Annotated in this window: 151 protein-coding genes, 2 tRNA genes, 3 rRNA genes, 1 other RNA gene, 4 pseudogenes and 1 riboswitch (2 of these 162 only partly in view); of the genes and pseudogenes, 86 read left to right on the forward strand and 75 right to left on the reverse strand. The window is 64.7% G+C overall.

Annotation, left to right across the window (positions count from 1 at the left end; all coding sequences use genetic code 11):
* The 5 genes from KVG96_RS01680 to KVG96_RS01700 all read left to right on the forward strand — a co-directional run.
* Positions 1-2,592, forward strand: a 23S ribosomal RNA gene (locus KVG96_RS01680) (it extends 299 nt beyond the left edge of the window).
* Positions 2,593-2,739: 147 nt separating this feature from the next.
* Positions 2,740-2,855, forward strand: a 5S ribosomal RNA gene (gene rrf, locus KVG96_RS01685).
* 148 nt (positions 2,856-3,003) lie between these two features.
* Positions 3,004-3,663 carry a paraquat-inducible protein A gene (locus KVG96_RS01690; RefSeq protein ID WP_085584651.1) on the forward strand — a complete coding sequence of 220 codons (660 nt, stop codon included), beginning with the start codon at positions 3,004-3,006 and terminating at the stop codon, positions 3,661-3,663.
* Positions 3,650-4,273 (forward strand): paraquat-inducible protein A, encoded by a 624-nt coding sequence (locus KVG96_RS01695; protein ID WP_217890581.1) that lies wholly within the window; start codon positions 3,650-3,652, stop codon positions 4,271-4,273. The genes KVG96_RS01690 and KVG96_RS01695 overlap by 14 nt, the downstream gene beginning before the upstream one ends.
* The gene (locus KVG96_RS01700) at positions 4,266-6,569 is read left to right on the forward strand and encodes a PqiB family protein (RefSeq protein WP_217890582.1); all 2,304 of its coding nucleotides are present in this window, start codon (positions 4,266-4,268) and stop codon (positions 6,567-6,569) included. Before KVG96_RS01695 ends, KVG96_RS01700 begins: the two co-directional genes overlap by 8 nt.
* Before the next feature lie 180 nt (positions 6,570-6,749).
* Here KVG96_RS01700 and mksF read toward each other — a convergent pair whose 3' ends face one another.
* From mksF to mksB, 3 genes are read right to left on the reverse strand one after another with little or no spacing between them, the layout of a single operon-like run.
* The gene (gene mksF, locus KVG96_RS01705; RefSeq protein ID WP_217890583.1) at positions 6,750-9,590 is read right to left on the reverse strand and encodes an Mks condensin complex protein MksF; all 2,841 of its coding nucleotides are present in this window, start codon (positions 9,588-9,590) and stop codon (positions 6,750-6,752) included.
* Entirely contained in the window at positions 9,587-10,288 is a 702-nt protein-coding gene (mksE, locus tag KVG96_RS01710; RefSeq protein ID WP_085584659.1) for an Mks condensin complex protein MksE, read from the reverse strand. The genes mksF and mksE overlap by 4 nt, the downstream gene beginning before the upstream one ends.
* Positions 10,278-11,573, reverse strand: coding sequence for an Mks condensin complex protein MksB (gene mksB / locus KVG96_RS01715; protein WP_176244842.1), 1,296 nt, complete (start codon positions 11,571-11,573; stop codon positions 10,278-10,280). Before mksB ends, mksE begins: the two co-directional genes overlap by 11 nt.
* Positions 11,574-11,805: 232 nt before the next feature.
* Between mksB and KVG96_RS01720 the strand changes: the two genes are divergently transcribed.
* Both KVG96_RS01720 and rimI read left to right on the forward strand, forming a co-directional pair.
* On the forward strand, positions 11,806-12,558 hold the full coding sequence (locus KVG96_RS01720; RefSeq protein ID WP_217892420.1) for an energy transducer TonB: 753 nt from the start codon (positions 11,806-11,808) through the stop codon (positions 12,556-12,558).
* Entirely contained in the window at positions 12,551-13,003 is a 453-nt protein-coding gene (rimI, locus tag KVG96_RS01725; protein ID WP_085584665.1) for a ribosomal protein S18-alanine N-acetyltransferase, read from the forward strand. The genes KVG96_RS01720 and rimI overlap by 8 nt, the downstream gene beginning before the upstream one ends.
* Before the next feature lie 30 nt (positions 13,004-13,033).
* On the opposite strand, the gene KVG96_RS01730 is transcribed toward rimI, so the two are convergent.
* A complete protein-coding gene (locus KVG96_RS01730) occupies positions 13,034-13,438 on the reverse strand; it encodes a serine kinase/phosphatase (protein WP_217890584.1) in 405 nt (134 codons plus the stop codon).
* A 147-nt stretch (positions 13,439-13,585) separates the two neighbouring features.
* On the opposite strand from KVG96_RS01730, the gene can reads away from it, so the two are divergent.
* Positions 13,586-14,230, forward strand: coding sequence for a carbonate dehydratase (gene can / locus KVG96_RS01735; RefSeq protein WP_085584669.1), 645 nt, complete (start codon positions 13,586-13,588; stop codon positions 14,228-14,230).
* An 8-nt stretch (positions 14,231-14,238) separates the two neighbouring features.
* On the opposite strand, the gene KVG96_RS01740 is transcribed toward can, so the two are convergent.
* From KVG96_RS01740 to KVG96_RS01755, 4 genes are all read right to left on the reverse strand, one after another.
* Complete coding sequence (locus tag KVG96_RS01740; protein ID WP_217890585.1) at positions 14,239-14,757, reverse strand: SET domain-containing protein; 519 nt, start codon at positions 14,755-14,757, stop codon at positions 14,239-14,241.
* A 178-nt stretch (positions 14,758-14,935) separates the two neighbouring features.
* A complete protein-coding gene (locus tag KVG96_RS01745) occupies positions 14,936-16,108 on the reverse strand; it encodes a hypothetical protein (protein ID WP_217890586.1) in 1,173 nt (390 codons plus the stop codon).
* Positions 16,109-16,224: 116 nt separating this feature from the next.
* The gene (locus KVG96_RS01750; protein WP_217890587.1) at positions 16,225-17,925 is read right to left on the reverse strand and encodes an acid phosphatase; all 1,701 of its coding nucleotides are present in this window, start codon (positions 17,923-17,925) and stop codon (positions 16,225-16,227) included.
* Between the two features lie 158 nt (positions 17,926-18,083).
* Positions 18,084-19,502, reverse strand: a complete 1,419-nt coding sequence (locus KVG96_RS01755; RefSeq protein ID WP_217890588.1) for a short-chain fatty acid transporter — start codon at positions 19,500-19,502, stop codon at positions 18,084-18,086.
* 301 nt (positions 19,503-19,803) lie between these two features.
* Between KVG96_RS01755 and KVG96_RS01760 the strand changes: the two genes are divergently transcribed.
* The 4 genes and pseudogenes from KVG96_RS01760 (at position 19,804) to KVG96_RS01770 (ending at position 23,235) form a co-directional block, all read left to right on the forward strand.
* Positions 19,804-21,117: an MFS transporter gene (locus KVG96_RS01760; RefSeq protein WP_217890589.1), complete on the forward strand. Its 1,314-nt coding sequence runs from the start codon at positions 19,804-19,806 to the stop codon at positions 21,115-21,117.
* 202 nt (positions 21,118-21,319) lie between these two features.
* Positions 21,320-21,958, forward strand: a pseudogene (locus KVG96_RS27720) (PAS domain-containing protein); the annotation flags it as partial.
* A 156-nt stretch (positions 21,959-22,114) separates the two neighbouring features.
* A pseudogene (locus tag KVG96_RS27725) lies at positions 22,115-22,546 on the forward strand (methyl-accepting chemotaxis protein); the annotation flags it as partial.
* Between the two features lie 89 nt (positions 22,547-22,635).
* Positions 22,636-23,235 carry a flavin reductase family protein gene (locus tag KVG96_RS01770; RefSeq protein WP_217890591.1) on the forward strand — a complete coding sequence of 200 codons (600 nt, stop codon included), beginning with the start codon at positions 22,636-22,638 and terminating at the stop codon, positions 23,233-23,235.
* On the opposite strand, the gene KVG96_RS01775 is transcribed toward KVG96_RS01770, so the two are convergent.
* The 3 genes from KVG96_RS01775 to ggt form a co-directional block, all read right to left on the reverse strand.
* Positions 23,232-23,708 carry a hypothetical protein gene (locus tag KVG96_RS01775; RefSeq protein ID WP_217890592.1) on the reverse strand — a complete coding sequence of 159 codons (477 nt, stop codon included), beginning with the start codon at positions 23,706-23,708 and terminating at the stop codon, positions 23,232-23,234. The two genes, KVG96_RS01770 and KVG96_RS01775, sit on opposite strands and share 4 nt — an antisense overlap.
* 295 nt (positions 23,709-24,003) lie before the next feature.
* Positions 24,004-24,816 carry a MerR family transcriptional regulator gene (locus KVG96_RS01780; RefSeq protein ID WP_217890593.1) on the reverse strand — a complete coding sequence of 271 codons (813 nt, stop codon included), beginning with the start codon at positions 24,814-24,816 and terminating at the stop codon, positions 24,004-24,006.
* A gap of 57 nt (positions 24,817-24,873) precedes the next feature.
* Positions 24,874-26,706: a gamma-glutamyltransferase gene (gene ggt / locus KVG96_RS01785; RefSeq protein WP_217890594.1), complete on the reverse strand. Its 1,833-nt coding sequence runs from the start codon at positions 26,704-26,706 to the stop codon at positions 24,874-24,876.
* A 154-nt stretch (positions 26,707-26,860) separates the two neighbouring features.
* Between ggt and KVG96_RS01790 the strand changes: the two genes are divergently transcribed.
* Complete coding sequence (locus KVG96_RS01790) at positions 26,861-27,961, forward strand: DUF2817 domain-containing protein (RefSeq protein WP_217890595.1); 1,101 nt, start codon at positions 26,861-26,863, stop codon at positions 27,959-27,961.
* Between the two features lie 104 nt (positions 27,962-28,065).
* On the opposite strand, the gene KVG96_RS01795 is transcribed toward KVG96_RS01790, so the two are convergent.
* The 6 genes from KVG96_RS01795 to KVG96_RS01820 all read right to left on the reverse strand — a co-directional run bounded on the left by KVG96_RS01795 (position 28,066) and on the right by KVG96_RS01820 (position 32,448).
* The gene (locus tag KVG96_RS01795) at positions 28,066-28,389 is read right to left on the reverse strand and encodes a bacteriocin immunity protein (RefSeq protein WP_367617468.1); all 324 of its coding nucleotides are present in this window, start codon (positions 28,387-28,389) and stop codon (positions 28,066-28,068) included.
* Positions 28,314-28,472, reverse strand: a complete 159-nt coding sequence (locus KVG96_RS01800) for a bacteriocin immunity protein (protein ID WP_217892422.1) — start codon at positions 28,470-28,472, stop codon at positions 28,314-28,316. The genes KVG96_RS01795 and KVG96_RS01800 overlap by 76 nt, the downstream gene beginning before the upstream one ends.
* A complete protein-coding gene (locus KVG96_RS01805; protein WP_217890596.1) occupies positions 28,456-28,728 on the reverse strand; it encodes a bacteriocin immunity protein in 273 nt (90 codons plus the stop codon). The genes KVG96_RS01800 and KVG96_RS01805 overlap by 17 nt, the downstream gene beginning before the upstream one ends.
* Positions 28,729-28,735: 7 nt before the next feature.
* Complete coding sequence (locus KVG96_RS01810; protein ID WP_217890597.1) at positions 28,736-29,983, reverse strand: S-type pyocin domain-containing protein; 1,248 nt, start codon at positions 29,981-29,983, stop codon at positions 28,736-28,738.
* A gap of 215 nt (positions 29,984-30,198) precedes the next feature.
* Positions 30,199-30,275, reverse strand: a tRNA-Met gene (locus KVG96_RS01815).
* A gap of 115 nt (positions 30,276-30,390) precedes the next feature.
* On the reverse strand, positions 30,391-32,448 hold the full coding sequence (locus KVG96_RS01820) for a methyl-accepting chemotaxis protein (protein ID WP_217890598.1): 2,058 nt from the start codon (positions 32,446-32,448) through the stop codon (positions 30,391-30,393).
* A gap of 332 nt (positions 32,449-32,780) precedes the next feature.
* Between KVG96_RS01820 and KVG96_RS01825 the strand changes: the two genes are divergently transcribed.
* Positions 32,781-33,995: an MFS transporter gene (locus tag KVG96_RS01825; RefSeq protein ID WP_217890599.1), complete on the forward strand. Its 1,215-nt coding sequence runs from the start codon at positions 32,781-32,783 to the stop codon at positions 33,993-33,995.
* Positions 33,996-34,158: 163 nt separating this feature from the next.
* Here the strand turns inward: KVG96_RS01825 and ychF are convergent, their stop codons facing one another.
* The 8 genes from ychF to KVG96_RS01865 all read right to left on the reverse strand — a co-directional run bounded on the left by ychF (position 34,159) and on the right by KVG96_RS01865 (position 41,074).
* Positions 34,159-35,259, reverse strand: a complete 1,101-nt coding sequence (gene ychF / locus KVG96_RS01830; protein WP_217890600.1) for a redox-regulated ATPase YchF — start codon at positions 35,257-35,259, stop codon at positions 34,159-34,161.
* A 22-nt stretch (positions 35,260-35,281) separates the two neighbouring features.
* Complete coding sequence (pth, locus tag KVG96_RS01835) at positions 35,282-35,866, reverse strand: aminoacyl-tRNA hydrolase (RefSeq protein ID WP_217890601.1); 585 nt, start codon at positions 35,864-35,866, stop codon at positions 35,282-35,284.
* Between the two features lie 169 nt (positions 35,867-36,035).
* A complete protein-coding gene (locus KVG96_RS01840) occupies positions 36,036-36,632 on the reverse strand; it encodes a 50S ribosomal protein L25/general stress protein Ctc (protein ID WP_085584705.1) in 597 nt (198 codons plus the stop codon).
* 142 nt (positions 36,633-36,774) lie between these two features.
* Positions 36,775-37,716, reverse strand: coding sequence for a ribose-phosphate pyrophosphokinase (locus tag KVG96_RS01845; RefSeq protein WP_003171603.1), 942 nt, complete (start codon positions 37,714-37,716; stop codon positions 36,775-36,777).
* A 47-nt stretch (positions 37,717-37,763) separates the two neighbouring features.
* Positions 37,764-37,838: transfer RNA gene (locus KVG96_RS01850), tRNA-Gln, on the reverse strand.
* Between the two features lie 36 nt (positions 37,839-37,874).
* Positions 37,875-38,726 (reverse strand): 4-(cytidine 5'-diphospho)-2-C-methyl-D-erythritol kinase, encoded by an 852-nt coding sequence (ispE, locus tag KVG96_RS01855; protein WP_217890602.1) that lies wholly within the window; start codon positions 38,724-38,726, stop codon positions 37,875-37,877.
* A gap of 2 nt (positions 38,727-38,728) precedes the next feature.
* Complete coding sequence (lolB, locus tag KVG96_RS01860) at positions 38,729-39,346, reverse strand: lipoprotein insertase outer membrane protein LolB (RefSeq protein ID WP_217890603.1); 618 nt, start codon at positions 39,344-39,346, stop codon at positions 38,729-38,731.
* A gap of 3 nt (positions 39,347-39,349) precedes the next feature.
* Positions 39,350-41,074, reverse strand: coding sequence for a tetratricopeptide repeat protein (locus KVG96_RS01865; RefSeq protein ID WP_217890604.1), 1,725 nt, complete (start codon positions 41,072-41,074; stop codon positions 39,350-39,352).
* Between the two features lie 183 nt (positions 41,075-41,257).
* Between KVG96_RS01865 and hemA the strand changes: the two genes are divergently transcribed.
* The 6 genes from hemA (at position 41,258) to KVG96_RS01895 (ending at position 46,614) form a co-directional block, all read left to right on the forward strand.
* Positions 41,258-42,544 carry a glutamyl-tRNA reductase gene (gene hemA / locus KVG96_RS01870; RefSeq protein WP_217890605.1) on the forward strand — a complete coding sequence of 429 codons (1,287 nt, stop codon included), beginning with the start codon at positions 41,258-41,260 and terminating at the stop codon, positions 42,542-42,544.
* The gene (prfA, locus tag KVG96_RS01875) at positions 42,541-43,623 is read left to right on the forward strand and encodes a peptide chain release factor 1 (protein ID WP_217890606.1); all 1,083 of its coding nucleotides are present in this window, start codon (positions 42,541-42,543) and stop codon (positions 43,621-43,623) included. The genes hemA and prfA overlap by 4 nt, the downstream gene beginning before the upstream one ends.
* Positions 43,624-44,454, forward strand: a complete 831-nt coding sequence (gene prmC, locus KVG96_RS01880; protein ID WP_217890607.1) for a peptide chain release factor N(5)-glutamine methyltransferase — start codon at positions 43,624-43,626, stop codon at positions 44,452-44,454. It begins immediately after the preceding gene.
* A complete protein-coding gene (locus tag KVG96_RS01885; RefSeq protein WP_217890608.1) occupies positions 44,448-45,203 on the forward strand; it encodes a molybdopterin-synthase adenylyltransferase MoeB in 756 nt (251 codons plus the stop codon). The genes prmC and KVG96_RS01885 overlap by 7 nt, the downstream gene beginning before the upstream one ends.
* Entirely contained in the window at positions 45,196-45,987 is a 792-nt protein-coding gene (gene murI, locus KVG96_RS01890) for a glutamate racemase (protein ID WP_217890609.1), read from the forward strand. The genes KVG96_RS01885 and murI overlap by 8 nt, the downstream gene beginning before the upstream one ends.
* Positions 45,988-46,095: 108 nt before the next feature.
* The gene (locus KVG96_RS01895) at positions 46,096-46,614 is read left to right on the forward strand and encodes an acyloxyacyl hydrolase (RefSeq protein WP_085584723.1); all 519 of its coding nucleotides are present in this window, start codon (positions 46,096-46,098) and stop codon (positions 46,612-46,614) included.
* Positions 46,615-46,622: 8 nt separating this feature from the next.
* On the opposite strand, the gene KVG96_RS01900 is transcribed toward KVG96_RS01895, so the two are convergent.
* From KVG96_RS01900 to KVG96_RS01945, 10 genes are all read right to left on the reverse strand, one after another.
* A complete protein-coding gene (locus tag KVG96_RS01900) occupies positions 46,623-47,126 on the reverse strand; it encodes a DUF2878 domain-containing protein (RefSeq protein WP_217890610.1) in 504 nt (167 codons plus the stop codon).
* A complete protein-coding gene (locus KVG96_RS01905) occupies positions 47,119-48,390 on the reverse strand; it encodes an SAM-dependent methyltransferase (protein WP_217890611.1) in 1,272 nt (423 codons plus the stop codon). The genes KVG96_RS01900 and KVG96_RS01905 overlap by 8 nt, the downstream gene beginning before the upstream one ends.
* Positions 48,377-49,189 (reverse strand): DUF1365 domain-containing protein, encoded by an 813-nt coding sequence (locus KVG96_RS01910; protein ID WP_217890612.1) that lies wholly within the window; start codon positions 49,187-49,189, stop codon positions 48,377-48,379. The genes KVG96_RS01905 and KVG96_RS01910 overlap by 14 nt, the downstream gene beginning before the upstream one ends.
* Complete coding sequence (locus KVG96_RS01915; protein ID WP_217890613.1) at positions 49,186-50,433, reverse strand: NAD(P)/FAD-dependent oxidoreductase; 1,248 nt, start codon at positions 50,431-50,433, stop codon at positions 49,186-49,188. Before KVG96_RS01915 ends, KVG96_RS01910 begins: the two co-directional genes overlap by 4 nt.
* Positions 50,430-51,215: an SDR family NAD(P)-dependent oxidoreductase gene (locus KVG96_RS01920; protein ID WP_217890614.1), complete on the reverse strand. Its 786-nt coding sequence runs from the start codon at positions 51,213-51,215 to the stop codon at positions 50,430-50,432. The genes KVG96_RS01915 and KVG96_RS01920 overlap by 4 nt, the downstream gene beginning before the upstream one ends.
* On the reverse strand, positions 51,212-51,634 hold the full coding sequence (locus KVG96_RS01925) for a nuclear transport factor 2 family protein (protein WP_217890615.1): 423 nt from the start codon (positions 51,632-51,634) through the stop codon (positions 51,212-51,214). The genes KVG96_RS01920 and KVG96_RS01925 overlap by 4 nt, the downstream gene beginning before the upstream one ends.
* On the reverse strand, positions 51,627-53,072 hold the full coding sequence (gene phrB, locus KVG96_RS01930) for a deoxyribodipyrimidine photo-lyase (protein WP_217890616.1): 1,446 nt from the start codon (positions 53,070-53,072) through the stop codon (positions 51,627-51,629). Before phrB ends, KVG96_RS01925 begins: the two co-directional genes overlap by 8 nt.
* 21 nt (positions 53,073-53,093) lie before the next feature.
* Entirely contained in the window at positions 53,094-54,035 is a 942-nt protein-coding gene (locus KVG96_RS01935; RefSeq protein WP_217890617.1) for a MerR family transcriptional regulator, read from the reverse strand.
* A complete protein-coding gene (locus KVG96_RS01940; protein ID WP_217890618.1) occupies positions 54,035-54,994 on the reverse strand; it encodes a YbgA family protein in 960 nt (319 codons plus the stop codon). Before KVG96_RS01940 ends, KVG96_RS01935 begins: the two co-directional genes overlap by 1 nt.
* Before the next feature lie 161 nt (positions 54,995-55,155).
* Positions 55,156-56,142 carry an NAD(P)/FAD-dependent oxidoreductase gene (locus KVG96_RS01945; RefSeq protein WP_217890619.1) on the reverse strand — a complete coding sequence of 329 codons (987 nt, stop codon included), beginning with the start codon at positions 56,140-56,142 and terminating at the stop codon, positions 55,156-55,158.
* A 197-nt stretch (positions 56,143-56,339) separates the two neighbouring features.
* On the opposite strand from KVG96_RS01945, the gene KVG96_RS01950 reads away from it, so the two are divergent.
* The gene (locus KVG96_RS01950) at positions 56,340-57,242 is read left to right on the forward strand and encodes a TIGR01777 family oxidoreductase (protein WP_217890620.1); all 903 of its coding nucleotides are present in this window, start codon (positions 56,340-56,342) and stop codon (positions 57,240-57,242) included.
* Positions 57,243-57,255: 13 nt separating this feature from the next.
* Positions 57,256-58,278, forward strand: a complete 1,023-nt coding sequence (gene hemH, locus KVG96_RS01955; RefSeq protein WP_217890621.1) for a ferrochelatase — start codon at positions 57,256-57,258, stop codon at positions 58,276-58,278.
* A 46-nt stretch (positions 58,279-58,324) separates the two neighbouring features.
* On the opposite strand, the gene KVG96_RS01960 is transcribed toward hemH, so the two are convergent.
* Both KVG96_RS01960 and upp read right to left on the reverse strand, forming a co-directional pair.
* A complete protein-coding gene (locus KVG96_RS01960) occupies positions 58,325-59,599 on the reverse strand; it encodes a uracil-xanthine permease family protein (RefSeq protein ID WP_217890622.1) in 1,275 nt (424 codons plus the stop codon).
* 2 nt (positions 59,600-59,601) lie between these two features.
* Positions 59,602-60,240 carry a uracil phosphoribosyltransferase gene (gene upp, locus KVG96_RS01965; RefSeq protein WP_085584749.1) on the reverse strand — a complete coding sequence of 213 codons (639 nt, stop codon included), beginning with the start codon at positions 60,238-60,240 and terminating at the stop codon, positions 59,602-59,604.
* 175 nt (positions 60,241-60,415) lie between these two features.
* Here upp and KVG96_RS01970 point away from each other — a divergent pair, with 175 nt between their 5' ends.
* From KVG96_RS01970 to KVG96_RS01980, 3 genes are all read left to right on the forward strand, one after another.
* Complete coding sequence (locus tag KVG96_RS01970; RefSeq protein ID WP_085629378.1) at positions 60,416-60,973, forward strand: hypoxanthine-guanine phosphoribosyltransferase; 558 nt, start codon at positions 60,416-60,418, stop codon at positions 60,971-60,973.
* A gap of 114 nt (positions 60,974-61,087) precedes the next feature.
* Positions 61,088-61,567: a hypothetical protein gene (locus KVG96_RS01975; protein ID WP_217890623.1), complete on the forward strand. Its 480-nt coding sequence runs from the start codon at positions 61,088-61,090 to the stop codon at positions 61,565-61,567.
* Between the two features lie 63 nt (positions 61,568-61,630).
* Positions 61,631-61,918 (forward strand): PA4642 family protein, encoded by a 288-nt coding sequence (locus KVG96_RS01980; RefSeq protein ID WP_217890624.1) that lies wholly within the window; start codon positions 61,631-61,633, stop codon positions 61,916-61,918.
* 116 nt (positions 61,919-62,034) lie between these two features.
* Here KVG96_RS01980 and mqo read toward each other — a convergent pair whose 3' ends face one another.
* On the reverse strand, positions 62,035-63,543 hold the full coding sequence (gene mqo / locus KVG96_RS01985) for a malate dehydrogenase (quinone) (protein WP_217890625.1): 1,509 nt from the start codon (positions 63,541-63,543) through the stop codon (positions 62,035-62,037).
* A gap of 738 nt (positions 63,544-64,281) precedes the next feature.
* Entirely contained in the window at positions 64,282-64,515 is a 234-nt protein-coding gene (locus tag KVG96_RS01990; protein ID WP_085584759.1) for a hypothetical protein, read from the reverse strand.
* Between the two features lie 190 nt (positions 64,516-64,705).
* Between KVG96_RS01990 and KVG96_RS01995 the strand changes: the two genes are divergently transcribed.
* Positions 64,706-65,290 (forward strand): YajG family lipoprotein, encoded by a 585-nt coding sequence (locus KVG96_RS01995; protein ID WP_217890626.1) that lies wholly within the window; start codon positions 64,706-64,708, stop codon positions 65,288-65,290.
* Between the two features lie 135 nt (positions 65,291-65,425).
* On the opposite strand, the gene KVG96_RS02000 is transcribed toward KVG96_RS01995, so the two are convergent.
* The gene (locus KVG96_RS02000) at positions 65,426-65,632 is read right to left on the reverse strand and encodes a hypothetical protein (RefSeq protein ID WP_095168985.1); all 207 of its coding nucleotides are present in this window, start codon (positions 65,630-65,632) and stop codon (positions 65,426-65,428) included.
* Between the two features lie 194 nt (positions 65,633-65,826).
* Between KVG96_RS02000 and KVG96_RS02005 the strand changes: the two genes are divergently transcribed.
* Positions 65,827-66,105, forward strand: coding sequence for a hypothetical protein (locus tag KVG96_RS02005; protein ID WP_217890627.1), 279 nt, complete (start codon positions 65,827-65,829; stop codon positions 66,103-66,105).
* Between the two features lie 90 nt (positions 66,106-66,195).
* On the opposite strand, the gene KVG96_RS02010 is transcribed toward KVG96_RS02005, so the two are convergent.
* Positions 66,196-67,362 carry a 1-acyl-sn-glycerol-3-phosphate acyltransferase gene (locus KVG96_RS02010; RefSeq protein WP_085584765.1) on the reverse strand — a complete coding sequence of 389 codons (1,167 nt, stop codon included), beginning with the start codon at positions 67,360-67,362 and terminating at the stop codon, positions 66,196-66,198.
* Positions 67,363-67,501: 139 nt separating this feature from the next.
* Between KVG96_RS02010 and KVG96_RS02015 the strand changes: the two genes are divergently transcribed.
* The 3 genes from KVG96_RS02015 to KVG96_RS02025 are packed head-to-tail and all read left to right on the forward strand — an operon-like array spanning position 67,502 to position 68,614.
* A complete protein-coding gene (locus KVG96_RS02015; RefSeq protein ID WP_217890628.1) occupies positions 67,502-67,684 on the forward strand; it encodes a CPXCG motif-containing cysteine-rich protein in 183 nt (60 codons plus the stop codon).
* A gap of 9 nt (positions 67,685-67,693) precedes the next feature.
* Positions 67,694-67,954, forward strand: a complete 261-nt coding sequence (locus KVG96_RS02020) for a putative signal transducing protein (protein ID WP_085584769.1) — start codon at positions 67,694-67,696, stop codon at positions 67,952-67,954.
* Between the two features lie 36 nt (positions 67,955-67,990).
* Positions 67,991-68,614, forward strand: a complete 624-nt coding sequence (locus KVG96_RS02025; RefSeq protein WP_217890629.1) for an SOS response-associated peptidase — start codon at positions 67,991-67,993, stop codon at positions 68,612-68,614.
* A gap of 179 nt (positions 68,615-68,793) precedes the next feature.
* Here the strand turns inward: KVG96_RS02025 and KVG96_RS27730 are convergent, their stop codons facing one another.
* Together KVG96_RS27730 and KVG96_RS27735 are read right to left on the reverse strand one after the other, a co-directional pair.
* On the reverse strand, positions 68,794-69,636 hold the full coding sequence (locus KVG96_RS27730; protein ID WP_437180496.1) for a methyl-accepting chemotaxis protein: 843 nt from the start codon (positions 69,634-69,636) through the stop codon (positions 68,794-68,796).
* 12 nt (positions 69,637-69,648) lie between these two features.
* Positions 69,649-71,043 (reverse strand): annotated as a pseudogene (locus KVG96_RS27735) (HAMP domain-containing protein); the annotation flags it as partial.
* A 103-nt stretch (positions 71,044-71,146) separates the two neighbouring features.
* On the opposite strand from KVG96_RS27735, the gene KVG96_RS02035 reads away from it, so the two are divergent.
* Positions 71,147-71,965: a M48 family metallopeptidase gene (locus KVG96_RS02035; protein ID WP_217890631.1), complete on the forward strand. Its 819-nt coding sequence runs from the start codon at positions 71,147-71,149 to the stop codon at positions 71,963-71,965.
* A gap of 136 nt (positions 71,966-72,101) precedes the next feature.
* Here the strand turns inward: KVG96_RS02035 and KVG96_RS02040 are convergent, their stop codons facing one another.
* From KVG96_RS02040 to KVG96_RS02050, 3 genes are all read right to left on the reverse strand, one after another.
* Positions 72,102-72,686: a TMEM165/GDT1 family protein gene (locus KVG96_RS02040; RefSeq protein ID WP_085584777.1), complete on the reverse strand. Its 585-nt coding sequence runs from the start codon at positions 72,684-72,686 to the stop codon at positions 72,102-72,104.
* An 87-nt stretch (positions 72,687-72,773) separates the two neighbouring features.
* A riboswitch (yybP-ykoY riboswitch) is annotated at positions 72,774-72,898 on the reverse strand.
* Positions 72,899-72,937: 39 nt separating this feature from the next.
* Complete coding sequence (locus KVG96_RS02045; RefSeq protein ID WP_217890632.1) at positions 72,938-73,936, reverse strand: methyltransferase; 999 nt, start codon at positions 73,934-73,936, stop codon at positions 72,938-72,940.
* A gap of 33 nt (positions 73,937-73,969) precedes the next feature.
* Complete coding sequence (locus tag KVG96_RS02050) at positions 73,970-74,935, reverse strand: 2-hydroxyacid dehydrogenase (protein WP_217890633.1); 966 nt, start codon at positions 74,933-74,935, stop codon at positions 73,970-73,972.
* Positions 74,936-75,077: 142 nt separating this feature from the next.
* On the opposite strand from KVG96_RS02050, the gene KVG96_RS02055 reads away from it, so the two are divergent.
* Complete coding sequence (locus KVG96_RS02055) at positions 75,078-75,707, forward strand: LysE family translocator (protein WP_217890634.1); 630 nt, start codon at positions 75,078-75,080, stop codon at positions 75,705-75,707.
* Here KVG96_RS02055 and KVG96_RS02060 read toward each other — a convergent pair.
* Positions 75,691-76,464 (reverse strand): AraC family transcriptional regulator, encoded by a 774-nt coding sequence (locus KVG96_RS02060; protein WP_217890635.1) that lies wholly within the window; start codon positions 76,462-76,464, stop codon positions 75,691-75,693. The genes KVG96_RS02055 and KVG96_RS02060 overlap by 17 nt on opposite strands.
* An 84-nt stretch (positions 76,465-76,548) precedes the next feature.
* Between KVG96_RS02060 and KVG96_RS02065 the strand changes: the two genes are divergently transcribed.
* From KVG96_RS02065 to KVG96_RS02085, 5 genes are all read left to right on the forward strand, one after another.
* Positions 76,549-77,733 carry an MFS transporter gene (locus KVG96_RS02065; RefSeq protein WP_217890636.1) on the forward strand — a complete coding sequence of 395 codons (1,185 nt, stop codon included), beginning with the start codon at positions 76,549-76,551 and terminating at the stop codon, positions 77,731-77,733.
* A gap of 145 nt (positions 77,734-77,878) precedes the next feature.
* Entirely contained in the window at positions 77,879-79,561 is a 1,683-nt protein-coding gene (locus KVG96_RS02070; RefSeq protein WP_217890637.1) for a fatty acid--CoA ligase, read from the forward strand.
* 339 nt (positions 79,562-79,900) lie between these two features.
* On the forward strand, positions 79,901-81,787 hold the full coding sequence (locus KVG96_RS02075) for a DUF1302 domain-containing protein (protein WP_217890638.1): 1,887 nt from the start codon (positions 79,901-79,903) through the stop codon (positions 81,785-81,787).
* Between the two features lie 28 nt (positions 81,788-81,815).
* Positions 81,816-83,180 carry a DUF1329 domain-containing protein gene (locus tag KVG96_RS02080; protein ID WP_217890639.1) on the forward strand — a complete coding sequence of 455 codons (1,365 nt, stop codon included), beginning with the start codon at positions 81,816-81,818 and terminating at the stop codon, positions 83,178-83,180.
* Between the two features lie 186 nt (positions 83,181-83,366).
* A complete protein-coding gene (locus KVG96_RS02085; RefSeq protein ID WP_217890640.1) occupies positions 83,367-86,093 on the forward strand; it encodes a winged helix-turn-helix domain-containing protein in 2,727 nt (908 codons plus the stop codon).
* Positions 86,094-86,172: 79 nt separating this feature from the next.
* Here KVG96_RS02085 and KVG96_RS02090 read toward each other — a convergent pair whose 3' ends face one another.
* The gene (locus KVG96_RS02090) at positions 86,173-91,872 is read right to left on the reverse strand and encodes a M10 family metallopeptidase C-terminal domain-containing protein (RefSeq protein ID WP_217890641.1); all 5,700 of its coding nucleotides are present in this window, start codon (positions 91,870-91,872) and stop codon (positions 86,173-86,175) included.
* 224 nt (positions 91,873-92,096) lie between these two features.
* Here KVG96_RS02090 and KVG96_RS02095 point away from each other — a divergent pair, with 224 nt between their 5' ends.
* Both KVG96_RS02095 and KVG96_RS02100 read left to right on the forward strand, forming a co-directional pair.
* Positions 92,097-92,741, forward strand: a complete 645-nt coding sequence (locus KVG96_RS02095; protein ID WP_217890642.1) for an MBL fold metallo-hydrolase — start codon at positions 92,097-92,099, stop codon at positions 92,739-92,741.
* A 113-nt stretch (positions 92,742-92,854) separates the two neighbouring features.
* Positions 92,855-93,586, forward strand: coding sequence for a YiaD family glycine zipper/OmpA-like lipoprotein (locus KVG96_RS02100; protein WP_217890643.1), 732 nt, complete (start codon positions 92,855-92,857; stop codon positions 93,584-93,586).
* Between the two features lie 145 nt (positions 93,587-93,731).
* Here the strand turns inward: KVG96_RS02100 and KVG96_RS02105 are convergent, their stop codons facing one another.
* On the reverse strand, positions 93,732-94,166 hold the full coding sequence (locus tag KVG96_RS02105; protein WP_085584803.1) for a Z-ring associated ZapG family protein: 435 nt from the start codon (positions 94,164-94,166) through the stop codon (positions 93,732-93,734).
* A 144-nt stretch (positions 94,167-94,310) separates the two neighbouring features.
* Between KVG96_RS02105 and KVG96_RS02110 the strand changes: the two genes are divergently transcribed.
* The 3 genes from KVG96_RS02110 to zapE all read left to right on the forward strand — a co-directional run bounded on the left by KVG96_RS02110 (position 94,311) and on the right by zapE (position 97,505).
* The gene (locus KVG96_RS02110; protein WP_217892423.1) at positions 94,311-94,940 is read left to right on the forward strand and encodes an alpha/beta hydrolase; all 630 of its coding nucleotides are present in this window, start codon (positions 94,311-94,313) and stop codon (positions 94,938-94,940) included.
* Between the two features lie 24 nt (positions 94,941-94,964).
* Positions 94,965-96,320, forward strand: a complete 1,356-nt coding sequence (locus KVG96_RS02115; RefSeq protein ID WP_217890644.1) for a tryptophan--tRNA ligase — start codon at positions 94,965-94,967, stop codon at positions 96,318-96,320.
* Positions 96,321-96,410: 90 nt separating this feature from the next.
* Positions 96,411-97,505 carry a cell division protein ZapE gene (zapE, locus tag KVG96_RS02120; protein ID WP_085584808.1) on the forward strand — a complete coding sequence of 365 codons (1,095 nt, stop codon included), beginning with the start codon at positions 96,411-96,413 and terminating at the stop codon, positions 97,503-97,505.
* Between the two features lie 179 nt (positions 97,506-97,684).
* On the opposite strand, the gene KVG96_RS02125 is transcribed toward zapE, so the two are convergent.
* The gene (locus KVG96_RS02125) at positions 97,685-98,581 is read right to left on the reverse strand and encodes a GlxA family transcriptional regulator (RefSeq protein WP_217892424.1); all 897 of its coding nucleotides are present in this window, start codon (positions 98,579-98,581) and stop codon (positions 97,685-97,687) included.
* A gap of 247 nt (positions 98,582-98,828) precedes the next feature.
* Here KVG96_RS02125 and KVG96_RS02130 point away from each other — a divergent pair, with 247 nt between their 5' ends.
* The gene (locus KVG96_RS02130) at positions 98,829-99,965 is read left to right on the forward strand and encodes an acyl-CoA dehydrogenase family protein (protein ID WP_217890645.1); all 1,137 of its coding nucleotides are present in this window, start codon (positions 98,829-98,831) and stop codon (positions 99,963-99,965) included.
* Between the two features lie 62 nt (positions 99,966-100,027).
* On the opposite strand, the gene KVG96_RS02135 is transcribed toward KVG96_RS02130, so the two are convergent.
* Positions 100,028-101,068 carry an NADP(H)-dependent aldo-keto reductase gene (locus tag KVG96_RS02135; protein WP_217890646.1) on the reverse strand — a complete coding sequence of 347 codons (1,041 nt, stop codon included), beginning with the start codon at positions 101,066-101,068 and terminating at the stop codon, positions 100,028-100,030.
* 244 nt (positions 101,069-101,312) lie between these two features.
* On the opposite strand from KVG96_RS02135, the gene rplM reads away from it, so the two are divergent.
* From rplM to KVG96_RS02170, 7 genes are all read left to right on the forward strand, one after another.
* A complete protein-coding gene (gene rplM / locus KVG96_RS02140) occupies positions 101,313-101,741 on the forward strand; it encodes a 50S ribosomal protein L13 (RefSeq protein WP_013789889.1) in 429 nt (142 codons plus the stop codon).
* 14 nt (positions 101,742-101,755) lie between these two features.
* A complete protein-coding gene (gene rpsI, locus KVG96_RS02145; RefSeq protein WP_085584816.1) occupies positions 101,756-102,148 on the forward strand; it encodes a 30S ribosomal protein S9 in 393 nt (130 codons plus the stop codon).
* Positions 102,149-102,415: 267 nt separating this feature from the next.
* Positions 102,416-103,009 (forward strand): ubiquinol-cytochrome c reductase iron-sulfur subunit, encoded by a 594-nt coding sequence (gene petA, locus KVG96_RS02150; RefSeq protein ID WP_085584818.1) that lies wholly within the window; start codon positions 102,416-102,418, stop codon positions 103,007-103,009.
* Positions 103,009-104,220, forward strand: coding sequence for a cytochrome b (locus tag KVG96_RS02155; RefSeq protein ID WP_085584820.1), 1,212 nt, complete (start codon positions 103,009-103,011; stop codon positions 104,218-104,220). Before petA ends, KVG96_RS02155 begins: the two co-directional genes overlap by 1 nt.
* Complete coding sequence (locus KVG96_RS02160) at positions 104,220-105,002, forward strand: cytochrome c1 (RefSeq protein ID WP_085584822.1); 783 nt, start codon at positions 104,220-104,222, stop codon at positions 105,000-105,002. The genes KVG96_RS02155 and KVG96_RS02160 overlap by 1 nt, the downstream gene beginning before the upstream one ends.
* A gap of 148 nt (positions 105,003-105,150) precedes the next feature.
* On the forward strand, positions 105,151-105,768 hold the full coding sequence (locus tag KVG96_RS02165; RefSeq protein WP_085584824.1) for a glutathione S-transferase N-terminal domain-containing protein: 618 nt from the start codon (positions 105,151-105,153) through the stop codon (positions 105,766-105,768).
* A 16-nt stretch (positions 105,769-105,784) separates the two neighbouring features.
* Positions 105,785-106,198 (forward strand): ClpXP protease specificity-enhancing factor, encoded by a 414-nt coding sequence (locus KVG96_RS02170; protein WP_085584826.1) that lies wholly within the window; start codon positions 105,785-105,787, stop codon positions 106,196-106,198.
* Positions 106,199-106,277: 79 nt separating this feature from the next.
* On the opposite strand, the gene KVG96_RS02175 is transcribed toward KVG96_RS02170, so the two are convergent.
* The 4 genes from KVG96_RS02175 to KVG96_RS02190 all read right to left on the reverse strand — a co-directional run bounded on the left by KVG96_RS02175 (position 106,278) and on the right by KVG96_RS02190 (position 109,724).
* Positions 106,278-106,856 (reverse strand): BON domain-containing protein, encoded by a 579-nt coding sequence (locus KVG96_RS02175; RefSeq protein ID WP_217890647.1) that lies wholly within the window; start codon positions 106,854-106,856, stop codon positions 106,278-106,280.
* A complete protein-coding gene (locus tag KVG96_RS02180; protein ID WP_007928463.1) occupies positions 106,853-107,446 on the reverse strand; it encodes a phosphoheptose isomerase in 594 nt (197 codons plus the stop codon). Before KVG96_RS02180 ends, KVG96_RS02175 begins: the two co-directional genes overlap by 4 nt.
* A gap of 104 nt (positions 107,447-107,550) precedes the next feature.
* On the reverse strand, positions 107,551-107,913 hold the full coding sequence (locus KVG96_RS02185; protein WP_217890648.1) for a YraN family protein: 363 nt from the start codon (positions 107,911-107,913) through the stop codon (positions 107,551-107,553).
* Positions 107,913-109,724 carry a penicillin-binding protein activator gene (locus tag KVG96_RS02190; RefSeq protein ID WP_217890649.1) on the reverse strand — a complete coding sequence of 604 codons (1,812 nt, stop codon included), beginning with the start codon at positions 109,722-109,724 and terminating at the stop codon, positions 107,913-107,915. Before KVG96_RS02190 ends, KVG96_RS02185 begins: the two co-directional genes overlap by 1 nt.
* Before the next feature lie 178 nt (positions 109,725-109,902).
* Between KVG96_RS02190 and rsmI the strand changes: the two genes are divergently transcribed.
* The 18 genes from rsmI to lpxC all read left to right on the forward strand — a co-directional run bounded on the left by rsmI (position 109,903) and on the right by lpxC (position 129,484).
* Positions 109,903-110,808 (forward strand): 16S rRNA (cytidine(1402)-2'-O)-methyltransferase, encoded by a 906-nt coding sequence (gene rsmI / locus KVG96_RS02195; RefSeq protein WP_217890650.1) that lies wholly within the window; start codon positions 109,903-109,905, stop codon positions 110,806-110,808.
* 73 nt (positions 110,809-110,881) lie between these two features.
* Positions 110,882-111,235, forward strand: an RNA gene (gene rnpB / locus KVG96_RS02200) — RNase P RNA component class A.
* 403 nt (positions 111,236-111,638) lie between these two features.
* Complete coding sequence (gene mraZ, locus KVG96_RS02205; protein WP_003205355.1) at positions 111,639-112,094, forward strand: division/cell wall cluster transcriptional repressor MraZ; 456 nt, start codon at positions 111,639-111,641, stop codon at positions 112,092-112,094.
* Positions 112,091-113,038, forward strand: coding sequence for a 16S rRNA (cytosine(1402)-N(4))-methyltransferase RsmH (gene rsmH / locus KVG96_RS02210; RefSeq protein WP_437180478.1), 948 nt, complete (start codon positions 112,091-112,093; stop codon positions 113,036-113,038). The genes mraZ and rsmH overlap by 4 nt, the downstream gene beginning before the upstream one ends.
* Complete coding sequence (gene ftsL / locus KVG96_RS02215) at positions 113,035-113,328, forward strand: cell division protein FtsL (protein ID WP_007956777.1); 294 nt, start codon at positions 113,035-113,037, stop codon at positions 113,326-113,328. Before rsmH ends, ftsL begins: the two co-directional genes overlap by 4 nt.
* Positions 113,328-115,067, forward strand: a complete 1,740-nt coding sequence (locus tag KVG96_RS02220) for a peptidoglycan D,D-transpeptidase FtsI family protein (RefSeq protein ID WP_217892426.1) — start codon at positions 113,328-113,330, stop codon at positions 115,065-115,067. Before ftsL ends, KVG96_RS02220 begins: the two co-directional genes overlap by 1 nt.
* Positions 115,067-116,530, forward strand: coding sequence for a UDP-N-acetylmuramoyl-L-alanyl-D-glutamate--2,6-diaminopimelate ligase (locus KVG96_RS02225; protein ID WP_217890651.1), 1,464 nt, complete (start codon positions 115,067-115,069; stop codon positions 116,528-116,530). Before KVG96_RS02220 ends, KVG96_RS02225 begins: the two co-directional genes overlap by 1 nt.
* Positions 116,523-117,890 carry a UDP-N-acetylmuramoyl-tripeptide--D-alanyl-D-alanine ligase gene (locus tag KVG96_RS02230; RefSeq protein ID WP_217890652.1) on the forward strand — a complete coding sequence of 456 codons (1,368 nt, stop codon included), beginning with the start codon at positions 116,523-116,525 and terminating at the stop codon, positions 117,888-117,890. The genes KVG96_RS02225 and KVG96_RS02230 overlap by 8 nt, the downstream gene beginning before the upstream one ends.
* Positions 117,890-118,972 (forward strand): phospho-N-acetylmuramoyl-pentapeptide-transferase, encoded by a 1,083-nt coding sequence (gene mraY, locus KVG96_RS02235; protein ID WP_085584845.1) that lies wholly within the window; start codon positions 117,890-117,892, stop codon positions 118,970-118,972. The genes KVG96_RS02230 and mraY overlap by 1 nt, the downstream gene beginning before the upstream one ends.
* A gap of 5 nt (positions 118,973-118,977) precedes the next feature.
* On the forward strand, positions 118,978-120,324 hold the full coding sequence (murD, locus tag KVG96_RS02240; protein ID WP_217890653.1) for a UDP-N-acetylmuramoyl-L-alanine--D-glutamate ligase: 1,347 nt from the start codon (positions 118,978-118,980) through the stop codon (positions 120,322-120,324).
* The gene (gene ftsW / locus KVG96_RS02245) at positions 120,321-121,538 is read left to right on the forward strand and encodes a putative lipid II flippase FtsW (protein ID WP_085584849.1); all 1,218 of its coding nucleotides are present in this window, start codon (positions 120,321-120,323) and stop codon (positions 121,536-121,538) included. The genes murD and ftsW overlap by 4 nt, the downstream gene beginning before the upstream one ends.
* Positions 121,528-122,598, forward strand: a complete 1,071-nt coding sequence (gene murG / locus KVG96_RS02250; protein ID WP_217890654.1) for an undecaprenyldiphospho-muramoylpentapeptide beta-N-acetylglucosaminyltransferase — start codon at positions 121,528-121,530, stop codon at positions 122,596-122,598. The genes ftsW and murG overlap by 11 nt, the downstream gene beginning before the upstream one ends.
* Positions 122,591-124,051, forward strand: a complete 1,461-nt coding sequence (gene murC / locus KVG96_RS02255) for a UDP-N-acetylmuramate--L-alanine ligase (RefSeq protein ID WP_217890655.1) — start codon at positions 122,591-122,593, stop codon at positions 124,049-124,051. Before murG ends, murC begins: the two co-directional genes overlap by 8 nt.
* Positions 124,048-125,010, forward strand: coding sequence for a D-alanine--D-alanine ligase (locus KVG96_RS02260; protein WP_217890656.1), 963 nt, complete (start codon positions 124,048-124,050; stop codon positions 125,008-125,010). Before murC ends, KVG96_RS02260 begins: the two co-directional genes overlap by 4 nt.
* 4 nt (positions 125,011-125,014) lie before the next feature.
* Positions 125,015-125,881, forward strand: a complete 867-nt coding sequence (locus KVG96_RS02265) for a cell division protein FtsQ/DivIB (RefSeq protein WP_085584856.1) — start codon at positions 125,015-125,017, stop codon at positions 125,879-125,881.
* A gap of 15 nt (positions 125,882-125,896) precedes the next feature.
* On the forward strand, positions 125,897-127,156 hold the full coding sequence (ftsA, locus tag KVG96_RS02270; protein WP_065261511.1) for a cell division protein FtsA: 1,260 nt from the start codon (positions 125,897-125,899) through the stop codon (positions 127,154-127,156).
* Positions 127,157-127,260: 104 nt separating this feature from the next.
* Positions 127,261-128,460, forward strand: a complete 1,200-nt coding sequence (gene ftsZ / locus KVG96_RS02275) for a cell division protein FtsZ (RefSeq protein ID WP_085584858.1) — start codon at positions 127,261-127,263, stop codon at positions 128,458-128,460.
* A gap of 112 nt (positions 128,461-128,572) precedes the next feature.
* Positions 128,573-129,484, forward strand: a complete 912-nt coding sequence (gene lpxC, locus KVG96_RS02280) for a UDP-3-O-acyl-N-acetylglucosamine deacetylase (protein ID WP_085584860.1) — start codon at positions 128,573-128,575, stop codon at positions 129,482-129,484.
* Between the two features lie 130 nt (positions 129,485-129,614).
* On the opposite strand, the gene KVG96_RS02285 is transcribed toward lpxC, so the two are convergent.
* The 7 genes from KVG96_RS02285 to KVG96_RS02315 form a co-directional block, all read right to left on the reverse strand.
* Positions 129,615-131,120, reverse strand: coding sequence for a sensor domain-containing diguanylate cyclase (locus KVG96_RS02285; RefSeq protein ID WP_217890657.1), 1,506 nt, complete (start codon positions 131,118-131,120; stop codon positions 129,615-129,617).
* A gap of 215 nt (positions 131,121-131,335) precedes the next feature.
* Positions 131,336-132,652 (reverse strand): OprD family porin, encoded by a 1,317-nt coding sequence (locus tag KVG96_RS02290; RefSeq protein WP_217890658.1) that lies wholly within the window; start codon positions 132,650-132,652, stop codon positions 131,336-131,338.
* 194 nt (positions 132,653-132,846) lie between these two features.
* Entirely contained in the window at positions 132,847-133,071 is a 225-nt protein-coding gene (locus KVG96_RS02295; protein WP_217890659.1) for a hypothetical protein, read from the reverse strand.
* Between the two features lie 122 nt (positions 133,072-133,193).
* The gene (locus tag KVG96_RS02300) at positions 133,194-134,558 is read right to left on the reverse strand and encodes a heavy metal sensor histidine kinase (RefSeq protein WP_217890660.1); all 1,365 of its coding nucleotides are present in this window, start codon (positions 134,556-134,558) and stop codon (positions 133,194-133,196) included.
* Positions 134,548-135,225: a heavy metal response regulator transcription factor gene (locus KVG96_RS02305; RefSeq protein ID WP_085584871.1), complete on the reverse strand. Its 678-nt coding sequence runs from the start codon at positions 135,223-135,225 to the stop codon at positions 134,548-134,550. The genes KVG96_RS02300 and KVG96_RS02305 overlap by 11 nt, the downstream gene beginning before the upstream one ends.
* 9 nt (positions 135,226-135,234) lie before the next feature.
* Complete coding sequence (locus tag KVG96_RS02310) at positions 135,235-138,336, reverse strand: multidrug efflux RND transporter permease subunit (protein ID WP_217890661.1); 3,102 nt, start codon at positions 138,334-138,336, stop codon at positions 135,235-135,237.
* Entirely contained in the window at positions 138,333-139,493 is a 1,161-nt protein-coding gene (locus tag KVG96_RS02315; protein WP_217890662.1) for an efflux RND transporter periplasmic adaptor subunit, read from the reverse strand. Before KVG96_RS02315 ends, KVG96_RS02310 begins: the two co-directional genes overlap by 4 nt.
* A gap of 1,260 nt (positions 139,494-140,753) precedes the next feature.
* On the opposite strand from KVG96_RS02315, the gene KVG96_RS02320 reads away from it, so the two are divergent.
* The 4 genes and pseudogenes from KVG96_RS02320 (at position 140,754) to KVG96_RS02330 (ending at position 143,224) form a co-directional block, all read left to right on the forward strand.
* On the forward strand, positions 140,754-141,110 hold the full coding sequence (locus KVG96_RS02320) for a DUF6124 family protein (RefSeq protein ID WP_217890663.1): 357 nt from the start codon (positions 140,754-140,756) through the stop codon (positions 141,108-141,110).
* Positions 141,111-141,253: 143 nt separating this feature from the next.
* Positions 141,254-141,481, forward strand: a complete 228-nt coding sequence (locus KVG96_RS02325) for a hypothetical protein (RefSeq protein WP_217890664.1) — start codon at positions 141,254-141,256, stop codon at positions 141,479-141,481.
* Between the two features lie 150 nt (positions 141,482-141,631).
* A pseudogene (locus KVG96_RS27740) lies at positions 141,632-141,913 on the forward strand (PAS domain-containing protein); the annotation flags it as partial.
* A gap of 207 nt (positions 141,914-142,120) precedes the next feature.
* Positions 142,121-143,224, forward strand: coding sequence for a methyl-accepting chemotaxis protein (locus tag KVG96_RS02330; RefSeq protein ID WP_437180497.1), 1,104 nt, complete (start codon positions 142,121-142,123; stop codon positions 143,222-143,224).
* 137 nt (positions 143,225-143,361) lie between these two features.
* Here KVG96_RS02330 and KVG96_RS02335 read toward each other — a convergent pair whose 3' ends face one another.
* From KVG96_RS02335 to norR, 5 genes are all read right to left on the reverse strand, one after another.
* Positions 143,362-144,111 carry a YkgJ family cysteine cluster protein gene (locus KVG96_RS02335; RefSeq protein ID WP_217890666.1) on the reverse strand — a complete coding sequence of 250 codons (750 nt, stop codon included), beginning with the start codon at positions 144,109-144,111 and terminating at the stop codon, positions 143,362-143,364.
* A gap of 83 nt (positions 144,112-144,194) precedes the next feature.
* On the reverse strand, positions 144,195-144,515 hold the full coding sequence (locus tag KVG96_RS02340) for a hypothetical protein (protein WP_217890667.1): 321 nt from the start codon (positions 144,513-144,515) through the stop codon (positions 144,195-144,197).
* Between the two features lie 124 nt (positions 144,516-144,639).
* A complete protein-coding gene (locus tag KVG96_RS02345; RefSeq protein WP_225927201.1) occupies positions 144,640-145,122 on the reverse strand; it encodes a GNAT family N-acetyltransferase in 483 nt (160 codons plus the stop codon).
* Positions 145,123-145,125: 3 nt separating this feature from the next.
* Positions 145,126-146,028 carry a chemotaxis protein CheV gene (locus tag KVG96_RS02350; RefSeq protein WP_085584887.1) on the reverse strand — a complete coding sequence of 301 codons (903 nt, stop codon included), beginning with the start codon at positions 146,026-146,028 and terminating at the stop codon, positions 145,126-145,128.
* A gap of 123 nt (positions 146,029-146,151) precedes the next feature.
* Complete coding sequence (norR, locus tag KVG96_RS02355; RefSeq protein ID WP_217890668.1) at positions 146,152-147,702, reverse strand: nitric oxide reductase transcriptional regulator NorR; 1,551 nt, start codon at positions 147,700-147,702, stop codon at positions 146,152-146,154.
* A gap of 161 nt (positions 147,703-147,863) precedes the next feature.
* On the opposite strand from norR, the gene hmpA reads away from it, so the two are divergent.
* The 9 genes from hmpA (at position 147,864) to KVG96_RS02400 (ending at position 156,676) form a co-directional block, all read left to right on the forward strand.
* Positions 147,864-149,045 carry an NO-inducible flavohemoprotein gene (gene hmpA, locus KVG96_RS02360; protein WP_217890669.1) on the forward strand — a complete coding sequence of 394 codons (1,182 nt, stop codon included), beginning with the start codon at positions 147,864-147,866 and terminating at the stop codon, positions 149,043-149,045.
* A 216-nt stretch (positions 149,046-149,261) separates the two neighbouring features.
* Entirely contained in the window at positions 149,262-149,816 is a 555-nt protein-coding gene (locus KVG96_RS02365) for an ester cyclase (RefSeq protein ID WP_217890670.1), read from the forward strand.
* A 25-nt stretch (positions 149,817-149,841) separates the two neighbouring features.
* Positions 149,842-150,351 (forward strand): disulfide bond formation protein B, encoded by a 510-nt coding sequence (locus tag KVG96_RS02370; protein ID WP_217890671.1) that lies wholly within the window; start codon positions 149,842-149,844, stop codon positions 150,349-150,351.
* A gap of 825 nt (positions 150,352-151,176) precedes the next feature.
* The gene (gene cyoA, locus KVG96_RS02375; RefSeq protein ID WP_085584898.1) at positions 151,177-152,118 is read left to right on the forward strand and encodes a ubiquinol oxidase subunit II; all 942 of its coding nucleotides are present in this window, start codon (positions 151,177-151,179) and stop codon (positions 152,116-152,118) included.
* 3 nt (positions 152,119-152,121) lie between these two features.
* A complete protein-coding gene (cyoB, locus tag KVG96_RS02380) occupies positions 152,122-154,152 on the forward strand; it encodes a cytochrome o ubiquinol oxidase subunit I (RefSeq protein WP_217890672.1) in 2,031 nt (676 codons plus the stop codon).
* A 3-nt stretch (positions 154,153-154,155) separates the two neighbouring features.
* Positions 154,156-154,782 (forward strand): cytochrome o ubiquinol oxidase subunit III, encoded by a 627-nt coding sequence (locus tag KVG96_RS02385; RefSeq protein ID WP_085584902.1) that lies wholly within the window; start codon positions 154,156-154,158, stop codon positions 154,780-154,782.
* Positions 154,782-155,117 (forward strand): cytochrome o ubiquinol oxidase subunit IV, encoded by a 336-nt coding sequence (gene cyoD / locus KVG96_RS02390; protein ID WP_103304512.1) that lies wholly within the window; start codon positions 154,782-154,784, stop codon positions 155,115-155,117. The genes KVG96_RS02385 and cyoD overlap by 1 nt, the downstream gene beginning before the upstream one ends.
* Positions 155,118-155,127: 10 nt before the next feature.
* The gene (cyoE, locus tag KVG96_RS02395; RefSeq protein WP_085584906.1) at positions 155,128-156,015 is read left to right on the forward strand and encodes a heme o synthase; all 888 of its coding nucleotides are present in this window, start codon (positions 155,128-155,130) and stop codon (positions 156,013-156,015) included.
* Positions 156,016-156,184: 169 nt separating this feature from the next.
* The gene (locus tag KVG96_RS02400; RefSeq protein ID WP_085584908.1) at positions 156,185-156,676 is read left to right on the forward strand and encodes a RidA family protein; all 492 of its coding nucleotides are present in this window, start codon (positions 156,185-156,187) and stop codon (positions 156,674-156,676) included.
* A 67-nt stretch (positions 156,677-156,743) separates the two neighbouring features.
* Here KVG96_RS02400 and KVG96_RS02405 read toward each other — a convergent pair whose 3' ends face one another.
* From KVG96_RS02405 to KVG96_RS02415, 3 genes are all read right to left on the reverse strand, one after another.
* Positions 156,744-157,448 (reverse strand): hypothetical protein, encoded by a 705-nt coding sequence (locus KVG96_RS02405; protein WP_217890673.1) that lies wholly within the window; start codon positions 157,446-157,448, stop codon positions 156,744-156,746.
* A gap of 117 nt (positions 157,449-157,565) precedes the next feature.
* Positions 157,566-159,092, reverse strand: a complete 1,527-nt coding sequence (locus KVG96_RS02410; protein ID WP_217890674.1) for a sensor histidine kinase — start codon at positions 159,090-159,092, stop codon at positions 157,566-157,568.
* Positions 159,089-159,805 carry a response regulator transcription factor gene (locus KVG96_RS02415; RefSeq protein WP_217890675.1) on the reverse strand — a complete coding sequence of 239 codons (717 nt, stop codon included), beginning with the start codon at positions 159,803-159,805 and terminating at the stop codon, positions 159,089-159,091. The genes KVG96_RS02410 and KVG96_RS02415 overlap by 4 nt, the downstream gene beginning before the upstream one ends.
* Positions 159,806-159,956: 151 nt before the next feature.
* Between KVG96_RS02415 and msrB the strand changes: the two genes are divergently transcribed.
* The 3 genes from msrB to msrA are packed head-to-tail and all read left to right on the forward strand — an operon-like array spanning position 159,957 to position 163,047.
* On the forward strand, positions 159,957-160,475 hold the full coding sequence (gene msrB / locus KVG96_RS02420; protein WP_217890676.1) for a peptide-methionine (R)-S-oxide reductase MsrB: 519 nt from the start codon (positions 159,957-159,959) through the stop codon (positions 160,473-160,475).
* Positions 160,476-160,518: 43 nt separating this feature from the next.
* Positions 160,519-162,327 carry a cytochrome c biogenesis protein DipZ gene (locus KVG96_RS02425; protein WP_217890677.1) on the forward strand — a complete coding sequence of 603 codons (1,809 nt, stop codon included), beginning with the start codon at positions 160,519-160,521 and terminating at the stop codon, positions 162,325-162,327.
* Between the two features lie 15 nt (positions 162,328-162,342).
* Complete coding sequence (gene msrA / locus KVG96_RS02430; RefSeq protein WP_217890678.1) at positions 162,343-163,047, forward strand: peptide-methionine (S)-S-oxide reductase MsrA; 705 nt, start codon at positions 162,343-162,345, stop codon at positions 163,045-163,047.
* Positions 163,048-163,072: 25 nt separating this feature from the next.
* On the opposite strand, the gene KVG96_RS02435 is transcribed toward msrA, so the two are convergent.
* Positions 163,073-163,978: a LysR family transcriptional regulator gene (locus tag KVG96_RS02435; protein WP_217890679.1), complete on the reverse strand. Its 906-nt coding sequence runs from the start codon at positions 163,976-163,978 to the stop codon at positions 163,073-163,075.
* A gap of 102 nt (positions 163,979-164,080) precedes the next feature.
* Between KVG96_RS02435 and KVG96_RS02440 the strand changes: the two genes are divergently transcribed.
* Positions 164,081-165,253: an aspartate aminotransferase family protein gene (locus KVG96_RS02440; RefSeq protein WP_217890680.1), complete on the forward strand. Its 1,173-nt coding sequence runs from the start codon at positions 164,081-164,083 to the stop codon at positions 165,251-165,253.
* A gap of 19 nt (positions 165,254-165,272) precedes the next feature.
* Here the strand turns inward: KVG96_RS02440 and KVG96_RS02445 are convergent, their stop codons facing one another.
* From KVG96_RS02445 to KVG96_RS02460, 4 genes are all read right to left on the reverse strand, one after another.
* Positions 165,273-165,764: a P-loop NTPase family protein gene (locus KVG96_RS02445; RefSeq protein ID WP_217890681.1), complete on the reverse strand. Its 492-nt coding sequence runs from the start codon at positions 165,762-165,764 to the stop codon at positions 165,273-165,275.
* Between the two features lie 31 nt (positions 165,765-165,795).
* The gene (locus KVG96_RS02450) at positions 165,796-167,706 is read right to left on the reverse strand and encodes an alkaline phosphatase D family protein (RefSeq protein ID WP_217890682.1); all 1,911 of its coding nucleotides are present in this window, start codon (positions 167,704-167,706) and stop codon (positions 165,796-165,798) included.
* 72 nt (positions 167,707-167,778) lie between these two features.
* Entirely contained in the window at positions 167,779-168,492 is a 714-nt protein-coding gene (locus KVG96_RS02455; RefSeq protein WP_217890683.1) for a hypothetical protein, read from the reverse strand.
* A gap of 126 nt (positions 168,493-168,618) precedes the next feature.
* Positions 168,619-168,948, reverse strand: coding sequence for a hypothetical protein (locus KVG96_RS02460; RefSeq protein WP_217890684.1), 330 nt, complete (start codon positions 168,946-168,948; stop codon positions 168,619-168,621).
* Between the two features lie 512 nt (positions 168,949-169,460).
* Between KVG96_RS02460 and KVG96_RS02465 the strand changes: the two genes are divergently transcribed.
* Positions 169,461-170,000: ribosomal RNA gene (locus tag KVG96_RS02465) — 16S ribosomal RNA — on the forward strand (it continues 997 nt past the right edge of the window).

The following is a 170,000-nucleotide window of genomic DNA, read 5'->3' on the forward strand; positions in this document are numbered from 1 at the left end:
TGGAAAGTGCGGCCATAGTGGGTGATAGCCCTGTACGCGAAAATCTCTTGGCCATGAAATCGAGTAGGACGGAGCACGAGAAACTTTGTCTGAACATGGGGGGACCATCCTCCAAGGCTAAATACTACTGACTGACCGATAGTGAACCAGTACCGTGAGGGAAAGGCGAAAAGAACCCCGGAGAGGGGAGTGAAATAGATCCTGAAACCGTATGCGTACAAGCAGTGGGAGCAGACTTCGTTCTGTGACTGCGTACCTTTTGTATAATGGGTCAGCGACTTATATTCAGTGGCGAGCTTAACCGAATAGGGGAGGCGTAGCGAAAGCGAGTCTTAATAGGGCGTTTAGTCGCTGGGTATAGACCCGAAACCGGGCGATCTATCCATGGGCAGGTTGAAGGTTAGGTAACACTGACTGGAGGACCGAACCGACTACCGTTGAAAAGTTAGCGGATGACCTGTGGATCGGAGTGAAAGGCTAATCAAGCTCGGAGATAGCTGGTTCTCCTCGAAAGCTATTTAGGTAGCGCCTCATGTATCACTCCAGGGGGTAGAGCACTGTTTCGGCTAGGGGGTCATCCCGACTTACCAAACCGATGCAAACTCCGAATACCTGGAAGTGCCGAGCATGGGAGACACACGGCGGGTGCTAACGTCCGTCGTGAAAAGGGAAACAACCCAGACCGTCAGCTAAGGTCCCAAAGTTATGGTTAAGTGGGAAACGATGTGGGAAGGCTTAGACAGCTAGGAGGTTGGCTTAGAAGCAGCCACCCTTTAAAGAAAGCGTAATAGCTCACTAGTCGAGTCGGCCTGCGCGGAAGATGTAACGGGGCTCAAACCATACACCGAAGCTACGGGTATCACGCAAGTGATGCGGTAGAGGAGCGTTCTGTAAGCCTGTGAAGGTGAGTTGAGAAGCTTGCTGGAGGTATCAGAAGTGCGAATGCTGACATGAGTAACGACAATGCGAGTGAAAAACTCGCACGCCGAAAGACCAAGGTTTCCTGCGCAACGTTAATCGACGCAGGGTTAGTCGGTCCCTAAGGCGAGGCTGAAAAGCGTAGTCGATGGAAAACAGGTTAATATTCCTGTACTTCCGGTTATTGCGATGGAGGGACGGAGAAGGCTAGGCCAGCTTGGCGTTGGTTGTCCAAGTTTAAGGTGGTAGGCTGGAATCTTAGGTAAATCCGGGGTTCCAAGGCCGAGAGCTGATGACGAGTTGCCGTTAGGCGACGAAGTGGTTGATGCCATGCTTCCAAGAAAAGCTTCTAAGCTTCAGATAACCGGGAACCGTACCCCAAACCGACACAGGTGGTTGGGTAGAGAATACCAAGGCGCTTGAGAGAACTCGGGTGAAGGAACTAGGCAAAATGGCACCGTAACTTCGGGAGAAGGTGCGCCGGTGAGGGTGAAGCACTTGCTGCGTAAGCCCACGCCGGTCGAAGATACCAGGCCGCTGCGACTGTTTATTAAAAACACAGCACTCTGCAAACACGAAAGTGGACGTATAGGGTGTGACGCCTGCCCGGTGCCGGAAGGTTAATTGATGGGGTTAGCTAACGCGAAGCTCTTGATCGAAGCCCCGGTAAACGGCGGCCGTAACTATAACGGTCCTAAGGTAGCGAAATTCCTTGTCGGGTAAGTTCCGACCTGCACGAATGGCGTAACGATGGCGGCGCTGTCTCCACCCGAGACTCAGTGAAATTGAAATCGCTGTGAAGATGCAGTGTATCCGCGGCTAGACGGAAAGACCCCGTGAACCTTTACTATAGCTTTGCACTGGACTTTGAATTTGCTTGTGTAGGATAGGTGGGAGGCTTTGAAGCGTGGACGCCAGTCTGCGTGGAGCCATCCTTGAAATACCACCCTGGCAACTTTGAGGTTCTAACTCAGGTCCGTCATCCGGATCGAGGACAGTGTATGGTGGGTAGTTTGACTGGGGCGGTCTCCTCCTAAAGAGTAACGGAGGAGTACGAAGGTGCGCTCAGACCGGTCGGAAATCGGTCGCAGAGTATAAAGGCAAAAGCGCGCTTGACTGCGAGACAGACACGTCGAGCAGGTACGAAAGTAGGTCTTAGTGATCCGGTGGTTCTGTATGGAAGGGCCATCGCTCAACGGATAAAAGGTACTCCGGGGATAACAGGCTGATACCGCCCAAGAGTTCATATCGACGGCGGTGTTTGGCACCTCGATGTCGGCTCATCACATCCTGGGGCTGAAGCCGGTCCCAAGGGTATGGCTGTTCGCCATTTAAAGTGGTACGCGAGCTGGGTTTAGAACGTCGTGAGACAGTTCGGTCCCTATCTGCCGTGGACGTTTGAGATTTGAGAGGGGCTGCTCCTAGTACGAGAGGACCGGAGTGGACGAACCTCTGGTGTTCCGGTTGTCACGCCAGTGGCATTGCCGGGTAGCTATGTTCGGAAAAGATAACCGCTGAAAGCATCTAAGCGGGAAACTTGCCTCAAGATGAGATCTCACTGGAACCTTGAGTTCCCTGAAGGGCCGTCGAAGACTACGACGTTGATAGGTCGGGTGTGTAAGCGCTGTGAGGCGTTGAGCTAACCGATACTAATTGCCCGTGAGGCTTGACCATATAACACCCAAGCAATTTGCGAACCCGGAAGGGGCCAGATTGCGGTGTGTGGAGACGAAAGAACCGAAAGTTCGCCAAACCCACAAAGCTGTCACATACCCATTCGTCGGCACGGGCTCTCAGGGCGCGGACCGGCACACAGAATTTCTTGACGACCATAGAGCGTTGGAACCACCTGATCCCATCCCGAACTCAGAAGTGAAACGATGCATCGCCGATGGTAGTGTGGGGTTTCCCCATGTGAGAGTAGGTCATCGTCAAGATTAAATTCCGGAACCCCAACTGCGAAAGCGGTTGGGGTTTTGTTTTGCCCGCAGGAAAGTTTTGTTAGCGTACGCAGAACAAATTTGCACAGTTATTTTCGAATAAGAACACTAAAATAGACCCCTCTTTTTCGGAGCCAGTGCCCTTATGTCTGATTCGGTTGACGCCCCCGGGCTGTCAGATTTACCGCTGGATGACTTGGTGGCCTGCCATGAGTGCGACTTGCTGATGCGCAAGCCGAAGCTTGCCCATGGCGAGAAAGCCCTTTGCCCCCGCTGCGGCTACGAGCTGTACGCCCATCGCCACAACGTGGTGCAGCGCAGCCTTGCTCTGGTCGTGGCGGCCTTGCTGCTTTATGTGCCGGCGAACTTTCTGCCCATCATGCAGCTCAATGTACTCGGGCAATCGTCGCAGGACACGGTCTGGAGCGGCGTCGTCGGTCTTTTCGACACCGACATGCGCGGTGTCTCGATTGTCGTGTTCCTGTGCAGCATGGCGATTCCGCTGCTCAAGCTGCTGTGCCAATTGATGGTGTTGCTGACGATCCGCTTCAATGTCGGACGCAGCTACGGCCTGCTGCTCTATCGGATCTACCACCACATGCGGGACTGGGGAATGCTTGAGGTTTACCTCATGGGCGTGCTGGTGGCGATCGTCAAGCTGGCGGACATGGCGGCGATCACCGTCGGCCTCGGCCTGATGTGCTTCATCGGTTTGCTGTTGGTTCAGGTCTGGCTGGAGGTGGTGATGTCACCGCATCAAATCTGGCAGGCGTTATCAGGAGAGGATGCCCATGCGGGCGATTGATGCAGGCATTCTGATCTGTGCCGAATGCCACGAACTGAACAGGCAGGAGGCCGGCACCGATGAGCAGACGTGCACGCGTTGCGGAGCGCTGGTTCACGCCCGGCGTCCGAACAGCCTGGCGCGCACCTGGGCGCTGCTGATCACGGCCGCGATCATCTACATTCCGGCCAACGTGCTGCCGATCATGACCGTCAGCGCGTTGGGCCAGGGCGAGCCCGCCACGATCATGTCCGGCGTGATCCAACTGGTGCAGCACGGGATGATCCCGATCGCGGCGGTGGTGTTCATCGCCAGCATCCTGGTGCCGACGTTCAAGCTGGTGGGCATCGCCCTGCTGCTGTTTTCCGTACAGCGGCACCAGCCGTTGTCCGCACGTCAGCGAATCTGGATGTACCGCTTCATCGAGTTCATCGGCCGCTGGTCGATGCTCGACATTTTTGTGATCGCCATTCTGGTGGCGGTCGTCAACTTCGGCCGGCTCGCCAGCGTCGAAGCCAATCTCGGCGCCGTCGCCTTCGCCAGTGTGGTGATCCTGACGATGCTCGCCGCTGTCACTTTCGATCCCCGACTGATTTGGGACAACACGGAGTCGGATGCCGACCATGACTGATTTGCCTGTAGCGAAAACCCGACCGGCCTCGAACTGGTCCGCCATTTGGGTGCTGCCCCTGATCGCCCTGATCATCGGCGGCTGGCTCGGCTGGCGTGCCTACAATGAGACCGGCATCGAGATCCAGGTGCGCTTCGAAAGCGGCGAGGGCATTCAGGCCAACAAGACCGAAGTGTTTTACAAAGGCATGACGGTCGGCAAGGTGAAGGCCCTCAAGCTCGACGACGAAGGCAACTCCAAAGGCGTGATCGCCACGATCGAGATGAACAAGGATGTCGGGCAGTACCTCAAGACCAGCACCCGTTTCTGGCTGGTCAAGCCGAGCGTGAGCCTGGCCGGTATCACCGGCCTGGAAACCCTGGTCTCCGGCAACTACGTGGCCATCAGCCCGGGCGAAGGGGAGCCGACCCGCAAGTTCACGGCCCTGGCCGAAGAGCCGCCGCTGTCCGATTCGCAACCGGGGCTGCACCTGACCATCAAGGCGGATCGCCTCGGCTCGCTGGACCGCGGCAGCCCGGTGTTCTACAAGCAGATCAAGGTCGGCCAGATCAAAAGCTACCTGCTGTCCGAAGACCAGAACACCGTCGAGCTCAAAGTGTTCATCGAACCGGCCTACGCTAAACTGGTGCGCAAGCACACGCGGTTCTGGAACGCCAGCGGCATCAGCATCGACGCCAACCTGTCCGGCGTGAAGGTGCGCAGCGAATCCCTGGCCAGCATCGTCGCCGGCGGCATCGCGTTCGCCACCCCGGAGAACCGCAAGGACAGCCCGCCCACCGACCCGAGCCTGCCGTTCCGCCTCTACGAGGATTTCGACGCCGCAGCCGCCGGGATCCGGGTGAAGGTCAAGCTCAGCGACTACGAAGGTTTGCAGGCCGGCCGCACGCCGGTGATGTACAAGGGCATCCAGGTCGGCAACCTCAAGGCGCTGAAGATCGATCCGGATCTGTCCACCGCCACCGCCGAACTGACCCTCGACCCGTTGGCCGAAGACTATCTGGTGGCCGGTACGCAGTTCTGGGTGGTCAAGCCGTCGATTTCCCTGGCCGGCATCACCGGCCTGGAAGCCTTGGTGAAAGGCAACTACATCGCAGTGCGTCCGGGCGAGAAGGGCGCGGCGCCGCAGCGCGAGTTCGAGGCCCGGCCGAAAGCGCCGCCGCTCGACCTGCGGGCTCCGGGTTTGCACTTGGTGCTGTTCACCGACAACCTGGGTTCGCTGGAGGTCGGCAGTCCGGTGCTCTACAAGCAGGTCAAGGTCGGTTCGGTGCAGAGCTATCAGTTCTCCAAGACCAAGAAGCAGTTGGTCATCGGCGTGCACATCGAGAAGGAATACGAAAACCTGGTCAATGCCTCCACCCGTTTCTGGAACGCCAGCGGCGTCACGCTGACGGGCGGGCTGACCAGCGGCATCCAGGTCAAGAGCGAATCCCTGCAGAGCCTCATGGCCGGCGGCATCGCGTTCGAGACGCCCCAGGCCAAGGCGCCGTTGCAGAAGCGCATTCCGCGTTTCCGCCTGTTCGCCAACCATGACGAGGCGAACCAGAAAGGCGAGGTGGTGACGATCAAGGTAGACCGCGCCGACGGGCTGCGCAGCGGCACGCCGATCCGCTTCAAGGGGCTGGATGTCGGCAAGGTCGAAAGCGTCGACCTGACGGACGACCTGCAGTCGGTGATCCTGACCGCCCGCATCACCGAAGTGCCGGAGCGCATCGCCCGGGTCGGCAGTCAGTTCTGGGTGGTCAAGCCGGAGCTGGGGCTGATCAAGACCTCCAACCTGGAGACCCTGGTCACCGGCCAATACCTGGAAGTGCAGCCGGCGGCGAAGAGCCTCGGGCCGCAGAAGAACTTCGTGGCGCTGGCCAGCCCGCCGGAAGCGGCAAAACAGGAGCCGGGGCTGAGCCTGGTGCTGAGCGCCGCCCGCCGTGGCTCGCTCAAGCCTGGCGTGCCGGTGACCTACCGAGAAATCACCGTGGGCAAAGTCACCGGCTATGAACTGGGGCAGACCGCAGACCGGGTTCTGGTGCACATCCTGATCGAGCCGAAGTACGTGCCGTTGGTGCGCAGCGGCACGCGGTTCTGGAACACCAGCGGCCTGGGCTTCGATTACGGTCTGTTCAAGGGCGTGACGGTGCGCACCGAGTCGCTGGAAACCCTGATCCAGGGCGGTATCGCCTTCGCCACGCCGGACGGCGAGCGGATGGGCAGCCCGGCCCGTGCGGAACAGACGTTCCCGCTGTTCGACAAGTTCGAGGACGAGTGGCTGACCTGGGCGCCGAAGATTCCGCTCGGCAAGTAACCTTTGCAGGGGGCGACTGCGAGGACGCCATCGTCGGATCGCCGCCCGGAGCAAGCCCGCTCCCACGGGATCTGTGTTGCGCACGCGTCCCTGCGGGAGCCAGAGCGAAATCCCCAGTCAAGAAAAAGGGCCGCGATCCATTGGATCGCGGCCCTTTGTTTTGCCTTCAGCCCACGCGGATCAGACCGCGTCCAGCTCCGGCTCGTCGGCTTGCGCGTTGACGGTGGCCTTCACCACGTCATGGCGGCGGATGTACTTCCAGTCCGCCTCGTCGATGTAGATGCCCGCCGGGCCGCTGCCGCCTTCCAGGTCGATGGCGACACTGGCGCAGACCTGCGGCTTCACGCTCGCCAGGATCGGTACGAAGCCCAGCTGCAGGCTGGTCTCCAGCAGCGCGGCCTGGTTCTTTTCGTCGATGTCCGCCGCCTCGTCGAGGTAGTAAGGCAGACGCACGCGGCCGGCCAGGTCGCGGTCCATCAAGTGCAGCAACAGGTACATGTTGGTCAGCGCCTTGATGGTCATGGTGGTGCCGTTGGACGCCGCGCCGTCGATGTCGGTGTGGATCACCGGCTGGCCGTTGACCTTGGTGATCTCGAACGCCAGTTCGAACAAGTCCTTGAGGCCGAGCTGGTTGTGGTTGGCCGCCACCAGCCGCGCCAGGTATTCCTTGGCCTCTTCGTTCTTGTTGTCCTGCTCGGCGCTCTGGCTCAGGTCGAACACCGACAGGGTCTCGCCTTCCTCGTACTGGCCGGCGCTGTGGATGATCTGGTCGATGTGCTTGAGCGCTTCCTTGTTCGGCGCCAGCACGATGCGAAAGCTTTGCAGGTTGGACACCTGACGCTTGTTGATCTCGCGGTTGAACAGCGCCAGCTGGTGTTCGAGGCTGTCGTAGTCGCTGCGGATGTTGCGCAGGGTACGGGCGATGTCGGTGACCGCTGCGCGCCGCGCCTTGCCCAGGGTGAGGGCTTCGTCGGTGCGGTGCGCGTAGGCGTTGATCAGCAGCTGCAGGCGGCGCTCCATGTCGTCTTCGCTGTCGAACTTGGCCACGCCCTTGAGGCGCACCTGGGCGTACAGCGCTTCGATCTGGCCGTCGCAGCGCAGCAGGCCCTGCCAGCTGTCCTGGTAGTCGTTGAGCAGCGGCAGCAGGTTGTCCATCGAATCGTCGACCGGATCCATGAACGGCGTGCCGAACGGCAGGTCCGCCGGCAGCAGTTGACGGCGGCGCAGGGCGTCGTCGAGGGTGCGCTGCTTGGCTTCCATGTCGGCGATCTGCCGGCCGACCAGCTGCAGCTTGGCCGACAGCTGCTGGACGCGTTCGGTGAACGCGTCGCTGGAACGCTTGAGTTCGTCCTGGGCGGCTTCCATCTGCGCCAGTTGCTCGAGCTTGTCGCCTTCCTCGGCGCTCAGGGTCTGGGTGCGGCGGAAGTCTTCCAGGGCCTTCTGCGCGTCGAGTACCTGCTGGTACAGCGCTTCGGTCTGGGTCTTGCTCGCGGCGCGGTCGGCGGCCACGGCCTGTTGGGTCTTGAGTTGCTTGAGCTCTTTTTCCAGACGCTCCTTCTGGTCGCGCAGCGCGGCGCGGTCGGCCAGGGCCTGGAGGGCCGGCGGCTCGATGTGCGAGAGGTCGATGGACAGGCCCGGCACTTCGAAGCGCTCGCCCTTGAAGCCGTCGAGGATCAGTTCCACGGACTTGACCCACTCGCCGTCATCGTCCAGCGCGATGCCGTGTTCGCCCAGCGGCAGGCTGAACAGCGCGCTGTTGAACAGGCGCATCAGGCGTTCGACGTCCTGCTGGGAGAACTCTTCGCGCAGACGGGCGTAGCTGTTGTTGTCGGCGTGGTCGAGCTGCTGCTTCACCGACTTCAGGCGTTTTTCCAGATCGCGCAGGCGCTCTTCCAGGTCCTCGGCGCTGAACTGACGGGACTGCGCCAGGGCGCCGGCCAGTTCGTCGTGGGCGTCCTTGGCGGCCAGCAGTTGTTGTTCCAGCACCTTGACGTCGTCGACCAGGGCAAAGCGGTGCTTGAGCACCGACAGCTCACCGAGCCAGCGCTGGATGCCGGTGATTTCCCGCTCCAGGCGCATCAGTTCCTGGGTGCCGCCGCGCTGGTCGTTCTGCAGGTCGTCCTGCTCGCGGCGATAGTGTTCGGCCTGGATCGTCAGCTCTTCCTTGCGCGCGTTGGCGTAGTCCGACCAGGTGCCGAGCAGCGAGTCGAGCAGCGGCGAGAGGCGATGCAGCTTGCCGCGCAGCACGTCGCGCTGCTTGACGCCGTTGGCCAGGGCCTCGACCAGCGGGCCGGCGGCCACCAGGGAGTTGTAGTCCTGTTCCATGCGGCGCACGTCGCGGAAGGCTTCTTCGCAGGCGGCGATGTAGTCGACGCTGCCGGAGCGCAGGCTGTGCTCGAACGCGTCGAGGAACAGTTGCTTGAGCTTGGCCGCGGTGATTTCGCGCATGTGCAGCAGGTTGATGAACAGGGCGCGGAAGGTCTTCAGGCTTTGCTCGTTGGTGGAGCGCAGCGGGATTAGGGTCAGGTCGAGCGGGATCGACGTGTGGCCGCCGACCAGCAGGCGACGCAGTTCGTCGGGCTTGAGCTCGTAGGCTTTCAGGCCTTCGCGCTCAAGGTTGCTGAACAGCTCCTTCTGGCGCAGGCAGGTGTCGTCCTTCTGGTAGTGGGCCAGGTCGAGCTTGCCGGCGTAGGCGAAGAACTGGTGGCCGAAGCCGCCGCCCGGGCCGCGGCCGGCGACGCCGATCACGTGGGGGCCGTGGGGCAGGTTGACTTCGACGAGGATGTAGCTGGTGTCCGAGGCGAAGTAGAAGCGCCGCGACTGCTCCAGGCTGTACTTGCCGAAGCTCATGTCCGACATGCGCGCCAGGATCGGGAACTGCAAGGCGTTGATCGAGGCGGACTTGCCGAGGTTGTTCGCGCCGTAGACCGACAGCGGCTCTTCCAGCGGGAACAGGCCCAGGCTGTAGCCGGCGGTGTTCAAAAGGGCAAAGCGGCGGATGCCGTAGCGTTCCTGGCTCATTCGCCATACTCCTGTTCTTCGGCAATGGCCCGGGCCAGTGCGTCTTCTTCGCTTTCGTCCTCGAATTCGGACAGGTCAAGCGGGTCGTCGGTGGCCAGAAACTTCGCTTCGGCCGCAGCGTCGATCAGCACCGGCGCCGGCAGCGGCAGGACGCTGTGGACGCTGGCCGCCAGGTCACGGTCCTGCTGCACCGACAGGCACACGTCGAGAAACCGGTGCATCGGCGGCAGGAAGCGGTACACGCCGTTCTCTTCGCTGGCGAAGCCGAGCTGGGTCATGCGGCGCATGATCTTCTCTTCGAGTTCGTCCTGGGTCTGCACTTCGGCCTGGATGAACAGGTCACGGTACTTTTCCAGCAGCGACGGCAGTTCCTCGCGGCCGAGGCTGCCGCCGTCGAGCACGGCGATCGGGTCGCGGCCCTGGTCGGCCAGGTGCTCGACGAGGATGAAGGTGAACAGCGCCAGGCGCTGGGCGGTCTTGTTCACCGCGGCGGCGGCCATGTCCGGCACGAAGTAGTAGAAGCCGCGGGTGTCGCAGACCAGCTCGAAGCCCAGGGCCTTGAACAGCGTGCGGTACTGGTCCTGGAAGTTCGACAGTTGCGCGTACAGCTCCGGATCGCGGCGGCTGACGTGGTAGCCCTTGAACAGTTCGCGGAAGATCGGCGCGAGTTGGGACAGTTCGGATAGATCAAGATGCATGAGAAGTACCTGCAGAGAGGGGGCTCGCAGCATCCTCGGCGGCTGGGTCGCGGGCCGAGAGCAGGGCGAAGGAGCGCAGGCTGACCCGGTGCTCGTGAGTGTGGTATTCGCGGCGTTCCAGACGCTCGCGCTTGAAGCGTTTCTCCCGCGACAGGCGCGAGAACCAGTAGAGCAGTTCGTCGGTGGCGCCGTCCGGCTCCTGCTCCAGCAGCCAGTTCATCAGGTCCGGCATCGGCAGGGCTTCTTCGCAGCGGTCGACCATTTCGCGCACGGTGCGCGGCGCCCGCGGGGCGTCGCCGCCCTTGGCGGTCTTGTGGGCCTTGGGGAAGCGCGCCGGTTTCGGCTCGAAGCGGGCGAGGGCGTACACGTAGGCCTCGACCTGGCTGGCGCTGCCCAGGAACGTGCTCTGCGGACGGGTGAACAGCGGCATCGCCGCCTGCGGCACGGCGTCGAGGCCCTTGCGCCGGATCGCCGCCAGGGCGAGGGCGGCGCCGCGGGTCACGGCGTTGTGCCGGCGGGCCTCTTCGCGCAGCGGCAGCAGCAGTTCGCGGGCGTGGCGCAGGGTGAGCTGGGCGCTGGTCTGCATCTCGAGGATGCGCGCGTGGGTGCGCAGCAGCATGTCGTCATCGACCAGATGGCCCAGGCGCTGCTGTTCGCTGAGCATCTTGAGCAGCACGGTCTCGACTTTGCGCACGCCCTGTTCGAAGGCGCCGTCGGCGTTGACCAGGTCGATCATCGGCTCGACGTACTCGTCCCAGGTCGCCAGCACTTCGGCGTAGCGCTGGCGCAGCGGGATCTGCCGGTCGCTGGTCTTGGCCCGTTCGGCCACGGCCACCAGGGCCTGCTCGTCGTTGTCGAGCTTCTTCAGGACGTCGCGCACGCGCATGTCGAGCAGACGCAGCTGGCGGGCGAGGTCATTGCCGTCGCGGATCTCGAAGGCGTCCTGGATGTAGCCGGCCAGGCGTTCGAGGTGGCGCAGGTAGGCTTCGATCTCCAGGCACAGGCCCAGGCGGTGTTCGCGGCGCAGGTAGGCGAGGAAGTCGTGGATCTGCGCGTTGAGCTCGAATCGGTTCGGGCTTTTGGCCACGGGCACCAGAATGTCGAGGCGGATCCACACGTCGAGCAGGTGGGTGATGTCCTGCGGCGTGCTTTCCAGTTGCTGGGCGGCCAGTTGCGTGCGCAGTTCGTTGAGGCTCAGGGTGCCTTGGTCGAAGTGCTCGCACAGTGGCTCCAGAAGTGCCCAGTGTTCAGCGAGGGCGCGCAAGACGCGCTTGGGTTCGATCATCGGAATGGCCGGCTGGTTGGCGGATAAAAGCCGCGATTGTACTGCATCGCGCGCGGTGCGATTCATTCTCGGGACGGGCTGTCGCATTCTTTGGTGAACGGACACCGGTCAAGGCTATCGATCAACAGCAAGCGATCTTGAGCGAACGGCGGTAGAATCAGCGCACTTTAAGTTATCCACAAGTGGCCGACCCTTGCTTATCGAGTCCCGCCGCCGCGCCTATCTGAACGCCATGCAGGTGGTCAACTGGCTGCCGCGCACCGAATTGCCCTTTGCCGCGCCGTCGCGGCCCGAGTTGCTGGAGACGCCAGAGCCCGAGGTCGAGGCCGTGGCGCCGGTGCTGCCGGCCGCTGCGGCACACGCTCCGGCGCAACCGGCCGCGCGCCCGGCCGAGCGGATGAAGATCGAAGTGCCGCGCCCGACGCCGGCCACCGGCCGGCCCGCCGCCAAACCGGCGGAGGACGCCGAGGAGGCGCCACCGGTCGTGCGCCCCGCACCGGTGCCGCCGCCGCGTTTCGCCCTGCAGCTGCTGCGGGCCGGGCGATGCTTGCTGCTGGTCGAGCTGCCCACCGGCGAGCCGTTCCAGTCCCGGGATCCGGCCTACCTGCTGCTCAAGGACATGCTGCGCGCCGCCGGCCTGCCGGACGCCCCGCAGATCGTCGGCGAGCCGGTGCGCTGGCCGCTGCTGGTGCGCAGTTCGATGGATCAGGGGCCGGAGGCGGCCCGGGATTTCGTCCAGGGGTTCCTGTCGGTGCGCATGGAGGAAGCGCCGTGTGCGTTTGTGTGGCTGATCGGTCTGCCGGCGGTGCGGTTTGCCGGCGAGGCGGACGCCGAGGCGTTCAACCGCGAACTGCAGATCGAAGGGCTCGGCCCGGCCTGGGCGTTGCCGGGCCTGGAACTGTTGATGGAAGAGCCGCAGCGCAAGGGCGCCGTGTGGCAAGCCATGCGCCGGCTGATGGCGCGCTGGAAAGAATCGAATGAGTGACGCTGTATCGTTCCGCCCGATGACCGAGGCGGACCTGGACGCTGTGCTGAAGATCGAATACGCGGCGTACAGCCACCCGTGGACCCGCGGGATCTTTCTCGACGGGCTGGGCAAGTACCAGATCTGGCTGATGTTCGAAGGCCAGCAGCAGGTCGGTCACGGGGTTGTCCAGATCATCCTGGACGAGGCGCACCTGCTGAACATCACGGTCAAGCCCGAAAACCAGGGCCGCGGCCTGGGGCTCAAACTGCTGGAGCACCTGATGTCCCGCGCCTACGCAGCCGAGGCGCGGGAATGTTTCCTGGAGGTGCGCGACAGCAACACCGCGGCGTTCCGCCTGTACGAGCGCTACGGCTTCAACGAGGTCGGCCGGCGCCGGGACTACTACCCGGCGGTGGGCGGACGCGAGGACGCCGTGGTGATGGTCTGCACGCTGGTTGACTGACCTCTGGGGCCACAGGTGGCCTGCATGGTCTCAGCGTTTGCGGTCCAGCGGGTCGCGCCTGGCCAGCTCCGCCTCGTCCGGCCCTTCGCCGGCGCCGATGTCCCGGCTGTCGACGATGCTCAAGTCCCAGTCCGCCGGATCGTCCCGGCCGGCCTCATGGGCATCCCTGGCGCCGTCTTCGCGGATCAGGGTCTGCGGGCTCAGGTCATCGTCGGTGGGCTGATGGTCGTCGACAGACGCGCCGGTCAGGCCCGCTTCACGGACCCGGCGGCGGGGCATCAGTTGTTCGCGCTCCCGGGCCGGCAGTTCGTCGCCGATCTTCGCGTCCGGCAGTTCGTCGTCGAAATCCAGCTCATGCACCGAGCCCATGCGGTCTTGGGTATCATCGATCGGCGCCGGCTGCGCCGCGTCGAAGGGGCGTCGTGAGTCGTTCATGGCAATTCCTCGTACTATGCTGTGGGCCTTATCTGGGTGGACTCACCGGGCACCCGAGAAATTCCGATGAAAACACTTGCCGCGCATCCGTGACCCCGACCGGCGGTCGTCTGTCACACCCACGCATCTTTCTTGAGGCCTTACAGCATGCATGACTTACAAGACCTGATTGATAACAACGAGCGTTGGGCTGACGCGATCACCAAGGAAGACCCGGATTTCTTCGCCAAGCTGGCCCGCCAGCAGACGCCGGAATATCTGTGGATCGGCTGCTCCGACGCACGGGTGCCGGCCAACGAGATCGTCGGCATGCTGCCGGGCGATCTGTTCGTGCACCGCAACGTCGCCAACGTGGTGCTGCACACCGACCTCAACTGCCTGTCGGTGATCCAGTACGCGGTGGACGTGCTCAAGGTCAAGCACATCCTGGTGACCGGCCACTACGGCTGCGGCGGTGTGCGGGCCTCGATGCAGGACCGCCAGTTCGGCCTGATCGACGGCTGGCTGCGTTCGATCCGCGACCTGTACTACGAGAAGCGCGAAGAGATCGCCAAGCTGGCGACCGAGGAAGAGCAGGTCGACCGCCTGTGCGAACTCAACGTGATCCAGCAGGTGGCCAACGTCGCCCACACCAGCATCGTGCAGAACGCCTGGCACCGCGGCCAGAGCCTGTCGGTGCACGGCTGCATCTACGGCATCAAGGACGGTCGCTGGAAGAGCCTGAACACCACCATCAGCGGTTTCGAGCAACTGCCGCCGCAGTACCGCCTGCGTCCGGTCGGGGCGCCGTGACCGCGTGATCAGCGCCGGCGCCTCCAGTCCTGCAGGAAGCGCTGGCCTTGCGGGTTCGGCGGTTCGTCGAACCCGGTGATCCAGCCGCGGCAGCGCGGGGCGCCGCAGGTGCAGGCGAACTGGTGCAGCACCTTGCTTTCGGTGACGGCCAGATCGACCGTCAACCGCTCGCCCGGCGCGATGTCCCTGAGCGCCCACAGCCACAGTTCGCTCATGTCCAGGAACACGTTCGGGTCGCAGGCGTGTCCGATCAGCCCGCAGAATCTGGGGTCATACAGGTGCACGCCCGGCAGCAACTGCCGGGTCTGCCGGCAGCGGTAGGGCAGCAGTTGCCCCGAGACCCGGCATATACGGCTGATGCGCAGGAATTCCCTGCGCGCCACGACGGCCGAAGGCAGGCCTTGGGGATCGTGGACGATCTCGAAGTCGTTCCGGGAGGGGAAACCCAGGCGGACCGGCAGCCCCGCGAACGGATAGATGCCTTCCGTGTTGCGCGGAGAGGGTCGTTTGACGACGCAACTGTTCATAACCGTCCCTGTCGATGGTCGTGGTGATTCCTCAAAACCGACGTCCTGTCGGTACTGTTCCGTTGATTGGATCCAATGTTCTCGCGGGCGGCCCGACAGGTCTACTGTCAGATCTGACAGGCGAAATGGACGCATCCTTGCGTCAGCCTTGGCTGACACAAGGGGCGTCGAGCGTGCCTTACAGGTGCGGGGCGGGTTGGGCGGTGGCCGGCAGCGGTTCCTTCAGGGCCTTGAGCTGCGTCTTGATCGGCGCGGTGGCGCACTTGGCCGCCGCCTGTTCCGGGGTGAGGTTGCGGATCGAGGTGTAGAACAGCTCGCAAGTCTTGACCTTCTGCGTGACTTGCCAGGTCTGGGTGCAGCTGTTGAGCAGGGTCTTCGGATCGCTGCCCGGCTTGCTGCCCATGCCCGCCTGCCAGCAGGCGGCGCTCAGGTCCTGGCCCATCACCTTGAGGCCGGCCGCGTCGGCCTTGGCCTGGGCGTCGTCGCCGGTGTAGGTTTGCGGATCCGCTGCGTACCAGATGTAGCTCGGGTGGTTGGAGCCCAGCACCGGCACTTTCACGCCGTCGCTCGGGCTGATGGTCGCCAGGCCCAGCACGCTCACGGTCTGGCCGTACTGCTGCTTGATCCAGTTACGCACCGGCGCGCCGAAGGCCACCATCGGCAACGCGGCACCGTTGGCGCTCACGCTGACCTGCTTGACCATGGTGGTCTGGTAGTCCTTGAAGTAGTCGTAGACGCCTTCCAGGTCCTTGCCGGCGCTGGCGGGCGCGGCGATCGGGGCGATGTCGACGATGGTCTGGTAGGCCGGGGTCTGGTCGGCGGGGATGCCGTTGTCGGTCAGCAGCGCCGCCCAGCGGTCGGTGGTGTTGGAGCGCAGGTAGTCCTGGGCCTGGGTCAGCGAATAGTCCGGCGGGAAGTGCAGCAGCTCGACGCTCTTGCGGTTCTCCAGGGCCATGCCCAGCGGCAGGAACAGGTACCAGCTGTAGGCCCACTTGCCGTCGGCGTTGAGCTTGCTGGCGCCGGTGTAGGCCAGGTCGCCGGCGTCCAGCAGGGCGGACAGCGGCTTGTCGTAGCCCTGCGGCACGCCGCTGATCTCGGCGTAGAGCTGATCGTTGTCGGTCTTCACCAGCACCTTGGCGTCGGCGTACCCGTCGCGCTGCACGCTTTGGGTCAGGTAGTGCGACACGGTCTGTTCCAGCGTCCAGTTGCGGAAACAGATCACGCTGCAGTTGTTGGGGTAGGCGAAGAGGCGGGTGACGCGTTCGGTGCTGCCCAGCTTCAGGTCGACATCGGCGTGGGCCGCCGCGCTGAGGGTCAGCGCGGCGAGAGTGAGTCCTGCGAGTTTGAACATGCTCAGATCCTTTTCAGCGTGGATCCCGGAGATGGGATGCGTGCCATATTGGATCAGCCGTACGGCGCAGAGAAGCGCCCGCACGGAGTTTTTTTGCAGGCCCCCAGGCGCTGTCCTCAGGCCGGAAAACGCAGGGCGGCGGTCAGGTCGCCCAACGGTTTCTGGCCCCGGGCGGCCATGGCTTCGTCGCGTTGCCTGAGCCCGTCGAGCTTCTCCAGCCGGAACACCCGGGTGATCAGGCGCAGGATCGAGGCGGTGTCGTACACCGTATGATCCACCGTGCCCTTGCGGGCGAACGGCGACACCACCAGCGCCGGCACCCGGGAACCGGGGCCCCAGCGGTCGCCCTTGGGCGGCGCGACGTGGTCCCACCAGCCGCCGTTCTCGTCGACCGTGACGATCACCACCATGTTTTTCCATTGCGGACTTTCCTGCAGCACCTTCAGGGCCCTGGCGATGTGGCGGTCGCCGGAGGCCACGTCGGCGTAGCCGGCATGCATGTTCAGGTTGCCCTGGGGCTTGTAGAAACTCACGGCCGGCAGCTTGCCGGCCTCGGCGTCGGCGAAGAATCGGTTGCTGCCCGACTCGTCGCCCAGGCCTGCGTCACGCAGGCGCCGGGCGCGCTCTTCGGGGTTCTCCGGGCCCTGCTGGCGGAAGTAGTTGAACGGCTGGTGGTGGTACTGGAAGTTCGGGATCTTGGGGATGCCGCCCGAGTCCTTGTACTGATCCAGCGTCGCTTGCCAGGCGCCGGCGTACCAGGCCCAGTCGATGTTGCGCTTGGAGAGCTTGTCGCCGATGTGTTCGTGGGTCTGGGGCACCAGGACGTTCGGCAGGTCCGGCCTGGAGTAGGCCGGCCGCTCCGGGTCGCGGATCCAGGTGGGCCAGTACGGCGGCGCCAGGGTGTTCACGGCATAGCCGTCCGGCGTCAGCGCGCTCGGGCCGAACTGCGGCGGGCCGGTCATGGCGCTGGCCGGGGACTGCTCCAGCGGCTTGAGGCGCGGGTCGGCGGGGTCCTCGCTCTGCAGGGACGCGATCTGACCTTTGGCCACCGATTCGGCGGCATGCGGGTAGAACGGCGCGGTGGCGCTGATCAGGTACTGGTGGTTGAGGAACGAGCCGCCGAAAGCGCCCTGGAAGAAGTTGTCGCACAGCACGAATTCCCGGGCGACGTCCCACAGGCGCAGGGAATAGCGGCTCTGTGCGTAGTGGCCCATGGTCAGGCCGCCCGAGTCGGCCCAGGCCACGAAGCCGTCGTTCTTGCCGCCGTTGATCTGCATCTGGTTCTGGTAGAACACGTGCCACAGGTCACGGGTCACCAGGCCCAGCGGCAAGTCTTCGGCGTTCGGCCCTTTGAGGGCGAACGGTGCGTTGGGCAGGTTTTCCTGGAACTGCACGGCGGTGGGGTACGTCACGCCGTCCAGGGTCTGCGGGCCGGTCTGCAGGACGCCGCCCCAGGCGGGCGGCAGGGCCGGCAGCAGGCTGCCGTCACGGTCGCGCTGCTGGTAGTCGGCGGGCTTGAGGGCCGACAGCGGTCGCTCGACGCCCGGGAAGTCGCCGAACAGGTTGTTGAAGCTGCGGTTCTCGGCGTAGATCACCACCACGGTCTTCACGTGCGCTTGCAGGGCCTTGTCCAGTTCGGCCGCCGACAGCGGACGTTCGTCCGGCTTGCCCGGTTCATCGCCGCGGTTGCCGCAGGCCGCCAGCGTCGCGCCGGCGCCGAGCACCGCCACACCGCCGAGGAAGCGGCGTCGGCTGGTGTCGGCAGGAAGGTCGTTGTCGGGGGAGGGCGGGACGCTGTCGTTTGTGTCGTCGTTCATCTAAAAGCCTGTGCCTGCTTAATTGTTTCAGTATGTTTCTAGCGGACGCTAGCAAGGGAATGTGACGGTTGGGTGACCGTCCGCGACGCCAGACCCATCGCTGCGGGAGCGCGGCGTGTCCGCGCGCCCGTCAGGTCCGTGCCCGCCGGTCGAACCGGTTACGGCATCACCGGCGGCAGGTAGGCCAGCGTCGTCCCCAGCGCCCACAGCAACACCAGCACCAGCGGCGTGTGCACCAGCAACTGCACGAACGAGAAGCCGATCAGATCCCGCGCCTTCAGCCCCAGCACGCCCAGCAGCGGCAGCATGTAGAACGGGTTGATCAGGTTCGGCAGGGCCTCGGCGGCGTTGTAGATCTGCACCGCCCAGCCCAGGTGGTACTTGAGGTCGTTGGCCACCTGCATCACGTACGGCGCCTCGATGATCCACTTGCCGCCGCCGGACGGGATGAAGAAGCCGAGGATCGCCGAATACACGCCCATCAGCAGCGCATAGGTGTCGTGGGAGGCGATGCTGACGAAGAACGTCGAGATGTGATGGGCCAGGGTTTGGGCGTCGGTGCCTTTGACCGTGGTCATCAGTGCGGCGATGGAGCCGTACAGCGGGAACTGGATCAGCACCCCGGTGGTGGTCGGCACGGCGCGGGCGACCGCGTCGAGGAAGCTGCGCGGACGCCAGTGCAGCAGCGCGCCGAGCATGATGAACAGGAAGTTGTAGGTGTTCAGCCCGGAGATCGCGGTGATCGCCGGCTTGGTCGAGAACTCGTGGAACAGCCAGCCGGCCGCCAGCAGCACCAGCACGATGATCAGCAGCGGGCTGTGCTCCAGCCACTCGCCGGGGCGGGTGCGCGGTTGCAGCGGCGGCAGGTTGAAGCTCGGGTCGATGCCGCAGGCCTGGGCGTCGCGGGCGGAGTTCGGGCCGGGGGCGGTGGCGTAGGCGATGATGATCGACACCACGATCAGCGCCAGCAGCATCACCCCGGACTGCCAGAGGAAAATGGTCTGGGTGAACGGGATCACCCCGGTGATCGACAGGATCGACGGCGGCAGGCTGCCGGGGTTGGCCTGCAATTGCGCGGCCGACGACGACAGGCCCAGCGCCCACACCGCGCCGAGGCCCAGGTAGGCCGCGGCGCCGGCGGCGCGGTAATCCATCTTCAGGTCGCTGCGCCGGGCCAGGGCGCGCACCAGCAAACCGCCGAACACCAGCGACAGGCCCCAGTTGAGCAACGAGGCGACCATCGAGATCAGCGCGACCCAGGCCACGGCCGAGCGGCCGTTCCTGGGCAGTCGCGCCAGGCGGTCGATCAGTTTCACGGCGGGCGGCGAGCTGGCGACCACATAACCGCCGATCACCACGAAAGCCATCTGCATGGTGAACGGGATCAGGCTCCAGAACCCGTCGCCGAACGCCATGGCGGCGTCGGTGGGCTTGGCGCCCATGGCCAGGGTGGCCAGGGTCACGATGATCACGGCGAGCGCGGCGAACACCCAGGAGTCGGGAAACCAGCGTTCGGCAAAGCTTGCGCAGCGCAGGGCAAAGCGGGCGGAGCGGCTATCTTCGATGTCAACGGCCACGGGAATACCTCGGATTCTTATGTTTATTGTGATCCGTCAGAAGCGCCGCGCCCCCGGTAGGAGCGGGCTTGCCCGAGAAGGCGTGGCATCGATGCCGGATGCCACGGCCTCTTCGCGGGCAAGCCCGCTGCCACGGCGTGTCTGGCGTGGTGTCTGCGGACAGGCCCCAACAGTAAATCAGGCGCCGGCCTTTCCGTGAGCAGGTTTTGCAAAACCGGGACTATGGTCTAACGGGTTGTCCCCCGGCCCGTTTGCGTAGACCATGGGCGCCCCGGTTTTTGCCGCTGCCCGAGCCCCTGTCATGACTGCCGACCCGCTTGCCCGACCGGCCCCTTTCAGCCGTTCCGACTACAAGACCCTCGGTCTTGCGGCGCTGGGCGGGGCGCTGGAGATCTACGACTTCATCATTTTCGTGTTCTTCGCCCTGACCCTCAGCCAGCTGTTCTTCCCGCCGGAAATGCCCGAATGGCTGCGCCTGCTGCAAAGCTTCGGGATCTTCGTCACCGGGTATCTGGCGCGGCCGCTGGGCGGGATCCTGATGGCGCATTTCGCCGACCGCCTGGGGCGCAAGAAGGTCTTCAGCCTGAGCATCCTGATGATGGCGCTGCCGTGCCTGCTGATCGGGCTGATGCCGACGTACGCGCAGATCGGCTACTTCGCGCCGCTGCTCCTGCTGGCGCTGCGCATCCTGCAAGGGGCGGCGGTGGGCGGTGAAGTGCCGAGCGCCTGGGTGTTCGTCGCCGAGCACGCGCCGCCGGGCCACCGTGGCTATGCCTTGGGCTTCCTGCAGGCCGGCCTGACCTTCGGTTACCTGATCGGCGCGCTGACCGCCACCTTCCTGGCGCAGGCGTTCACCCCGGCGGAGGTGCTCGACTTCGCCTGGCGCTATCCCTTCCTGCTCGGCGGCGTGTTCGGCGTGATCGGTGTCTGGCTGCGCCGCTGGCTCAGCGAGACGCCGGTGTTCATGGCGATGGAAGCGCAGCGCCAGAAGCGGGTCGAACTGCCGCTGCGCACGGTGCTGCGCGAGCACCGTCTGGCCATGCTGCCGGCCATGCTGCTGACCTGCGTGCTGACGTCGGCGGTGGTGGTGTTCGTGGTCATCACCCCGACCATGATGCAAAAGACCTTCGGCATGACCGCCAGCCGCACCTTCGCCTTGAGCGCGCTGGGCATCGTGTTCCTGAACATCGGCTGCGTGATCGCCGGCAAGCTGGTGGACCGCATCGGCGCCTGGCGCACGGTCATGCTCTACAGCCTGCTGCTGCCGCTGGGCATCGGCGTGCTGTACGCCTGCCTGATCGGCGGGGGCGGCTGGGTCGGCCTCGCCTACGCGGTGGCCGGGCTGGCCTGCGGCGTGGTGGGGGCGGTGCCGTCGGTGATGGTCGGTCTGTTTCCGGCGCGGATCCGGGTGTCGGGGATCTCCTTCACCTACAACATCGCCTACGCGGCTTGGGCCAGCGTCACGCCGCTGTTGCTGGTCGGGTTGATGCCGTGGAGTCCGTGGGTCTGTGTGATCTTCTGCGCCGTGATGGGCCTGGCGGGCCTCGCCGGCGCGGCGTATTTCGGCTCGCGGATGCCGCATCCGGGACAGTGCCGGGTGGCGGGAACCGCCTGAGTGGCGGGGGCCGAACTATTTTTGTAGGACAGCCCTCAAGCGCTCTTCAGAAAAGATTCCCGAGGCCGATGGTTAGGTGGCATACCCGCTTTCTACCCATCGGTGCTTTCCCATGTTCAATACACGCCTGAAGCAAGAGCTCGCGGCTCTTCGCGAAGAACTCTCCAGCCTTCTGCAAGTGAAGGAGAGTCTGGAAAGCGAGATGCTGGTGCTGACCCTTGAGCCCGACGGACGCATCCAGTCCGCCAACCAGAATTTCCTCAACGAGATGGGCTACAGGAGCCACGACCTGATCGGTCGTCCCCTGGAAGACATCGTGCCGGCCCATGTGAAGTCCGATGAGTTCCACCACCGCTTCCGCACCGCGCTGACCCGTGGCGAACACTTCGCCGGGGCCGTGCGCCTGCTGCGCGGCAACGGCGAGGAGGCCTGGCTGCGCTCCATTTCGCAGCCGATCCGTTCCTCGGACGGGCGGATCAAGTATTTCGCGATCTACTCCAGCGACCTGACCCGCACCATCGAGGCCTCGCGCGAGCACGAGAACCTGATCGGGGCGCTGGTGCGCTCGACCGCCGTGATCGAGTTCGACCTCAACGGCAACGTGCTGAACGCCAACGACCGCTTCCTCAACGGCATGGGCTACAGCCTGGCGCAGATCCAGGGCAAGCATCACCGCATGTTCTGCGACCCGGTGGAAGCCGGCAGCGCCGACTACCAGAACTTCTGGCGTCGCCTGAACAACGGCGAGTTCGTGGCCGGCCGTTTCAAGCGTGTGGACAGCCATGGCCGCACCGTGTGGCTGGAGGCCTCCTACAACCCGGTGGTCGACGCCAACGACAAACTCTACAAAGTGGTGAAGTTCGCCACGGTGATCACCGAACAGGTCAACCAGGAACAGGCGGTCGCCGAAGCCGCCAACATCGCTTACAGCACCTCGCTGCAGACCGACAGCACCGCCCAGCGCGGCACCGCGGTGGTGACCGAGGCGGTCAACGTGATGCGCGACCTGTCGCGGCACATGCAGACCGCCGGCGAAGGCATCGAGGCGCTGAACGAGCAGTCGCTGGTGATCGGCACCATCGTCAAGACCATCAGCGGCATCGCCGAACAGACCAACCTGCTGGCGCTCAACGCCGCCATCGAAGCGGCCCGCGCCGGCGAGCAGGGCCGGGGCTTCGCGGTGGTGGCCGACGAAGTGCGGCAACTGGCCTCGCGCACCAGCCAGGCCACCGAAGAGATCGTCGGCGTAGTGCGGCAGAACCAGGACATGGCGCGCAACGCCGTGGCCCTAATGACCGACGGCAAGCTCCAGGCCGAACAGGGGCTGGCGCTGGCGGCAGAGGCGGGCACCGTGATCGTCGAGATCCAGGACGGCGCGCAAAAGGTGGTGAACGCGGTCGGCCAGTTCGCCAACCAGCTGTCCAACTGATCCAGGGCTTCACCCTGTGGGAGCGAGCCTGCTCCCACAGCCTTTTGGGCTGCGGCTACAATCGGTTCCTTTTCCCGGAGCAGATGCCCATGAGCGTTTCCCACCGCCGCCCGGTTCCCCTGAACAAAGCCTACCGCCTGCTCAACCACGGCCCGACCGTGCTGGTCAGCGCCGCCCACGACGGCCAGCGCAACATCATGGCCGCCGCCTGGGCGATGCCGCTGGACTTCGAACCGCCGAAGGTGGCGGTGGTGCTCGACAAGTCCACCTGGACGCGGCAACTGCTGGAAGCCAGCGGCACCTTCGTGCTCAACGTCCCTTGTGCGCTTCAGGCCGACATCGTGCAGACCGTCGGTTCGACGTCCGGGCTCCAGATCAGCCAGGCCCAAGGCCGGGACAAGTTCCAGGCCTATGGCCTGCAGACGTTCGAAGGCGAACAGGTGCAGGCGCCGATGCTCGAAGGCTGCGTGGCCTGGCTGGAATGCCGGCTGCTGCCGGAGCCGCACAACCACGACCGGTACGACCTGTTTCTCGCCGAGGTGATTGCCGCCCAGGCGGACGAGCGCGTGTTCAGCGACGGCCGTTGGCACTTCGACGGACAGGACGGTTTGCGCACGTTGCACCATGTGGCCGGCGGGCACTTCCTGAAGATCGGCGACCCGGTGGACGGCAAAGCGCTCAAGGCCTAAAGGCGGATATGGTTCTTCACGTGGGCGCGGCTCGGCTGCGGCAGCAGAAAGTCGTGCAGCAATGACACCCAGGCCGACAGCACCAGGGTCATGATGCCCAGCACGGCATTGGCCAGCCATTGCTTGAGGGCGACGGGCTCCACCTCGATGAACGGCGCGATGATCAGGAAGCCGACGATGGCCCCCAGCCCGGTGCGCAGCAGCGTGAGGAAACTGGTGCCGACCTCGGCGGTCACCTGGTAGACCGACTCGAAGCGCTCCCGCATGCGGTCGGTCTTGAGCCGGTACAGTTTCTTGTGCAGGCACACCAGGCTGTAGATCAGCAGCAGGCACACGGCATGGTCGATCACCGGCGTGCTGGTCAGCAGGGCCCGGAGCATGGCATGCAGCTCCGAGGGACGGGTCGAGTGCATCAGCAGCGGCACCGTCCCCAACAGGAAACCGACGATCAGCTCGGTTCTGAAACGCCGCAAAAACCTTCCGAAATCCGCGTATGAATTGCTCTGCCAGCGGTTGCTCATGGAATGCCGTGCCTTGTGCAGTTGAAGATGTAACACCTTAAATCAACGGCTTCAGGGCGGATGTCTGACGCTTCTTCGGATGTTGCAGGGCATTTCTCCACGTGGTGTGAGCAGGCCACCGGAAACGGCCCTTGCCCGGTTCTTTTCCCGGGAGCGTTGCCGTCAAGTCCGGGGCCATGTTGCGCTTGAAGGCGGTGGGGCCGCTTCGCGACCCGGCGGGAGCAAGCTCCCTCGCCACAGGGGAACGTCAGTCCTTCAGCGGAATGTACAGCTCGACCACGCTGCGCGGATCCATCGGGCCGAAGAAGCGCTCACCGCAGTATTCGAACTCGATGCCTTCGGCCGGGGCCATGCCGGCGGCGGGCAGCCATTCGCTGTAGGCCGCGCGGAAGGTCTCCGGCAGCGTGGTCACCGGACCGTGGTGCTCGACGCGGGCATACGGGCGGGCGGGAATGTGCAGCTCCACCATCCCCTCGGGCAGGCGGGCCTCGCTGCCCACCGGCAGCCCGGCGACGTAACGCCACAGACCGTCCGCCAACGGCTCGCACACGCCGAAGGTGCCGACCGGTTCGTGCAGGCGGTCGATCTCGGGCTCCCTCGGTTCAAAGCGGTCCCACATTTGCGCGATCGAACCGTCCTCTCCCTGCTGCCAGCTCATGCCCATGATCCGCAGGGCCGGGTAGGCGACCCGTTCGGGCGTCTGCAGGGCCGGCAGTCCGCGATCCGGCTGTGCGAGGTAGCGGGTCAGTTGGCCCAGCACGTTTTCGCTGCGCTGCAGTTCCGTCCGCAATTGCCGGGCGTGGGTTTGGAGGGTGTCGCGCAGGGCGGCGACGTTGTCGAGCCCGCCGTCTGCGGCCAGCGCGCGGATGTCCTCCAGCGCCAGGCCCAGCCCCTTGAGCCAGAGGATCCGGCCGAGGATGACGATCTGCTCCGGGCGGTAGTAGCGGTAGCCGTTGTCGCGCCCGGTGAGCGCCGGGCTGAACAGCCCGATGCTGTCGTAGTGGCGCAAGGTCTTGGTGGTGAGCCCGTGGCAGCGGGCCATTTGTCCGATGGTCAGCATGAATCTCTCCTGTTTGGCTGCTCGGGACTCAGGCTAAAGCCTGCCCCAAGGGCAAGCTCAATCCCCCAGCGCTTCGCCCTCGCGGCGCGGATCCGCCCCGCCCTCCAAAGAGACCTTTCCTTGCCCATCCTTGACCCGCACGATGGCCTGGGTGCCGCTGGTCATGTCGATCTCGTTCACCGCATGCCCCCGGGCCTTGAGCGCCTGGATCAGGGCCGGGCCGAACTGGCCTTGCTCCAGTTCGGTGGGGCCGTTGCGGCTGCCGAAGTTGGGCAGGCTGATGGCGTCTTGCGCGTCGAGGTTCCAGTCGAGCAGGCCGACGGTGGTCTTGGCCACGTACTCGATGATCTGCGAGCCGCCCGGGGAGCCGACCGCGGCGACGAACCCGCCGCTGGCGCGGTCGAAGATCAGGGTCGGCGCCATCGACGAGCGCGGGCGCTTGCCGGGCTCGACGCGGTTGGCGACCTTCTGCCCGTTCTCCTCGGGGATGAACGAGAAGTCGGTCATCTGGTTGTTCAGCAAGAAGCCCTGGACCATCAGGTGCGAGCCGAAGGCGGCTTCGATGGTGGTGGTCATGGAGATCGCACCGCCGAAGTCATCCACCGCCACCACTTGCGAGGTGGAGATGCGCAGCGGCGAACGGTCCGGCGCATAGGCCACCTGCACCCCCGGCGGCGTGCCCGGCCGGGCGCTGCCCATGCTGCGTTCGCCGATCAGGCCGGCACGTGTGGCCAGGTAGCCCGGATCCACCAGGCCCTTGACCGGCACCGGCACAAAGTCAGTGTCGGCCACGTACTGCGCACGGTCGGCGTAGGCCAGGCGTTCGGCCTCGGCGATCAGGTGCACGGCTTCGGGGGCGGGCTCCATGCCGGCGGGCAGGTCGGTTTTGCGGGGCTTGAGCGGCGTCAGCGCCAGGCGCGGGTCGCGGCTCTCGAGGGCTTGCAAGGTGCCGAGGATCTGCGCCACGGCAATCCCGCCCGAGGACGGCGGCGGCATGCCGCAGACCTGCCAGCGCTTGTAGTCGGTGCACAGCGGCGCGCGCTCCTTGGCCTGATAGCGGGCGAGGTCGTTCAACGACAGACTGCCGGGGTTGGCATGGCCCTGCACCTTGGCGACGATTTCTTCGGCGATCGGTCCTTTGTACAGTGCGTCGGCGCCTTCGCGGGCGATGCGTTTGAGCACGGCGGCCAGTTCGGGATTGCGCAGGCGCGTGCCGACGGCCTTGACGCTGCCGTCGGCGTCGAGGAAGTACTGGGCCATGTCCGGCGACTGACCGATCACAGGGTCCGACGCCAGCAGCGAATGCAGGCGGGGGGACAGGGTGAAGCCATCCTCGGCCAGCTTGATCGCCGGCTCGAACAGCGTCGCCCAGGGCAGGCGACCGTGCTGCCGGTGCGCCAGCTCCAGCGCCCGCATCACCCCGGGCGTGCCGACCGAGCGCCCGCCGATCTGCGCCTGGGGGAACGGCATCGGTTTGCCGTCCGCTTGCAGGAACAGCTTCTCGGTGGCCCCGGCCGGCGCGGTTTCGCGCCCGTCGTAGGTGCGCACCTGCTTGCCGTCCCACAGCACGATCATCGCACCGCCGCCGATCCCGGAGGATTGCGGCTCAACCAGCGTCAGCACGGCCTGCATCGCAATCGCCGCGTCAATCGCCGAACCGCCCTGACGCAGCATCTCCCGACCGGCCTCGGCGGCCAGCGGGTTGGCGGCGGCCGCCATGTGCCGGCTGGCGTGGCTGGCCTGCAGGCCGGTGCGGTAGCCGGAGGCGGCTTCCGGTGCCTGGGGCAAGGTCGAGGCGGGCGGGGCGTTGCAGGCGGCGAGGGTGAGGGCGCTGACGATCAGGCTCAGGGCAGGCAGGCGAAAACGGCTCAGGGGCAGGGCTGGAAACACGCGGGCTTCTCCGTCCGTGGGGTGAAAAGACTGACGGACTGTATCGGCCGACCGTGCGGGACGCAAACCGCCGGGTACTTTCTCCTTCAAGCCCCGGCGGATTTTCTGTAGGGTCGAAGCACACGTGACGCCAGAAAACCTACAAGAGGCCACCATGGGCAATGCATTTCCTGCACACCTCGGCTATCGCCTTCAGCGCGAACGCTTTCTCGCCGCCGCGAACATCGCCGGCGCGACCCTCTTCTCTTACGCGCATCCGCTCAACGGGCCGTTCGGCGAGCCGTTGAGCACCGATGTCGCGGTGCTCGGCGATCCCCAGTCCAAGCGGCGTCTGGTGGCCATCAGCGGCACGCACGGGGTGGAGGGCTACTACGGCTCCGACTGCCAGATCGACTGGCTGAAGCAGTTCACGCCTGACCAGTTGCCCAGGGATGTTGCGGTGGTGATGGTGCACCTGATCAACCCGTGGGGCACGGCGTGGCTACGCAGGGTCAACGAGGACAACATCGACCTCAACCGCAACCACCTGGACTTTTCCCGGCTGTTGCCGGACAACCGGGCCTATGCCGCGCTGCACGGGATCTATGCCTGCACGCAGCTCGACGGCCCTGAGCGGCAGCGGGCCGATGCCCTGCTTGACGCGCAGATCGCCGAACACGGCTGGCCGGCGGTGATGTCGATCGTCGAGGGCGGCCAGCACAGCCATCCCGATGGATTGTTCTATGGCGGGCGGGAACCGGCCTGGTCGAACCGCACGTTGCACCGCATCGTCCAGCAGCACCTGGCGGGTGCCGAAACGGTGATGTGTTTCGACCTGCACACCGGCGCAGGCGAGTACGGCCACCCGATGCTGCTGACCATCACCCAAGGCCCTTACCCTGCACTGGCCCAGGCTCAATCGGTTTACGGCCCGTGGCTGTACACCCTGCACACCGGCGCCGATACCCTGAGCGAAACCGGCGTCGCGGCGACGGCCACCGGCTACACCTCCCAGGCGCTGCTCGATGCGCTGCCGGGCGTGCGGATGATGCCGTTCGTGATCGAGTGCGGTACCTATCCGGGGGCGCAGGTGCACCGGCATCTGCGTGATGACCACTGGCTGCATCTGCACGGCGATCCGCTCAGTGCGCAAGGGCGGGAGATCAAGCTCAATCTGCTGGAGCAGTTCTACCCGGCGAATCCGGACTGGCGGGCGATGGTGGGGCTGCGCACCCGGCAGATCTGGGCGAAGGGGTTGGCGGCGCTGGGCGAGTGAGGCCCGGCACTTTTCTCGGGGCATGAAAAACGGCCTGCCTTTCGGTAAGCCGTTCGGAAAGGGAGAACGGTGCATGATGTAGGTGAGTCGGGTCGGCCAGGTGTTTATTGCTTGAAGCCCGGCAAACTATTCGCCTGACGCCAGTGCTTTACTGTCTGCGCAATACCCTCGGCAGAACTGTCCTCTCCAGGTTCCGGGTAAAAAATGAGGTCGGTGCCTTCCGGGTGTTCGGTAAGCGTTCTGAATTGCGCCAGCAACTCGCCCAGTTGCGCATCTGAGCCGCGCTTGTTTGTGGCTTGTATCCGTTCGATGAAACCAATGAATTCAGCTTCGGTGTAGTCAGATATGTTTTTCATTGCTTGAAACCCGGTAGCCCGTTGGCGATGCGCCAAGCCTTTACCGTCGCGGTGATGCTTTGCGGGGTGCATTGCGCCTCATCGACCGGCCAATAGATCAGATCAGTGCCGGCAGGGTGTTCGACTCGTTCACAGAAGTTAACTTCTAAATCCAGACAATCCTCGCGCTGCTCGCCAGTCCTTTACGATTTTGGTTACGCCCTCCGGGGAGTTATCGGCCCCGGCCTCTGGGTAATAGATCAAGTCCGACCCGGCTGGGTGTTCGCTGATTTTCTCGAAGTGCAACAGCAGCAAATCGGCGCGATCATCGTTTTCGGCTTCTGCATCTTCTTTGGCGAGTTCTCTCAGCAGCGCGACGAACTCGGCCTCGGTGTATTCTGAAAAGCTTTTTTTCAGTAATGTGTCTGTCATGGCTGACCTACTGGTTCCGGTGAATATCGATGTGGTTTCGTGGTGTATTGACTCGTAGATTATCTACGTCGTAAACGTCGCCACCCTCGGATATTTTTTCGAGATGATGAAGTTCGTAAGATCTTCTGCCACCTACACTTTCGGCGTTGCGTACACGTGGTGCTTTACCTTTACGCATACGGCCAACGCTTTGTTCGATGAACTGACCCGCTGCGGCTGACTCCGAGACAGCTTTCCAAAAGGCTGTTCTGAACGAGTCGAAACTTTGGAATTCTCGCCCTCTAAGCGCGTCAGCCACCTCCGTTGGAATTGGAACTCCCACTCCAGAGCCCGCTCCGATGAGCCAGGTTCCAAATACATCTTCACCCAGCCCCGTCACCGTCCCCGGCGTCAGTCGCGCCGGCTTGGAAAACACCACATACAGCGATTTCAGCCCGGTCTCTGCCGGGAACACCAGAATGCAGTCCTCGGCAGTCACATCTTCGCCGGGCAGGCCTTCTATCTGGCTGTCGGTGTTCTCGGGAATCGGGTGAACGAGGATTGTGCCCAGTTGCTCGGCGTGTTCCGGATAGATCAGCGGTGGCAATGACCCCAGAGGCCCGCGCTGCGGCGTCCACAATATCGTGATGCCGTTGAGGCTGGCCTCCATCGCTGTCTTGTCGCTGTTCCACTCGACCTTGACGGTGGGCACCGAGTCATCGCCCGAGGCGCCGGTATGGATGCCGTAGACCTGCATGACGCCTTCGGCATCGCGCCGGAACTGGAAACGCACGCGGGTAGTGGCGCGGGTCATGCGGCGCAACTGTTCATCGGTATGAAGAGTGCCGTCGCCCATCCTGGCCGGGAGCATTCCGAGGATAAACACACTCGCCGGGCCGCCTGCGCCGCGTACCGCCCAGTTGAGGCGCTGCTGCAGAATGCCGCCGCCTGCCATGCGCCCCAATGCCAGATCAGCGCCGAGTGCCGTTGCTACCGCGCTGCTGGCGGAAGGAAAGAGCATGGCGCCCGCCACCATGACCTTGCCGAAGTTGGAGGAGGGTTCCGCTGCCGTGCCGACATCCGTACGACACCAGTTGTCCGCCGTGCAGGATTTGGCGAACACCTGATCTTCAGGGGACTTAGGCGTCGGCCATTCATCCTTTTCGATGTACACCGGCTCAGGCGGCGGTGGCGGGTTCCATGTGGCCCATGAGTAAACATCGTTGCGGCGTTTGCGAAGCCATTCATCATCGAAGAGAGGTTTGAATCGAGCCACGGCAACTCCCTGTATGGCTTGAATCGAGCCAAGGGAGCTTGTCGGTCAATGGGGGAGGCGGGCAAACCGACGGGGAGTGTTTCAGGCGCCTGATTTCACGAAAAATCCAATTCCTACCAGGAGGGTACTGGTTTCCCTACAGCGCTTTCCTGGACTGCGACTTTTCTCGGGGCATAAAAAAACGGCCTACCTTTCGGTAAGCCGTTTTTAGTACTTGGTGGCTACACAGGGACTTGAACCCCGGACCCCAGCATTATGAATGCTATGCTCTAACCAACTGAGCTATGTAGCCAAGTGGCGCGCATTATTCACCCGTAATGCAGATGCGTCAAGCGCGAATTCAAAATATTTCTTCTTATTTTCAACCGCTTATCCCGCCGCCCCCGAAAAACGGGGGCAGGAGGGTGTCAGCGCAGCTGGAATCTCGCGGTGTTGGCGCTCAGCGCACGGCTGCCTTCGCTCAGGGTGTCGGCCGCCAGGTTCACCGCCCGCGCGCCTTCGAGCAGGCGCAGCGCCGCTTGATCGACCTGCTGGATGTTGCCGCTGACCTCATCGGCGGTGCTCGCCTGTTCATCGACCGCCGTGGCGATCTGCGCCAGGGTGTCGGTGACGCTCTGCACGGCGCTGGCGATCTCGCCCAGGCGTTCGCCCAGGCCGGTGACCGCCTGGGCGTCCGATTGCGCCTGGCCGCAGGCGGCTTCCATCAGGCTCACCGCTTCGTCGACGGTGGTGCGCAGGCTGTCGACCGTCCCGGCGATCTGCGCCGTGGACGACTGCGTGCGCTGCGACAGGCTGCGCACCTCGTCGGCCACCACGGCGAAGCCGCGGCCCTGCTCGCCGGCGCGGGCCGCCTCGATGGCGGCGTTGAGCGCCAGCAGGTTGGTCTGTTCGGCCACGCCGCGGATGGTGTCGACCACCAACTGAATCTGCTGCCCCTGTTCGCTGACCCGGCCCAGCGCCGCCGCCGTTTCGTTCAGCCGCTGGTTGAGCTGCTGGATGCTGGCGGTGGTGCGCTGGCTGTCGCGGCTGCTGTCGGCGGCGATGCGCCGGGTGTGCTGGGCGCTGCCGGACGCCTGCTCGCAGCTCTGCGCCACGCCCTGGGAGGTCGCGGCCAGTTGGGTGGCCGCCGCGGCGATCTGGCTGATCTGCGACTGCTGCGCCTCGACTTCGCTCAAGGCACCGCTGGAGTGGTCGTTGAGGCTGCGCACGGCCTGGCTCAACTGCGCGGTCTCGTGATCGACCCCCAGCAGGCTGCCGCGCAACTGCACCACGGCGACGTTGAGCGCGGTGCTGATCGACGCCAACTCGTCGCGGCCCTGCACCGCCACCTGCAGGCTCAGGTTGCCGTCGCGCAGGGCTTCGGCGAGCAGGGTGATGCCGCTGGCGCTGCGGCGGATCGAGGCTTGCAGGCAGAGGAACAGGTACAGCGCCAGCAGCAACAGGCAGCCGAACACCGCCGCCACGACGATGAACTGGCGGATGGCCGAGCCGTGGTAGTCGTCCAGCCGCCCGTCCAGCGAGACCAGCGATTGCTGGCGCAGCGCGGCCAGGTTGCCGAGCAGGGCGTCGAGGCTGCGTTCGAAGTCGTCCGGCTTGAGGTTGATGCTGCCGCCGAACACGCCGTCGTCCAGCACCTTGAGGCCGGCGTCGAGCTGCTTGAGGCTGTCGTGGTACTGCGCGGCCCATCCTTGCAGGTCGCTCGGCAGGCGCGCTTCCAGCAGGCTGGCGGTCTTCACCAGTTGCTCGCGGGCGTCGCCGATGCGGCTGCGCAGGTCACGCAACTGCAAGCGGCTTTGCAGGGTGAACTGGCCGGACACGACCGAGGCCTGCCCGACCGCCGCCAGGCGCCCGACCCGTTCGATCAGATCCGGCGCATGCTGGGTGGAAATCTGCGTCAGCAGGTAGGTCTCCAGCCATGGCGCCAGGGTCAGGCGGTTGTCCATGGCGATCTGTTCCCGCAACGCCTGGAGGGCGCTGAGGGCGTTGGTGAAGCGGTCGTAACCGTCCGGCCACCAGCCGACGCTGCCCAGGCTTTTCGAGTCCAGGCCGCCCAACGCGGTTTGCAGGGCCTGGTAGCGGGCCAGGGTTTCACCGCCGGCGCCTTCCGCCTGCAAGGCATTGCCCAGCTCGGTGGTGGCCTGTGCGACGGCAGGCTGCACGCCATCGAACGCGGCCATCGCGGCGAGGGTGGCGGGCGTCGGCTGACGGTTGGTTTCCGTGGCGCGCCAGCGGGCGGCACGGTCACGCTGGGCGGTGAGCAGGTTGTCCAGCGCGTCGAGGGCCAGCAACTGGCGGACGCCGGCCCGTTCGCCGGCGATGAGGTTGAGCCTGTCGCGGTAGTCCTGGCCGATCATCAGCAGGCTGCCGGCCAGCGGCAGGATGAACAGCAGAAACAACAGCTGGAATTTGCGTGCGAAACCAAAGCGCCCCAGCAAACCGATCCCCGGCGATAAAAAAGCCTGCATGCCCCATGACTCCTCTGGACACCGCGCACCATCGGCGTGCGTCGCGGTCGTCGCGACCTCGACCGGTGCCCTGCTAAAAGGCCTCGAAAGTTCACTCTCGCCCGCTCTGTGGGCCGGCTCTGTAGCGAAACTTCCCATTCTCGGTCCCCTTTGTAAGGGGCCGCGTTCAAGGGGACAGACAAGGCAAGATTCAGACCATGGCGTTGCGCTATCACCGTTTCGGCGATGAACGATTAGTTCGTTAGCTGGCTAAGAGGATGGCGCTTGCGCACCGAAAAATGGCACATTGACGCACCTGCCTGCGTGCACCCATCCGCTGTCCGGAAATTCCCATGGCCATCAGCAACGTCCAGTCCGCCGCTTCGGCGTCGGCACCTCCCCAAAGCAGCCCACTGGTGATGCGCATCATCGGCGCCGTGGCGCTGGCGCATTTGATCAATGACCTGATCCAGTCGGTGCTGCCGTCGATCTATCCGATGCTCAAGGCCAACTACGGCTTGAGCTTCACCCAGGTCGGCCTGATCACCCTGACCTTCCAGCTGACCGCTTCACTGTTGCAGCCGTGGGTCGGCTATCACACCGACCGCCATCCGAAACCGTGGCTGCTGCCGGCCGGTTCCGTGTGCACGCTGGTCGGCATCGTGATGATGTCGATGGTCGGCAGTTTCCCGTTGATCCTGCTGGCGGCGGCGTTGATCGGCATCGGCTCTTCGACCTTTCACCCTGAGGCTTCCCGTATCGCGCGGCTGGCCTCGGGCGGGCGTTTCGGCCTGGCGCAATCGACGTTCCAGGTCGGCGGCAACGCAGGTTCGGCATTCGGTCCGTTGCTGGCGGCGGCGATCATCATTCCCTTTGGTCAAGGCAACGTGGCGTGGTTCGGGCTGTTCGCGGTGTTTGCGCTGTTCGTGCTGTACCGCATCAGCCGCTGGTACGCCGATCACCTGAACCTGTTCAAGCTCAAGGCCGGTCAGGCGGCGACGCACGGATTGTCGAAGGGCAGGGTGACCGGTGCGCTGGTGGTGCTGGGGCTGCTGGTGTTCTCCAAGTACTTCTACATGGCCAGCCTGACCAGTTACTTCACCTTCTACCTGATCGAGAAGTTCGACCTGTCGGTGGCCAGTTCCCAGTTGCACCTGTTCCTCTTCCTCGGCGCGGTGGCGGCGGGGACGTTCTTCGGCGGGCCGATCGGCGACAAGATCGGGCGCAAGGCGGTGATCTGGTTCTCGATCCTCGGCGTGGCGCCGTTCACCTTGCTGATGCCCCATGTCGACCTGTTCTGGACCAGCGTACTGAGCGTGGTGATCGGCTTCATCCTCGCCTCGGCGTTCTCGGCGATCGTGGTGTACGCCCAGGAACTGGTGCCGGGCAACGTCGGGATGATCGCCGGGGTGTTCTTCGGGCTGATGTTCGGCTTCGGCGGGATCGGCGCGGCGCTGTTGGGGCACCTGGCGGATCTCTACGGCATCGAGCAGGTGTACCTGCTGTGCTCGTTCCTGCCGCTGCTCGGGGTGCTGGCGATCTTCCTGCCGCGCACGAAGAAGGCCTGAGCCCACACCCCCCTGTAGGAGCGAGCCTGCTCGCGATAGCGGTGTGTCAGCTGCATTTGCGGTGACTGACCTTCCGCAATCGCGAGCAGGCTCGCTCCTACAGTGAATCTTCGGGCACAAAAAAGCCGCGTATCGAACGCGGCTTTTTCATGGGCGCTGTGTGTTACACGTTGAAGCGGAAGTGCATCACGTCGCCGTCTTTCACGATGTAGTCCTTGCCTTCCAGGCGCCATTTGCCGGCTTCCTTGGTGCCGGCTTCGCCCTTGTACTGGATGAAGTCGTTGTAGGCGATGACTTCGGCGCGGATGAAGCCTTTCTCGAAGTCGGTGTGGATCACGCCGGCGGCCTGCGGCGCGGTGGCGCCCACGCGTACGGTCCAGGCGCGGACTTCTTCGACACCGGCGGTGAAGTAGGTCTGCAGGTGCAGCATTTCGTAGCCGGCGCGGATCACACGGTTCAGGCCAGGCTCTTCCAGGCCCAGGGCCTCGAGGAACATGTCCTTCTCTTCGCCGTCGTCCAGCTCGGCGATTTCGGCCTCGATCTTGTTGCACACCGGAACCACCACGGCGCCTTCCTCTTCGGCGATGGCCTTGACCACGTCCAGGTGCGGGTTGTTCTCGAAGCCGTCTTCAGCGACGTTGGCGATGTACATGACCGGTTTGGTGGTCAGCAGGTGGAAGCCCTTGATGATCGCCTTTTCCTCGGCGCTCATGTTCTTCATCAGGCTGCGCGCAGGCTTGCCTTCGGTGAAGTGCGGGATCAGCTGTTCCAGCAGGGCTTTCTGTGCCACAGCGTCCTTGTCGCCGCCCTTGGCGTTGCGGGCGACCTTCTGCAGTTGCTTCTCGCAGCTGTCGAGGTCGGCGAAGATCAGTTCCAGGTCGATGATCTCGATGTCGCGTTTCGGATCGACGCTGTTGGAGACGTGGATCACGTTCTCGTCTTCGAAGCAGCGCACCACGTGGGCGATGGCGTCGGTCTCGCGGATGTTGGCCAGGAACTTGTTGCCCAGGCCTTCACCTTTCGACGCGCCGGCCACCAGGCCTGCGATGTCGACGAATTCCATGGTGGTCGGCAGGATGCGCTTCGGATTGACGATTTGCGCCAGAGCGTTCAGGCGCGGATCCGGCATCGGCACGATGCCGCTGTTCGGCTCGATGGTGCAGAAGGGGAAGTTCTCGGCCGCGATCCCGGACTTGGTCAGGGCGTTGAACAGGGTGGACTTGCCGACGTTAGGCAGGCCGACGATGCCGCAATTGAATCCCATGGTGTTTCCCCTCGGATAAGAGTCAGGCCTTCTGGCTGTGCAGGTTTTTCATCGCGCGGTTCCATTCTCCGGCGAGGATATCCGGCAGCACGCCGAGGGCGAAGTCGATGCTGGCGTCGAGTTTTTCCTGTTCGGCGCGCGGCGCACGACCCAGGACGAAATTCGACACCATGCTGGCTACGCCCGGGTGGCCGATGCCGAGCCGCAGGCGATGGAACGTGTTCTGATTGCCCAGTTGCGCAATGATGTCGCGCAACCCGTTGTGACCGCCATGGCCGCCGCCCTGCTTGAGCTTGGCGACGCCCGGAGGCAGGTCGAGTTCGTCGTGCGCCACCAGGATCTCTTCGGGCTTGATGCGGAAGAAACCGGCGAGTGCCGCCACGGACTGGCCGCTGCGGTTCATGTAGGTGGTGGGAATCAGCAGACGAACGTCCTGACCTTGATGCGAATAGCGTGCGGTCAGGCCGAAATACTTGCGGTCGGCCACGAGGCTGACGCCTTGTGCGTGGGCGATGCGCTCAACAAAAAGGGCCCCTGCGTTATGCCGGGTCTGTTCGTATTCGGCGCCTGGATTACCCAGGCCGACGATCAGTTTGATGGCAGTCACGATAGGGGCCCTTCTATGGAGTGGTGGATGTCATCGCCGCAGCTCGTGCATGCGGCGAAAACGGACGGAAGATGCGCATTTACCTTGGATGTAAACTCCGCGTTCTCGCCCGCTTTCTCGCTACGCTTAAGTCCGCGATGTTCCGCCCGCTCCGGCAAGCAGAGTGAAATTACTCTGCTGCGCCTTCTGCAGCTTCTGGAGCAACACGTGGAGCGTGAACGTTGGCGACAGCCAGGTCGTTGCCATGAGCCAGTGCCACGAACTCAACGCCTTTGATGGCCTTGATGTCGGACAGGTGGATGATGGTGCCGACTTCGGCCTTGGCCAGGTCAACTTCGATGAACTCAGGCAGGTCTTTGGCTTCGCACGAAACTTCGATTTCAGCCACGACGTGGGAGATCTCGCCGCCTTTCTTGACTGCGGCTTCTTCGTTGATGAAGTGAACCGGTACTTTGGCGGTCAGTTTCTGGCCGGCGACAACGCGCACGAAGTCAGCGTGCATGATGAACTGCTTGGCCGGGTGACGTTGCAGGGCCTTGACGATGACGTTCTGCTTGGTGCCGTCGACGTTCAGCTCGATCACGTGGCTGAAGGCAGCTTCGTTTTCGAACAGCTTGGTGATTTCCTTGGCCAGGATGGTCAGGGACTGGGCGTCCTTGTTGCCACCGTAGACAACGGCCGGGATGTTGGCGGCGTGACGCAGGCGGCGGCTCGCACCTTTCCCCAGGTCAGTACGCGCTTGTGCGTTCAGGGTGAAATCAGTCATTTCATATCTCCAAAATAGCCATCACCGAGTGGCGTTTGCGACCAGCGCCAAACACGGTATGGGCAAAAAAGCCCCGCCCCGGACAGGAATGCCGGGGCGGGGCGCTTTACGTCAACAGGACATTTCGAGAAGGGCAGGGCCCTTAACGGAACATCGCGCTGATCGATTCTTCATTGCTGATGCGGCGAACCGCTTCGGCAACCACCGGTGCGATATCCAGTTGACGGATACGCGCACAGGCTTGTGCTGCAGCGGACAGCGGGATGGTGTTGGTCACCACCAGCTCGTCCAGCACGGAATTTTCGATGTTCTCGATGGCCCGGCCCGACAGCACAGGGTGTGTGCAGTAGGCGAAGACCTTGGCTGCGCCATGCTCTTTCAGGGCCTTGGCCGCGTGGCACAGGGTGCCGGCGGTGTCGACCATGTCATCGACCAGGATGCAGGTGCGCCCTTCGACGTCGCCGATGATGTGCATCACTTCGGAGTGATTGGCTTTCTCACGGCGTTTGTCGATGATCCCGAGATCCACGCCCAGGGATTTGGCAACGGCCCGTGCACGCACGACGCCGCCAATGTCCGGGGACACGATCATCAGGTTCTCGAAGCGCTGGTCTTCGATGTCATCCACCAGAACCGGGGAGCCGTAGATGTTATCTACCGGAATATCGAAGAAACCCTGAATCTGGTCTGCGTGCAGGTCAACCGTGAGCACACGGTCGATGCCGACGACGGTGAGCATGTCAGCGACGACTTTCGCGCTGATGGCCACACGTGCGGAACGCGGACGGCGATCCTGACGGGCATAACCAAAATAAGGAATAACAGCAGTGATACGAGTAGCCGAGGAGCGGCGGAAGGCATCGGCCATCACCACCAGTTCCATCAGGTTATCGTTGGTCGGAGCGCAAGTCGGCTGAATAATGAAGACGTCTTTACCGCGAACGTTTTCATTGATCTCGGCAGTGATTTCGCCGTCGGAGAACTTACCGACAGAAATGTCACCGAGAGGGATATGCAGCTGACGTACGACACGCCGAGCCAGATCGGGGTTGGCGTTCCCCGTAAAGACCATCATCTTGGACACGCGCAGTACCTGAAGGCTGAGGGTATACCTGGATGAGTATAGGAAAATGGCAGGGGCGGCTGGATTCGAACCAACGCATGGCAGGATCAAAACCTGCTGCCTTACCGCTTGGCGACGCCCCTGTATCTGTTGCTGCAAGTGCCGTGCACTTGGTTCCGTTAGAGCAGGCTCTGTAGCTTGCGATGCAACATCGAAACGTTGCTGCCTTTGGCTACAAACCCTGTAAGGGTCTCTGTCAGAAGGGCCGAGACTTTATCAGCTTCAGCTTTGCTTGGGAAGCCCCCAAACACACAACTTCCAGTTCCGGTGAGTTTTGCTTCGGTGAAATTACCTAACAAATTCAGAGCGTTACGTACTGCTGGATAACGCCTTGCAACCACCGGCAAGCAGTCATTTCGACTGTTTCCCTCGGGAACGGGGCGCACTTTAATGGGCGGTGTGTTACGTGTCAACAACGGATCGGAAAAAATTTCTGCCGTACTTACAGAGACTTGCGGAACCAGCACGACGTACCACGGTTCTGCGGGCTCGACCGGTGTGAGTTTTTCGCCCACGCCTTCGGCGAACGCCGCGCGGCCGCGCACGAACACCGGGACGTCGGCGCCCAGCGACAGGCCGAGGCCGGCCAGGCGGTCTTCGTCCCAGCCCAACTGCCAGAGGTGGTTGAGGCCCAGCAGGGTGGTGGCCGCGTTCGAGCTGCCGCCGCCGATGCCGCCGCCCATCGGCAGGATCTTGTCGATCCAGATGTCGATGCCCAGCGCGCAGCCGGACTGCTCCTGAAGCTTTTTCGCCGCGCGCACGATCAGGTTGCTGTCGTGGGGCACGCCGTCGAATTCGGTGTGCAGGCGGATCACGCCGTCGTCGCGCACGGCGAAGGTGATCTCGTCGCCGTAGTCGAGGAACTGAAAGATCGTCTGCAGTTCGTGGTAGCCGTCGTCGCGGCGGCCGAGAATGTGCAGCATCAGGTTGAGCTTGGCCGGAGACGGCAGGGTCAGGCGAGGGGCCGTCATGTTCACAGCCCCAGCTTGCGCGGTTGCCAGGTCTTGATGACCAGGGTCACGTCCAGGTCGGTGCCGTGCAGCTTGATCCGCTCGGGCAGCCAGAAACCGTTCTGCTCGGCATAGCTGAGGTACTCGACCTGCCAGCCGTCCTGGTCCAGGTTGGCCAGGCGGCTGTCGGCGTCGAGGGTCAGGCGGCTCTTGCTGTCCGGCGCCGGCAGGCCGCGCACCCACCAGGCCAGGTTGGACACCGGCAGTTTCCAGCCCAGTTGCTCCTCGAGCAGGGCTTCCGGCGACTGCGCGTCGTAGCGGCCCTGGTTGGCGACCTCCAGCGAAACCTTGCCCGGCCGCCCGGTCAGGCGTGCCGCGCCGCGGCCCAGCGGGCCGGACAGGCGGATGTCGTAGTAGTCCTGGCGCTGCAGCCAGAACAGGGTGCCGCTGCCGGAGTCCTTCGGTGCGCGGATGCCGATCTTGCCGTCGATCTGCCAGCCGTCGAGCCCGGTCAGTTGCTGCTTGTGCTCGCGCCACTGGGCCGGGTTGCCGTGGCCTTCGACCGATTCACGGGCGCCGAAGCCTGCGCAACCGGCGAGCAGGGCGATGAAGCTGAAAACGATGAGGTGGCGCAAAAACATGGGTTATAGGGTCTCGGATCCGGTCAGGCGCTTGATGGTGCTGCGCAGGATGGTGCTGTCGGGCTGATCCTTGAGGAACTTGCCCCAGATCTGCTTGGCTTCGCGCTGGTTGCCCTTGGTCCACAGCACTTCGCCCAGGTGCGCGGCGACTTCGTGGTCGGGGAAGCGCTCCAGGGCCTGGCGCAGGTAGCGTTCGGCTTCGTCGAGGTTGCCCAGGCGGAAGTTGACCCAGCCGAGGCTGTCGAGCACCGCCGGGTCTTCCGGATTGAGCTGGTGCGCCTGTTCGATCAGGGCCTTGGCTTCGGCGTAGCGGGTGGTGCGGTCGGACAGGGTGTAGCCCAGGGCGTTGAGCGCCATGGCGTTGTCCGGGTCGCGCTTGATGATCAGGCGCAGGTCCTTTTCCATCTGCGCCAGGTCGTTGCGCTTTTCTGCCTGCATGGCACGGGTATAGAGCAGATTGAGGTCGTCCGGGTACTGCTGCAAGGCTTGCTGCAGGGTTTTCCAGGCCTTGTCGCCCTGGTTGTTGGCGGACAGGGTCTCGGCCTCGATCAGGTACAGCTGGATCGCGTAGTCCGGCTGTTCGTCGCGCTGGACGGCCAGTTTGCTCAGGGCCTCGGCGGTCTTGCCGTTGTTCATCAGGATGTCGGCCTGGCGCAGCTGCGCCGGCAGGTAGTCGTTGCCCGGGCCGACCTGGGCGTACTCGATCAGGGCGCCTTGCGGGTCGTTGCGCTCCTCGGCGATGCGGCCCAGGTTCAGGTGCGCCGAATCGACATGGCTTTCCCGGGCGATCAGGTCTTCCAGGTAACCCTTGGCCTCTTCCCAGGCCTTGGCCTCCAGGCACACCAACGCCAGGGAGTAGCGCAGTTCGTCGTCTTCAGGGTATTGCTGCACCAGGGAGGAGAACTCGGCCTTGGCGTCGTCCATCCGGTCCTGCTCGACCAGCATGCGCGCATAGGTCAGGCGCAGGCGCTTGTCGTCGGGGTATTTGCGGATGCTCTTCTGCAGCAGCGGCAGGGCTTCGTCACCGCGGTTCATGCCTTGCAGCAGGCGGGCGCGCAGCAGGATCGGGGCGATCTCGCCGTCCTCCGGCGGATTGTCCTCCAGCAGGGTCAGCGCGCCTTTGTTGTCGCCGTCCTGCTGTAGCAGCAAGGCCTTGCCGAAGATCAGCTGGTTGTTGTGCGGGTGACGCTGCAGCAGCCGGTCGAAGCTTTTCATCAGGCCGTTGCGGGTTTCCTGGTCGGTGTCGGCGGCCGACAGGGCCAGGAAGTCGAAATGGGTGTCGCCCTTGCCCTGCAGGACTTTCTCCATGTAGACCATCGAGTCGTCATAGCGCCCGGCCCGCGCCAACTGCACGGCGGCGGCGCGTTGCGCCTCGAGGTCGTCCGGGGCGTTCTTCGCCCAGATCAGGGCGGTGTCGAGGGCCGGCTGGTCCGCGCCCAGGTACTCGGCGATGCGGAACGCCCGCTCGGAGACGCCCGGGTCTTGGGTGTTGATGGCCTGGGTCACGTAGTTGTCCAGGGCGATGTCGAACCGGTTGCGCTGGCCGGCGAGTTCGGCGCTCAACAGGCTGAAGACGGTTTCCTCGCTGAACGAGCTGTAGACCTTGGCCTTTTCGGGCGCCGGGGCCGTGTCTTCGACCGGCGGGGTGCCGTCCGTCGAAACGGGGGCCAGGGACTGGCAGCCGCTGAGGAAGGCAATAGCGAGGAACAACGCGGAAGATCTATTCATATGGGGGAAGTGGCGACTAACCTGCGGTCGGATCATCATGACACAAGCCTTCGGCCAAACATAACCGAGTCTCGATTGTGGCCATTATAGGGGCCGGCAATGGAGACAATAGTCGGCGGTAGTTGTTCTGGATCTTTCGAAGTAGGACAATTGCCGGCTTCACGTCACCATCAGCGACCTTGAATGGCCTTCCTCGCACTCGGTATCAACCACAAGACTGCTTCAGTAGACGTCCGCGAGCGCGTGGCCTTTACCCCTGAGCAGCTGGTCGAGGCCCTGCAGCAGCTCTGCCGGCTCACCGACAGCCGCGAAGCGGCGATCCTCTCCACCTGCAACCGCAGCGAACTCTATATAGAACAGGATCACCTGTCGGCGGAGATCGTGCTGCGCTGGTTGGCCGAATACCACCAATTGAGCTTCGACGAGCTGCGCGCCAGCGCCTATGTGCACGAAGACGATGCGGCCGTTCGTCACATGATGCGCGTCGCCTCCGGGCTCGACTCGCTGGTGCTCGGCGAGCCGCAGATTCTGGGCCAGATGAAGTCGGCCTACGCCGTGGCCCGCGAGGCCGGCACCATCGGCCCGCTGCTGGGGCGCCTGTTCCAGGCGACGTTCAACGCCGCCAAGCAGGTGCGCACCGACACCGCCATCGGCGAGAACCCGGTGTCCGTGGCCTTTGCCGCCGTCAGTCTGGCCAAGCAGATCTTCAGCGACCTGCAGCGCAGCCAGGCTTTGCTGATCGGCGCCGGCGAGACCATCACCCTGGTCGCCCGCCACCTGCACGAACTGGGGGTCAAGCGCATCGTCGTGGCCAACCGCACCCTGGAGCGCGCCAGCCTTTTGGCCGAGCAGTTCGGCGCCCACGCGGTGCTGCTGTCGGACATCCCGGCGGAGCTGGTGCGCAGCGACATCGTCATCAGTTCCACCGCCAGCCAGTTGCCGATCCTGGGCAAGGGCGCGGTGGAAAGCGCGCTGAAGCAGCGCAAGCACAAGCCGATCTTCATGGTCGACATCGCCGTGCCCCGGGACATCGAACCGGAAGTGGGCGAGCTGGACGACGTCTATCTGTACAGCGTCGACGACCTGCACGAAGTGGTCGCCGAGAACCTCAAGAGCCGTCAGGGCGCCGCCCAGGCCGCCGAGGAGATGGTCTCGGTCGGCGCCGACGATTTCATGGCGCGCCTGCGCGAACTGGCGGCGGTCGACGTGCTCAAGGCCTATCGTCAACAGAGCGAGCGCCTGCGCGACGAAGAGCTGCAGAAGGCCTTGCGCTCGCTGGCCAACGGCGGCAACGCCGAAGACGTGCTGGGCCAGCTGGCCCGGGGCCTGACCAACAAACTCCTGCACGCGCCGAGCGTGCAGTTGAAAAAGCTTTCTGCCGAAGGCCGCCTCGATGCGCTGGCCATGGCCCAGGAACTCTTTGCCCTTGAGGGCTCACCGGATAGCTTTTCGGATAAAAAACCGCAATGAAAGCGTCACTGCTCAATAAGCTGGAGACTCTCCAGGAACGTTTCGAGGAACTGACGGCGCTGCTGGGCGACGCCGAAGTCATTTCCGATCAGGCCAAGTTCCGCACCTATTCGAAGGAATACGCGGAAGTCGAGCCGGTCGTCGAGGCCTACAAGAAGCTGCTCAGCGTGCAAGGCGACCTCGAAGGCGCCCAGGCGCTGCTCAAGGACAGCGACCCGGACCTGCGCGAAATGGCCGTGGAAGAAGTCCGCGAAGCCAAGGAGCGACTGGTGGTCCTTGAGGCCGATCTGCAGCGCATGCTGCTGCCCAAGGACCCGAACGACGGGCGCAACGTGTTCCTCGAGATCCGTGCCGGCACCGGCGGCGACGAAGCGGCGATCTTCTCCGGCGACCTGTTCCGCATGTATTCGCGCTATGCCGAAAAGCGCGGCTGGCGCGTGGAGATCCTCTCGGAGAACGAGGGCGAGCACGGCGGCTACAAGGAAGTCATCGCCCGGGTCGAAGGCGACAACGTCTACGGCAAGCTGAAGTTCGAGTCCGGCGCCCACCGCGTGCAGCGCGTGCCGGCCACCGAATCCCAGGGCCGCATCCACACCTCGGCCTGCACCGTGGCGGTGCTGCCGGAGCCGGACGAGCAGGAAGCGATCGAGATCAACCCGGCGGACCTGCGCGTGGACACCTACCGTTCCTCCGGGGCCGGCGGTCAGCACGTGAACAAGACCGACTCGGCGATCCGCATCACCCACTTGCCCACCGGCATCGTCGTCGAATGCCAGGAAGAGCGCTCCCAGCACAAGAACCGGGCGCGGGCGATGGCCTGGCTGTCGGCCAAGCTCAACGACCAGCAGACCGCTGCGGCCGCCAATGCCATCGCCAGCGAGCGCAAGCTGCTGGTGGGCTCCGGCGACCGCTCCGAGCGCATCCGTACCTACAACTTCGCCCAGGGCCGGGTCACCGACCACCGCGTCAACCTGACCCTGTATTCCCTCGACGAAATCCTCGCCGGTGGCGTCGAGGCGGTGATCGAACCGCTGCTGGCCGAATACCAGGCCGACCAGCTCGCAGCGATAGGTGAATAAATGACCATCATCGCCAGCCTGTTGCGCGCCGCCGAACTGCCCGATTCGCCCACCGCGCGCCTGGACGCCGAGCTGCTGCTGGCCGCCGCCCTGGGCAAGCCGCGCAGTTTCCTGCACACCTGGCCCGAGCGCATCGTGCCGAGCGAGGCGGTGCTGGTGTTCACCGAATACCTGCAGCGCCGCCGCAGCGGCGAGCCGGTGGCCTACATCCTCGGTCAGCAAGGGTTCTGGAAACTCGACCTGGAAGTGGCGCCGCACACCCTGATCCCGCGTCCGGACACCGAACTGCTGGTGGAGGCCGCCCTCGAGCTGCTGCCGGCGACCCCGGCCAGCGTCCTCGACCTCGGCACCGGCACCGGCGCCATCGCCCTGGCCCTGGCCAGCGAGCGCCCGGCCTGGCAGGTCACCGCCGTGGACCGCGTGCTGGAGGCCGTGGCCCTGGCCGAGCGCAACCGTCAGCGCCTGAACCTTTGCAACGCCAAGGTGCTGAGCAGCCATTGGTTCAGTTCTCTGGAAGGCCAGCGCTTCGGGCTGATCATCAGCAACCCGCCGTACATCCGCGCCGCCGATCCGCACCTGGCCGAAGGCGACGTGCGCTTCGAGCCGGCCAGCGCGCTGGTGGCCGGCGCCGACGGGCTCGACGACCTGCGCCTGATCGTCGCCCAGGCGCCGCAGCATCTGGAGGCCGGTGGCTGGCTGATGCTCGAACACGGCTATGATCAGGCCGAAGCCGTGCGCGACCTGCTGCTGACCCGCGGTTTCGAAGAGGTTCACAGCCGCACCGACCTGGGCGGCCATCAACGGATCAGCCTGGGGCGCCTGCCGTGCTGAATGATCAGGAATTGTTGCGCTACAGCCGGCAGATCCTGCTGCAGCACGTCGACATCGACGGCCAGCTGCGGCTCAAGGACAGTCGGGCACTGATCATCGGCCTCGGCGGGCTCGGCGCACCGGTCGCCCTGTACCTGGCGGCGGCGGGGGTCGGCGAGCTGCACCTGGCGGATTTCGACACGGTCGACCTGACCAACCTGCAACGCCAGATCATCCACGACACCGACAGCGTCGGCATGACCAAGGTCGACTCGGCGCTCAAGCGGCTGGGGGCGATCAACCCCCAGATCCGCCTCGTGCCGCACCGTCAGGCCCTGGACGAAGATTCCCTCGCCGCAGCGGTGGCGGCGGTGGATCTGGTGCTCGACTGCTCCGACAACTTTTCCACCCGCGAAGCGGTCAACGCCGCTTGCGTCGCAGCCAAAAAGCCGTTGGTCAGCGGCGCGGCGATCCGCCTCGAAGGGCAGTTGTCGGTGTTCGACCCGCGCCGGGCCGAGAGCCCGTGCTACCACTGCCTCTACGGGCACGGCAGCGAAGCCGAACTGACCTGCAGCGAGGCCGGTGTGGTCGGGCCGCTGGTGGGCCTGGTCGGCAGTCTTCAGGCGCTGGAGGCGATGAAGCTGCTGGCGGGGTTCGGCGAACCGCTGGTGGGGCGCCTGCTGCTGATCGATGCGCTGGGTTCGCGTTTCCGTGAGCTGCGGGTCAAGCGCGATCCGGGGTGCAGCGTGTGCGGTTCGCGCGATGCGTGAGGCGCCTGTCGCGGTGTTCGACTCCGGCGTCGGCGGTCTGTCGGTGCTGGCCGAGATCCAGCGTCTGCTGCCCGGCGAATCGATCCTGTACTTCGCCGATTGCGGCCACATTCCCTACGGCGAGAAGACCCCGGAGTTCATCCGCCGGCGTTGCGCCCTGATGGCCGCCTTCTTCCGCGAGCAGGGCGCCAAGGCGCTGGTGCTCGCCTGCAACACCGCCACCGTGGCCGCCGTGGCCGACCTGCGCCGGGACTTCCCCGACTGGCCGATCGTCGGCATGGAACCCGCCGTCAAGCCCGCCGCCGCCGCCACCCGCAGCGGCGTGGTCGGTGTGCTGGCCACCACCGGCACCCTGGCCAGCGCCAAGTTCGCCGCACTGCTCGACCGCTTCGCCACGGACGTGAAGGTCATCACCCAACCGTGCCCGGGCCTGGTGGAGCTGATCGAAGGCGGCGACCTGCACAGCGATGCGCTGCGCCGGATGCTGTACGGTTACGTCGAGCCGCTGCTGGCCGCCGGCTGCGACACGATCATCCTCGGCTGCACCCACTATCCGTTCCTCAAGCCGATGCTCGCGACCTTGCTCCCTGCGGACATCAGCCTCATCGACACCGGCGCTGCCGTGGCCCGGCAGCTTCAGCGGCTGTTGGCCGAACGCGGCGCGCTCGCCGAAGGGCCGAGCCGCCCGGCGCGGTTCTGGACCAGCGGCGATCCGCAGGCTTTCAGAAACGTCCTGCCATTGCTGGGGCAAACGTCTGACGATGTGCAAAGCTTGGGTTTGTAAGAAAACTGTGTGATAACCGAAAAATAAGCTGAACTTCAGTTTAAGCGCGGACTTCTATAGCGTTGAGTCACATAACAACCATACGACCGTTCGGAAAGGATGTTTCAAGTGAAGCGACTATTCTGCTTGGCCGCGATTGCGGCCGCACTGATGGGGCACAGTTTTACCGCACAAGCCGCCGGGGTGGAGTTCGGGGTCGGGGCGACCAGCGATTCGACCATGACCTACCGCCTGGGCATGAACTTCGACTGGGACAAGAGCTGGCTGCAGAGCGATGTCGGTCGCCTGACCGGCTACTGGAGCGGCGCCTACACCTATTGGGAAGGCGACAAGACCTCCAGCAACAACAGCCTGTCGTTCTCGCCGGTGTTCGTCTATGAGTTTGCCGGCCAGTCGGTCAAGCCGTATGTCGAGGCGGGGATCGGCGTTGCGGTGTTCTCCAACACCAAGTACGAAGACAACAACATCGGCGGCGCCTTCCAGTTCGAGGACCGCTTCGGTTTCGGCCTGCGCTTCAATGGCGGGCATGAGGTCGGGATCCGCGCGACGCACTACTCCAACGCCGGCCTCGCCAGCAGCAACGACGGGGTAGAGAGCTACTCGCTGCATTACACGATGCCGCTGTAACCGGCCGGTCAGGGGGTGGCGTCGCCGTCAAGGCGCCGGGCCATCCCGTGCAGCAGCGGGAACAGCAGCGCCCACAGCAGGCCGATGCCGATCAGGGTCGGCCATTGCCCGTAAGCGAACCCCACGCCGGACAGCTGCCCGCCGGCGCCGTACGACAGCGCACCGCCCGCCGCGCCGAGCAGGCTCGCCCGCCACCACGGCCTTGCGCTCCATTGCAGGCAATGGCGCAGCGTGGTGCCCAGCAGCGCCCACAGCAGCATCAGCCACAGCGGGATCAGCGGCGACGGATCCCGGAACTCGAACACGCCCAATCCCCGCAGCACACTGTCTACGCCGGTGCCGACGATCACCACGCAGAGGATCAGCCGGCCTTCCGCCGCCCAACTGCTGACCCAGCGCAGGTGGATCACCAGCACCGCCAGCGCCACGAGCAGCCACAGGCTGTTGCCGCCGAGCACGCAGGCCAGCCAGCCGATCTGGAACAGGACGGCGTTGGCCAGGCGTTCAGGCATCGAAGCGTCCCAGCAGCGGCGCCGGCATGGCGGCCGGCTTGGCCAGCAGCAACTGGGCGGTGCCGATGGTGCGCTCCAGGAAGCCGCCCTCGCAGTAGCACAGGTAGAACTCCCACATCCGCAGAAAACCGTCGTCGTAGCCCAGGTCGGTCAGCGGCCCCCGGGCGCGGCGAAAGTTCTCGTGCCACAGGCGCAGCGTGCGGGCGTAGTGCAGGCCGAAGTCTTCCATGTGCAACAGGTTCATGTCGGTGTCGCGGCTGACGATTTCGAGCATCTTCTGCACGCAGGGCAGGGCGCCGCCGGGAAAGATGTAGCGCTGGATGAAGTCCACCCCGCGCCTGGCCTGTTCGTAGCGCTGCTCGCGGATGGTGATCGCCTGCAGCAGCATCAGGCCGTTGCTTTTGAGCAGGTGCGCGCATTGCTTGAAGTAGGTCGGCAGGAACTGGTGGCCGACCGCCTCGATCATCTCGATCGACACCAGTTTGTCGTATTGCCCCGTGAGGTCGCGGTAGTCCTTGAGCAACAAGGTCACCCGGTCCTGCAGGCCGAGGCGTTCGATGCGCGCGGCGGTGAACGCGTACTGCGCCTTGGACAGCGTCGTGGTGGTCACCCGGCAGCCGTACCGTTGCGCGGCGTACAGCGCCATGCTGCCCCAGCCGGTGCCGATCTCCAGCAGGTGGTCGCCGGGCGTGAGCGCGAGCTTCTGGCAGATCCGCTCCAGCTTGTTCAGTTGCGCCTGTTCCAGGCTGTCGTCGGGGTGCAGGAACTGCGCCGCCGAGTACATCATGGTCGGGTCGAGGAACTGCTCGAACAGGTCGTTGCCCAGGTCGTAGTGGGCGGCGATGTTCCGCTGCGAGCCTTTGTGCGTGTTGCGGTTGAGCCAGTGCAGGGTGCGGACGAGCGGGCGCCCGAGCAGCGCCATTCCGCGTTCCATGCCGTCGAGCACGTCGAGGTTGCTGACGAACACCCTCACCACGGCCGTCAGGTCGGGCGAGCTCCAGTGACCCTGGATGTAGGCCTCGCCGGAACCGATCGAGCCATTGGCCGCGACCATGCCCCAGACCGCCGCATCGTGCACGTGGATCTCGCCGGTCGGCCCGCTGCCGGCGGTGCCGAAGGTCTGGTGAAGACCGTCCTCGACCAGCACCAGTTGCCCGTGCCGGATCCGCCCCAACTGGCGCAGCACGCCTCGGCGCAGCAGGGAACCGCTCAGTCCGTGGACGGAGAGCAGGCCGGTCCTGGCCGAAACGCTAGGGGATTTCATGGCGGTGTTCCTCGGCAGGGAGGGTGGCCGTGCGCCAATGGCCGTCGGCGGCCCGATGGGCGAACAGCGGCGCACGCTTGAGCAGCAGGCACAGGGCCTGCCAGTAGATCGTCACGGCGGTCTTGCCGGTCATCCACGGGAACCGCCGCAGGTAGCGGTGCAGGCCGCGGCGGTCGAGCGTCTCGCGGTGCAGGTCGAGGGTGGCGTCGAACAGCTTGCGGCCGCCCTGCCAGTCGGCCATGTGCACGCCGAGGCACTGGCCGACGGGGCTGAAGCTCATGCGGTACTCAAGATCCGGCGGCAGGAACGGCGACACATGGAATGCCTTGGCCACCGTGAAATGCCGGTGACTGTCCGGCCGGTCCGCAGGCCGGGCCGGCAGCACGTAGTGGTAGCGCTCGCGCCACGGCGTGTTGCTGACCTCGCAGAGAATCGCCGCCAACCGGCCGCAGGCTTCGTGGCAATAGAAGAAACTCACCGGATTGAACGCCAGGCCGAAGCTTCGGGGCTGGGTCAGCAGGTGGATCGTGCCTTGCGGCTCATGGCCGATGGCGAGGGCGACCTGGCGGCGCACGGCGTCGCTCAGGCGTTCGCCGGGTTCGGTGAACGCCTTGAGGTAATCGCGCTCGCGGAACGAGAACGGGGCGAACCGGCTGCGCCCCGCCAGCGGCGAGAGCCCGAGCACGGTCTCTTGCTCGGTCAGGTCCAGGTACAGCAGGCCGATCCGGTAACGGAACGTGTGGCGGCAAGGGGTGAACCGCCGGTGGGTGATCCAGCCGCTGTAGAGGGCGCTGTTCACAGCCGTTCCCCGAATGCGGCCGCCACCCGCAAGGCGCTGGCCACGCCGTCTTCGTGGAAGCCGTTGGCCCAGTAGGCGCCGCAGTAGTGGGTGTGGCGCTGGCCATCGAGTTCGGCCCAGCGTGCCTGGGCGGCCACCGCCGCCAGGCTGAACTGCGGATGCGCATAGAGGTAGCGGGCGAGTACCTTGGCCGGGGAAATCGCGGCACTCTGGTTGAGGCTGACGCAAAACGTGGTGTCGCTCTGTATGCCCTGCAGGATGTTCATGTCGTAGGTGACCGCCGGCAGGGCATCGCCGGCACCGCCCAGGCGCACGTTCCAGCTGGCCCGGGCCCGCTTGCGTCTGGGCAGCAGGCGGGTGTCGGTGTGCAGCACCACTTCGTTGTCGGCGTAGGGCAGGGCGCCGAGCACCGACTGCTCGGCGGCGCTGGGCTGTTCGAGCAGGCGCAGGGCCTGGTCGCTGTGGCAGGCCAGCACCACTTTGTCGAAACGTTCGCGGCCGGCGGGGCTGTGGAGATCGACGCCGTGCCCGTCGCGGCTCACTCGCTCGACCGGGCAGCCCAGGCGGATCCTGTCCCGGAACGAAGCGCTCAGCGGCGCAAGGTAGGCGTTTGAGCCGCCTTCGATCACCTGCCATTGCGGGCGGTCGCCGACGGACAGCAACCCGTGGTTCTCGAAGAAGCGCACGAAGAACCGCAACGGAAACCTGAGCATCCCGGCCATGGGCATCGACCAGATCGCCGCGCCCATCGGCACGATGTAATGCAGGATGAAACGCTCGCCGTAGCCGCCGGCCTTCAGGTAGTCGTCCAGGGTGGTGTCGGCGGCGATGCGCCGTTCGGCCAGATCCCTGCGCGCGGATCTGTTGAAGCGCAGGATGTCGCGCAGCATGCCCCAGAAGCCCGGCGAGAGCAGGTTTCGGCGCTGGGCGAACAGGCTGTCGAGGTTGTTGCCGTTGTATTCGAGGCCGGTGTCCGGGTCGGTCACCGAAAAGCTCATTTCGGTGGGCCGCAAGCGCACGCCCAGTTGCCCGAGGATGCGCATGAAGTTCGGGTACGTCCTGTCGTTGAACACGATGAAGCCGGTGTCCACCGCGTACTCGCGCCCCTCGACCGTCACCTGCGCCGTGTGCGTGTGGCCGCCGATGCGGTCGGCGGCCTCGAACAGGGTGACGTCGTGCCGTCGGGCAAGCAGGTACGCGCAGGTCAGGCCCGCGATGCCGCTGCCGACGACGGCGATGTTCACGTGGCGTCCTTGAGCGGCGGCGTGCTGCGCACCATGCGCTTGACGATCGCCAGCTGCGCCCGCGCCGGCAGCTTCGACAGCGGCCACAGCGCCGCCATGAACAGCGCGGGGAAGGCGATCTCCAGCGGACGTTCCCGCAGGCTGGCGAAGATGTGCCGGGCGGCCTTGTCCGCCGGCCAGCGCAACGGCATCGGAAAGTCGTTTTGCGCGGTCAGGGGCGTATCGACGAACCCCGGGCTGACCACGGTGATTTCGATGCCTTCGTCCGCCAGGTCGATACGCAGCGATTCGAACAGGTAACGCAGGCCGGCCTTCGAGGCGCCATAGGCCTCCGCCCTGGGCAGCGGCAAGTAGGTGACCGAACTGGCCATGCCCACCAGGTGCGGTGCGGTGCCCTTGCGCAGCAGGGGCAGGGCGGCTTCGATGCAGTAACTGGTGGCGAGCAGGTTGGTGCGCACCACGTGTTCGACGATCGAGGCGTCGAACTGATGGGCATCGACGTATTCGCAGGTGCCGGCGTTGAGGATCACCGTGTCCAGCGAACCCCAGTCTTCGGCGATCCGTTCGCCGATTTCCCGCACGGTCTGGCTGTTCGTCAGGTCGCCCGGCACCACCAGCACCTGGCCCGGATAGCGTTGCGCCAACACCTTGAGCGGCGCGGTCTGGCGGGCGCTGACCGCCACATGCGCCCCGGTTTTCAGAATTTCCTCGGCCAATGCCGCACCGATGCCGCTGCTGGCACCGGTCAGCCAGTACCGTCGCGCAAGCGTACGACGATTCATCCCATTCTCCTTTTCAGCCAAGCGATCGCCCGGCCCAATACGGGCAGATGTTCATAAAGCAGCGCCCCGGCATCGAAATAGTCCCGGTGGCGGTAAACCTTGTCGCGCCAGAGCAGGTGCGAGCAGCCGCCGACCCGGATCGGCCGCCCGCCCGCCAGGCGCGGATGGCGGTAGGTCATGACCCAGCGCAGATAGCCCTCGCAGTCGCCGATCTGGTCGAAACCGTGAAAGTCGAAGCGCAGTTCGCTGACATTGGCATACAGTTCGCCGAACAATTCACGCAATTGCGTCAGTCCCTGCACTTCGTGCAGCGGATCGGTGAAATGGATGTCGTCACTGTACAGGTCGCCGAGGCGGTGCAGGTTGTCTTTGTCCAGTTCGGCGAACCCGCGGGCGAAGCGGCGCAGGAATTCACTCATGGCCCTCTCCTGTAGACGAGCGGGACGGCAGGTTCTTGAAGGCCGCCAGCGCCCGCTCCCGCGAGGTGCCCAGGTTGACGATCGGCGCCGGGTAGTCCGCCACGCCGAACAGGCCGCCGAGGGCGGCGGGGTTGTGCACGTCCTTTTTGTTCAGCCCGGCCAGTTGCGGCAGCCAGTGCTTGATGAACACGCCTTCGCCGTCGAATTTCTCCGACTGGCTCAGCGGATTGAAAATGCGGAAGTAGGGCGCCGCATCGGTGCCGGTCGAGGCACTCCACTGCCAGCCGCCGTTGTTCGCCGCCAGGTCGCCGTCGATCAAGTGGCGCATGAAGAAACGCTCGCCCTCGCGCCAGTCGATCAGCAGGTTCTTGGTCAGGAACATCGCCACCACCATGCGCAGGCGGTTGTGCATCCAGCCGGTCTCCAGCAATTGGCGCATGGCCGCGTCGATGATCGGCAGGCCCGTGCGCGCCTCTTGCCAGGCCGCCAGGTCATCCGGCGCGTCGCGCCACGGCAGGGCTTCGGTTTCCGGGCGGAAGGCGCGATGGCGGCAAACCCGTGGGTAGCCCACCAGGATGTGCTTGTAGAACTCGCGCCACAGCAGCTCGTTGATCCAGGTGACGGCGCCGGCCTTGCCGCTTTCGAACTCGCCCTGGTTGCTTTGCAGCGCGGCGTGCAGGCATTGGCGCGGCGAGAGGACGCCGGCGGCGAGGTAGGCGGACAGCTGGCTGGTGCCGGGCTTGGCGGGGTAGTCGCGCTCGCTCTGGTAATAGTCGATCTGCGCGTCGGCAAAGGTGTCGAGGCGTCTGTGGGCTTCGGCCTCGCCGGCGGGCCAGAGGGCGCGCAGGGATGGGCCGGGAGGCGCAAACCCTGCGACGGCGTCGGGCACCGGATCGCTGGCGATCGCAAGCGGCGCCTGCTTGCCCGGCGCTTTCACCAACGACGGCATCGAACGGTGCAGGCGTTCGTGGCAAACCTTGCGGAACTGGCTGAACACCTGAAAGTAGCCGCCGGTTTTGGTCAGCACGCTGCCGGGCTTGAACAGCAACTGGTCGAGATGGCTGGTGAACGCGATGCCTTCGGCGTGCAGGGCCAGGGCGACGGCGGCGTCCCGGCGGCTTTCGTGGAGGCCGTATTCCTCGTTCACGTGCACGGCCTCGATCCGCAACTGCCGGCACAGCTTGAGCAGCACCTCGGGCGCCCGGTCCCAGCGCGTGGCGGTGCGGATCAGCAACGGAATGTTCAGCTCGCCCAGGGCCGCGCTCAATGCGCGCAGGTTGCGCAGCCAGAAATCGACCTTGCAGGCGGCATCGTCATGGGTCAGCCATTGTTCGGGGCTCAACAGGTACACGGCCACGGTAGGGCCCCGGCCGGCGGCAGCGGCGAGGGCGGTGTTGTCATGTCGGCGCAGGTCGCTGCGCAGCCAGATCAATTGCATGGTGCCTTGTTCCAACCTCATTCAGATCAACCCGCACTGAAGGAGTCCCTGGTGGGCCGACAAGGGATCCTCGGCCAGGGACAGATCAGTGTGATCGCAAGCTTTGCCGGACAGCTCGGCGTGGTGGATGCGCACCGTCGCTCCGGCGATCATTGTCGGGCAGCCGACGCCGCCCAACAGTTTCGGCAACTGCGCCAGGTTCAGGGCCTTGCTGGAGTACAGCAGGACGCCCCGCGCGCGCATGTGTTCGGCCGCCATCGCCAGCTCTGCGGGCGGTACCGGCCAGTCGAACACCTGAACCGGACAGTCGCTGCCGCTGATCAGCCAGGCGCAGAGCCACAGGCGCGGCTCCAGCGCCAGGTCCGACTGGTTCACCAACAGCAGCGGCGCCGTGCGCAACTGGCGATTGTTATGGTAGATGCGTGCGCCGAATTTGCTGCGCAGCCAGGAATAAAAGAACACCCGCTCCATCTCGCTGCCGAACTGGCCCTGCCAGCGCTGTTCGAGCGCCGCCAGCAGCGGCATCAGCAACTGTTCGCACAGGGTGCGCGGCGGGTACAGGGCCATGGCCTGGTTGAAGCCGTCGTCGAGGCTGCGTTCGTTCAATTGCGTGATGGCCGTCAGCAGGTTCTGCAGCTGTGGCTGCCAATCGCTGGTCGCCGTTTCGTTGAACGCTTGAGGGGTGTCGAGCAGCGGCTTGACCTGGCTCACCGCGACGCCGCGGTCGAGCCAGGTGAGGATTGCCCGGATGCGCTGCACGTGTTCGGCCGAGTACAGACGGTGCCCTTTGGGGGTGCGCTGCGGCACCACCAGGCCGTAGCGGCGCTCCCAGGCGCGCAGGGTGACGGCGTTGACCCCGGTCTGGCGCGCCACCTCGCGGATCGGCAACCAGCCGTCGTCCAGGGCTTTCTTGAAATCCGCGCCCAGGTCTTCCCGGGCGCTGGTGTCGGGTGTGGCGTTCATCAAATGGCGTTTCGCAAGCTCAGGTTTTCGGGGTGCGGCTGCAGGTACACCTGCTGCGCGATGTAAGGATCGGGATGCCGGCGCAAGTGGTGCTTGAGCAGCGTCAGGGGCACCACCAGCGGCACGATGCCGTGGCGGTATTGGCCGATGACCTGCTGCATTTCCTGTTTGTCCGCCGCGCTGATCGCCTGCTTCAGGTAGCCGCTGATGTGCTGCAGCACATTGCTGTGGGTGCCGCGCGTGGCGCATTTTTTCAGGGCGGCCATCAATTCGCTGAAGTAGCGCGGGGCGACCGTCGCCGGATCGGTGTGGCCCATGCTGCCCAGCAGATGGCCGAGCGCCTTGTAGTGGACGGGGCTGTGGGCCATCAGCAGGTATTTGTAGCGCGAGTGGAATTCGGTGAGCGCCCGGCGGCTCAGGCCCTCTGCGGCCACGGTCTGCCAATCGCGGTAGGCGAACACCCGGGTGATGAAGTTTTCCCGCAGCACCGGATCGTTCAAGCGTCCGGCTTCCTCCACCGGCAAGTCCGGGCGCCCGGCGCAGAAGGCCTGTGCGTAGATCCCGCGTCCGCCGCCGACCGGCGCGCCGTTGGCGTGGTAGACCTTGACCCGCTCCAGCCCGCAGGACGGCGACTGCTGCATGAAGATGTAGCCGCAGATGTCCTCCAGCCCGGCGGCCATGGCCTGTCCGTAATCGGCCAGGTCCTGGGTGACGTCGAGCCGGCGGTCGACGGTGCCGAGGGCTTGCGGATGGTCCGGATCGCCCACCAGCCGGATAGGCTGCCGGGGCGTGCCCAGGCCGATCGCCACTTCAGGGCACAGCGGCACGAACTCAAAGTAATCGCTGAGGGTGTCGGTGCACAGCCGGGAAGCCTTGTGCCCGCCGTTGTAGCGCACTTCGGCGCCCATCAGGCAGGCGCTGACGGCGATCTTGGGGGCTGAGGGGCAGTGGTCGGGCATGGCGACACCTTGAATCGAAGACCTATACAGAATCTAAATTCTGTACAACATTGTCTTCAGCATAGATTCAAAGGTGTACAAGTCAAACGGTTTGTATAGATTTTTGCGCGAGCAGCGCATCCCGGCGGAGCGCGCCTGCCCGCGATGGCGAGCCGTCCGGGCTACTGCAAGTGCGCGTGCAGCCTGCGCGCCGCTTCCTGGCCGCTGAGCCAGGCGCCTTCGACGCGTCCGGACAGGCACCAGTCGCCGCAGGCGTACAGGCCCAGGTCAGCATCGGCCAGGGTGCCCCATTCGTGGCTGCTCGCCGGGCGGGCGTAGAGCCAGCGGTGGGCGAGGCTGAAGACCGGTGCGGGCATGGCGCTGTGCAGCAGTTCGGCGAACGCGCCGTGCAGGTGTTCGATCACCGCTTCCTTCGGCAGGTCGATGTGCTGGCGGCTCCAGGCGCTGCTGGCGTGCAGCACCCAGGTGTCGAGGGTGGTGTCGCGTCCCGGCTTGCTGCGGTTGCGCGCCAGCCAGTCGAGGGCGCTGTCCTGGACGAAGCAGCCTTCGATGGGGGTGTCCAGCGGTGTCTCGAAGGCCAGGGCGACGGCCCAGGTCGGCTCCATCTTCACCCCGGCGGCGGCCCCGGCGAGTTTAGGTGCGGCGGCCAGCAGCGCCGTGGCCTGCGGGGCCGGCGTGGCGATCACCACATGGCTGAACGGTCCGTGGGTGAAGCCTTCGGCGTCCTGCAGGTGCCAGTGTTCTTCGCCGCGGTAGACCTCGGTGATGCGGCAGGCGAAATGCACCTCCAGGCCTTCGAGCAGGCCGCGGGTGATGGCGCTCATGCGCGGCGTGCCGACCCAGCGGGTCTGTTCGTCCGGCGACAGGTTCAGTTGCCCGCCGTGGAAGGTGTAGAGCTGCGGCGCCCATTCGGCGACCCAGCCGTTGCTCTGCCAGCGCTGCACTTCGGTGACGAAGCGCCGGTCGCGGGCGGTGAAGTATTGGGCTCCCATGTCCAGCGCGCCGGCATCGCTGCGCTTGCTCGACATGCGTCCGCCGCTGCCGCGGCTCTTGTCGAACAGCTGGACGCTGTGCCCGGCGTCCGTCAGGGCCTGGGCGGCGGAGAGTCCGGCGATGCCGGTGCCGATGATTGCGATAGGTACAGTCATAGGGGCCTCGTTTACCTTTCTGTACAGACTACGCCGTGGTTGAAAGCTGTACAATTTTGTTTTCTGGTATAACTTCCAGCGATTTCGTTCTGACAGCTTGGCCTATTGTTAAACAATAGAGCCCGCCCGATAGAAAAGATCCCTGCCTATAAAAATAGACTAGTGATCCGGGATAAACGCCACGCGAGGAAGATGTCATGCACATATTGCTGACCGGCGGTACTGGTTTGATCGGGCGGCAGCTCTGTCGGCACTGGCTGCAGCAGGGTCATCGGTTGACCGTGTGGAGCCGCCGCCCGGAAAAGGTCGCCGCCCTCTGCGGTGCACAGGTGCGTGGCATTGCGCGGTTGCAGGACCTGGACGACGGGCCGCTGGACGCCATCGTCAACCTCGCCGGCGCCCCCATCGCCGACCGGCCCTGGACGCACCGGCGCAAGGCCTTGCTGTGGAGCAGCCGCATCACCCTGACCGAAACCTTGCTGGCCTGGCTTGAGACCCGTGCGCAGAAGCCGTCGCTGCTGATTTCGGGCTCGGCGGTGGGCTGGTACGGCGACGGCGGCGAACGGGAGCTGAACGAAACGGCTTCGCCGGTGATCGACGACTTCGCCAGTCAGTTGTGCATCGCCTGGGAAGAGACCGCGCAACGGGCCGAGGGCCTGGGCATCCGCGTGGTGCTGGTGCGCACCGGGCTGGTGCTGTCGGCCGAGGGCGGCTTTTTGTCGCGCCTGCTGTTGCCGTTCAGGCTCGGGCTGGGCGGGCCGCTGGGCAACGGCCGGCAGTGGATGCCGTGGATTCATGTCGACGATCAAATCGCCCTGATTGATTTTCTTCTGCACCTCAACGGGGCCAACGGTCCTTATAATGCCTGCGCGCCGAAACCGGTGCGCAACCGCGAGTTCGCCAAGACCCTGGGCCGCGTGCTGCACCGCCCGGCGTTCATGCCGATGCCGGCCCTGGCGCTGAAGGTCGGGCTCGGCGAGCTGTCGCAACTGCTGCTCGGCGGCCAGAAGGCCATGCCGGCACGCTTGCTGGAAGCAGGATTCACTTTCCGGTTCACGGATTTACGCGCGGCCCTGGACGATATCGCCCGCCGCCTCTGAAATAGGATGTTGCATGACCGATCACGCCTTGCTTCTGGTCAACCTGGGTTCGCCGGCCTCCACCTCGGTGGCCGACGTGCGCCGCTACCTCAATCAGTTTCTGATGGATCCCTACGTGATCGACCTGCCTTGGCCGGTGCGGCGTCTGCTGGTGTCGCTGATCCTGGTCAAGCGCCCCGAGCAGTCGGCCCACGCCTATGCCTCGATCTGGTGGGACGAAGGCTCGCCGCTGGTGGTGCTCAGCCGCCGCCTGCAGCAGCAGATGACGAAGCAGTGGGCCCATGGCCCGGTGGAGTTGGCGATGCGTTACGGCGAGCCGTCCATCGAGTCGGCGCTGGTCAGGCTGGTGGCCGCGGGGCACAAGCGCATCACGCTGGCGCCGCTGTATCCGCAGTTCGCCGACAGCACCACCACCACCGTGGTCGAAGAGGCCCGCCGCGTGCTGCGCGACAAGCGCCTCGACGTGCAGCTGTCGGTGCTGCAGCCGTTCTACGATCAGCCGGAGTACCTCGATGCGCTGGTGGCCAGCGCCAGGCCGCACCTGCAGCAGGATTACGACCACTTGCTGCTGAGTTTCCACGGCTTGCCGGAGCGGCACCTGAAGAAACTCAACCCGGGCCACAGTTTCGAAGGCGGCGGCGACTGCTGCGCGGGTGCGCCGCCGGAGGTGGTCGCCACCTGTTACCGCGGCCAGTGCCTGCGCACCGCCGCCGAGTTCGCCAGGCGCATGGGCATTGCGGACGGCAAGTGGTCGGTGTCGTTCCAGTCGCGCCTGGGGCGCGCGAAGTGGATCGAGCCCTACACCGAAGCGCGGCTGGACGAGCTGGCCAAGAGCGGCGTGAAGAAGGTGCTGGTGATGTGCCCGGCGTTCGTGGCCGATTGCATCGAAACGCTGGAGGAGATCGGCGACCGCGGCAAGGAGCAGTTCCTTGAGGCGGGCGGGGAGGAATTGGTGCTGGTGCCGTGCCTCAATGACGAGGCGCAGTGGGCGAAGGCGCTGGCGACCCTCTGCGAACGGGCGCCGTTGGCGTTGTGACTGTGGCGAGGGAGCAAGCGCCCTCGCCACAGAGATGAAGCCGCTGTCAGATCAGCGGCTCATCCGCTTTCTTGTGCTTCCAGCTGTCGTTGCCCGGCAGGATCAGGTTCAGCGCAATCGCCACCACCGCGCACAGCGCGATGCCTTTGAGGCCGAAGTCGTCCGGGCCGTTGCCGGTGCCGATCAGCACGCCGCCGATGCCGAACACCAGGGTCACGGACACGATCACCAGGTTGCGCGCCTCGCCCAGGTCGATCTTGTGGCGGATCAGGGTGTTCATCCCCACCGCCGCGATCGAGCCGAACAGCAGGCACAGGATCCCGCCCATCACCGGCACCGGAATGCTCTGCAGCAGCGCGCCGAACTTGCCGATGAACGCCAGGCTGATGGCGAAGATCGCCGCCCAGGTCATGATCTTCGGGTTGTAGTTCTTGGTCAGCATCACCGCGCCGGTGACTTCGGCGTAGGTGGTGTTGGGCGGGCCGCCGAACAGGCCGGCCGCCGTGGTGGCGATGCCGTCACCGAACAGGGTGCGGTGCAGGCCCGGCTTCTTCAGGTAGTCGCGGCCGGTCACGCTGCCCACCGCGATCACGCCGCCGATGTGCTCGATGGCCGGCGCCAGGGCCACCGGGACGATGAACAGGATCGCCTGCCAGTTGAACTCCGGTGCGGTGAAGTTCGGCAGGGCGAACCACGGCGCCGCGGCGATCTTGGCGGTGTCGACCACGCCGAACCAGAACGACAGCGCAAAGCCCACCAGCACGCCGGAGATGATCGGCACCAGGCGGAAAATGCCTTTGCCGAACACCGCCACGATCAGCGTGGTCAGCAGCGCCGGCATCGAGATCATCATCGCGGTCTGGTAGTGGATCAGCTCGGAACCGTCGCCGGCCTTGCCCATCGCCATGTTCGCGGCGATCGGCGCCATGGCCAGGCCGATGGAGATGATCACAGGGCCGATCACCACCGGCGGCAGCAGGCGGTCGATGAACCCGGTGCCCTTGATCTTCACGGCCAGGCCCAGGAAGGTGTAGACGAAACCGGCCGCCATCACGCCGCCCATGGTCGCGGCCAGGCCGAACTGGCCCTTGGCGAGAATGATCGGGGTGATGAAGGCGAAGCTCGAGGCCAGGAATACCGGCACCTGACGCCCGGTGACGATCTGGAACAGGAGGGTGCCGAGGCCTGCGGTGAACAGCGCCACGTTCGGGTCAAGCCCGGTGATCAGCGGCATCAGCACCAGGGCGCCGAAGGCCACGAACAGCATCTGTGCGCCGGACAGCACCTGGCGCCAGAGCGGATCGTTGAACTCGTCCTGCATGGTCACGCGTCCTTCTGCTTGGTGCCGAAGATCTTGTCACCGGCATCGCCAAGCCCCGGGATGATGTAACCGTGCTCGTTCAGTTTCTGGTCGATGGAAGCGGTATAGATGGTCACGTCCGGGTGAGCCTGCTCGACCGCGGCGATGCCTTCGGGCGCGGCGACCAGCACCATGGCGCGGATGTCCTTGCAGCCGGCCTTCTTCAACAGGTCGATGGTGGCGACCATGGAACTGCCGGTGGCGAGCATCGGGTCGATGATCATCGCCAGGCGCTCGTCGATCTCCGGGACGAGTTTCTCCAGGTAGGTGTGGGCCTGCAGCGTCTCTTCGTTGCGGGCCACGCCCACGGCGCTGACCTTGGCGCCCGGGATCAGGCTCAGCACGCCTTCGAGCATGCCGATGCCGGCGCGCAGGATCGGCACGACGGTGATCTTCTTGCCGGCGATCTTCTCGACCGACACGGTGCCGCACCAGCCTGGGATGTCATAGGTCTCCAGGGGCAGGTCTTTGGTGGCTTCATAGGTCAACAGGGCGCCGACTTCCTGAGCGAGCTCGCGGAAATTCTTGGTGCTGATGTCGGCGCGGCGCATGAGGCCGAGCTTGTGGCGGATCAGCGGATGGCGGATCTCGAGGATGGGCATGGGAAAGGCTCCGGCGGCGGGCAAAAAAACCGGCCTAGATTAATCTATCCGAGAGTGATGTCCTATAGGACATACAGTACGTTAGTCCACAAAAGCTTGATTCGGCCGTTCGGGATGCGTACCTTTGCCCGCTTTTCCAAACTAGCCCCCCCATATAGTCCCCCTGGAGAGCGCCATGTCCGCTGATCTCGAGCATATCCGTCAAATCATGCGAGAGGCTGACTGCCTGTACACCGAAGCTGAAGTCGAGGCGGCCATCGCCCGCGTCGGTGCGCAAATCAACGAGCAACTGGCAGACCGCAATCCGGTGGTGTTCTGTGTGATGAACGGCGGCCTGATCTTCTCCGGCAAACTGCTGACCCACCTGCAGTTCCCGCTGGAGTCCTCCTACCTTCACGCGACCCGCTACCGCAACGAAACCACCGGCGGCGACCTGTTCTGGAAGGCCAAGCCGGAAGTCTCGTTCATCGACCGCGACGTGCTGATCATTGACGACATCCTCGACGAGGGCCACACCCTGGGCGCGATCATCGACTTCTGCAAGCACGCCGGCGCCCGTCAGGTGCACACCGCCGTGCTGATCGACAAGGACCACGACCGCAAGGCGCGTCCTGACCTGAAGGCCGACTTCGTGGGCCTGCCGTGCGTCGACCGCTACATCTTCGGCTACGGCATGGACTACAAGGGCTACTGGCGCAACGCCAACGGGATCTTCGCCGTCAAAGGCATGTAACCCCGCATCGATCTCCCTGCGGGAGCCGGCAGGCTGGCTCCCGCAGGGCCTCATGCCTGCTGATCCCCCCGCAAGCCCATGCTAGAGTGCTCGGCCCCGCCCCCGGAGCCTGTCATGAGCCTCTTGATCCGCAGCTGCGCCGCCCTGTTCCTGACCCTCAGCCTGCCCCTGGCCGCCGCGCCCCTGCACAGCCAGTTCCTGCCGCCGGACGACCTGACCCTGCGCGACGCCGAACCCGAACAGCAGCAACTGCTGCAGGTCACCGACTATTCGGTGGTGGTGGGGGCCCAGCGTCAGTCCAGTCAGCAGCCGATCCCGGTCACCTCGCCGCTGATGATCCGCCTCAAGGGCAAGTCCCTGAACAAGGGCGCGACGGTCACGCAGGTGCTGGTCAATTTCGACGGCGAAAGCAAAAGCCTGAAGAAGCCGGTGTATGACGACAAGGCCAAGACCCTCACGTTGTTCTACCCGCTGGCCCAGTACCGGGTGGTGATCGACCTGCTGCGCAACGACACGGTGTATGTCCAGTTCCTCAGCTACGCCAACGGCCACATCTGGGCCGATTTGCACACCGGGGCCGTGCGCTCGCGTTGAGCGCCGTGCCTGCGCGGGGGTAAACTGCCCGCCCCGTGAAATGTCCGCGAGCTGGAGTCGGCAATGCGTAAAGATAAGAAGCAAGTGATTGGTGACGAGATCGGCGATGAGCAGATCAAGCTGTTCCTGGACTTCGAGCCGGCCGATGCCACCTCGCCGTCGCTGCACAAGCTGATCAAGGCCTATCGCGGTCTGCGCATCGACGATTTCGAGCGTTTCCTGACGTTTTTCCTGGCCGCCGGCCTGGATCTGGACGGCAAGGACGAGCAGGGCAAGACCTTCGTCGAGCTGATCCGCGACCAGCGCAACGCGCCGGAGTACATCGAGCTGATCGAAAAGGCCCGCGTTTAAGATCACCGCCAATCCTGTGGCGAGGGAGCCAGCTCCCGCGCCACAAAAGCTGATTTTTCAGGCATGAAAAAACGCCCCGCACTCACTGAGAACGGGGCGTTTTTCATGGGGCGCGATCAAGCGAAGCTTGGGGTCTCGCTGCTTTCCTCGACCAGCTCCAGGGCGATGTTGTTCTGCGTGTTGATCTTGCGGTACAGCGCAGCATCGGTTTCCAGCGCCTTTTCACGGGCCGGGAAGATTTCCGCCAGTTTGGCGGCCCATTCGCCCTTGGCCTGGGCCGGGAAGCATTTCTCGATCAGCTCGAGCATGATCGACACGGTCACCGAGGCGCCTGGCGAAGCGCCGAGCAGGGCGGCCAGGGAGCCGTCCTTCGCCGCCACCAGTTCGGTGCCGAACTGCAGGATGCCGCCCTTCTTCGGGTCCTTCTTGATGATCTGCACCCGCTGGCCGGCCACTTCCAGGCGCCAGTCCTCGGCTTTCGCCTGCGGGTAGAAGCGGCGCAGGGATTCCAGGCGCTGCTCCATCGACTGCATCACTTCGCTGACCAGGTACTTGGTCAGGTCCATGTTGTTCTTCGCCACGGCCAGCATCGGGCCGATGTTGCCGGCGCGCACCGACATCGGCAGGTCCATGAACGAACCGTGCTTGAGGAACTTGGTGGTGAAACCGGCGTACGGCCCGAACAGCAGGGACTTCTTGCCGTCGACCACGCGGGTGTCCAGGTGCGGCACGGACATCGGCGGCGAGCCCACGGCGGCCTGGCTGTAGACCTTGGCCTGGTGGTGCTTGACCACTTCCGGGTTGTCGCAGCGCAGCCACTGGCCGCTGATCGGGAAGCCGCCGAAGCCTTTGCTTTCCTCGATGCCCGAAGCCTGCAGCAGCGGCAGGGCCGCGCCGCCGGCACCGAGGAACACGAACCTGGCGTCGACCTCGCGGCTGTTGCCGCTGTTGACGTCCTTGATGCTGACGGTCCAGCCGTTGCCGTTGCGCTTGAGGCCGGTCACGCGCTTGCAGTACTTGACCTGGGCATCGGGCGCGCTGGTCAGGTGCTTGAGCAGCTGGTTGGTGAGGGCGCCGAAGTTGACGTCGGTGCCGTTGAGCACGCGGGTGGCGGCCAGCACCTGATCGGCCGGGCGGCCCGGCATCATCAGCGGCATCCACTCGGCCATCTTGGCCTTGTCTTCGGTGTATTCCATGTCGGCGAACGCGTGGTGCTTGCTCAGCACCTTGAAGCGTTCCTTGAGGAACGACACGCCTTTGTCGCCTTCGACATAGCTCAGGTGCGGCACCGGGCTGATGAACGATTTGCTCGAGCCGAACGTGCCCTTGCGGGTCAGGTAGGACCAGAACTGCTTCGACACCTCGAACTGGGTGTTGATGTGCACGGCCTTCTTGATGTCGACGGTGCCGTCGGCAGCCTGCGGCGTGTAGTTCAGCTCGCACAGGCCGGCGTGGCCGGTGCCCGCGTTGTTCCACGGGTTGGAACTCTCCGCGGCTCCGGAATCCATCAGCTCGACGACTTCCAGCTTGATCGCCGGGTCGAGCTCCTTGAGCAGCACCGCAAGGGTGGCGCTCATGATGCCGGCCCCTACCAGAACTACGTCGACTGCTTCGTTATGCGCCATTTAACGCGTCTCCAAAATCTGCAGCACCAAATTGTCGGCATGGCTGCCAGGTGTTCCGGGGCAGGTCAGTGGCGCCCCAGGTAACCCATGGCCAGGATCGCCATGTCCGAATCTTCGCAATTTTTCGCAACTTCGACGGATGCAGACGGCCCGGCCTCATGAGCTCCATGAACTCATTTCGGCGCGCGGCTGGCAATTCGACTTATGGTCGAGTCATCCGTTCGTGCAACCAAATCCGTAGCGGACAGGCATCAGGCTCCGGTGTTCGAGGCGTACGCGGTCCTGTGTCGTTGGGCTGTTGTAGACGCTAATGGTGCATGTTCAGACGCAAAACTATTCATTTGCTCGCCACACTCTTGTGAAGTTGTGAAAACCCGTTTTTTTCACGCTCTTTTGAAGACGTGAACCTCAAAAAGGGCTGCCCCGGCCGGGCACCGTGCCCGGATGGATGGCCGCCGGTGAACACGGGGCGGGCAACACGGGCAAACAACTCAGTGACCGAGCGTCATGACAGCTCTGCAGATTCGCGAAAAGCGGGTTTTTGCCTGGGAAACAGCAAGCGCGCCGGCTTCACTCGATCTGTGTGGGCGGCTCTCTGTGGGCGGTTTTGGATGTCGATGCAAGCGCATTGACGCTGTTGCGGGGCCCGATCAGGAGACGACCTTATAATCGGGGGGAGATTGTATCGAAGAAATGCGGGGATTTGCTCGTGTTTGATGACTTTTATTAGGCATCCGGTCAGATGCCGAAAACCGCCTGCGCCCGTGCGCGCGGCCGTGACGCTTCGACGCGGGCGCTGGCCGGCAACGGCTTGTGCAGCCAGTTGAGGCGAATTTCCTCGATTTCCACCCAGCCTTCGCCCATCGGTTGCAGGCTGCATTGCTTGAATGCCTGGCAATGGCCGTTGCGGTCGAGCAGGGCGAAGCTGCGGTGCAGGGGGCGCGGCGCGAAGAGCGAGATCAGATGGCGCATGGCGAAATACCTTTTGGAGTGCGTGCTGCGAAGGTTGCCGCCAGGCCATGACGTCATCGTGTAGGGCCGGTGAACAATGTGTGACAGGAACCGCCCAGGGCCGGGCCTGTCTGAGATTCCGTGCTGGTGGGCCGCAGTGGCCCGCCGCTATACTGCCGGCCTGTCTGTGCCTGATTCTGGAGAGAAGAGCATGTTGCAACGCCTGTTGTTCGGTTTGATCACAGTGACCGGTTTGACCCTGGCCGGCTGCGCCCACAGCCCGCAACAGCTGAGCCCGGAACCGAAGCTGACCACCCAGCTGGCGCCGGTCGGCCATGGCCAACCGGTGGTGGTGCGCGTGGTGGACGGCCGTCCGTCGCCGACCCTGGGCACCCGTGGCGGCCTCTACCCTGAGACCAGCGCCATCACCGTGCAGCGCGAACAGATCCTGCCCAAGCTGCAGGCTCAGGCCGAGGCGGCCGTGCGTCTGCTGGGCTTCACCCCGTCCAACGGCGCCATGAACGCGCCGCAGTTGACCGTGACCCTGACCGAGCTCAAGTACCAGTCGCCGAAGGAAGGCATGTACGTGACCGAGGCCACCATCGGCGCGACCTTCCGCTCCGACGTGCAGAGCGGCGGCCGCCGCTACAGCGGCCGTTACGGCGCGTCGCTGGATCAGCGCTTCGGCATGGCGCCGAACCAGGAAACCAACACCAAACTGGTCAGCGACGTGCTGAGCGACGCCTTGACCCGTCTGTTCAAGGATCCGAGCATCGGCCAGATCCTCGCCGAGTAAGCGGTTCGCCTGAGGCAGAAAAGCCCGGCGCCAGCGATGGCCCCGGGCTTTTTCATGTCCGCCGCCGGGCGCTGTCCCTTGTAGGAGCGAGCTTGCTCGCGATGAGGGTGTCTCAGGCGGCATCCGTATCGGATGTCAGGCCGCCTGGGAGTAGAAGTCCAGCACGCTGACGCCCGTCAGCAGGTCGGTTTCCGGCAGATCGGCGTGCTGATGGCCGCCGAGGGCGCAATACACCAGCCAGTGACGGTCCTGCACGTTGAACGCCAGGCTGCCGACGAGGGCCTGCTGTTCGTCGGTCGGGGTGATGAGGTAGAGGCGGTCCTGGTTTTCGGCGTGAAGCATGCTGCGTTCCGTGTCGGTTTCGAGGCGCGCATGGTGGCCGATGCAAATGACGAAGCCGTGACACAGGGCAACCATCGGTCGATTGCGCCGTTGTTTGTCGCAAAGGGTGGGGACACAGGGGAGGGTTGCGCTAGAATCCGCGCCGCGGTCGTCGGTCTGGCGTTCGCCATACCGGTTCCGTTCGAGGCTCGAAGATGTCGCTGCATTTGATGACGCTGTTCACCGCCCATCCCGCCAAGTTGATCAACCTGCTGGCCCTGGCGTTCGCCTTTCCGGGCAGTTGGCTGCTGCACGCGACCCGCCGCCGCGAGCAGCGCGCGCTGGCGAACATCGCCGCCCAGCGCCGGATCCAGCCGGACCGGGAGCCGGTGCTCGACTGGGCGACCCTGCGCATGAACCGGTTTTTCTACCGCTTCGGCTTCGCCTGCCTGGGCCTGGCGCTGCTGGTGTCCTGGATCAGCACCCGCGTCTGAAGGCCGTGCAGGCCCCGTGGGGTGAACCCGCCCCATAACGAAGAACGGCGCCCGAGGGCGCCGTTCTTGTCTCTGCCTACTTGTCTCTGCCTACAGCGGCAACCCCGCCTTGACCCGGTACTGGTTGCGCACCGGCGTCGCGTATTGCAGCACCAGGTACGGACGGTGCTCCTCGGGGCAGGCGTCCAGCCGGCGCTGCCATTCTTCCCGCGCCTTGGCCAGCTCATCGACGCCGAACACGTCGGCGGCCTTGGGCACCTGCAGCTGCGGATCGGCGTCCGCCCACTGCGCGTACGCCAGGTAATGCACCGGGAACAGGCGGTAGCCGCCGAGGATCTGCCGGTCCATCTCCACCGCCAGTTGCTTGGTGTCTTCGTAGAACGCCGTGATCGGCGCGGCGAAGTTCACGTGCACCCGGCCCTTGTAGCCGGTGATGCCCTTGGCGATGCTCACGTCGTCCTCGCCCGGCGCCTTGCTGTAGGTGCCGGTGGTGGCGCGGATGTACAGCTCGCGGGCCTTGGCCTGGTCGCACGGGTCGTACTCGTAGCTGATCGACACCGGGGTCAGGTTCAGCGACTGGATGACCTCGCCGAACGGCTCGTCCTTGCGGCTCATGTGGAACATCTTGAGGATCGCCGACTCGGTGCGGTCGTCGCCGTCCTTGGCCCGGCCCTCGGCCTGGGCGATCCAGATCGAGGCGCAATCGTTGCGGATCGAATGGTTGATGTACGCCGACAGCAGCTGGTACGCCGCCATCTTTTCCCGGCGCCCGGTGATCGAGCGGTGCACGATGAAGCTCTTGTTCAGGCGCATCAGGTCGCTGACGAAGGGCTTTTGCAGCAGGTTGTCGCCGATGGCGATGCGCGGGGTCGGCAGGCCGGCGTGGTACACGGCGTAGTTGACGAAGGCCGGATCCATCACGATGTCGCGGTGGTTGGCGATGAACAGGTAGGCGCTGCCTGACTTGAACTGCTCGACGCCGGTGTAGGTCACGCCGTCGGTGGCCCGCTCGATGGTGTGGTCGACATAGAACTCGACCTTGTCCTGCAGGGTGGCCACCGAGGTCACGCCGGCGAACTCACGGCGCAGCCGATGGGCGATGAGGGGCTTGAGCATCCAGCCCAGGGCACCGGCGAAACGCGGGAAGCGGAAGTGGGTGAGGATATCTAGAAACGCCTTGTCGCCGAGCAGCCGCGCCAGTACCGCAGGTACTTCGCTGTCGTCGTAAGGTCGGATGGCATCGAATTCGCCCATCATGCTCTCTTGTTGGAAACGGCTAGGGTAAGTAAAGGTGTTGATCGAAAACCAACGGGGCACGGTCTGAAAAGGTAGCCAGACAAAAAAGGCCCTGCAAACAGACCGGCGATTATACGCACAAGTCACTCGGGAGACCGCGATGCTGGAAGCCGCACATTATGATTGCCCGTACTGCGGGGAAGAGGTCGAGACCACCGTGGACCTGTCCGGCGGCGACCAGGAATACATCGAAGACTGCCAGGTGTGCTGCAAGCCGGTCCGGTTCGTGCTGCAGGTGCACGGCGAGGAGTGGTTGCTCGACGTGTACGGCGAAAACGATTGAGGGGCGCGCATGCAGCGGATCTACGAGCCGGAAAACCTGATGGAAGGCGAGATGCTCAAGGGCATGCTCGAAAGCGAGGGCATCGAGGCGCACCTGGTGGGGCGCGACCTGCTCGGCGGGGCGGGCGAGCTGCCGGTCTTCGGCCTGCTCGGGCTGTCGGTCGACAATGATCAGGCCGAGTACGCCAGCGAACTGATCCGGGCGTACAATGCCGCGCTGCCGCTGCCCGGCGATGAACCGGACAGCTACCCCGGTACGCTGGTCTGTTAGGCTGGCGTTCGATTTATTTGCGAGCCGTGTTGCCCCATGTGTGGACGTTATGCCCTGTTCCGCTGGAACCGTGATTTCGCGGCCCTGCCCGGTTTTCCTGCCGATCAGCAGGCGCAGTGGAACATTTCCCCCAACGACTCGGTGCTGATGCTGCGCGCCGAATCCGACGGTCAGCGCACGCTGGCCCGCGCCCGCTGGGGCCTGACGCCGCCGTGGCTGACCGACCTGTCCCGCACCCCGGCCCATGCCCGGGCCGAGACTGTGGCCGAGCAACCGATGTTCCGCGAAGCCCTGCGCCAGCGCCGTTGCCTGCTGCCGGCCAACGGCTTCTACGAATGGCGCGGCACCGCGCGCAAGCGGCCGTACTGGCTGACGCCGGGGGAGGGCGCTTCGCTGTTTTTCGCGGCGATCTGGGAAGCCTACCCGGTGCAGGAACAGGTGTGGCTGAGTACGGCGGTCATCACCCAGCCGGCCATGAGCCAGCGCCGGCCGCTGATTCTGGACGAGGCGGGGCAGGCGGCGTGGCTGGATCCGCAAACGCCGCTGCACGCCTTGCACGCGCTGCTGGCCGGCGAGCCCGTGGCGCTGCGCGAGCGGGTGCTGGCCAACCTGGTCAACGATCCCAAGCTCAACGGCCCGGAGTGCCTGACCCCGGCCTGACGCTCTGCCATCGCATGCGGAACGGTGTTCACTGCAAAACCCCGTGGGAGCGGGCTTGCCCGCGATGAGGCCGGCGCATCCGGCCCCTATGTGTCAGGCTGCCTCCCACCGTTTTTCACCACCGTCCCCCTGAGGGAGCGAGCCTGCTCGCGATCAGGCCCGCAGGGCCTTCCTGCCGGTCAGACCTTGAACTGATTGATCAACCGGCGCTGCTGCTCCGCCAGCTTGGTCAGGTCGGCGCTGGCCGAACTCGACTCGTCGGCGCCGCCCGCGACTTCGTTGGCCACCTGGCCGATGTTGATCACATTGCGGTTGATGTCGTCGGCCACCGCGCTCTGTTCCTCGGCGGCGCTGGCGATCTGGGTGTTCATGTCGTTGATCACCGACACCGCCTGGGTGATGGTCTCCAGCGCCTCGGCGGCCTTGGCCGCGTGCTGCACGCTTTCGTCGGTGCGGCTCTGGCTGTCTTCCATGACCCGCACCACTTCGCGGGTGCCCTGCTGCAGTTGCTGGATCATGCTCTGGATTTCTTCGGTGGCCTGCTGGGTCTTCTGCGCCAGGTTGCGCACCTCGTCGGCCACCACCGCGAACCCGCGGCCCTGCTCGCCGGCGCGGGCCGCTTCGATGGCCGCGTTGAGGGCCAGCAGGTTGGTCTGTTCGGCGATGGCGCGGATGGCGATGAGGATCGCGTTGATGTTCTCGCTGTCCTTGGCCAGCGCCTGCACCACTTCCACGGCCTTGCCGATCTCCACGGCCAGCACGCCGATCGACTTCGAGGTGTCGCTGACGATCCGCATGCCTTGGCTGGCGGCCTGGTCGGCATGGCTGGCCGCCTGCGCCGCTTGGGTCGCGTTGCGCGCCACGTCCTGGGCGGTGGCGGTCATCTCCTGTACGGCGGTGGCCACCTGGTCGATTTCGGCCATCTGCTTCTGCACGCCGATGTTGGTGCGGATGGCGATGTCGGCGGTGTGCTCGGACGAATCGCTGACGCTCTGCACCGACGTCACCACCTGGGTGATCATCGCCTGCAACTTGGCCAGGAATGTGTTGAAGCCTTTGGCGATCGAACCCAGCTCATCGCTGCGGTCGCTGCTCAGGCGGCGGGTCAGGTCGCCTTCGCCCTGGGCGATGTCGTCGAGCATGGTCACCATCTGCTTGAGCGGACGGGCGATGCCGTGGCCCACCAGCCAGATCACCAGCAGGCCGAGGCCGGCGATGACCAGGCCGACCATGGCCATGCCGAAGGTGTCGGACTTGCGTTGTGCGTCGAGGTCGCCCTGGAGCTTCTGCAGGTCGGCCATCACCGCGTTCAGCGGCAATTGCAGCATCAGGGTCCAGCGCGCATCGGTCTGGCCGATGCCGAACGGCAGGTACAGCTCGATCCGGCCCTGTTCCTTGCTGACGGTGTAGGTGACTTCGCCGCGCTTGAGATTGGCCATGTTGGCGATCTGCTGGCTGTCGAGGATGTCGCTGACCTTCTCGCCGAATTTGCTCGGATCCTTGGTGTAGGCCACGATCCGGCCGTTGCCGCCGATCAGGGCCATCTGCCCGGCGCCGGCGTACAGTTTCTGGTTGGCGGCCAGGAGCATCTCCTGGATGAAGTTCACCGACAGGTCGGCGCCGACGATGCCCTGGAACGCGCCGTTGAGCATGATCGGCTCGATGAACGAGGCGAGCATCACGACCTTGTCGCCGACCTTGTACGGCGCCGGGTCGATCACGCAGGACTTCTTGGTTTCCTTCGAGCACAGGTAGTACTCGCTGGCGCGCACGCCGGTGGACAGGACTTTCTGGTCGTCCACATCCACCAGTTTGTCCAGGCCCAGGGTGCCGTCGTCGTTGCGGAACCACCACGGCAGGAAGCGCCCGTTGGCGGCGTCGATGCCCACCACCTGGGTGCCGACGTAGGCGGCGTCGTTGTGGTCCAGGGCGTTCTTTTCCCAGCCGATGTAGGTGCCGAGGATCTTCGGGTTCTTCTCGACGTTTTCCTTGATCAGGCTGATCAGTTGCTCGCGGCTGACGGTCAGCCGGGGCTGGCCGTCGGCGCCCGGCGTGCCGAGCAGGGCGTTGACCCGCACCAGCCCGCCGGCGATCAGCAGCGGCGCTTCGAGCTCGCGCTGGATCTGGCTGACCTGGGTCTGCGCCAGGGATGTCAGGCGCTGTTCGATGACCTGCTCGAACTGGGCCTGGGTGCGTTCCTGCACCATGTCTTGCGTCCGGGCGCCGGAAAACAGCGCATACAGCACCAGCGCGGCCACCACGCTGAGAACGATGGCGCCGGCCAGGGCCGCCACGGAAAACTGGATCGACTTGAATTTCATGGGAGCTCCGCACGCAGGAAGACGTCTGCGCTGATGTATCGGCAGGAGGTTCGTCGGGCATGAGCGCAAAGTGTCGAGTTGACTGTTTTGGATGTGTCTGTGTCGCATTCAGAACGGTTCAGAACCTTTGTGCGGCAACGCAGTCAGTGCTGTGTGAATTTTTAGCGACTACAGTTTTTCCATCGTGCCGTGCAGTTAACAGGAGTCTTTGATGAACAAATCGCTGATGGCGGTCGTGCTGGGCTCGGTGTTGCTGCTCAACGGCTGTGAGACCGTGAACACGACCAGTGCAGGTGAGGTGGGCGTCAAGCGTCAGCAGCGCATGCTCACGCTGTTGTCCTCGCAAGAGCTGGACCAGATGTACGCCCAGTCCTATCAGAAAACCGTTGGAGAGGCGTCGGGCAAGGGCGCGCTGGACAAGACCAGCGCCGATGCCAGGCGTGTGCAGGCGATAGCCGACCGCTTGATCGCCCAGGCGCCGAACTTCCGTCCGGACGCGGCGCAGTGGCAATGGGAGGTCAATCTGATCAAGAGTGACGAGCTCAATGCCAATTGCGGCCCTGGCGGCAAGATCATTTTCTACACGGGATTGATCGATGGCCTGCAACTGACCGATGACGAAATCGCTGCGGTCATGGGCCATGAAATCGCCCACGCCCTGCGCGAGCACAGTCGTGAAGCGATGTCCAAGGCATACGGCATCGAATTGGCCAAGCAGGGTGCCACTGCGTTGCTGGGTCTGAGTTCGGAAAGCCTGGCCGCAGCCGATGCCGCCGTCAAATATGCCATGACCCTGCCCAACAGCCGCGCCAACGAAAACGAAGCCGACCTGATCGGCCTCGAACTCGCCGCCCGGGCCGGCTACAACCCGAACGCCGCGATCACCCTGTGGAACAAGATGAGCAAGGCCTCGGAAGGCGCGCCGCCGGAGTTCATGAGCACGCACCCGGCCTCGTCCAGCCGGATCGCCTCGTTGCAGGCAGCGATTCCGAAGGTGATGCCGTTGTACGAGAAAGCGCCGAAGTCCTGAAGGCGTTAGCTGCAAGCTTCAAGCTTCAAGCTGCAAGTGGGTGTAATCGCATCATTTGCAGCTCACGGCTTGTAGCTTGTAGCTTGTAGCTTGTAGCTTGAGGCTTGAGGCTTAAGGCTTAAGGCTTGAGCCATTTTCAGACCCAACCGCTGCTCTGCATCGCCTTGTACACCGCGACGATCGCCAGAATCATGAAGGCCGAAGCCGCCAGGCGACGGATCAGCGTCAGCGGCAGTTTCTCCGCCGCGAAATTCCCCGCCAGCACCACCGGCACGTTGGCGATCAGCATGCCGGCCGTGGTGCCGATGATCACCAGCCACAGCTCCGGGTACTGCGCCGCCAGCATCACCGTGGCGATCTGGGTCTTGTCACCGATTTCCGCCAGGAAGAACGCGATCAGCGTGGTCAGGAACGGTCCGAACTTGCGGGCCGTGCTGGCCTCGTCGTCGTCCATCTTGTCCGGCACCAAGGTCCACAAGGCCGTGGCGGCGAAACTGGCGGCGAGGATCCAGTGCAGGACGGAGTCCGAGAAGAAACTGCCGAACCAGGCGCCGACCGCACCGGCAGCGGCGTGGTTGGCCAGGGTCGCGGCGACGATGCCGGCGATGATCGGCCAGGGTTTGCGAAAGCGTGCGGCGAGAATGAGCGCGAGCAGTTGCGTCTTGTCGCCGATTTCGGCGAGGGCAACGATGGCGGTGGGAACGAGCAGCGAGTCCAGCATCAGGATTTCCTAAGGGGCGGGTCGACACGGCTATGACACGTACAGCCTTCCCGCCCCGGGTAAGGTGTGCGTGTCATAGGTCTTGTCAAACCCTGCGGTCCGTCTGGTGCGGACGCTGGGGTCGCATACGCCATGATCTGCGGATCAAGTGTGTTGACGTATGCCGGACGAGCTAGGCGCTCGTGGGAGACTACTCCCCTAGGACGGAGCGGATTCTGCCTAGGCAAATCCGATTGGGCAAGCACAAATTTTCAGGCCCGCTTGGCGCTGTAGATCCGGAACCCCTGGCCTTCGGCCCTCACCGAACAGGCGCCCAGATGCTCCTCGATCAACGGTTGGTACTTGAGGAAGCTGTTGGCCACCAGCCGTAGTTCGCCACCTGTTTTCAGATGTTTGGCTGCTTTTCGCAGCAGGTTTTCCGTCGCCTGGTAATCGGTGTGCACCCCGGTGTGGAACGGCGGATTGGTCAGGATCGCGTTCAGGCCCAGCGGGGCGGCATCGATGCCGTCGCCGGTCAGCACGTCGCCTTCCAGACCGTTGGCCGCCAGGGTCAGGCGGCTGCTGGCGGCGGCGAAGGCGTCGACGTCCAGCAAGGTCACCTGGGTGTCCGGGTAGCGACGCTTGACCGCAGCCCCCAGCACACCGGCGCCGCAGCCGAAGTCCAGCAGATGGCCGCCGGGCAGTTTGTCCAGGTGCTCCAGCAGCAGGGCGCTGCCGCGATCCAGCCGGCCGTGGCTGAACACGCCCGGCAGGCTGATCACCTTGAGCGGCCCTTCGGCCAGCGGCAGCTCATAGGTCTGGGCCAGGCTTTCCAGCGGTTTGGCCGCCGGCGCTTGGGCCACGGTCACTTGCCAGAGCTGGCAATGGCGGGCGCTGTCGAGCTTGCGCGGCTTGCCGAACGGATTGAGCTGCTTGGCCGCGCCTTCGATGCCGCCGCGTTTTTCCCCGACCAGGTACACCTCGCGCCCGGCCAGGCGCGCGGCCACGGCGTTGAGCAGGTAGTCGGTCAGGTCCTTGGCCTTGGGCAGAAACACCACTGCGCTGTCGAACCCGCGTTCCGGGGCGTGCACGCCGAAGTGGCTGCGCCCGGCGAACCGAGCCTCGAGCATGGCCTGATCGCCGGCATGCCAGCACCAGCCGAACGCGTCGGGCAGGCGCCCGAGCAGATCGTCGGCGGGCAGCCCGGCCAGCAACACCGACCCTTGGAATAATTCGGCCTGACGAAGCAGTACTTCACTGCGCGGATCCATAACTGCTCCTTGGAAAAAAAGTGTCGCAGTCTATCAATTGACGACCCGCAGCGCCTCACCGCTGAAGAACGCGTGGGCGTTTTCGGTCAGTTGCCCGACGATGCGCTGCCGCGCCTCGCGGCTGCCCCAGGCGTTGTGCGGGGTGACGATCAGGCGCGGAATGTCGGCGGCCAGCAGCGGGTTGCCGTTGACCGGAGGCTCGGTGCTCAGCACGTCGGTGGCCGCTCCGCCGAGGTGGCCGCTGCGCAGGGCGTCGGCCAGCGCCTGTTCGTCGATCAGGCCGCCGCGGGCGGTGTTGACCACGAATGCGCCGGGTTTCATCGACGCCAGTTCCCGGGCACCGATGAAATGGCGGGTGTGCTCGTTGAGCGGGCAGTGCAGGGTGAGGGCGTCGACCTGGGGCAGCAGCTCGGCCAGCGGCACGCGGTCCGGCCGCGCCGGCCGTCCCGGAATCTGCCCCGACAGCACGCGCATGCCGAACGCTTCGGCCAGGCGGGCCACCGCGCCGCCCAGTTCGCCGTGCCCGAGCAGGCCGAGGGTCTTGCCTTCCAGCTCGACGATCGGGTAGTCCAGCAGGCAGAACTGCTTCGCCTGCTGCCAGCGGCCTTCGCCGACAGCTTTTTGATATTCGCCCAAACGGGTGGCGAGGTTGAGCAGCAGCATGATCGTGTGCTGCGCCACCGACGGCGTGCCGTAGGCCTGGCAGTTGCACACGGTGATGCCGCGGGCCTTTGCGGCGGCCAGGTCGACGTTGTTGGTGCCGGTGGCGGTGATCAGGATCAGCTTCAGGTCCGGGTTGGCCGCCATGGCGGCCGCGTCGATGAGGATCTTGTTGGTGATCGCCACGGTGGCGCCGCTCAGGCGTTGGGCGACCTGTTCCGGCAGGGTCTGGGCGAACAGTTGCAGGTCGCTGAAGCACTCGCGCAAAGGGCTCAGGTCGAGATCGCCCAGATCCAGGGAAGGGTGATCGAGGAATACGGCGCGGCGGGCGTTCGTCATCAACTGTACCTTTTGTGCGGTGAACGGAAGGCGTAATCTGCCGAGCCTACCAGATGAAACAAATTGATACGCAACGGCTGAAGCCCGCCACGCTGGGGGCTCTGCTCTGCGGATCTGCCTGATTCGACCCAAAGGAGTCCCCATGTACTGGACCGAGTTCTTGACCGTTGCACTGATCCACCTGCTGGCCGTGGCCAGTCCCGGCCCGGACTTCGCCGTGGTGGTGCGCGAGAGCGTGACCCACGGCCGGCGTGCCGGCACCTGGACGGCGCTGGGCGTGGGCACGGCGATTTTCCTGCACGTGGGCTATTCGCTGTTGGGCATCGGCCTGATCGTGTCGCAGTCGATCGTGCTGTTCAACGCCCTGAAATGGGCCGCCGCCGCTTACCTGCTGTACATCGGCTACAAGGCCTTGCGCGCGCAGCCGGCGCCGGCCGTCACCGACGACCTGCACAAGGAGGCCGGCGAGCGCACCGCCCGCGGCGCGTTCACCTCAGGCTTCGTGACCAACGGGCTGAACCCCAAGGCCACGCTGTTCTTCCTGTCGCTGTTCACCGTGGTGATCAATCCGCACACGCCGCTGGCGGTGCAGGCCGGTTACGGGGTCTACCTGGCGGCGGCCACCGCGACCTGGTTCTGCCTGGTGGCGCTGCTGTTCAGCCAGCAGCGCGTGCGCGCCGGTTTCGCCCGCATGGGCCACTGGTTCGACCGAACCATGGGCGCGGTGCTGATCGCCATCGGCGTGAAGCTGGCGTTCACCGAGATGCACTGATCGACCCGAGCTGGTTGAGGGCGTTGAGGTACTCCCGGGGATTGTCCCCGAGCAAACGGCGGAACATCGCGCTGAACGCCCGCGCGCTGCCGTAACCCAGGTCCTGCGCCACGCGCTGCACGCTGTCCCCGGCGAGCAGGCGGGGCAGGGCTTCCATCAGTCGCAGTTGCTGGCGCCAGGCGTTGAAACTCATCTTCAGTTGCTGCTGGAACAGGCGCGCCAGTGTCCGTGAGCTGGCGCCGGCCTGCTGTGCCCAGTCCTCCAGGGTGTTGGGGTGGTCAGGGGTTTGCAGCAGCGCCAGGCAGATGCCTTGCAGTCGCCGGTCGGCGGGCATCGGAATGTGCAGCGGCAGGTTCTCCAGGCCGGCGAGCTCCTGCAGCATCAGTTGCTGGATCAGCGGATTTTCCGCGTGGGGCGGGCCTTGCACGGCGCGCAGGATCAGTTCGCGCAGCAGCGGCGTGACCGCCAGCACGCAGCACTGCTGGAGGCTGGCCGGCGACAGTTCGGGGGCGATGAACAGCGAACGCATCTGCACGTCGCCGGACATGAAGATCTCATGCGCGACCTCGGGCGGAATCCACACCGCACGGGTCGGCGGCAGCACCCAGGCGCCCTGGGCCGTGACCACCCGCATCACCCCGCGCACCGCATACAGCAGCTGCGCCTCGCGGTGCAGGTGCAAGGGCTGGTGGGCGCCGTCCAGGTAGTCCCGGGGGTAGGCACTCACCGGGCCGTGTTCGAAATGGCTGATCAACATGTCCGGTTCGATGACTTCATTGGCAGGTCTGCGCTTTTTCGCCAACTTAGCATAGCCGCTCACCACAACATCAAGCGTGCCGCCATGAACCGATCCGTCACCGTCATCCGCTACATCAACGCAGCCCATGTGATCGACCACATGTTCATGCTGATCTTCCCCGCCGCCGTGCTCGGCATGACCCAAGCCTTCGGGCTCGACTACGCCGCGCTGATCGGCCTGTCGCTGGGCGGCTTCATCGCCTTCGGCGCCTGCTCGCTGCCGGCCGGGTGGCTGGGCGACCGCTGGAGCCGGCGGCACATGATGCTGGTGTTCTTTTTCGGCATCGGCGCCTCGGCGATGTTCACCGGCCTGAGCGCAAGCCCCGCGATGCTGGTGACGGGCCTGACCCTGACCGGCGTCTTCGCTGCGATCTACCACCCGGTGGGCACCGCGATGCTGGTGGCCTATGCGCAGAACCGCGGGCGCGAGATCGGCATCAACGGCATGTGGGGCAACCTGGGGGTGGCGTTTTCGGCGCTGGTCACCGGATGGCTGGTGGCGCAGTTCGGCTGGCGTGCGGCGTTCCTGGTGCCGGGGGCGGTCGCCATCGCGCTGGGCATCGGGTTTGCCCTGCAGGTGCGCGACGAGCCGGTTCCTGCGCGTGCGCACACGGCGCTCAAGGGCGTCGCCGGCCAGCGCATCTCCATGGCGATGGTGTTCGGCGTGCTGGCGCTGGCCACGGCCACCGGCGGGGTGGTGTTCAATGCCACCACCATGACCTACCCGAAGCTGTTCCAGGAACGCTTGCATGAATGGTCCGCCTCGCCGCAGACCCTCGGGGTGGTGGTCAGCCTGGCCTACGCCTTCGGTGCCGTGGCGCAGCTGAGCATCGGCCGGGTGCTGCACCGGATCAGCCTGAAATGGCCGTTCGTGGTGTTGACCCTGTGCCAGGCGCCGCTGCTGCTGGCGCTGGCCCGGGTCGATGGCTGGGCGGTGATCGCCGTCGGCGCGGCGTTCATGTTCGCGGTGTTCGGCCAGGTCACGGTGAACGATTCGATGGTGGCCAACTTCGTCGCGCCGCACTGGCAGGCCCGAGTGTTCGCCCTGCGCTACTGCTTGTCGTTCGGCGCCAGCGCGACGGCGATCCCGCTGATCGCCTATGTCGAACCGCGCCATGGTTTCGCGGGCCTTTACCTGATCCTGGCCGGTTTTGGCGCCTTGACCTTCCTTGCCGCAGCGGTTTTCCCACGTACGCCTTCGGAAGAGGCTGTCGGACAAATGGCTTGAGCCGCTTCGGATGAACGCAAATGCTGGCGCAAAGCTAGCATTTGCGCCGCTCTGCAAATCATTCCTTTGGCTGATTTGACTGTCACGCAACGGTTCTAGAGTAGAGCTCTAATGCCAACACCGTGCCGTCAGAAAAGGGATTCCTATGTTGCAGACTCGCGTCATCCCGCCCGCCGAAGGGGCGTACCAGTACCCGCTGCTGATCAAACGGCTGCTGATGTCCGGCGCCCGTTACGAGAAGACCCGCGAGATCGTCTACCGCGACCAGCTGCGCTACAGCTACCCGACCCTGATCGAACGGGTCGCGCGGCTGGCCAACGTGCTGACGGCGGCGGGCGTGAAGGCCGGCGACACCGTGGCGGTGATGGACTGGGACAGCCATCGCTACCTGGAATGCATGTTCGCCATCCCGATGATCGGCGCGGTGATCCACACCATCAACGTGCGCCTGTCGCCGGAGCAGATCCTCTACACGATGAACCACGCCGAGGACCGCTTCGTGCTGGTCAACAGCGAGTTCACCGGCCTGTACCGGGCCATCGCGCCGCACCTGACCACGGTGGAGAAGACCCTGCTGCTGACGGACTTGCCGGAAAAGACCGCCGAACTGCCCAACCTCGTCGGCGAGTACGAGCAGCTGCTGGCCGCCGCGAGTCCGCGCTACGACTTCCAGGACTTCGACGAGAACTCGGTGGCCACCACCTTCTACACCACCGGCACCACCGGCAACCCGAAGGGCGTGTACTTCACCCACCGGCAACTGGTGCTGCACACCATGGGCGTGTCGACCATCATGGGCGCCATCGACAGCGTGCGGCTTTTGGGCACCAACGACGTGTACATGCCGATCACGCCGATGTTCCACGTGCATGCCTGGGGCCTGCCGTACGTGGCGACCATGCTCGGGCTCAAGCAGGTCTATCCGGGACGCTACGATCCGGAGTTCCTGGTCGAGCTGTGGCGCAAGGAGAAGGTCACCTTTTCCCACTGCGTGCCGACCATCCTGCAGATGGTGCTCAACGCCAAGGGCGCCCAGGGCACCGATTTCGGCGGCTGGAAAATCGTCATCGGCGGCAGCGCGCTCAACCGTTCCCTGTATGAGACGGCCAAGGCCCGCGGCATTCAGCTCACCGCCGCCTACGGCATGTCGGAGACCGGGCCGCTGGTGTCCTGCGCGCACCTGAACGACGAACTGATGGCCGGCAGCGAAGACGAACGCACCACCTACCGGATCAAGGCCGGGGTGCCGGGGCCCCTGGTGGAGGCGGCCATCGTCGACGCCGAGGGCAACTTCCTCCCGGCGGACGGCGAGACCCAGGGCGAGCTGGTGCTGCGTGCGCCGTGGCTGACCGAGGGCTACTTCAACGAGCCGCAGAAGGGCGCCGAGCTGTGGGCCGGCGGCTGGCTGCACACCGGCGACGTCGCCACGCTGGACGGCATGGGCGTGATCGACATCCGCGACCGCATCAAGGACGTGATCAAGACCGGCGGCGAATGGATCTCCTCGCTGGACCTCGAAGACCTGATCAGCCGTCACGTCGCGGTACGCGAAGTAGCGGTGGTGGGCATTCCCGATCCGCAGTGGGGCGAGCGGCCGTTTGCCCTGCTGGTGGTCCGCGAGGGGCATGAGATCGGGGCGCGGGAGCTCAAGGAACACCTCAAGCCGTTCGTCGAGCTGGGGCACCTGAGCAAATGGGCGATCCCGAGCCAGATCGCCCTTGTTACCGAAATTCCCAAGACCAGCGTCGGCAAGCTCGACAAGAAGCGCATCCGCCTCGACATCACCGAGTGGCAGACCAACAACAGCGCTTTCCTCTCCACGCTCTGAGCGTCCCCTGGCGCGCCGCAAACGGCGCGCCAGACACCCCCAAGCAAGCGCTTGGCTTGTGAAATCCGAATTTTCAGCCATCCTTGCCGTGCCGACATGGGTCGGACTGGCGAAAGGACTGTTCCAGAGTGGCCGGCAGCTGCAAATCACACTTTAGAGGGATCAAGCGATACCCCCTGCTGGCTATAGTCCGCTCAAGGATTTTTAAGAACGGGGCACACGCGCACACACTTGGGGCGATGCAATTTGGAGCGAATTCGGGCAGCCCTGGCGTCCGGTCCTTCAGGCGTTTTTAAAAGTACTCACTGCCATAACAATAATGCACATGGAGTAGCGTCGATGAATTCAGCTAACCAGTTCTGGCGCCGGGCTAAACTGCCTCTGGCCGTCAGTCTCGCCTCCACGCTCGCCGGGCCCGCATTCGGCGTCAGCTTCAACGTCGGTGAAATCGAAGGCCAGTTCGACTCCTCCCTGTCGATCGGGGCCAGCTGGTCGACCCAGCAGCCGAACAAGAACCTCATCGGCGTCAACAACGGCGGCCACGGCCTCTCCCAGACCTCCGACGACGGCCACGCCAACTTCAAGAGCGGCGAGACCTTCTCGAAGATCTTCAAGGGCATCCATGACCTGGAGCTGAAATACGGCGACACCGGCGTGTTCGTCCGGGGCAAGTACTGGTACGACTTCGAGCTCAAGGACGAAAGCCGCGAGTTCAAGGACATCAGCGACAACAACCGCAAGGAAGGCGCCAAGTCCGCCGGCGGCCAGATCCTCGACGCCTTCGTCTACCACAACTACTCGATCGCCGATCAGCCGGGCTCCGTGCGCCTGGGCAAGCAGGTGGTGAGCTGGGGCGAGAGCACCTTCATCGGCGGCGGCATCAACTCGATCAACCCGATCGACGTCTCCGCGTTCCGCCGTCCGGGCGCCGAGATCAAGGAAGGCCTGATCCCGGTCAACATGTTCTACGTGTCCCAGAGCCTGACCGACAACCTGTCGGCCGACGCCTTCTACCAGATCGAATGGGACCAGACCGTCGTCGACAACTGCGGCACCTTCTTCTCCCAGCCGGACATCATCGCCGACGGCTGCGACAACAACCTGCGCGTGCTGAACAAGCGTTCGCAGATCCCGGCCGTGGCCCTGGGGCCATTGGCGGCCAACGGCGTCGACGTCAACGAGGAAGGCGTGCTGGTGCGCCGCGGCGGCGACCGCGACGCCCGTGACGGCGGCCAGTGGGGCGCGTCCCTGAAGTACATGTTCGATCCGCTGGACACCGAATTCGGCGCCTACTTCATGAACTACCACAGCCGCGCGCCGATCTTCAGCGCCACCGGCGCGCCGCAGTCGGTGTACAACACCGCGCGCGGGCTGCCGGGGCCGTTCGCCGCGCTCGGGCCGCTGCTGGTGGCGGGCAACTCGCAGTACTTCGTCGAGTACCCTGAGGACATCCGCCTCTACGGCCTGAGCTTCTCCACCACCCTGCCCACCGGCACGGCGTGGAGCGGCGAGATCAGCTACCGGCCGAACGCGCCGGTGCAGCTGAACTCCACCGACATCCTGTTCGCCGGCGTGCGGCCGCTGGGCGGCGCCCTGACCAACGCTTCGCTGCTCAACGGCGTTCCGGGCCAGGACCTGCACGGCTACCGCCGCAAGGAAATCACCCAGTTCCAGACCACCCTGACGCACTTCTTCGATCAGGTGATGGGCGCCAGCCGCCTGACCCTGGTGGGCGAAGTGGGCGTGACCCACGTCGGCGGCCTGGAAAGCACCTCCGACGTGCGCTACGGCCGCGATCCGGTCTACGGCCCGGGCGAGTTGCCGGCCACCGGCGGCGTCGACACCTGCGTGGCGCTCAACACCAGCACCATCAACGGCGCAGGCCCCGGCACCCCGACCAACAACCGCAGCCGCAACTGCACCGACGAGGGCTTCACCACCGCGACCTCGTGGGGCTACCGCGGCCGGGCGATCTGGGAATACAACGACGTGTTCGCCGGCGTGAACCTCAAGCCGAACGTGGCCTGGTCCCACGACGTGAGCGGCTACTCGCCAGGCCCCGGCGGCAACTTCGAGGAAGGCCGCAAGGCCATCAGCCTGGGCCTCGACGCCGAGTACCAGAACACCTACACCGCGAGCCTGGCCTACACCAACTTCTTCGACGGCAAGTACACCACCGTGGATGACCGCGACTTCGTGGCCCTCAGCTTCGGCGTGAACTTCTAAGCACTGCATCTTCAGGACGAACGAATTTATGAAAATAACAAAGAGTCTGTTCCACGCCGGTGTTCTGGGCCTGTCGCTGCTGGCGACCGGCGTCATGGCGGCGGTGCCCGCCGCCGAAGCGGACAAGCTGGGCAAGAGCCTGACCCCGATGGGCGCCGAAATGGCCGGCAACGCCGACGGTTCGATCCCGGCCTGGAAACCGATGCCGAAGAACGCCGGCACGGTGGACAGCAAAGGGTTCCTGTCCGACCCGTACGCCAGCGAGAAGCCGCTGTTCACCATCACCGCGCAGAACGTCGACCAGTACAAGGACAAGCTCGCGCCGGGCCAGTACGCGATGTTCAAGCGCTACCCGGACACCTTCAAGATGCCGGTCTACCCGTCCCACCGCGGCGCCACCGTGCCGGACGCCGTGTTCGCCGCGATCAAGAAGAACGCCACCAGCACCAACCTGGTGTCCGGCGGCAACGGCCTGGAGAACTTCGACACCGCCGTGCCGTTCCCGATTCCGAAGAGCGGCGTGGAAGTCATCTGGAACCACATCACCCGCTACCGCGGCGGCAGCGTGACCCGTCTGGTGACCCAGGCCACGCCGCAGGCCAACGGCTCGTTCAGCCTGGTGTACTTCCAGGACCAGTTCGTGTTCCGCGACAAGATGAAGGACTACGATCCGGCCAACCCGGGCAACATCCTGTTCTACTTCAAGCAGAAAGTGACCGCGCCGGCGCGTCTGGCCGGTGGCGTGCTGCTGGTGCACGAGACCCTCGACCAGGTGAAGGAGCCACGTTCGGCGTGGGTCTACAACGCCGGCCAGCGCCGCGTGCGCCGGGCGCCGCAGGTGTCCTATGACGGCCCGGGCACCGCGGCGGACGGCCTGCGCACCTCCGACAACCTGGACATGTACAACGGTGCGCCGGACCGCTACGACTGGAAGCTCGAAGGCAAGAAAGAGATGTACATCGCCTCCGACAGCTACAAGCTCGACGATCCGAAGCTCAAGTACGCCGACATCATCAAGGCCGGCCACATCAACCAGGATCTGGCTCGCTACGAGCTGCGCCGCGTCTGGCATGTGGTCGCGACCCTGAAGGAAGGCCAGCGCCACATCTACGCCAAGCGTGACTTCTTCATCGACGAAGACACCTGGCAAGCGGCGGTGATCGACCATTACGACGGCCGCAACCAACTGTGGCGCGTGGCCGAGGCCCACTCGCAGAACTACTACAACGTCCAGGTGCCGTGGTACACCCTGGAAACCCTCTACGACCTGCAGTCCGGCCGCTACCTGGCGCTGGGCATGAAGAACGAAGAGAAGTCGGCGTACGACTTCGGCTTCACCGCCACCACCGCCGACTTCACGCCGAACGCGCTGCGTCAGGACGGCATCCGCTAAACCGCTGCAAACGAGGCCGCATCCTCGTGGAAACGCCCCGACCGGTTCGGGGCGTTTTTTGCCTGTGGCGTTTTTCCGTAGCCTTTTTGTAGCCATTTGTAGCAACCGCCTTCAATCCCTCTTCGTTTACGGCTAGTCTGCGGACATCTGCCACGCCGCCAACAGCCATTCGAACAAGAGCCGGCCATGACTGATCTGTCCCCGCTACCGGGTCCTGCAAGCGTTGCCGTCGCGGCACTGGACGGCCGTTTCTTCCGTCCGCCGCTGCCTGACGGCCATGTGTTGCGCCCGCGCCTGTGCGAGCGCCTGCGCGCCGGCCTCGGCGGACGGCTGTTGCTGGTCAGCGCCCCGGCCGGTTTCGGCAAAAGTTCGCTGGCGGTGGAGTTCTGCCAGAGCCTGCCGGCGCACTGGCAGAGCCTGTGGCTGGGCCTGAGCCCGCGGGACAGCGATCCGGGGCGTTTCCTCGAACGCCTGCTCGAAGGCCTGCAGGACTTCTTTGAGCAGTTGGGCAGCCGGGCGTTGGGGCTGCTGAAAATGCGCCAGCGCCATCAGCCGTTCGCCTTCGAAGAGTGGCTGGACGGCCTGCTCGACGAACTGGCGCTGCAGCTCGATCCTTCGGCGCCGCTGCTGCTGGTGCTCGACGATTACCACCTTGCCCAGGGGCCGGTGCTCGACCGTTGCCTGCAATTTTTCCTCAACCATTTGCCCGACGGCCTGCTGGTCATGGTCACCAGCCGCCAACGGCCGGACTGGCATCTGGCGCGCCTGCGCCTGTCGCGGCAACTGCTGGAACTCAACGAACAGGACCTGCGCCTGACCCGCGACGAGGCGCTGGCCTTGCTCGACCGCCACAGCAGCGCCTTGCGCGGCGAGGCGGTGGAGAACCTGATCCAGCGCAGCGAAGGGTGGGTCGCCGGCTTGCGTTTCTGGCTGCTGGCGGCGGCCGGGGCCGGCACCGAAGCGGCGCTGCCGCAGGCCTTGAACGGCGGGGAAGGGCTGATCCGCGACTACCTGCTGGAGGAGGTGATCGACTGCCTGCCGGCGGACGTGCAGGCCTTCCTCTTCGACACCGCGCCGCAGGAGCGCTTCTGCAGCGAACTGTGCGATGCCGTGCGCGAGGCCCACGACAGCGCCGAGATCCTGCGTTACCTGCTGGCGCATCAGGTGTTCCTGGTGCCGCTGGACGAGCACGGCCACTGGTACCGTTACCACCACCTGTTTTCCGACCTGTTGCGCAGCCGGCCTGCGGCCCATGCCATGGTGCCGCCGGCCACCTTGCACTTGCGCGCCTGCCGCTGGTTCAACGCCCAGGGCCTGCTGGACGAGGCGGTGGAGCAGGCCCTGCGCGCCGGGCACCTGGACGTGGCGGCGAACCTGGTGCAGAACCTGTCCGAGGAGCAACTGCTGGCCGAACAGAACGTCGGCATGCTGCTGCGCTGGAAGATGGACTTGCCCGACAGCCTGCTGATCAGCACGCCGCGGTTGATCGTGCTGTACAGCTGGGCCCTGGGCCTGGCCTGCCAGCTCGATGCCGCCGAGGAGCTGGCCAGCCACCTCAGCCGCTTCCTGCCGGCACCGTCGGCCACCGCCCAGAAATCGATGCTGGCGCAATGGCTGGCGTTGAGCGGGATCATCGCCCGGGGCCGCGGCCGGCGCGAGCTGACCCGGCAATACTGCAGCGAAGCGTTGGAGAGCCTTCCGGAAAAACGCTACGGGCAACGGCTGATGTGCCTCTCGACCCTGTCCAACCTGGCGATCGCCGACGGCGACCTCTGGCATGCCCGGCGCCTGAACCGCGAGTCCCTGGAGCTGGCGCAGCGGGTCGGCAATCCGTTGTTCGAGGCCCTGACCCACTATGACCGGGCGCGGGTGCTGCAGGCCCGGGGGGAAATCCTGCGGGCGCTCGAAGAGGTGCACCAGGGACTTGAGCGCCTGCGCGGGCTGTCGACGCAGCGCCTGTACGCCGTGCGGGCCCGGCTGACGCTGTACGAAGGTTTTCTCTTGGCCATGCGCCTGCAACCCCGGGCTGCGCGGGCACGGCTTCAGGCCGGCCTGAGCGAGGCGCGGGCCTGCCGCGACATCAGCGTGCTGATCGGCCACTGCGTGATCGCCCGGCTGGAGGGCAGCGCCGGCGAATTCGCCAAGGCCTTCGCCGAGCTGGCCGAAGCCGAGCGGCTGATGCACATCTGGGACGTTCCGCCGATCTACTACCTGGCGATGATCACCCTGGTCAAATGCGAACTGTGGCTGGCGCAGGGGCGCACCGACCTGGCCGAGGCCTGGCTGGCGCGGCTGGGGCAGACCTACACGGGCGAACGCGCCGCGGCGCCGCCGGAGTTCCATCCGCAGCTGCCGTTGCATGTCGAATTGCAGCAGGCCTTGCTGGATGTGATTCAAGGGCAGCCGATGCTCGCCGAAGGCCGGCTGAACGTGTTGCTGGAAAACGGTCAGCAAACCGGGCGGCAGTTGCTCAGTGTGATGGCGTTGACGCAGAAGGTCGCCCTGCTGCTGGGCGGCGGGCGGGAGCCCGAAGCGCGCAAGGCTTTGAGCCAGGCCCTGGATGCGGCCGCCGGCGGCGTGCTGCAGCCGTTCGGGCAACTGTTCGACGAGCATCCGGACTGGTTGCGCAGCCAATTGGCCGCAAGCCCGGTGGGCCGGCAATTGCTGGAGCTGTTCCCCCCGGCCCCCGCGCGTGCGGCGTTGGAGGCTCCGGCGGCTGAACTGTTGAGTTCCCGCGAACTGGCGGTGCTGCGGCTGATCGCCCAGGGCTGCTCGAACCAGGAAATCAGCGAACAACTGTTTATTTCGCTGCACACGGTCAAGACTCATGCCAGCCACATAAACAGCAAGCTGGGTGTGGAGCGGCGCACCCAGGCCGTGGCGCGGGCCAAGGCGTTGGGCGTGCTGGCCTGAGCGACCCGTCGCGGGCCCCCAATGAAAAACGCCCCGAACCGGTCGGGGCGTTTTTCGTTCAGTCACAGCTGCCGGGCGATCAGGACACCAGATCGTTGGCACTGAAGCTGTTGACGCCGACCAGCATGATCTCGAAGTCGGCGCCGGCGTTGCCGCTGACGTTGCCTGAGAGCACGTGATCGACGAAGCGCAGCTGGCCGGCGCCGGTGAAGGCGTTGGCGCCGATGAACGTGAAGCCGTTCATGCCGTTCTGCAGCAGGTTGGCATCGAAGTGGGTCAGGTCGATCTTGTCGCCTTGCAGGCTGCTGAAGTCGGTGATCACGTCGCGGTTGGCGCCGATCCCCATTTCATTGACGGCACGGAACACGAACGTGTCCGCCCCGGCATCGCCGAACAGGGTGTCCGCACCTGCACCGCCGTCCAGCACGTTGTTGCCGGCGTTGCCCCGCAGGACGTTGTTCAGCGAGTTGCCGGTGCCGCTGGTGGCGCTGCCGACCAGGTTGAGGTTCTCGAGGTTGGCGCCCAGGGTGTAGTCGATGTAGGAGTACACCGAATCGACGTCGCTGGCCGAAGGGCCCTGCTCGATGATCACGTCGCCGACGTTGTCGATGACGTAGCTGTCGCTGCCGGCGCCGCCGATCAGGGTGTCCGCGCCGGCGCCGCCGTTGAGGGTGTTGTTGCCGGCGTTGCCGATCAGGGTGTTGTTCAGGGCGTTGCCGTAGACGGTGAAGTCGCCGGCTCCGACGAGGGCGACGTCTTCGACGTTCTGCAGGTTGGCCAGTCCCAGGTCGATGGTGCCCTGGGCGGTCGCGTTGAACGAGATCTCCAGGCGGTCGGTGCCTTCGTTGGCCAGTTCCTGGACAAGGGCGAGTTCGCCGGCCTGGTCGATGCCGTAGGCGTCGTTGCCCTTGCCGCCGATCAGGGTGTCCACGCCGGCGCCGCCGACCAGCTGGTTGTCGCCGTCGTTGCCGATGATGACGTTGTTCAGCTCGTTGCCGATGCCGTAGATGTTGCCGGCGCCGGTCAGGGTGAGGTTTTCCACGTTGGCGCTGAGGGCGTAGTTCACGGAGGCGCGGACGGTGTCGATCTCGCTGGCCAGGGTGCTGGTCTCGCTGACCACGTCGCCGACGTTGTCGACGATGTAGGTGTCGTTGCCCAGGCCGCCGATCATCAGGTCGGCGCCGGCGCCGCCGTCCAGCACGTTGTTGCCGTCGGTGCCCCGGAGGGTGTTGTTCAGCGAGTTGCCGGTGGCGTTGAGGGCGCTGCCGACCAGGTTGAGGTTCTCGAGGTTGGCGCCCAGGGTGTAGTCGATGTAGGAGTACACCGAATCGACGTCGCTGGCCGACGGGCCCTGCTCGATGATCACGTCGCCTACGTTGTCGATGACGTAGCTGTCGCTGCCGGCGCCGCCGATCAGGGTGTCCGCGCCGGCGCCGCCGTTGAGGGTGTTGTTGCCGGCGTTGCCGATCAGGGTGTTGCTCAGGGCGTTGCCGTAGACGGTGAAGTCGCCGGCGCCGAGGAGGGTGACGTCCTCGACGTTCTGCAGGTTGGCCAGGCCCAGGTCGACGGTGCTGCTCTGGGCGGTCGCGCTGTACGAGATTTCCAGGCGGTCGGTGCCTTCGTTGGCCAGTTCCTGGACGAGGGCTAGCTCGCCGGCCTGGTCGAGGCCGTAGGTGTCGTTGCCCTTGCCGCCGATCATGGTGTCCAGGCCGGCGCCGCCGATCAGGCGGTTGTCGTTGTCGTTGCCCCGCAGGACGTTGTTCAGGGCGTTGCCGGTGGCGTTGAGGGCGCCGCCGACCAGGTTGAGGTTCTCCAGGTTGGCGCCCAAGGTGTAGTCGATGTAGGAGTACACCGAATCGACGTCGGTGGCCGACGGGCCCTGCTCGATGATCACGTCGCCGACGTTGTCGATGACGTAGCTGTCGCTGCCGGCGCCGCCGATCAAGGTGTCCGCGCCGGCGCCGCCGTTGAGGGTGTTGTTGCCGCTGTTGCCGGTCAGGGTGTTGTTCAGGGCGTTGCCGAAGACGGAGAAGTCGCCGGCGCCGGCGAGGGTGACGCCCTCGACGTTCTGCAGGTTGGCCAGTCCCAGGTCGATGGCGCTCTGGACGGTCGCGTTGAACTCGATGACCAGCAGATCGGTGCCTTCGTTGGCCAGTTCCTGGACGAGGGCGAGCTCTTCGGTCCGGTCGATGCCGTAGGCGTCGTTGCCCTTGCCGCCGATCAGGGTGTCCACACCCGCGCCGCCGACCAGCTGGTTGTCGCCGTCGTTGCCGATGATGACGTTGTTCAGCTCGTTGCCGATGCCGTAGATGTTGCCGGTGCCGGTCAGGGTGAGGTTTTCGACGTTGGCGCTGAGGGTGTAGTTCACGGAGGCGCGGACGGTGTCGATCTCGCTGGACAGGGTGCTGGTCTCGCTGACCACGTCGCCGACGTTGTCGACGATGTAAATGTCGTTGCCCAGGCCGCCGATCATCAGGTCGGCGCCGGCGCCGCCGTCCAGCACGTTGTTGCCGCCGGTGCCCCTGAGGATGTTGTTCAGCGAGTTGCCGGTGGCGTTGAGGGCGCTGCCGACCAGGTTGAGGTTCTCCAGGTTGGCGCCCAGGGTGTAGTCGATGTAGGAGTACACCGAGTCGACGTCGCTGGCCGAAGGGCCCTGCTCGATGACCACGTCGCCGACGTTGTCGACGACATAGCTGTCGTTGCCGGCGCCGCCTTCCATGATGTCCGCGCCGGCGCCGCCGTTGAGGGTGTTGTCGTCGCTGTTGCCGATCAGGGTGTTGTTCAGGGCGTTGCCGTAGACGGTGAAGACACCCGCCCCGGTCAATGCGACATTCTCGATGTTCTGCAGGCTGCTGCGGTTCAGGTCGACGGTGCTGCCGAAGGTGGCGTTTGCGTTGTACTCGATGACCAGCATATCGGTGCCTTCGTTGGCCAGCTCTTGAACCAGGTCCAGCTCGCGTTCGCGGTCGATGCCGTAGGCGTCGTTGCCCTTGCCGCCGATCAGGGTGTCCACGCCGGCGCCGCCGACCAGTTGGTTGTCGCCGTCGTTGCCGATGATGACGTTGTCCTGGTCGTTGCCGATGCCGTAGATGTTGCCGGTGCCGGTCAGGGTGAGGTTCTCGACGTTGGCGCTGAGGGTGTAGTTCACGGAGGCGCGGACGGTGTCGACTTCGCCGTACAGGCGGCTGGTCTCGATGACCACGTCGCCGACGTTGTCGACGATGTAGGTGTCGTCGCCCAGGCCGCCGATCATGACGTCGGCGCCGGCGCCGCCGTCCAGCACGTTGTTGCCGTCGGTGCCCCTGAGGGTGTTGTTCAGCGAGTTGCCGGTGGCGTTGAGGGCGCTGCCGACCAGGTTGAGGTTCTCGAGGTTGGCGCCCAGGGTGTAGTCGATGTAGGAGTACACCGAATCGACGTCGCTGGCCGACGGGCCCTGCTCGATGATCACGTCGCCGACGTTGTCGATGACGTAGCTGTCGCTGCCGGCGCCGCCGATCAGGGTGTCCGCGCCGGCGCCGCCGTTGAGGGTGTTGTTGCCGGCGTTGCCGATCAGGGTGTTGCTCAGGGCGTTGCCGTAGACGGTGAAGTCGCCGGCGCCGAGAAGGGTGACGTCCTCGACGTTCTGCAGGTTGGCCAGGCCCAGGTCGACGGTGCTGCTCTGGGCGGTCGCGCTGTACGAGATCTCCAGGCGGTCGGTGCCTTCGTTGGCCAGTTCCTGGACGAGGGCGAGCTCGCCGGCCTGGTCGAGGCCGTAGGTGTCGTTGCCCTTGCCGCCGATCATGATGTCCAGGCCGGCGCCGCCGATCAGGCGGTTGTCGTTGTCGTTGCCCCGCAGGACGTTGTTCAGGGCGTTGCCGGTGGCGTTGAGGGCGCCGCCGACCAGGTTGAGGTTCTCGAGGTTGGCGCCCAGGGTGTAGTCGATGTAGGAGTACACCGAGTCGACGTCGGTGGCCGACGGGCCCTGCTCGATGATCACGTCGCCGACGTTGTCGATGACGTAGCTGTCGCTGCCGGCGCCGCCGATCAGGGTGTCCGCGCCGGCGCCGCCGTTGAGGGTGTTGTTGCCAGCGTTGCCGATCAGGGTGTTGTTCTGGGCGTTGCCGAAGAGGGAGAAGTCGCCGGCGCCGATGATGGCGACGTCTTCGAAGTTCTGCAGGTTGCTCTGGTTCAGGTCGATGGTGCTCTGGGCGGTCGCGTTGAACGAGATCTCCAGGCGGTCGGTGCCTTCGTTGGCCAGTTCCTGGACAAGGGCGAGCTCGCCGACCTGGTCGATGCCGTAGGCGTCGTTGCCCTTGCCGCCGATCAGGGTGTCCAGGCCCGCGCCGCCGACCAGTTGGTTGTCGCCGTCGTTGCCGATGATGACGTTGTTCAGCTCGTTGCCGATGCCGTAGATGTTGCCGGCGCCGGTCATGGTGAGGTTTTCCACGTTGGCGCTGAGGGCATAGCTTACGGATGCGCGGACGGTGTCGATCTCGCTGGCCAGGGTGCTGGTCTCGCTGACCACGTCGCCGACGTTGTCGACGATGTAGGTGTCGTTGCCCAGGCCGCCGATCATCAGGTCGGCGCCGGCGCCGCCGTCCAGCACGTTGTTGCCGTCGGTGCCCCGGAGGATGTTGTTCAGCGAGTTGCCGGTGGCGTTGAGGGCGCTGCCGACCAGGTTGAGGTTCTCGAGGTTGGCGCCCAAGGTGTAGTCGATGAAGGAGTACACCGAGTCGACGTCGGTGGCCGACGGGCCCTGCTCGATGACCACGTCGCCGACGTTGTCGACGACGTAGCTGTCGTTGCCGGCGCCGCCTTCCATGATGTCCGCGCCGGCGCCGCCGTCGAGGGTGTTGTCCAGGGCATTGCCGGTCAGGGTGTCGTTAAACGCCGAGCCTGTGGCGTTTTCGATCTTCGCGCCGAAGGCAATGGCCAGCCCTTGGTTGAAGGTGTTGCCCGCCTGATCGGTGAAAGCCTTGCCGATCTTGCTGTACTGGCCTTCGTTGAGGTTGATGCTGACGGCCGCCAATTGGTTGCTGGCATCGATCGTGTCGATGCCGCCGGCGTCCCAGATGGTCTCGAACACGGACTGCGTCGGTGCCCAGGAGTAGACGTTGTTGCCGGTCGCCCATTGGGTGTTGGCGCCGTACAGGCTCTGGATCGCCAGAATGTCGAGCACCATGGGGGTGGTCGGCAGATAGGAATAGTTGTTGTTGTAGCTCATGATCGTGAAGCCCGCGTCATCGAGCTGCGGATCAAGCGTGATGCTGTTGTACACCGACGGGGCGAACGAATGCTTGAGCCCGATCGCATGGCCGATCTCATGGACGAACGTCATGAAATCGTAGGTGCCTTTGACCGGCGACGGTTCATTGGTGTTCGGGCCGATCCAGACGTCGCCGGCGTTGGGGGTTTCGTACGGCGTGTAGGCCCATGCGGCGGATCCGGCGTCCAGCAGCGTGTAGCCGCCGAAGCGCAGGTCGCCCACGCTTGTCGACGATTCGCCCGTCAATTGGAACGTGATGTTGGCCACGGCGGACCAGGCGCCCAGCGCTGCGGTCACCGCCGTCTTTTGCGCGTCGGTCAGCGCATAGGCGGCCTTGGGCTCGTTGTCGGGGCTGTAGTTGGGGGCGAAGACGGAAGTGCCCGGCACAATGAAGCTGTACGTCAGACTGGTTACGGCCGTTGGCGACCACCACTTGGTGCTTTCCCATTTGTAGCCGGAAATGAGACTGTCGACGGGTTTGACGCCAGTCAGCGAGGCGAACGTAGCATCGGTGTAACCAGTAGGGCGGGGCATGCGAATTTCCTGAGTAGGCTGCGGCCCTTCCTGGAAATGTGGCCGCTACAAGGTGCGATTTTGCATTAGAAACCGGGTGACTGGCATCAATTGGCCACTATTTTTTTATTCATGGCGCCAAAAATCTGACCGGAGGTTCTCTATCGGCCGGTGGCGTAGAATCCTGAGCGCCATTGCCGACCGTGCGTCGCGCCCGGCAGGCCCACGAACACACAGGACTTCCCATGACCGCCATCAAGCCCGAACTCATCCGCGAAACCTTTCCTGTCGGTCCGCTGCAATGCAATTGCACGATCATCGGCGACCCGGTCACGAAGAAGGCCATCGTCGTCGATCCGGGCGGCAATCCCGACCTGATCATGGCGCGCCTCGACGCCCTGGGGCTGAAGGTGGTCAGCATCATCCACACCCATGCGCACCTCGATCACTTCCTGGCGTCCGGCCAGATGAAGGAGAAGACCGGCGCCACCCTGCACCTGCACAAGGACGACCAGTTCCTGTGGGACAACCTGGAGATGCAATGCCAGATGTTCGGCGTGCCGTACACCCCGGTGCCGTCGCCGGACCGCTGGCTCCAGGATGACGAAGAGTTGGCCTGCGGCTGCGGCGTCGCGCTGCACACGCCGGGGCATACGCCAGGTTCCATGAGCTTCTGGTTTTCCGAGGCTAAGCTGTTGATTGCCGGCGACACGCTGTTCCGTCGCGGAGTGGGACGCACGGACTTGTGGGGCGGCGATCAGGCGACCATCGTGCGATCGATCAAGCAGCGGCTGTACACCCTGGACGAAGACGCCACCGTGGTGGCGGGACATGGCCCGGACACCCGGCTGGGCGACGAGATGCGTGAAAACCCGTTCGTGCGCGCCTAAACATTTTGTCATGAGTGCACGGCGGAATTTTTGCCCATTGCCATGATCCAACGCCCGCACGGGTCTTTTGCCAATGGCCGCTGCACAACAGAATGCAAATGTAGGAGCACTCCATGTTCACCACCCGTCGTTTGATCATTGTCGCCACCGCCGTGGCCGTTTTGTCCGGCTGCGCCTCGCCCAACCCGTACGACAACCAGGGCCAGGCCGACGGCGGCTCCCAGGGCATGAGCAAGACCGCCAAGTACGGCGGCCTCGGCGCCCTGGCCGGTGCGATCGCCGGTGCGGCGATCGACCACAACAACCGCGGCAAGGGTGCCCTGATCGGCGCCGCCGTGGTCGGCGCCTCGGCGGCCGGTTATGGCTACTACGCCGACCAGCAAGAGAAGAAACTGCGCGCCAGCATGGCCAACACCGGCGTCGAGGTGCAGCGCCAGGGCGATCAGATCAAGCTGATCATGCCGGGCAACATCACCTTCGCCACCGATTCGGCGAACATCGCCTCCAGCTTCTATCAGCCGCTGAACAACCTGGCCAGCTCCCTCAAAGAGTTCAACCAGAACCAGATCGAGATCGTCGGCTACACCGACAGCACCGGCAGCCGCCAGCACAACATGGACCTGTCCCAGCGTCGTGCGCAGAGCGTGGCGACCTACCTGACGTCGCAAGGCGTCAGCGGCGCCAACCTGTCGGCCCGGGGCGCCGGCCCGGACAACCCGATCGCCAGCAACGGCGACGTCAACGGCCGGGCGCAGAACCGCCGGGTCGAGGTCAACCTCAAGGCGATCCCGGGCCAGCAGTACGGCGGTCAGCAGCAGCCGGGCACGGTCCAGCAGTATCCGTGACCTGATGGCTGGATGAACACATGCCCGATCCTGGTGATCGGGCATTTTTTTGTGTGGCCATGACCGGCACCGAAGACTCCAGACACAAAAAAGCCCCCGGACATTCACATGTCCGGGGGCTTTTTTCGCTTGGCGCGAGGGCCGCTTACTTCTTCAGGCCGTAATGCTCGTCGAGCATGCCCGGCGAGTTCGGCGCCTTCGGCGCGTAGTCCCGCGGCGGCTCCTGGTCCCGTGGCGGGGTCAGGCGTTCCCGTGGCGCCTGGCTCGCCTCGGCGTGCAGCGAAGCCAGCAGGCGTTGGCGGGTCTGTTCGTCCAGGGCCAGGCGGTTGGCGCCTTCGGCCAGGTGATCCTGCACTTCCTGGTAGCTTTGGGTCAGCTTCTTGACCAGGTTCGCGGTGCTGTTGAAGTGGGTCACCACTTCGTTCTGATAACTGTCGAAACGTTCCTGGATGTCATCCAGCTGACGCTGCGTGCGGCTCGGCGCGGCGTTCGGCGCAACGCGAGCGATCAGGAAACCGATGGCTACACCCACAACCAGGGCAAGAGTCGGCAACAACCAAACTAAGAGCGAGTGTTCCACGAGTCCTTCCTCTATAAACGGCTTTGCTTTACGTTAACGGCTCGAACCTGCGCTGTATACCGCGATTCACTCGCAATAGATCGGCACAGACAATTTGCTAGACGAGTCGACCCGATCCGAGGTCACGGAGTTCCTTCCTTGCTGATGCGTGAAACCCCTGTAGCGATTGCCGGCCCTGTCGGCCAACTCGAGGCCCTGTACCTGGACAACGAACAGCCGCGCGGCATCGCGCTGATCTGCCACCCGAACCCGGTGCAGGGCGGCACGATGCTCAACAAGGTCGTCTCGACCCTGCAGCGCACCGCGCGCGACGCCGGCCTGATCACCCTGCGCTTCAACTACCGTGGCGTCGGCGCCAGCGAAGGCAGCCACGATATGGGCAGCGGTGAGGTCGACGACGCCTGGGCCGCTGCCGCCTGGCTGCGGGACAAGCACCCGCAGTTGCCGCTGACGCTGTTCGGCTTTTCCTTCGGCGGGTTCGTGGCGGCCAGCCTCGGCGGGCGCCTTGAGGCCCGGGGCGTAACGCTCAAGCACCTGTTCATGGTCGCGCCGGCGGTGATGCGCCTGGGCGAGCAGGATCTGCTGCCGCAACAGGGCGAACTGAGCGTGATCCAGCCGGAAACCGACGAAGTGATCGATCCGCAACTGGTTTACGAATGGTCCGGCAAACTCCAGCGCCCCCATGAGCTGCTGAAAGTGGCAGAATGCGGACACTTTTTTCATGGCAAGCTGACCGATCTCAAGGATCTGATCCTGCCGCGTCTCTCGAATTGATTGCAGTCTGACAAGCGATTACCCATGACGAACCGTACCCGCATCCTCACCGGCATCACCACCACCGGCACGCCGCACCTGGGCAACTATGCCGGCGCCATCCGCCCGGCGATCGTCGCCAGCCGTGACACGAACGCCGATTCGTTCTACTTCCTGGCCGACTATCACGCCCTGATCAAGTGCGACGACCCGCTGCGCATCCAGCGCTCGCGCCTGGAGATCGCCGCGACCTGGCTGGCCGGCGGCCTGGATGTGGACCGCGTGACGTTCTATCGCCAGTCCGACATCCCGGAAATCCCCGAGCTGACCTGGCTGCTGACCTGCGTCGCCGCCAAGGGCCTGCTCAACCGCGCCCACGCCTACAAGGCCTCGGTGGACAAGAACGTCGAAGCCGGCGAAGACCCGGACGCCGGCGTCACCATGGGGCTGTACAGCTATCCGGTGCTGATGGCCGCCGACATCCTGATGTTCAACGCGCACAAGGTGCCGGTCGGCCGCGACCAGATCCAGCACGTCGAGATGGCCCGCGACATCGGCCAGCGCTTCAACCACCTGTTCGGCCAGGGCAAGGAGTTCTTCACCCTGCCCGAGGCGCAGATCGAGGAAAGCGTCGCCACGCTTCCGGGCCTCGACGGGCGCAAGATGTCCAAGAGCTACGACAACACCATTCCGCTGTTCTCCAGCGCCAAGGACATGAAGGACGCGATCTCGCGGATCGTCACCGACTCCCGGGCGCCGGGCGAGGCGAAGGATCCGGACAACTCGCACCTGTTCACCCTGTTCCAGGCGTTCGCCACCCCGGCGCAGGTCGACGAGTTCCGCAGCGACCTGCTGCAGGGGCTGGGCTGGGGCGAGGCGAAGAGCCGTCTGTTCCAGTTGCTCGACGGCCAGTTGGGCGAGTCCCGCGAGCGCTATCACCAGTTGATCGAGCGTCCGGCGGACCTGGAGGACATCCTGCAGCACGGCGCGAAAAAGGCCCGTGCGGTGGCCACGCCGTTCCTCAACGAACTGCGCGAGGCCGTCGGCCTGCGTTCGTTCGTCAATCAGGCGCAAGCGGCCGCGACCACCAAGAAGAAGGCCGCGAAAGCCGCGCGGTTCGTCAGTTTCCGCGAGGACGACGGCAGCTTCCGCTTCCGCCTGTTGGCGGCGGACGGTGAGCAACTGCTGTTGTCGCGCAACTTCGCCGACGGCAAGGCGGCGGGCCAGGTGACCAAGCAACTGCAATCGGGCCAGGCGCTGGATGTGCGCAGCGAAGGCCTGGCGTTCAGCGTGTGGCTGGAAGGCGAGTGCGTCGGCGACAGCCCGGCGTTCGCCGACACCGCTGCGCGGGATGCGGCGGTCGAAGCGCTGCGGATCGCGCTGACGCCGGTTCAGGAATAAACGACGGCTCGGCCCGACCGAGGGCCGATTGCCATTCCCCGGGGCCGTCGCTACAGTGTCGGCCCGTTTTTGTTGCCTTGCTAACGAATTATGACGCCCCTAGAACGATATCAAGCTGATCTGAAACGCCCGGACTTTTTCCATGATGCCGCCCAGGAAACCGCCGTGCGTCATTTGCAGCGGCTGTACGACGATCTGATTGCCGCCGAGCAGAACAAGCCGGGCCTGCTGGGCAAACTGTTCGGCAAGAAGGATCAGGCGCCGGTCAAGGGGCTGTACTTCTGGGGCGGCGTGGGCCGCGGCAAGACCTACCTGGTGGACACCTTCTTCGAGGCGCTGCCGTTCAAGGAAAAGACGCGGACTCACTTCCACCGCTTCATGAAGCGCGTGCACGAAGAGATGAAGACCCTGGGCGGCGAGAAGAACCCGCTGACCATCATCGCCAAGCGCTTCGCCGCCGAATCGCGGGTGATCTGCTTCGATGAGTTCTTCGTTTCCGACATCACCGATGCCATGATCCTCGGCACCCTGATGGAAGAGCTGTTCAAGAACGGCGTGTCCCTGGTCGCCACCTCGAACATCGTGCCGGACGGCCTGTACAAGGACGGCCTGCAGCGCGCGCGCTTCCTGCCGGCCATCGCGCTGATCAAGCAGAACACCGAGATCGTCAACGTCGACAGCGGCGTCGACTACCGCCTGCGTCACCTCGAACAGGCGGAGCTGTTCCACTACCCGCTGGACGAGGCCGCCCACGAAAGCCTGCGCAAGAGCTTCCGTGCGCTGACCCCGGAATGCACCGCCGCCGTGGAAAACGATGTGCTGATCATCGAAAACCGCGAAATCCGTGCGCTGCGCACCTGCGACGACGTGGCCTGGTTCGACTTCCGCGAACTGTGCGACGGCCCGCGCAGCCAGAACGACTACATCGAGCTGGGCAAGATCTTCCATGCCGTGCTGCTCAGCGGCGTGGAGCAGATGAGCGTCACCACTGACGACATCGCCCGTCGCTTCATCAACATGGTCGACGAGTTCTACGACCGCAACGTCAAGCTGATCATCTCCGCCGAGGTGGAGCTGAAGGATCTGTACACCGGCGGGCGCCTGACGTTCGAGTTCCAGCGTACGCTGAGCCGTCTGCTGGAGATGCAGTCGCACGAATTCCTCGCGCGGGCGCACAAGCCGTAACGCGATCCGGAACATGAAAAGGGCCTGCAGTTGCAGGCCCTTTTTTGTATTCGAAGTCACCGTGAACGCTGTGGGAGCGGGCTTGCCCGCGAAGGCGTCGTGTCAGCCGAGGGTCTCTCGCTGACACTCCCTCTTCGCGGGCAAGCCCGCTCCCGCACATGTTGTGCTGACCTGCGAGGTCAGGCCGCCTGCTGGAACTGCTGCCGGTACTGGTTCGGCGACAGCTCGGTGTGCTGGCGGAACAGCCTTGCGAAGAAGCTCGCGTCGTCGTAGCCGACTTCGTAGCTGATGGTCTTGATGCTCTTGCGGCTACCGGACAGCAGCCCCTTGGCGGTTTCGATGCGCAGCCGTTGCAGGTAATGCAGGGGCTTGTCGCCGGTGGCGGTCTGGAAGCGGCGCATGAAGTTGCGGATGCTCATGCCGTGCTCGCGGGCCACGTCCTCGAAGCGGAACTTGTCGGCGAAATGCTCTTCGAGCCAGTGCTGGATCTGCAGGATGATCACGTCCTGGTGCAGCTTCTGGCCGCCGAAGCCGATGCGCCCCGGCGAGTAGCTGCGCTGCACTTCGTAGAGGATGTCCCGGGCCACGGCCTGGGCGACGTTGGCGCCGCAGAAGCGCTCGATCAGGTAGATGTAGAGGTCGCAGGCCGAGGTGGTGCCGCCGGCGCAGTAGAGGTTGTCGGCGTCGGTCAGGTGCTTGTCCTGGTTGAGGTAGACCTGCGGGAACCGCTCGGCGAACGCGTTGAAGAAACGCCAGTAGGTGGTCGCTTCCTTGCCGTTGAGCAGGCCGGCCTCCGCCAGCCAGAACACCCCGGTCGCCTCGCCGCAGAGCACGGCGCCGCGGGCGTGCTGCTCGCGCAGCCACGGCAGCACCTGCGGGTAGCGTTTGCACAGGGTCTCGAAGTCGTCCCAGAACGCCGGGAGGATGATGACGTCGGTGTTCTCCAGGCCGCCGTCCACCGGCATGACCACGTCGCTGAAGCTGTTCACCGGTTTGCCGTCGGGGCTGACCAGGCGGGTTTCGAACGCCGGGGTCAGGCCGTGGCCCAGTTGTTTGCCGTAGCGCAGGCTGGCCAGATGGAAGAAATCCTTGGCTTGCATGAGGGTGGAGGCGAATACCCGGTCGATCGCCAGGATGCTGACGCGCCGCAAGGGCGTGGAGACTTGCTTAGACATAATTCAACTTTTGTTTTTATAAGGGAAAGTGGTCATCAGACGGCTGGATCGTCTTATTTTTTGTCGGATGTGTCCAGTGTCCTGTATCGGGAGCGGGGCTTAGTCTCTGAAGGTTCGATCCTTTCAACAATAAAGAAAAAGGTGCCGCATGATCCCCAGAACCCTGTTCAGTCCCGAGCACGAACTGTTCCGCGACAGCGTGCGTACGTTCCTCCAGAAAGAGGCCGTGCCGTTCCATGGACAGTGGGAGAAGCAAGGCTACATCGACCGCAATCTGTGGAACAAGGCGGGGGAGGCGGGGATGCTGTGCTCGCACCTGCCGGAGGCGTACGGCGGGCTGGGGGCGGACTTCCTCTACAGCGCGGTGGTGATCGAAGAGGTCGGCCGGCTGGGGCTGACCGGCATCGGCTTTTCGCTGCATTCGGACATCGTCGCGCCCTACATCCTGCATTACGGCAGTGAGGCGCTGAAGCACAAATACCTGCCGAAGCTGGTCACCGGCGAGATGGTCAGCGCCATCGCCATGACCGAGCCGGGGGCGGGCTCCGACCTGCAAGGGGTCAAGACCACCGCGGTGCTGGACGGCGACGAGTACGTGATCAACGGCTCGAAAACCTTCATCACCAACGGCTATCTCGCGGATCTGGTGATCGTCGTCGCCAAGACCGACCCGAAGGCCGGGGCCAAGGGCACCAGCCTGTTTCTGGTGGAGGCCGGCACGCCGGGCTTCGACAAGGGCAAGCGCCTGGAGAAGGTCGGCATGAAGGCCCAGGACACCTCCGAGCTGTTCTTCCAGGATGTGCGTGTGCCCAAGGAAAACCTGTTGGGGCAGGCGGGCGCCGGGTTCGCCTACCTGATGCAGGAGTTGCCGCAGGAGCGCCTGACGGTGGCCATCGGCGGGCTGGCGTCGGCCGAGGCGGCGCTGCAATGGACGCTGGACTACACCCGCGACCGCAAGGCGTTCGGCAAGTCGATCGCCGACTTCCAGAACACCCGCTTCAAGCTGGCCGAGATGGCCACCGAGATCCAGATCGGCCGGGTGTTCGTCGACCGCTGCCTGGAGCTGCACCTGCAGGGCAAGCTCGACGTGCCGACGGCGGCGATGGCCAAGTACTGGGGCACGGACCTGCAATGCAAGGTGCTCGACGAGTGCGTGCAACTGCATGGCGGCTACGGCTTCATGTGGGAGTACCCGGTGGCCCGGGCCTGGGCGGACGCGCGGGTGCAACGGATCTATGCCGGCACCAACGAGATCATGAAGGAGATCATTGCGCGCTCGCTTTGATGAGCGACAGATGCCTGTTCGCCGGCAGGCCGGTTCCCTGCGGGAGCCAGCCTGCCGGATGATCAAGGCGCCGGGTTCGGATGGTCCTTGTGGATCGCCTCGATCCCTTCCAGCACTTCGTCGGACAGCTGCAGGTCGAAGCTGGCGATGTTGCTGTCCAGTTGCTCCAGCGTCGTGGCGCCGATGATGTTGCTGGTGACGAACGGCTGCCGGTTCACGAAGGCCAGGGCCATCTGCGCCGGATCCAGCCCGTGCTCGCGGGCGAGGGCCACGTAACGGCTGCAGGCCGCTTCCGATTGCGGGTTGAAGTAGCGGCTGAAGCGGCTGTAGAGGCTCAGGCGGCCCTTCGGCGGGCGGGCGCCGCCTTCGTACTTGCCCGACAGGAAACCGAACGCCAGCGGCGAATAGGCCAGCAGGCCGCACTGTTCGCGGATGGCGATTTCCGCCAGGCCCACCTCGAAGCTGCGGTTGAGCAGGTTGTAGGGGTTCTGGATCGACACGGCGCGGGGCCAGCCCCGGGCTTCGGCCAGGGCCAGGAAGCGCATGGTGCCCCACGGCGTTTCGTTGGACAGGCCGATGTGGCGGATCTTGCCGGCGCGCACCTGTTCGTCGAGCGCCTCCAGGGTGTCTTCCAGCGGCGTGAGGTTGGCTTCGGTCTTGTGCTTGTAGCCGAGCTGGCCGAAGAAGTTGGTGCTGCGCTCCGGCCAGTGCAGCTGGTAGAGGTCGATGTAGTCGGTCTGTAGGCGTTCGAGGCTGGCGTTCACCGCCTCGGTGATGTGCCGGCGGTTGTGGCGCAGGTTCTTGTCGCGGATGTAGTCGATGGTGTTGCCGGGGCCGGCGATCTTGCTCGCCAGGATCCAGTCGGCGCGGTCGCCGCGAGTCTTGAAGTAATTGCCGATGTAGCGCTCGGTGGTGGCATAGGTGTCGGCCTTGGGCGGCACCGGGTACATCTCGGCGGTGTCGATGAAATTGATCCCCGCGCCCTTGGCCCGCTCGATCTGAGCGAAGGCCTCGGCTTCGGTGTTCTGCTCGCCCCAGGTCATGGTGCCGAGGCAGATTGCGCTCACGTTCAGGTCGGTGCGGCCTAGCTGGCGATAGTCCATCGGGTGCTCCTCGGGCAAAGGATCCATAAAAGCAGGTTGAATTTTTTTTCGCAATCTGGATAATTGCCGACCTCTTTCTGCAGTGGAAGTGATGCGCCGCCGCCGAAGAATCTTGCCGTTGAACGGACGCGCCGACCCGAGCCCCCGAAAGCGTCTGTATCCGGCTGCCTTTGACTTGTCAAAGTACGCACTATTCAGTAAGATCCGCCGTCTTATTTACGGGCGGCCCCTGAGGCTATAAAGAATGAAAACTTTTACTGCTAAACCGGAAACAGTAAAGCGCGACTGGTTTGTCGTCGACGCTGCTGGTCAGACCCTGGGTCGTCTGGCCACCGAAATCGCGAGCCGCCTGCGTGGCAAGCACAAGCCTGAGTACACTCCTCACGTTGACACCGGCGACTACATCGTCGTGATCAACGCCGAGCAGGTTCGTGTGACCGGCGCCAAAACCAGCGACAAAATGTACTACTCCCACTCCGGTTTCCCGGGCGGCATCAAGTCGATCAACTTTGAAAAGCTGATCGCCAAGGCCCCTGAGCGCGTGATCGAGACCGCGGTAAAAGGCATGCTGCCTAAGAACCCGCTGGGTCGCGACATGTACCGTAAGCTGAAAGTCTATGCGGGCGCTGCTCACCCTCATACTGCTCAGCAGCCCCAAGAACTGAAGATTTAACGGAATAGTTCATTATGTCGGCGACTCAAAACTACGGCACTGGCCGTCGCAAGACCGCAACCGCACGCGTTTTTCTGCGTCCGGGCACTGGTAACATCTCCATCAACAACCGTTCGCTGGACACCTTCTTCGGCCGCGAAACTGCCCGCATGGTAGTTCGTCAGCCGCTGGAGCTGACCGAAACCGTCGAGAAGTTCGACGTGTACGTCACCGTGATCGGCGGTGGTGTGAGTGGTCAAGCCGGCGCAATCCGCCACGGCATCACCCGCGCCCTGATGGACTACGACGAGTCTCTGCGCAGCGCCCTGCGTAAAGCCGGTTACGTCACTCGTGACGCCCGTGAAGTTGAACGTAAGAAAGTCGGTCTGCGTAAAGCGCGTAAGCGTCCGCAGTACTCGAAGCGTTAATTCCGCTTCCACGTTCAAAAAGAACGCCCGCTTCCTCATGGAACCGGGCGTTTTTTTATGCCTGCGATTTGTTGAAGAATTGCGCTGTGACAACTTGCCACATCCGTAGACCCCCTATACTACAAGGCTTGAGGGCCAGCCCTCCGGGTAATTACCTTGTCAGAATTGGGGGTTTTCATTACCATTCGGCAAAATTTTTATAAGTACATAGTTTTATTTAGTAGATGCCTGATTTAACAGGCCACAAAGCTGATGGGAGAGGACTGAATGAGCAATGACGGCGTGAATGCAGGCCGGCGTCGCTTCCTGGTTGCAGCCACATCTGTGGTGGGTGCTGCAGGGGCGGTGGGGGCTGCGGTCCCGTTCGTGGGGTCATGGTTTCCCAGTGCCAAGGCGAAAGCTGCCGGTGCACCGGTGAAAGTGAATGTCAGCAAGATCGAGCCAGGCCAGCAGATGATTGCTGAGTGGCGCGGCCAGCCGGTGTTCATTGTCCGCCGTACCGAGGAAATCCTGGGGAATCTCAAGAAGATCGAGGGCCAGCTCTCCGATCCGACCTCCAAAAACTCCACGCAACCCACTTATGTCGACCCGGAAGTGCGGTCGATCAAGCCGGAAATCCTGCTGCTGATCGGTATCTGCACGCACCTGGGTTGCTCCCCGACCTTCCGTCCCGAAGTGGCGCCCGCAGATCTGGGCAAAGACTGGGTAGGCGGCTATTTCTGCCCTTGCCACGGTTCCCACTACGATCTGGCTGGCCGCGTCTACAAGTCGCAACCTGCGCCTTTGAACCTGCCAGTGCCCCCGCATTCCTATGAGTCTGACGACGTCATCGTCATCGGCGTCGACAAGGAGAACGCGTGATGAGCAAGTTCATGGATTGGGTGGATGCGCGCTTCCCCGCCACCAAAATGTGGGAAGACCATCTCAGCAAGTATTACGCTCCGAAAAACTTCAACTTCTTCTACTTCTTCGGCTCCCTGGCGCTGCTCGTCCTGGTCAACCAGATCGTCACCGGCGTCTGGCTGACCATGAGCTACACCCCGTCGGCGGAAGAGGCGTTCGCTTCCGTCGAGTACATCATGCGCGACGTCGAGTACGGCTCGATCCTGCGCCTGCTCCACTCCACCGGCGCTTCGGCGTTCTTCATCGTGGTCTATCTGCACATGTTCCGTGGCCTGCTCTACGGTTCGTACCAGAAGCCGCGCGAGCTGGTGTGGGTGTTCGGCATGCTGATCTACCTGGCGCTGATGGCCGAAGCCTTCATGGGCTACCTGCTGCCATGGGGCCAGATGTCCTACTGGGGCGCCCAGGTGATCATCTCGCTGTTCGGTGCGATTCCGGTCATCGGCAACGACCTGACCCAGTGGATCCGCGGTGACTACCTGATCTCCGGCATCACCCTGAACCGCTTCTTCGCCCTGCACGTGGTGGCCCTGCCGATCGTCATCCTCGGTCTGGTGGTGCTGCACATCCTGGCGTTGCACGAAGTCGGTTCGAACAACCCGGACGGCGTGGACATCAAGAAGCACAAGGACGAGAACGGCGTACCGCTGGACGGCATCGCCTTCCACCCGTACTACACCGTGAAGGACATCGTCGGCGTCGTCGTGTTCCTGTTCATCTTCTGCTTCATCGTGTTCTTCTTCCCGGAAATGGGCGGCTACTTCCTCGAAAAACCGAACTTCGAGCAGGCAAACCCGTTCAAGACCCCTGAGCACATTGCCCCGGTCTGGTACTTCACGCCGTTCTACGCGATCCTGCGGGCGGTTCCCGACAAGCTCTTCGGCGTCATCGCCATGGGCGCGGCCATCGCGGTGCTGTTCGTCCTGCCGTGGCTCGACCGTAGCCCGGTCAAGTCGATGCGCTACAAAGGCTGGCTGAGCAAGATCTGGCTGGTGGTGTTCTGCATCGCCTTCGTGATCCTCGGCATCCTGGGGGTTCTGGCGCCGACGCCGGGCCGCACGCTGCTGTCGCAGGTCTGCACCTTCCTGTATTTCGCCTACTTCATTCTGATGCCGTTCTACACCAGGCTCGAGAAGACCAAACCGGTTCCGGAAAGGGTGACTGGCTGATGAAAAAGTTATTTGTTGCTCTGATTCTTGCTGCATTGCCTGTGCTGTCCTTCGCGGCCGAACACGGTGGCCCCGAGCTGGAAAAGGTCGATATCGACGTCTCCGACAAAGCGGCCCTTCAGGACGGCGCGCGCACCTTCGCCAACTACTGCATGGGTTGCCACAGCGCCAAGTTCCAGCGTTACGAGCGTGTGGCCGATGACCTGGGCATCCCTCACGAACTGATGCTGGAGAAGCTGGTGTTCACCGGCGCCAAGATCGGCGACCACATGAGCATCGGCATGCAGCCTGCCGACGCCAAGACCTGGTTCGGCGCAGCGCCGCCGGACCTGACCCTGGTGGCCCGGGTTCGCGGCACCGACTGGCTCTACGGTTACCTGAAGTCGTTCTACGAAGACCCGGCGCGCCCATGGGGTGTGAACAACAAGGTTTTCCCGAACGTCGGCATGCCTAACGTGCTGGTCGGCCTGCAAGGTCGCCAGGTCGTGGGTTGCAAACAGGTGCAGATCGTCGACGACGGCAAGAAGCAATACGACCCGTTGACCGGTACGCCGCTGACCCACGAGGCCTGCGACCAGCTGACCATCGTGCCGAAGACCGGCACGCTGAACGAAGAGCAGTTCGATGAGAAGGTGAAGAATCTGGTAACCTTCCTGGCTTACTCGGCTAACCCGGTCAAGCTGCAGCATCAGCGCATCGGTACCTACGTCTTGCTGTACCTGGCGTTCTTCTTTGTGTTCGCCTACCTGCTCAAGCGTGAATACTGGAAAGACGTGCACTGATAACGCTTCAAACCATTGCTGTCGATCGCGCGCGCCCAGGGGCGCCTCCGGTGACGCAAGGTCTGGTTGGCCAGGCTTTGCGGGAGGCGCCCTCTGGGCGCGCGTGCTTTTCCGGTTCCGATCAATTCAACAAGCGAGGAGGATCGCCATGGGCGTGACCAATCGGTTGGCCTGTTACTCCGACCCCGCCGACCACTATTCCCACCGAGTGCGCATCGTGCTTGCCGAGAAGGGTGTCAGCGCCGAAATCATTTACGTGGAGGCTGGCCGCCAGCCGCCTAAACTGATTGAGGTAAACCCGTACGGCAGCCTGCCCACCCTGGTCGACCGCGACCTGGCGCTGTGGGAGTCGACTGTGGTGATGGAGTACCTGGATGAGCGTTACCCGCACCCGCCGTTGATGCCGGTCTATCCGGTGGCGCGTGCCAACAGTCGTCTGCTGATGCACCGCATCCAGCGCGACTGGTGTGGTCAGGTGGATCTGATCCTGGATCCGCGCTCCAAGGAGGCGGCCCGTGTCGTGGCGCGCAAGGAGCTGCGCGAAAGCCTGACGGGCGTGTCGCCGCTGTTCGCCGACAAGCCGTTTTTCCTCAGTGAGGAACAAAGTCTGGTGGACTGCTGCCTACTGCCCATACTCTGGCGTTTGCCGGTCATGGGCATCGAACTGCCGCGGCCGGCCAAGCCGTTGCTTGATTACATGGAGCGCCAGTTTGCGCGTGAGGCTTTCCAGGCGAGTCTGTCTGGCGTCGAACGCGACATGCGCTAAGGCTTAAGGAGCCGCTATGAATTCCAGTCGACCTTATCTGGTCCGCGCGCTCTACGAGTGGATTGTGGACAACGACTGCACCCCGCACATGCTGGTCAATGCCGAATACCCCGCGGTGCAGGTGCCGCAGGGCTTCGCCAGCGACGGGCAGATCGTCCTGAACATTTCGCCCAATGCCGTTCGCCATCTGCACATGGACAACGACGTCGTGACCTTCGAAGGCCGCTTCGGTGGCGTCCCGCACAGCCTGTACGTGCCGATCGGCGCGATCCTCGGCATCTATGCACGGGAAAACGGCCAGGGCATGGTGTTCGACCTCGAGTCGCCGATGGACGACGAAGAGGACATCGAGCCGGATGACGACGTGCCGCCGCCGGACAGCGAACCGCCGCGCCCGAGCGGCCGGCCAAGCCTGAAAGTGGTGAAGTGACAAAAAAGGCGATCCAACCGGATCGCCTTTTTTGTGCCCCGCCGAAGCGGTGGCTTCGGGCTCTGGTGCCTGACGGCCGTCAGTCGATGTACTCGAACAGCTTCACGATCTTCTGCACGCCGGAAACGCCCTGAACCAGGTTGGTGGCCTGGGCGGCCTCCTGTTTGGTCAGCAGGCCCAGCAGGTAGACGATGCCGTTTTCGGTCACGACCTTGATGCGCGAGCCGGGGATGTTGGCGTCGGTGAGCATCTGGGTCTTGATCTTGGTGGTCAGCCAGGCGTCGTTCTGGCGGGCCAGCAGGGACGAGGGCTGCAGCACCTGCAGCTCGTTGTGCACGGTCTTCACGCGCTGCACGCCGGCGGCGGCCTGTTCGGCCTTGGCCTTGAGGTCGGCGCGCGGCGTCTGGCCGGCCAGCAGCACCACGCCGTTGAAGCTGGTGACGACGATGTGCGAATCCTTGTCCAGGCCGACGTCGGCCTTGGCCACATTGACGCCGACCTTGGTCTCGATCAGCGAGTCGTCGATCTTGCTGCCGAAGGTGCGGGTGCCGCGGTCGTCTTCGATGGGGGCTTCACGGCTGGCGTTCACCACCGAGGTGCAGCCGCTGATGCCGAGGCACAGGGTCAGGGCCAGAAGGCCGAGGCGATTAGGGGTCATTCTTCACTCCCGAACAGTTGGCTGTCGATCAGATCGCAAAGGCAATGGATCGCCAGCAAGTGGACTTCCTGAATACGTGCGGTGACGTTGGCCGGAACGCGGATCTCGACGTCTTCGGGCAGCAGCAGCGACGCCATGCCGCCGCCGTCGCGTCCGGTCAATGCTACGACAATCATTTCGCGGTCATGTGCGGCCTGGATCGCCTGAATGATGTTCGCCGAGTTGCCGCTGGTCGAAATCGCCAGCAGCACGTCGCCCGGTTGGCCCAGGGCGCGGATCTGCTTGGAGAACACCTCGTTGTAGCTGTAGTCGTTGGCGATCGAGGTGATGGTCGAGCTGTCGGTGGTCAGGGCGATGGCCGGCAGGCTCGGGCGCTCGCGCTCGAAGCGGTTGAGCAGTTCCGAGGAGAAGTGCTGGGCGTCGCCGGCCGAGCCGCCGTTGCCGCAAGACAGCATTTTGCCTTCGTTGAGCAGGGCGTTGACCATCACCTGGCTGGCTTGCTCGATGTGCGGTGCAAGTACGTCCATCGCCTGTTGCTTGGTGTCGATGCTGGCTTGAAAGAGCTGGCGAATTCGGGATTGCATGTCCATCTGTGTGACCTTAATTGGCGCGGCTGTCCGGCACGTGAATGTGCTGCCCGCAAAGCAAAGAGCAAAAAAGAGTTGGGTGACGGTGTCCGGGGCGCCGCCGGCGGTCAACTGTCGAAGGCATTCTGCAGCCAGTTCAGTTGATCGGGACGGTTGTCGATGGCCACCACGTCGAAGCGGCAGGGAGAATTGGCCCAGCGCGGTTCGCGCTGAAGAAAATACTGCGCGGCGAAAATCAGTTTTTGCCGTTTGCGCTCATCGACGCTGTCGAGTGCGCCGCCCCATTGGGTGTTCTTCCGGTAGCGGACTTCGACGAATACTACTGTATCGCCATCGAGCATGACCAGATCAAGCTCGCCGCGTTTGCAAAGCCAGTTCTGCGCCAGCAGGCGCAGGCCCTGGTGCTGCAGATGCTCGAGCGCCTGGCGCTCGGCATCCTTGCCGCTTTGCTGGCGCGACCTGTCGGGCATCAGCGCGGGGTGTCCGGCAGGCGCTGGACCTGGCCGCTGACGAACTCGGCCCATGGCAGCTGACGCACGACGCGCTGGCTCTGGGTCATGCCCAGGCTGCCCGACTGGCCTTCGATGCGGCTGTCCGGCATGGCCTTGAGCTGGCCCAGGCGCGGCGCCAGGCGGTAGGCGTCGACGCCCATCGCATACAGGCGGCCGAGGCTGCCGGCGGCCTGCGGCCACTGCGCGGTCACCTGCTTGCGCAGCGGGTCGTTGGCGTCAAGCAGCCATGGGGTTTCGCAGAAACGAACGCCGTTCATGTCGTTGTACTGGTTCACGTCGCCGCTGGCGCTGAACACGTGGGAGGTGGCGTAGACCGGCACGTCGCCGGCGTACTGGAAGTTCAGGGTCGGCTTGATCTGCTGGGCCTGCTGCGGGGTGGCGGCCAGGAAGATGAACTCGATGTCCTGGCGGCGCGACGGTTGCGCAGCGACGTTGGTGCCGGCGGCGTTCTGCAGGCTCTTGGCGCGGGCCTCGCTCTGGCGCAGCTGGAACATGTCGGCGATCTGCTGGGCCAGTTGCACCGGCTGGTCGACGCGTTCGGTGGCGACGATGCTGCCGCCGTTGGCTTGCCAGTCCTGGCTGAATGCGCGAAGGACGCGGTCGCCCCATTCGCCGCGCGGCACCATGATCGCTGCGCGGTGCAGGCCGTCGGCGCGGGCGCGGCGGGACACTTCGCGGGCTTCGTCTTCAGCGGCCAGGCCGAACTGGAACAGTTGCGCCGGGCCTTGGTCGCCTTCGCTGTAGTTCAGCGCCAGGGTGGTGATCGGCAGTTGCGGGCGGGTGCTCAGCTGTTTGACCAGCGGCTTCTCCAGCGGGCCGACGACCAGTTGCACGCCATCTGCCTGGGCCTTGCGGTAGAACTCGTCGAGGCTGGTCAGGCGCGAGCTGTCGTAGAACTCAATGGCAGGCGGCTTCTGGCCGGCCTGCTGGGCCTGGTAGTGGGCGGCCATGAAGCCGTCGCGCAGCGCTTTGCCCACCGAGGCCAGCGGGCCGTCCTGAGGCAGCAGCAGGGCGATCTTGCTCAGGGGCTGGCTGGCCAGTTCCTTGAGCTTGGTCAGCGGCAGCGGCAGGGTGATGGCGGCCGGGTGCTTGGGATGCTGCGAGCGCCAGGCGTCGATGGCGGCCTGTTGCTGCTCCAGGGTGCCGGCGGTCTTCACGGCCAGGGCCAGGCTCATCCAGCCGCCGAGGTCGTCGGTGGCGTTGGCCTGCAGTTGGTCGGTCGGCAGCGAGGCGATCAGCGTCCAGATCGCTTCGTGGTTCTTGGCGGCGGCTTCGCCTTCGAGCATCGGCGCGATGAAGATGCGCTCGCGGGCGGCGGCCAGGGTCTGGCCGTCGGCCTCCAGCGCGCGGGCGTGAACGGTGCCGGTGCGCACCTGCTGCGCCTCGGAGAGTTCGCCCAGGCGCTGCAGGCTCGGATGATTCAGGGCGGTCAGCGCGGCCTTCGGCTGGTTGCGGGTCATGGCCAGCTCCGCCGACAGGGTGGCGGCGAAGACCTGCTGGCCGGGCTTGAGCTGCTCCATCGGCACTTGCTGCAGGATCTGCGCGGACTGCCCGGCATTGCCTTGGCGATAGGCCAGGTCCGCGGCGCTCAGGCGCAGCAGGGCGGCCTTGTCCGGGGATTTGCTCTGGGCGGCCTGTTCGAGCAGTTGCTCGATGCTGGCGTCCGGAGTCCGTGGAAGTTCGCCAAGGCTGGAGGAAGGGGAGCTGGCGCAGGCCGCCAGCAAGGCAGCAAGGCAAAGGGCAGTGAGCAGCCGCAGACAAGCGATCATGTAAGTGTTCCTGAATACTCGATCAAATTAGCGTGGAATTGTACCCAAGCGCTGGCCGGGGCGCGATGTCGCCGGTACGAAACCGTTAATTTATCCGCAGCAAATGTTGCGGCGTCACGCCGGCCGGCGACGGGCCCCGTCGATCCAAAGCACGTCGCCCGTCGCCTGACGCGCTACAATGCCGGCTTTTACCGATCTTGAGGTGCGCGCTTTGACTGCTCCAGGTGCTTTGAATTCCGCTGCCGGCTCGCTTTATGTGGTGGCGACGCCCATCGGCAACCTGGACGACATCAGTGCCCGTGCGCTGAAGGTCCTGCGCGAGGTGGCGCTGATCGCCGCCGAGGACACCCGGCACTCCCAGCGGCTGATGCAGCACTTCGGCATCAATACGCCGCTGGCGGCCTGCCATGAGCACAACGAGCGGGACGAAGGCAGTCGCTTCATCACCCGTCTGCTGGCGGGCGACAACGTGGCGCTGATCTCGGATGCGGGCACGCCGCTGATCTCCGATCCGGGCTATCACCTGGTGCGCCAGGCCCGTGCGGCCGGGATCGATGTGGTGCCGGTGCCGGGCGCCTGTGCGTTGATCGCCGCGCTGTCGGCGGCGGGCCTGCCGTCCGACCGCTTCATCTTCGAAGGTTTCCTGCCGGCCAAGGCAGTGGGGCGCAAGGCGCGCCTGGAGGCCATCAAGGAAGAGCCCCGCACGTTGATCTTCTATGAGGCGCCGCACCGCATCCTCGAATGCCTGCAGGACATGGAAGCGGTGTTCGGCGCCGAACGTCCGGCGTTGCTGGCCCGCGAACTGACCAAGACCTTCGAGACGCTCAAGGGCTTGCCGCTGGCCGAGCTGCGCGCGTTCGTCGAGGCCGACAGCAACCAGCAGCGCGGCGAGTGCGTGGTGGTGGTCGCCGGCTGGACGGCGCCGGAGTCGGACGAGGCGGTCAGCGCCGAAGCCCTGCGCATCCTTGATCTGCTGCTCGAGGAAATGCCGCTCAAGCGTGCGGCGGCCCTGGCGGCGCAAATCACCGGCGAGCGCAAGAACGTGCTGTACCAGGTGGCGCTGGATCGGCAAAAGGGCGCGTAACCCGTCGCCCAGACGGCTCTGATGGCCATTAGCGCTTGTTCTTCGGGCGCTCTGCCGTTAACCTGCGCGGCGGAGAGTCGATCGGACAGTCGCTGCCCCCTATGAGAATTAGGGGGGGGAGGAAAGTCCGGGCTCCATAGGGCGAAGTGCCAGGTAACGCCTGGGAGGCGCGAGCCTACGGAAAGTGCCACAGAAAACAACCGCCTAAGCGCTTCGGCGCCGGTAAGGGTGAAAAGGTGCGGTAAGAGCGCACCGCACGACTGGCAACAGTTCGTGGCTAGGTAAACCCCACTTGGAGCAAGACCAAATAGGGTCCCAAGGCGTGGCCCGCGCTGGGACCGGGTAGGTTGCTAAAGGTGTCCAGTGATGGCCATCGTAGACGAATGACTGTTCAAGACAGAACCCGGCTTATAGATCGACTCTCCACCTTTTTTCTTTCCCTGCTTGAATTAAAGGCGACAGGGCTGTTTATTAGCAGCAGGCCTGCGCCGGAGATCCGGCAGCGGCCGATGCCGTAGTAGCCATTTCCCACCTTGCTTCAATCAACAGCAGAAGCGCTTTTGTAATACCGAAAAGATCTTACTCTTAACAAATCACTTTAACTTTCGAACGCAGCTTTCAGTGCTGCTTCAGGTTATTGGTCGCAGGTGTCCGCCGGATTCTCGTTGTGCCTCCTTTTATGCTCCTAAATCTCCGTTCTGTAAGGGTTTTCCTTTAATCCGCGCCTTGACGGTGTGGTGGGCGCATTCCTATAGTGTGCGCAAGTGGCGGAAAGTGGCATGAAGTGGGTTTTCTGAGCTCAAAACGCTAAAAATTGGAGAAACGCAGCCGTGTTTCGCGGAGCCAACGCTATCAGTCTCGACGCAAAGGGCCGTCTCGCCATGCCGAGCCGGTACCGTGACGAGCTCGTTTCGCGTAGTTCCGGGCAGTTGATCGTCACGATCGACGCCGTTGATCCGTGTCTGTGTGTCTACCCGCTCGATGAGTGGGAAATTATTGAAACCAAGTTGCGCGCGCTCCCTTCGCTTCGCGAGGAGAACCGCCGACTGCAACGTTTGCTGATCGGCAACGCCGTCGACCTTGAACTCGACGGCAGCGGCCGTTTCCTGGTTCCGCCGCGCCTGCGCGAATACGCGAAGCTCGACAAGCGCGCAATGCTGGTGGGCCAACTGAACAAGTTCCAACTGTGGGACGAAGATGCCTGGAACGCGGTTTCCGCCGCCGACCTCGCTGCCATACAACAACCGGGCGCCATGCCCGACGAACTGCGTGATCTGATCCTGTGACTATTGATAGCGGCTTCAACCACATCACCGTACTGCTTGACGAAGCCGTCGAGGCTCTCGCCGTACGTCCTGATGGCTGCTATCTGGACGGCACGTTCGGACGCGGCGGGCACAGCCGGCTGATCCTCAGCAAGCTGGGGCCTGACGGGCGGCTCCTCGGATTCGACAAGGATCCTCAGGCGATTGCCACCGGGCAAACGCTAGCGGCCGAAGACGGCCGCTTTGTCGTTGTGCAGCGCAGCTTTGCCGAACTCGGCGCGGAAGTGGCCGAGCGCGGCCTGTCCGGCAAGGTCAGCGGCATCCTGCTTGACCTGGGCGTGTCCTCGCCGCAGCTCGACGACCCGGAGCGCGGGTTCAGTTTCCTCAACGACGGCCCGCTGGACATGCGCATGGATCCGTCCCGCGGCATCAGCGCGGCGGAGTTCGTCAACACCGCATCGGTCGAAGAGATCGCACGGGTGTTCAAGGAGTACGGCGAGGAGCGGTTCTCCGGTCGCATGGCCCGTGCCGTGGTCGAGCGCCGCGATGTCACGCCGTTCGAGCGCACCGGCGACCTGGCCGAAGTCCTCAAGGTCGCCAACCCGGCCTGGGAAAAGGGCAAGAACCCGGCGACCCGCGCGTTCCAGGGCCTGCGCATTCACGTCAACAATGAACTGGGCGACCTGGAGGCCGGACTTGAAGCCGCGCTCGAGTGCCTGGAAGTCGGCGGCCGCCTGGTGGTCATCAGTTTCCATTCGCTGGAAGACCGCATCGTCAAACTGTTCATGCGCAAGCTGGTGAAGGGCGAGGCCGACAACCTGCCGCGCAACCTGCCGGTTCGGCACGTGGCGTTCGAACCGAAGATCAAGATCCACGGCAAGGCGCAGACCGCCTCCGATGCCGAGCTCAAGGCCAACCCGCGCTCGCGCAGCGCGGTCATGCGTGTGGCGGAGAAGCTGCGGTGAGCAAGCTATTCGCCAAGCCCCTGCCGGGCGGCAGCTTCTTCATGCTGCTGCTGTTCATCGGCGTGCTCGTGTCGGCCATCGGCGTGTCCTACAGCGCCCACTGGAACCGGCAGTTGCTCAACACCCTGTACAACGAGCTGAGCGTGCGCGACAAGGCGCAGGCCGAGTGGGGGCGTCTGATCCTGGAGCAAAGCACCTGGACCGCCCACAGCCGCATCGAAGTGCTGGCCACCGAACAGTTGAAGATGCACATCCCCGGCGCGGCTGACGTGAAGATGGTGGCGCCATGATGAAGCTCGAAGGCGCACTCTTCCCATGGCGGTTCCGCCTGGTGGTGGGGCTGCTCGGCATCATGGTCGCGGCGATCTGCTGGCGCATCATCGACCTGCAGGTGGTCGACCGTGACTTCCTTAAAGGTCAGGGCGATGCGCGCAGCGTCCGTCACATTCCGATTCCGGCGCACCGTGGCCTGATCACCGACCGCAACGGCGAACCGCTCGCCGTGAGCACGCCTGTGACCACCCTGTGGGCAAACGCCAAGGAAATGCAGCTGGCCAAAGAAAAATGGCCGGCATTGGCGGCTGCGCTGGGGCAGGATCCCAAAGCCCTGGCCGAGCGCCTCGAGGCGCAGGCGAACAAAGAATTCATCTACCTGGTGCGTGGGCTGACCCCCGAGCAGGGCCAGGCCGTGCTCGACCTGAAAGTGCCTGGCGTCTACGGCATCGAAGAGTTCCGCCGGTTCTACCCGGCCGGCGAAGTCACCGCGCACATGGTCGGCTTCACCGACATCGACGACCACGGCCGCGAAGGCGTCGAGCTGGCCTACGACGAATGGCTCGCCGGGGTGCCGGGCAAACGACAGGTCATCAAGGATCGGCGCGGTCGGCTGATCAAGGATGTCCAGGTCACCAAGAACGCCAAGGCCGGCAAGCCCTTGGCGTTGTCGATTGACCTGCGCCTGCAGTACCTGGCCAACCGCGAACTGCGCAACGCGATCATCGAGAACGGCGCCAAGGCCGGCAGCCTGGTGATCATGGACGTGAAGACCGGCGAGATCCTGGCCATGGTCAACCAGCCGACCTACAACCCGAACAACCGCCGCTACCTGCAGCCGGCGATGATGCGCAACCGGGCGATGATCGACGTCTTCGAGCCGGGTTCGACCATGAAGGCCATTTCCATGAGCGCCGCCATCGAGAGCGGGCGCTGGAAACCGAGCGACACCGTCGAGGTGTATCCGGGCAGCCTGCAGATCGGCAAGTACACCATCAAGGACGTGTCCAAGACCGAAGGCCCGGTGCTGGACATGACCGGCATCCTGATCAACTCCAGTAACGTCGGCATGAGCAAGGTCGCCTTCGACATCGGCGGCGAGACCATTTTCCGTCTGGCGCAGAAGCTGGGCCTCGGCCAGGACACCGGCCTGGGCTTCCCCGGCGAGCGTGTCGGCAACCTGCCGAACTACCGGGACTGGCGCAAGGCCGAAACCGCGACGCTGTCCTACGGCTACGGCGTGTCCGTCACCGCGATCCAGCTGGTGCACGCGTTCTCGGCGCTGGCCAACAACGGCCGCCTCGCGCCGCTGACCCTGATCAAGACCGACAAGGCCCCGCAGACCACCCAGGTGCTGCCGGAAACCGTGGCGAAAACCATGCAGGGCATGCTGCAGCAGGTGATCGAGGCTCCGCGCGGCGTGTTCCGTGCGCAGGTGCCGGCGTATCACGTGGGCGGCAAGTCGGGTACGGCGCGCAAGACGTCGGTGGGCACCAAGGGCTACGCCGAAAACTCCTACCGTTCGTTGTTCGCCGGCTTCGGCCCGATGAGCGATCCGCGTTACGCCATCGTCGTGGTGATCGATGAACCGACCAAGGCCGGCTACTTCGGCGGTCTGGTGTCGGCGCCGGTGTTCAGCCGCGTGATGTCCGGCACCCTGCGCCTGATGAACGTCACCCCGGACAACCTGCCGACCACACAACAGGCCAACGCCACCCCGGCCGTTCCGCTGAAAGCCAATGGAGGGCGCGGCTGATGTCTCTGAGCCTGAACAAGATATTCCCCCACGCCGGCCACGATCTGCTGATCCGTGAACTGGCGCTGGACAGCCGCAACGTGCGCGCCGGCGACCTGTTCCTCGCGGTGCCGGGCGGCAAGTTCGACGGCCGTGCCCACATCGCCGACGCGCTGGAGCGCGGCGCCGCCGCCGTGGCCTATGAAGTGCAGGGTGCCACCGTGCTGCCGATCACCGACGTGCCGCTGATCCCGGTCAAGGGCCTGGCGGCGCAGCTGTCGGATATCGCCGGGCGCTTCTACGGCGAGCCCAGCCATCACCTGAACCTGATCGGCGTGACCGGCACCAACGGCAAGACCAGCGTGACCCAACTGGTGGCCCAGGCCCTGGACCTGCTCGGCCAGCACTGCGGCATCGTCGGCACCCTCGGTTCCGGTTTCTACGGCGCGCTGCAGAGCGGCCTGCACACCACGCCGAACCCGATCGCCATGCAAGCGACCCTGGGCGACCTGAAAAAGGCCGGCGCCAAGGCCGTAGCCATGGAAGTGTCGTCCCACGGCCTGGACCAGGGCCGGGTCACGGCGCTGGCGTTCGATGTGGCGGTGATGACCAACCTGTCCCGCGACCACCTCGATTACCACGGCACCATGGAAGCCTACGCGGCGGCCAAGGCCAGGCTGTTCGCCTGGAACGACCTGAAATGCCGGGTGGTCAACCTCGACGACGACTTCGGCCGGCAACTGGCCGCCGAACAGCGCGAGTCGCGGCTGATCACCTACAGCCTGCTCGACAGCGGCGCCTACCTCTATTGCCGCGAAGCGCAGTTCGACGACCACGGCGTGCGCGCCACGCTGGTCACGCCCCAGGGTGAACATCACCTGCGCAGCACGCTGTTGGGCCGCTTCAACCTGAGCAACGTGCTGGCGGCGGTCGGTGCGTTGCTCGGCCTGGACTACCCGCTGGACGAAATCCTCAAGGTGCTGCCGAAGCTCGAAGGCCCGGCCGGACGCATGCAGCGCCTGGGCGGCGGCAGCCAGCCGCTGGTGGTGGTCGACTACGCCCACACGCCGGATGCGCTGGAAAAGGTCCTGACCGCGTTGCGCCCGCACGTCAAAGGCCAACTGCTGTGCCTGTTCGGCTGCGGCGGCGACCGTGACCGCGGCAAGCGTCCGCTGATGGCCGAAGTGGTGGAGCGTCTGGCCGACCGCGTACTGGTCACCGACGACAACCCGCGCACGGAAGACCCGGCGCAGATCTTCGACGACATCCGTGCCGGTTTCGCGGCTGTGGATAACGTCACCTTCGTGGCCGGCCGCGGCCAGGCCATCGCTCAACTGATCGCCGGCGCCTCGGCCGACGACGTGATCGTCCTGGCCGGCAAGGGCCATGAGGACTATCAGGAAATCAACGGCCAGCGGCATGCCTTTTCCGATCTGGTGGAAGCCGATCATGCCCTGACCGCGTGGGAGGTGGCCCATGCTTAAGGCCCTGAAACTCAGCGAACTGACCAATGCCCTCGACGCGCGGCTGATCGCCGGCGACGCGAGCTTCGACGGCGTCAGCATCGACAGCCGCGCGATCAAGCCCGGCCAGCTGTTCATCGCCCTGACCGGCCCGCGTTTCGACGGTCACGACTACCTCAACGAGGTCGCCGCCAAAGGCGCGGTCGCGGCGCTGGTCGAGCGCGAGATCGCCGACAGCACGCTGCCGCAACTGCTGGTCAAGGACACCCGCCAGGCGCTGGGCCAGTTGGGTGCGCTCAACCGTGCCGCGTTCACCCACCCGGTGGCGGCCGTGACCGGCTCCAGCGGCAAGACCACGGTCAAGGAAATGCTTGCCGGCATCCTGCGCACCCGTGGCTCGGTGCACGCGACCCGCGGCAACCTGAACAACGACCTCGGCGTCCCGCTGACCCTGCTCGAACTCGCTCCGGAACACAGCGCGGCGGTGATCGAGCTGGGGGCGTCGCGCCTCGGCGAAATTGCCTACACCGTCGGCCTGACCAAACCCCATGTGGCGATCCTCAACAACGCAGGCACCGCCCACGTCGGCGAGTTCGGCGGGCCGGAAAAGATCGTCGAGGCCAAGGGCGAGATCATCGAAGGGCTGGCCGCCGACGGCACCGCGGTGCTGAACCTCGACGACAAGGCTTTCGGCATCTGGAAAGCCCGGGCGGGCGGACGCAAGGTGCTGACCTTCGCCCTGAACAACCCGCAGGCGGATTTCCGTGCCAGCGACCTGGCCACCGACGCACGCGGCTGCCCGGCGTTCATCCTGCACGGGCCGGCCGGCGCCGAGCGGGTGCAACTGAACCTGCTCGGCACCCACAACGTCGCCAACGCCCTGGCCGCCGCGGCCGCTGCCCATGCCCTGGGCGTGTCGCCGTTCGGCATCGCCACCGGGCTTGGCGCGGTGCAGCCGGTCAAGGGCCGCACCGTCGCGCAGTTGGCCAAGAACGGCCAGCGCGTGATCGACGACACCTACAACGCAAACCCCACCTCCATGTGCGCGGCCGTTGATATACTCGCCGGCTTTTCCGGCCGCACCGTTCTGGTGCTCGGGGACATCGGCGAGTTGGGCGACTGGGCGGAGCAGGGGCACCGCGACGTGGGCGAGTACGCCCGGGGCAAGGTTTCCGCGCTTTACGCCGTCGGCCCGCTGATGGCCCATGCCGTGAACGCTTTCGGTGCGCAGGCGCATCACTTCGGCACCCAGGCCGAACTGATCCAGGCCCTGGCCGCCGAGCAGGACAAAAACACCACCATTTTGATCAAGGGCTCGCGCAGCGCGGCGATGGAAAACATCGTGGCGGCCCTGTGCGGTTCCAGTCTGGAGAAACATTAATGCTGCTGCTGCTAGCGGAGTATCTGCAACAGTTCTACAAAGGCTTCGCGGTCTTCCAGTACCTGACCCTGCGCGGGATTCTCGGTGTGCTGACCGCGCTGGTCCTGTCGCTGTGCTACGGCCCATGGATGATCCGCACCCTGCAGAACCGCCAGATCGGCCAGGCCGTGCGCAACGACGGCCCGCAATCGCACCTGTCCAAGTCGGGTACGCCGACCATGGGCGGCGCCCTGATCCTGTCGTCCATCGGCGTCAGCACCCTGCTGTGGGCCGACCTCACCAACCGTTACGTCTGGGTCGTGCTGCTGGTGACCCTGCTGTTCGGCGCCATCGGCTGGGTCGACGACTACCGCAAGGTGATCGAGAAGAACTCCCGTGGCCTGCCGAGCCGCTGGAAGTATTTCTGGCAGTCGGTGTTCGGCCTCGGCGCCGCGATCTTCCTGTACATGACCGCCGCGACGCCGGTGGAAACCACCCTGATCCTGCCGATGCTCAAGGACTACAGCATTCCGCTGGGCGCCGGCTTCATCGTGCTGACCTACTTTGTGATCGTCGGCTCGAGCAACGCGGTCAACCTGACCGACGGCCTCGACGGCCTGGCGATCATGCCGACCGTGATGGTCGGCGGCGGCCTGGGCATCTTCTGCTACCTGTCGGGCAACGTGAAATTCGCCGAATACCTGCTGATCCCTTACGTGCCGGGCGCGGGCGAACTGATCGTGTTCTGCGGTGCGCTGATCGGCGCCGGCCTGGGCTTCCTGTGGTTCAACACCTATCCGGCCCAGGTCTTCATGGGCGACGTCGGCGCGCTGGCGCTGGGCGCTGCCCTGGGCACCATCGCCGTGATCGTGCGCCAGGAAATCGTCCTGTTCATCATGGGCGGCGTGTTCGTGATGGAGACCCTTTCGGTGGTCATCCAGGTTGCCTCTTTCAAACTGACCGGCCGCCGCGTGTTCCGCATGGCGCCGATCCACCACCACTTTGAACTCAAGGGCTGGCCCGAGCCGCGTGTGATCGTCCGTTTCTGGATCATCACCGTGATCCTCGTGCTGATCGGCCTTGCCACCCTGAAGCTGAGGTAGAACGAGTGTCCCTGATCGCTTCCGACCACTTCCGCATCATTGTCGGCCTCGGCAAGAGCGGCATGTCCCTGGTTCGCTTCCTGGCGAACCGGGGCGTGGCGTTTGCGGTGGCCGACACGCGGGAAAACCCGCCGGAACTGGCCACGCTCAAGCGTGACTATCCGCACGTGGAAGTGCGTTGTGGCGAGCTGGACGTCGAGTTCCTGTGCCGTGCCGACGAACTCTACGTGAGCCCGGGCCTGGCGCTGGCGACCCCGGCCCTGCAGGCCGCAGCGGCCCGTGGCGTGAAACTGTCCGGCGACATCGAGCTGTTCGCGCGCAACGCGAAGGCGCCGATCGTGGCCATCAGCGGCTCCAACGCGAAAAGCACCGTCACCACCCTGGTCGGCGAGATGGCGGCTGCCGCCGGCAAACGCGTGGCGGTGGGCGGCAACCTCGGCACACCGGCGCTGGATCTCTTGAGCGACGATGTCGAGCTGTACGTGATGGAACTGTCGAGCTTCCAGCTGGAGACCACCGACCAGCTCAACGCCGAAGTGGCGACCGTGCTCAACATCAGCGAAGACCATATGGACCGCTACAGCGGCCTGCCGGCCTACCACCTGGCCAAGCACCGGATCTTCCGGGGCGCCAGGCAGTTCGTGGTCAACCGCCAGGACGCCCTGAGCCGTCCGTTGATGGGCGAGGGCCAGCCCTGCTGGACCTTCGGCCTGACCAAACCGGACTTCAAGGCGTTCGGCATTCGCGAAGAGGACGGCGAGAAGTGGCTGGCCTTCGAATTCCAGAACCTGATGCCGGTGCGCGAACTGAAGATCCGCGGCGCCCACAACCAGTCCAACGCCCTGGCGGCGCTGGCGCTCGGCCATGCGGCCGGCCTGCCGTTCGACGCGATGCTCGCGGCGCTGCGCAACTTCGCCGGCCTCGAGCACCGCTGCCAGTGGGTGCGTGACGTGGACGGCGTCGGCTACTACAACGACTCCAAGGCCACCAACGTCGGCGCCGCACTGGCCGCCATCGAAGGCCTGGGCGCGGACATCGACGGCAAGATCGTGCTGATCGCCGGCGGCGACGGCAAGGGCGCCGAATTCCATGACCTGCGCGATCCGGTGGCGGCCCACTGCCGTGCCGTGATCCTGATGGGCCGCGACAGCGACAAGATCGGCGAGGCCGTCGGCGAAGCCGTGCCGCTGATCCGTGCCGGCTCCCTGGTCGAAGCCGTTGCGCAATGCCGCGCCGCCGCCCGTCCGGGCGACGTCGTGCTGCTGTCGCCGGCCTGCGCCAGTTTCGACATGTTCAAGAACTACGAAGACCGTGGTCACCAGTTCGTCCGCGCCGTGGAGGACCTGGCATGAGCCTGAAAGGGATCATCAAGCCGTACCCGTCGCCGATCATCACCGGACGCGGCATCGACCTCGACTTCCCGATGCTCGCCGGCTGCCTGGCGCTGCTGGGGCTCGGGCTGATCATGATCGCCTCGGCGTCGACCGAAGTGGCGGCGGCCCAGTCGGGCAGCGCCCTCTATTACATGATCCGCCACCTGATCTACATCGTGCTGGGGCTGGGCGCGTGCGTCGTGACCATGATGATCCCGATCGCCACCTGGCAACGCATGGGCTGGATGATGCTGATCGGCGCCTTCGGCCTGCTGGTGATGGTGATCGTCCCCGGCATCGGCCGCGAAGTGAACGGTTCGATGCGCTGGATCGGCTTCAGCTTCTTCAACGTGCAGCCCTCCGAGATCGCCAAGGTGTTCGTGGTGATCTACCTCGCCGGCTACCTGGTGCGCCGGCAGAAGGAAGTGCGCGAAAGCTGGATGGGCTTCTTCAAGCCGTTCATCGTGCTGCTGCCGATGGCCGGCCTGCTGCTGATGGAGCCGGACTTCGGCGCCACCGTCGTGATGATGGGCGCGGCCGCGGCGATGCTGTTCCTGGGCGGCGTCGGCCTGTTCCGGTTCTCCCTGATGGTGGTGCTGGCGGTCGCGGCGGTGGTGCTGCTGATCCAGATGCAGCCGTACCGGATGGCGCGTCTGACCAACTTCGCCGACCCGTGGGCCGACCAGTTCGGCGCCGGCTACCAGCTGTCCCAGGCGCTGATCGCGTTCGGCCGCGGCGAGTGGCTGGGCGTCGGCCTGGGCAACAGCGTGCAGAAGCAGTTCTACCTGCCGGAAGCCCACACCGACTTCGTGTTCTCGGTGCTGGCCGAGGAGCTGGGGGCCGTGGGTTCGCTGTGCACCGTGGCGCTGTTCGTGTTCGTCTGCATCCGGGGCATGTACATCGGCCTGTGGGCCGAGAAGGCCAAACAGTTTTTTGCCGCCTATGTCGCTTACGGGCTGTCGTTCCTGTGGATAGGCCAGTTCCTGATCAACATCGGCGTGAACGTCGGCCTGCTGCCGACCAAGGGCCTGACCTTGCCGTTCCTCAGTTACGGCGGCAGCTCCCTGGTGATCTGCTGTGCCTGTCTCGGCCTGCTGCTGCGGATCGAGTGGGAGAGCCGTACGCACCTGGGCAGCGAAGAGATGGAATTCCATGAGAGCGACTTCGCCGAGGAGCCGAACCATGGGCGCTAACGTATTGATCATGGCCGGCGGCACCGGCGGCCACGTGTTCCCGGCGCTGGCCTGTGCCCGCGAGTTCCAGGCGCGCGGCTACACCGTGCACTGGCTCGGCACCCCGCGCGGGATCGAGAACGACCTGGTGCCGGCTGCAGGCCTTGAGCTGCACCGCATCAACGCCACCGGCCTGCGGGGCAAGGGCAAGCTGTCGCTGCTCAAGGCGCCGTTCATGCTGCTCAAGTCGGTGCTGCAGGCCCGTGCCGTGATGCGCCGCCTCAAGCCGGTGTGCGTGGTCGGTTTCGGCGGTTATGTGACCGGCCCCGGCGGCGTCGCCGCGAAGCTGGCCGGCGTGCCGGTGATCGTTCACGAGCAGAACGCCGTGGCCGGCACCGCCAATCGGATGCTGGTGCCGTTCGCCGCCCGGGTGTGTGAAGCGTTTCCCGACACCTTTACCCTGTCGGACAGCCGCCGCACCACCGGCAACCCGGTGCGCAGCGAGCTGTTCCTCGAAACGCCGCGGCAGGCCCTGGCCGGCCGCAAGGCACGTTTGCTGATCCTGGGCGGAAGCCTGGGCGCAGAACCGTTGAACAAACTGTTGCCTGAAGCCCTGGCGCAAGTCGCTGCCGACCTGCGTCCGGAGGTGTTCCACCAGGCCGGCAAGAACCACGATGAAGTGACTGCAGAGCGCTACCGCGCCGCCGGCGTCGACGCGCAGGTGCAGCCGTTCATCAAAGACATGGCCCAGGCCTATGGCTGGGCTGACCTGGTGGTGTGCCGCGCAGGCGCCCTGACCATCAGTGAACTGGCCGCCGCCGGTCTGCCTTCGATGCTGGTGCCCTTGCCCCACGCCATCGACGATCACCAGACCCGCAACGCCGATTATTTGGCCCGCGAAGGCGCTGCCTTCCTGATGCCGCAAAGAACGACCGGCGCAGCGGATCTTGCCGCGCGCCTGACAGAGGTCTTGATGCAACCGCAACGACTCGAACAAATGGCCCAAGCGGCCCGCCGTCTGGCCAAACCCGATGCCACCCGTAGCGTGGTCGACACCTGCCTGGAGGTGGCCCATGGTTGAGAATCAGAAAGCCATGCCGCAACCGGAAATGCGCCGCATCCGCCGCATCCACTTCGTCGGCATCGGCGGCGTGGGCATGTGCGGCATCGCCGAGGTGCTGCTGAACCTGGGCTACGCCGTGTCCGGCTCGGACCTTAAGGCTTCGCCGGTCACCGAGCGCCTGGAGTCCTTCGGCGCGCAGATCTTCATCGGCCACCGTGCCGAGAACGCCGCCGCGGCCGACGTGCTGGTGGTGTCCAGCGCCGTCAACACCTCCAACCCGGAAGTGGCGACCGCCCTTGAGCGCCGCATTCCCGTGGTGCCCCGTGCCGAGATGCTGGCCGAGCTGATGCGCTACCGCCACGGCATCGCCGTCGCCGGCACCCACGGCAAGACCACCACCACCAGCCTGATCGCTTCGGTGTTCGCGGCCGGCGGCCTGGATCCGACCTTCGTCATCGGCGGCCGCCTGAACGCCGCCGGCACCAATGCGCAGCTGGGCACCAGCCGCTACCTGATCGCCGAGGCGGACGAGAGCGACGCAAGTTTCCTGCACCTGCAGCCGCTGGTGGCCGTGGTCACCAACATCGACGCCGACCACATGGCGACCTACGACGGCGACTTCAACAAACTGAAGAAGACCTTCGTCGAGTTCCTGCACAACCTGCCGTTCTACGGGCTGGCGGTGATGTGCCTGGACGACCCGGTGGTGCGCGAGATCCTGCCGCAGGTCAAGCGTCCGACCGTGACCTACGGCTTCAGCGAAGACGCCGACGTGCGCGCGATCAACGTGCGCCAGCAAGGCATGCAGACCTTCTTCACCGTGCTGCGCCCTGACCGCGAGCCGCTGGAGGTGTCGGTGAACATGCCCGGCAACCACAACGTGCTCAATTCCCTGGCGACCATCTGCATCGCCACCGACGAAGGCGTCAGCGACGAAGCCATCGTCCAGGGCCTGTCGGGCTTCCAGGGCGTGGGGCGGCGCTTCCAGGTCTACGGCGAGCTGCCGGTGGACGGCGGCAACGTGATGCTGGTCGACGACTACGGCCACCACCCGACCGAAGTCGCGGCCGTGATCAAGGCCGTGCGCGGCGGCTGGCCTGAGCGCCGCCTGGTGATGGTCTACCAGCCGCACCGCTACAGCCGCACCCGCGACCTGTACGACGATTTCGTCAACGTGCTGGCCGACGCCAACGTGCTGCTGCTGATGGAGGTCTACCCGGCCGGCGAAGAGCCGATCCCCGGCGCCGACAGCCGCAAACTGTGCAACAGCATCCGTCAGCGCGGCCAGCTCGACCCGATCTACATCGAGCGCGGCGCCGACCTCGCGCCGGTGGTCAAGCCGCTGCTGCGCGCCGGCGACATCCTGCTGTGCCAAGGCGCCGGGGACATCGGCGGCCTGGCGCCGAAACTGTTGAAAAGCGAGTTGTTCGCCGGGGCCGTCGCGGCGCCGGTCGAGGGGAAGTTGAAATGAGTGCTGCCTACGCGAACCTGTTCTCCACCATCGCGCCGAAAGACTTCGGCCGCGTCGCCGTGCTGTTCGGCGGCAAGAGCGCCGAGCGTGAAGTCTCGCTGAAGTCCGGCAACGCCGTGCTCGCCGCGCTGCAGAGCGCCGGCGTGGACGCGTTCGGCATCGACGTGGGCGACGACCTGCTGCAGCGCCTGCTGAGCGAGAGGATCGACCGTGCGTTCATCATCCTCCACGGTCGCGGCGGCGAAGACGGCAGCATGCAGGGCCTGCTCGAAGTCGCCGGCATTCCGTACACCGGCAGCGGCATCCTGGCCTCGGCGCTGGCCATGGACAAGCTGCGCACCAAGCAGGTCTGGCACAGCCTCGGCATCCCGACGCCGCGCCACGCCGTGCTGCGCAGCGAAGCGGACTGTATTTCGGCGGCGGCGGAACTGGGCTTCCCTTTGATCGTCAAACCGGCCCATGAAGGTTCAAGTATCGGGATGGCCAAAGTGACTTCCGCGTCCGAGCTGATCGACGCCTGGAAAGCGGCCAGTACCTACGATTCGCAAGTGTTGGTCGAGCAATGGATCCAGGGTCCGGAGTTCACCATCGCCACCCTGCGCGACCAGGTGTTGCCGCCGATCGCCCTAGGTACGCCCCACACGTTCTACGACTACGACGCCAAGTACATCGCCAACGATACCCAGTACCGCATTCCGTGCGGGCTCGATGCCGCCAAGGAACAGGAACTCATGGACCTGACCGCCAAGGCCTGCGGCGCGCTGGGCATCGCCGGTTGGGGACGCGCGGACGTCATGCAGGACGCCGACGGGCAGTTCTGGTTCCTGGAGGTGAACACCGCTCCGGGCATGACCGACCACAGCCTGGTGCCGATGGCCGCCCGTGCCGCCGGCCTGGATTTCCAGCAACTGGTCCTGGCCATCCTGGCCGCCAGTGTCGAAGCAGACGCGCGAGGTTAAGACCATGCAAGGCGCACAGCTCAGACATCAGCCCTCCGCACCCGGCCGCAAGCCGGTGCCGCGGGGCGCCAGCCGTATGGTGGCCAAAGAGCCGATGTCCGCGCGCCTGCCCAAAGCCAATTTCGGCTTCCTCAAAGGGCTGTTCTGGCCGGTGCTGCTGGTGGCCCTGGGCTTCGGCACCTACGAAGGCGCGCAGCGGCTGCTGCCGTACGCCGACCGGCCGATCACCAAGATCGCGGTGCAGGGCGACCTGAGCTACATCAGCCAGCAGGCGGTGCAGCAGCGCATCGCCCCGTACGTGGCGTCGAGCTTCTTCACCATCGACCTGGCCAGCATGCGCACGGAACTGGAGCAAATGCCGTGGATCGCCCACGCCGAAGTGCGTCGGGTGTGGCCGGACCAGGTGGTGATCCGCCTCGAAGAGCAGCTGCCGGTGGCCCGTTGGGGCGACGAGTCGCTGCTCAACAACCAGGGCCAGGCGTTCACGCCCAAGGAACTGGCGAACTACGAACACCTGCCGCAGCTGTTCGGCCCCCAGCGGGCCCAGCAGCAAGTGATGCAGCAGTATCAGGTGCTGAGCCAGATGCTCAGGCCGTTGGGCTTCTCGATCGCGCGCCTGGAACTGCGCGAGCGGGGCAGCTGGTTCCTGACCACCGGTGCCGGTAGTTCCGGCCCCGGCATCGAGTTGTTGCTGGGACGCGGCAACCTGGTGGAAAAGATGCGCCGCTTCATTGCCATCTACGACAAGACGCTCAAAGAACAGATTACGAACATTGCGCGCATCGATCTGCGCTACGCCAACGGCCTGGCCGTTGGCTGGCGGGAACCTGTAGCGCCGCCGGCAGCCCAACCCGCTGTCGCAAAGAATTAAGAAGAGGCAGGACCCATGGCAAACGTGCAAAGCGGCAAAATGATCGTCGGTCTGGATATCGGCACCTCCAAGGTGGTGGCGCTGGTAGGCGAGGTCGCTGACGACGGCACGCTCGATATCGTCGGGATCGGCACCCATCCGTCCCGCGGCCTGAAGAAAGGCGTGGTGGTGAACATCGAATCCACCGTGCAGTCGATCCAGCGCGCCATCGAAGAGGCGCAGCTGATGGCCGGCTGCCGGATCCACTCGGCGTTCGTCGGCGTGGCCGGCAACCACATCCGCAGCCTGAACTCCCACGGCATCGTGGCGATCCGCGACCGCGAAGTCAGCTCCGCGGACCTTGAGCGCGTGCTCGACGCCGCCCAGGCCGTGGCGATCCCGGCCGACCAGCGGGTGCTGCACACCCTGCCGCAGGACTACGTGATCGACAACCAGGAAGGCGTGCGCGAGCCGCTGGGCATGTCCGGCGTGCGCCTGGAGGCCAAGGTCCACGTGGTCACCTGCGCCGTCAACGCCGCGCAGAACATCGAGAAGTGCGTGCGCCGCTGTGGCCTGGAAATCGACGACATCATCCTTGAGCAACTGGCCTCGGCCTACTCGGTGCTCACCGACGACGAAAAGGAACTGGGCGTGTGCCTGGTGGACATCGGCGGCGGCACCACCGACATCGCGATCTTCACCGAAGGCGCCATCCGCCACACGGCGGTGATCCCGATCGCCGGCGACCAGGTGACCAACGACATTGCCATGGCGTTGCGCACCCCGACCCAGTACGCCGAAGAGATCAAGATCCGCTACGCCTGCGCCCTGGCCAAGCTGGCCGGCGCCGGCGAGACCATCAAGGTGCCGAGCGTCGGCGACCGTCCGCCGCGCGAGCTGTCGCGCCAGGCCCTGGCCGAAGTGGTCGAGCCGCGCTACGACGAGCTGTTCACCCTGATCCAGGCCGAGCTGCGCCGCAGCGGCTACGAAGACCTGATCCCGGCGGGCATCGTCCTGACCGGCGGCACCTCGAAGATGGAAGGCGCCACCGAGCTGGCCGAGGAAATCTTCCACATGCCGGTGCGCCTGGGCGTGCCGCACGGCGTCAAGGGCCTCGACGACGTGGTGCGCAACCCGATCTATTCGACCGGCGTGGGCCTGCTGATGTACGGCCTGCAGAAGCAGTCCGACGGGATCTCGTTCTCGGGCATCGGCAGCCGCGACAGCTACAGCAACGACGAGCCGCAGGCGCCGTTGCTCGACCGACTGAAGAAGTGGGTCCAAGGCAACTTTTAAAGGCAGCTCGAAGCGTCACGCTTCGAGCCGCAGGCAGTAGCAGTAGATGCACCGCAACAAAAAAGCAGTAGGCGAAAAAACTAGAGAATGTAAGGAGAGGGAAAATGTTCGAACTCGTAGACAACATCCCCGCAAGCCCGGTGATCAAGGTTATCGGTGTGGGCGGTGGCGGCGGCAACGCCGTCAATCACATGGTCAAGAGCAACATCGAAGGCGTCGAGTTCATCTGCGCCAACACCGATGCCCAGGCCCTGAAGAACATCGGTGCACGCACCATCCTGCAACTGGGCACCGGCGTGACCAAGGGCCTGGGTGCGGGCGCCAACCCGGAAGTCGGCCGTCAGGCCGCGCTGGAAGACCGCGAGCGCATCGCTGAAGTCCTGGCCGGCACCAACATGGTGTTCATCACCACCGGCATGGGCGGCGGCACCGGTACCGGTGCGGCGCCGATCATCGCCGAAGTGGCCAAGGAAATGGGCATCCTGACCGTTGCGGTCGTGACCCGTCCGTTCCCGTTCGAAGGCCGCAAGCGCATGCAGATCGCCGACGAAGGCATCCGCATGCTGTCCGAAAGCGTCGACTCGCTGATCACCATCCCGAACGAGAAGCTGCTGACCATCCTGGGCAAGGACGCCAGCCTGCTGTCCGCCTTCGCCAAGGCCGACGACGTGCTGGCCGGCGCCGTGCGCGGCATCTCCGACATCATCAAGCGTCCGGGCATGATCAACGTCGACTTCGCCGACGTGCGCACCGTGATGAGCGAAATGGGCATGGCGATGATGGGCACCGGCTGCGCCAGCGGTCCGAACCGTGCTCGCGAAGCCACCGAAGCGGCCATCCGCAACCCGCTGCTCGAAGACGTGAACCTGCAGGGCGCACGCGGCATCCTGGTGAACATCACCGCAGGCCCCGACCTGTCCCTGGGCGAGTACTCCGACGTGGGTTCGATCATCGAAGCCTTCGCGTCCGAGCACGCGATGGTCAAGGTCGGCACCGTGATCGATCCGGACATGCGCGACGAGCTGCACGTGACTGTGGTCGCCACCGGTCTGGGCGCCAAGATCGAGAAGCCTGTGAAGGTCATCGACAACACCGTCCACACCACCATGGCCGCCGCCCCGGTGCAGCCGCAGCAGGCCCCTGCACGTCAGGAGCAGCCAGCGGTGAACTACCGTGACCTGGACCGTCCGACCGTCATGCGCAACCAGGCCCAGGCCGGTGCTGCGACTGCCGCGAAGATGAATCCGCAAGATGACCTGGACTACCTGGACATCCCGGCTTTCCTGCGTCGTCAGGCCGATTGATGAAATGTATCAGGGGTATTCAGGTGATTGGTGTTCAGCAAAGGCTCGGTCTGCTATCATCGCCAGCCTTTGTTGATACCAGTTCGCAATTTGCGCTGAAGCGGCCCATGCCATGATTAAACAACGCACACTGAAAAACATTATCCGTGCCACCGGTGTTGGCCTGCACTCCGGCGAGAAGGTCTACCTGACCCTCAAGCCTGCGCCGATCGACACCGGGATCGTCTTCCGTCGTGCCGACCTCGACCCAGTCGTCGAGATCCCGGCCCGCGCCGCCAACGTCGGCGAGACAACCATGTCGACGACGCTGGTCAACGGTGACGTGAAGGTGGACACGGTGGAGCACTTGCTCTCGGCCATGGCTGGCCTGGGCATCGATAACGCCTACGTCGAGCTCTCCGCGTCCGAAGTCCCGATCATGGATGGCAGCGCCGGACCTTTCGTATTCCTGATTCAGTCGGCTGGCCTGGAAGAGCAGGATGCCGCCAAGAAGTTCATCCGCATCCTGCGGGAAGTGACCGTGGAAGACGGCGACAAGCGCGCCACTTTCGTCCCTTTCGACGGGTTCAAGGTGAGCTTCGAGATCGATTTCGATCACCCGGTTTTCCGCGACCGCACCCAAAGTGCAAGCGTGGACTTCTCCAGCACGTCGTTCGTGAAGGAAGTCAGCCGCGCCCGCACCTTCGGTTTCATGAGTGACATCGAGTACCTGCGCAAGCACAACCTCGCACTCGGCGGCAGCGTGGAAAACGCGATCGTGGTCGATGCCGATGGCGTGCTGAACGAAGACGGCCTTCGCTACGAAGACGAGTTCGTGAAGCACAAGATCCTCGATGCGATCGGCGACCTCTACCTGCTGGGCAACAGCCTGATCGGTGAGTTCAAGGGCTTCAAGTCCGGTCACGCACTGAACAACCAGCTGCTGCGCAAGTTGATTGAGCAGACAGATGCCTGGGAAGTCGTGACGTTCGAAGACGCCAGCACCGCTCCGATCTCTTACATGCGCCCGGTTGCGGCGGTGTAAGTAAAAAACCTCTCTAGTTTTTTGAAGGCCACCTTGGGGTGGCCTTTTTTTATGCCCGGCATTCGCGTGGCTGGCGCAAGCGGTGGGAGCCAGCCTGCTGGCGATGGCGTCGGCAACGCCGGTTAAAGGCTCAAGCCACCACCACCCGGTTGCGCCCACCTTCCTTGGCCTGATACAGCGCCTTGTCCGCCGTAAACAGCAGTTGCTCAAGGCTTAAGTCCATTGCCGTCGTCCAGGTGCTGACGCCGATGCTCACGGTCATCGGCGCCTCGTCGCCGTCCATGCGGGGCAACTGCTCCACCGCCGCGCGGATGTGCTCGGCGATCTGGCGGGCGCCGGCGCTGTCGGTCTCGGCGAGGATCACCGAAAACTCTTCGCCGCCATAGCGGGCCACCAGATCCGCCGGGCGCCGCACGTTCGCGCTGACCACCCGGGCCAGCTCCTGCAACGCACGGTCTCCGGCCTGGTGCCCGTGGCGGTCGTTGAAGGCCTTGAAGCGGTCGGCGTCGATCATCAGCACCGACAGCGGCTTGCCCGAGCGCTGTGCGCGGAACCACTCGTGGCGCAGCGACTGGTCGAGCAGGCGCCGGTTGGCCACGCCGGTGAGGGCATCGGTGGCCGCCAGCTGCGCCAGCTCCCGTTCGGCCTGATGGCGCAGGCGCAGTTCCCGGGCCAGCAGCCAGGTCAGCCACAGCAGGCCGGCGCAGAGCACGCCGGTGGCGCCGCTGATCAGGATCGCCGTGCGTTGCCAGGCACCGAACACCGCATCGCTGGACAGGGCGACGATCACCGTCAGCGGCAGGTTGCCGACCCGGGAATAGGTGTACAGCCGCTGCCGCCGGTCCATGCTGGAAATGCTGTTGAAGCTGCCGTTGCCGCCGCTGTCGCCGAGGATCCGGATCACGTTGGGCCGGTTGGCGAAGCTCTTGCCGATGGAGTCGCTTTGCAGGTAAGGCTTCTGCGCCAGCAGCAGGCCGTCGCTGCTGATGATGTTCAGGGTGCTGTCGACGCCGATGTCGAGGCTGTTGAACAGCTGGTCGAAGTAATCGAGCTTCATCGACGCCACCGCCACGCCGATGAATTCGCCGGTGTCCGAGGACATGCGCCGGCTGAAGCTGATCCGCCATTGGTCGGCCTCCTCGCAGTCGCAGCGGGTCTTGAACGGACGGCTGATGAACAGGCCCGCGTCGCGGTTGAAGGCATGGGCCAGGAAGTAGTCGCGGTCGGCGAAGTTACCCGGTTTCGGCTCGACCCGGGAGGAGTCGGCCACCACCTCGCCGTGCTTGTCGAGCAGCAGGATGTCGCCCTTGAAGCGCGCAGCGGTGGAGCGGTCGAACAGCGCCATGTGGCGGATCTGCGGCGACACGTGCTTGAGGTCCTCGCGCTGGGCCGCGGCGATCAGGCCTTGCAGGGTCAGGTCGTACAGCTCGACGGTGCGCAGCACATCGGCGTCGATCAGTTGGGCGATGGTGGTGGCGCTGCGGGTGGCCGATTCCTGGGCGTTGGCGTGCTCGCGGATCAGCAGGAAGGTGACGATGCACACGATCGCGACGACGGTCAGCAGGCTGCCGAGAATCAGCAGCGGCACGGAACGTCCGGTCTTGCCCGAAGCAGGTGGGGTGCGGCTTGCGATCATGGTGGGCGTTCGGTTGAGAGGCTTGTATAAGCGTAGTTGTTTGCCTGCCGGTACAACGGATCCCTGTGGGAGCGGGCTTGCCCGCGAAGAGGGCGTGTCAATTGGCGCATCGGTCGCCTGACACACCGCATTCGCGGGCAAGCCCGCTCACACAGGGATAGATGGCCCGCCTGAACCTTTGTGATCAGACAGGCCGTTTCACTGTAGCGCCGATCTTAGAAGACGTTGATCGGGTAGTCGATGATCACGCGGTATTCATCGGTGTCCGAGTCCAGCGCGCCGTAGCCGTTGCCGCCGCGGTTGGTCGCCCATTGCAGGCGCACCGCCAGGTCTTTGGCCTGGCCGCTCTGCACCACGTACTTGAGGTCGATGTCGCGTTCCCGGTGCTTGGCGTTGCGGCCCTCGGCGCTGTACCACGCGGCGTAGCCGGGGCTGTCCGGATCGGTCTTGGTCAGGTCCAGGGTGCCGCGCGAGTAGGACACCGCCGAGGTCAGGCCCGGCAGGCCGACGCCTGCGAAGTCGTAGGCGTACTTGAGCTTCCACGAGCGTTCGTTCGGGCCGTTGAAGTCCGAGTACTGCTGGGAGTTGTCCAGGTAGATGCTGTCGCCTTGGCTGATGTAGTCGAACGGCGTGTTGCCGTTGACCCGCTGGTAGGCGGCGGTGAGGCTGTGGCTGCCGATGCCGACCGTGAAGTGCACGCTCCAGGTGTTGTTGTCGATGTCGCCCAGCAGGGCCTCGCCGGTGTCCTGGGTGTGGTAGTAGTGCAGGCCGGGGTTGAGGCTGACCTGATCGTTCAGCGCCCAGGTGTAGTCCAGGTCGTAGTAGTACTGGTTCCAGATGTCCTTGAGTTCGGAGGCGTACAGGCTGCTGGTCAGGCCTTCGACGCCGCTCCAGGCCACGCCGGCCCAGTTCAGGTGACGGCTTTCGTCGCCGTCGGGGAGGCTGCCGTAGGAGGTGCCGATGCGCTTGTGCCCGCTCTGGTTGTAGGGCTTGGTGAAGCTGGCCTGGCCGCCTTCGATCAGCCAGCCGTCGAAGCTGCGGTTGGTCAGGCTCAGGCCGCGGAACGTCTGGGGCAGCATGCGGCTCTCGCCGCCGGCGATCACCGGGTTGGTGAGGAACAGGTCGCCGGCCTTGAGCTCGGTGTCGAACGCGCGCATTTTCAGGGTGCCGCCGGCCGTGGAGAACGAGCCCGGCGCTTTGCCGCTGCCGTCGCTCACCGGCAGGATGCTGGAGTTGTCGGTGCCGCCGCCGCCGTCGAGCTTCAGGCCAAGCATGGCGTGGGCGTCGACGCCGAAGCCGACGGTGCCCTCGGTGTAGCCGGACTCGAACTTGCCGAGCAAGCCCTGGCCCCACTCGATGTTGTCATCCGCCTGCTGCAGGCGGTTGCGGTTCATGTAGTAGTTGCGGGCGTTGAGGTTGAGGCTCGAACCTTCGATGAAGCCTGTCTTCTCGGGTTCGGCGGCATGGGCTGCCGGGGCAATCGTTGCGGCGACTGCAATGAACAGCGGGGTGAAACGGACTGGGTAACGCACGTGCGGTAAAGCTCCTTGGGTCAACGTTCCCTTCAATCGCTTGAGGGGCGGGATGTTTCTAATTGTTAAAGACGATCCGGACGGCCTTCAGACCACAACGAAAAAAGGCCGCTGAAATTCAGCGGCCTGGAAGGACGACGGTTGAACGGGAAGAGCCAAACAACCGCGTCGAGGGAAATCGGAGGAGGCGCGGCTCAGCTGTCTTTCTCAAGCGACGGCTGTGCCTGGGAAGTGGCGGCCTGCGGGGACTGCGCGGCGTTCTGGGCCTTGGCCATCATCTCTGCCTGATGCTGCTCGAAGGCCTGGGCGCGGGCGGCGTTGTGCGCCACGAACGACGGGGATTCTTCGGCCATCGCCAAAGGCGACAGGATCAATGAGGACAAAACGAACGCGCTGGCAATTCCCATACTGTTGGACATCTCGAAAACCTTCTTGCTTGGCAAGTGCTGTGTGGTTGCGGGCAAAGATAAGGTCGCCGGCCACCGGGAAACAGCGTGATTTTCATAAATGACTGTTACAGCGCAGGCAAAGATCCCGGGCGTCAGACCGGCAAGTGCATGCCGAAGGTATTCATTCCCCGGTCGCTTTGCACGAACACGTCGCCGCCGTGCATCAACGCGATCGCCTTGACGATGGCCAGCCCCAGGCCGTGGTTGTTGCCGCTGTTGCTGCGCGAGGCATCCACCCGGTAGAAGCGTTCGAACAGCCGCGGCAGGTGCTCGCCGGCGATCGGCGAGCCGGGGTTGGCCACGCCGATGCTGACCTGGTGGTCTTGCACCTCGATATGCACCTCGATCACCTGGCCCGGCGCCGTGTGCTGCACGGCATTGCTCAGCAGGTTGATCAGCGCCCGGCGCAGGTGGGCGATTTCGATCCGCACCTGGGCATCACCGCTGACCTGCACCTGCACCTGGGCGTCCTCGAGGATGAAGTCCAGGTATTCGAGGGTGGTGGCCACCTCGTCGGCCAGCGAGGTCTGCGTCAGTTTGGTGGCCTTGCTGCCCTGGTCGGCGCTGGCCAGGAACAGCATGTCGTTGATGATCGAACGCAGCCGTTCCAGCTCTTCGAGGTTGGATTGCAGCACTTCGAAGTAATGTTCCGCCGAGCGCCCGCGGGTGAGGGCGACCTGGGTCTGGCCGATCAGGTTGGTCAGCGGCGAGCGCAGTTCGTGGGCGACGTCGGCGTTGAACGACTCCAGCCGCGAATACGCCTGTTCGACCCGCTCAAGGGTCGAGTTGAACGAGCTGACGAACTGCGCCAGTTCCGGCGGCAGCGGCGACAGGCGCAAGCGCCCGGCCCGCAAGGGCGGCGCCAGCCGCTGAGCCTCCTGGGACAGTTTGATCAACGGCTTGAGGCCGATCCGCGCCACCCAGTAGCCCAGCGCCGAGGCCAGCAGCACGCCGACGGCCGCCAGGCTGACCAGGGCGATCAGCAAGCGGTGCTGGGTCTCGTGGAAGGTCTCGGTGTCGATGCCGATCATGAAGCGCAAGGGCGGGCGCTGATCCTTGGCCGGCAATTCGGTCAGCAGCACCTTCAGCGGGTAGGCGTGGCCGGGCAGCTGCAGGTCGCGCATGCCCAAGGGCCCTTGGGCGAAGGCGCGGATCAAGGCGTCCGGGCTGCCGTACTCATAACCCGGATCACCGCTGACCACCCAGAAGCGGATGCGCTTGTCCTCTTCGCCGAGCAGGTTGAGCTTGGCGTTGATCTTCACCCAGTGCTCGGGCGTGCCGAAGCGGTTGAGCGCCGACTCCAGCACGCTGTAGCGCGCGTCGAGCTCGGCTTCCGGCAAAAGGCCCAGGCCCTTGTCCACCTGCTGGTACAGCGCGCCGCCGATCAGCAGGAACACCAGCAGCGCCACCAGGGTGAACAGGCCGCTCAGGCGCAGGGCAATCGAGTTACTGGACACCGCGGCTCTCCAGCACATACCCCATGCCGCGGATGGTGTGCAGCAATTTCTCGTCGAACGGGCCGTCGAGCTTGGCCCGCAGGCGCTTGATCGCGACCTCGACGACGTTGGCGTCGCTGTCGAAATTGATGTCCCAGACCATCTCGGCGATGGCGGTCTTGGACAGGATCTCGCCCTGGCGCCGGGCCAGGACACTGAGCAGCGAGAACTCCTTGGCGGTCAGGTCCAGGCGGGTGCCGGCGCGGGTGGCCTTGCGGCTGATCAGGTCGATCCACAGGTCGGCGATGCTCACCTGCACCGGCTCGTGGCCGCCGCTGCGCCGGGTCAGGGCTTGCAGGCGCGCCACCAGCTCCAGGAACGAGAACGGCTTGCCGAGGTAATCGTCGGCGCCGTCGCGCAGGCCCTTGATCCGGTCCTCGACCCGTTCCCGGGCGGTGAGCATGATCACCGGCGTCTGCTTGCGTGCCCGCAGCGCGCGCAGCACGCCGAAGCCGTCCAGGCCCGGCAGCATGACGTCGAGCACGATCACCGCGTAGTCGCCTTCCAGCGCCAGGTGCAGGCCCTCGATGCCGTCGCGGGCCAGGTCCACGGTGTAGCCCTGTTCCGTCAGGCCGCGGTGCAGGTAGTCCGCGGTTTTTTCTTCGTCTTCGATAATCAGGACGCGCATGACCCTGCCTCAGTCTGTGGTCGCCAGCGCCGCGGCGGGCGCCGGTGCAGGTCGATGGAATAGCCGCTCGAGCCACAAGTATATGACCGGCGTGGTGAACAGCGTCAGGGCCTGGCTCACCAGCAGGCCGCCGACCACCGCGATGCCCAGCGGCTGGCGCAGCTCGGCGCCGGTGCCGTAGCCGAGCATCAGCGGCAGGGCGCCGAGCAGGGCGGCGAGGGTGGTCATCATGATGGGCCGGAACCGCGTCAGGCAGGCCTCGAAAATCGCCTCCTGCGGCGCCAGTCCGCGGTTGCGTTGGGCCTCCAGGGCAAAGTCGATCATCAGGATGCCGTTCTTCTTCACGATGCCGATCAGCAGCACCAGGCCGATCAGCGCCATGATCGAGAAGTCCTGGCCGCACAGCCACAGCATGATCACCGCACCGAGGCCCGCCGCCGGCAAGGTCGAGATGATCGTCAGCGGGTGCACGAAGCTCTCGTAGAGCACGCCCAGGATGATGTACACCGCCACCAGCGCCGCCAGGATCAGCCACGGCTGGCTCTTGAGCGAACTCTGGAACGCCTGGGCCGCGCCCTGGAAATTGCCGCTGATGGCCGTGGGCATGCCGATCTCGGCCTTGGCCTGGTTGAGCAGGATCACCGCATCGCCCAGGGCCACGCCGGGCGCCAGGTTGAACGACAGGTTGGCGGCCGGGAACATGCCGTCGTGGGCGATGGACAGCGGGCCGACCGTGGGCGGGTCGAACCGGGCCAGCGCCGACAGCGGCACCATTTCCCCGCTCAGCGGCGAGCGCAGGTAGAAGTAGTTGAGGCTTTCGGCCTTGCCGCGCTGTCGGGTGTCCAGCTCCAGAATCACGTTGTACTGGTTGACCTGGGTCTGGAACTCGTTGATCTGCCGCTGGCCGAAGGCGTCGTACAGCGCTTCGTCGACATCGCTGGCGGTCAGGCCGAATCGTGCGGCGGCGCTGCGGTCGATGCTGATGTGGGTGATGCTGCCGCCCAGCTGCAGGTCGTTGGAGATGTCGCGGAACGCCGGGTTGCTGCGCAGTTTCTCGGTCAGGCGCTGGGTCCAGGTGGCCAGGGTCGCACCGTCGTTGCTCTTGAGCACGTATTGGTACTGCGCACGGCTCGGGCCGGAGCTGAGGTTGATGTCTTGCCCGGCGCGCAGGTAGAGGACGATGCCCGGCACTTTCATCAGTTTGGGCCGGATCCGGTCGATGAACTGGCTGGCGCTGACGTCGCGGTCGCCGCGCTTCTTCAGGGCGATCCAGAAGCGGCCGTTGGCGATGGTCTGGTTGCTGCCGGAGACCCCGACCGAGTGGGAAAACGCCTGCACGGCAGGGTCGGCGGCGACGATTTCGGCCATGGCCAGGTGCTTTTTCACCATGTCGCCGTAGGAAATGTCCGCGGCCGCCTCGGTGGTGCCGAGGACGAAACCGGTGTCCTGCACCGGGAAGAAGCCCTTGGGGATGAAGATGTAGCCGCCGATGGCCAGCGCCAGGGACAGGCCGAACACGCCGAGCATCAGTTTCTGGTGGGCCAGGGCATGGCGCAGGCCTTTTTCGTACCCGGCCAGCAGGCGTTCGCTGAAGCCCGGCTTGTCGTGGGCGTGGTGCGTGGGCCGGCGCATGAACAGGGCCGCGAGGGTCGGCGCCAGGGTCAGCGACACCAGCACCGAAATCATGATGGTCGAAGTGGCGGTCAGGGCGAATTCCTTGAACAGCCGGCCGACCACGCCGCCCATGAACAGCAGCGGAATGAACGCCGCCACCAGGGAGAAACTGATCGACACCACGGTGAAGCCGATCTCGCCGGCCCCTTTGATCGCGGCCTCGCGCATGTCGTCGCCGGCCTCCAGGTGACGGTGGATGTTCTCCACCACCACAATCGCGTCGTCCACCACAAACCCCACGGCCACCACGATCGCCACCAGGGTCAGGTTGTTCAGGCTGAAGCCCAGCAGGTACATCAGGGCGAAACTGGCGGTCAGCGACACGCCGAGCACCGCCGACACGATCAGCGTCGCCGACAGTTGGCGCAAGAACAGCGCCATCACCGCCACCACCAGCAGAATCGCGATCATCAGCGTGATCTCGACCTCATGCAGCGAGGCGCGGATGGTCTGGGTGCGGTCGATCAGCACCTTGACCTGCACCGAGGCCGGCAGCATGGCCTCCAGGGCGGGGAGGGCCGCCTGGATCCGGTCCACCGTCTCGACGATGTTGGCCCCCGGCTGGCGGGAGATCACCAGGTTCACCCCCGGCTGGTCGCCGGCCCAGGCCTGCACGTAGGCATCTTCCGAACCGTTGACGACTTTGGCGACATCCTTGAGGTGAACCGGGGCGCCGTCCTTGTAGGAAACGATGAGCTGGCTGTACTCCTCGGGATGGAACAGCTGATCGTTGGTCGACAGCGTGGAAATGCTCGACTCGCCGTACAGCGCACCCTTGGCCAGGTTGAGGCTGGTCTGCTGGATCGCCAGGCGGATGTCGGCCAGGGTCAGGCCGATGGCCGCCAGTTTGTCGGCGGACGCCTGCACGCGGATGGCCGGGCGCTGCTGGCCGGTGATGTTGATCTGGCCGACGCCGTCGATCTGGCTGATCTGGCGGGCCAGCAGGGTTTCCACCAGGTCGCTCAGTTCGGTGCCGGGCATCTGCGTCGAACTGACGCTGAGGATCAGCACCGGGCTGTCGGCCGGGTTGACCTTCTTCCAGGTCGGCAGCGTCGGCATGTCCTTGGGCAGTTTGCCGGCGGCGGTGTTGATCGCGGCCTGCACTTCCTGGGCGGCGGTGTCGATGCTCTTGTCGAGGGTGAACTGCAAGGTCAGCAGGCTGGAGCCCAAGGCACTGCTGGAGGTCATCTGGGTCATGCCGGGAATGGCGCTGAACTGCACCTCCAGCGGCGTGGCCACCGACGACGCCATGGTGTCGGGGCTGGCGCCGGGCAATTGCGCGGACACCTGGATCGTCGGAAATTCCGCTTCCGGCAGTGGGGCGATCGGCAAGCGCGGGAAGGCAATCGCCCCCACCAGCACCAGCGCGAACGTCAGGAGAATCGTCGCCACCGGGTGATCGATGCACCACCCGGACATCCCGCCGCGCACGCTCATGGCTTCGGCTCCGCTTGCACCACCTGCGCCGGTTCATTCATCACCTGCACGGTCGAGCCGGGCTTGAGCCGCGACTGGCCGTCGCTCACCAGGACGTCGCCGGCCTTCACGCCCTGGATGATGTCCTGGCCGCTGCCCTGATAGACCATCTGCACCTGCACGGCCTCGACCTTGTCGCCGTTGACCCGGTAAACGAAGTGTTGATCGAGCCCCCGCTGGACGACGGTGGGCGGCACCACCAGCGCGTCCTTGTCCAGGGCGGTCTGCACCTTCACCGTCACCAGCAGGCCGGGCCAGAGCTTCTGGCCGGGGTTGTCGAACTCGGCCTTGGCGCGGATGGTGCCGGTGTTGGCGTTGATCTGGTTGTCGATCAGGGTCAGGTGGCCTTCGCCCAACAAGTTGCCGGTCTCGCCGTCGGTGTCGGCGCCGATGTAGGCCTTGACCTGCGCATGCTGCGGGTCGGCGATCAGGCCTTGCAGGGTCGGCAGCATTTGCTGGGGCAGGGAGAACTCCACGGCGATCGGGTCGATCTGGGTGACGGTGAACAGGCCCTGGGTGTCGGTCATGCGCAGGAAGTTGCCTTCATCGACCGTGCGAATCCCGACGCGGCCGGTGACCGGGGAGCGGATCTGGGTGTAGGACAGTTGCACTTGCGCCGCATCAATCGACGCCTGATTGCCCTGGGCGGTGGCCTTCAGCTGGTTGACCAGCGCCTGTTGCTGGTCGTAGGTCTGCTTCGACACGCCGTCATCGACGCTGAGCAGCTTGTAGCGCTTGAGGTTGACCAGCGCCACCTGCAACTGCGCCTGGCTCTCGCCCAGTTGCGCGCGGGCCTGGTCGAGGCTGGCGCGGATCGAGCGGTCGTCGAGGGTGGCGAGCAGGTCGCCGGCCTTCACCAGTTGGCCTTCCTTGACCCAGAGCTTGGTGAGGATGCCGTCGATCTGCGGGCGCACCACCACGCTGTGCAGCGAGAGCACCGAGCCGATGCCGCTGGTGTAGCGCGGCACGTCCTGTTCGCTGACGCTGACGACCTGCACCGGGATGGCGGTGGGAGCCGCCAGTTTGGCCGGGGCGGGTTTGGCGATGTACCACAGGCCGGCGGCTGCCAGGGCGATCAGCAGGGTGGCGAGCAGGGTGGGTTTCTTCTGGATGTGCATGCGGTGGGCGCCGGGGGGACGGAGTTGGGGCAGGTTGTGTCTTTATAAACGGGTTTGGGGGTCGGGAGGGTGACGGCTGGCTGACGGCGCTGTCAGTTTCGGCCTCCTGGGTTTGGTTTTGGTTTTGGACTTGGCGGCCTTTGGGCCGACCAGGTTGTGGCTGGGGTGGGTACATATCCATTTCTGCGGTAACGGCGGCTTAGGGTTCCGCCCTTACGGCGGGTCACTTTTGGCAAACGCCCCAAAAGTAACCAAAAAGTCTGGCCCCGGCGTCCGGCCCCTCGCTGAGGCTCGGGGTTCCTTCGCTCCGGGATTCATCCGGGGGCATCGGCTACGGTTTGCTTCGCTGCACCTCCTTCCGATGTGTTTGGCTGCGCCAAACGGCGCTGCGCGCCTACCCCCGGATGAACCCCTCCACTCAGCCTTCCGAAGGGGCCGGCAGATCAAGATCAAAAGCGAGGCGAGCTGACACTCGGCCTTTTTGGAAGCACGCCACGGCGGCCTGACAGCCGACCAATTCCCCCCAGGCCACATCAATCCTTGTAGGAGCCAGCCTGCTGGCGATGACGGCCTGCCAGCCGACCAACTCCCCCCCAGACCACATCAAATCCTGTGGGAGCTGGCTTGCCAGCGCTGGCGGCCTGCCAGCCAACCAATTCCCCCCCAGACCACATCAATCCCTGTAGGAGCCAGCCTGCTGGCGATAGCGGCCTGCCAGCCGACCAACTCCCCCCAGGCCACATCAAACCCTGTGGGAGCTGGCTTGCCAGCGATGGCGGCCTGCCAGCCAACCAATTCCCCCCAGACCACATCAATCCCTGTGGGAGCTGCGGTGCGACGACTCGACTTGCCAGCGATGACGGCCTGACAGCCGACCAATCTCTACCAGCCCCCCCCGATCCCTCTGCGAAACCGGCTGCATTTCAGAACCGAAATGTTTAAAGGCTGTTGCAGATTTGCCGAACCCTCCCACAAGGTTTTCAGGTTGTCCGTCGGAAGCCCGCTCTCTAGTCTTTTCCCGTCGCTGGCCATTCAGCGACCGGGTGTGAGATCCCCGGCTACTCATTTGGATACTTGTGCGAGTCCCTCCATAATCGCCGCCGGCTTAGACTGTCGGCGATTGTTATGGCGGCTATGTGCGGGTGGACGAATGTCCTGCCGGGTTATCCATGACCGGTGATCTCACCCCGTACATAGCTGCCACCACTTCTTCGAGTGAGATCGGGAAATCGTGGCTTCAAGACTTTGAGGATTTGCTTCATGGACAAGCTGATACCCGACCCACCCTCAACAACCCCGCTCGCCGACGCCAGGCGCGCCGAAGACCAAGCCAGAAACGAGCAGGCCGTCAAACGCGCCCTCGATTTCTACCTCCACCCGGAACCCCACAAGCGCCGTCAGCCGAGTGCGATGTACACGGTCTGCCCCAACATCGGCAACGAAAGCCTGTTGGCCGATGCCTGCGAGTCCCTGGCGTCGGCCAGCATCCTGGTCAGCAATTTCGCCAATGAGCTCAGCGGCCCGCAACGCAGCACGGCGCTGGGCATCCAGCAGATCGTCATGCTCGCCGAGCTGGCGGTGAACCGGGCGTTGGACCGGGTGGTGCCGTTGGCGTGAGGCCGGGGCGTTCCGTCCATCGAACAGTCCCGACATGAGGCCGGCCGTTCTCTGTTCGGGGCTGTAAAGTGGTTGCGCGCAGGTATACTGCGCGCGTTCGCGGCTCTCTTCCGGAGCCGACATCCCGCCTCCCCGGAGCCACCATGACTGCCCCAACCGACGACGCCGTGACTGACGCCCCGGCCGTTCAACCTGACGCCAGCGAAACCCCGTCGGCCATCCCGGACTTCAAGTTTCCGTTCCGGCCCGGTGAGCTGGCCGCCGCCAAGGGTTCCAGCCAGCCGTGGTACAAGAACGGCGCCAAGAACGGCCACACCAAAGTCCCCGGCATGGCGCCGCCCGGCACTCGGCGGTCGATGGGCAAGCGTTGATCCGGCGCCGATGTGCGGCCATCGGCTGCGATTTTCCGTCGCAGTGATGGCTAATTGCTCAGATCCTGAGCCAGATCAACGTTTATCCAATGCGTGCGCTTAGAGTCAGCAGCCCTGCCGACTCTTTCCAATAAAACGAGCGCGCTCTCCATGAAGATCAATCTCCCGGTGACCGGGCGCAACGTCGATGTTGCGCCCGATGCGAACATTCTCTCGACCACCGATCTGAACAGCGCGATCACCTACGCCAACGACGACTTCATCAACATCTGCGGTTACAGCCGTGACGAGCTGTTGGGCGCGCCGCACAACCTGCTGCGCCATCCGGACATGCCGCCCCAGGCGTTCGCCCACATGTGGCAGACGCTCAAGCGCGGGCGTTCCTGGATGGGGCTGGTGAAGAACCGCTGCAAGAACGGTGATCATTACTGGGTCAGCGCCTATGTCACGCCGGTGACGCAGAACGGCGCGGCGGTGGAGTACCAGTCGGTGCGCACCCGGCCGGATGCGCGGCTGGTGGCGGCGGCGGAGCGGGCCTATGCGCGGTTGCGTGAAGGTCGCACGTCGCCTTGGGCGCGCCTGCCGGTGTTGGGGTTGCGGGGGCGGATCACGGCGCTGGCCAGTGCGTTGCTGGCGCTGGTGTTGGGCACCGAGGCGTGGCTGCGGCCGGAGTCGCTGTGGATCGATGCCGGGGCGTTCGTGGTCGGCAGCGCGGTTTGCGCCCTCGGCGTGGGCTGGCTGCTGCGGCCGCTGGAGCGCTTGACCGCGCGGGCGCAAACCATCGCCGACAACCCCTTGAGCCAGGGCATCTACACCGGCCGGCGGGACCAGTTCGGCCAGATCGAGTTTGCCTTGCAGATGCTGGAGGCCCAGGTCGGCGCGGTGGTCGGGCGGATCGGCGACGCTTCGCAGCGGCTGGCCGGGCACGCGGCGCAATTGGTCGATCACCTGCACAGCAGCCACACCAGCAGCCTGGCCCAGCAGGCGGAAACCGATCAGGTGGCGGCGGCGATCCATCAGATGGCGGCCAGCGTCGCCGAGGTGGCCAGCCATGCCCAGCAGGCCTCGGTGGCGGCGGACATGGCCGGCACGGAAACCCGTGAAGGGCATCTGCTGGTCGGCGAAAGCCGTAGCGCGGTGCTGCGCCTGGCCGAAGAGCTGGGCCGGGCGACCGAGGTGATCCATCAACTGGAAGGCCACAGCAGCGAGATTTCCGGGGTGCTGGAGGTGATCCGCAGCATCGCCGAGCAGACCAATCTGCTGGCGCTCAACGCCGCCATCGAAGCGGCGCGGGCCGGGGATGCCGGGCGCGGGTTCGCGGTGGTGGCCGACGAAGTGCGCGGGCTGGCCCAGCGCACCCAGCAATCGACCAACGAGATCCAGCGGATGATCAGCACGCTGCAGAACGGCGCCCGGGACGCGGTGCTGGCCATGCAGCAGAGCGGCGAGCATGTGGACAACAGCGTCGAACAGGCGAAGCGCGCGGCGCAGGCACTGGACGGCATCAGCGGGCGGGTGGGGCAGATCACCGAAATGAGCCTGCAGATCGCGGCGGCGGTGGAGGAGCAGAGCGCGGTGAGCGAGGACATCAACCGCAACATCGTCAGCATCCGCTCGGCCTGCGAGGTGACGGTGGACGAAGGGCGGCAGAGCCAGGCCAACTCGCAGGACGTGGCGGGGCTGGCGGGGGACCTGCGGTCGCTGGCGCGGGAATTCTGGGGGCGGCGCCAGCTCAGGGATTGAGGGTGTTCCGGCCGGCCTCATCGCCAGCAGGCTGGCTCCCGCAGGGGGCATGGGGGCACAAGATCTGTGAACGACCCGGCCCCTGTGGGAGCTAGCTTGCTGGCGATGAGGCCGCCAGCCCCGATGCAAGGTCCGGATCAAGCCGCCCGCAACGGAATGAAGGCATAGGTCAGCGCCGGCTCGGACGCCACTTGCGCTCCCGCCGCCCGCACTTGCCCGGCAATGTCTTCGCCGGAGACATGGAACTGCCATTCGCCGGGCGCCTCGGCCAGCGGTTGCGCCGTCACCTGGTCGATTACGCCGGCCAGCGCCGCCATGTCCGGCAGGTAGGCGGTGAAGCCGTCGCCCTTGAGCGCGGTGGTGCGGATGCCGAGCAGCCCGCAGACCGCCTCTTTGATCCGGATGTCGTCGCGGTCCGCCTGGCGCGACCGCTGGATCAGCTCCACCAGTTCACGGTCCGCCAGCTCCCCGCCGACGATCAGCTCCGGCCCCTGGGTCCAGGATTCCGGCGGGCAGTCCTTGGCGGCGGGGTCGAGCGGGATGTGCGGGTTGATCTCCGCCGGGTAGATGCGGCACACCAACGGGCGGCGTTCGTAGATGCGGCACAGCTTGTCTTCGTCAAGATTCCGGCAGGGGCCGACGTTGTAGGCGGCGAAGGTGATCGCCACGTGGGCCTGGGCCTCTGCGCTGCGCACCACGGCCGAACGGCGTTCGGCGTGCTCGCGCTGCTGCGCCGGCAAGCCCAGGCCGTTGCCGAGGAACGCCTCCACCAGCACGATCACCTGACCGCCGTCCGCCGCCCACATGCGGGTTTCGGCCAGGGTCAGGGGCACATGGTGGTCGGTGCAGCATTTGCCGCAGCCCACGCAGGAAAACGTCGTATTCATTGAGCGGCCAATCTTCGGTCAGGAGGTGGAACGGCGACGGAAAGCCGCCGGGCTAAGCCCCGGCGAAGCAAGTTGCACGCCATTCACCGACCCTTGGCGGTGGGTCGCACCGAGTCCCATTCGGTGACGTAGGCGCTTTTGGACTTTCTGTCGTACAGGCACAGCTCGGTGCCTTGTTGGCCTTTCATGTGTTTTTGCGGGTACTGGCCCTGCAACAACACGGCGGTGTAGCCGACCCGGTCGTCGAACGGCGCGGCGGTGCCGACGGGCTTGGGGGCTTTCAGGCCGCTGGCCTGGGTGCAGGCGGCGAGCACGGCCTTGTCGTGGGCGGCCCAGGCGTCGGGGCTGGAGGCCTGGGCCAGCGGGGCGAGGGCAGCGAGGCACAAGAGGGTGAGGGCTTTCATGGTTCGGCATCCTTGGGGGTGGGTGTCCAAGGTTCGAAGTATGCCTGATGGGTTGCGGTTGTCAGTGCTGGCCATTCGAGGGCACTGCCCTGTGGCGCCTTCATGGACGCCATCGCCGGCAGGCTCAGTCGGGCACGGGCTCGCGGCGGACCACGTACATCCCGGCGCTTTCGTACAGGCGTTGCGCCCGCAGGTTGTCTTCCAGCACCTTCAGGTCGACGAAGCCTTCCTGGCGCGCCTGAAACCTCTTGAACACCTCCAGCAGCAGCGCCCGGCCCAGGCCCCGGCCCTGAAGGCGGGGATGCACCACCAGGTTCTTCAGGTACGAACTGGTCCAGCACTGCGCCACGCCGACGATGCCTTCGGCGTCACTGGCGATCAGGCACAGCGTCGGGTCGTATTCCGGGTCGCTTTCGAACTGCTGTTGCCAGAGATCCAGCGCCGGCACCCGACCGCCGCCTTCGCGGTAGCCGAGTTCCATCAGGCGGTGCACCGCCGGCGCCAGTTCGGTGCGGTAGGTGGAAAGTCCGATCCCGTTCGGCCACTCGACGGGCGGCACGTCCTGGCCGAGGTCGCGCCGCATCAGGTAGCAGAAGGTCTCGGCCATCGGTCAATGGCCCTGGGCGGCGACGTACTTGGCCGCTTCGATCAGGCAATGGGTGAGTTCCGGCGAGGAGAACTTGGTCAGCACCCCGTTGGCCCCGGCCTGACGGGCCTTTTCGCTGTTCATCGCGCTGTCGAGCGAGGTGTGCAGCAGCACATAGAGGTGGGCGAAGTCCGGTGTCTCGCGCAGGGTGCGGGTGAAGGCGTAGCCGTCCATCTCCGACATTTCGATGTCCGAGACGATCAGGTTGATCTCCTGCGCCGTGCCTTGCAGGTCCAGCAGGCAGCCGATGGCTTCCTTGGCGCTGCGGGCGGTGTGGCATTCCAGGCCGAGGTTGCGCAGGGTGTGCACCGATTGCTGCAGCGCCACCTGGCTGTCGTCCACCACCAGGATGCGCGCGTTGCCCAGCACTTCGGCGTCTTCCATGCTCAGTTCGGTCGGGGTCAGGTCGATCTCCACCGGGGCGATGCCGTGGATGACCTTTTCGATGTCCAGCACCTGCACCAGCGTGCCGTCCACCGACGTGACGCCGGTGATGTAGGCGCGCGAGCCGCCGGAGCCGAAGGGCGGCGGTTTGATGTCGGTGGTCAGGCAGTGGACGATCTTGCTCACCGCCTGCACGTGCAGGCCCTGTTTCGAACGGCTGACGTCGGTGACGATCAGGCAGCCGCCGTTGGGATCCTCCAGCGGCCGCTCGCCGATGGCGCGGCTCAGGTCAATGACCGACAGCGAGGTCCCGCGCAGGGTGGCGATGCCTTTGACGTGGGGGTGCGACTCCGGCAGCTTGGTCAGCGGCGGGCAGGGGATGATTTCACTGACTTTCAGCAGGTTGATCGCCATCAGCTTGCCGCTGCGCAAGGTAAACAGCAGAAGCGAAAGTGAATCTGCGCGGGCTTTGTTGGAAGACATAAAAACCTTCTGTTGAAAAAGGTGAGCGGCGATCCGCGGATCGCCAGCAGGTATCGATGCCGGGTTATCGACTTGATGCCGGCAGGCTTTAGGGATTCTGGCGCCAATCGGACGGCGTGGCGGTCATTTCATCCCCAGCCTTTTGGCCAGCCGTCCCAGGTTCGCCCGGTCCAGCCCCAGCTCGCGGGCGGCGCTGGCCCAGTTGTCCCGGTGGCGTTCCAGGGCGGCGCCGATCAGTTGGCGCTGGTACTGCTCGGTGGCGCTGCGCAGATCTGCGGCCATCGGCGGTACGACGGCTGCGGCGGCGGGCGGCGCCAGGTTATCCACAACCTCGCGGGGCAAGTCGAGGTCCGCGGCATGCAAGGTGAGGATCTTCGGCCGCACCTTGCAGTTGCCCAGCGCCTTGAGCGCGCTGCGGCCGATCAGGTGTTCCAGTTCGCGCACGTTGCCCGGCCAAGTGTAGGCCAGCAGCGCCTCTTGGGCGTCGGCGCTCAGGCGCAGGCTGCCCAGGCCCATGCGCGAGCGGTTCTGCTCCAGGAAAAAACCGCTGAGCAGCAGCACGTCGCGGCCCCGGTCGCGCAGGGCCGGCACCCGCAAGGGGTACACGCTCAGGCGGTGGTAGAAGTCGGCGCGGTAGCGGCCGTTGCGCACTTCGTCGGCCAGGTCGCGGTTGGTGGCGGCGATCAGGCGCACGTCCACCTGGTGTTCCTTGTCCGAGCCCAGGCGCTGCAGCTGACCGCTTTGCAGCACCCGCAACAGCTTGGCCTGCACGGTCAGCGACAGTTCGCCGACTTCGTCGAGGAACAGTGTGCCGCCGTTGGCCAGTTCGAACTTGCCGCGCCGGTCGGCGGTGGCGCCGGTGAAGGCGCCGCGCACGTGGCCGAACAGTTCGCTTTCCACCAGGGTGTCCGGCAGGGCGGCGCAGTTGAGGCTGATGATCGGCTTGTCGGCCCGGGGCGAGGCGGCGTGGATCGCTTGGGCCACCAGTTCCTTGCCGACCCCGGTCTCGCCGGTGATCAGCACGGTCAGGTCGCTGCCGCCCACCAACTGGATCTCTTCCACCAGGCGTTTGTGGGCCTTGCCCTGGCCGATCATTTCCCGGTGCTGCTGGCCGCTGGCCTGGCGGTAGACCTCGGCGCGCTGGTGCTCGTCCTCGGCGCGCAGCGCCAGGCGTTCGATGCGTTCGGCGGCGTTCACCGTGGCCGAGGCCAGGCTGGCGAAGGCTTGCAGGGCGTCGAGTTCGATCGGCTCGAAGCGCTCGGGGTCGAGGGCGTCGAGGGTGATCAGGCCCCACAGCCGTTCATCGACGAACAGCGGGCAGCCGAGGCAGTCATGGACCTCCAGGTGGTCGGCCAGCCCGTCCACCAGGCCGTCGTAGGGGTCGGGCAGTTCGCTGTCGGCGGCGAAACGGGTCGGGCCGGCGCCCGCCAGCAGCACTTCGAAACGCGGGTGCTCGCTGACCTTGAAACGGCGCCCCAGGGTATCGGGGCTCAGGCCGTCCACCGCCAGCGGCACCAGGCAGTCGCCGTCCAGGCGCAACAGCGCGGCGGCGTCGCACGGCAGCAGCGCGCGCATGGCTTCGAGCAGGCGTCGGTAGCGCTCGCCTTCGGGCAGTTCGCGGGACAGGTCGGCGACGAGGGGCAACAGGGCGGTGAGCAGGGATTTGGCGGACATGGCGGTAGTCATTCGGACTCTGTGTAGTCGGCGTGACTATACGCGTGGATATGTCGATATGACTACGATATTCATAACTAACTGATTTTGTTGAATAAAAAACTTGGCATGAAAGCTGAAACGCTTAAGGCATTAATCAAGAGAGCCCAGGAGTCACCCTTATGCTTAGCGTTCAGGACCGTGCAATCATCAAATCCACCGTGCCGTTGCTGGAGAGCGGCGGCGAAGCGCTGATCACCCATTTCTACCGCATGATGCTGTCCGAATACCCTGAGGTGCGCCCGCTGTTCAACCAGGCCCACCAGGCCAGCGGCGACCAGCCCCGGGCCCTGGCCAACGGCGTGCTGATGTACGCCCGCCACATCGATCAGCTCGACCAGTTGGGCGATCTGGTGGCCAAGATCATCAACAAGCACGTGGCGTTGCAGATCCTGCCGGAGCACTACCCGATCGTCGGCAGCTGCCTGCTGCGCGCGATCTCCGAAGTGCTGGGCGACGAGATCGCGACGCCTGAGGTCATGAGCGCCTGGGGCGCGGCCTACGGCCAGCTCGCTGACATCCTGATCGGTGCCGAATCCGCCATCTACGACCAGAAGGAACAGGCGCCCGGCGGCTGGCGCGGGGCGCGAGAGTTCATCGTCGCGGCCAGGGTCGAGGAGAGCGCAGAAATCATTTCGTTCTACTTCGAGCCGGCGGACAAGGGCCCGATTCTTGCGGCCGAACCTGGCCAGTACATCGGCATGAAACTGATCCTCGACGGCGAAGAGATCCGCCGCAACTACTCGCTGTCGGCGCTGGCGAACAACGGCCAATACCGCATCAGCGTCAAGCGCGAGCCGGGCGGACGCGCCTCCAACCACCTGCATGACCAACTGCACGTCGGGGCCAGCATCCAACTGTTCCCGCCATCGGGCGAGTTCACCCTGACCGACAGCGACAAACCGCTGGTGCTGATCAGCGGCGGCGTCGGCATCACGCCGACCCTGGCGATGCTGGAGGCGGCGCTGGAGACCGAGCGTCCGGTGCACTTCATCCACTGCGCGCGCAACGGCGGTGTGCATGCGTTCCGTGACTGGGTCGACGGGCTGGCCGAGCGCCACCCGCAGCTCAAGCGCTTCTACTGCTATGCCGAGGACGACGGCGTGAGCCCGGCGGCGGACAAGGTCGGGCTGTTGAGCGAGGAGCAGCTGGGCCAATGGCTGCCGGCGCAGCGTGACGTGGACGCCTACTTCCTGGGGCCGAAGGGCTTCATGGCGGCCATCAAGCGCCACCTCAAGGCGCTGGGCGTGCCGGAGGCGCAGAGCCGTTTCGAGTTCTTCGGGCCGGCGGCTGCGCTGGAGTGATCTGAAACCGGGCGGTCTTCATCGCGGGCAAGCCCGCTCCCGCAGGATTTGTGTGCGACACAGATCTGTGTGGGAGCGGGCTTGCCCGCGATTGGCCGTGATGCGGTCCCGATTCTTAAAAAGTGTTTAAAGGTTAATCGTTTCTTAACCGGTTTATCGTTTATTCCCCGATGCTGATGATAGGCGCTCGTTCGTTTACAGGATCAGGATCGCCCCATGTCGCACCTCACCTTCTCCCGCCGTTTCAGCCTGGCCGCGCTGAGCCTGTCGGCTGCCTTGTTAGCCAGCCCGTTCGCGTCTGCCGAATCTGCCCTGATCGAGCCCAAAAGCCTGATCGTCGACCGGAGCCTGCCCCAGGGGCAGCAAACGGCCATGGAGCTGGCGGCGCGGCGTTACGGCAGTTTCTGGAACTCGGGGGAGGAGGCGTTGGCCACGGCGGCGCTGTCGCCGCAGTTCGTCGACATGACCCCGCCGCAAGGCCGGGTGCAGGGGCCGACCGGCCCGTTGCTGGCGTCCAGGTTCTTCCGCACGGCGGTGCCGGACCTGAGCTGCGAGATCGAGCAGATGATCGTCGCCGGTGACCGCGTGGTGGTGCATCTGCACTTTCGCGGGCATTTCACCGGCACCTTCAAGGCTCTCAAAGGGCAGGGCCAGCGTGTAGACTTCCGGGCAACCGATATCTATCAGATCGCCAATGGCCGGATCGCGGCCAATTGGCATATCGAAGACAACATCAGCCTGATGGCGCAATTGCAGGCGCCGGCCGGCTGAACCATGGACATGAAAGGGAAACGCGATGAGCGAGGAATCGATTCGGTTGGGACGTGAGCGGCGCTGGCTGGTGCTGCTGGGCATCATCTGCCTGGCGCTGATCGGCGGGGCGCTGTACATGCAGATCGTGCTGGGCGAGGCGCCGTGCCCGCTGTGCATCCTGCAGCGCTATGCGTTGCTGCTGATCGCGCTGTTCGCGTTCATCGGCGCGGCCATGCGCACCCGCCGCAGCGTCACGGTGTTCGAGGCGCTGGTGGTGATTTGCGCGCTGGCCGGGGCCGGGGTGGCGGGGCATCACGTGTACACCCAGTTCTACCCGGCGGTGAGCTGCGGCATCGATGTGCTGCAGCCGATCGTCGATGACCTGCCGCTGGCGAAGATCTTCCCGCTGGGCTTCCAGGTGGACGGTTTCTGCTCGACGCCGTACCCGCCGATCCTCGGCCTGTCGCTGGCCCAGTGGGCGCTGCTGGCCTTCGTGCTGGTGGTGGTCCTGGTGCCGCTGCTGACCGCGCGCAACCGCCGGGCGTTGCGCTGAGTCAACTTATCCCAAGGCTTGCCGATACAGGACGGCACCCCGATTTCCGGGTTCGGAGATCGGGGCGCCGTGCATTTCAGGGGCCGTGTGAAAACGTCGTGACGAACGGCAACGAATGGTGCGGCGAGTGTGCGACATGTTGTCACACACGTTGCGCCGCAGTGTCGTTTTCAGGACAGGGATGACGCAGGATCAGGCAAGCGGACGGTTCTGTTTCGACATTTGTCAGCATTTATTCAGCGTTGTTCCGGCAGGCAGTTTTAACAACATCTGGCATTTGGCCAGAACCCTTTGGTTATCGGGGTTTACGCCGATCGGGGATGGGGAAAATGCCTTCGGAGCTGTCTGATCTGAGGCGGGTACACCTACATTTTTTGGTGTTTTTGTTGAGAATCGATTTCGATACCATGCGCCACTTTTGCAAAAACGGTGATGGATTGTTGCTCTGAGGGATAAAAATTATTTCGGGATGAGACATGGTGTCGGGGGCGCTACCTCACTACAATCGCCCGCACTGAATTCCCGGCACTGCCCGTCCTTATAAAGGCACAGGCAGGAAGTCGGGTATCGGGGCGGCCATGAGGCCTGCTGCGATACCCAGGTGTCGGTGCCTTCCAACTTTCCGCACCAAATGGAATTGGTCTGTAACAAGGCCTTTGACCACGAATTCGAATAAGAACTGACCGCTGTCCCAGGATTTGTCGAGCGTCTGACGCGCGACGGGCGGCCCTTATTCAATCCAAAGAAAATGCCAACCCTTGGCAGGGTGAAGTGTTGGCGATCAAAACCCAACTGCATTGCGCAAGCTGCTTTAGAGGTCGTGAGATGAGTAAAAACAGGTACCCCAGATTACTAGGCCTAGTGCCGCTGCTCGGCACGTTGCTGCTGGGAGGCTGCAACATGACCTTGCTCAATCCAACGGGCCAGATCGGCCTGGAACAGCGCAACCTGATCATCACCGCCACGCTGCTGATGCTGTTGGTCGTGGTGCCGGTCATCGTGATGACCTTCCTGTTCGCCTGGAAGTACCGCGCCTCCAACAAGAACGCCGTCTACACCCCGAAATGGTCGCACTCGACCAAGATCGAAGTGGCCGTCTGGACCATCCCTGTCCTGATCATCATCGCCCTGGGCTACATCACCTATAAGTCGACCCACTCGCTGGATCCTTATCGCCCGATCGAATCCGACGTCAAGCCTGTGACCATCGAAGTGGTCGCGCTGGACTGGAAATGGCTGTTCATCTATCCGGAACAAGGCATCGCCACGGTCAACAAGATCGTGTTCCCGGCGCACACGCCGATCAACTTCAAGATCACCTCCGACGCCGTGATGAACTCGTTCTTCATCCCGGGCCTGGGCGGCCAGATCTACGCGATGGCGGGCATGCAGACCAAGCTGCACCTGATCGCCGACCGCAACGCTGAAATGGAAGGCATCTCCGCCAACTACAGCGGCGCTGGTTTCACCGGCATGAAATTCAAGGCTATCGCAACTTCCCAGGAAGATTTCGACGCCTGGGTAAGTGAAGTCAAAAAGGCACCTAAACAGCTTGATCAAGCTGAATACGCAGCCCTTTCCAAGCCAAGCCAGAACAATCCGGTTGAGCTCTACTCCTCGGTCACGCCGAACCAGTTCCAGATCATCGTCGACAAGTACGAAGGCATGAAACCGGGCAAGCCTCTGAAGCACGAGAAGAAAGAGAAGGAAGTGGCCGCCACGGAAATGGACTCGAATTCGCATTCAGCTGCCGGGGCAGAGGAGTAAACGATGTTTGGTAAATTAAGTTGGGAAGCGGTTCCTTTCCACGAGCCGATTGTCATGGTGACCATTGCCATGATCGCGCTCGGTGGTCTGGCGCTGTTCGCGGCAATCACCTACTTCAAGAAGTGGACCTACCTGTGGACCGAGTGGCTGACGTCGGTCGACCACAAGAAAATCGGCGTGATGTACATCATCGTCGCCATGGTCATGCTGCTGCGCGGCTTCGCCGACGCCATCATGATGCGTTCCCAGCTGGCCATGGCCACCGAGGGTTCGCCTGGCTACCTGCCGCCTGAACACTATGACCAGATCTTCACCGCCCACGGTGTGATCATGATCATCTTCATGGCGATGCCATTCTTCACCGGCCTGATGAACCTTGCGGTGCCGCTGCAGATCGGCGCCCGTGACGTTGCCTTCCCGTTCCTGAACTCCCTGAGCTTCTGGCTGCTGGTGTCCGGCGTCGTGCTGATCAACCTGTCCCTGGGCGTCGGCGAATTCGCCAAGACCGGCTGGGTTGCCTATCCGCCGCTGTCGGGCCTGCAATACAGTCCTGGCGTGGGTGTGGACTACTACATCTGGGCGCTGCAGCTATCGGGTCTGGGTACGACACTCACAGGGGTCAACTTCCTGGCCACCGTGCTGAAGATGCGTACCCCTGGCATGAAGCTGATGGACATGCCGATCTTCACCTGGACCTGCACCTGGGCCAACGTCCTGATCGTGGCTTCGTTCCCGATCCTGACCGCCACCCTGGCGCTGCTGACCCTTGACCGTTACATGGATTTCCACATTTTCACCAACGAACTTGGTGGCAATCCGATGATGTACGTCAACCTGTTCTGGGCTTGGGGCCACCCTGAGGTGTACATCCTGATCCTGCCGGCGTTCGGCATCTTCTCGGAAGTCGTCTCGGCGTTCACCGGCAAGAAACTGTTCGGCCACCACTCGATGATCTACGCCTCGGGCGCGATCTCGGTGCTGGGCTTCATGGTTTGGCTGCACCACTTCTTCACCATGGGTTCGGGCGCCAGCGTCAACGCCTTCTTCGGTCTGGCGACGATGCTGATCTCCATCCCGACGGGCGTGAAGCTGTTCAACTGGCTGTTCACCATCTACCAGGGCCGTCTGCGCTTCACCAGCCAGGTGATGTGGACCCTGGGCTTCATGGTGACCTTCGCCATCGGCGGCATGACCGGCGTACTGCTGGCCATCCCGGGTGCGGACTTCGTGCTGCACAACAGCCTGTTCGTGATCGCGCACTTCCACAACGTGATCATCGGCGGCGCGGTATTCGGCTACATCGCAGGCTTCGGCTTCTACTTCCCTAAAGCGTTCGGCTTCAAGCTGCACGAAGGTTGGGGCAAGGCAGCGTTCTGGTTCTGGATCGTCGGCTTCTTCGTCGCGTTCATGCCGCTGTACGCTCTGGGCTTCATGGGCATGACCCGTCGCCTGAACGCCACCACCAACCCTGAGTGGGTGCCGTACCTGTACGTCGCCATGGTCGGTGCGGTGCTGATCGCGTTCGGTATCGCTTCCCAGCTGATCCAGCTGTACGTGTCGGTGCGTGACCGCAACAAGCCAGAGAACATGTGCGAACACGGCGACCCGTGGAATGCCCATACCCTGGAATGGTCGACCTCGTCGCCGCCGCCGTTCTACAACTTCGCCGTCCTGCCGAAGGCCGACTGCATCGACCCGTTCACCGAAGCCAAGGAAAACGGTACCGCGTACCAGAAGCCGGCCAAGTACGAGCCGATCCACATGCCGAACAACACCGCCACCGGTGTGGTGATGGGCGCTCTGCTGACCGTGTTCGGTTTCGCGATGATCTGGCACATCTGGTGGCTGGCGATCGCGAGCCTGGCAGGCACCGTGATCTACTTCGTGATCCACGCTGCGCGTGACGATCAGGGCTACATGGTGCCGGTCGACGTGATCGAGCGCATCGAAGCCGAGCAGCACAAGCGTCTGGTCGCGGCCGGCAAGATCCCGGCGTCCGCCACCCGTGTTGAAACCAAGTTGGAACAGGCTTAAACAATGTCGAACTTAGTGACCAATGTTGGACACGCCCATGGTCATGACCATGGGCACGATGACCATCACCACGACTCGGGCGAGATGACCGTGTACGGTTTCTGGCTCTACCTGATGACCGACTGCATCCTGTTTGCGTCGATCTTCGCGGTGTACGCGGTACTGGTGAACAACGTGGCCGGCGGACCGTCGGGCCACGACATCTTCGAACTGCCTTACGTGCTGGGCGAAACCGCTCTGCTGCTGTTCAGTTCGATCACCTACGGCTTCGCCATGCTGGCGTTGTACAAGGGCAAGAAGCAGCAGGTTCTGGGTTGGCTGTTCATGACCTTCCTGCTGGGCGCGGGCTTCATCGCCATGGAGATCAACGAGTTCCACCTGCTGATCTCCGAAGGCTTCGGCCCTAACCGTTCGGGCTTCCTGTCCGGGTTCTTCACCCTGGTCGGCACCCACGGCCTGCACGTTTCCGCCGGTCTGATCTGGATGGCGGTGATGATGTACCAGGTCAACAAACATGGCCTGACGTCGACCAACAAGACCCGCCTGAGCTGCCTGAGCCTGTTCTGGCACTTCCTGGACGTGGTCTGGATCTGCGTCTTCACCGTCGTCTACCTGATGGGGACCCTGTAATGGCTAATGCACACTCCCATGACAGCCACGATGCTGGCCACGGCAGCGTAAAGTCTTACGCCATCGGCTTCATCCTGTCGGTGATCCTGACCGTCATCCCGTTCGGCCTGGTGATGTACCCAAGCCTGCCGAAGGCGACGACGCTGGCGATCGTCCTGCTGTTCGCGGTGATCCAGGTGATCGTTCACCTGTATTACTTCCTGCACCTGGACCGTTCCGTGGCGCAGCGCAACAACGTGATTGCGTTCGTCTTCACGGCCATCGTGATTCTGCTGCTGGTCGGCTTGTCGCTGTGGATCATGTTCAGCATCCACACGTTCATGATGGCGAAGTGAGGTAGACCCGATGTCGCTCAAGCACTTTATCCAAATCACCAAACCGGGGATCATTTTCGGTAACGTGCTTTCGGTGGCGGGCGGGTTCTTCCTGGCCTCCAAGGGGCATGTCGATCTGGCCGTGTTCCTGGCGGCCATGATCGGCACCTCCCTGGTCGTGGCCTCCGGTTGCGTGTTCAACAACTGCATCGACCGCGACATCGACCTGAAGATGGAGCGCACCAAGAACCGGGTGCTGGTCCAGGGACTCGTCTCCCTGAAGCTGGCCCTGGCCTACGCGACCGTCCTGGGCGTCGCCGGCGTTGCGTTGCTGTACAAGGTGGCCAACCCGTTGGCTGCCCTGTTCGCCGTGATCGGCTTCATCATCTACGTCGGCTTCTACAGCCTGTACCTCAAGCGCAAGTCGGTTCACGGCACGCTGGTGGGCAGTCTGTCGGGCGCCATGCCGCCGGTGATCGGTTACGTGGCCGTGAGCAACAGCTTCGACATGGCCGCGCTGACCCTGCTGGTGATGTTCAGCTTGTGGCAGATGCCGCATTCCTACGCCATCGCGATCTTCCGCTTCAAGGATTACCAGGCCGCATCGATTCCGGTGCTGCCGGTGAAGCGCGGGATCGAGACGGCCAAGAAGCACATCCTGATCTACATCCTGGCGTTCCTGGCGGCGACCCTGATGCTGACCTTGAGCGGCTACGCCGGCATGAGCTACTTCGCCGTCGCCGCGGCCATGGGCATGTACTGGCTGTACATGGCCTGGACCGGCAACAAGGCTGTGGACGACACCGTCTGGGCACGCAAGCTGTTCGTGTTCTCGATCTTCACCATCACCGCGCTGAGCGTGATGATGTCGGTGGACTTCAAGGTGCCGGGCGATGTGCTGATGACGTACGCGCAGTAAGGTTGCAGGCTTCAAGAAAAACCCCGCCATCGGAAGATGGACGGGGTTTTTTCTTGCCCGCGATTCGGTGGCCGGGGAGGGGAATGGCCGGTTGCGCGGTAATGGCAAAAGGCCTAGATTTGGATCCAAACCTGCGGTCCTTCATGCATCGATTCAGAGGCTGGGCGAAATGACGGAAAGGCTGACCTGCGACGAACGCTTCATTGCACTGGCGAAAGAACTGAACTTCGACATCTATGGCGAGAATTCCAGCGGCGGCAACTATGCGCCGCTGATCCGCCACCACGACGAGCTGTACATCAGCGGCCTGGTGCCGCGCACCCACGGCCAGATCCAGTACCCGGGCCGGGTCGGCCTGGAACTGACGCTCAAGGATGCCCAGGCCGCCGCCAGCATCAGCGCGATGCGCGCGCTGGCGTTGATCGTCGATGCCGTCGGCTCGCTGGACAAGGTCAAGGCGCTGCTGCGGGTCACGGTCTACGTGAAGTCCACGGCGGACTTCGTCGACCTGAGCGAAGTCGCCAACGGCGCATCGGATGTGTTCAGCCATGTGTTCGGCGATGTCGGCCGGCACACCCGCACCACGGTCGGCGTGTATCAGCTGCCCAAGAACGCGGCCATCGAAGTGGACATGATCGCGGCGTTGCATCCGTCGGCGTAACCGAAGGCCCGCACAGCAAAAAGCCCCGCCTGGCATCCAGAGCGGGGCTTTTTCGTCGGCGCGCGGTTTACTGCGCGGCGATGCTGTAGCCGTCGAACGCGGTCTGCTGCTGCAGGGCGGTGATGATGTTCTTGCGGTTGACCGCCTGCTCGGTGCCGGCGTTGTCGATGAAAGTCTCGCTCTCCAGCTCGGCCTCGTCGCCTTCGCCGGTGAAGGTGAAGCCGAGGAACTCCAGCGCTTCGCGGTCCATGCTCAGGCGCGAGCGCGGGGTGCGCATCGGCAGGGTCACGCTGATGCCGTCCTTGCTGATGCTGAACACTTCGGCGTCTTTCTTGGCCCGTGCGGCCTTGCCCTTGCCGCCGCTCGGATTGCTGATGGCCTGGTGGGTCTGGTTCAGGACCTTGAGGGCCAGGCCGTAGACGATTTCCTGGAACGCCGGATCGTCCTTGAAGCTGGACAGGATGCGGCTGATCGGGAACTTGCTGCTCAGGTCTTCGAGGGCGGCGGTGTCGGCGGCTTCGGCGTCCTTGAGGCGCTTGAGCTGGCCCATCAGTTCGTAGGCCTGGTCGTCATCGAAGCGGTCGTGGGCCTGACGGATCGCTGCGCGCAGCTCACGGATCTGCTCGCTTTCGCGGGTGGACTGGAACGCGTCCAGCACCATTTCGCTGATGGTCTTGGCCTGCGGAAGGTGTTGTGAAAGATTGATGGAGTTTTCGTATTCCGCTTTGGACGACAGAGTGACTACGGATTCAGCGGTGTTGAAATCGGACATTGAAATTTCACTACTTCTTTGACTGGGTGGAGGCGAAAAAGCACGGGTCTTTTTCCGGGCGCCTAATTTAGGGGAGCGGCGCCGGGTTGTCACGGAGCAGGGCGCCGACGGCGCCGATTATTTGCCCGCTGCGTGCTGCTCCACCGAACGCAGCATCGACTGCTCGGCGCTCTGCGGGTTGACCTGCAAGGCAAAGCGGAACGTCGCACCGCGCCCTGGGGCATCGAGCAGGCGGATCTCGCTGCCGTGCAACTGCAGGATGCGGTGCACGATGCGCAGGCCCAGCCCGCCGTCCCGCCGTGCGCCGCCGATGTTGAACGGGCGCAGGAACAGGCCTTCGCGCAGTTCCGGCGCGATGCCGGGGCCGGTGTCGCTGACCGTGACTTCGACCTGCGCACCCTGCGGCTTGAGCGCAAGCTCGATGTCCCCGCCCGGCGGGGTGTGGCGCAAGGCATTGTCCACCAGGTTGGTCAGCACCCGCTCGATGAGGCCAAGGTCTGCACAGACCGCCGGCAGGCCGGCGGTGAAGTCGGCCTTGAGGCTGACCTGGCGGGCCTCGGCGCCCAGCTCGAATTTCTGGAACACGTCCTGCACCAGGTCGGTCAGCGAAAAGCGCTCCAGCACCGGTTGCACGAACCCGTGCTCCAGGCGCACCAGTTCCAGCAGCGATTGCGCCAGGCCGCCGACCTTGCGGCTTTGGTCGAGGGCGATCCCCAGGTAGCGTCGGCGGTCCTGCGCCGACAGCGTGGCGTCCTTGAGCGACAGGGTCTCCAGGTAGCCGTGCAGGGAGGCCAGCGGCGTGCGCAGGTCATGGGAGATGTTCGCCACCAGCTCGCGGCGCTCCTGGTCCTGGCGGGTCAACGAGCGCCACTGCTCGCCGAGCCGGGCCTGCATCTGCCGGAAGGCGCTGTCGAGCACGGCGATTTCGTCGTGTCCGGCGGACTTGTCCACAACCGGCGGGCCGTTCTCCTGCGACGCGGCGCGCGGCGCGCCGTCGATGTCGAAGCGGCTGACGGTGTCGGTCAGCCGCCGCAACGGGCGGGTGATCAGGTTGAACGCCACGAGGCCGGCGACCAGGCACAGCAGCGCCACCAGCCCGATGGACAGCAGGGCGGTGTTCAGGGCGGCGCTGGTGGCCCCGCGTTCGGCGTAGCGGTCATGCTCCTCGCTGAGCAGCACCACATAGAGATAGCCGGACGGCTTGCCGTCGACCTGCAGCGGCGCGGCGCTGAACACCTTGCGGCCGTCGACGCTGCGCGGGTCGTCGCCGAGGATCGGCAGCGGCTGGTCGTCGAGCAGCCGCCGGACCGGGGCGAGGTCCACCGTCTGCCTGCGCAGCCGGCCTTCGGGTGCGGCGTTGCCGACGATCCGGCCGGTGTTGTCCAGCAGGTACACCTCGACGCTGGGGTTGACCAGCATCAACTGGCTGAACAGTTCGCGCACGGCGCCGGGCATCAGGCCGTGGCTATCCATCAGCACGGTGTCGCGGGCGATGTGCCGGGCCAGGTCGCGGGACAGGCCCTGCACCACTTCAAGTTCATGCATCTGGCTGGAGCGCACCTGCAGCCAGGCCGAGGTGCCGCAGCACACCAGCAGCAGGGCGGCGAACACCAACGACAGGCGCTGCGTGAGGGTCAGTCTCATGGCTGTTCCGCGCTGGCGCTGAACTTGTAGCCGCGCCCCCACACCGTGAGGATGCGCCGGGGCTGGGCGGGGTCGGCCTCGATCTTCGAGCGCAACCGGTTGATGTGGGTGTTGACCGTGTGTTCGTAGCCTTCGTGGCTGTAGCCCCAGACGGCGTTGAGCAGGTCCATGCGCGAGAACACCTTGCCCGGCTGGCGGGCGAAGAAGTGCAGCAGGTCGAACTCCCGAGGGGGCAGGTCCAGCCGCTGGCCGTTGAGCAGCACCTCGCGGGTGATCGGGTCGATCTCCAGGCCGTCGAGCATCAGGCGCCCGGCGTCCATCTTCAGGTTGCGCGCCATGGCGTCGACCCGGCGCAGCAGCGCCTTGACCCGGGCCACCAGCTCCAGCATCGAGAACGGTTTGGCGAGGTAGTCGTCGGCGCCCAGTTCCAGGCCGAGGATGCGGTGCACTTCGCTGGAGCGGGCGCTGGTGATGATGATCGGCGTATAGCGCGCCATGGCCCGGGCACGGCGGCAGATTTCCAGGCCGTCGACGCCGGGGAGCATCAGGTCGAGGATGAGGGCGTCCCACTGTTCCTGCTGCAGCAGGCGCATGCCTTCGGCGCCGTCGGCGCTGTGCACCACCTCGAATTGCTCGTCCCGCAGGTGCAGGCAGATGAGGTCGGCGATGTGCAGGTCGTCCTCGACCACCAGGACGCGTTTGGTCTGTTCCATGAAGCTCATTCCTTCGGCGCGATAGGCGCATTGTGCGGGTTTTCCTGCGGGCGAGTTATCACCAATTGTTTAACTTCCCGTGAGGATTCGGCGATCAACCCAAGCCTAGGCTGTGTTCGTCATCAAGCACTTGGAATCGACGGAGACAGCCATGTTTTCAAGGCGACAGATACTGGCAGCGGGCGGCGGGCTGGGGGTTGCGGCCCTGTTGGCGGGTGTATTGCCAAAGTTGTCGACCGGCGCGGCGCCGATCGGCGAAGCCCGGGCCGACGAAGCGTTCGAAGTTGTCCACAGCGACAGCGAATGGCGCGCGCTGCTCAGCCCCGAGCAGTACGACGTGCTGCGCCGGGAAGGCACCGAACGGGCCTACACCAGCCCGCTGAACGGCGAGCACCGCACCGGCACGTTCGCCTGCGCCGGTTGCGCGCTGGCGCTGTTCTCGTCCGCGACCAAGTTCGACAGCCGCACCGGCTGGCCGAGTTTCTGGGCGCCGCTGGAGCACGCCGTGGCCACGCGTCAGGACCGATCCTTCGGCATGAGCCGCGAGGAGGTCCACTGCCGGCGCTGCGGCGGGCACCTGGGGCACGTCTTCGACGACGGCCCGAAACCCACCGGCCTGCGCTACTGCATGAACGGCGTGGCCATGACCTTCAACCCCGCGGCGGCATGAACCGTGCCCCGCCCGCGTTTTTCACTGACTACAGGACGATGCCATGTGGCTCTTGGTTCTCGCATATCTGGGCGGCGTGCTGACGATCGTCAGCCCCTGCATCCTGCCGGTTCTGCCCTTTGTCTTCGCTCGCACCGGGCAGCCGTTTTTCAGAAGTGGCTTGCCGCTTTTGGCGGGGATGGCGCTGACCTTCGCCCTGGTCGCCTCGCTGGCGGCGGTGGGCGGCGGTTGGGTGGTGCAAGTCAATCAGTACGGGCGCTGGCTCGCGTTGCTGTTCGTTGCACTGTTCGGGCTGACGCTGCTGCTGCCGCAGTTGGCCGAACGGTTGACCCGGCCGCTGGTGTCGGCCGGCAGTCGCCTGTCGGAGGCCGCCGGGCAGGACAGCCGGCCGCGTCCCGGCGCTTCGTTTCTGATCGGCGTCGCCACCGGGCTGCTCTGGGCTCCGTGCGCCGGGCCGATCCTGGGGCTGATCCTGACCGGCGCCGCGCTGCAAGGCGCAAGCATCGCCACCACGTTGTTGCTGCTGGCCTACGCCGCCGGTGCCGCCACTTCGCTGGCCGCGGCCCTGCTGTTGGGCGGTAAGGTCTTCGCGCTGATGAAGCGCTCGATCGGCACCGGCGAGTGGATTCGGCGCGGGCTGGGGGCCGCCATGCTGGCCGGGGTGGCCGCCATCGCGTTGGGTCTCGACACCGGGGTTCTGGCGCGGGTGTCCACCGCCTCCACGGGCGGCCTGGAACAGGCGTTGGTCGGCAAGCTGTCCGGACGTTCCGCCGGTGCGAACGGCACGATGAGCGCGCAGGTTCCCGCGTCGGACGTCCCTGAAGACGGCGCCATGATGGCGGCGGGCGGCGCAATGAAAATGGCGGCGAAGGCACCGGGCACCTTGCCGGTGGAGGGGCCGTTGCCGCCGCTGGACGGTGCGGTGCAATGGCTCAACTCGCCGCCGCTGGACGCCCAGGCCTTGAAGGGCAAGGTGGTGCTGGTGGATTTCTGGACCTACTCCTGCATCAACTGCCTGCGCACCCTGCCTTACGTCAAGGCCTGGGCCGAGAAGTACCGCGACCAGGGGCTGGTGGTGATCGGCGTGCATGCGCCGGAGTTCGCCTTCGAGCGCGACGTGGGCAACGTCACCAAGGCCATGAAGGAGCTGGGCATCCAATACCCGGTGGCCATCGACAACGACTACCGGATCTGGCGCGCCTTCAACAACGAATATTGGCCGGCGCATTATTTTGCCGACGCGCAGGGGCGAATCCGTTACCACCATTTCGGCGAAGGGGATTACGCCGAGTCGGAAAAAGTCATTCAGCAACTGTTGCGTGAGGCCGGTTCGAAGACCGTGGCCGACGGCTTGATCGATGCCGATGCCCAGGGCGTGCAATTGGCCGCGGACATGAATCAGGTGCTGTCGCCGGAAACCTACATCGGTTACCAGCGCGCTGAACATTTCGTACCGCAAACCAGCCTCGTGCCCGACAAGGTGGCGGCCTACAAGACCCCGGCCACCCTGGGCCTGAACGACTGGAGCCTTGGCGGGCAATGGTCGGTCGGCGCCGAGCGCGCCACCGCCGATGCGCCGGCGGGCCGCATCGTCTATCGCTTCCATGCCCGCGACCTGCACTTGGTGCTGGGCCCGGGCAAGGACGGCAAGCCCGTGCGCTTCAAGGTGACCCTCGATGGCCAGGTGCCGGGCGATGCCCACGGCGTCGATGTCGCACCGGACGGAACGGGCCAGGTGACCGAACAGCGCCTCTATCAGTTGGTGCGCCAAAGCGATGGCGTGAAGGACCGAACCTTCAGCATCGAGTTCCTCGATCCGGGCGTGTCGGCCTACGCCTTTACCTTCGGTTGAACAGGAGTGCGCAACATGAAAAACCAAACGATCTGGCGCCGTCTGTTGCTCGGCGTCGCGACGGCCGCCGTGGCGGGGCAATGTTCGGCGTTCTCCTTCGGTGCCGAACAAGGGGTGGTCATCCCACCGCCGGCCCTGGATGAGAACACTCAGGCCCACAGCGAGACGGCGGTGTTCGCCGGCGGCTGCTTCTGGGGCGTCCAGGGTGTTTTCCAGCACGTCAAAGGGGTGCGCAGCGCCGTGTCCGGCTATGCCGGCGGCGCGGCGGACACGGCACAGTACGAACGGGTCAGCGAGGGCGATACCGGCCACGCCGAGTCGGTGCAAGTCACCTTCGACCCGGCGCAGGTCAGTTACGGCAGCCTGCTGCAGATCTACTTCTCGGTGGCCCACAACCCCACCGAACTCAACCGGCAGGGACCGGACAGCGGCACGCAATACCGCTCGGCACTATTTCCACTCAATGCCGAACAGCAACGGGTGGCTCAGGCCTACATCGCCCAGCTCGATGGGACACATGCCTTCGGCAAGCCGATCGTGACCCGGCTGGAGACCTACAACGGCTTTTACCCGGCGGAGGACTATCACCAGGATTTCCTGACGGAACACCCGAGCTATCCGTACATCGTGATCAACGACCTGCCGAAGGTGGCGCAGTTGAAGCAGTTGTTCGCCCAGCGTTATCAGGAGACGCCGGTGCTGGTGAAGGGGACGCCGTGATCCGCGCGGCGCTGGCGCGTCGCCGCTAAGGTTTTCCCCAGGTGCGCACCGCGAAATCGACGAAGCGCCGCAGTTTCGGCAAGCGGTAGCGATCCTGGGCGTAGAGCAGGTGCATCGGACGGTTGGGAGGCTGGTAGTCGGGCATCACGGTGATCAGCCTGCCGTCGCGCAGATCCTGCTCCACCAGCGCATCGGGCAACATCACGATGCCCATCCCGGTGCGTGCGGCCTGGTGCAGGCCGGCAGAGCTGTTGATCAGCATCGGCCCCTTCACGTCCACCATGATTTCACCGTCCGGACCGTTGAGTCGCCATTGCTTTTCCACCGATTGCCAGTCGTCGCCGGCAGGGTAGGCGAACGACAGGCAGTCGTGCTGTTGCAGATCCTGCGGCGTGCATGGCATGCCGCGGCGGGCGACATAGCTGGGGGAGGCGCACATGGTCAGGTTGTAGTCGATCAGCGGTCGGGCGATCAGGTTGCCGGGCTCGAAACTGCCCAACCGGAACGCCACGTCGAGGCCGCTTTCCAGAAGGTCCGGACGGCGGTTGGTCAGCACCACGTCGAGCTTGACCTTCGGGCACTGCAAGGAGAACTCGCTCAGGGCCGGCGCCAGCCGTTCGACGCCGAACGTCAGCGGGGCGGTGATGCGCAGGATGCCGCGCGGCTCGTCCAGGGTCTGTTCGGCCAAGCGTTCGGAGTCGGCCACCAGCCCCAGCACTTCCAGGCAACGCTGGTAGTAGAGCGAGCCGAACTCGGTCAGCCGCTGGCGCCGGGTGGTGCGTTGCAGCAGTTGCACGCCGAGCCGCTGCTCCAGTGCCCGCAGGTGGTTGCCGACCATGGTGGTGGACATTTCGCATTGCAGGGCTGCCGCGGTCATGCTGCCGGCTTCCACGACTTTGACGTAGACGCTCATCGACTGGAACAGATCCATTATCAAGTCCTGCTTCTAAATGATTGAAGTGTTGCCGAGTTTATCCAGCTCTGGTGGCTAACCATACTGCAAACACACCGACCTTCACTGGAGTTTGAAGTCATGACCGCCGCCCTGATGAACACCTACCAACCGCTGGCCCTGAGTTTCATCAAGGGACTGGGCACCCGACTGTGGGATCAGGCCGGTCGCGAGTACCTGGACGCGGTGGCCGGTGTGGCGGTGACCAACGTCGGCCACTCCCATCCGCGCATCGTTTCGGCGATCAGTGAGCAGGCCGGATTGCTGCTGCACACCTCCAACCTGTACAGCATCGACTGGCAGCAACGGTTGGCGCAGAAGCTCACGCAGTTGTCCGGCATGGCGCGGGCGTTCTTCAACAATTCCGGGGCCGAGGCCAACGAAACCGCGCTGAAGCTGGCGCGCCTCTACGGCTGGCGCAAGGGGATCGATCAGCCGCTGGTGGTGGTGATGGCCAACGCTTTTCACGGTCGCACGCTGGGCACCTTGTCGGCCAGCGACGGCCCGGCGGTGCGCCTCGGTTTCAATGACCTGCCGGGGGATTTCGTCAAGGTGCCGTTCGGCGACCTGGCCGCGCTGGATCAGGTGCAGCGCCGGCACGGTGCGCGGATCGTGGCTGTACTGATGGAGCCGATCCAGGGCGAAAGCGGTGTGCAGACCGCGCCGCCCGGTTATCTCAAGGCCGTGCGCGAGCGGTGCGACCGTCATGCCTGGCTGTTGATGCTCGACGAGATCCAGACCGGTATCGGCCGCACCGGCCGCTGGTTCGCGTTCCAGCACGAAGGCATCGTGCCGGATGTCATGACGCTGGCCAAAGGCCTGGGCAACGGCGTGCCCATCGGCGCCTGTCTGGCGCGGGGGCGAGCGGCGGATCTGTTCACCCCCGGCAGCCACGGCAGCACCTTCGGCGGCAATCCGCTGGCGTGCCGGGTCGCCTGCACGGTGCTCGACATCATCGAAGAACAAGGGCTGCTGGAAAACGCCAGGGTACAGGGCGAACGCCTGTTGACCCGCCTGCGCGCAGAGCTGGCGGACAACCCCAACGTGCTCGCGATACGCGGGCAGGGGCTGATGATCGGCATCGAACTCAAGCAACCGGTCCGTGACCTGACGCTGATTGCGGCACGGGATCACGGATTGCTGATCAACGTCACCCGCGGCAAGACCATCCGGCTGCTGCCGCCGCTGACGCTCGATGAGCGGGAGGTGGGGATGATCGTCAGAGGGGTGGGGCGGGTGATCGCCTCGATGTGAGGCTTGGGCGGGCAGTGTGTCATGCACTGCCCGCTAACCTGATGATTTCGCCGCGCTCCCAGAGCACCACCTTCTCCCCCGCAAACCCCTCAAACAACTGCCGGTGCGCAGCCCACCCGTCCGCGCCATCCCGATCCCGGTAGCCGGCGGCCCACGCCAGCATCGCGGCCATGCGCGGATCGTCCGGGGGCGTCCCGCGTTCCCGTTGGCGGATGTTGGTCACGCATTCCGCGTCGGCGATGCGCAGCCAGATCAGCGCCGTCGCGCGGTCGAGCAATTCGCGGACGAACACGTCGTACACGCCTTCGATCACCCAGCGTTCCCGGCTGGCGGCGAGCCGCGCCATGCCCATCGCTTCGCCGCGGGTGCGGGGGATGCTGTGTTCGTCGGACAGCCAGTGGATGCGGTCAAGCTCGACCCACGGCGCGTCCAGGCGTTCGGCCAGGCGTCGGGCCAGCCAGCTCTTGCCGGCGCCCGAGTTGCCGATGATGAGGGTACGTGTGAGATCCATGGGCATGCTTGGGCCCTGTGGTGCTGTGGTTCTAGTCAGGATAGTCCGACAGGTCGGGCGCCAGCATCCGGGTCTGGGCTGCGCCGTTGGCGTTGTGCTGGATGATGTCCTGTGGCTGTCCGGCCTGGTTGAAGAACACTTGGCCGATCCCCGCCGAGTTCCACAGGCGCTCGCCCGCTTCGGCGTGTTCGGGGACGTAGGGCACGATGCGCATGCGGCGGCGTTTGGTCAGCCAGTTCAGCGGCGAGCGCGGCGAGTAGAGCCAGCGGTTGAGGCGGTCGAACCATTCCAGCAGGGTGGGCGGAAACTCGTTCTTGATGCCGCTGCTGGTGATCTGCCAGATCCGTGGGCCGGCCTTGCGGTGTCGGATGAGCACCTCGTAGACGAAGGAATAATGCACGTCGCCGGACAGCACCACGTAACTGCCGGGCGTACGGGAGTGTCGGAAAATGTTCAGGATCACCTGGGCTGCGCCCCGATGGGCCATCCAGTTTTCCGCGTCCACCAGCAAGGGGTAGCCGCACCAGCTGAACACCCGCTGTACGGTCTCGATCAGTTTCACACCGAAAACCGGCGCCGGTGACACGATGATCGCCGACGGGTGATCGAGCAGTTCCTGTTGCAGTTCGCACAGGGCTTCCCAGTCCAGCAGGCCCGAGGGTTGCTTGAGCGAGCGTTCGCTGCGCCAGCGCCGGGTGCGTGTGTCGAGCACCACCAGCGCCGGGGTGGTCGGCAGCACGTAGTGCCAGCGCTGGAAACGCAGCAGGTCGTCGATCAGCGCATCCTGCGCCGGGCTGTCGAGGTAGCGGCCGTCGCCGTCGGCGCCCAGGCGGCGGGCCTTCTCCAGCGGAGCCTTGAAGGCGTCCGGATTGTTGCCCCAGCCCTGGCACAGCAGGTAGGCGATCAACGCATTGCCGATGATGCGCCTGGAGAACGGATGGCCGTAGGCCGTTTCCTCCCATTGCGCAGACAGGTTCCAGTCGTCGGTGATGTCGTGGTCGTCGAAGACCATCAGGCTCGGCAAGTGCGCCAGCGCCCGCGCCACGTCGCCCAGGCCGGCCTTGAAGCCGTCGATGCGCACCTGTTCGAGGGCGTAGCGCTTGAGCCGGTCCGGCGTCAGCGCCGGCGGCTGCGGGTCGATCAGCGTCCACGGCACCGGCGACCACACCAGCAGGTACATCGCCATGACTTCGGCGAACGTCACCAGATGGTTGTCGGCGTTGCTGCTGGTGAAGATCGGCTTGCGCGCCCCGCCGAAGAACCGCTCGCGCAATGTCGCGTTGCTCTCGAGCGCCGGCAGCAGGTCCGCGCGGTGGTAGTAGCTGGCCGGGTGTTCGTAGAGCCGGGCGCTGTCGCTGACCACGGCGCCCTGAAGGTGCTCGCCGAACAGGCCCAGGCGCGCGATCAAGGCATGGATCGCGCGCAGCGTCGGTCCGGCGACGTCGTCGGCGTAGATCTGGTCGCCGGTCATCATCAGCAGGGCCGGGCGTTGCGCGGGATCGGTCTCGGCCGCCAGCAGTCGGTCGACGCACAGAAGGCCGTCGGCGGCCTTGTGGTGCGGCTTGCGGCAGGAGCCGTGGAGCAGTTGGTCGATGCGCGAACGCAGGACGAAGTCCGGCGAGGCGGCGTTGCCGTAGAGCAGGTGAGGGGCCCATTCGGCGATCGGGTGCTGGCCGTCGATCAGCAGGTCATAACCGATGCGGGTGTCGCAGGGCAGCGGAGTTTGCAGGGCGACGTCGATAAGATGGATGAAGGCCCGGGTTCCTGCGGAAACGACAGTGCATTTCGTCCCGTCGAGCGGAATGTCTCCCACGCCCTCCAGGCGCAAGGTCAGTGACAATGGTCGGGTACCCACCAGCCACATCACCATCCTGGACGGCTCCAGCCGGCGCAACAGCGGGCCGGCCAGCACAGGGGGCAGGGTCAACTCATCAAGGGACATCGCGGATCAAGTCTCCGGGCGCACGGGCCGGCGATCATAGCGCAGCCGGCGCCCGCCACCCTTAAGCCAGGCTTAAGATTTGACCTTCTGCAGCTTCAGGTTCAGCAGACGCCAGTCGGCGTACCCGGACTCCTTGCCGGCCACTTGCTGCAGCGAGCAGTCGTAGCGGTAGCTGACATCGTCGCCGAGCATGTTGCGGGCGGTGACAGTGTTGCTGATGGTGTAAGTCTGGTCCTTGTACCGCGTGCTCTGGGTCGAGGACGGGTTGGCGATCACCGCCGAGGCGGGAAAGCGCATGGCGTTCATGATGAACGGCGCGCACATCACCGAGGCCAGCAGGGACTTGTCGGCGTTCGGGTCTTTGCCGATCCGTTTGCGCAGCGCGGCGAATTCTTTGCCGGCGGTGTCCTGCACCTTCTTCTCGGACACCGCTGCCGTCAGACGTTTACTGAAATTGGGCAGGAGCGCGGACTCAGGCGGCGAAGGCTCGTTCTGCGGTTCACCGGCGACATAGGCCGGAAAGTCGTCGGCCCCCGGGAGCAGCGCGACGTCGGAGGCCGGCTCGGCCTCTTGCTCCACCACTTCCTCCGGTGCAGCCCTTTCGGCACGGTGCGCAGACGGGAACAGCGAAAAGGTGATCGACAGCATCACCAGACCCACGATGAAACCGCCCGCCGCACCCACCAGGTTGCTGTAGATCAGGTTCCAGCCGCCGCGGTTCTTCACCACCCAGCGCCACATGAAACCCCAGGCCGTCACAAACACGAGTAAACGCAGAAACTCCATTCGATCCTTTCCTTGAATTGCCTATCGCCCGGCATCGGTGTCTGCCGAGCAGGGCGCTGAAGATGGGTGGCAAGATATCAGAACGACCGAGTCTCGCCACGCAGACATTCACCGAAGGCGCAGGCGTCAGAGCACGTCTTTCAGGTAGCCCTTGATCGCCAGCACGGGCCCGTGCAACTGCTCCAGCGAATCGGCCTGGCCGATGCCCGCCGACAGCTTGTGCAGCTCGCGCCCCAACGGCTTTTCCGCACCGCCCAGGGCGCCCAGCGCCAGGTCCAGGCACTCGTGCAGCTTCACCCGGATGGCGTCCACGTCATTGCGGCGCACCAGCAGATCGAACACGTCCTTCTGGTAATCGCCCATGACCAGATCGTCCCGCAGGATCGGGCTCAGGCCTTCTTCTTCATAGGCCAGCTTGAGGGAGAACAGGGCGACGGTTTCCAGTGACGTTTCCACGGTGAGGATCCTTACGCAGCGTGCCGCGGGGGAGGGGGCGGCCGCCAAAAGTAGAAAAGGTCCTGCAAAACAAGACCTTTTCTACTTTTGGTGCCCGAGAGGGGCTCGAAAATACCTGCTGCTATAGGCGACTGTCGACACAGGCTGTGTAAAAGGAAAAAGAATTTCTAAGCGGGGGTTGACGGCCAATTTCAATGCTGTACTATTCGCCTCCCGCTAACGAGCAGCTCGAAGCTGATCTTAGTTAAGCAATTGATTTTGTTGATGAAATTAAAGCTTTTAAGGGTGTTGCAAAAAGAGGTGAAGCATGTAGAATGCGCGCCTCGGTCGAGACGAAAGAATTGACCAACCGCTCTTTAACAACTGAATCAAGCAATTCGTGTGGGTGCTTGTGGAGTCAGACTGACAGTCAAAAAGATTATCAGCATCACAAGTTACTCCGCGAGAAATCAAAGATGTAACCAACGATTGCTGAGCCAAGTTTAGGGTTTTCACAAAACCCAACGATGTTTGAACTGAAGAGTTTGATCATGGCTCAGATTGAACGCTGGCGGCAGGCCTAACACATGCAAGTCGAGCGGATGAAGGGAGCTTGCTCCCTGATTCAGCGGCGGACGGGTGAGTAATGCCTAGGAATCTGCCTGGTAGTGGGGGACAACGTCTCGAAAGGGACGCTAATACCGCATACGTCCTACGGGAGAAAGCAGGGGACCTTCGGGCCTTGCGCTATCAGATGAGCCTAGGTCGGATTAGCTAGTTGGTGAGGTAAAGGCTCACCAAGGCGACGATCCGTAACTGGTCTGAGAGGATGATCAGTCACACTGGAACTGAGACACGGTCCAGACTCCTACGGGAGGCAGCAGTGGGGAATATTGGACAATGGGCGAAAGCCTGATCCAGCCATGCCGCGTGTGTGAAGAAGGTCTTCGGATTGTAAAGCACTTTAAGTTGGGAGGAAGGGTTGTACGCTAATACCGTGCAATTTTGACGTTACCGACAGAATAAGCACCGGCTAACTCTGTGCCAGCAGCCGCGGTAATACAGAGGGTGCA

It is taken from the genome of Pseudomonas ekonensis, from assembly GCF_019145435.1.
GTDB classification, from domain to species: domain Bacteria; phylum Pseudomonadota; class Gammaproteobacteria; order Pseudomonadales; family Pseudomonadaceae; genus Aquipseudomonas; species Aquipseudomonas ekonensis.

Bases quoted from the DNA above. Each gene is read 5' to 3' on its own strand.
- KVG96_RS01695 (WP_217890581.1), top strand. From the start codon at position 3,650: ATGCGGGCGATTGATGCAGGCATTCTGATCTGTGCCGAATGCCACGAA.
- KVG96_RS02440 (WP_217890680.1), top strand. From the start codon at position 164,081: ATGACCGCCGCCCTGATGAACACCTACCAACCGCTGGCCCTGAGTTTC.
- KVG96_RS02305 (WP_085584871.1), bottom strand. From the start codon at position 135,225: ATGCGCGTCCTGATTATCGAAGACGAAGAAAAAACCGCGGACTACCTG.
- KVG96_RS01925 (WP_217890615.1), bottom strand. From the start codon at position 51,634: ATGAGTGAATTCCTGCGCCGCTTCGCCCGCGGGTTCGCCGAACTGGAC.
- KVG96_RS02230 (WP_217890652.1), top strand. From the start codon at position 116,523: ATGCTTAAGGCCCTGAAACTCAGCGAACTGACCAATGCCCTCGACGCG.
- KVG96_RS02340 (WP_217890667.1), bottom strand. From the start codon at position 144,515: ATGAAAGCCCTCACCCTCTTGTGCCTCGCTGCCCTCGCCCCGCTGGCC.
- KVG96_RS02020 (WP_085584769.1), top strand. From the start codon at position 67,694: ATGCAGCGGATCTACGAGCCGGAAAACCTGATGGAAGGCGAGATGCTC.
- KVG96_RS01760 (WP_217890589.1), top strand. From the start codon at position 19,804: ATGACTGCCGACCCGCTTGCCCGACCGGCCCCTTTCAGCCGTTCCGAC.
- phrB (WP_217890616.1), bottom strand. From the start codon at position 53,072: ATGCAATTGATCTGGCTGCGCAGCGACCTGCGCCGACATGACAACACC.
- KVG96_RS02155 (WP_085584820.1), top strand. From the start codon at position 103,009: ATGAGCAAGTTCATGGATTGGGTGGATGCGCGCTTCCCCGCCACCAAA.
- KVG96_RS02320 (WP_217890663.1), top strand. From the start codon at position 140,754: ATGGACAAGCTGATACCCGACCCACCCTCAACAACCCCGCTCGCCGAC.
- ftsZ (WP_085584858.1), top strand. From the start codon at position 127,261: ATGTTCGAACTCGTAGACAACATCCCCGCAAGCCCGGTGATCAAGGTT.
- KVG96_RS02295 (WP_217890659.1), bottom strand. From the start codon at position 133,071: ATGTCCAACAGTATGGGAATTGCCAGCGCGTTCGTTTTGTCCTCATTG.
- KVG96_RS02435 (WP_217890679.1), bottom strand. From the start codon at position 163,978: ATGGATCTGTTCCAGTCGATGAGCGTCTACGTCAAAGTCGTGGAAGCC.
- ftsA (WP_065261511.1), top strand. From the start codon at position 125,897: ATGGCAAACGTGCAAAGCGGCAAAATGATCGTCGGTCTGGATATCGGC.
- KVG96_RS02315 (WP_217890662.1), bottom strand. From the start codon at position 139,493: ATGCACATCCAGAAGAAACCCACCCTGCTCGCCACCCTGCTGATCGCC.
- lolB (WP_217890603.1), bottom strand. From the start codon at position 39,346: ATGTTTTTGCGCCACCTCATCGTTTTCAGCTTCATCGCCCTGCTCGCC.
- KVG96_RS02190 (WP_217890649.1), bottom strand. From the start codon at position 109,724: ATGATCGCTTGTCTGCGGCTGCTCACTGCCCTTTGCCTTGCTGCCTTG.
- KVG96_RS02455 (WP_217890683.1), bottom strand. From the start codon at position 168,492: ATGGAGTTTCTGCGTTTACTCGTGTTTGTGACGGCCTGGGGTTTCATG.
- prfA (WP_217890606.1), top strand. From the start codon at position 42,541: ATGAAAGCGTCACTGCTCAATAAGCTGGAGACTCTCCAGGAACGTTTC.
- KVG96_RS01970 (WP_085629378.1), top strand. From the start codon at position 60,416: ATGTCCGCTGATCTCGAGCATATCCGTCAAATCATGCGAGAGGCTGAC.
- KVG96_RS02185 (WP_217890648.1), bottom strand. From the start codon at position 107,913: ATGCCCGACAGGTCGCGCCAGCAAAGCGGCAAGGATGCCGAGCGCCAG.
- murC (WP_217890655.1), top strand. From the start codon at position 122,591: ATGGTTGAGAATCAGAAAGCCATGCCGCAACCGGAAATGCGCCGCATC.
- KVG96_RS02415 (WP_217890675.1), bottom strand. From the start codon at position 159,805: ATGGAACAGACCAAACGCGTCCTGGTGGTCGAGGACGACCTGCACATC.
- KVG96_RS02220 (WP_217892426.1), top strand. From the start codon at position 113,328: ATGAAGCTCGAAGGCGCACTCTTCCCATGGCGGTTCCGCCTGGTGGTG.
- rplM (WP_013789889.1), top strand. From the start codon at position 101,313: ATGAAAACTTTTACTGCTAAACCGGAAACAGTAAAGCGCGACTGGTTT.
- KVG96_RS02335 (WP_217890666.1), bottom strand. From the start codon at position 144,111: ATGAATACGACGTTTTCCTGCGTGGGCTGCGGCAAATGCTGCACCGAC.
- KVG96_RS02405 (WP_217890673.1), bottom strand. From the start codon at position 157,448: ATGTCCGATTTCAACACCGCTGAATCCGTAGTCACTCTGTCGTCCAAA.
- KVG96_RS01795 (WP_367617468.1), bottom strand. From the start codon at position 28,389: ATGCACCCCGCAAAGCATCACCGCGACGGTAAAGGCTTGGCGCATCGC.
- KVG96_RS02265 (WP_085584856.1), top strand. From the start codon at position 125,015: ATGCAAGGCGCACAGCTCAGACATCAGCCCTCCGCACCCGGCCGCAAG.
- ychF (WP_217890600.1), bottom strand. From the start codon at position 35,259: ATGGGATTCAATTGCGGCATCGTCGGCCTGCCTAACGTCGGCAAGTCC.
- KVG96_RS01940 (WP_217890618.1), bottom strand. From the start codon at position 54,994: ATGCCCGACCACTGCCCCTCAGCCCCCAAGATCGCCGTCAGCGCCTGC.
- cyoA (WP_085584898.1), top strand. From the start codon at position 151,177: ATGAGTAAAAACAGGTACCCCAGATTACTAGGCCTAGTGCCGCTGCTC.
- KVG96_RS01980 (WP_217890624.1), top strand. From the start codon at position 61,631: ATGCGTAAAGATAAGAAGCAAGTGATTGGTGACGAGATCGGCGATGAG.
- KVG96_RS01825 (WP_217890599.1), top strand. From the start codon at position 32,781: ATGGCCATCAGCAACGTCCAGTCCGCCGCTTCGGCGTCGGCACCTCCC.
- KVG96_RS01750 (WP_217890587.1), bottom strand. From the start codon at position 17,925: ATGAACGACGACACAAACGACAGCGTCCCGCCCTCCCCCGACAACGAC.
- KVG96_RS02410 (WP_217890674.1), bottom strand. From the start codon at position 159,092: ATGAGACTGACCCTCACGCAGCGCCTGTCGTTGGTGTTCGCCGCCCTG.
- KVG96_RS02385 (WP_085584902.1), top strand. From the start codon at position 154,156: ATGTCGAACTTAGTGACCAATGTTGGACACGCCCATGGTCATGACCAT.
- KVG96_RS27730 (WP_437180496.1), bottom strand. From the start codon at position 69,636: ATGATCACCCAGGTGGTGACGTCGGTGCAGAGCGTCAGCGATTCGTCC.
- KVG96_RS02160 (WP_085584822.1), top strand. From the start codon at position 104,220: ATGAAAAAGTTATTTGTTGCTCTGATTCTTGCTGCATTGCCTGTGCTG.
- KVG96_RS02285 (WP_217890657.1), bottom strand. From the start codon at position 131,120: ATGATCGCAAGCCGCACCCCACCTGCTTCGGGCAAGACCGGACGTTCC.
- hemA (WP_217890605.1), top strand. From the start codon at position 41,258: ATGGCCTTCCTCGCACTCGGTATCAACCACAAGACTGCTTCAGTAGAC.
- KVG96_RS02035 (WP_217890631.1), top strand. From the start codon at position 71,147: ATGAACAAATCGCTGATGGCGGTCGTGCTGGGCTCGGTGTTGCTGCTC.
- lpxC (WP_085584860.1), top strand. From the start codon at position 128,573: ATGATTAAACAACGCACACTGAAAAACATTATCCGTGCCACCGGTGTT.
- KVG96_RS01820 (WP_217890598.1), bottom strand. From the start codon at position 32,448: ATGCAGGCTTTTTTATCGCCGGGGATCGGTTTGCTGGGGCGCTTTGGT.
- mraY (WP_085584845.1), top strand. From the start codon at position 117,890: ATGCTGCTGCTGCTAGCGGAGTATCTGCAACAGTTCTACAAAGGCTTC.
- KVG96_RS01950 (WP_217890620.1), top strand. From the start codon at position 56,340: ATGCACATATTGCTGACCGGCGGTACTGGTTTGATCGGGCGGCAGCTC.
- hemH (WP_217890621.1), top strand. From the start codon at position 57,256: ATGACCGATCACGCCTTGCTTCTGGTCAACCTGGGTTCGCCGGCCTCC.
- KVG96_RS02225 (WP_217890651.1), top strand. From the start codon at position 115,067: ATGTCTCTGAGCCTGAACAAGATATTCCCCCACGCCGGCCACGATCTG.
- KVG96_RS02115 (WP_217890644.1), top strand. From the start codon at position 94,965: ATGACGAACCGTACCCGCATCCTCACCGGCATCACCACCACCGGCACG.
- KVG96_RS01840 (WP_085584705.1), bottom strand. From the start codon at position 36,632: ATGACTGATTTCACCCTGAACGCACAAGCGCGTACTGACCTGGGGAAA.
- KVG96_RS01995 (WP_217890626.1), top strand. From the start codon at position 64,706: ATGTTGCAACGCCTGTTGTTCGGTTTGATCACAGTGACCGGTTTGACC.
- KVG96_RS01740 (WP_217890585.1), bottom strand. From the start codon at position 14,757: ATGAACAGTTGCGTCGTCAAACGACCCTCTCCGCGCAACACGGAAGGC.
- KVG96_RS02040 (WP_085584777.1), bottom strand. From the start codon at position 72,686: ATGCTGGACTCGCTGCTCGTTCCCACCGCCATCGTTGCCCTCGCCGAA.
- KVG96_RS02345 (WP_225927201.1), bottom strand. From the start codon at position 145,122: ATGGCCGAGACCTTCTGCTACCTGATGCGGCGCGACCTCGGCCAGGAC.
- KVG96_RS02400 (WP_085584908.1), top strand. From the start codon at position 156,185: ATGACGGAAAGGCTGACCTGCGACGAACGCTTCATTGCACTGGCGAAA.
- murI (WP_217890609.1), top strand. From the start codon at position 45,196: ATGCGTGAGGCGCCTGTCGCGGTGTTCGACTCCGGCGTCGGCGGTCTG.
- KVG96_RS01920 (WP_217890614.1), bottom strand. From the start codon at position 51,215: ATGAATCGTCGTACGCTTGCGCGACGGTACTGGCTGACCGGTGCCAGC.
- rsmI (WP_217890650.1), top strand. From the start codon at position 109,903: ATGCCGGCTTTTACCGATCTTGAGGTGCGCGCTTTGACTGCTCCAGGT.
- ispE (WP_217890602.1), bottom strand. From the start codon at position 38,726: ATGACGGCCCCTCGCCTGACCCTGCCGTCTCCGGCCAAGCTCAACCTG.
- KVG96_RS02090 (WP_217890641.1), bottom strand. From the start codon at position 91,872: ATGCCCCGCCCTACTGGTTACACCGATGCTACGTTCGCCTCGCTGACT.
- KVG96_RS01990 (WP_085584759.1), bottom strand. From the start codon at position 64,515: ATGCGCCATCTGATCTCGCTCTTCGCGCCGCGCCCCCTGCACCGCAGC.
- KVG96_RS02065 (WP_217890636.1), top strand. From the start codon at position 76,549: ATGAACCGATCCGTCACCGTCATCCGCTACATCAACGCAGCCCATGTG.
- rpsI (WP_085584816.1), top strand. From the start codon at position 101,756: ATGTCGGCGACTCAAAACTACGGCACTGGCCGTCGCAAGACCGCAACC.
- KVG96_RS01745 (WP_217890586.1), bottom strand. From the start codon at position 16,108: ATGTTCAAACTCGCAGGACTCACTCTCGCCGCGCTGACCCTCAGCGCG.
- msrB (WP_217890676.1), top strand. From the start codon at position 159,957: ATGTTTTCAAGGCGACAGATACTGGCAGCGGGCGGCGGGCTGGGGGTT.
- KVG96_RS02075 (WP_217890638.1), top strand. From the start codon at position 79,901: ATGAATTCAGCTAACCAGTTCTGGCGCCGGGCTAAACTGCCTCTGGCC.
- KVG96_RS02010 (WP_085584765.1), bottom strand. From the start codon at position 67,362: ATGATGGGCGAATTCGATGCCATCCGACCTTACGACGACAGCGAAGTA.
- KVG96_RS01805 (WP_217890596.1), bottom strand. From the start codon at position 28,728: ATGACAGACACATTACTGAAAAAAAGCTTTTCAGAATACACCGAGGCC.
- KVG96_RS01975 (WP_217890623.1), top strand. From the start codon at position 61,088: ATGAGCCTCTTGATCCGCAGCTGCGCCGCCCTGTTCCTGACCCTCAGC.
- prmC (WP_217890607.1), top strand. From the start codon at position 43,624: ATGACCATCATCGCCAGCCTGTTGCGCGCCGCCGAACTGCCCGATTCG.
- KVG96_RS01700 (WP_217890582.1), top strand. From the start codon at position 4,266: ATGACTGATTTGCCTGTAGCGAAAACCCGACCGGCCTCGAACTGGTCC.
- mksB (WP_176244842.1), bottom strand. From the start codon at position 11,573: ATGATCGAACCCAAGCGCGTCTTGCGCGCCCTCGCTGAACACTGGGCA.
- KVG96_RS02260 (WP_217890656.1), top strand. From the start codon at position 124,048: ATGAGTGCTGCCTACGCGAACCTGTTCTCCACCATCGCGCCGAAAGAC.
- KVG96_RS02175 (WP_217890647.1), bottom strand. From the start codon at position 106,856: ATGACCCCTAATCGCCTCGGCCTTCTGGCCCTGACCCTGTGCCTCGGC.
- KVG96_RS02015 (WP_217890628.1), top strand. From the start codon at position 67,502: ATGCTGGAAGCCGCACATTATGATTGCCCGTACTGCGGGGAAGAGGTC.
- KVG96_RS02445 (WP_217890681.1), bottom strand. From the start codon at position 165,764: ATGGATCTCACACGTACCCTCATCATCGGCAACTCGGGCGCCGGCAAG.
- KVG96_RS01690 (WP_085584651.1), top strand. From the start codon at position 3,004: ATGTCTGATTCGGTTGACGCCCCCGGGCTGTCAGATTTACCGCTGGAT.
- KVG96_RS01900 (WP_217890610.1), bottom strand. From the start codon at position 47,126: ATGCCTGAACGCCTGGCCAACGCCGTCCTGTTCCAGATCGGCTGGCTG.
- KVG96_RS02025 (WP_217890629.1), top strand. From the start codon at position 67,991: ATGTGTGGACGTTATGCCCTGTTCCGCTGGAACCGTGATTTCGCGGCC.
- KVG96_RS01780 (WP_217890593.1), bottom strand. From the start codon at position 24,816: ATGCTGACCATCGGACAAATGGCCCGCTGCCACGGGCTCACCACCAAG.
- KVG96_RS01905 (WP_217890611.1), bottom strand. From the start codon at position 48,390: ATGAAATCCCCTAGCGTTTCGGCCAGGACCGGCCTGCTCTCCGTCCAC.
- KVG96_RS02165 (WP_085584824.1), top strand. From the start codon at position 105,151: ATGGGCGTGACCAATCGGTTGGCCTGTTACTCCGACCCCGCCGACCAC.
- ftsW (WP_085584849.1), top strand. From the start codon at position 120,321: ATGAGCCTGAAAGGGATCATCAAGCCGTACCCGTCGCCGATCATCACC.
- mqo (WP_217890625.1), bottom strand. From the start codon at position 63,543: ATGGCGCATAACGAAGCAGTCGACGTAGTTCTGGTAGGGGCCGGCATC.
- KVG96_RS02370 (WP_217890671.1), top strand. From the start codon at position 149,842: ATGAGCGAGGAATCGATTCGGTTGGGACGTGAGCGGCGCTGGCTGGTG.
- KVG96_RS02350 (WP_085584887.1), bottom strand. From the start codon at position 146,028: ATGTCTTCCAACAAAGCCCGCGCAGATTCACTTTCGCTTCTGCTGTTT.
- zapE (WP_085584808.1), top strand. From the start codon at position 96,411: ATGACGCCCCTAGAACGATATCAAGCTGATCTGAAACGCCCGGACTTT.
- KVG96_RS02080 (WP_217890639.1), top strand. From the start codon at position 81,816: ATGAAAATAACAAAGAGTCTGTTCCACGCCGGTGTTCTGGGCCTGTCG.
- upp (WP_085584749.1), bottom strand. From the start codon at position 60,240: ATGCCCATCCTCGAGATCCGCCATCCGCTGATCCGCCACAAGCTCGGC.
- KVG96_RS02450 (WP_217890682.1), bottom strand. From the start codon at position 167,706: ATGTCCCTTGATGAGTTGACCCTGCCCCCTGTGCTGGCCGGCCCGCTG.
- KVG96_RS01960 (WP_217890622.1), bottom strand. From the start codon at position 59,599: ATGCAGGACGAGTTCAACGATCCGCTCTGGCGCCAGGTGCTGTCCGGC.
- mksE (WP_085584659.1), bottom strand. From the start codon at position 10,288: ATGCATCTTGATCTATCCGAACTGTCCCAACTCGCGCCGATCTTCCGC.
- cyoB (WP_217890672.1), top strand. From the start codon at position 152,122: ATGTTTGGTAAATTAAGTTGGGAAGCGGTTCCTTTCCACGAGCCGATT.
- msrA (WP_217890678.1), top strand. From the start codon at position 162,343: ATGAAAAACCAAACGATCTGGCGCCGTCTGTTGCTCGGCGTCGCGACG.
- KVG96_RS02310 (WP_217890661.1), bottom strand. From the start codon at position 138,336: ATGAGCGTGCGCGGCGGGATGTCCGGGTGGTGCATCGATCACCCGGTG.
- KVG96_RS02085 (WP_217890640.1), top strand. From the start codon at position 83,367: ATGACTGATCTGTCCCCGCTACCGGGTCCTGCAAGCGTTGCCGTCGCG.
- can (WP_085584669.1), top strand. From the start codon at position 13,586: ATGCATGACTTACAAGACCTGATTGATAACAACGAGCGTTGGGCTGAC.
- KVG96_RS01935 (WP_217890617.1), bottom strand. From the start codon at position 54,035: ATGAACGCCACACCCGACACCAGCGCCCGGGAAGACCTGGGCGCGGAT.
- KVG96_RS02005 (WP_217890627.1), top strand. From the start codon at position 65,827: ATGTCGCTGCATTTGATGACGCTGTTCACCGCCCATCCCGCCAAGTTG.
- KVG96_RS02180 (WP_007928463.1), bottom strand. From the start codon at position 107,446: ATGGACATGCAATCCCGAATTCGCCAGCTCTTTCAAGCCAGCATCGAC.
- KVG96_RS02135 (WP_217890646.1), bottom strand. From the start codon at position 101,068: ATGGACTATCGCCAGCTAGGCCGCACCGACCTGAACGTGAGCGCAATC.
- KVG96_RS02100 (WP_217890643.1), top strand. From the start codon at position 92,855: ATGTTCACCACCCGTCGTTTGATCATTGTCGCCACCGCCGTGGCCGTT.
- KVG96_RS02170 (WP_085584826.1), top strand. From the start codon at position 105,785: ATGAATTCCAGTCGACCTTATCTGGTCCGCGCGCTCTACGAGTGGATT.
- cyoE (WP_085584906.1), top strand. From the start codon at position 155,128: ATGTCGCTCAAGCACTTTATCCAAATCACCAAACCGGGGATCATTTTC.
- KVG96_RS02095 (WP_217890642.1), top strand. From the start codon at position 92,097: ATGACCGCCATCAAGCCCGAACTCATCCGCGAAACCTTTCCTGTCGGT.
- rimI (WP_085584665.1), top strand. From the start codon at position 12,551: ATGAGTGACGCTGTATCGTTCCGCCCGATGACCGAGGCGGACCTGGAC.
- KVG96_RS02055 (WP_217890634.1), top strand. From the start codon at position 75,078: ATGTACTGGACCGAGTTCTTGACCGTTGCACTGATCCACCTGCTGGCC.
- KVG96_RS02325 (WP_217890664.1), top strand. From the start codon at position 141,254: ATGACTGCCCCAACCGACGACGCCGTGACTGACGCCCCGGCCGTTCAA.
- cyoD (WP_103304512.1), top strand. From the start codon at position 154,782: ATGGCTAATGCACACTCCCATGACAGCCACGATGCTGGCCACGGCAGC.
- KVG96_RS02110 (WP_217892423.1), top strand. From the start codon at position 94,311: ATGCGTGAAACCCCTGTAGCGATTGCCGGCCCTGTCGGCCAACTCGAG.
- murG (WP_217890654.1), top strand. From the start codon at position 121,528: ATGGGCGCTAACGTATTGATCATGGCCGGCGGCACCGGCGGCCACGTG.
- KVG96_RS01790 (WP_217890595.1), top strand. From the start codon at position 26,861: ATGGGCAATGCATTTCCTGCACACCTCGGCTATCGCCTTCAGCGCGAA.
- KVG96_RS01770 (WP_217890591.1), top strand. From the start codon at position 22,636: ATGAGCGTTTCCCACCGCCGCCCGGTTCCCCTGAACAAAGCCTACCGC.
- KVG96_RS02050 (WP_217890633.1), bottom strand. From the start codon at position 74,935: ATGACGAACGCCCGCCGCGCCGTATTCCTCGATCACCCTTCCCTGGAT.
- KVG96_RS02045 (WP_217890632.1), bottom strand. From the start codon at position 73,936: ATGGATCCGCGCAGTGAAGTACTGCTTCGTCAGGCCGAATTATTCCAA.
- KVG96_RS01865 (WP_217890604.1), bottom strand. From the start codon at position 41,074: ATGAATAGATCTTCCGCGTTGTTCCTCGCTATTGCCTTCCTCAGCGGC.
- KVG96_RS02070 (WP_217890637.1), top strand. From the start codon at position 77,879: ATGTTGCAGACTCGCGTCATCCCGCCCGCCGAAGGGGCGTACCAGTAC.
- KVG96_RS01720 (WP_217892420.1), top strand. From the start codon at position 11,806: ATGCAGGTGGTCAACTGGCTGCCGCGCACCGAATTGCCCTTTGCCGCG.
- mksF (WP_217890583.1), bottom strand. From the start codon at position 9,590: ATGAGCCAGGAACGCTACGGCATCCGCCGCTTTGCCCTTTTGAACACC.
- KVG96_RS02365 (WP_217890670.1), top strand. From the start codon at position 149,262: ATGTCGCACCTCACCTTCTCCCGCCGTTTCAGCCTGGCCGCGCTGAGC.
- KVG96_RS02060 (WP_217890635.1), bottom strand. From the start codon at position 76,464: ATGTTGATCAGCCATTTCGAACACGGCCCGGTGAGTGCCTACCCCCGG.
- norR (WP_217890668.1), bottom strand. From the start codon at position 147,702: ATGTCCGCCAAATCCCTGCTCACCGCCCTGTTGCCCCTCGTCGCCGAC.
- KVG96_RS02425 (WP_217890677.1), top strand. From the start codon at position 160,519: ATGTGGCTCTTGGTTCTCGCATATCTGGGCGGCGTGCTGACGATCGTC.
- KVG96_RS02130 (WP_217890645.1), top strand. From the start codon at position 98,829: ATGATCCCCAGAACCCTGTTCAGTCCCGAGCACGAACTGTTCCGCGAC.
- petA (WP_085584818.1), top strand. From the start codon at position 102,416: ATGAGCAATGACGGCGTGAATGCAGGCCGGCGTCGCTTCCTGGTTGCA.
- KVG96_RS02000 (WP_095168985.1), bottom strand. From the start codon at position 65,632: ATGCTTCACGCCGAAAACCAGGACCGCCTCTACCTCATCACCCCGACC.
- KVG96_RS01945 (WP_217890619.1), bottom strand. From the start codon at position 56,142: ATGACTGTACCTATCGCAATCATCGGCACCGGCATCGCCGGACTCTCC.
- hmpA (WP_217890669.1), top strand. From the start codon at position 147,864: ATGCTTAGCGTTCAGGACCGTGCAATCATCAAATCCACCGTGCCGTTG.
- KVG96_RS01730 (WP_217890584.1), bottom strand. From the start codon at position 13,438: ATGAACGACTCACGACGCCCCTTCGACGCGGCGCAGCCGGCGCCGATC.